Annotated in this window: 213 protein-coding genes, 2 tRNA genes, 4 pseudogenes and 1 riboswitch (2 of these 220 running past the window's edge); of the genes and pseudogenes, 112 read left to right on the plus strand and 107 right to left on the minus strand. The window is 68.6% G+C overall.

What is annotated here, in order from left to right; genetic code table 11:
* Positions 1-17, plus strand: the 3' end of a protein-coding gene (locus tag UAA55_RS19470; RefSeq protein ID WP_322954788.1) for a VOC family protein. The gene continues 421 nt to the left of window position 1, outside the view; only the last 17 of its 438 coding nucleotides appear in the window; the start codon falls outside the window, past its left edge; the stop codon is at positions 15-17.
* A 134-nt stretch (positions 18-151) separates the two neighbouring features.
* Positions 152-1,771: a tetratricopeptide repeat protein gene (locus UAA55_RS19475; RefSeq protein ID WP_322954789.1), complete on the plus strand. Its 1,620-nt coding sequence runs from the start codon at positions 152-154 to the stop codon at positions 1,769-1,771.
* Positions 1,772-1,844: 73 nt separating this feature from the next.
* On the opposite strand, the gene UAA55_RS19480 is transcribed toward UAA55_RS19475, so the two are convergent.
* A complete protein-coding gene (locus UAA55_RS19480) occupies positions 1,845-2,039 on the minus strand; it encodes a hypothetical protein (RefSeq protein ID WP_040842430.1) in 195 nt (64 codons plus the stop codon).
* A 159-nt stretch (positions 2,040-2,198) separates the two neighbouring features.
* Here UAA55_RS19480 and UAA55_RS19485 point away from each other — a divergent pair, with 159 nt between their 5' ends.
* On the plus strand, positions 2,199-2,714 hold the full coding sequence (locus UAA55_RS19485) for a hypothetical protein (RefSeq protein WP_322954790.1): 516 nt from the start codon (positions 2,199-2,201) through the stop codon (positions 2,712-2,714).
* 9 nt (positions 2,715-2,723) lie between these two features.
* Here the strand turns inward: UAA55_RS19485 and UAA55_RS19490 are convergent.
* The 12 genes and pseudogenes from UAA55_RS19490 to UAA55_RS19545 all read right to left on the minus strand — a co-directional run bounded on the left by UAA55_RS19490 (position 2,724) and on the right by UAA55_RS19545 (position 18,346).
* Positions 2,724-4,240: pseudogene (locus UAA55_RS19490) on the minus strand (SpoVR family protein).
* Between the two features lie 80 nt (positions 4,241-4,320).
* Positions 4,321-5,646 (minus strand): YeaH/YhbH family protein, encoded by a 1,326-nt coding sequence (locus UAA55_RS19495; RefSeq protein WP_145618650.1) that lies wholly within the window; start codon positions 5,644-5,646, stop codon positions 4,321-4,323.
* A gap of 198 nt (positions 5,647-5,844) precedes the next feature.
* The gene (locus UAA55_RS19500) at positions 5,845-7,791 is read right to left on the minus strand and encodes a PrkA family serine protein kinase (protein WP_322954791.1); all 1,947 of its coding nucleotides are present in this window, start codon (positions 7,789-7,791) and stop codon (positions 5,845-5,847) included.
* A 798-nt stretch (positions 7,792-8,589) separates the two neighbouring features.
* A complete protein-coding gene (locus UAA55_RS19505) occupies positions 8,590-9,129 on the minus strand; it encodes a group I truncated hemoglobin (protein ID WP_322954792.1) in 540 nt (179 codons plus the stop codon).
* Between the two features lie 3 nt (positions 9,130-9,132).
* On the minus strand, positions 9,133-10,044 hold the full coding sequence (locus UAA55_RS19510; RefSeq protein ID WP_322954793.1) for a DUF3034 family protein: 912 nt from the start codon (positions 10,042-10,044) through the stop codon (positions 9,133-9,135).
* Positions 10,045-10,192: 148 nt separating this feature from the next.
* Entirely contained in the window at positions 10,193-10,903 is a 711-nt protein-coding gene (locus tag UAA55_RS19515; protein ID WP_322954794.1) for a glutathione binding-like protein, read from the minus strand.
* Positions 10,904-11,089: 186 nt separating this feature from the next.
* On the minus strand, positions 11,090-11,527 hold the full coding sequence (locus UAA55_RS19520) for a CBS domain-containing protein (RefSeq protein ID WP_322954795.1): 438 nt from the start codon (positions 11,525-11,527) through the stop codon (positions 11,090-11,092).
* 361 nt (positions 11,528-11,888) lie between these two features.
* Positions 11,889-12,389 (minus strand): hypothetical protein, encoded by a 501-nt coding sequence (locus UAA55_RS19525; protein WP_322954796.1) that lies wholly within the window; start codon positions 12,387-12,389, stop codon positions 11,889-11,891.
* Between the two features lie 199 nt (positions 12,390-12,588).
* A complete protein-coding gene (gene smc, locus UAA55_RS19530; protein WP_322954797.1) occupies positions 12,589-16,128 on the minus strand; it encodes a chromosome segregation protein SMC in 3,540 nt (1,179 codons plus the stop codon).
* Positions 16,129-16,134: 6 nt separating this feature from the next.
* Positions 16,135-16,806 carry a thioredoxin domain-containing protein gene (locus tag UAA55_RS19535; RefSeq protein ID WP_322954798.1) on the minus strand — a complete coding sequence of 224 codons (672 nt, stop codon included), beginning with the start codon at positions 16,804-16,806 and terminating at the stop codon, positions 16,135-16,137.
* A 111-nt stretch (positions 16,807-16,917) separates the two neighbouring features.
* Positions 16,918-17,781: a thioredoxin domain-containing protein gene (locus UAA55_RS19540; RefSeq protein WP_322954799.1), complete on the minus strand. Its 864-nt coding sequence runs from the start codon at positions 17,779-17,781 to the stop codon at positions 16,918-16,920.
* A 73-nt stretch (positions 17,782-17,854) separates the two neighbouring features.
* On the minus strand, positions 17,855-18,346 hold the full coding sequence (locus UAA55_RS19545; protein WP_322954800.1) for a DUF721 domain-containing protein: 492 nt from the start codon (positions 18,344-18,346) through the stop codon (positions 17,855-17,857).
* Between the two features lie 118 nt (positions 18,347-18,464).
* Between UAA55_RS19545 and mutY the strand changes: the two genes are divergently transcribed.
* On the plus strand, positions 18,465-19,562 hold the full coding sequence (mutY, locus tag UAA55_RS19550; RefSeq protein ID WP_322954801.1) for an A/G-specific adenine glycosylase: 1,098 nt from the start codon (positions 18,465-18,467) through the stop codon (positions 19,560-19,562).
* A gap of 196 nt (positions 19,563-19,758) precedes the next feature.
* Positions 19,759-20,355 carry a DUF1194 domain-containing protein gene (locus tag UAA55_RS19555; protein ID WP_322954802.1) on the plus strand — a complete coding sequence of 199 codons (597 nt, stop codon included), beginning with the start codon at positions 19,759-19,761 and terminating at the stop codon, positions 20,353-20,355.
* Between the two features lie 191 nt (positions 20,356-20,546).
* On the opposite strand, the gene UAA55_RS19560 is transcribed toward UAA55_RS19555, so the two are convergent.
* A complete protein-coding gene (locus tag UAA55_RS19560) occupies positions 20,547-21,887 on the minus strand; it encodes a hypothetical protein (protein WP_322954803.1) in 1,341 nt (446 codons plus the stop codon).
* A 298-nt stretch (positions 21,888-22,185) separates the two neighbouring features.
* Here UAA55_RS19560 and UAA55_RS19565 point away from each other — a divergent pair, with 298 nt between their 5' ends.
* Together UAA55_RS19565 and UAA55_RS19570 are read left to right on the plus strand one after the other, a co-directional pair.
* Entirely contained in the window at positions 22,186-22,644 is a 459-nt protein-coding gene (locus tag UAA55_RS19565; RefSeq protein ID WP_322954804.1) for a hypothetical protein, read from the plus strand.
* A gap of 187 nt (positions 22,645-22,831) precedes the next feature.
* The gene (locus UAA55_RS19570; protein ID WP_322954805.1) at positions 22,832-23,599 is read left to right on the plus strand and encodes a protein tyrosine phosphatase family protein; all 768 of its coding nucleotides are present in this window, start codon (positions 22,832-22,834) and stop codon (positions 23,597-23,599) included.
* A gap of 34 nt (positions 23,600-23,633) precedes the next feature.
* Here UAA55_RS19570 and UAA55_RS19575 read toward each other — a convergent pair whose 3' ends face one another.
* From UAA55_RS19575 to UAA55_RS19590, 4 genes are all read right to left on the minus strand, one after another.
* Complete coding sequence (locus tag UAA55_RS19575; RefSeq protein WP_322954806.1) at positions 23,634-24,107, minus strand: hypothetical protein; 474 nt, start codon at positions 24,105-24,107, stop codon at positions 23,634-23,636.
* Positions 24,044-24,304: a hypothetical protein gene (locus UAA55_RS19580; RefSeq protein ID WP_322954807.1), complete on the minus strand. Its 261-nt coding sequence runs from the start codon at positions 24,302-24,304 to the stop codon at positions 24,044-24,046. The genes UAA55_RS19575 and UAA55_RS19580 overlap by 64 nt, the downstream gene beginning before the upstream one ends.
* A gap of 85 nt (positions 24,305-24,389) precedes the next feature.
* The gene (locus UAA55_RS19585; RefSeq protein WP_322954808.1) at positions 24,390-24,896 is read right to left on the minus strand and encodes a nuclear transport factor 2 family protein; all 507 of its coding nucleotides are present in this window, start codon (positions 24,894-24,896) and stop codon (positions 24,390-24,392) included.
* A gap of 183 nt (positions 24,897-25,079) precedes the next feature.
* Entirely contained in the window at positions 25,080-27,671 is a 2,592-nt protein-coding gene (locus tag UAA55_RS19590; RefSeq protein WP_322954809.1) for a glycosyltransferase, read from the minus strand.
* Positions 27,672-28,056: 385 nt separating this feature from the next.
* Between UAA55_RS19590 and UAA55_RS19595 the strand changes: the two genes are divergently transcribed.
* From UAA55_RS19595 to UAA55_RS19605, 3 genes are read left to right on the plus strand one after another with little or no spacing between them, the layout of a single operon-like run.
* Positions 28,057-28,476 carry an HIT family protein gene (locus UAA55_RS19595; RefSeq protein WP_322954810.1) on the plus strand — a complete coding sequence of 140 codons (420 nt, stop codon included), beginning with the start codon at positions 28,057-28,059 and terminating at the stop codon, positions 28,474-28,476.
* Positions 28,477-28,528: 52 nt separating this feature from the next.
* Positions 28,529-28,951: a glutathione S-transferase gene (locus UAA55_RS19600; protein ID WP_322954811.1), complete on the plus strand. Its 423-nt coding sequence runs from the start codon at positions 28,529-28,531 to the stop codon at positions 28,949-28,951.
* Positions 28,948-29,163 (plus strand): glutathione binding-like protein, encoded by a 216-nt coding sequence (locus tag UAA55_RS19605; protein ID WP_322954812.1) that lies wholly within the window; start codon positions 28,948-28,950, stop codon positions 29,161-29,163. Before UAA55_RS19600 ends, UAA55_RS19605 begins: the two co-directional genes overlap by 4 nt.
* Positions 29,164-29,269: 106 nt before the next feature.
* Here the strand turns inward: UAA55_RS19605 and UAA55_RS19610 are convergent, their stop codons facing one another.
* Positions 29,270-30,760, minus strand: a complete 1,491-nt coding sequence (locus UAA55_RS19610) for an alpha/beta fold hydrolase (RefSeq protein ID WP_322954813.1) — start codon at positions 30,758-30,760, stop codon at positions 29,270-29,272.
* A gap of 247 nt (positions 30,761-31,007) precedes the next feature.
* On the opposite strand from UAA55_RS19610, the gene phaR reads away from it, so the two are divergent.
* The gene (phaR, locus tag UAA55_RS19615) at positions 31,008-31,619 is read left to right on the plus strand and encodes a polyhydroxyalkanoate synthesis repressor PhaR (RefSeq protein WP_322954814.1); all 612 of its coding nucleotides are present in this window, start codon (positions 31,008-31,010) and stop codon (positions 31,617-31,619) included.
* Between the two features lie 310 nt (positions 31,620-31,929).
* A complete protein-coding gene (locus UAA55_RS19620) occupies positions 31,930-32,940 on the plus strand; it encodes an NADP-dependent oxidoreductase (protein ID WP_322957723.1) in 1,011 nt (336 codons plus the stop codon).
* Positions 32,941-33,009: 69 nt separating this feature from the next.
* Here the strand turns inward: UAA55_RS19620 and UAA55_RS19625 are convergent, their stop codons facing one another.
* From UAA55_RS19625 to gpmI, 5 genes are all read right to left on the minus strand, one after another.
* Complete coding sequence (locus tag UAA55_RS19625; protein ID WP_322954815.1) at positions 33,010-33,591, minus strand: DJ-1/PfpI family protein; 582 nt, start codon at positions 33,589-33,591, stop codon at positions 33,010-33,012.
* Positions 33,592-33,714: 123 nt separating this feature from the next.
* Positions 33,715-35,034, minus strand: a complete 1,320-nt coding sequence (locus UAA55_RS19630) for a divergent polysaccharide deacetylase family protein (protein WP_322954816.1) — start codon at positions 35,032-35,034, stop codon at positions 33,715-33,717.
* Positions 35,035-35,063: 29 nt separating this feature from the next.
* Positions 35,064-36,533: a S41 family peptidase gene (locus tag UAA55_RS19635; RefSeq protein WP_322954817.1), complete on the minus strand. Its 1,470-nt coding sequence runs from the start codon at positions 36,531-36,533 to the stop codon at positions 35,064-35,066.
* A 1-nt stretch (position 36,534) separates the two neighbouring features.
* Complete coding sequence (locus UAA55_RS19640) at positions 36,535-37,845, minus strand: murein hydrolase activator EnvC family protein (RefSeq protein ID WP_322954818.1); 1,311 nt, start codon at positions 37,843-37,845, stop codon at positions 36,535-36,537.
* Between the two features lie 29 nt (positions 37,846-37,874).
* Entirely contained in the window at positions 37,875-39,452 is a 1,578-nt protein-coding gene (gene gpmI / locus UAA55_RS19645) for a 2,3-bisphosphoglycerate-independent phosphoglycerate mutase (protein ID WP_322954819.1), read from the minus strand.
* A 217-nt stretch (positions 39,453-39,669) separates the two neighbouring features.
* On the opposite strand from gpmI, the gene rocD reads away from it, so the two are divergent.
* The 3 genes from rocD to UAA55_RS19660 all read left to right on the plus strand — a co-directional run bounded on the left by rocD (position 39,670) and on the right by UAA55_RS19660 (position 42,495).
* A complete protein-coding gene (rocD, locus tag UAA55_RS19650; protein WP_322954820.1) occupies positions 39,670-40,986 on the plus strand; it encodes an ornithine--oxo-acid transaminase in 1,317 nt (438 codons plus the stop codon).
* 36 nt (positions 40,987-41,022) lie between these two features.
* Positions 41,023-41,922 (plus strand): dimethylarginine dimethylaminohydrolase family protein, encoded by a 900-nt coding sequence (locus UAA55_RS19655; RefSeq protein WP_322954821.1) that lies wholly within the window; start codon positions 41,023-41,025, stop codon positions 41,920-41,922.
* 84 nt (positions 41,923-42,006) lie between these two features.
* Positions 42,007-42,495: an Lrp/AsnC family transcriptional regulator gene (locus UAA55_RS19660; protein WP_322954822.1), complete on the plus strand. Its 489-nt coding sequence runs from the start codon at positions 42,007-42,009 to the stop codon at positions 42,493-42,495.
* Here UAA55_RS19660 and UAA55_RS31365 read toward each other — a convergent pair.
* The gene (locus UAA55_RS31365; RefSeq protein ID WP_416235211.1) at positions 42,492-42,839 is read right to left on the minus strand and encodes a type II toxin-antitoxin system RelE/ParE family toxin; all 348 of its coding nucleotides are present in this window, start codon (positions 42,837-42,839) and stop codon (positions 42,492-42,494) included. The genes UAA55_RS19660 and UAA55_RS31365 overlap by 4 nt on opposite strands.
* On the minus strand, positions 42,797-43,006 hold the full coding sequence (locus UAA55_RS19665; RefSeq protein WP_322954823.1) for an addiction module protein: 210 nt from the start codon (positions 43,004-43,006) through the stop codon (positions 42,797-42,799). Before UAA55_RS19665 ends, UAA55_RS31365 begins: the two co-directional genes overlap by 43 nt.
* Positions 43,007-43,213: 207 nt before the next feature.
* On the opposite strand from UAA55_RS19665, the gene UAA55_RS19670 reads away from it, so the two are divergent.
* Positions 43,214-44,245 carry an aldo/keto reductase gene (locus UAA55_RS19670; protein ID WP_322954824.1) on the plus strand — a complete coding sequence of 344 codons (1,032 nt, stop codon included), beginning with the start codon at positions 43,214-43,216 and terminating at the stop codon, positions 44,243-44,245.
* 42 nt (positions 44,246-44,287) lie between these two features.
* Here UAA55_RS19670 and UAA55_RS19675 read toward each other — a convergent pair whose 3' ends face one another.
* From UAA55_RS19675 to cysT, 9 genes are all read right to left on the minus strand, one after another.
* Positions 44,288-45,553: an MgtC/SapB family protein gene (locus tag UAA55_RS19675; RefSeq protein ID WP_322954825.1), complete on the minus strand. Its 1,266-nt coding sequence runs from the start codon at positions 45,551-45,553 to the stop codon at positions 44,288-44,290.
* A gap of 48 nt (positions 45,554-45,601) precedes the next feature.
* Positions 45,602-46,120: a flavodoxin family protein gene (locus UAA55_RS19680; protein WP_322954826.1), complete on the minus strand. Its 519-nt coding sequence runs from the start codon at positions 46,118-46,120 to the stop codon at positions 45,602-45,604.
* A gap of 105 nt (positions 46,121-46,225) precedes the next feature.
* Positions 46,226-46,684, minus strand: coding sequence for a 23S rRNA (pseudouridine(1915)-N(3))-methyltransferase RlmH (gene rlmH, locus UAA55_RS19685; RefSeq protein ID WP_322954827.1), 459 nt, complete (start codon positions 46,682-46,684; stop codon positions 46,226-46,228).
* A gap of 161 nt (positions 46,685-46,845) precedes the next feature.
* Positions 46,846-47,235, minus strand: a complete 390-nt coding sequence (gene rsfS / locus UAA55_RS19690; protein ID WP_145613308.1) for a ribosome silencing factor — start codon at positions 47,233-47,235, stop codon at positions 46,846-46,848.
* Between the two features lie 205 nt (positions 47,236-47,440).
* Positions 47,441-48,055 carry a nicotinate-nucleotide adenylyltransferase gene (locus UAA55_RS19695; RefSeq protein ID WP_322957724.1) on the minus strand — a complete coding sequence of 205 codons (615 nt, stop codon included), beginning with the start codon at positions 48,053-48,055 and terminating at the stop codon, positions 47,441-47,443.
* A 55-nt stretch (positions 48,056-48,110) separates the two neighbouring features.
* Complete coding sequence (locus UAA55_RS19700; RefSeq protein WP_322954828.1) at positions 48,111-49,382, minus strand: glutamate-5-semialdehyde dehydrogenase; 1,272 nt, start codon at positions 49,380-49,382, stop codon at positions 48,111-48,113.
* Positions 49,383-49,445: 63 nt separating this feature from the next.
* On the minus strand, positions 49,446-50,510 hold the full coding sequence (locus tag UAA55_RS19705) for a sulfate/molybdate ABC transporter ATP-binding protein (protein WP_322954829.1): 1,065 nt from the start codon (positions 50,508-50,510) through the stop codon (positions 49,446-49,448).
* Positions 50,511-50,563: 53 nt separating this feature from the next.
* On the minus strand, positions 50,564-51,421 hold the full coding sequence (cysW, locus tag UAA55_RS19710) for a sulfate ABC transporter permease subunit CysW (protein ID WP_322954830.1): 858 nt from the start codon (positions 51,419-51,421) through the stop codon (positions 50,564-50,566).
* Positions 51,411-52,286 carry a sulfate ABC transporter permease subunit CysT gene (gene cysT, locus UAA55_RS19715; RefSeq protein ID WP_416235212.1) on the minus strand — a complete coding sequence of 292 codons (876 nt, stop codon included), beginning with the start codon at positions 52,284-52,286 and terminating at the stop codon, positions 51,411-51,413. The genes cysW and cysT overlap by 11 nt, the downstream gene beginning before the upstream one ends.
* A gap of 444 nt (positions 52,287-52,730) precedes the next feature.
* Here cysT and UAA55_RS19720 point away from each other — a divergent pair, with 444 nt between their 5' ends.
* The gene (locus UAA55_RS19720) at positions 52,731-54,224 is read left to right on the plus strand and encodes a GH1 family beta-glucosidase (protein WP_322954831.1); all 1,494 of its coding nucleotides are present in this window, start codon (positions 52,731-52,733) and stop codon (positions 54,222-54,224) included.
* 84 nt (positions 54,225-54,308) lie between these two features.
* On the opposite strand, the gene UAA55_RS19725 is transcribed toward UAA55_RS19720, so the two are convergent.
* The gene (locus UAA55_RS19725) at positions 54,309-55,091 is read right to left on the minus strand and encodes a hypothetical protein (RefSeq protein WP_322954832.1); all 783 of its coding nucleotides are present in this window, start codon (positions 55,089-55,091) and stop codon (positions 54,309-54,311) included.
* 213 nt (positions 55,092-55,304) lie between these two features.
* Between UAA55_RS19725 and UAA55_RS19730 the strand changes: the two genes are divergently transcribed.
* From UAA55_RS19730 to UAA55_RS19740, 3 genes are all read left to right on the plus strand, one after another.
* Positions 55,305-55,832, plus strand: coding sequence for a hypothetical protein (locus UAA55_RS19730; RefSeq protein WP_322954833.1), 528 nt, complete (start codon positions 55,305-55,307; stop codon positions 55,830-55,832).
* Positions 55,833-55,894: 62 nt separating this feature from the next.
* Entirely contained in the window at positions 55,895-56,122 is a 228-nt protein-coding gene (locus UAA55_RS19735; RefSeq protein WP_322954834.1) for a hypothetical protein, read from the plus strand.
* Positions 56,123-56,574: 452 nt separating this feature from the next.
* Positions 56,575-60,678: a beta strand repeat-containing protein gene (locus UAA55_RS19740; protein WP_322954835.1), complete on the plus strand. Its 4,104-nt coding sequence runs from the start codon at positions 56,575-56,577 to the stop codon at positions 60,676-60,678.
* A gap of 116 nt (positions 60,679-60,794) precedes the next feature.
* On the opposite strand, the gene pth is transcribed toward UAA55_RS19740, so the two are convergent.
* The 6 genes from pth to lgt all read right to left on the minus strand — a co-directional run bounded on the left by pth (position 60,795) and on the right by lgt (position 66,063).
* The gene (gene pth, locus UAA55_RS19745; protein WP_322954836.1) at positions 60,795-61,400 is read right to left on the minus strand and encodes an aminoacyl-tRNA hydrolase; all 606 of its coding nucleotides are present in this window, start codon (positions 61,398-61,400) and stop codon (positions 60,795-60,797) included.
* 6 nt (positions 61,401-61,406) lie between these two features.
* Positions 61,407-62,012: a 50S ribosomal protein L25/general stress protein Ctc gene (locus tag UAA55_RS19750; protein ID WP_322954837.1), complete on the minus strand. Its 606-nt coding sequence runs from the start codon at positions 62,010-62,012 to the stop codon at positions 61,407-61,409.
* Between the two features lie 191 nt (positions 62,013-62,203).
* Positions 62,204-63,136: a ribose-phosphate pyrophosphokinase gene (locus tag UAA55_RS19755; RefSeq protein ID WP_145618547.1), complete on the minus strand. Its 933-nt coding sequence runs from the start codon at positions 63,134-63,136 to the stop codon at positions 62,204-62,206.
* 52 nt (positions 63,137-63,188) lie between these two features.
* Positions 63,189-64,109, minus strand: a complete 921-nt coding sequence (locus tag UAA55_RS19760; protein WP_322954838.1) for a purine nucleoside phosphorylase YfiH/LACC1 family protein — start codon at positions 64,107-64,109, stop codon at positions 63,189-63,191.
* Positions 64,106-65,260 carry a class I SAM-dependent methyltransferase gene (locus tag UAA55_RS19765; RefSeq protein WP_322954839.1) on the minus strand — a complete coding sequence of 385 codons (1,155 nt, stop codon included), beginning with the start codon at positions 65,258-65,260 and terminating at the stop codon, positions 64,106-64,108. Before UAA55_RS19765 ends, UAA55_RS19760 begins: the two co-directional genes overlap by 4 nt.
* A complete protein-coding gene (gene lgt, locus UAA55_RS19770) occupies positions 65,260-66,063 on the minus strand; it encodes a prolipoprotein diacylglyceryl transferase (protein ID WP_322954840.1) in 804 nt (267 codons plus the stop codon). The genes UAA55_RS19765 and lgt overlap by 1 nt, the downstream gene beginning before the upstream one ends.
* Positions 66,064-66,405: 342 nt before the next feature.
* On the opposite strand from lgt, the gene UAA55_RS19775 reads away from it, so the two are divergent.
* From UAA55_RS19775 to UAA55_RS19795, 5 genes are all read left to right on the plus strand, one after another.
* The gene (locus UAA55_RS19775; protein ID WP_322954841.1) at positions 66,406-66,711 is read left to right on the plus strand and encodes an accessory factor UbiK family protein; all 306 of its coding nucleotides are present in this window, start codon (positions 66,406-66,408) and stop codon (positions 66,709-66,711) included.
* 272 nt (positions 66,712-66,983) lie between these two features.
* Positions 66,984-67,487, plus strand: a complete 504-nt coding sequence (locus UAA55_RS19780; RefSeq protein ID WP_088870881.1) for a type III secretion system chaperone family protein — start codon at positions 66,984-66,986, stop codon at positions 67,485-67,487.
* A gap of 52 nt (positions 67,488-67,539) precedes the next feature.
* Entirely contained in the window at positions 67,540-68,349 is an 810-nt protein-coding gene (proC, locus tag UAA55_RS19785; RefSeq protein WP_322954842.1) for a pyrroline-5-carboxylate reductase, read from the plus strand.
* A 6-nt stretch (positions 68,350-68,355) separates the two neighbouring features.
* Positions 68,356-68,850 carry a YbaK/EbsC family protein gene (locus UAA55_RS19790; protein WP_322954843.1) on the plus strand — a complete coding sequence of 165 codons (495 nt, stop codon included), beginning with the start codon at positions 68,356-68,358 and terminating at the stop codon, positions 68,848-68,850.
* 189 nt (positions 68,851-69,039) lie between these two features.
* A complete protein-coding gene (locus tag UAA55_RS19795; RefSeq protein WP_322954844.1) occupies positions 69,040-69,522 on the plus strand; it encodes a phasin family protein in 483 nt (160 codons plus the stop codon).
* Between the two features lie 303 nt (positions 69,523-69,825).
* On the opposite strand, the gene UAA55_RS19800 is transcribed toward UAA55_RS19795, so the two are convergent.
* From UAA55_RS19800 to UAA55_RS19810, 3 genes are read right to left on the minus strand one after another with little or no spacing between them, the layout of a single operon-like run.
* Positions 69,826-71,223 (minus strand): ATP-binding protein, encoded by a 1,398-nt coding sequence (locus UAA55_RS19800; RefSeq protein ID WP_322954845.1) that lies wholly within the window; start codon positions 71,221-71,223, stop codon positions 69,826-69,828.
* Positions 71,224-71,252: 29 nt separating this feature from the next.
* On the minus strand, positions 71,253-71,954 hold the full coding sequence (locus UAA55_RS19805) for a response regulator (protein WP_322954846.1): 702 nt from the start codon (positions 71,952-71,954) through the stop codon (positions 71,253-71,255).
* 52 nt (positions 71,955-72,006) lie between these two features.
* Positions 72,007-72,519 carry a MarR family winged helix-turn-helix transcriptional regulator gene (locus UAA55_RS19810; protein ID WP_322954848.1) on the minus strand — a complete coding sequence of 171 codons (513 nt, stop codon included), beginning with the start codon at positions 72,517-72,519 and terminating at the stop codon, positions 72,007-72,009.
* A gap of 261 nt (positions 72,520-72,780) precedes the next feature.
* Here UAA55_RS19810 and UAA55_RS19815 point away from each other — a divergent pair, with 261 nt between their 5' ends.
* Entirely contained in the window at positions 72,781-73,203 is a 423-nt protein-coding gene (locus UAA55_RS19815) for an RT0821/Lpp0805 family surface protein (RefSeq protein ID WP_322954850.1), read from the plus strand.
* Between the two features lie 124 nt (positions 73,204-73,327).
* Positions 73,328-74,779: a serine hydrolase domain-containing protein gene (locus UAA55_RS19820; protein ID WP_322954851.1), complete on the plus strand. Its 1,452-nt coding sequence runs from the start codon at positions 73,328-73,330 to the stop codon at positions 74,777-74,779.
* Between the two features lie 111 nt (positions 74,780-74,890).
* Here the strand turns inward: UAA55_RS19820 and UAA55_RS19825 are convergent, their stop codons facing one another.
* Positions 74,891-75,202 (minus strand): hypothetical protein, encoded by a 312-nt coding sequence (locus tag UAA55_RS19825; RefSeq protein WP_322954852.1) that lies wholly within the window; start codon positions 75,200-75,202, stop codon positions 74,891-74,893.
* A gap of 619 nt (positions 75,203-75,821) precedes the next feature.
* On the opposite strand from UAA55_RS19825, the gene UAA55_RS19830 reads away from it, so the two are divergent.
* Entirely contained in the window at positions 75,822-77,486 is a 1,665-nt protein-coding gene (locus tag UAA55_RS19830; RefSeq protein ID WP_322954853.1) for a methyl-accepting chemotaxis protein, read from the plus strand.
* Positions 77,487-77,568: 82 nt separating this feature from the next.
* Here UAA55_RS19830 and UAA55_RS19835 read toward each other — a convergent pair whose 3' ends face one another.
* Positions 77,569-78,570: an alpha/beta fold hydrolase gene (locus tag UAA55_RS19835; RefSeq protein ID WP_322954855.1), complete on the minus strand. Its 1,002-nt coding sequence runs from the start codon at positions 78,568-78,570 to the stop codon at positions 77,569-77,571.
* Between the two features lie 142 nt (positions 78,571-78,712).
* On the opposite strand from UAA55_RS19835, the gene UAA55_RS19840 reads away from it, so the two are divergent.
* Positions 78,713-79,564 carry a helix-turn-helix transcriptional regulator gene (locus UAA55_RS19840; protein WP_322954856.1) on the plus strand — a complete coding sequence of 284 codons (852 nt, stop codon included), beginning with the start codon at positions 78,713-78,715 and terminating at the stop codon, positions 79,562-79,564.
* Positions 79,565-79,625: 61 nt separating this feature from the next.
* Here the strand turns inward: UAA55_RS19840 and UAA55_RS19845 are convergent, their stop codons facing one another.
* Together UAA55_RS19845 and pyrC are read right to left on the minus strand one after the other, a co-directional pair.
* Positions 79,626-80,300, minus strand: coding sequence for an orotate phosphoribosyltransferase (locus UAA55_RS19845; RefSeq protein WP_322954858.1), 675 nt, complete (start codon positions 80,298-80,300; stop codon positions 79,626-79,628).
* A gap of 38 nt (positions 80,301-80,338) precedes the next feature.
* Positions 80,339-81,400: a dihydroorotase gene (pyrC, locus tag UAA55_RS19850; RefSeq protein ID WP_322954859.1), complete on the minus strand. Its 1,062-nt coding sequence runs from the start codon at positions 81,398-81,400 to the stop codon at positions 80,339-80,341.
* A 192-nt stretch (positions 81,401-81,592) separates the two neighbouring features.
* On the opposite strand from pyrC, the gene hisS reads away from it, so the two are divergent.
* Together hisS and UAA55_RS19860 are read left to right on the plus strand one after the other, a co-directional pair.
* A complete protein-coding gene (gene hisS, locus UAA55_RS19855; protein ID WP_322954860.1) occupies positions 81,593-82,966 on the plus strand; it encodes a histidine--tRNA ligase in 1,374 nt (457 codons plus the stop codon).
* A gap of 269 nt (positions 82,967-83,235) precedes the next feature.
* A complete protein-coding gene (locus UAA55_RS19860; RefSeq protein ID WP_322954861.1) occupies positions 83,236-86,349 on the plus strand; it encodes a transglycosylase domain-containing protein in 3,114 nt (1,037 codons plus the stop codon).
* Here UAA55_RS19860 and UAA55_RS19865 read toward each other — a convergent pair whose 3' ends face one another.
* Positions 86,350-87,255 carry an alpha/beta hydrolase gene (locus tag UAA55_RS19865; RefSeq protein ID WP_322954863.1) on the minus strand — a complete coding sequence of 302 codons (906 nt, stop codon included), beginning with the start codon at positions 87,253-87,255 and terminating at the stop codon, positions 86,350-86,352.
* 240 nt (positions 87,256-87,495) lie between these two features.
* Complete coding sequence (locus tag UAA55_RS19870) at positions 87,496-88,482, minus strand: LysR family transcriptional regulator (RefSeq protein WP_322954864.1); 987 nt, start codon at positions 88,480-88,482, stop codon at positions 87,496-87,498.
* Positions 88,483-88,549: 67 nt separating this feature from the next.
* Here UAA55_RS19870 and UAA55_RS19875 point away from each other — a divergent pair, with 67 nt between their 5' ends.
* The 8 genes from UAA55_RS19875 (at position 88,550) to UAA55_RS19910 (ending at position 98,713) form a co-directional block, all read left to right on the plus strand.
* The gene (locus UAA55_RS19875; RefSeq protein WP_322954865.1) at positions 88,550-89,752 is read left to right on the plus strand and encodes an MFS transporter; all 1,203 of its coding nucleotides are present in this window, start codon (positions 88,550-88,552) and stop codon (positions 89,750-89,752) included.
* 118 nt (positions 89,753-89,870) lie between these two features.
* Positions 89,871-90,821, plus strand: coding sequence for a bifunctional riboflavin kinase/FAD synthetase (locus UAA55_RS19880; protein WP_322954866.1), 951 nt, complete (start codon positions 89,871-89,873; stop codon positions 90,819-90,821).
* A 277-nt stretch (positions 90,822-91,098) separates the two neighbouring features.
* The gene (ileS, locus tag UAA55_RS19885) at positions 91,099-93,981 is read left to right on the plus strand and encodes an isoleucine--tRNA ligase (protein WP_322954867.1); all 2,883 of its coding nucleotides are present in this window, start codon (positions 91,099-91,101) and stop codon (positions 93,979-93,981) included.
* Complete coding sequence (gene lspA, locus UAA55_RS19890) at positions 93,978-94,475, plus strand: signal peptidase II (protein WP_322954868.1); 498 nt, start codon at positions 93,978-93,980, stop codon at positions 94,473-94,475. The genes ileS and lspA overlap by 4 nt, the downstream gene beginning before the upstream one ends.
* Before the next feature lie 110 nt (positions 94,476-94,585).
* On the plus strand, positions 94,586-95,089 hold the full coding sequence (locus UAA55_RS19895) for a DUF3035 domain-containing protein (protein ID WP_322954870.1): 504 nt from the start codon (positions 94,586-94,588) through the stop codon (positions 95,087-95,089).
* 188 nt (positions 95,090-95,277) lie between these two features.
* Positions 95,278-96,720 carry a M16 family metallopeptidase gene (locus UAA55_RS19900; protein WP_322954871.1) on the plus strand — a complete coding sequence of 481 codons (1,443 nt, stop codon included), beginning with the start codon at positions 95,278-95,280 and terminating at the stop codon, positions 96,718-96,720.
* Positions 96,717-98,057 carry a M16 family metallopeptidase gene (locus tag UAA55_RS19905; RefSeq protein ID WP_322954873.1) on the plus strand — a complete coding sequence of 447 codons (1,341 nt, stop codon included), beginning with the start codon at positions 96,717-96,719 and terminating at the stop codon, positions 98,055-98,057. Before UAA55_RS19900 ends, UAA55_RS19905 begins: the two co-directional genes overlap by 4 nt.
* Positions 98,058-98,224: 167 nt before the next feature.
* The gene (locus tag UAA55_RS19910; protein ID WP_322954874.1) at positions 98,225-98,713 is read left to right on the plus strand and encodes a hypothetical protein; all 489 of its coding nucleotides are present in this window, start codon (positions 98,225-98,227) and stop codon (positions 98,711-98,713) included.
* A 16-nt stretch (positions 98,714-98,729) separates the two neighbouring features.
* Here UAA55_RS19910 and UAA55_RS19915 read toward each other — a convergent pair whose 3' ends face one another.
* Entirely contained in the window at positions 98,730-99,770 is a 1,041-nt protein-coding gene (locus tag UAA55_RS19915) for a GIN domain-containing protein (RefSeq protein ID WP_322954876.1), read from the minus strand.
* Positions 99,771-100,069: 299 nt separating this feature from the next.
* Here UAA55_RS19915 and pgi point away from each other — a divergent pair, with 299 nt between their 5' ends.
* From pgi to mutL, 3 genes are all read left to right on the plus strand, one after another.
* A complete protein-coding gene (pgi, locus tag UAA55_RS19920) occupies positions 100,070-101,737 on the plus strand; it encodes a glucose-6-phosphate isomerase (RefSeq protein WP_322954878.1) in 1,668 nt (555 codons plus the stop codon).
* Positions 101,738-101,886: 149 nt separating this feature from the next.
* Positions 101,887-103,242, plus strand: coding sequence for a pentapeptide repeat-containing protein (locus UAA55_RS19925; RefSeq protein WP_322954879.1), 1,356 nt, complete (start codon positions 101,887-101,889; stop codon positions 103,240-103,242).
* Positions 103,243-103,322: 80 nt separating this feature from the next.
* A complete protein-coding gene (mutL, locus tag UAA55_RS19930) occupies positions 103,323-105,260 on the plus strand; it encodes a DNA mismatch repair endonuclease MutL (RefSeq protein ID WP_322954880.1) in 1,938 nt (645 codons plus the stop codon).
* A gap of 189 nt (positions 105,261-105,449) precedes the next feature.
* On the opposite strand, the gene UAA55_RS19935 is transcribed toward mutL, so the two are convergent.
* A complete protein-coding gene (locus UAA55_RS19935; protein ID WP_145613266.1) occupies positions 105,450-105,743 on the minus strand; it encodes a hypothetical protein in 294 nt (97 codons plus the stop codon).
* A gap of 175 nt (positions 105,744-105,918) precedes the next feature.
* Entirely contained in the window at positions 105,919-107,040 is a 1,122-nt protein-coding gene (gene apbC, locus UAA55_RS19940) for an iron-sulfur cluster carrier protein ApbC (protein WP_322957726.1), read from the minus strand.
* A gap of 242 nt (positions 107,041-107,282) precedes the next feature.
* Between apbC and hflK the strand changes: the two genes are divergently transcribed.
* The 4 genes from hflK (at position 107,283) to UAA55_RS19960 (ending at position 111,458) form a co-directional block, all read left to right on the plus strand.
* Complete coding sequence (gene hflK, locus UAA55_RS19945) at positions 107,283-108,602, plus strand: FtsH protease activity modulator HflK (protein ID WP_322954881.1); 1,320 nt, start codon at positions 107,283-107,285, stop codon at positions 108,600-108,602.
* A gap of 14 nt (positions 108,603-108,616) precedes the next feature.
* A complete protein-coding gene (gene hflC, locus UAA55_RS19950) occupies positions 108,617-109,495 on the plus strand; it encodes a protease modulator HflC (RefSeq protein ID WP_322954882.1) in 879 nt (292 codons plus the stop codon).
* Positions 109,496-109,533: 38 nt separating this feature from the next.
* Positions 109,534-109,719: a DUF2065 domain-containing protein gene (locus UAA55_RS19955; RefSeq protein ID WP_322954884.1), complete on the plus strand. Its 186-nt coding sequence runs from the start codon at positions 109,534-109,536 to the stop codon at positions 109,717-109,719.
* Between the two features lie 182 nt (positions 109,720-109,901).
* Positions 109,902-111,458 carry a DegQ family serine endoprotease gene (locus UAA55_RS19960; RefSeq protein WP_322954887.1) on the plus strand — a complete coding sequence of 519 codons (1,557 nt, stop codon included), beginning with the start codon at positions 109,902-109,904 and terminating at the stop codon, positions 111,456-111,458.
* A gap of 13 nt (positions 111,459-111,471) precedes the next feature.
* On the opposite strand, the gene serB is transcribed toward UAA55_RS19960, so the two are convergent.
* Entirely contained in the window at positions 111,472-112,392 is a 921-nt protein-coding gene (gene serB / locus UAA55_RS19965; protein ID WP_322954889.1) for a phosphoserine phosphatase SerB, read from the minus strand.
* A gap of 337 nt (positions 112,393-112,729) precedes the next feature.
* Between serB and UAA55_RS19970 the strand changes: the two genes are divergently transcribed.
* From UAA55_RS19970 to UAA55_RS20025, 12 genes are all read left to right on the plus strand, one after another.
* Positions 112,730-113,470, plus strand: a complete 741-nt coding sequence (locus UAA55_RS19970) for a tRNA (adenosine(37)-N6)-dimethylallyltransferase (protein ID WP_322957727.1) — start codon at positions 112,730-112,732, stop codon at positions 113,468-113,470.
* Between the two features lie 130 nt (positions 113,471-113,600).
* Entirely contained in the window at positions 113,601-115,376 is a 1,776-nt protein-coding gene (locus tag UAA55_RS19975) for an acetolactate synthase 3 large subunit (protein WP_322954890.1), read from the plus strand.
* A 55-nt stretch (positions 115,377-115,431) separates the two neighbouring features.
* Positions 115,432-115,962 carry an acetolactate synthase small subunit gene (gene ilvN, locus UAA55_RS19980; protein ID WP_050898675.1) on the plus strand — a complete coding sequence of 177 codons (531 nt, stop codon included), beginning with the start codon at positions 115,432-115,434 and terminating at the stop codon, positions 115,960-115,962.
* 104 nt (positions 115,963-116,066) lie between these two features.
* On the plus strand, positions 116,067-117,086 hold the full coding sequence (gene ilvC / locus UAA55_RS19985; RefSeq protein WP_145613259.1) for a ketol-acid reductoisomerase: 1,020 nt from the start codon (positions 116,067-116,069) through the stop codon (positions 117,084-117,086).
* A gap of 289 nt (positions 117,087-117,375) precedes the next feature.
* On the plus strand, positions 117,376-118,932 hold the full coding sequence (locus UAA55_RS19990) for a 2-isopropylmalate synthase (RefSeq protein WP_322954893.1): 1,557 nt from the start codon (positions 117,376-117,378) through the stop codon (positions 118,930-118,932).
* Positions 118,933-119,266: 334 nt separating this feature from the next.
* Positions 119,267-120,295, plus strand: a complete 1,029-nt coding sequence (locus UAA55_RS19995) for a rod shape-determining protein (protein WP_322954894.1) — start codon at positions 119,267-119,269, stop codon at positions 120,293-120,295.
* Between the two features lie 115 nt (positions 120,296-120,410).
* The gene (gene mreC / locus UAA55_RS20000) at positions 120,411-121,289 is read left to right on the plus strand and encodes a rod shape-determining protein MreC (protein WP_322954896.1); all 879 of its coding nucleotides are present in this window, start codon (positions 120,411-120,413) and stop codon (positions 121,287-121,289) included.
* Between the two features lie 7 nt (positions 121,290-121,296).
* Positions 121,297-121,806, plus strand: a complete 510-nt coding sequence (gene mreD / locus UAA55_RS20005) for a rod shape-determining protein MreD (protein WP_322954897.1) — start codon at positions 121,297-121,299, stop codon at positions 121,804-121,806.
* A 150-nt stretch (positions 121,807-121,956) separates the two neighbouring features.
* The gene (gene mrdA / locus UAA55_RS20010; RefSeq protein ID WP_322954899.1) at positions 121,957-123,906 is read left to right on the plus strand and encodes a penicillin-binding protein 2; all 1,950 of its coding nucleotides are present in this window, start codon (positions 121,957-121,959) and stop codon (positions 123,904-123,906) included.
* Positions 123,903-125,057: a rod shape-determining protein RodA gene (gene rodA / locus UAA55_RS20015; protein ID WP_322954900.1), complete on the plus strand. Its 1,155-nt coding sequence runs from the start codon at positions 123,903-123,905 to the stop codon at positions 125,055-125,057. The genes mrdA and rodA overlap by 4 nt, the downstream gene beginning before the upstream one ends.
* A 175-nt stretch (positions 125,058-125,232) precedes the next feature.
* Positions 125,233-125,308, plus strand: a tRNA-Lys gene (locus UAA55_RS20020).
* A gap of 264 nt (positions 125,309-125,572) precedes the next feature.
* Positions 125,573-125,648 (plus strand) — tRNA-Lys (locus UAA55_RS20025).
* A 185-nt stretch (positions 125,649-125,833) separates the two neighbouring features.
* Here the strand turns inward: UAA55_RS20025 and UAA55_RS20030 are convergent.
* On the minus strand, positions 125,834-126,370 hold the full coding sequence (locus UAA55_RS20030; RefSeq protein ID WP_186291247.1) for an acyloxyacyl hydrolase: 537 nt from the start codon (positions 126,368-126,370) through the stop codon (positions 125,834-125,836).
* Between the two features lie 389 nt (positions 126,371-126,759).
* On the opposite strand from UAA55_RS20030, the gene UAA55_RS20035 reads away from it, so the two are divergent.
* The 3 genes from UAA55_RS20035 to UAA55_RS20045 all read left to right on the plus strand — a co-directional run bounded on the left by UAA55_RS20035 (position 126,760) and on the right by UAA55_RS20045 (position 130,296).
* Entirely contained in the window at positions 126,760-128,394 is a 1,635-nt protein-coding gene (locus tag UAA55_RS20035; protein ID WP_322954902.1) for a bifunctional aminoglycoside phosphotransferase/ATP-binding protein, read from the plus strand.
* Positions 128,395-128,552: 158 nt separating this feature from the next.
* Positions 128,553-129,428: a universal stress protein gene (locus UAA55_RS20040; RefSeq protein ID WP_322954903.1), complete on the plus strand. Its 876-nt coding sequence runs from the start codon at positions 128,553-128,555 to the stop codon at positions 129,426-129,428.
* Positions 129,429-129,675: 247 nt separating this feature from the next.
* Entirely contained in the window at positions 129,676-130,296 is a 621-nt protein-coding gene (locus tag UAA55_RS20045; RefSeq protein ID WP_322954905.1) for a YajG family lipoprotein, read from the plus strand.
* Between the two features lie 52 nt (positions 130,297-130,348).
* On the opposite strand, the gene UAA55_RS20050 is transcribed toward UAA55_RS20045, so the two are convergent.
* Positions 130,349-130,777, minus strand: coding sequence for a hypothetical protein (locus UAA55_RS20050; protein ID WP_322954906.1), 429 nt, complete (start codon positions 130,775-130,777; stop codon positions 130,349-130,351).
* Between the two features lie 215 nt (positions 130,778-130,992).
* Positions 130,993-133,668, minus strand: coding sequence for an aminopeptidase N (pepN, locus tag UAA55_RS20055; RefSeq protein WP_322954907.1), 2,676 nt, complete (start codon positions 133,666-133,668; stop codon positions 130,993-130,995).
* 262 nt (positions 133,669-133,930) lie between these two features.
* On the opposite strand from pepN, the gene UAA55_RS20060 reads away from it, so the two are divergent.
* The 3 genes from UAA55_RS20060 (at position 133,931) to UAA55_RS20070 (ending at position 136,644) form a co-directional block, all read left to right on the plus strand.
* Positions 133,931-134,551 (plus strand): hypothetical protein, encoded by a 621-nt coding sequence (locus UAA55_RS20060; protein ID WP_322954908.1) that lies wholly within the window; start codon positions 133,931-133,933, stop codon positions 134,549-134,551.
* Positions 134,551-135,303: a hypothetical protein gene (locus tag UAA55_RS20065; protein ID WP_322954910.1), complete on the plus strand. Its 753-nt coding sequence runs from the start codon at positions 134,551-134,553 to the stop codon at positions 135,301-135,303. Before UAA55_RS20060 ends, UAA55_RS20065 begins: the two co-directional genes overlap by 1 nt.
* A 104-nt stretch (positions 135,304-135,407) precedes the next feature.
* Positions 135,408-135,518: riboswitch (SAM-I-IV-variant riboswitch) on the plus strand.
* A 58-nt stretch (positions 135,519-135,576) separates the two neighbouring features.
* The gene (locus UAA55_RS20070; RefSeq protein WP_322954911.1) at positions 135,577-136,644 is read left to right on the plus strand and encodes a threonine aldolase family protein; all 1,068 of its coding nucleotides are present in this window, start codon (positions 135,577-135,579) and stop codon (positions 136,642-136,644) included.
* Positions 136,645-136,702: 58 nt separating this feature from the next.
* Here UAA55_RS20070 and UAA55_RS20075 read toward each other — a convergent pair whose 3' ends face one another.
* Entirely contained in the window at positions 136,703-137,398 is a 696-nt protein-coding gene (locus tag UAA55_RS20075) for a hypothetical protein (protein ID WP_322954913.1), read from the minus strand.
* On the opposite strand from UAA55_RS20075, the gene UAA55_RS20080 reads away from it, so the two are divergent.
* The gene (locus UAA55_RS20080) at positions 137,397-137,969 is read left to right on the plus strand and encodes a hypothetical protein (RefSeq protein ID WP_322954914.1); all 573 of its coding nucleotides are present in this window, start codon (positions 137,397-137,399) and stop codon (positions 137,967-137,969) included. The two genes, UAA55_RS20075 and UAA55_RS20080, sit on opposite strands and share 2 nt — an antisense overlap.
* Before the next feature lie 50 nt (positions 137,970-138,019).
* Here the strand turns inward: UAA55_RS20080 and UAA55_RS20085 are convergent, their stop codons facing one another.
* The 10 genes from UAA55_RS20085 to UAA55_RS20130 form a co-directional block, all read right to left on the minus strand.
* Positions 138,020-138,367 (minus strand): HesB/IscA family protein, encoded by a 348-nt coding sequence (locus UAA55_RS20085; protein ID WP_322954916.1) that lies wholly within the window; start codon positions 138,365-138,367, stop codon positions 138,020-138,022.
* A gap of 18 nt (positions 138,368-138,385) precedes the next feature.
* The gene (locus UAA55_RS20090; protein WP_322954918.1) at positions 138,386-138,670 is read right to left on the minus strand and encodes an SUF system Fe-S cluster assembly protein; all 285 of its coding nucleotides are present in this window, start codon (positions 138,668-138,670) and stop codon (positions 138,386-138,388) included.
* Positions 138,642-138,773, minus strand: coding sequence for a hypothetical protein (locus tag UAA55_RS20095; RefSeq protein ID WP_322954920.1), 132 nt, complete (start codon positions 138,771-138,773; stop codon positions 138,642-138,644). The genes UAA55_RS20090 and UAA55_RS20095 overlap by 29 nt, the downstream gene beginning before the upstream one ends.
* Positions 138,774-138,778: 5 nt before the next feature.
* Complete coding sequence (gene sufU / locus UAA55_RS20100; protein ID WP_322954921.1) at positions 138,779-139,249, minus strand: Fe-S cluster assembly sulfur transfer protein SufU; 471 nt, start codon at positions 139,247-139,249, stop codon at positions 138,779-138,781.
* On the minus strand, positions 139,249-140,514 hold the full coding sequence (locus UAA55_RS20105; RefSeq protein ID WP_322954922.1) for a cysteine desulfurase: 1,266 nt from the start codon (positions 140,512-140,514) through the stop codon (positions 139,249-139,251). Before UAA55_RS20105 ends, sufU begins: the two co-directional genes overlap by 1 nt.
* Positions 140,515-140,518: 4 nt before the next feature.
* Positions 140,519-141,898 carry a Fe-S cluster assembly protein SufD gene (sufD, locus tag UAA55_RS20110; RefSeq protein WP_322954923.1) on the minus strand — a complete coding sequence of 460 codons (1,380 nt, stop codon included), beginning with the start codon at positions 141,896-141,898 and terminating at the stop codon, positions 140,519-140,521.
* A 14-nt stretch (positions 141,899-141,912) separates the two neighbouring features.
* Positions 141,913-142,665 (minus strand): Fe-S cluster assembly ATPase SufC, encoded by a 753-nt coding sequence (sufC, locus tag UAA55_RS20115; RefSeq protein WP_145618595.1) that lies wholly within the window; start codon positions 142,663-142,665, stop codon positions 141,913-141,915.
* Between the two features lie 66 nt (positions 142,666-142,731).
* Positions 142,732-144,216, minus strand: coding sequence for a Fe-S cluster assembly protein SufB (gene sufB, locus UAA55_RS20120; protein WP_145613238.1), 1,485 nt, complete (start codon positions 144,214-144,216; stop codon positions 142,732-142,734).
* Positions 144,217-144,236: 20 nt separating this feature from the next.
* On the minus strand, positions 144,237-144,704 hold the full coding sequence (locus UAA55_RS20125) for an SUF system Fe-S cluster assembly regulator (RefSeq protein ID WP_088870926.1): 468 nt from the start codon (positions 144,702-144,704) through the stop codon (positions 144,237-144,239).
* Between the two features lie 666 nt (positions 144,705-145,370).
* A complete protein-coding gene (locus UAA55_RS20130; RefSeq protein WP_322954926.1) occupies positions 145,371-146,333 on the minus strand; it encodes a LysR family transcriptional regulator in 963 nt (320 codons plus the stop codon).
* Between the two features lie 182 nt (positions 146,334-146,515).
* Here UAA55_RS20130 and wrbA point away from each other — a divergent pair, with 182 nt between their 5' ends.
* The 8 genes from wrbA (at position 146,516) to UAA55_RS20170 (ending at position 152,959) form a co-directional block, all read left to right on the plus strand.
* Positions 146,516-147,118: an NAD(P)H:quinone oxidoreductase gene (gene wrbA, locus UAA55_RS20135; RefSeq protein WP_322954927.1), complete on the plus strand. Its 603-nt coding sequence runs from the start codon at positions 146,516-146,518 to the stop codon at positions 147,116-147,118.
* A 129-nt stretch (positions 147,119-147,247) separates the two neighbouring features.
* Complete coding sequence (locus tag UAA55_RS20140) at positions 147,248-147,634, plus strand: DUF423 domain-containing protein (RefSeq protein ID WP_322954929.1); 387 nt, start codon at positions 147,248-147,250, stop codon at positions 147,632-147,634.
* A complete protein-coding gene (locus UAA55_RS20145; RefSeq protein WP_322917169.1) occupies positions 147,631-147,867 on the plus strand; it encodes a sulfurtransferase TusA family protein in 237 nt (78 codons plus the stop codon). Before UAA55_RS20140 ends, UAA55_RS20145 begins: the two co-directional genes overlap by 4 nt.
* A 110-nt stretch (positions 147,868-147,977) precedes the next feature.
* The gene (locus tag UAA55_RS20150) at positions 147,978-148,907 is read left to right on the plus strand and encodes a histone deacetylase family protein (protein ID WP_322954931.1); all 930 of its coding nucleotides are present in this window, start codon (positions 147,978-147,980) and stop codon (positions 148,905-148,907) included.
* Between the two features lie 158 nt (positions 148,908-149,065).
* Entirely contained in the window at positions 149,066-149,317 is a 252-nt protein-coding gene (locus UAA55_RS20155) for an exodeoxyribonuclease VII small subunit (protein WP_040845047.1), read from the plus strand.
* 29 nt (positions 149,318-149,346) lie between these two features.
* Positions 149,347-150,246 carry a polyprenyl synthetase family protein gene (locus UAA55_RS20160; protein ID WP_322954933.1) on the plus strand — a complete coding sequence of 300 codons (900 nt, stop codon included), beginning with the start codon at positions 149,347-149,349 and terminating at the stop codon, positions 150,244-150,246.
* A 26-nt stretch (positions 150,247-150,272) separates the two neighbouring features.
* A complete protein-coding gene (gene dxs, locus UAA55_RS20165) occupies positions 150,273-152,189 on the plus strand; it encodes a 1-deoxy-D-xylulose-5-phosphate synthase (RefSeq protein WP_322954934.1) in 1,917 nt (638 codons plus the stop codon).
* The gene (locus UAA55_RS20170; protein ID WP_322954936.1) at positions 152,189-152,959 is read left to right on the plus strand and encodes a TlyA family RNA methyltransferase; all 771 of its coding nucleotides are present in this window, start codon (positions 152,189-152,191) and stop codon (positions 152,957-152,959) included. Before dxs ends, UAA55_RS20170 begins: the two co-directional genes overlap by 1 nt.
* 51 nt (positions 152,960-153,010) lie before the next feature.
* Here the strand turns inward: UAA55_RS20170 and UAA55_RS20175 are convergent, their stop codons facing one another.
* The 3 genes and pseudogenes from UAA55_RS20175 to sppA form a co-directional block, all read right to left on the minus strand.
* Positions 153,011-153,475 (minus strand): TerC family protein, encoded by a 465-nt coding sequence (locus tag UAA55_RS20175; protein ID WP_322954938.1) that lies wholly within the window; start codon positions 153,473-153,475, stop codon positions 153,011-153,013.
* Between the two features lie 125 nt (positions 153,476-153,600).
* Positions 153,601-153,867, minus strand: a pseudogene (locus tag UAA55_RS20180) (TerC family protein); the annotation flags it as partial.
* A gap of 130 nt (positions 153,868-153,997) precedes the next feature.
* Positions 153,998-155,800 carry a signal peptide peptidase SppA gene (gene sppA / locus UAA55_RS20185; RefSeq protein ID WP_322954939.1) on the minus strand — a complete coding sequence of 601 codons (1,803 nt, stop codon included), beginning with the start codon at positions 155,798-155,800 and terminating at the stop codon, positions 153,998-154,000.
* A gap of 197 nt (positions 155,801-155,997) precedes the next feature.
* Here sppA and pabB point away from each other — a divergent pair, with 197 nt between their 5' ends.
* The 4 genes from pabB to UAA55_RS20205 all read left to right on the plus strand — a co-directional run bounded on the left by pabB (position 155,998) and on the right by UAA55_RS20205 (position 159,769).
* Positions 155,998-157,470, plus strand: coding sequence for an aminodeoxychorismate synthase component I (gene pabB, locus UAA55_RS20190; protein ID WP_322954940.1), 1,473 nt, complete (start codon positions 155,998-156,000; stop codon positions 157,468-157,470).
* Positions 157,467-158,270 (plus strand): aminotransferase class IV, encoded by an 804-nt coding sequence (locus UAA55_RS20195; protein ID WP_322954941.1) that lies wholly within the window; start codon positions 157,467-157,469, stop codon positions 158,268-158,270. Before pabB ends, UAA55_RS20195 begins: the two co-directional genes overlap by 4 nt.
* A gap of 269 nt (positions 158,271-158,539) precedes the next feature.
* On the plus strand, positions 158,540-159,001 hold the full coding sequence (locus UAA55_RS20200; protein ID WP_322954942.1) for a spore coat protein U domain-containing protein: 462 nt from the start codon (positions 158,540-158,542) through the stop codon (positions 158,999-159,001).
* A 318-nt stretch (positions 159,002-159,319) separates the two neighbouring features.
* A complete protein-coding gene (locus tag UAA55_RS20205; RefSeq protein ID WP_322954944.1) occupies positions 159,320-159,769 on the plus strand; it encodes a hypothetical protein in 450 nt (149 codons plus the stop codon).
* A gap of 121 nt (positions 159,770-159,890) precedes the next feature.
* Here UAA55_RS20205 and aroC read toward each other — a convergent pair whose 3' ends face one another.
* Both aroC and fabI read right to left on the minus strand, forming a co-directional pair.
* The gene (gene aroC, locus UAA55_RS20210; protein ID WP_322954946.1) at positions 159,891-160,970 is read right to left on the minus strand and encodes a chorismate synthase; all 1,080 of its coding nucleotides are present in this window, start codon (positions 160,968-160,970) and stop codon (positions 159,891-159,893) included.
* A gap of 6 nt (positions 160,971-160,976) precedes the next feature.
* On the minus strand, positions 160,977-161,849 hold the full coding sequence (gene fabI, locus UAA55_RS20215; RefSeq protein ID WP_198924784.1) for an enoyl-ACP reductase FabI: 873 nt from the start codon (positions 161,847-161,849) through the stop codon (positions 160,977-160,979).
* A 155-nt stretch (positions 161,850-162,004) separates the two neighbouring features.
* Between fabI and UAA55_RS20220 the strand changes: the two genes are divergently transcribed.
* From UAA55_RS20220 to UAA55_RS20230, 3 genes are read left to right on the plus strand one after another with little or no spacing between them, the layout of a single operon-like run.
* Complete coding sequence (locus UAA55_RS20220; protein WP_322954949.1) at positions 162,005-163,405, plus strand: YihY family inner membrane protein; 1,401 nt, start codon at positions 162,005-162,007, stop codon at positions 163,403-163,405.
* Between the two features lie 36 nt (positions 163,406-163,441).
* The gene (locus UAA55_RS20225) at positions 163,442-164,122 is read left to right on the plus strand and encodes a dienelactone hydrolase family protein (RefSeq protein ID WP_322954950.1); all 681 of its coding nucleotides are present in this window, start codon (positions 163,442-163,444) and stop codon (positions 164,120-164,122) included.
* Between the two features lie 35 nt (positions 164,123-164,157).
* Positions 164,158-165,153, plus strand: a complete 996-nt coding sequence (locus tag UAA55_RS20230; RefSeq protein WP_322954952.1) for an aldo/keto reductase — start codon at positions 164,158-164,160, stop codon at positions 165,151-165,153.
* A 63-nt stretch (positions 165,154-165,216) separates the two neighbouring features.
* Here UAA55_RS20230 and UAA55_RS20235 read toward each other — a convergent pair whose 3' ends face one another.
* Both UAA55_RS20235 and UAA55_RS20240 read right to left on the minus strand, forming a co-directional pair.
* A complete protein-coding gene (locus UAA55_RS20235) occupies positions 165,217-166,110 on the minus strand; it encodes a DnaJ C-terminal domain-containing protein (protein WP_322954953.1) in 894 nt (297 codons plus the stop codon).
* A 167-nt stretch (positions 166,111-166,277) separates the two neighbouring features.
* Entirely contained in the window at positions 166,278-166,751 is a 474-nt protein-coding gene (locus tag UAA55_RS20240) for an RT0821/Lpp0805 family surface protein (RefSeq protein WP_088870945.1), read from the minus strand.
* Between the two features lie 257 nt (positions 166,752-167,008).
* On the opposite strand from UAA55_RS20240, the gene pdxH reads away from it, so the two are divergent.
* The 5 genes and pseudogenes from pdxH (at position 167,009) to UAA55_RS20270 (ending at position 171,324) form a co-directional block, all read left to right on the plus strand.
* On the plus strand, positions 167,009-167,605 hold the full coding sequence (gene pdxH / locus UAA55_RS20245) for a pyridoxamine 5'-phosphate oxidase (RefSeq protein WP_322954956.1): 597 nt from the start codon (positions 167,009-167,011) through the stop codon (positions 167,603-167,605).
* A complete protein-coding gene (locus UAA55_RS20250) occupies positions 167,602-168,564 on the plus strand; it encodes a cation diffusion facilitator family transporter (RefSeq protein ID WP_322954957.1) in 963 nt (320 codons plus the stop codon). The genes pdxH and UAA55_RS20250 overlap by 4 nt, the downstream gene beginning before the upstream one ends.
* Before the next feature lie 216 nt (positions 168,565-168,780).
* Positions 168,781-169,645 (plus strand): annotated as a pseudogene (locus UAA55_RS31370) (MBL fold metallo-hydrolase).
* 102 nt (positions 169,646-169,747) lie between these two features.
* Positions 169,748-170,980: an ArsB/NhaD family transporter gene (locus UAA55_RS20265; protein WP_322954961.1), complete on the plus strand. Its 1,233-nt coding sequence runs from the start codon at positions 169,748-169,750 to the stop codon at positions 170,978-170,980.
* A gap of 11 nt (positions 170,981-170,991) precedes the next feature.
* Entirely contained in the window at positions 170,992-171,324 is a 333-nt protein-coding gene (locus tag UAA55_RS20270; protein ID WP_322954962.1) for a hypothetical protein, read from the plus strand.
* 8 nt (positions 171,325-171,332) lie between these two features.
* Here the strand turns inward: UAA55_RS20270 and panC are convergent, their stop codons facing one another.
* Positions 171,333-172,232, minus strand: coding sequence for a pantoate--beta-alanine ligase (gene panC / locus UAA55_RS20275; RefSeq protein ID WP_322954964.1), 900 nt, complete (start codon positions 172,230-172,232; stop codon positions 171,333-171,335).
* 40 nt (positions 172,233-172,272) lie between these two features.
* Positions 172,273-173,163 carry a DUF6134 family protein gene (locus UAA55_RS20280; RefSeq protein WP_322954965.1) on the minus strand — a complete coding sequence of 297 codons (891 nt, stop codon included), beginning with the start codon at positions 173,161-173,163 and terminating at the stop codon, positions 172,273-172,275.
* Positions 173,164-173,378: 215 nt separating this feature from the next.
* Between UAA55_RS20280 and UAA55_RS20285 the strand changes: the two genes are divergently transcribed.
* Both UAA55_RS20285 and UAA55_RS20290 read left to right on the plus strand, forming a co-directional pair.
* Positions 173,379-173,858: a Fur family transcriptional regulator gene (locus UAA55_RS20285; RefSeq protein ID WP_322954966.1), complete on the plus strand. Its 480-nt coding sequence runs from the start codon at positions 173,379-173,381 to the stop codon at positions 173,856-173,858.
* 30 nt (positions 173,859-173,888) lie between these two features.
* Positions 173,889-175,001: a CobW family GTP-binding protein gene (locus UAA55_RS20290; protein WP_322954968.1), complete on the plus strand. Its 1,113-nt coding sequence runs from the start codon at positions 173,889-173,891 to the stop codon at positions 174,999-175,001.
* Positions 175,002-175,077: 76 nt separating this feature from the next.
* On the opposite strand, the gene UAA55_RS20295 is transcribed toward UAA55_RS20290, so the two are convergent.
* On the minus strand, positions 175,078-175,587 hold the full coding sequence (locus UAA55_RS20295; RefSeq protein WP_322954969.1) for a DUF6622 family protein: 510 nt from the start codon (positions 175,585-175,587) through the stop codon (positions 175,078-175,080).
* Between the two features lie 173 nt (positions 175,588-175,760).
* On the opposite strand from UAA55_RS20295, the gene UAA55_RS20300 reads away from it, so the two are divergent.
* Positions 175,761-176,657: a LytTR family DNA-binding domain-containing protein gene (locus tag UAA55_RS20300; protein ID WP_322954970.1), complete on the plus strand. Its 897-nt coding sequence runs from the start codon at positions 175,761-175,763 to the stop codon at positions 176,655-176,657.
* A 38-nt stretch (positions 176,658-176,695) separates the two neighbouring features.
* Positions 176,696-177,619: a 2-dehydropantoate 2-reductase gene (gene panE / locus UAA55_RS20305; RefSeq protein ID WP_322954972.1), complete on the plus strand. Its 924-nt coding sequence runs from the start codon at positions 176,696-176,698 to the stop codon at positions 177,617-177,619.
* Between the two features lie 94 nt (positions 177,620-177,713).
* Here panE and UAA55_RS20310 read toward each other — a convergent pair whose 3' ends face one another.
* From UAA55_RS20310 to UAA55_RS20320, 3 genes are read right to left on the minus strand one after another with little or no spacing between them, the layout of a single operon-like run.
* A complete protein-coding gene (locus UAA55_RS20310) occupies positions 177,714-179,072 on the minus strand; it encodes a hypothetical protein (protein ID WP_322954974.1) in 1,359 nt (452 codons plus the stop codon).
* A 55-nt stretch (positions 179,073-179,127) separates the two neighbouring features.
* Positions 179,128-179,727 carry a BON domain-containing protein gene (locus tag UAA55_RS20315; protein ID WP_322954976.1) on the minus strand — a complete coding sequence of 200 codons (600 nt, stop codon included), beginning with the start codon at positions 179,725-179,727 and terminating at the stop codon, positions 179,128-179,130.
* Between the two features lie 57 nt (positions 179,728-179,784).
* Positions 179,785-180,591 carry an N-acetylmuramoyl-L-alanine amidase family protein gene (locus UAA55_RS20320; protein ID WP_322954978.1) on the minus strand — a complete coding sequence of 269 codons (807 nt, stop codon included), beginning with the start codon at positions 180,589-180,591 and terminating at the stop codon, positions 179,785-179,787.
* Positions 180,592-180,941: 350 nt separating this feature from the next.
* On the opposite strand from UAA55_RS20320, the gene UAA55_RS20325 reads away from it, so the two are divergent.
* Entirely contained in the window at positions 180,942-181,427 is a 486-nt protein-coding gene (locus UAA55_RS20325) for a YajQ family cyclic di-GMP-binding protein (protein ID WP_322954980.1), read from the plus strand.
* Here UAA55_RS20325 and UAA55_RS20330 read toward each other — a convergent pair.
* Together UAA55_RS20330 and dgcA are read right to left on the minus strand one after the other, a co-directional pair.
* Positions 181,384-183,189 carry an ATP-binding protein gene (locus UAA55_RS20330; protein WP_322954981.1) on the minus strand — a complete coding sequence of 602 codons (1,806 nt, stop codon included), beginning with the start codon at positions 183,187-183,189 and terminating at the stop codon, positions 181,384-181,386. The genes UAA55_RS20325 and UAA55_RS20330 overlap by 44 nt on opposite strands.
* Before the next feature lie 161 nt (positions 183,190-183,350).
* Complete coding sequence (gene dgcA / locus UAA55_RS20335; protein WP_322954982.1) at positions 183,351-184,337, minus strand: N-acetyl-D-Glu racemase DgcA; 987 nt, start codon at positions 184,335-184,337, stop codon at positions 183,351-183,353.
* 99 nt (positions 184,338-184,436) lie between these two features.
* On the opposite strand from dgcA, the gene UAA55_RS20340 reads away from it, so the two are divergent.
* Positions 184,437-185,285, plus strand: a complete 849-nt coding sequence (locus UAA55_RS20340; protein ID WP_322954983.1) for a hypothetical protein — start codon at positions 184,437-184,439, stop codon at positions 185,283-185,285.
* Positions 185,286-185,306: 21 nt separating this feature from the next.
* On the opposite strand, the gene UAA55_RS20345 is transcribed toward UAA55_RS20340, so the two are convergent.
* The gene (locus UAA55_RS20345) at positions 185,307-186,629 is read right to left on the minus strand and encodes a CRTAC1 family protein (protein ID WP_322954984.1); all 1,323 of its coding nucleotides are present in this window, start codon (positions 186,627-186,629) and stop codon (positions 185,307-185,309) included.
* A 325-nt stretch (positions 186,630-186,954) separates the two neighbouring features.
* On the opposite strand from UAA55_RS20345, the gene UAA55_RS20350 reads away from it, so the two are divergent.
* From UAA55_RS20350 to UAA55_RS20365, 4 genes are all read left to right on the plus strand, one after another.
* Positions 186,955-188,796, plus strand: coding sequence for a ribonucleoside-diphosphate reductase subunit alpha (locus UAA55_RS20350; protein WP_322954985.1), 1,842 nt, complete (start codon positions 186,955-186,957; stop codon positions 188,794-188,796).
* Between the two features lie 307 nt (positions 188,797-189,103).
* Positions 189,104-189,526: an EF-hand domain-containing protein gene (locus tag UAA55_RS20355; RefSeq protein ID WP_322954986.1), complete on the plus strand. Its 423-nt coding sequence runs from the start codon at positions 189,104-189,106 to the stop codon at positions 189,524-189,526.
* 58 nt (positions 189,527-189,584) lie between these two features.
* A complete protein-coding gene (locus UAA55_RS20360; RefSeq protein WP_145613829.1) occupies positions 189,585-190,550 on the plus strand; it encodes a ribonucleotide-diphosphate reductase subunit beta in 966 nt (321 codons plus the stop codon).
* Positions 190,551-190,668: 118 nt separating this feature from the next.
* A complete protein-coding gene (locus UAA55_RS20365; protein ID WP_322954987.1) occupies positions 190,669-192,975 on the plus strand; it encodes a tetratricopeptide repeat protein in 2,307 nt (768 codons plus the stop codon).
* Positions 192,976-193,020: 45 nt separating this feature from the next.
* Here the strand turns inward: UAA55_RS20365 and UAA55_RS20370 are convergent, their stop codons facing one another.
* Both UAA55_RS20370 and UAA55_RS20375 read right to left on the minus strand, forming a co-directional pair.
* Positions 193,021-193,338, minus strand: coding sequence for a hypothetical protein (locus tag UAA55_RS20370; protein ID WP_322954988.1), 318 nt, complete (start codon positions 193,336-193,338; stop codon positions 193,021-193,023).
* A 111-nt stretch (positions 193,339-193,449) separates the two neighbouring features.
* The gene (locus tag UAA55_RS20375) at positions 193,450-194,763 is read right to left on the minus strand and encodes an Nramp family divalent metal transporter (protein ID WP_322954989.1); all 1,314 of its coding nucleotides are present in this window, start codon (positions 194,761-194,763) and stop codon (positions 193,450-193,452) included.
* A gap of 203 nt (positions 194,764-194,966) precedes the next feature.
* Between UAA55_RS20375 and panB the strand changes: the two genes are divergently transcribed.
* Together panB and UAA55_RS20385 are read left to right on the plus strand one after the other, a co-directional pair.
* Positions 194,967-195,797: a 3-methyl-2-oxobutanoate hydroxymethyltransferase gene (gene panB, locus UAA55_RS20380; protein ID WP_322954990.1), complete on the plus strand. Its 831-nt coding sequence runs from the start codon at positions 194,967-194,969 to the stop codon at positions 195,795-195,797.
* A gap of 44 nt (positions 195,798-195,841) precedes the next feature.
* Complete coding sequence (locus UAA55_RS20385; RefSeq protein ID WP_322954991.1) at positions 195,842-196,741, plus strand: hypothetical protein; 900 nt, start codon at positions 195,842-195,844, stop codon at positions 196,739-196,741.
* 108 nt (positions 196,742-196,849) lie between these two features.
* Here UAA55_RS20385 and minE read toward each other — a convergent pair whose 3' ends face one another.
* The 4 genes and pseudogenes from minE to UAA55_RS20405 form a co-directional block, all read right to left on the minus strand.
* Positions 196,850-197,158, minus strand: a complete 309-nt coding sequence (gene minE, locus UAA55_RS20390) for a cell division topological specificity factor MinE (protein WP_145735993.1) — start codon at positions 197,156-197,158, stop codon at positions 196,850-196,852.
* Positions 197,155-197,970, minus strand: a complete 816-nt coding sequence (minD, locus tag UAA55_RS20395) for a septum site-determining protein MinD (protein WP_088870968.1) — start codon at positions 197,968-197,970, stop codon at positions 197,155-197,157. The genes minE and minD overlap by 4 nt, the downstream gene beginning before the upstream one ends.
* Before the next feature lie 47 nt (positions 197,971-198,017).
* Entirely contained in the window at positions 198,018-198,281 is a 264-nt protein-coding gene (gene minC, locus UAA55_RS20400) for a septum site-determining protein MinC (protein WP_322954995.1), read from the minus strand.
* 310 nt (positions 198,282-198,591) lie between these two features.
* Positions 198,592-198,777: pseudogene (locus tag UAA55_RS20405) on the minus strand (septum site-determining protein MinC); the annotation flags it as partial.
* Between the two features lie 975 nt (positions 198,778-199,752).
* Between UAA55_RS20405 and UAA55_RS20410 the strand changes: the two are divergent.
* From UAA55_RS20410 to UAA55_RS20445, 8 genes are all read left to right on the plus strand, one after another.
* Entirely contained in the window at positions 199,753-200,520 is a 768-nt protein-coding gene (locus UAA55_RS20410; RefSeq protein WP_322954996.1) for a PhoH family protein, read from the plus strand.
* 138 nt (positions 200,521-200,658) lie between these two features.
* The gene (locus tag UAA55_RS20415; protein WP_322954999.1) at positions 200,659-201,327 is read left to right on the plus strand and encodes an SCO family protein; all 669 of its coding nucleotides are present in this window, start codon (positions 200,659-200,661) and stop codon (positions 201,325-201,327) included.
* 84 nt (positions 201,328-201,411) lie between these two features.
* The gene (locus UAA55_RS20420) at positions 201,412-201,930 is read left to right on the plus strand and encodes a copper chaperone PCu(A)C (protein ID WP_322955001.1); all 519 of its coding nucleotides are present in this window, start codon (positions 201,412-201,414) and stop codon (positions 201,928-201,930) included.
* Between the two features lie 180 nt (positions 201,931-202,110).
* The gene (locus UAA55_RS20425; RefSeq protein ID WP_322955002.1) at positions 202,111-202,515 is read left to right on the plus strand and encodes an AtpZ/AtpI family protein; all 405 of its coding nucleotides are present in this window, start codon (positions 202,111-202,113) and stop codon (positions 202,513-202,515) included.
* On the plus strand, positions 202,487-203,254 hold the full coding sequence (locus tag UAA55_RS20430) for a F0F1 ATP synthase subunit A (protein ID WP_322955003.1): 768 nt from the start codon (positions 202,487-202,489) through the stop codon (positions 203,252-203,254). Before UAA55_RS20425 ends, UAA55_RS20430 begins: the two co-directional genes overlap by 29 nt.
* Before the next feature lie 69 nt (positions 203,255-203,323).
* Entirely contained in the window at positions 203,324-203,548 is a 225-nt protein-coding gene (locus tag UAA55_RS20435) for an ATP synthase subunit C family protein (RefSeq protein ID WP_004273118.1), read from the plus strand.
* 285 nt (positions 203,549-203,833) lie between these two features.
* Positions 203,834-204,487: a F0F1 ATP synthase subunit B family protein gene (locus UAA55_RS20440; RefSeq protein ID WP_322955005.1), complete on the plus strand. Its 654-nt coding sequence runs from the start codon at positions 203,834-203,836 to the stop codon at positions 204,485-204,487.
* Positions 204,487-204,978: a F0F1 ATP synthase subunit B family protein gene (locus tag UAA55_RS20445; protein ID WP_322955007.1), complete on the plus strand. Its 492-nt coding sequence runs from the start codon at positions 204,487-204,489 to the stop codon at positions 204,976-204,978. Before UAA55_RS20440 ends, UAA55_RS20445 begins: the two co-directional genes overlap by 1 nt.
* An 83-nt stretch (positions 204,979-205,061) precedes the next feature.
* On the opposite strand, the gene UAA55_RS20450 is transcribed toward UAA55_RS20445, so the two are convergent.
* The 4 genes from UAA55_RS20450 to UAA55_RS20465 all read right to left on the minus strand — a co-directional run bounded on the left by UAA55_RS20450 (position 205,062) and on the right by UAA55_RS20465 (position 209,623).
* A complete protein-coding gene (locus tag UAA55_RS20450; protein ID WP_322955008.1) occupies positions 205,062-205,610 on the minus strand; it encodes a hypothetical protein in 549 nt (182 codons plus the stop codon).
* A gap of 78 nt (positions 205,611-205,688) precedes the next feature.
* Entirely contained in the window at positions 205,689-207,494 is a 1,806-nt protein-coding gene (locus UAA55_RS20455; RefSeq protein WP_322955009.1) for a M3 family oligoendopeptidase, read from the minus strand.
* A gap of 53 nt (positions 207,495-207,547) precedes the next feature.
* Positions 207,548-208,582, minus strand: a complete 1,035-nt coding sequence (locus UAA55_RS20460; RefSeq protein WP_322955011.1) for an aromatic ring-hydroxylating dioxygenase subunit alpha — start codon at positions 208,580-208,582, stop codon at positions 207,548-207,550.
* A 78-nt stretch (positions 208,583-208,660) separates the two neighbouring features.
* Positions 208,661-209,623: a LysR family transcriptional regulator gene (locus UAA55_RS20465; protein ID WP_322955013.1), complete on the minus strand. Its 963-nt coding sequence runs from the start codon at positions 209,621-209,623 to the stop codon at positions 208,661-208,663.
* Between the two features lie 125 nt (positions 209,624-209,748).
* Between UAA55_RS20465 and UAA55_RS20470 the strand changes: the two genes are divergently transcribed.
* Entirely contained in the window at positions 209,749-210,582 is an 834-nt protein-coding gene (locus tag UAA55_RS20470; RefSeq protein ID WP_322955016.1) for a DODA-type extradiol aromatic ring-opening family dioxygenase, read from the plus strand.
* 89 nt (positions 210,583-210,671) lie between these two features.
* On the opposite strand, the gene UAA55_RS20475 is transcribed toward UAA55_RS20470, so the two are convergent.
* The 3 genes from UAA55_RS20475 to UAA55_RS20485 form a co-directional block, all read right to left on the minus strand.
* On the minus strand, positions 210,672-210,935 hold the full coding sequence (locus UAA55_RS20475; RefSeq protein ID WP_040850401.1) for a DUF2312 domain-containing protein: 264 nt from the start codon (positions 210,933-210,935) through the stop codon (positions 210,672-210,674).
* Positions 210,936-211,041: 106 nt separating this feature from the next.
* Positions 211,042-211,350 (minus strand): DUF1244 domain-containing protein, encoded by a 309-nt coding sequence (locus UAA55_RS20480; protein ID WP_322955018.1) that lies wholly within the window; start codon positions 211,348-211,350, stop codon positions 211,042-211,044.
* Between the two features lie 29 nt (positions 211,351-211,379).
* On the minus strand, positions 211,380-212,186 hold the full coding sequence (locus tag UAA55_RS20485; protein WP_322955019.1) for an N-formylglutamate amidohydrolase: 807 nt from the start codon (positions 212,184-212,186) through the stop codon (positions 211,380-211,382).
* A 367-nt stretch (positions 212,187-212,553) separates the two neighbouring features.
* Between UAA55_RS20485 and UAA55_RS20490 the strand changes: the two genes are divergently transcribed.
* Together UAA55_RS20490 and UAA55_RS20495 are read left to right on the plus strand one after the other, a co-directional pair.
* Entirely contained in the window at positions 212,554-213,018 is a 465-nt protein-coding gene (locus UAA55_RS20490) for a GNAT family N-acetyltransferase (RefSeq protein ID WP_322955021.1), read from the plus strand.
* Positions 213,019-213,093: 75 nt separating this feature from the next.
* Positions 213,094-213,855, plus strand: coding sequence for an alpha/beta fold hydrolase (locus UAA55_RS20495; protein WP_322955022.1), 762 nt, complete (start codon positions 213,094-213,096; stop codon positions 213,853-213,855).
* Positions 213,856-213,858: 3 nt separating this feature from the next.
* Here the strand turns inward: UAA55_RS20495 and UAA55_RS20500 are convergent, their stop codons facing one another.
* From UAA55_RS20500 to UAA55_RS20525, 6 genes are all read right to left on the minus strand, one after another.
* Positions 213,859-214,002: a hypothetical protein gene (locus UAA55_RS20500; RefSeq protein ID WP_322955023.1), complete on the minus strand. Its 144-nt coding sequence runs from the start codon at positions 214,000-214,002 to the stop codon at positions 213,859-213,861.
* 4 nt (positions 214,003-214,006) lie between these two features.
* Positions 214,007-215,344 carry an NAD(P)/FAD-dependent oxidoreductase gene (locus UAA55_RS20505; RefSeq protein ID WP_322955024.1) on the minus strand — a complete coding sequence of 446 codons (1,338 nt, stop codon included), beginning with the start codon at positions 215,342-215,344 and terminating at the stop codon, positions 214,007-214,009.
* Between the two features lie 79 nt (positions 215,345-215,423).
* Positions 215,424-216,188, minus strand: a complete 765-nt coding sequence (locus UAA55_RS20510) for a cryptochrome/photolyase family protein (protein ID WP_322955025.1) — start codon at positions 216,186-216,188, stop codon at positions 215,424-215,426.
* Complete coding sequence (locus UAA55_RS20515; protein ID WP_322955026.1) at positions 216,185-216,865, minus strand: deoxyribodipyrimidine photo-lyase; 681 nt, start codon at positions 216,863-216,865, stop codon at positions 216,185-216,187. Before UAA55_RS20515 ends, UAA55_RS20510 begins: the two co-directional genes overlap by 4 nt.
* 422 nt (positions 216,866-217,287) lie before the next feature.
* A complete protein-coding gene (gene pdeM / locus UAA55_RS20520; protein WP_322955028.1) occupies positions 217,288-218,037 on the minus strand; it encodes a ligase-associated DNA damage response endonuclease PdeM in 750 nt (249 codons plus the stop codon).
* A 20-nt stretch (positions 218,038-218,057) separates the two neighbouring features.
* Positions 218,058-218,996 (minus strand): AraC family transcriptional regulator, encoded by a 939-nt coding sequence (locus tag UAA55_RS20525; RefSeq protein WP_322955029.1) that lies wholly within the window; start codon positions 218,994-218,996, stop codon positions 218,058-218,060.
* 161 nt (positions 218,997-219,157) lie between these two features.
* Here UAA55_RS20525 and UAA55_RS20530 point away from each other — a divergent pair, with 161 nt between their 5' ends.
* Positions 219,158-219,508, plus strand: coding sequence for a carboxymuconolactone decarboxylase family protein (locus tag UAA55_RS20530; RefSeq protein ID WP_416235213.1), 351 nt, complete (start codon positions 219,158-219,160; stop codon positions 219,506-219,508).
* Positions 219,509-219,573: 65 nt separating this feature from the next.
* On the opposite strand, the gene UAA55_RS20535 is transcribed toward UAA55_RS20530, so the two are convergent.
* Positions 219,574-222,063: a ligase-associated DNA damage response DEXH box helicase gene (locus UAA55_RS20535; RefSeq protein WP_322955031.1), complete on the minus strand. Its 2,490-nt coding sequence runs from the start codon at positions 222,061-222,063 to the stop codon at positions 219,574-219,576.
* 83 nt (positions 222,064-222,146) lie between these two features.
* Here UAA55_RS20535 and UAA55_RS20540 point away from each other — a divergent pair, with 83 nt between their 5' ends.
* Positions 222,147-222,920, plus strand: a complete 774-nt coding sequence (locus UAA55_RS20540; RefSeq protein ID WP_322955032.1) for a 5'-methylthioadenosine/adenosylhomocysteine nucleosidase — start codon at positions 222,147-222,149, stop codon at positions 222,918-222,920.
* A 43-nt stretch (positions 222,921-222,963) separates the two neighbouring features.
* On the plus strand, positions 222,964-223,923 hold the full coding sequence (locus UAA55_RS20545; protein ID WP_322955034.1) for a pseudouridine-5'-phosphate glycosidase: 960 nt from the start codon (positions 222,964-222,966) through the stop codon (positions 223,921-223,923).
* Positions 223,924-224,009: 86 nt separating this feature from the next.
* Here the strand turns inward: UAA55_RS20545 and UAA55_RS20550 are convergent, their stop codons facing one another.
* The gene (locus UAA55_RS20550) at positions 224,010-224,915 is read right to left on the minus strand and encodes an NAD(P)/FAD-dependent oxidoreductase (protein WP_322955035.1); all 906 of its coding nucleotides are present in this window, start codon (positions 224,913-224,915) and stop codon (positions 224,010-224,012) included.
* 136 nt (positions 224,916-225,051) lie between these two features.
* Here UAA55_RS20550 and UAA55_RS20555 point away from each other — a divergent pair, with 136 nt between their 5' ends.
* Positions 225,052-225,531, plus strand: coding sequence for an RrF2 family transcriptional regulator (locus UAA55_RS20555; RefSeq protein WP_322955037.1), 480 nt, complete (start codon positions 225,052-225,054; stop codon positions 225,529-225,531).
* Here UAA55_RS20555 and UAA55_RS20560 read toward each other — a convergent pair.
* Positions 225,525-225,886: the final stretch of a bactofilin family protein gene (locus tag UAA55_RS20560; protein ID WP_322955039.1), read on the minus strand. 796 nt of this gene lie beyond the right edge of the window; 362 of the gene's 1,158 nt are visible here — the last part of the coding sequence; its start codon lies off the right edge, out of view — the gene reads right to left on this strand; the stop codon is at positions 225,525-225,527. The two genes, UAA55_RS20555 and UAA55_RS20560, sit on opposite strands and share 7 nt — an antisense overlap.

The raw sequence follows: 225,886 nt of genomic DNA on the forward strand, positions 1-225,886 counted from the left end.
ACTGGGGCGAGCCCTGAGCCATATCCCCCTTTTTGCCGCCCGCTTTCACCCCCGACGCCGTGTAAGACTGAGGGACACCGGGAAGAGGGCATCTAAAATCATCGCGACCGCTCACGCGCCGGCCAACGCCAGCCAGGCCGATTACAACCAGGTGGTCGCCAGCTTCCATGCGGGCGACCTGGCGGGGGTGGAGACCGCTTGCCGGCGCGTGCTGGCCCGGAACCCGCGCCAGCCGGCCTTCCTGCATGTGCTGGGCCTGGTGGCCCAGGCGCGCGGCCAGTCCGCCATCGCCGCCGAACTGATCGGCGAGGCCGTGGCGCTGAAGCCCGACGACAGCGCCATGCACGGCAATCTGGGCATCGCCCTGGCCAAGCTGGGCCGTCTGGACGCGGCGGAGGATGCCTACCGCCGCGCCATCGCGTTGCGCCCCGACAATGCCGACGCCCACAGCAACCTGGGCAATGTCCTGCGCCACCATGGCCGCTGGGCCGAGGCTGAATCCGAGTACCGCCAAGCCCTGGCCCTGCGTCCCACCTTCGCCGAGGCGCACAGCAACTTGGGCAACGCGCTGCGCCAGCGGGAAGATCTGGATGGGGCGGAGGCGGCTTACCGCCAGGCCTTGGCCTTGCGGCCCGCCTATCCCGAGGGCCGCTACAACCTGGGCAACGTGCTGCTGGAGCGCGGGCGGATCGCCGAGGCCATCGAGAGTTATCGCGCCGCCCTGGCCTTCAATCCCCGGCTGGTGGAGGCGCATAACAACCTGGGCAGCGCGCTCAAGGCCCTGGGCGATATGGACGGCGCCATCGCCTGCTATCAGGCGGCGTTGGCGATCGACCCCCGCTATGCCGAGGCCCGTTACAACCTGGGCTTGGCTTGGTTGGGCCTGGGCGATTATCCCCGGGGTTGGGCCGCCTATGAATGGCGCTGGGCCAGTCCGGACTTCCGTCCCCACCGCCGCCCATTCGCCCAGAAGACCTGGCGGGGCGAGGAGATGGCCGAAGGGACCCTGCTGCTGCATGCCGAGCAAGGCTATGGCGACACCTTGCAATTCTGCCGCTACATCCCCCTGGTGGCCGCCCGCTGCCGCCGGGTGGTGGTGGAGGTGCCGCAGCCCCTGCTGCGCCTGTTGCGCGCCTCACCCGCCCTGACGGCCGTGGGGGATGTACGCATCATGCCCCGGGGTACGCCCTTGCCGGATTTCGACCTGCATTGCCCGTTGCTGAGCCTGCCGCTGGCGCTGGATACGCGGCTGGAGACGGTGCCGGCGGCCGCACCCTATTTGGCGGCGCCGACAGTGCCCACGGTGTCGCGGGATCGTGCCCGTGTCGGGCTGGTCTGGGCCGGCAACCCCACTTACAAGGTGGACCGCCGCCGCTCCCTGACGCGGGCCCAGGTCGAGTCCCTGGTGGCCGCCTGTCCGGAGGTGGAATTCCACAGCCTGCAGAAGGATCCGGACATGGCCGGCGGGGTGCCCGTTGGCGTCATCGACCGCATGCGGGACGTCGCCGACTTCGCTGACACCGCGGCACTGGTCGAGGCGATGGACCTGGTGATCAGCGTCGACACTTCCGTCGTCCATCTGGCGGGCGCGCTCGGCCGGCCGGTGTGGCTGCTGAACCGCTTCGACTCCGACTGGCGCTGGCTGCGCGACCGCGATGACAGCCCCTGGTATCCCACCCTGCGCCAGTTTCGACAGGAGACGCCCGGTGACTGGTACGGCGTGCTGGCGAGGGTGGCGGCGGCCCTGGACGGATTGAACCCGCCCGCATGAAAAAAGCCGCCCAGGCCTCAACGGCCCGGCGGCTTCGTTCAATTCAGCAAAGCGTGGCCAGCAGAGCCTGGGATCAGGCGGCGCGGTTCAGCTTGCGCACCTTGGCCCACAGGTCGGACGGCTGGCGGTCCAGCTCGAACATGGAGACCTTGGACGGCTCGCGGCCCTGAACGGCGCATTCCAGCAGGAACATGTTGGTCTTCTGCGGGTCCAGCCCGTGCGCTTCGCAAGCGGCGACGAAGGCGGGATCCAGTTCCAGGGTGGACATCGGAATTGCTCTCTAGGAGGTTGGCGGTTGGGTACCCGCTTGGGGTACGCTCATAATATCGCGATGCAACATGGCTTAACTAGGGCGATTTCGCATCTGCGGCATGACAAATCGGTGGCCGGCGCGCGGGAACAAGCCGCCGGGCGGGAGAAGGTTCCGATGAGGTCTTGGGTCCACCCCTTCCTGGCCGTGACGGCCGTCCTTCCCGCCGCCTGCCAGCCGTCACCGGCACCCTTGACCTTCGACGGCCTGGGGCCCGTCCGCCTGGGCATGACGGTCGTCCAGGCGGAGTCGGCGTTGGACGTTCCCTTTCGTCCCATGGACCGGGCCCAGTCGGTGGACTGCTGGCTGATCGGCCGCGGCGACGGCAAGGACAAACAGGTCAGCTACATGGTGGAAAAGGGCCGGATCACCCGCATCGACGTTTTCGCCCCGCCGGGTGGGGAGGCGACCTTCCGGACGGCCAAGGGAATCGGCGTGGGCGCCACGGAGGCGGCGGTGCTGAAGGCTTATGGTCCCGCGGTGGTGGTGCAGCCTCACGCCTATGAGGAGGGGCACTATCTCCGGATCGAGGAGCGGGGGCGGGTCCTACTGTTCGAGACAGCCAATGGCCGGGTTACCCGCTTCCGCGCGGGCTTGCCCCCGGCCGTGGACTATATCGAAGGCTGCCTCTGACGCGGCCCCTTACTCCGCCAGCAGGATCGTGCGGGCGGGCACGGTCAGTTTGCGCAGGGTATTGCCGGCGTCGTCATTCTCGAACAGCAGCACGTCATACCCCCACAGGTTGGCCACATGCTGCAACACGGACTTCGCGTCCTCCTCCGCCAGCAGCACGCCGTTCTGCACCTTGTGCTCCAGGATCAGGCGGCGGTCGCCGGCCAGGTCCACGTCGGTGATCTGGATGTCCGGATCCAGGGAGGAGAAGTCGTACTGCGCCGCCAGCTGCTGGCGCACCCGGCGGTAGCCGCGCTCGTCATGGATGGCGGCGACGCGATAGACGTTCTCATCGCTGTCGTCATGCAGGTGGAACATCCGCATCTTGCGCATCAGGTGCGGGCTCAGATACTGCAGGATGAAGCTCTCATCGCGGTAGTTGGCCCAAGCGTTGCGCAGGGCCGCCATGGCGTCGCCGCTACCGGCATAGCCGGGGAACCAGGCGCGGTCCTCCTCCGTGGGGTTGGTGGCGATGCGCTCGATGTCCTGCATCATGGCGAACCCCAGGGCATAGGGGTTGATGCCGGAATAGCGCGGGTCGTCGAAGGCCGGCTGGAACACCACGGCGGTGTGGGAGTGCAGGAACTCCATATAGGCGCCGTCGCTGATGCGACCCGTTTCGTGCAGGCGGGTCATGATGCGGTAGTGCGTGTAGGTGGCGCACCCCTCGTTCATCACCTTGGTCTGCCGCTGGGGGAGAAGTACTGCGCCACATGGCGGACGATGCGCAGCACCTCGCGCTGCCAATTGGCCAGGCGCGGGGCCTTCTTCTCCAGAAAATAGAGGATGTTCTCTTCCGGCAGGTCCAGCAGGGCCCGGCGCCGCTCCTCGTCCGAGGGTGCCTTCTGGCCCTTCTTGGTGGGCACCGTGCGCCATAGGTCGTTGTACAGCTGGCGCTGCATCTCCTGCCGCTCCTGCTCCCGCCGGGCTTCGGACTGCAGGTCCAGGCGGCGCCGGGGATAGCGGTGGATGCCCTGGTTCATCAGGGCGTGGGCGGCGTCCAGCGTGCGTTCCACCAGCTGCTGGCCATAGCGTTCCTCGCACCGGGCGATATACGACTTGGCGAAGTCGAGATAGCCCAGGATGCCCTCGGCATCCGTCCACTGCTGGAACAGGTAGTTGTTCTTGAAGAAGTGGTTATGGCCGAACGCCGCGTGGGCGATGACCAGCGCCTGCATGGTGATGGAGTTCTCCTCCATGATGTAGCTGATGCAGGGGCTGGAATTGATGACGATCTCATAGGCCAGGCCGCGCATGCCGCGGCGGTACATGGCCTCATCCCGGGCGAAATGCTTGCCGAAGGACCAGTGGCGGTACAGCAGGGGCATGCCGATGGAGGCGTAGGCGTCCAGCATCTGCTCGGACGTGATGACCTCGATCTGGTTGGGATAGACATCCAGGCCCAGCTCGCCCAGCGCGATCTCCTGAATGGCGTCGTGGCAGCGCTTGATGGTGTCGTAGTCCCAGTCGGCTCCGGTGTAGAGCAGGCGGCTGTCGTCCGGCGGCGGCGCTTTCTCCCCAGGTTCCGATCTCTTGGCAGGCTTCAGGCGTTCTGCGGGGGCAAGGGTCAAGGTGTCGCCTCCTCCGACTGTTTCGCGCCATCGCGGGCGAACAGCTCACGGAATACCGGGTAGATTTCCCGCCGATGGCGGACCTTCTTCATGACGAACGGCGTCTCGGTGCCGGTGACCTGCTTGTAGGTGCGCCACAAGTCGGTTTCGCGGGCATGGGTGGCGAAGCCCGCGGGCATGGCGTCGGGGTCGGACCCGACCTCGACATAGGCGTAGTACTGGCAGGCGGGCAGCAGGTCATGCTCCAGCAGGGCCGCCGTGCGGCCGCCGTCGCTGGTGGTGTTGTCGCCGTCCGAGGCCTGGGCGCCGTAGATGTTCCAGTCGGCGACGGGGTAGCGCTCCTTGATGATGCGCTTCATCTCCTCCAGCGCCGTCGACACCATGGTGCCGCCGGTCTCGGTGGAATGGAAGAAGGTGTCCTCGTCCACCTCCTCCGCCTCATGGGTGTGGCGGATGAAGACCACCTCCACCTGCTTGTACCGGCGGGTGAGGAAGAGGTAGAGCAGCATGAAGAAGCGCTTGGCCAAGTCCTTCATATGCTCCGTCATCGAGCCCGAGACGTCCATCAGGCAGAACATCACCGCCTGGGCCGCCGGCTTGGGAATGGGCGTGAAGCGGTTGTAGCGGACGTCGATGGGGTCGATGTAGGGGATGCGCTTGGACCGCATCACCTGGCGTTCCAGCAGGCCCCGCAGTTCCATCAGCCGGTCCGGGTCCTTGCCCGGCTGGGCCTCCAGTTCCGCGATCTCCGCCTCCAGCGCCAGCATCTCCTCCGACTTGGGGCGCTTCAGCGCGATGCGCCGCGACAGGCTGTTGCGCATGGTGCGCACCAGGTTGAGGTTGGTGGGCGAGCCGGAGGAGGAATAACCCGCGCGCTGCCACAGCACGGCGTCGGCCGCCTTCAGCTTGCGCTTGGCGAGGTCGGGCAGTTCCAGGTCCTCCATGAAGAGGTCCATGAACTCCTCCCGCGTCAGGACGAAGCGGAACTCGTCCTCGCCCCCGCCGTCGGGGCTGCCATCCGTGCCGCGGCCGCCGCTCTGGCCGCTGGGCGGCTTGGCGATGGTGTCCCCCTCCATGAACTCCTTGTTGCCGGGCACCACATGGTCGCGGATGCCGCCTTGGCCGGAGCGATGGAAGGTGGGTTCGGAAATGCCGCCGGTGGGGATGGAGATGTCGGCGCCGCTCTCCACGTCCTTGATGCGGCGGTTGCTTGAGGCGCCGTTCACAGCGCGCAGGATCTGTTCCTTGGCACGCCGGATGAAGCGCTGGCGGTTGGCCAGGCTCTTGCCCTTGGGATTGCTGCGGCGATCGACAATGATCATCGACGACAAGGCATTACTCCCCGGTACCCCGGCCCCCGGGAACCGTACCGGCGGCGCCGGCGCCCCGGTACCCATGAAGGGGCCGGGCGGGAGAGCGCCACCGGCGGTCAGCCGGGCGGGGGTGGTGTCGGTTTCGCGTGTGAGCGCAGGGGGTCGCGGGATGGGGCCCGGCCGGTGAAGCCGGGCCCGGACTGCCCGTCAGCCCGCCTGCTTCACCCGCATGTACCACTCGACCAGCCGGCGCACCTGGCGCTCGGTATAGCCGCGATCCACCATGCGCTCGACGAACTCGTGGTGCTTCTTCTCCGTCTCGCCATCCTTCTTGCTGCCGAAGCTGATGACCGGCAGCAGCTCTTCCACCTGGCTGAACATACGCCGTTCGATGACCAACCGCAGCTTCTCATAAGATGTCCAGCTGGGGTTGCGGCCGGCATTGGCCGCCCGCGTCCGCAGCACGAACTTCACGACCTCGTTGCGGAAGTCTTTCGGGTTGGCGATGCCCGCCGGCTTCTCGATCTTGGTCAGCTCCTGATTCAGCAGGTCCCGGTTCATCAGCTGGCCGGTATCGGGATCCTTGAAGTCCTGATCCTCGATCCAGGCGTCGGCGTAGTCGACATACCGGTCGAACAGGTTCTGGCCGTAATCGTGGTAGGACTCGAGGTAGGCCTTCTGGATTTCATAGCCGATGAACTCCGCATAGCGCGGCGCCAGCTCGGCTTTGATGAATTCCAGGTAGCGCTTCTCCGTCTCATCCGGGAACTGCTCGCGGCGGATGGCCTGCTCCAGCACATACATGAGGTGCACCGGGTCGGCCGCCACCTCCACCGTGTCGTAGTTGAAGGTGCTGGCCAGTACCTTGAAGGCGAAACGGGTGGAGATGCCGTTCATGCCCTCGTCCATGCCGGCGGCGTCCTTGTATTCCTGCAGGGTGCGGGCCTTGGGGTCCGTCTCCTTCAGGCTTTCGCCGTCATAGACGCGCATCTTGGAGAAGAGGTTGGAATTCTCGTGCTCCCGCAGGCGGGACAGCACGGTGAACCGGGCCAGCATCTCCATGGTGCCGGGGGCGCAGGGCGACTTCGCCAGCTCCGACCCGCCGATCAGCTTCTCATAGATGCGTTGCTCCTCGGTGACGCGCAGGCTGTATGGGACCTTGACCACGCAGATGCGGTCGATGAAGGCCTCGTTGTTCTTGTTGTTCTTGAAGCTCTGCCACTCCGCCTCGTTGGAGTGCGCCATGATGACGCCGGTGAAGGGCAGGGCGCCGATGTTCTCGGTGCCGATGTAGTTGCCCTCCTGCGTGGCGGTCAGCAGGGGATGCAGCATCTTGATGGGCGCCTTGAACATCTCGACGAATTCCAGCAGGCCCTGGTTCGCCCGGTTCAGGCCGCCGGAGTAGCTGTAGGCGTCGGGGTCGTTCTGCTGGAACATTTCCAGCTTGCGGATGTCGACCTTGCCCACCAGCGAGGAAATGTCCTGGTTGTTCTCATCGCCCGGCTCGGTCTTGGAGATGGCGATCTGGCGCAGGCGCGACGGGCGCAGCTTCACCACCCTGAACCGGGTGATGTCGCCACCGAACTCATCCAGGCGCTTGATGGCCCAGGGGCTGACCAGACCGGTCAGGCGGCGGCGGGGAATGCCGTAGCGTTCCTCCAGCGCGTCGCCCATGGTGCTGGGATCGAACAGGCCCAGCGGGCTTTCGAACACCGGGCTCAATTGGTCGCCGGCCTTCAGCACGTAGATGGGCTGGTCTTCCATCAGGGCCTTCAGGCGCTCGGCCAGCGAGGACTTGCCGCCGCCGACGGGACCCAGCAGGTAGAGGATCTGCTTGCGCTCCTCCAGGCCCTGGGCGGCATGGCGGAAGAAGCCGACGATGCGCTCGATCGTCTCCTCCATGCCGTAGAACTCGGCGAAGGCGGGATAGATCTTGATGGTTCGATTCATGAAGACGCGGGACAGGCGGCTGTCCTTGGCGGTGTCCACCACCTCCGGCTCGCCGATGGCGGCCAGCAGGCGCTCCGGTGCGCTGGCGTACATCATCGGGTCGTCGCGGCACCCTTCCAGGTATTCCTGCAACGACATCGCCACCTCGCGGCGCGCCTCGTAGCTCTGGGCGAAGGTCGTGAACAGATCGGTCGACTTCGGCATGGGTTCACCCTTTCAGAAGGATCACGCCTATCAGGCAACTCGACGGGCGGTCCCAACATGGCGGGACCGCGACGGCTCCACTCTCCCCGTTCCAACGGGGTACCAACCTCGTGACTGACGTTCCAGGAGAGGCAAGTTCCGTACCAGATGGCCCATCCCCATGGATCGCACCCCTGGACTCCACTCAAACACTCACCTGCCGTCCTTCGTTCTCCCTGTACCCGGATGCCTTGGGTCTTGATTTAGATATTGGTCGAAGATTGTGGTGACGTAAGGGCAATGCGGAAATTTTTCAGTGATAACCACATGTTGTGATGATGACCGCCGGGCTGCGGGCCTCATCCGTTCCACCTATCCCAAGAGCGCTGCCCACGATCCGGGCAGCCCTGTCCGCATATAAAACGGGCCCATCCAGCGGCGCCCGGTGCCACACGTGCCTCCACCAGACGGCCTAGCCCAGGGGTGTCCCCGCAACCGGCGCGTCGGTGCAGTCATTATGCGTATTCCCTATGATCAGGGTGAGCCACAAGGTCTCACCAAAGCGTTAACGCTGTGGACGGGAATACGTGTTTTTGGCCACTGCGGTCCATCTGCGCGGGACCGCTCGGCAGGTCCTCACCGGCCCTGGAAAACCCCTTAAGCCTCATTGCGGGCGGGTGGCTGGCTATAGGTAGATGCTAAACCACGATCCGGGCCTAGCGCTAGTCCCTCTGTCCATAAGGAGGACGATTTCGCGCCGATGCTGTCCGAAGGACGCTGGTGCCCGACATGTGGGCATTTGCCTGCGGAGAGGGCGGGTCAGGTCCCGGAGGGCTTATTTCCCAGGCCTTCCGTCGGTACCGTTTCCGGCACCGCCACGGCGTCGGGCGCGATGACCAGGGGCGGCCGGGCGCGGGGCGGCGGGGCAGGGTGGACCACATCGTCGCGGTAGGGCGCCAGCATGGCCAGGAAGCGGTTTTGCGCGGCGTAGGGGATGTGGTGCCCGTCCATGGCGTTCTGCAGCGCCCGCACCAGGGCGTTGAATTCATGGTCGCCGATGCCGTAGCGGGCGTGGGCCATCCTCATGTCCATGCCCTGGTACTCACAGGGGCCGCCCAGGGTGGCGCAGAACTGCGCCACCAGTTCCGCCTTGATGTGCGGGCGGTTGGCGTTGACGAAATAGGGATGCAGATCGGGATCGCGCATCATGCCGTCCATGAGGTCGTCCACCAGGGACACCAGGCCCGGCTGGCCGCCAAAGGCCTGGTAAAGGTCGGGCGAGGGGCCGGAGGCGCAGCCGGGGAGCGGACCGGCCAGGGTGATCGCCAGCAGCAGGACGGCGGCGGAACGGCGCGTCATGGCTCAGAACCCCGCTTGCAGGGACAGGTAGACGGCGTTCTGCCGCGTGGGCGTCACAACCCGGCCCAAGTTCACATAGGCCAGGGTGAAGGCCAAATTCCTGCTGGGCAGCCAGGCGACGAAGGCGTCGTACCAGTCATCCTCCGGCGCGAGGCCGGGGGTCGCGCGGGCCAGCGTGTCGGGTTTCATGCGGTATTCCACGCCGGCCACCAGGGCGCGGTCCAGCAGCAGGGCGGCGCTGCCCTCCAGCTCGGCATGATAGTCGTCATCGGCACCGCCGAAACCGAGCAGGCCGGTCTGGTTGGCCTTGGTCAGGCGCACAGTGCCGCTCAACAGCAGGCTTTGCGCCAGCAACACCTTGGTGGCGCTGGCGTAAAGGTCCAGGCCAGTGTCGCTGCGGGCTCCCAACGCCTTCACCAGGCCGCCGCGGTTGTTGGACTTGTACTGCGCGCCCAGCGCCACCTGAGGCATCCAGCTGTCCTGGCCATAGACGGCGTCACCCGCCACCCGCACCTTGACGCCGGCGACGGTGTCGGTGAAGGCGTAACCGTCGCCCAGGCCCAGGGCACCGCCAATGGCCTGGATGTCGAGGCGATTCTGGGCCACCGACAATTCCACGCGGTCCCACAGGCCGATCAGGGCGCCGTAGGCGTTCATGCCGTAATCGTGCGTGCGCACGGCGGTGAAGAAGGCGGTGGCGCCCACCTCTTCCCGCGTCTCCCCGCCGCCGATGACGGCCCAGGGCGTCAGGCCGCCGCCAGCGGCCCCCTCCACCTGCGTGACACCGCCGGTGGCGATCAGCTTGCCGCTGAAGGTCATGTCCTCCGGCCGGCTGACGGTGGCGGCGACGGCCGGCAGGCCCACCCCCATCAGCGCGGCGCCCGCCCACACGGCGACTCGGGATCGACGCCGCATTCCGGAAAACCACCCCACCATGCCCCAATCCTTGACTGGACCCATGCTGCGCCCCGCCCGGGATGGGGTGGCGGCGCGGGGGTAGATGGCGGGCTTCACGCCTTGATCAAGGCGGAGCTAGCCGAAAAGCGCGGGAGGCGGGATGGACTCAGCGCTGCTTCGCGCCGAACAGGTTTTCTCGCGCCTTCTCATCTATGGTTTGCCCGGCGGGACGGGCCTTGTCCTTCAGCAGGTCCAGCCCGCGCTGCACGGCGGGGCGGGCGGCGACCGTGTCAATCCAGCGCTTCACATGGGGGAAGTCAGCCAAGTCGATCTCATAGCGGTCGTGCAGGCGCAGCCAGGGGAAGGTCGCCATATCGGCGATGCCATAGTCGCCCGCCAGGAATTCCGTCTTGGCCAGCTGGGTGTTGGCCACGCGGATCAAGCGCCGCGCCTCGTTGGTGTAGCGGTCGATGCCGTACTGGATGCGCTCGGGCGCGTAGACGCGGAAATGGCCGGCCTGGCCGAACATGGGGCCCACGCCGCCCATCTGCCACATCAGCCATTGCACGTGGCCGTACCAGACGGCGGCGTCGGCCGGGCGGAACCGCCCCGTCTTCTCCGCCAGATAGATCAGGATGGCGCCGGATTCGAACAGCGACAGGGGCTGGCCGTTGGGGCCTTGGGGATCGACGATGGCCGGCATGCGGTTGTTGGGCGCGATCGCCAGGAAGTCCGGCTTGAACTGGTCGCCGGCGCCGATGTCCACCGGGTGCACGACGTAGGGCAGGCCCATCTCCTCCAGCGCGATGGAGATCTTGTGGCCGTTGGGGGTGGGCCAGGCGTAAAGGGCGATGGCGTTGGGGGCGGTCTCGGTCATGGCGGCGGCTTTCGCTGGAGGGGAAGGGGCAGCCTTCCGAAATGGTTAACGGGCCGCTGCGATGGTCGTCACAGCGGCCCGCTCATCCCCTTGGGCCCTTGGGCGGGGCCCTCTTCAAACCGGGCACAGCTCCTCCGCTTCCCCGGCGCGTCGGCGCGGGGTGATGCATCGCGGATGACGCGCCCGTCAGAAGCCGCCGGCCACGTAGACCCGCAAGCTTTCGACCTCGCTGGTGGCCTCCTCCAGGCGGTGTTTCACCACGTCGCCGATGCTGATGAAGCCCACCAGCCGTCCACCTTCCATCACCGGCATGTGGCGGAACCGACCTTCCGTCATGCGGGTCATGATGGAGGAGACGCTGTCGCCCGGGTTGCAAGACACCACCTTGCGGGTCATCAGTTCCGACACGCTCTGGTTCAACACGGCAGGGCCGTGGGTCGCCAGACCGCGCACGATGTCGCGTTCCGAGATGATGCCGGCCACGCCGCCGCCCGGCTCGAGAACCAGCACGGCGCCGATGCGGTGGGCCGCCAGCAGGGCCGCCACCGTTTCGATGGTGTCGCCCGGCTTGGCGCTGATGATGCTGCTGCTGTCCTTATGCTTCAGGATACCGGAAACATGCATAGGCGCTTCTCCCGTTCATCACGGGGACGCGGGGGCAGGGCGGTCTTGCGCCCGGCAGTCCGGCCTTCCCAGGGCCGGTCTTCCGCGTGCCCAGTGGATTCATGCCAAGGAAACCAGCGCCGGCTTCTGAATGGCCGGTAACGGCCCCCTCCGGAAGCGGGCCACACCCGGCGGCCCCTCCTTCCAGGGGACTATGAAACGTCATGTTGCGCCGCATCCGCAATGGGCCAAACGGCGACAGGCCCGGCCGAGGGCCGGGCCTTAAGCATAGGTCGAGGGATATGGGCACCCAATGCATCGCGCCGTGCTCGACAACGCCTGGCGACCCAGGGATTGTTTCGGCAGGGCAATATTCGATCCCTTAACGGGCGCGGCTGCCCGCGCCGGTGGCGGCGGAGGCCGCCGGGCCCGACTGCTGCGGCACCAGCGGCAGGCAATTCTGCACGATGGCGTAGCACTGGGACAGGCGGCCGGCCGGGCTGTCGGTGGAGCTGCCGTAGACCAGCTGCTGCACGGCGCCGTTCTTCAAGGTGAAGGTGGCGTTGCAGTTGCGGGCCGACACCTCGGTCGGGCCGAAATCGGCGCCACCCCAATAGCCGCGGTGCCACGGGCCGCCGCCGAAACCACCCCAGTAGGACGGGCCCACTCGGGTCTGCAGACTGTCGCTGGAGTACGTGAAGTATTCCACGTTGTCGACCGCCGTCTGGCGGGTAGGCACGCCGGCGCAGGACAGCAAGGTCTGCTTGGGCATGCCGATCAGCGCGCGCTGGGCGTACGCCGCCTGGTCGGCGTCGGGGTTGGCGGCGCAACCGGCAACGGCCAACAGGCCCACCGCCGCGAATGCCATGGAACGGTACCGCATTTCAGTCTCCCTCACGCTTCCGGTTCGGCCGCTGCCGCCGGATGAAACAAGCCCCAACCGCCCGGGCCCTGCCCCAGGGCCCGTGTTGGTTAAGATAATGCAGCACGCGCTTTCCCGCCAGGGCCGGCCTGTTGCGGGCGGCAGCGCCAGTTGTCGCGGGTAACGGGGTTAACTTCCCACCACAGCGCCGTTTTTGCGCCTATTCGGCGGCCTGAAGCTCCTCGGCGGTAGCCAAGTCGACGGACACCAATTGCGACACCCCCCGCTCCGCCATGGTGACGCCGAACAGGCGGTCCATGCGCGACATGGTCAGGCGGTGGTGGCTGATGATGAGGAAGCGGGTATGGCCCGCCCGCGCCATCTCCTCCACCAGGTCGCAGAAGCGGCCCACGTTGGCCTCGTCCAGCGGCGCGTCCACCTCGTCCAGCACGCAGATGGGCGCCGGGTTGCACAGGAAGACGGCAAACAGCAGGGCAATGGCGGTCAAGGCCTGCTCACCGCCCGACAGCAGCGACAGGATCTGCAGCTTCTTGCCCGGGGGGCTGGCGTAAATCTCCAGGCCGGCGTCCAGCGGATCCTCGGTGTCGGTCAGCTTCAGCTGGGCGCGGCCGCCGCCGAACAGCTGGGTGAACATCTCCTGGAAATGGGCGTCCACCTTGTGGAAGGCGGCCAGCAGCCGCTCACGCGCCTCCTTGTTCAGGCCCGAGATGCCTTGGCGCAGGCGGGCAATGGCGGACACCAGGTCCTCCCGCTCCGTCTTCATGACACCGATCTGCTCGTCCAGCTCCTGCACCTCCTGCTCGGCGCGCAGGTTGACCGGACCCATGTTGTCGCGCTCAGCCTCCAGCCGGCCCAGGCGCTGTTCCACGGCGTGCGCCTCGGGCAAGGGCTCACCCTCGTCCAGGCCGGCCAGGGCCAGCGCCTGTTCCGGCGGGCAGTCCAGCCGCTCGGCGATGCGTTCCTTCACCGTGTCCAAGTGCTGGTGGGCGGAGCCCACGGCGGCCTCGGCATGGGCGCGGGCCTCGCGCGCGTCGGCCAGGCCGTTCTCCGCCTCCTTCAAGGTGCGCTCGGCCGTGGTGAGCGCGCCCTCGGCTTCCGCCAGGTCGTCGCCGGCACGGCTGCGCACCCGCTCCGCCTCATGGATCAGGTTGGCCAGGGTCAGGCGCTCTTCCTCGATCTGGGCCGGGCGTTCGGCCAGGCGCTCCTGCTCCTCGCGTGTCTCCTCGGCGCGTTCGGTCAGTTCGGCCAGGCGGCCGCCGGTACCATCGCGGCGCTGGCGCCACGAGGTTTCCTCAGCGGCGATGGCGTCCAGCCGGCGGCGGCGATCCTCCGCCTCACGCAGCAGGCGGTCCAGGGCGTTCTGCGCTTCCGCCTGGGTGCCGCGCGCCTCGGTCAGGCGCAGGCGGGCCTCGGCGATCTGCTCGCGGCCCTCGCCCGGGGGCGGCAGTTCCTCCAGCGTGGCGCGGGCCTCGGTCCAGCGCTCCTGCAGATCCTCCTGGTCGGCCGCCATCTGCTGCAGGGTTTCGGACAGGGCGGCCAGGCGGCTGGCCAGGGCGGCGGCGGCCTGGGCCACGCGCGCATGGGTGGCGCGGGCATCGGCCACAGCGCGGAAGGCGGAGCTGACGGCGTCGCGGGCGGCGCGGTCCTTTGCGGAGGCCTGGTCCACGGTGCGCAGCGCCTGGGCCACGCGCTCCTCCGCCGCATCCTTCACCGCCTCATAGGCGGCGCGGGCCTCGGCCACCACGGCGTCGGCCTCCGCGATCTCCTGCGTCAGCTCGGTCAGGCGGTTGCGCTGGCGCAGGCGCTCGGCGGCGGCGGTGGGGGCGCCGGCGGCGATGCAGTGCCCGTCCCAGCGCCAGGCGGCCCCGTCGCGGGTCACCAGGATTTGGCCGGGTGCCAGGTTGGGCGCCAGACGCGTGCCGGTGGCGGTGTCGGCGACGATGCCGATGTGGGCCAGGCAGCGGTCCAGCGCGCCCGGCGCCTTCACCCTGGCCGCCAGTGGCTCGGCGCCAGCTGGCAGGGGAGCCACGGCGGCCAGGGCGGGGAAGGCGCGCCAGTGCACCGGCGCCGCCTCGTCCAGCGGGGCGGTCAGCGCGTCGCCCAGGGCGGCGGCCAGGGCCTGCTCATAGCCTTTGGCCACGGTCAGCGCGTCCACCAGGGGTGGGAACAGGTCGCCGGCCCCGGCCTTCAGCAGGCGGGTGATGGCGTCGGCCTCCGCTGTCAGGCGGGCGCGGTCGCCCTCGGCCCGCTGCAGGGCGTCGCGGGCCGTCGCCTGCTCCTGCGTGCCCAGCGCGCGGGCGGCGTTGGCGGCCTGCTCGGCCCCGGCCTTGGCGGTTTCCGCCTCTTCCGCGGCACCCTTGGCCAGTTCCAACCGTTCCTCGGCCAGATGGATGGCCTCTTCCGCCTCGGCCACGTCGTCGCGGGCGGCCTGCTGGCGCTCCAGCTCCGCCCTCTGGGCCTGCGTCTCCTCGACACGGCGGCGCAGGGTGGCGACGCGCTGCTCCAGGTCCTGCGCCTGACGCTGGATCTGGGCGCGCTTGGCCTCATCGGCGGCCAGCCGCTCCGTGGCGGCCGCCAGCTCGGCGTCCAGGCTGGCCACCGTGTCGCGGATTTCTTCCAGGCGGGCCTTGGCCAGTTCCTGGTTTTCCGCCTCGTCCCCTTGCGCGTCGGCGATGCCCTGCCGTTCCTCCGCCAAGCGGGACAGGGCCCGGTCGGCGTCGGCGGCCAGATCCTTTTCGCGCGCCAGGTCGCCCTCGATCTGGGCCAGGCGGCGCTGCAGGGTGGCCAGGGCCTCGGTGGCGCGCCGCTCCTCCGCGTCCAGCTGCTCGCGCGCCACCAGCAGGCGCTGCAGGGCGGCGGCAGCCTCCGCCTCCGCCTGCCGTTTGGGCGGGAGGCTGGCGGCGAGGTCGGTGCGCCTGGTCGTGGCTTGCGTCACGGCCAGCATCAGGCCGCGCACCGCCTCCTCCGCCCTGTCGAAACCGGCGCGGGCCTGCATCACCTGGGCGGTGGCGGTGGTCCAGCGCAGGTGCAGCAGCAGCGCCTCCGCCCGGCGGATGTGGTCGGAGATGTTGCGGTAGCGGGCGGCCTGGCGGGCCTGTTTGCGCAGGTTCTGCAACTGCGCGTCCATGGTGACGACCACGTCGTCCAGGCGCATCAGGTTGGTTTCCGCCGCCTTCAGCTTCAATTCCGCCTCATGCCGGCGGGAATGCAGGCCAGTGATGCCCGCCGCCTCCTCCAGCAGCTGGCGGCGGTCGCCCGGCTTGGCGTTGATCAGGGCGCCGACGCGCCCTTGGCTGACCAGGGCCGGGGAATGGGCGCCCGAGGCGTTGTCGGCCAGCAGCAGTTGCACGTCGCGGGCGCGGGCCGGCCGGCCGTTGATGCGGTAGTCGGAGCCCGCGCCGCGCTCCAGCTTGCGGCTGATCTCCATTTCCGTCTGGACGGCGTCCGCTTTGACGCCCGGCGTGCCGGCGGTCAGGTTGGGGCTGTCCAGGTGCAGGACGACTTCGCACAGATTGCGCGCCGGCCGGGTGGCCGTGCCGCCGAAGATGACGTCGTCCATGTCCTCGCCGCGCATCTTCTTGGCCGAGGTCTCGCCCATGGCCCAGCGCAACGCCTCCACCAGGTTGGATTTGCCGCAACCGTTGGGGCCGACGATGCCGGTCATTCCGGGCTCGATCAGAAGCTCGGTGTGGTCCACGAAGGACTTGAAGCCGGAGATGCGAAGCTTGGTGAATTGCACGGGGGCTTACTTCTTCGGTGCCTTGGCGCCGGCCTTGATCAGGGCGGCGGCCAGCTTGTCATAGTCGTTGGGGCCGGCGATGCGGTCCACCTCCTTGCCGCCCTTGCGGATGATCAGCGTGGGCGTCTGTTCGACCTTCGCCTCGGTGGCCTCCTGGCTGCTGGCGGCGATATAGTCCTGGATCGGCTTGCTGGCGACGCAGGCGTCATAGGCCGGGGCCGGCAGGCCGGCCATGCTCATCATCTCCTTGAGGCCCGCCTCCGGGTCCTTGGCGCCCAGCCATTGGCTCTGCGTGCTGAACAGCAGGCTGCGGGCGTCGTTATAGCCGTCGACGGGCAGGCAGCGCGTGGCCATGTGGGCCAGGTAGCCCACGCGGTTGGTGGGCGTGTCGTGGAAGACGAATTGCACCTGTCCGGGATTGATGAAGTCCGCCTTCAGGCGGGGCAGCATCGTCTCCTCGAAATGGGCGCAGTGCGGGCAGGAGAGGGAGGCGTATTCTTCGATCACCACCGGGGCGTTGCCGCTGCCCAGGGCGCGGGTGCTCGTGGCGGCGGCGATGTCGATGCCGCCCCCCGTGGCGGGGGCGGCTGCCGCCGTCTGGGCCGACGCGGGCGCGGCCAGGGCCAGCGCCGCCATCGCGATGACCAGATACCCGGCCCTGCCGATCCCCTCGCGCATCCAACGCCCTGCCATATCCCCCTCCATTCCAGCCCTTCGAAACGCGATGGGCAAAACGCGACTGGCATGAAAACGGCGCCCGGGGGTTCCGTCCCCGGGGCGCCGCCGGTCTCACTTCTTGCGGCGGGTCAGCATGAAGATGCCGCCCAGCACGACCAGGGCGGCGACGATGCCGCCCACGATCAGGCCGGTGTTGGGGCCGGCGGACGCGGCCGGCGCGGCGGCGGGGGCCGCCGGCGTGCTGTTGGCCGGAGTGCTGGCGGGGGTCGACGCGGCTGGGTCGGCGGCCGGCGTCGGGGCCGGGTTGGCCGGGGCCTTGGCGCCCGCCTTCACCAGCGCGTCCGACAGCTGGCTGTATTCACGAAGGTTGTCGATCTTCTCCACCATGGCGTCACCCTTCTTGATGAAGAAGGTCGGGGTGCCGTCCACGCCCAGCTTTTCCGACGCGTCCAGCCGGCTCTGGGTGATGAAGTCCTGCAGCGGCTTGTTGCTCAGGCAGGCGGTGAAGGTGGCGTCGGACATGCCGCCCAGGCGCAGGGTCTGCTGCAAGGCCTTCAGCGGGTCGTCGGCGTGTTCCCACTGCGCTTGCGTCTTGAAGATCAGGCCCTTGGCGGCGGTGTAGCGGTCGGGCGGCAGGCAGCGGGCGGCCATTTCGGCGGCGAAGGCCAGCTGGTCCAGCGGGAAGTCATGGAACACCAGCTGCACCTGGCCGGTATCGATGAAGTCGGCCTTCAGCTGCGGCAGGAACGCTTCCTCAAAATGGGCGCAGTGCGGGCAGGTGAACGAGGCGTATTCCTCCAGCACGATGGGCGCCTTGACGTCGCCCAGCACGCGCGGGCTGGTGGCGCTGGCGACGTCGATGGTGACCGGGGCGTCCGCCGTCTGGGCGCTGGCCGCGCCGGCCACCATCGTCCCGGCCAGGGCACCGGCGGCCACCAGGGCGGCGGCCAGCGAATTACGCAGATGTAGGTTCACCTTAGTTCCTCCGATACCAACTGTAGTGACTATAGGGGGCGGCGCCGGGGGCCGGCAAGCCGCGTCCGAGAGACTATCGCTTCGGGGACCCGGCCGGCTTTTCGGTCGCCAGGATCGCGCGGCCCAGGCTGGCCAGCGCCTCCCGCAAATCCCCGTCTTCCACGGTCGCCGTCTGGGTTTCCAGCGCCGCAGCCTCGCCCGCCGACAGGCGGCGGGGAATCGGCGCCGGCCGGTCGCGCCGCCGGTTGGTGGCCGGGGGCGCCTGCAGCAGCTTCAGCCGCGCCACGGCGCGAAAGCCGAAGAAACCATTCAGCCGTTGCAGGATCTGCGGTTCCTCATGCTGGATGAACAGGGCGGCGGGGCCGGCCACGCCCAGGTGCAGCACGGCGTCGTCCTGCCGGCCCTTGGGGAACTGCAGCTTCAGCGGCAGGGCCACGCTGGCCAGGCGAGGGCCCACGATGGCGTCCCACTCGGCCAGCAGGGTGGCGAAGGCCGGGCCATGGGGGCCCAGCGCCTTGCCGGCGATGGCGTTCAAGTGGCGGCCGATGGGGCGGGGGCCGGGCATGGGCTGTGGTGGACCTTGAAACAGTTGCGGGGGCGGCGTATCCGCTAGCGCCGACCCCTTTGTCTGGGACAGTGTTTGGGGGCAGTTGAACCATGGCGCAAGGGGCTTTGACCACACAATGATCGTCGCAGGCGACTCCCTTCCCCTCGGCAACGATTTGCCCGCCCCCCGGCCCGCCGACCTGCTGGCCTGGTACGACGCCCACCGCCGGGTGCTGCCTTGGCGTGCCGCCCCGGGTGCCAAGGCCGACCCCTACCATGTCTGGCTGTCGGAGATCATGCTGCAGCAGACGACGGTGGCGACCGTTGGCCCCTATTTCCAGCGCTTCCTGGCCCGCTGGCCCACGGTCGCGGACCTGGCGGCGGTGGACCTGGATGAGGTGCTGAAGGAATGGGCCGGCCTTGGCTACTACGCCCGAGCCCGCAACCTCCACGCCTGTGCCAGGGCGGTGGTGGCGCGGCACGGCGGCCGCTTCCCGGCGGACGAGGCGGCGTTGCTGGACCTGCCCGGCATCGGCGCCTACACCGCCGCCGCCATCGCGGCCATCGCCTTCGACCGGCCGGCCGCGGCCATGGACGGCAATGTGGAGCGGGTGATGTCCCGTATCTACGCCGTGACCGATCCGCTGCCAGGCTCCAAGCCCAAGCTGAAGGCGCTGGCCGCCGCCCTGGTGCCGGAAAAGCGGCCGGGCGACTACACCCAGGCCCTGTTCGACCTGGGCGCCACCCTGTGCAGCCCGCGCAGCCCCCGCTGCGTGCTGTGCCCGTGGATGGCGGCTTGCCGGGGCCGGCGCGACGGCCTGGCCGAACTGCTGCCGCTGAAGGCGGAGAAGGCCGCCAAGCCCACCCGCCGGGGGGTGGCCTTCTGGTTGACCAACGCCCGGGGGCAGGTGCTGCTGCGCCGCCGCCCCGAATCGGGCCTGCTGGGCGGGATGATGGAGGTGCCGTCCAGCGCCTGGGAACCGGGCGCCGACCTTGCCTACACCCGCGCCCTGGGCTGGGCGCCGACGGCGGTGAACTGGCAGCGCCTACCGGGCATCGTCCGCCATACATTCACCCACTTTCACCTGGAACTTACCGTCGTTCGCGGCCACCTGGATGACGATGGGGCGGCGGTGGAGGGCGTGTGGTGCGCCCCCGCCGATTTCCATGACCAGGCCCTGCCCACCGTCATGCGCAAGGTCGTCGCCTGGGCGCGCGGCGGGGGCAAGGACTGATCCCACGCCCAGGCGCCGCCGCGTTTCTCCATAGGACTGACGGGTAGATGGGACGAGACGTGAGTGAGGGTGGTCAAGGAACGGCCAAGCCGACGCGACGCGCGCTGCTGGTCGGCATGGGGGCGGCGCTGGCGGCCCCCGCCGTGACAGGCCGGGCCTGGGCACGGGCCGGGGGGCGCGGGCCGGCGGCACGCCGGTGGACCTGGCCCTGGTGATGGCGGTCGACAGCTCCGCCAGCATTTCCAAGGTGATGCTGGACTTCCAGCTGCGCGGCCACGCCGCCGCCTTCCGCGACAAGGCGGTGCACCAGGCCTTGGCCGGCGGGCCGAAGGGCAAGGTGGCGGTGCAGCTGGCCCTTTTCTCCGGCCCCGGCACCCTGACCACCCTGGTGCCGTGGACCTTGCTGGCCGGGACCCAGGACGCGCTGGCCCTGGCCGACCGCATCGATGAGGCGCCCGGCGTGGCCATGGGCGGCAACACGGCGCTGGGCGACTGCATCGTCCAGGCGGTGCGCCAGCTGGACACATGCCCCTACAGCGCCGACCGGCGGACCATCGACCTGGTCAGCAACGGCTTCAACAACGGCGGCATCGACCCACGCTCGGCCCGGGCGCATGCCCAGGCCGCCGGCGTGGGCGTGAACGGCCTGGTCATCCTGGACGAATACGACTGGCTGGAACCCTACTACCGCGAGAACGTGGTGGCGGGCGAGGACGCCTTCGTCATCACCGCCGCCAACCGCCACGCCTTCGCCGACGCCTTCCTGTCCAAGCTGGTGCGGGAAGTGGTGTAATTTTTTGTTCCTCAGGCGCCGGCAGGCCATCCGGCCCTTGGCTGTCCTCGCATTCCAGTCCGCTGACGCTCCCCGAAATGCTCCGGCGGCCGCAGTCGCGGCCTAGATTTGGGGGGAGCGCCTGAGGGGACCAAGAAAAACGGGAGGGGTGTTGACCCCTCCCGTTCTCATTTCAGCCGGATCGCTGGTCTTTACTGCTGCTTGCGCGGGCCGGCCGCCGGGCGGGGGCCCGCTGCGGGCTGCTGCGCGCCCTGCGCGGGCGGCGGCTCGTTGGCCTTCTTGCGCAGCACGCCGACGATGGCGTTGCCGGCGTTGTCGGCCACAGCCTTGGACGCCACCGGCGCCTCGTGCGAGATGATGAACAGCTGGCGGTCCTTGGTCAGGTACAGGATCAGGTTGGCGTAGAACTCACCCTTCTCCGTTTTGCAGCTGGCCGAGCCGGTCTGCAGGTCGATCTGCAGCAGCTTTTCCAGCTTGCCCTTGGTCGGGGTGTAGGTGCCCTGGCAACCCTTGGACAGGCTGTCCAGGTAGTTCTGCATGATCTTTTCCAGATCGCCGGCCTCGGGCTTCAGGCCGACGGACCGCAAGGAACCGATGACGTCCTTCTGGATGGCCCAGGCGAAGTCGCCGGGTCGCTCCTGCGGCGACATCTTGTCGACGGGCAGGGGATGGGCATCCTTCAGGCCGGCATCCATCAGCAACTGGGCGAAGGCCGGCGGGATGGCGGGCGGCGGGGCGGGCAACTGCAGCTTGCCGGCCATGGCCTGGTCGAAGCAGGCGTTCAGGTCCTTGAACGCCTTGGTGCCGCCCTTCAGCACGAAGGTGGCCGTATCGTTGGGGCTGGTGACCTCCAGCTTGTTGGCCGCCGGCAGCGCCTTCATGAAGTTGGCGTCCATCGGGTCGAAACCGGTCATGATGGCGTTGGGCTGGATGACCTGCGAGCCGCGCGTCTGCTCCAGCTTGCCGTCCAGCTTCAGCTTGATCGCCGGGCCCTGGCCGGGCGGCATGTTGGCGCCGGGCACGCCGATCACCAGGTTGATGATCTTGGGCGGCAGCTTCTTGGCCTGCTGTTCGGCCTGCGGCACGGGCAGGGCCAGGAAGACCAGGGCCAAGCCGTTGTCGAAGCTGGCCTGCGCCTCGCACAGCTTGAAGCTGCCGTCGGTATAGACCTGCGGGCCCACCTGCCAGTTGCCGGTGACGGTGCCCACCTTGGAGGGGGCCGCCGCGCCGGAGGGTGCCGCCGGGCCGGCGACGGGCGCCTGCGCGGCCGGGGCCTGGCGCGGGCCGGCGCTGGGGCCCACCGCGGGGCCGGCCGCGGGACCGGATGACGGCAAGGGGGCCTGCTGCGGCGCCGCCACGCTGGAGCCCGAGGAGATGGCGCCCGGCAGGATCAGACCGCCGCTGTCGCCACCACCGGCCGGCGCTTGGCCCCCCGAGGTCTGTTCCGGCTGGGGCGTGGTCTGGGCAAGGGCGGAACCGGCCAGGACCAAAGCGGTGCCGGCGGCAAGCAGACGGGCGGTGAAGCGGGACACGGGGCTACGTCTTATCCTAAATGAAACCCATGGGTGCGACGGGACCCTAGGGCACGTCATGGCATCATTCAAGGGGCATGCGCGCCTCCGCCGCAGGCCTGTCCTTGCGCGCTCCCCCGAAGAGTTCCGGTGGGGATGCTCGACGGCCATACCCGCGCCATAATTCTTCAATTCTACTCTCCACTTACAGGCTTTCCGCTGGAAATGTCGTTGCGTGCCCATTATAAGAAACGATCACATTTGGCGCGCGAACGTTTGGGGGCAAACGATGCGTTTCGCAGCCGCGTTAGTGGTTCTGATGGTATCCGCGCCGATGTTGGCGCACGAGCGTCTGGACGCCGCCGAGGTCGGCCGCTATGTCATGGCGGCCGAGGCCCTGGTCGCGGCCGCGCCGGGTGATGGGCAACCGGCTTTCGTCCTTTTGGCCCACCCGGGACCGGAGGCCAAGGCCCTGTTGGCCAACTACGGGTTTGACGAGCGGCGCTGGCGCCAGATGACCCAGCGCGTGCTGGCCGCCCGCCAGGCGGCCCGCGTCGCGGAGGAACCGGTGGAGAAGGGGGCCCGCGCGCAGAAGCTGGCGTCCGCCGCCAGCCTCAGCGCCTTCGACCGGCAGGAGATGGCGACGCTGGTCCGCTGGACGGAACATGACCGTGCCGCCCTGGAACAGGAAACCAAGCAGGACCGGTCGGTGGTGGCGCCCTTCTTCGACCGGCTGGACCGGTTGGACGCCAGCCATGTCCGTTCCATGGGGCGCTGAACGGGCGTCTTCGGCACGCCAGAGCCTTAGATACCCACCCGCGCGGGCCTGCGGTGGATGCGCCCATGCGCGCGAGGCCTCTCGCCCCCGGTGGTCAAACACCCTATATAGGGGCCGTACGCTTGGCCGTTCCGTGGGGATGGCGGGCCGGTGGGTTCCTGCCTTTGCTTTAGGATAAGTGCACGCGATGACGGACTATCGGCTGCAGGCCGTGACGGTGGACAAGATGCCGGCGTCCGGCCCCGGGGCGGCGCCCTCCCACCCCGCGCCTGGTGGGCAGCCCGCCGTGCCACCGAACCAGATTCGCGGCTTCAGGCGCTATCTGAACAGCTTCTTCAAGGATCACGCGTTCATCCGCATGATCTACAAGAACATGTTCAGGATTTCGCCGCGGCTGTACCGCTCCAGCCAGCCGACGCCGCGCCACATCGCCCAAGCCGCCCGTCTGGGCGTGCGCACCGTCATCAACCTGCGCGGCCGCCGCGACAATTGCGGGTCCTGGGTGCTGGAGGACGAGGCCTGCACCCGCCACGGCGTGGCCCTGGTGAATTTCGCCGTCAATTCGCGCGACGCGCCCAAGAAGCACATCCTGCACCAGGCGCGGGAAATTTGGCGCGACGCCCAGTACCCCGTGCTGATGCACTGCAAGGCGGGGTCCGACCGCGTCGGCTTCATGAGCGTGCTGTACCTGTTCGTGCATGAGGGCGTGCCGCTGGAAACGGCGCTGCGCCAGCTCAGCCCCAAATACGGCCACCTGCGCCATGCCAAGACCGGCATCCTCGACCACTTCTTCGAAACCTTCCTGGCCTATGCCAAGGCCCAGGGGATCGAACCTGGCGTCGACGCCTTCTTTACCTGGGTGGACGATGTCTACGATCCGCCCGAGTTCAAGAAGACGTTCATGACGCGCTGGTGGGCCAGCGTGTTGGCGGACAAGGTGCTGCGCCGGGAGTGACCCCAGGCGCAGCCTCCCAGCCTTTTTTCCCAGCTTACTTCACTTCGTAAAGCGCGCTGCCGTGCGCGGGCAGCGTCACGCTCAGGCCGTCCGCCGCAGGCAAGGCCTTGTCCGTCCACAGGTCGTGGGCGACGCGCGTGCCCGTGGCCAGGCCCAGCTTGGCCCAGGATGCCGCCAGCGTCGACGGCTTGTCGTCGAGGTTGAACACTCCGAGATAGCGCTGGCCCCTGGGACCGGTAGCCAGCCAGACGCGGGCGTTCTCGAAGCCGGCGGGCAGATCCTTGACCGGGCGGCTGTCCGTGGCCGTCTGGTCCAACTGGATGACGGCGCGGTTGGTGATCAGCGCGCGCGTGGCCTCGTCCAACTGGGTCAGGTTGGCGCCCAGGATCAAGGGCGACCGGGCGATGGCCCAGAGGGAGACCAGCGTGCGCTGCTCGTCCGCCGTCAGGCGGGACGGGCGCGGATCGCCCCAGCCGGGGTGGGGCGCCAAGCTGCCGATGGGCAGCATGTCGGCGTCAGCGTCGCCAGGACGCCCGCGTTGGCCTTGAAGTCGGCCTCGTCGATGGTGAAGCCGTAGGCGTCCCAGCTGTTCCATCCCATCGGGGGCGTGGAGGCCGGTGACTTGGACGTTGGCGGCGCGGCCAACGCCGTGCCGGCGGCCAATAAGGTCGGTAACAAGCTCGCAATGCGCAGCCAACGCCGCATGGGGTCCTCTCCCTCTTCCATATTGTTAGCGATAACAGTACGGAAAAGCGGAGTGGCCGCAAGGGCGCAGATCGAATTTATCGTACTAATGCAGCGTTGGCGGCCGCGCGTCCAGATCCTCATAGCCGCTGGCGTCCTCGAACGCGGCGATGGAGGAGATGGGCGTGGCCTGGTGGTGGATCATCCGCCACCCATCCCCTGACCGGGCGAACAGGTTGGTGACCACCAGCGCGGTGCTGGCCACGAACTCCTCGCAGACCACCCAGCCGACGTCGCCGCAGACCGTGGCCTGCTCGCCCTGGTGGCGCACGCCGGGCGACCGGGGATTGCCCAGCAGCTCACGCCAGCTGCGCATCACCGGCTCGCGTCCCGACAGGGCTGGCCAGCCGGGATGGACGCACCGCACGTCGCGGTCATGGGCCCACAGCGCCTCCATGCCGGCCACGTCGCGGTCGGCGAAGGCCTGGAAGAAGCGGCGGTTGGCGGCCAGGACATCCTGCACATCCGTGTCGCCGTGTTCGTGTTGATGGGTGTCACCCTCCGCCGTTTCGGTTTCCGGTGCCTGGGATGAAAGCGCTTGGGTCTTCACCATTGCGTCCCCTGTTGGCGGCATTCCGGCCGGCTCTCTCGGCGCCGATCCACCGTCAGCTTAGCGTGCCCGCCCCCCGCGAGTTCCCGACTCAGGCCCCTTGGTCACGGAATTGTGCCCGAAATGAGAAGGGGCGGCAGGTTGCCCCGCCGCCCCGGACGTGCGCCGGTGCCTGTGGTTTGCGCCTTATTCCGCCGGAGCGGTGGAAGCCTCGGCCCCGCCGCTCTTGGGCAGGGCGTTCAGGGTGCTGAGGAACAGGGCTGCGATGTAGGGGAAGGACTGGACGACCAGCATGGTGGCCCAGACATAGGCGTCGCGGTTGTCGCCGCCCTTCAGCAGGGCGATGGCCGCGGCGGCCAGCCACAGGCCCAGCATCAGCCCCACCTCTTCCCGCGCGTGCAGGAAGCCTTGGATCAGGGCCGGCTGGTCCTCGCACTTGGGCGTGCGCACGAAGGGACGGCCGCTGGTGAACAGGCCCACCCAGACGGCGCGTCCCACGGTGTGGGTCAGCGCCATGCCGGCGATGGCGGCCCCCAGCTTGTCGATGAAACGGCACTTCACCCTCTCCCCATACAGCCACAGGCCGCACAGCACCTTGAAGAAGAAGACGCTGAGGGTGGGCAGGATGAAGACGGTGGGCGGGAACTCGATCCACTGCGGCAGCAGCAGCAGGCCCAGCGACCAGATGATGCCGCCGATGACGAAGCCCATGTGGGCGGCGTCGGCGAACCAGGGCAACCAGCCGGTGATGAAGTGGTACTTCTGCCCTGCGGTCAGCTTGGTACCGCCCGGCATCATCTCGCGCCAGTGGCGCTTCAGGATCTGCACGGCGCCGTAGGCCCAGCGGAAGCGCTGGGTCTTGTAGCCGGCGAAGCTGTCGGGGACCAGGCCCTGGCCGAAGCTGTCGGGCATGTAGACAGCCTCCAGCTTCTCCTCGAACAGGCGCAGGCCCAGTTCCGAATCCTCGCAGATGCACCATTCGGCCCAGCGGCCCACGCCATCCAGGGCGCTTTTGCGCACCAGGGTCATGGTGCCGTGCTGGATGATGGCGTTGCGCTCGTTGCGCTGGATCATGCCGATGTGGAAAAAGCCCTGGTATTCCCAGTTGATCATCGACTTGAAGGCGTCGTCGGACCAGTCGCGGTAGTCCTGCGGCGACTGGACGAAGCCCACCTCGGGCCGCTTGAAATAGGGGATGGTGGCCGATAGCCAGTCGGGCGTGACCTGGTAGTCGCTGTCGATGACGCCCACCACCTCCACGTCCGGGGCGGTGACGGACAGGCCGAAGTTCAGGGCGCCGCCCTTGAAGCCCGGCCAGCGCGGCAGGTGGAAGAAGCGGAAGCGCGGCCCCAGCTTGGCGCAGTATTCCTCCAGCGGGCGCCACACCGCCTCGTCCTTGGTGTTGTTGTCGATCACCAGGACTTCGAAATTGGGGTAGTCCATGGCCGCCAGCGCGTCCAGGGTCTCGATCACCATGTGCGCCGGCTCGTTATAGCAGGGCACGTGGATGGAAACTTTGGGCGTGTAGTCGCCCAGCGGCTCACGCACCGGCGTGTAGCGCCGCTTCCAGCGCTGGGTCCACACCACTTCCGTCAGTTCCAGGCCGTCGATCAGCATGACGGCGAACAGGATCAGCTGGGCTAAGATCAGCACCATGAAGGCGGTGAAGGACAGGGTGCCCATGCCCACCGTCAGGGCCTGGGTGCCGGTCCACACCAGGACGGAGGCCACCGTCTGGATCAGGAAGCCGTAGAACAGCTGGCCGCGCCACTTCAGGTCGTCGCGGGCCAGCACGAAGAAGAACATGGGCAGGAAGGCGAGGGCGGTGGCGATGGCGCACAGCACGCGCCATGACGGCACCTCCAGGATGCCGCCCACCATGGGGAACTTCTGGTGGCGGTGCGCGTCCCAGATCCCCCAGGCCGTTTCCGCCGTGCCGCCCAGCGTGCGCTTCCACGGCTGGTCGAAGGCCTCCATGATGTAGAAGTCCAGACGCTGCTGGCCCGCGATGTTCAGGAAGCTGCGGATGTACTTGGCCTCGTTCACCAGGCCGGCCTCGGCCGCCCCGCGATAGGCGCCGTCGGACGGCCAGCCGGTCTCGCCGATCAGGATGTGCTTGTTGGGGAAGCGTTCCTGCACCTGGCGATAGGCCGCCATGGCATCCTCCACCGCGCGGTCCACCGACACCTTGTTCCAGTAGGGCAGCAGGTGGATGGTGATGAAGTCGCAGGCGTCGGCCAGTTCCGGATGGTCCAGCCAGACGTAGGACGGCTCCGCCGTGGACACCGGCACGTTCACCTGGCGCTTCACCCGCTGGATGTAGTCGATCATCTGGGCGACGCTGAAGTCGTCGCGGAACAGCACCTCGTTGCCGACCATGACCCGCTTCACATTCGGATTGGCGCGGGCGACGCGCACCAGACCGGCCAGCTCCGCCTCGTTGGCGGCCGTGTCCTTGGAGAGCCAGGCGCCCTGGGTGATGGTCAGGTTGGGGTAGCGCTCCAGCGCGATGGGCGCCACCTGGTCGATGCCGTTGCCGACCTGATAGGTGCGGATGGACTGCACATGCGGCGCCACCACATCCAGGTCGCGCTTGATGTCGTCGGCGGTGGGGCTGTCCCCGTTCTGCGGGCTTTGGTTGGCTTGGAAGGGCACGAAGGCCACGCCGGCGATGGTGCCGGCCCACGGGCGCTCCACGGCCGGGCGGTTGACGACGGCCCACGCGCCGATGTTGCCCAGCACCAGAAGAAGCAGGACCGCCCAGGCGGATTTCTGCATCCTCAAAATCTTACGCATTGTGAACGACCCCTGCCCCTGGAACGGGAGAACGATGAACGGGATGATGGCGACGGAATAGCAAAACGGCGGACCGGAAACATGTGAACAAACGGGAGGGTTCCCAGCCCCAGGGACCACCCCGCACGCGAACGGCCCCGTCCAATGGCACGACTATGGGGCAATTTTATGGACAGCGGCCACCGTCCCGGCGGCCCGGCCTCATCCGGGCCCATGGGCCCACCCCACAGCCGAACCCTTTGGACGGGCGGCGTCGGGCAGTAGTACATAGCCATCCCGGCGGCGGCGTCCAGCGGTATTGCGGACGCCGCCGTCCGCATCGCGACGCCCGGGCTCAACCACCGGTCCAGAAACGGATTTCCCTGAAATGACAAGCGCCGACGAATTCACGCTGCACCCCCGCCTGGCCGCCGACACCGTGGTGGTGGGCGACCTGCCCCTCTGCCGCGCGCTTCTGTCCCAAAACGCCTGCTGGCCCTGGCTGATCCTGGCGCCGCGCCGCGCGGGGGCGGTGGAAATCCACCGCCTGCAGACGGCCGAACAGGTCCAGCTGATGGCGGAGATCACCCAGGCCTCCCGCGTCATGGAGGCGGTGTTCGCGCCCGACAAGCTGAACGTGGCCGCCATCGGCAACTTGGTGCCGCAGCTGCATGTCCACGTGGTCGCCCGCACACGCGGGGATGCCGCCTGGCCCGGGCCCATCTGGGGCTCGGGCCACGAGCGGGCCTACGGCGCCGGCGAGGCCGAGGCGCTGGCCCGGCGGCTGGCGGTTGACCTGGGCCTGTGAGCGGGTCGTATAGAGCGGTTCATGACCAACCAGAAAGCCGGAGGGCGCTTCCATGATCATCGTCCATCACCTGAACAACTCCCGCTCCCAGCGCGTGCTGTGGGCGCTGGAGGAGCTGGAGCTGCCCTACCAGGTGGTGCGCTACGAGCGCGACCCCGCCACCCAGCTGGCGCCGCCGGCGCTGAAGGCCGTCCATCCGCTGGGCAAGTCCCCGGTGATCGAGGATGACGGCCTGGTGCTGGCGGAATCGGGCGCCATCATCGAGTACCTGGTGCGCACCTACGGCGAGGGACGCCTGGCCCCGGCACCGGGCGACCGGGCCGCCCAGGCGCGCTACCTGCACTGGATGCACTTCGCCGAGGGGTCGGCCATGCTGCCCCTGCTGCTGCATCTCTACACCAGCCGCCTGGGCGGGGCGGCCGCCCCCTGCAGCCCCGCATCGCCAGCGAAACCACCAACCACCTGGGCTACATGAACGCCGAGCTGGCTCAAGGGCCCTGGTTCATGGGCGACCAGTTCACCGCCGCCGACATCCAGATGAGCTTCCCCATCGAGGCGGCCATGATGATGCCCGGCACCGGCCAGCACTTCGCCCATCTGGCCGCCTTCGTGACCCGCATCCAGACGCGTCCGGCCTATCGCGCGGCGGTGAAGAAGGGCGGGCCCTACCGCTATGACCGGGGGTGACTTAAGCATGCCCTCAAGCGGCGGGCGGGCCCATCCGGGCCCTTGCCTTCCTCGCTTTCCAGTCCGCTGACGCTCCCCGGAAAGCTGCGGCGGACGCGGTCGCGTCCTACAGGCGCGCCCTCAGCCAGTCGGCCAGGGGCGCCCACACCTGTCCCGGCGCGCCGGCGCTGACCACCATGCCGATATGGCCCAGGCAGGGTTCCAGCCGGTCGCCGCCGGGGATGGCGTCGATCAGGGCGCGGGCGGCGCCCGGGGGCACGATGCGGTCGCGGGCGGGGATGATGGCCAGGGTGGGCAGGCGGATGGCGCGCGCGTCGATGGCCTGGCCGGCCACCCGCCAGGTGCCTTCCGCCGGGGCGTTGCGGCCATACCAGCCGCCCAGGCATTCCCGTGCCACGGGGGCCGCCAGCGGCACGCCGTCGTTCAGCCAGTCCTCCAGCGCCACGAAGTCCTGGGCGTCCTGGCTGTCCGGGTCCAGGGTGGCGTAGCGGCTGAACTTGCGCAGCGCCAGCAGCGGATCCAGCCCGGCGAACAGGAACTGGATCATGTCCACCGGCAGCTCGCCCAGCCAGGTCAGCGCCGGTTCCAGCAGGGGCAGGACGGCGGCGGTGCGCAGGGCGGCGGCGGGATCGTCGGCGTGGAAGTCCCACGGGGCCGCCAACAGCACCAGGGCGGAGAGCGACTCCGGCCGCAACACGGCGGCGGCGGCGGCCAGCGTGCCGCCCATGCAATAGCCCACCAGGGCCGGCGCCGGGCCCATCAGGTCGCGCGTGGCATCGACCGCGCGGGCCAGGCGGCCGGCGACATAGTCGGTCAGGCCGAACCCCCGCTCCACGGTGCCCACGGTGCCCCAGTCCAGCAGCAGCGGGCGAAAACCCCGGGTGGACAGCCAGCGTACCAGGCTCTTGCGCGCCGACAGGTCCAGCACATAGCCCCGGTTGACCAGCGAGGGCACGAACAGCAGCACCGGGCCTTTCGCCCCCGGCTGGCTGTAATCCAGCAGGCGGCTGTCGCCCTCCGTCCACACCGGGGCCGGGTCGGTGACGTCGCGCTGGTAGGGATTGCGGCGATAACGTTCCAGGCCGGTCAGTAGCGCGTCGAGTCGGCGCCGGGTTTCACGCTCAACCGCCGCGTTCAGCGCTTCCGGGTCGACGCCGGCGAGGTCGGCGCGTAGTTGGCGGCATCTCGGTTCCAGCTCCTTGCGCCAGATCGGCGAGCTGCCGTTCAAGAGCGGCAATCCGGCCTGCGAGTTCAGCAAGACGGCCATCGCCGCCGTCAGGTGCGTCGCCAGCGGCCTGGGCCCCTGGCGGCGCTTCGGCGGGGGTGTCGTGGCCGTTCCGGCCGGCGGTGCTCGATGTGCTGGCATAGGGCCCCCAGGGGAAGGTGGCGGGGGTGAGGAAGGGCGCGCCCTTCCAGGCGCCGGACCCAGGATTCGCGCCGCTGGCGGCGGTGGCGGCGAAGGGGCCGCCCCCGGCCAGGCCGCCTGGCCCAGCGTGCGCACCAGGCGGGCGAAGGCGCCCGTCATGTCCGGGTCGGCGGCCATGGCGGCCCACTGATCCTGCCACAAGTCCAGGTAGCGGCGGGCCAGCGACTCCATGCTGGGGGGCTCCCCTGGGGTGGGGGGGGCCTCGTCGACGGGCGCGTCGGACATGGGGGGCGGGACGTCTGGTTTGCGGGGCATGGCGGGCAATCTACACCCCCCGCCGCCGCCTGGCAAAGCGATGGCGGAACGTCATACGCGCATTGGTTCTTGGCAGGATGCTTGCACGTCCCGCACCGCATGGATTAGCTATGTGCAGTGCACCCGTTGTGCGGGTGATAAACATCGCCGGGAAACGCCGCCTATGGTCGACAAAGAAGATCCCAAGCCCGCGCCGATCACGATCAAGAAGTACGCCAACCGGCGTCTCTACAATACGGCCACCAGCTCATACGTGACCCTGGACCATCTGTGCCAGATGGTGAAGGACGGCACCGACTTCGTCGTTTACGACGCCAAGACGGGCGACGACATCACGCGCTCGGTGCTGACGCAGATCATCGTGGAAGAGGAATCCAAGGGCGGGCAGAACTTGCTGCCCATCGGTTTCCTGCGGCAGCTGATCAGCCTCTACGGCGACAACATGCAGTGGATGGTGCCAAAGTACCTGGAATACAGCATGCAGTCCTTCACCCGTAATCACGAGAAGATGCGGGACTACTTCCAGAACACCCTGGGCGGCATGTTCCCCTTTGGCTCGTTCGAGGAAGTGGGCAAGCAGAACATGGCCATGTTCGAACGGGCCATGCGCATGTTCTCGCCCCTGGCCGGCGCGGAAGGCGGCAAGCCCGAGGCGAGCGAGGCCCCCAAGGCCAAGCCCGCCAGCGGCGGCCAGTTCGACGAGCTGCAGAAGCGGCTGGACGAGCTGCAGCAGCAGTTGGTCTCCCTCACCAGCCTGGCCCGCAAGCCGGACTGATCGGTCTGGCCTGGAGGCCGTTCCAGGCACCTTTGCGAAGGTCTGAAGAAGTCCCGGTCCGCGTTGTCGCGGCCGGGCTTTTTTGTGCGCCTGCGATAGGACCCGTCCCGGTATCCGCTCGAGAAAAGACAGCTGTAAGTGGCGCCTCTCCTGGCCCGGTTGTGGGGTTGGGGGTTGCGCCAACGGCATTTCACGGGGTGCCGGACCCTGGGCTAAGGTTTGCGCCCCGGACGACAGGCCCGGTTCCAAGCGATAAACGGGGACCACCCGGCAGAGGGTGACTCCCCTTCTGAAGGAAGATGAGGAAGACATGCCGCTGAACCGCAGGATTGTTCTGGCCTCGCGCCCGGAAGGGCTCCCGACAGAACAGAACTTCGGGATGGAACAGACATCCATCCCCGTGGCGGGTCCCGGCCAGATGCTGCTGAAGACGCGGTGGCTCTCTCTCGACCCCTACATGCGCGCCCGCATGAGCGCCGCCAAGTCCTACACCCCGCCCATCGAGGTCGGCGGCCTGATGGTCGGCGGCACCATCGCCGAGGTGGTGGAGAGCAACGTCCCCGGTTTCCAAGCCGGCGATCTGGTGCTGTCCAACTCCGGCTGGCAGGAATACGCCGTGGCCGGGCCGAAGTCGGTGCACAAGCTGGACACCGACGGCCTGCCGGTGACGACGGCCCTGGGCGTGCTGGGCATGCCGGGCCTGACGGCCTACGTCGGCCTCTACGATATCGGCCAGCCCAAGCCGGGCGAGACGGTGGTGGTCTCCGCCGCCGCCGGCGCCGTGGGTTCCGTCGTCGGCCAATTGGCCAAGCTGAAGGGGGCACGCGCCGTCGGCATCGCCGGCGGGCCGGAGAAGTGCGCCTTCGTGGTGGATGAACTGGGCTTCGACGCCTGCGTCGACTACAAGGCCGGGAATTTCAAGGAAGCGCTGGCCGCCGCCTGTCCCAACGGTGTCGATGTCTATTTCGACAATGTCGGCGGCCGGGTGGCCGACGCGGTGTTCGATCTCTTGAACACCTTCGCCCGCGTGCCGCTGTGCGGCCGCATCGGCAACCTGAACGACACCGCCCCGCCGGCGGGCCCGGACCGGGTGCCGGCGCTGCTGTCCGCCATCCTGACCCGCCGCCTGCATGTGCAGGGCTTCATCGTTTCCGACCACTGGCACCGCAACGACGCCTTCCTGGAAGAGGTCGGGACCCTGGTGAAGGACGGCCATCTGCGCTATCGCGAGGACGTGACCGAGGGCCTGGAAAACGCCGTGTCGGCTTTCCTGGGCCTGCTGCAAGGCAAGAACCTGGGCAAGGCGCTGGTGAAGCTGTAAGCCGGTTCCAGCACCGTCCTGGAGATCAAGCCCCCGCCCCGGTGAGCCCGGCGCGGGGGCTTCGTCATTCTACAGCCTGATTTCCGCACCCAGCACCGTCAGTAGCTGGGCCAGCCAGGCGGCGTGGGCGGGCCAGGCGGGGGCGGTCACCAGCTTGCCATCGGTGACGGCGCCATCCACCGGGATGTCGGCGTACTCGCCGCCGGCCAAGATCACCTCCGGCCGGCAGGCGGGGTAGGCGGAGACCCTGCGGCCGGACAGCACACCGGCGGCGGCCAGGATTTGCGGACCGTGGCAGACGGCGGCGATGGCCTTGTCCTGGGCGGCGAAGGCCTTCACCAGGGCCAGCACGCGGCTGTCCAGGCGCAGGAACTCCGGCGCGCGGCCTCCGGGGATGACCAGGGCCACGTAGTCGTCGGCCTTCACGCTCTCGAAATCCGCGTTCAGCGTGAAGTCGTGCCCGCGCTTCTCGGTATAGGTCTGGTGGCCCTCGAAATCATGGATGGCGGTGGCCACCTTGTCGCCGGGGCGCTTGCCCGGTGCCACGGCGTCGACCTGATAGCCCACCATGGACAGGGCCTGGAAGGGCACCATGGTCTCATAGTCCTCGGCGAAATCGCCGACGATCATCAGGATGCGCTTGGGGGCCATGGTGTTCCTCCATCAGGACCGTTTGGGGGGCCCGATCAGGATGCTTGGAAACGGTGGAGGCGCCTATGAGCCTTAAGGGGGTAAGCCGGCGCCAATCCGATCAGGGCGCGATGACGATGGGCCTTACCGATCCGCCTGCCGGTTGACCACCGCCGTGACGGGCGCCAGGACGATGCCCCGGTCGCGCAGGCCCACGGCCCAGCGGGCGATGCCTTCCAGCGTCACGGGATAGGGCTGGGCGTAGCCGACGGCGACGCCATTGAGCTTGGCCAGGCGTTCCAGTTCGGCCAGTTGGGCGGCGACGCCGGCGTCGGATGGCGCCCGGTCCACCTGCACGTCCGACACGGCCCGGGGCAGGCCCAGCTGGGTGGCGATGCGGGTCGCCTGGCTGGCGGTGGTGGGCCAGCTGTCGACATAGATCAGGCCGCGCCGCTGCACCTGGCGCAGCACCGTCTGCAGGCTGTCGTGGCTGGCCAGGAACTTGGTTCCGGTCAGGTTGGTCAGGCCGACATAGCCGGTGGCGCTGGCCATGGCCGTCTCCAGCCGGTCCACGTTCTTCTCGTCCGGCAGGCTGGTCAGCAGCGTGCCGGGGCCGGGGTCGTTCTGGGGGAAGCGCTGCGGCTCCATCGGCACCTGCAGCAGCACCTCGTGCCCATCGCCGCGCGCCTGGTCCACCGCCTTCTGCAGGTTGGGGGCGCCGGCGGCGAACGCCAGGGTGACGGCGGCCGGCATGCGGGCCAGCACCTTTTCCAGGGCGCTGGGCGACCAGCCCAGGTCGGCCATCACCAGGGCGATGCGCGGGCGCTTGTCATCCTGGGGGAAGGGGCGGCTGTAGGCCTGCCAGGGGGCGGGGCCCTTGGCGGGCATGCGCGGCAGGTAGCCCGCCCGTGTCTTTTCCAGCAGGTCGTCATTGCGGCTGGGCGCCAGCTTGACGGTCACGTCCATGGGATCGGGGTCGTGCGGCGCGGCGTCTGTCGCCGGCTTCACCACCCCCTCGGCCGGTGCGGCCGCGCGCGGGGCGTCCACCGGGCGGGGACCACCCTGAGGCAAGGTGACGATGATGTCGGCCAGGGTGCTGGCCTTGCGCCGCGCGGCCGCCGTCTCCTCGGCCGTGGCGGCCAGCCAGGCGACCGTACCCGCCACGGCCAGCACCGTCAGGGCCACGGCCACGGCGAACAGGTTCAGCCGGCGGCGCGGCTTGTCGTCCTGATCGCCGCGCTTGCCATCCACGGCCGCGGTTGAAGCCCCGGCGCGGCCGGCGCGCTTAGGCACACCCAGGCGCGCCGCCAGCACGTCGGCGGACGCGTCCTCGTCCGCGCCGGCCAGCAGCGCCTCGAAGGCGTCGTCATCGCCGCCCTTCTTGCGTTTTGTTGTCTTTGCCGCCTTGGCAGGCTTGTCCTTGCGCGAGGCAAGGGCCTTCAGGCGGATGGGAAGGGCGGCCAAGGGGTCCCCATCGGTTGGCTACGGCGTCGTCAGTTGGTGGCCTTGGACTGCTGCAACAGCGACAGGCCGCGCAGCAGGTCCAAGGCACGGGTGAGCTGGTAATCCTGGGGCGTGGCGTCGCCGGTGGCGGCCGGTGGCACCGGCGTGCCGGGCGCGTCCTGGCCCTTGGCTCCGGCCTTGGGGTCCTGGGTCTTGGAGTCGACCTTGGCCTTGTCGGCGCCAACCCCCTTGTTGTCGGGGGTCTTGCCGTCGGGCGTCTTCGCGTCCGGGGCCTTTTCCGAGGTCTTGTCCTTGGCGTCGTCCGGCTTGGCCGGCTGCTTTGCGCCCGGGTCGGTGTTGCGCAGGGCGTGCGGCAGGTCGGCCTCGCGCCGGCGGATGACGCCGGCGGGCGTGCCCACCTCTTCCACCTTGGCCTGCTGCACCTCGATGTCCGGCGTGATGCCCAGCTGCTGGATGGACCGGCCGGACGGCGTGTAGTAACGCGCCGTGGTCAGCTTCATGGCGTTGCCGCCGGGCATGGGCATGAGGGTCTGGACCGAGCCCTTGCCGAAGCTCTGCGTCCCCATGAGGATGGCGCGCTTGTGGTCCTGCAGCGCGCCGGCCACGATTTCCGAGGCCGAGGCGGTGCCGCCGTTGATCAGCACCACCAGGGGCAGGCCGTGGACGGCGTCGCCCGCCTTGGCGTTGTAGCGCTCGCCCTGGTCGGGGCGGCGGCCGCGGGTGGAGACGATCTCGCCCCGCTCCAGGAAGGTGTCGCTGACCGAAATGGCCTGGTCCAGCAGGCCGCCGGGGTTGTTGCGCAGGTCCAGCACATAGCCCACGACCTTGTCGCCCAACTCCTTCTGGATGCCGGCGAGCGCCTTGTCCAGGCCCACCTGCGTCTGCTCGGTGAAGCCCGACAGGCGGATGTAGCCGACGTTGCCTTCCACCCGCCACCGCACCGACTGCACCTTGATGACCGCGCGGGTCAGGGTGAAGTTCAGCGGCTGGGGCACGTTGTTGCGGTGGATGGTCACCTTGATGTCGGTGCCGGGGGTGCCGCGCATCTTCTCCACCGCCTCGTTCAGGCCCAGGCCGACGATGGCCTCGTCGTTCAGGTGGGTGATGTAGTCGCCGGGCTGCACGCCGGCGCGGGAGGCGGGGGTGTCGTCGATGGGCGAGATCACCTTGACCACGCCGTTCTCTTCCGTGACCTCCAGGCCCAGGCCGCCGAACTCGCCCTTGGTCTGGACCTGCATGTCCTCCCAATTCTTCTTGTTCATGAAGTTCGAGTGCGGGTCGAGGGAGGCCAGCATGCCGTTGATGGCGGCTTCGACCAGCTGGTCGTCCGGCACTTCCTCGACATAGTCGGACTTCACGCGTTCGAACGCTTCGGTGAACAGTTCCAGCTGCTTGTAGGTTTCCGCCTTGATCGGTGGCTTGGCGTCCAGCGGCCGGGACAGGGGGCTTGCCAGATAGACCAGGGCCACGACGGCCACGGAGGTCAGCAGTTTCTTCATCTTACCCTTGTCCTTTACCCTCGGTGCCCGCGAAGCCGCGCAGGGGATTGATCGGCTGACCACCCCGCCGCAACTCGAAATACAATGTGGGGGTTCCGTCGCTGGCCATGGCGCCCATGGGCTCGCCGGTCAACACACGTTGTCCCACCCGCGTATCGATCCGACCCAATCCCGCGATCAGGCTATGATAGCCATTGGGGTGCTCGACGATCAAGATGAGGCCATATCCCTTGAAGGGTCCGGCGAAGACCACCGATCCCTCATACGGCGCCACCACCGGCGACCCGGCGCGCGCGCTGATGCGCACCCCGCGGCTGGTGGTGCCCACGGCGTCCTGCTCGCCATAACGCTGGGCCACGGGGCCCGCCACCGGCAGGGTCATGCCACCCAGCGCCATGCCGCCCGGCACGTCCTTGGGCGTCCGGCCCATGGCGGCCAGCCGCTCCTGCGCCTTTTTCTGCCGCGCCTCCTCGGCCAGCTGGCGCTTCTGCGCCTCCGCCTGGCGGGCGCGTTCGGCGGCGGCCTTGCGCTCCGCCTCCAGCTTTTCCACCAGGTCGCGCAGGTCGCCGGCCTGGGCGGTCAGCACCGCCATGTGGCCGGCCACGTCCTGCAGTTCGGCGTCGTTGGCCTGGGACAGGGCTTCGCGCCGCGACACCAGGTCGCGCAACTCCCCCTCGCGCTTTTCCAGGTCCTTCTTCGCCGTCAGGGCCTGGGCGCGCTTGTCCGCCAGCTTCTGGCGCAGGGCGGCCAGGTCGCGCAACTGCACGGCCAGGGCGTCCGCCCGTTTCTTCAGCTGGGGAATGGCCTCGCGCAGCAGCAGGGCGCTTTTCACCATTTCGCCCGGCGCCTCCGGCCGGGCCACCATGGCCTCCGGCGGCAGGCGGGACAGGCGCTGCAGGGCGCCCAGCAGGTCCGCCAGCGCGGCGCGGTCGGCGTCGATGCGGGCCACCTGCTCCTGCTCGTTGGCGGCCAGTCCGGCCAGCGACTGCTCCACCGCGCGCAGGGCGTCATCCTGGCGGCGCTGGTCCTCCGCCACGGCCACGGACTTGGCGCGCAGGTCGGCCAGCTCGCGCTCCAGGGCGTCGTTCTTGGCGTCCAGCGCGGCCTTGCGGGCCTGATCCGCCTTCAGGTCCTTTTCCACCTTATCCAGTTGGCGCTGGGCGTCCCGGGGGACGGCGCCGCCTTGGGGGGCCGTCGTCTGCGCCACGGGCGTCAGCACCACCGGCGGGGCGTGCTCAGCCCACGCCGATCCCGGCGCCAGCAGGGCCAGCGCCAGGGGCAACAGTCGGAACGGGGCCTTGTTCGGGATCACGCCGGGGCTGCGCTCACTCGGGTGTCGGCTTACTCGGCCGCCGCGCGCGCCGCGTCGCGGACCAGCAGGGAATGGCCCGTCATCTCCTCCGGCTGGGGCAGGCCCATCAGCTCCAGCAGGGTTGGGGCCACGTCGGCCAGCTTGCCCCGCTCCAGCCGCACCACATCCGCCGGGGCGTTCACCAGGATGGCGGGCACAAGGTCCAGGGTATGGGCGGTGTGCGGGCCGCCCGTCTCCGGGTCCTTCATCAGCTCGCAATTGCCGTGGTCGGCGGTGATCAGCAGGGCGCCGCCCTGGCGCTTCACCGCGGCCTCCAGCCGGCCGATGCTGCGGTCCACCGCCTCCACCGCCTTCACGGCTGCGGCCAGGATGCCGGAATGGCCGACCATGTCCGGATTGGCGTAATTGACCACCACCAGGTCGAAGGCGCCGCTGTCCACCGCCGCCACCAGCTTGTCCGTCAGCTCGTCGGCCGACATTTCCGGCTGCAGGTCGTATGTGGCCACCTTGGGCGAGGGGACCAGGATGCGCTCCTCCCCCTCATAGACCTTCTCCTCGCCGCCATTGAAGAAGAAGGTGACGTGCGGGTACTTCTCCGTCTCGGCGATGCGCAGCTGCTTCAGGCCCTTCTGCGACACGATCTCGCCCAGGGTGTGGCGGATTTCCTTGGGCGGGAAGATGGCCGGCAGGTATTTCGCCAGGGTGGAGGAGTATTCCACCATACCCAGCTGGGCGGCGAACTTGACGGGCGTGCCGCGATCGAAGCCGCTGAACTCCGGCTCCACCAGGGCGGACAGGATCTCTCGGGCGCGGTCGGCGCGGAAGTTGGCCATCAGCACGCCGTCGCCGTCCTTCATGCCGGCGTAGTCGCCGATGATGGTGGGCAGGATGAACTCGTCATGCTTGCCGGCGTCATAGCTCTGCTTGACCGCCGCCTCGGCGCTGGCGGCCTTCTCCCCCTCCGCCGACACCAGGGCGCGGTAGGCCTTCTCCACCCGGTCCCAGCGCTTGTCGCGGTCCATGGCGTAGTAGCGGCCGTCCACCGTGGCGATTTTGGCGCCCGGTGCATCTTTGAGGCCGGCCTCGATGGCCGCCAATTGCTCCAGGGCGCTTTGCGGCGGCACGTCGCGGCCGTCGGTGAAGGCGTGCAGGGCCACGGGGATGCCGGCCTTCGCCAGGGTCTGGGCCAGGGCGACCATATGGTCCTGGTGGCTGTGCACGCCGCCGGGGGAGGCCAGGCCCAGGATGTGGGCGGTGCCGCCGGACTTCTTCAGGGCGGCCTTGAAGGCGGTCAGCGCCCCGTTGGTCTCGAACTCGCCCTGGGCGATGGCGCGGTCGATCATGGGCAGGTCCTGGAACACCACGCGGCCGGCGCCCAGGTTCATGTGCCCCACCTCGGAATTGCCCATCTGGCCGGCGGGCAGGCCCACATCCTCCTCGCTGGCGGACAGCAGCCCGTGCGGGCTCTCCTGCCACAGGCGGTCGTAGTTGGGGGTGTTGCCCTGGGCGACGGCGTTGTCCGCCACCTCTTCCCGATAGCCCCAACCGTCCATGATGCACAGCACCACGGGGCGGGGGGCTTTGCTGGTCTTGTCGGTGGCGGCCATGGCTGTCTGTTCCCTGATCCTGGTGGGGTAGGAGGTGCGAACCTATTGGGAAAATCGGGATTTCCGCGCGCGATGGCAAGCGGCGCATCCGACTTTCCGACCTGATAAACCGTTATAGGCCGCCAACGGTTCGCCCGTCCCGCCTCTTTCCCATGCCCCAGGGACAGAAACGGTATGCCCGAACCGGACGGGGCCGCCCGGTTCTGTCGCCGCATCGTTGAAGTTCGACCGTTTCGGCTGCTTCGCCCATGCCACCATCACGGGTAACGAGACCGGGATCAAGGTGGAGGACATCATGGACCAGCGGCTGAACGGCGACATCGCCAATGCCTCATCCCCGGGGGCGATCGCCCTGGAGGACCGGTGGTGTGCCCATACCTACAAGCCGCTGCCCGTGGTCATCACCCGCGCCCAAGGCGCCTGGGTCCATGACGACGCCGGCCGCCGCTACCTGGACATGATGAGCGCCTATTCCGCCGTCAACGTCGGCCACAGCCACCCCCGCATCCTGACGGCCCTGACCGAGCAGGCGTCCAAGGTGGCGGTGGTCTCCCGCGCCTTCCACACCGACAAGCTGGGACCCTTCCTGCAGCGGCTGTGCGCCCTGACCGGTCTGGACGGCGCCTGCCCCATGAACAGCGGGGCGGAGGCGGTGGAGACGGCGGTGAAGGCCGCCCGCCGCTGGGGCTATCGCCATCGCGGCATTCCCGCCAACCAGGCGGAGATCATCGTGGCCAGCGGCAATTTCCACGGCCGCACCACCACCATCATCAGCTTCTCCTCCGAAGAGGCCTATCGTGAGGGCTTCGGCCCCTACACACCCGGTTTCCGCGTCGTGCCCTTCGGCGACCTGGACGCCCTGGCGGCGGCCATCGGGCCCAATACGGCGGCCGTGCTGCTGGAACCCATCCAGGGGGAGGCCGGCATCGTCCTGCCGCCGGCCGGCTACCTCAAGGGCGTGCGCGAGGCCTGCGACTTCGCGGGCATCCTGATGATCCTGGACGAGATCCAGTCCGGCCTGGGCCGCACCGGCCGCTGGTTCGCCCACCAGCATGAAGGCGTCAAGCCGGACGGCCTGTGCCTGGGCAAGGCGCTGGGTGGCGGCGTGCTGCCCGTCTCCGCCTTCGTCGCCCGCCGCGACGTCATCGACGTGTTCGATCCCGGCAGCCACGGCTCCACCTTCGGCGGCAACCCGCTGGCCGCCGCCGTGGGTCTGGAGGCCCTGGCGGTGATCGAGGAGGAAGGCCTGGTCCAGCGCAGCGCGGAGCTGGGCGCCCATCTGATGGACCGTCTGCGCGCCCTGAACAGCCCGCTCATCCGCGACATTCGCGGCCTGGGCCTGTGGGTGGGGCTGGAGATCGACCCCGCCCGCGCCACCGCCCGCCAGGTGGTGGAGGACTGGATGCGCCGCGGCGTCCTGTCCAAGGAAACCCACGACACGGTGGTGCGCCTGGCGCCGCCGCTGATGATCGCGCCGGAGGATCTGGACTGGGCGGTGGATCGCCTGGCCGAGACCCTGTCGGCGTTCGCCTGACATCAACCGACAACAACATCCCGGGGAATCCCATCCATGCCCGATACTCGCCTGGCCGCTGCCGCTTCCACCGTGGCCGACACCCTTCCCGGTGGACGCATCCTGATGTGCGCCCCTGAGCATTTCGAGGTGAGCTACGCCATTAATCCGTGGATGCGGCCCGATCGCTGGCAGCGGGAGGGCGCCCTGCTGGGCGCCCGCTCATCCAGCGGCTGGGAACGGCTGGTGGCGACCCTGCGCGGCCTGGGGGTTGAGCTGGAGTTCGCCGTACCTCATGCGGGGCTGCCGGACATGGTGTTCACCGCCAACGCCGCCGTGGTGCTGGACGGCAAGGCGCTGGTCGCCACCTTCCGCCATCCCCAGCGCCAGGGCGAGACGCCGGTGTTCCGCCGCACCTTCGACGCGCTGAAGGACCGGGGCCTGCTGACCGAGGTGCACGACATGCCGGAGGGCGTGGTGCTGGAGGGGGCGGGCGACTGCGTGTGGGACCCCGTGCGACGGACCTTCTGGCTGGGCTATGGCCAGCGCTCCGACAAGGCGGCGGCCCCGGTGGTGCGCGACCTGTTCGGCATGGAGGTCGAGGCGCTGGAGCTGGTCGACCCGCGCTTCTATCACATGGACACCTGCCTCTGCCCTCTGACGGGGGGTGAGGTGCTGTACTTCCCCGGCGCCTTCTCCGCCGAGGGCAACGCCCGCATCCTCGAGCGCTTCGGCGCCGAAAACCTGATCGTGGCGCCGGAGCCCGACGCCTGCACCCTGGCGGTCAACGCCGTGAATCTGGGCCGCGACATCGTGCTGGCCACCGCCAGCCCCGCCCTGCGCGGCATGCTGACGGAGCGCGGCTACCGCGTGCACGAAACCCCGGTCAGCGACTTCGGCCTGTCCGGCGGCTCGGCCTTCTGCCTGATCCTGAAATTGGATCGCACCTCAAAGTAAAACCTTCGGGCAAGTAAAGCCTTTGGGGGCGGAGGCGAGGGCGCTTAAGCTGGCGTCCTCGCTTTGGCCTTTTCGGACCCCGCCTTGAAGCCGCGCAAGCTCGACGCCATCGACATCAAGATCCTGACGGAATTGCAGGCCGATGGCCGCGTCACCAACCAGGCCCTGTCGGAGCGGGTGGGCCTGTCCGCCCGCCCCTGCCTGGAACGGGTGCGCCGGCTGGAGCGCGAGGGCATCATCGTCCGCTACCAGGCCCAGGTGGACGTGCGCCGCATCCAGTCCTGCGTCTTCGTCCTGGCCCAGATCTCCCTGGAAAAACAGGGGCGTGCCCGCACCAGCGCCTTCGAGCGCCGCCTGCGCGAGGTGCCCGAGGTCATCGAGTGCTTCGAGGTCAGCGGTCCCTACGACTACATCGCCAAGCTGGTCTGCCGCGATCTGGAGACCTACCAGGAACTGACCGACAGCTGGATCGACGATGCCGAGATGGGTGTCGCCCGCGTCGTCAGCAACGTCGTCCTGCGCCCCATCCGGGATTTCGGGACGTATCCGGTGTTCGAGGAGGAGGGTAGCTAGCTGGAACCGAACCGAGGCCCGCGCCACCTTGCCGGATCTTGACTGGTATGAAAGAAGGCAAGGATTTGAATGGTATGATCGGTTGGCCGAAAGAGAAAGAAATAAGGGAAGCCGTGTACGCGGGCTCGGTGTACGTTGGAATACAGAACGGGAAAGTGCTGTGGATGAGAGGCGATTCTGGCCAATAGCTTCTCGTAAGCCGTTATAAAACGTGCGCCGACATTGCCGGTGCAACTCTCATACCAATCTTGGGCATTTTCAATCTCCGTCAACGCGCCCGGACTGAAAGACAGTTGGCGGATCAACAGCGCCTCGCTCGCAGTTTGGCCTGGACTACTTCCCACGGGATCATTTCGACCGTTCCGGCATCGACTTCGGCGATCCGCCGTTCCAGCTCCACTCTTTGCGCGTCACTCAGGGGAATGTCCCGTTGGTCCAGGCTTTCCCATAACTCATCGATAAGCGTCAGCCGCTCCTCGGGTGTCAGGTGGTCAAAGGGCAGTACGGTCATCGCTTTCGTCCCGGCGGGGTATTCAACGTCTTAAAATATGGCGGCTGGGTGGTTCCCTGTCCAGACAGGGCGTAGGAACATCCTCTGGGCCATATTCCAACAAAAACGCTTTCCCACAACCATCCTCATGCGCTCAACTGCCGACACCGGCGGTCCCAGGCAGGGGGCCGTTTATGGCGCGCCATATGGACCCATGAGGAAAACACCATGGAATATCGGCAACTTGGACGGTCGGGCCTGAAGGTTCCGATCCTCAGTTTCGGCACCGGCACCTTCGGTGGGGCGGGTGAGTTCTTCAACCGCTGGGGCAGCACCGACGTGGCCGAGGCCACGCGGCTGGTGGATTTATGCCTGGAGGCGGGCGTCAATTTCTTCGACACCGCCGACGTCTATTCGCGTGGTGCCTCGGAGGAGATCCTGGGCCAGGCCGTCAAGGGCCGGCGGGACAAGGTGCTGATTTCCACCAAGGCCACCTTCACCATGGGCGATGGCCCCAATGACGTCGGCTCGTCACGCTATCACCTGATCCGCGCGTGCGAGGCCAGCCTGAAGCGGCTGGGCACCGACCATATCGACCTTTATTTCATGCACGGCTTCGACGCCACCACCCCGGTGGATGAGACCCTGCGCGCCCTGGACGACCTGATCACCGCCGGCAAGATCGGCTACATCGGCGCCTCCAACTTCTCCGGCTGGCATTTGATGAAGGCGCTGGCGACGTCGGAGAGGTACGGCCTGGCCCGCTATGTGGCCTACCAAGGCTATTATTCCCTGGTGGGGCGTGAGTATGAGTGGGAACTGATGCCCCTGGGCCTGGACCAGGGCGTGGGCCTGATGGTGTGGAGCCCCCTGGGCTGGGGCCGCCTGACCGGCAAGATCCGGCGCGGCCAGCCGGCTCAGGCCGGCCGCATCGCCAGCGGTGGCGCCGCCGGCGGGCCCAAGGTGGACGATGAATACCTCTACACGGTGGTCGATGCCCTGGACGCCGTAGCGGCGGAGACGGGCAAGACCATTCCCCAGGTGGCGCTGAACTGGCTGCTGGCCCGGCCCGGTGTGGCCAACCTGGTCATCGGCGCCCGCAACGAGGACCAGCTGAAGCAGAACCTGGGCGCCGTCGGCTGGTCGCTGACGCCGGACCAGGTGACGCGCCTGGAACAGGCCAGCCAGAAGGACCCCATCTACCCCTACTGGCACCAGAAGGACTTCAACCACCGCAATCCCAAGCCCACCACCTGGTAAGGCGCGGTCTGAAGAAGGGGCGGCCTGGCGGTCGCCCCTTCTTCACCAGCCCATGGCCAGCGCGCCGGCGCCCAGGGCCAGGGCACTGACCCCGCCCACCACCAGGCCCAGGCGACCACCCCCCACCCATGCCGCCATCGCCGCCTTGGTCACGGTGTTGACGGCGGTCACGATCAGCACGCCCTCCATCGCCACCCTGAGGGTCAGGCCATGCCCGCCCAGGTGGGCCATGGACAGGGTGACGGCGTCCACGTCGGCCACGCCGGACAGCGCGGCCATGACCAGCACCCCCGGGGCGCCTATGGTCTGGGCCAGCACTTGGCTGGCCAGCGCCACGGCGGCGATGAAGGCGGCCATCTTCAGGGCCATGCCCACCTCCAGCGGGTTGGCGATGTTCAGCTTGGGCACATGGTAGTGCCGGTTGCGCACGATCAGGGCGGCGGCGCCAGCCACCTGGACCAGTGTGGCCCCGGCCAAGGGGGGCGCCAGCGGCCGCAGCAGGTCGGGGTTCAGCACCATGGCCAGCACCCCCACCCGCGCCATCATAACGGCCCCGGCCAGCAGCACTCCGGCGCCCAGCAGCCGGGACGAGGCGGGGTGCATCCGCCCCAGCCGCGCCAGCGTCAGCGTGGTGGCGGTGGAGGAGGCGAGGCCGCCGGCCAACGCCGCCATCAACACCCCCAACCGATCGCCCAGGCCACGAACGGCGACATAGCCGCCGAAGGAGATGGCGGCGACCATGACCGCCAGCAGCCAGATGGAATGGGGGTTCAGCGCGCCCCAGGGGTCCACCGCATGGTTGGGCAGCACGGGCAACAGCAGGAAGGACATGGCCAGCAGCGTCAGGATGGCCCGCACCTCGTCCCCGCTCAGCGCCGCCACCCAGCGGTGCAAGGGGTCGCGCAAGGCCAGCAGGCCGGTCCCGGCCACGCCGGCGGCGATGGCGACGCGCACGTCGGCCAGGATGGCCAGCGCCCCCAGCAGGAAGGTCACCAATCCCGCCACGACGGACGTGATGCTGAGATCGCGCTCCGGGTTGGGATCGGTGTCGGCCTTGGCTTCCAACCAGTGGAAGGCGGTGAAGGCGGCGGCGTAGCCCAGGAACACCAGGCCCAGGATGTACGGTTGCTGCGCCAAGGTCAGCGCGCCGGCGATGCCCCCCAACAGGCCGGACAAGGCGAAGGTGCGCAGCCCCACCGCCCGCTGGTATTCCTGGCCGCTACGGCTATGCCACCCCCGTTCCAGCCCCACCAGCAGCCCGATCGCCAGGGAAACCGCCAGGCGGCTGAGCAGGGTGGTGGGGTCCATGAAGGCGGTCCTGGAAAGGGTGCGACCCTCCCAGTCGGCCCCAACCGTTCACCCGGCGCATTGATCCACCGCAAGGGGCACCGGCGCCGGCGCGGGCTTGGGACGCACGGTCTGGGCGAAATGGGCCACGGTCTCGGCGTAGGTGCCGCTTTTCATCTCGGCGGCGGTGATGGTCAACCGGCCCTTGGGCGGCCTTCCCACCAGCGCCTGCAGCGTGTCCAGCGATTGCTGGCCCGCCGACCCGCCGTGGGTCAGCAGCAAGGCGGTTTCCGGCAGATCCGCCCGCTCGCGCCGCACATAGGCGCGCAGGGGCGGGCAGGGATGCCAGGCCCAAATGGGCCCCGCCAATACCACCAGGTCATAGTTGCGGGCGGCGTGGATGGCCGGGGCGATTGTGGGCAGCCGGCCGCGCCAGCTGTCCGCCGCCGCCCGCCACCAGCCCATGAAGCTGACCTCGTAACGCCCACAGCGGATTTCCTCGATGTCGGCGGGCAGATGCCGGGCCAACTCCGCCACCACCGTGCGGGTCGTTCCGGTCAGCGAGTAATAGGCGATCAGCACGGCCATGGTTCCCTCCATCTCCGGTCGCCCTCGTCGGGCGGTCGCGTTCGCTGGAGGAAGACTGGCCGAAGGGGGTGGGGTGCGCATTGACGCACCGCAAACGGGAAACCCTCACACCCGGTGGTATGGGTGGCCGGCCAGGATCTGCTGGGCGCGATAGAGCTGTTCCGCCAGCATGCCGCGCACCATCATGTGCGGCCAAGTCATGGGGCCGAAAGCGATGAGGAGGGAGGCGCGGCGGCGCACCTCCTCCGCCAGGCCGTCGGCGCCGCCGATGACGAAGGCGAGGTCAGCCACGCCGCCGTCGCGCCAGGTGCCGACCTGGCGGGCGAAGGCTTCGCTGGGCAGGGCTTTGCCGCGTTCGTCCAGGGCCACCAGGGTGGCGCCCGGGGGAATGGCCTCCAGCAGCAGCTGGGCCTCCAGCCGCTTCAGCTCATCCCCCTCCACCCGCTTGCGGCATTCGACCTCACGCAGGGTGAAGGGCCAGGTGAGGCGGCCCTTGTACTCTTCGAACAGGTCGCGGGCGGGCCCTGGCCGGCTGCGGCCGACGGCCACGAGGCAAACGCGCATGGGCCTGATCCGTTAGCTAGCTTAGGGGTATGCCTGTGGCGTGAGACGAAGGCTCATGCCACTGGAGGTCGGCGCCCCTTGTTTACGTAAAAGGGGCCGGCCCGGGCCGGTCAGGCCCGTGAGGCAAGGCCACGGATGTGGCCGCCCGCCGCCTGAGGGCATCAAACAGACAAAAAGTCGCCGGCGGGCGCGCCGAACCCGGCGAAGTCGGGGGGCAGCTCGACGCCCCACATCTTTTCCAGGTTATAGAAGGCGCGGACCTCGGGACGGAACAGGTGGACCAGCACGTCACCGGCGTCGATCAGCACCCAGTCGCACTGGGGCGTGCCTTCGGCGTCCAGGCCGACGAGGCCGACTTCCTTCAGCTTGGACAGCAGGTGGCCGGCCATGGCGTCCACCTGGCGGGCGGAACGGCCCGAGGTGATGACGATGTAGTCGGCCAGGGTGGACTTGCCCTTGAGGTCGAGCACCACGGTGCCTTCGGCCTTGTCATCCTCCACGCTGGCGACGATCAGGTCGCGCAGCTGCTCGGGGAAGTCGGGGGCCGCCATGTCCGGAAGCGGCTGGGGCGCCGTCCGCCCAGCGGTCGGCGTCGGGAAATGGGCGATGGTGGAAATGATCGTTACCTCTAAGCAAAAAAGGGCGCCTCAGACCGGGAACCGGTCCGCACCCTGATGATAGTCCGACGATGTCCGTGGGCAAGTCGCGCGGGGCTGGCCTGCCTACGGGATTAGTCCTTTGCGGTTCGCCCTTCCGTCACCGGCCGGCCCACCACCCCTTCCGCCGGATCTCGGTGGCGGAGGCGGGATGCAACGGCCCGTCCAGGAAGGTCCAGGCGGGTGCCGATCGTGCCGGCAGCCCGCCCGCGTCCCGCGGAGGAACCCGACTGCGGAGATAACGCCGCGCGGCCTTGCCGACAAGCGCCTTTAAGGAATAGGGGCGGCGCGGAAACACGGCAACCGGAACGCGACCCAGGATGCGCGTCCACCCCCGCCAGCGCGGAATCTGCAACAGGTTGTCCGCCCCCATGATCCAGACGAAGCGGGTCCGGGGATAGCGGCGGCGCAGGGCCTCCAGCGTGTCCACGGTGTAGCGGGTGCCCAGCCGCGTCTCCAGATCCGTCACCAGGATGCGCGGATCCCGGGCGGCGGCGCGGGCGGCGTCGAGGCGCGCGTCCAGCGTGGCCATGCCGCGCGCCTGCTTCAGCGGGTTCTGCGGGCTGACCAGCCACCACACCTGGTCCAGCTTCAGGCGGCGCAGCATCCACTGGCTGACATGGCGGTGGCCGGCATGGGCGGGGTTGAAGGACCCGCCCAGGATGCCGATGCGCCGCCCGGCCCAACTGGCGCCGGTCAGCGGTCGCGGCCTGATCCAGTAACGGTGATTGGGGCCAGGGGGGAAGACGGCATCGCGGGGACGGCGGCGCTCAGGGCCGCGTCTGGCCGTCGCCGCGCACGACGTACTTGTAGCTGGTCAGCTGTTCGGCACCCACGGGGCCGCGGGCGTGCAACTTGCCGGTGGAAATGCCGATCTCCGCCCCGAAGCCGAACTCCCCACCATCGGCGAACTGGGTGGAGGCGTTCCACAGCACGATGCCGCTGTCGACGCGGGCCAGGAAGCGTTCGGCCGTGGCGGCGTCCTCGGTCACGATGCTGTCGGTGTGGTGGCTGCCGTGGCGCTCGATATGCGCGATGGCCTCGTCCACGCTTTCCACCACCTTCACCGACAGGATGGCGTCCAGGTACTCGGTGTCCCAGTCGGCGTCGTCGGCGGGCAGGACGCGGGCATCCAGGGACTGCGCGGTGGCGTCGCCCCGGACCTCGCACCCCGCGCCGATCAGATCCTCGATCAGGACGGGCAGCTGGGTGGCCGCCACGTCGCGGTGGACCAGCAGCGTTTCCATGGCGCCGCAGATGCCGGTGCGGCGCATCTTGGCGTTGAAGGCGATGGCGCGGGCCTTGGCCGCATCGGCCGCCTTGTCCAGGTAGACGTGGCAGATGCCGTCCAGGTGCTTGATCACCGGCACGCGCAATTCCGCCGCCACCCGGGCCGTCAGCGACTTGCCGCCCCGGGGGATGATGACGTCCACATGGTCGGTCATGGTCAGCAGGATGCCCACGGCGGCGCGGTCGGTGGTGGGGACCAGCTGCACGGCGTCGGCAGGCAGTCCACCCTCCACCAGGCCCCGGCGCATGGCCGCGACGATGGTGGATGAGGAGTGCAGGCTTTCCGAGCCGCCACGCAGGATGGCGGCGTTGCCGGACTTCACGCACAGGCCGCCGGCGTCCGCCGTCACGTTGGGCCGGCTTTCATAGATGATGCCGATGACGCCCAGGGGCACCCGCACCCGCTGGATGCGCAGGCCATTGGGCCGGGTCCAGTCGGCCATGACGGCGCCCAGGGGATCGGGCAGGTCGGCCACGTCCTCCAGCCCCGTGGCGATGGCCTCCAGCCGGCCCTCGTCCAGGCGCAGACGGTCCAGCAGCGCGGAGGTCAGGCCCTTGGCCTGGCCGGCCGCCATGTCGCGGGCGTTGGCGTCCAGGATGGTGGCGGCATCGCCGCGCAGGGCGGCGGCCGCGGCGCGCAGGCCCGCCACGCGCTGCTCCGGCGTGGTCACGGCCAGCTGGGCGCTGGCGGCACGCGCCCGCTGCCCGATGTCCCGCATCAACGCCGTGAGGTCGACCGTCTGCCCATCCATGATTCCAAACGCCCTGATATCGGTTACGCCGTCACGCCTTCACCCACCAGCTTTTGGCGCCCACTAGCTTTTAGCGGGGAACACCCGGGCGTGGCGGAAGTCCACAGTACACCAGCTGCCAACCTCCAGCGCCAGATCGCTCAGGCGGTCGCGGGACAGCTGCGCTTCCAGCGCGCGGCCGGCCAGATCCAGCTCCAGCCGGGCCACGGGGCCGGCGGCGTGCAGGCTGCTGACCCGGGCGCTCCATTTCCCTTCGGGGACGCCGCCGGCCGGGGCCACGCCCAGTTCCACCTGGTGCGGGCGGATGTAGATGACGGCCGGGCCGTCGGCGCCCACGGCGCCATCCACGCGCACGGCCTTGCCGTCCAGCCGGACGACGCCCTGCTCGATGACGCCATTCAGGCGGCTGACCCCGCCCAGGAAGTCGAAGACGAAGCTGTCGGCGGGATGGTCGTACACCTCCGCCGGGGTGCCCACCTGGATGATCCGGCCGTGGTTCATGACCACCACGCGGTCGGCCAGTTCCAGCGCTTCTTCCTGGTCGTGGGTCACGAAGATCGAGGTGATGTGCATGTCGTCGTGCAGGTGGCGCAGCCACTTGCGCAGATCCTTGCGCACCTTCGCGTCCAGCGCGCCGAAGGGCTCATCCAGCAGCAGCACCTTGGGCTCGATGGCCAGGGCGCGGGCCAGGGCCACACGCTGGCGCTGGCCGCCAGACAGCTGGCTGGGGTAGCGGCTGGCCAGGTGCGACAGCTGCACCATGGTCAGCAGCTGGTCCACGCGGCGGCGGATGTCCATCTCCGCCGGACGCTCCGCCTTCTTCTTCACGCGCAGGCCGAAGGCCACGTTGTCGAAGACGGTCATGTGGCGGAACAGGGCGTAGTGCTGGAAGACGAAACCCACCTTGCGGTCCCGCGCCGCGCGGTCGCGGGTGTCTTGCCCGTCGAAGCTGACCTCGCCGGCATCGGCATGGTCCAGGCCGGCGATGATGCGCAGCAGGGTGGTCTTGCCTGAGCCGCTGGGTCCCAGCAAGGCCAGCAGTTCGCCCGAGCGCACGTCCAGGCTGACGCCGCCCAATGCGGTGAAGGCGCCGAAGGTCTTTTCCACATTGCGGATTTCAATGGCCATGCGCGCCGCCCGTTTGCTTGATCGTCATCGTCGCTGCCCCCAATTCCTCAGGCTCAACGCTTGGCGGCGGCGATCTGGTCGGCGAAGCGCCATTCCAGGGCCGCCTTGGCCGCCAGGGTCACCAGCGCCAGCAGCGCCAGCAGCGAGGCCACCGCGAAGGCGGCCACGAAGTTGTATTCGTTGTACAGAATCTCGACATGCAGGGGCATGGTGTTGGTCTTGCCCCGGATGTGGCCGGACACGACCGACACCGCCCCGAACTCCCCCATCGCGCGGGCGTTGCACAGCAGCACGCCGTACAGCAGGCCCCAGCGGATGTTGGGCAGGGTCACCAGGCGGAAGGTCTGCCAGCCGCTGGCGCCCAGCACGATGGCGGCCTCCTCGTCCTCCACGCCCTGTTCCTGCATCAGGGGGATCAGCTCGCGCGCCACGAAGGGGAAGGTGACGAAGACGGTGGCCATGACCACGCCCGGCACGGCGAAGATGATCTGCACCCCGTGGTCGCGCAGCCAGGGGCCGAAGGTGCCGTGCAGGCCGAACAGCAGCACGTAGACCAGGCCGGAAATGACGGGGGAGACGGAGAAGGGAAGGTCGATCAGGGCCAGCAGCAGGCTCTTGCCCCGGAAATTGAATTTGGCGATGGCCCAGCTGGCGGCCACGCCGAACACCAGGTTCAGGGGCACGGCGATGGCGGCGATGGTCAGGGTCAGCCGGATGGCCGACATCGCGTCGGGGTCGGCCAGCCCCGTGAGGAAGGCGCCCACGCCCTTGGCCAGGGCCTGGCTGAACACGGCCGCCAGCGGCAGGGCGAGAAAGGCCGCCAGGAACAGGATGGCGAGGCCGATGAGCGCCAGGCGCGTCACCGGGCCCTCGCCCACGGCGGGGCGGCGCGAATGCGGATCAGCGGGCATGGCGCGACCGGGTCCAGCGCTGCAGGAAATTGATGCCCAGCAGCATGAGGAAGGAAAGCCCCATCATGGCCGTGGCGATGACGGTGGCGCCGGCGTAATCGTACTGCTCCAGCCGGGCGACGATCAGCAGGGGCACGATCTCCGACACCGCCGGAATGTTGCCGGCGATGAAGATGACGGAGCCGTATTCCCCCACGCCCCGCGCGAAGGCCAAGGCCACACCGGTGATCAGCGCCGGCAGGATGGCCGGCAGCAGCACCCGGGCGAAGGTCTGCCGGCGCGTGGCGCCCAGGGAGGCGGCGGCCTCCTCCACCTCGGCGTCCAAGTCCTGCAGCACGGGTTCCACCGTGCGCACGATGAAGGGCATGCCCACGAACACCAGGGCGATGACGATGCCCATGGGGGTGAAGGCGATCTTGAAACCGGCGGACTTGGCCAGCGCCCCGATCCAGCCATTGGGGGCGTAGATCGCGGTCAGCGCGATGCCGGCGACGGAGGTGGGCAGGGCGAAGGGCAGGTCGACCATGGCGTCGATGAGGCGCCGGCCGGGGAAGCGGTACCGCACCAGGACCCAGGCCACCACCAGGCCGAAGACGGCGTTGATCAGGGCCGCCGCCAGGGCGCAGCCGAAGCTGATGTAAAAGGCGTGCAGCACGCGGGGGGCCAGGGTGATGGCCCAGAACCGGTCCCAGCCCACATCCGCCGCGCGCAGGGCCATGTGGCCCAGGGGGATCAGGACGATCAAGCAGAGATAGGCGAGGGTGAAGCCGAAGGCGGTGCCGAAGCCGGGCAGGATGGTGGGGGCCAGGAAGGCCCAACCCCGCTTGGCCGGCTTGGCCGCCGTGGTCGACGCGGCGGCCGTCACGAGGCTACCCCGCCCGAAAGGGATAAGTCGACGTGAGACGAACCCGGTCGGGTCATGAGCGGCCTTTCCCCAAATTCGAGACGCGAGATTAATGCATAAGCCCCGGAGCGTGTACAACCTTCACGCCGTGCGGGGCAGGCACGTCTTTCACAACGGTGCCATGCGTCTTCCAATAAATCACCATTGCAAAAGTGTAAAATTTAAATCTATCGGCTAGGGGCGAGATTCCGGCGCGGTAGCGGTCACATGACGTGTGACAGCGTTGTCCGCGATGAGGTAAAAGTCGTCCAGGGAGGAAGGGCATGACAAAAACCAAGGCTGGCACCGTTACCAGGCCGGTTCACCCGGCCGGGCAGACCAAGTCGGCGCGCGCCCTGGCCTTGCCGTACAGCCGATACCGGATCTTGCCGCGGGATGAGCGTTCGCGGCGGGCCCTCCGTGGGGATGAGGCGCTACCAAGGAACGGAGTGTAAAAAGCATGATGAATCGTCGCACCCTCTTGCAGGGCGCCGCCGCCCTGGCCGGTGTGGGCGCCATGGGGGGACGGCCGCGACCTGGCGGTCCGCGCTGGCCGCCACGACGGCGGGCCAAGTCGTCTTTCCGAAGGACTTCCTTTGGGGCGCGGCCACCGCGGCCTATCAGGTCGAGGGCGGCTGGAACGCTGATGGCAAGGGCCCGTCCATCTGGGACACGTTCACCCATCAAAAGGGTCTGGGCCGCATCAAGAATGACGACACCGGCGACGTGGCCTGCGACAGCTATCACAAGTACAAGGAAGACGCGGCCCTCATCCGCCAGCTGAACCTGAAGAGCTACCGCTATTCCATCGCCTGGTCGCGCGTGCAGCCGCTGGGCAAGGGGGCGGTCAACCAGGCCGGCCTCGATTACTACAAGCGCTTGACCGACGCGGTGCTTGAGGCGGGCGCCCGCCCCCTGGTCACCCTCTATCACTGGGACCTGCCGCAGGCCCTGGACGATGAGGGCGGCTGGACCAACCGCGACACCTCCGACCGGCTGGCGGAATACGCCGACATCGTCGGCCGCGCCCTGGGCGACCGCATCAGCCACTGGGCCATCCTGAACGAGCCCAAGACCTTCACCCACCTGGGTTACTGGGAAGGCATCTTCGCCCCCGGGCACAAGGATCCGCTGCAGATGCTGAAGGCCACCCATGTGGTGAACCTCAGCCAGGGCAAGGCCTTCCGCGCCATGAAGGCCGTCAACCCCAAGTTCCAGGTGGGCAGCGTCTGTGACGTGGCCAACATGGTGCCGCGCACGGACAGCGAGGCCGACAAGGCGGCGGCCGAGCGCTACCACCGCTTCCTGAACCTGTGGTTCCTGCAGCCGGTTCTGGACGGCACCTACCCCGAGGTGCTGCCGGCCGACCAGCGCGACGCCTTGCTGGGCTTCCAGCCGGGCGACGAGAAGATCATGCGCGCCGACTACGACATGGTGGGCCTGAACTACTACACCCGCTGGGTGGTGGCGGATAAGCCCGAGGGCAATGGCGTCCCCGGCCTGAACACGTCGCACGAGTGGGGGGAGGGCCCGCACGCCAAGACCGACATCGGCTGGGACATCGACCCCGATGGCTTCCACGACACGCTGGTGCGCATGGCGAGGGCCATCGGCAACCGCCCCATCGAGATCACGGAAAGCGGTGCCGCCTACAACACGCCGCTGGTCGACGGCCATGTGAAGGACGAGAAGCGCATCGCGTACATGAAGGCCTATTTCGCGGCCCTGTCGCGTGCCATCCAGGACGGTGCGCCCGTGCGCGCCTACCACGCCTGGAGCCTGATGGACAATTTCGAGTGGGCCCAGGGCTACACCCAGCGTTTCGGCCTGACTTACGTCGATTACAAGAACGACCAGAAGCGGACCATCAAGGACAGCGGCCTCTGGTACGCCAAGGTCGCCCAAAACAACAGGTTTTGAGAACAACGGGTTCTGAGCGACTGTGTCCGAGGCGGCGCTTGAGGTGTTGAGACGACGGGCGGGGGATATCCTCCGCCCGTTTTTTCAGAAGATGTGCAGTTCCGGCCGGGCGTAGAGACGGGTGGGGGCGCCGTCCTCGCCGGTGGCGGCCAGGCTGAGCGCGGGGTTGCGGCGGTCCATCTTGCGGCCGAATTCCAGGAAGGGGCGGCCTTGGTCATCGGCTTCCAGCGCTTCGCCCGTGGCAAGGGTGGCGTTGACGCGGCAATGCTCCCGGGGTTCGCAGATGAAGTCCAGCTGGTCGATGCTGGGGACGAAGAAGCCCATGACCGGCCCCACGAATTCCTCGATCGCCTGGTCCAGCACCTTGGCACCCTGGCGCAGCTCGGCATAGGCGATGGCCTGGCCTTCGGTGGGCCGCACCTCCAGCATCACCGTGGCCCGCAACGCCCCCTTGGCCTGGTTGCTGACCAGTTTGGCGTCGGCCGCCTCCCAATCCGCGCGATAGGGGACGTAGAAATAGCCGTCGGGGGTGGATTCGATGACTTCTTCCTTGCCGTTGTAGACGGCCCACAGCTGGATGGGCAGGGGGCCGGGCTTGTCCTTGTCCAGTTCCACCTTGAAGACCATGCGCAGGTGATGGCCGCTGGCGTTTTCCATGTGGTCCAGCACCTTCAGCGCTTCGGCCAGCTTGGCGTAAGAGGTCTTGCCGAACTGCTCGCGCGAGGTCACCACCATCTCCGGCACCGCCTCGGTCTGAGGCTCGGCTTGCGCCGTCGCGGGTTGCTCGCTGGTTTGCGCGCCGGCCGCGCTGGCGCACCCCAAGGCCAGGGCGACCAGCGCCGCCCGCCCATACAGTCTGGTTTTCAAGGATATCCCCATCCTGTCCGTCTGCGGCCCCCATCGGCCGCCCTCTTACTAAGGGTTGAGATTGGGGCAAGTATAGGGCCGGTTGGCGGTCAATTTTAGCGGTCGCGCCGACTTGCCGCTGCGAGCCGTCGCGCGATTTCATTGTCAGGCTGGGAATTGCCGGCGCTATATTGGTTGGGATATAGCGGTGCTCGGCAAGGAAAGGGACGGGTCATGAGGCGTGCGGCGGCGATCGGAACGGTGGTGATGGCGCTGGCGGTCCCCGCCTGGGCCCAGATGGCCGGGCCGGCCGATCCGTCCTGCAAGGGTGTCGCCGTGGAGTGGCCGGCCGACCTCAAGGGCTGGGGCCTGACCGCCGTGCCGGTGATGGCCGCGACCACCCCCGCCGCCGCCCCGCCGCTCACCCCCGGCACGCCGGCGCGGGTGACCCTGGCGGCGAAGGAAGGCGTGACCCTGGCGGTGGCCCCGCCCAAGCCGGCGGGGGAGAAGACCTACGCCGGCACGGTCGCCTTCACCGTACCGGCCGACGGGCCCTATCGCATCGCGCTGGACGGCGGCGCTTGGATCGACGTGGTGGCGGACGGCAAGCCGCTGCTCAGCACCAGCCACAAGCACGGCCCCAACTGCTCCGGCATTCGCAAGGTGGTGGACTTCGGCCTGGCCGCCGGCACCTATCAGTTGCAGCTGTCCAACAGCCCGGCGGCCACCATCACCGTACTGGTGGTGCCGCCGCAAGGCTGAGCGCGGCCCCTTTTCGACGCGAGCCCCTGTGCCAGGGCTGGCGGCGATGCTATATTCCAGGCATGACCAGCATCTCCGCCCCCACCCCCTATGCCACCGTGGCCGCCGGCCTGCAGTCCAGCAGCGCGCGGGTGGACCGGGATGCGACGGCCATCGCCTCGTCCCAAGGTGACATCAACCCCACCGACGTGGTCAGCCTCAGCAGCGACGCCCTGACCTTCAAGGCCCTGACCAAGGTGGCGCAGACGGTGGACCAGAACAGCCAGCGGTTGCTGGACATGTTCGCTTAACCATTAAATATCCGGAATCTCCAGTCGCTCCCTTGTCGGCGCGACGGCGCGCCCTCGGATGGTTGGATTGGAACGGCATATTTCCACTGATTACTACAGTAATAGTCAGTCATCTGCAGGCGATCGCGGCAGCACTTACATTCTGTTAACATTCAGATAACCGAAATCACCTTTTCAGTGCCTTGCCATTTTGACATATGCACAATAGTGATGCATAAATGCGCTGAATGGCGCCCGTGATCTGTGCATGGGCTTGGAAGGTTCGATGCGTGTGAATCCGTGGCCACTATCCTCGCGCGTCGTCAAAGCCTCTGGCGACCTGCCACATGCACGTCATTCCCGACATTGGTCAGTTAGCCGCCGATAGCAGTCATGGGCCGCTCGGCTCCGATTTTGATTGAGCGAACAAGGGCGCCGGAACTCGGTTCGGGGCGCGCGAGGGGAGTATGGGGATGGGACAGGTCATCACCGTGGCTGGAAACACGGTTCTTACCGGTACGGGCGCCGGGGACACGCTGACGAACAGTACCGGTCATGGAACCGTCCGGTACGACGCGGACGGCATGGTGATCGATCTGGTGTCGGGAAAGGCCAGCATGTCGGGCAATAGTGTCTCCGACATGCTGGTCGGCATCACCGCCCTGATAGCTGGGGGCAGTCGGGATCAGATTGCCGCGTCCAACGGAATGACCCTGTCGCTCCTGGGTTCCAATGACAGCGTCAATGCCGCAGGCGTCCAAATCACCGGCGCGGATGGGATCGCCTTGTCCATCCAGGGCGCCGGCCGGTATGCCGATACGGACAGCGTCAACCTATCCGGGGGGGCGGTGACCCTGGCGGACCAGACCCGGGTTGATTTCACCGGCACCGGTGGCCGGGTGACCCTGGGCGCGTCGGACAATCTGGGCCTGACGGGCAATGGCAACACGGTGACCGCCAGCGGGGCGGGAAACGGCTTCTGGATCACGGGTAGCGCCAACACGGTGACGGCGAGCGGGGCCCAGGTGGTGCTGTCGGGTGCCGGCAACGCCCTGTCACTGGGCAACGGCGACGGCGTGTCCGTCACCGGCGGGGGGCGATACGCCGCGGCCAACGCGATCAGCTTGTCCTCCGGCACCGTGTCCCTGTCGGCGGACACGCGCGGCGACCTGCATGGCGACGGCAATCGGATAACGTTGAGCGCCTCGGGCAATCTGGGGCTGGCGGGCAACGGGAACACCATCACGGCCAGCGGGGCGGGAGACGGCTTCTGGATCACGGGCAGCGCCAACACGGTGACGGCGAGTGGGGCCCAGGTGGTGCTGTCGGGTGCCGGCAACACCCTGTCGCTGGGCAACGGCGACGGCGTGTCCGTCACCGGCGGGGGGCGATACGCCGCGGCCAACGCGATCAGCTTGTCCTCCGGCACCGTGTCCCTGTCGGCGGACACGCGCGGCGACCTGCATGGCGACGGCAATCGGATAACGTTGAGCGCCTCGGGCAATCTGGGGCTGGCGGGCAACGGGAACACCATCACGGCCAGCGGGGCGGGAGACGGCTTCTGGATCACGGGCAGCGCCAACACGGTGACGGCGAGTGGGGCCCAGGTGGTGCTGTCGGGTGCCGGCAACGCCCTGTCGCTGGGCAACGGCGACGGCGTGTCCGTCACCGGCGGGGGGCGATACGCCGCGGCCAACGCGATCAGCTTGTCCTCCGGCACCGTGTCCCTGTCGGCGGACACGCGCGGCGACCTGCATGGCGACGGCAATCGGATAACGTTGAGCGCCTCGGGCAATCTGGGGCTGGCGGGCAACGGGAACACCATCACGGCCAGCGGGGCGGGAGACGGCTTCTGGATCACGGGCAGCGCCAACACGGTGACGGCGAGTGGGGCCCAGGTGGTGCTGTCGGGTGCCGGCAACACCCTGTCACTGGGCAACGGCGACGGCGTCTCCGTCACCGGCGGGGGGCGATACGCCGCGGCCAACGCGATCAGCTTGTCCTCCGGCACCGTGTCCCTGTCGGCGGACACGCGCGGCGACCTGCATGGCGACGGCAATCGGATAACGTTGAGCGCCTCGGGCAATCTGGGGCTGGCGGGCAACGGGAACACCATCACGGCCAGCGGGGCGGGAGACGGCTTCTGGATCACGGGCAGCGCCAACACGGTGACGGCGAGTGGGGCCCAGGTGGTGCTGTCGGGTGCCGGCAACACCCTGTCACTGGGCAACGGCGACGGCGTGTCCGTCACCGGCGGGGGGCGATACGCCGCGGCCAATGCGATCAGCTTGTCCTCCGGCACCGTGTCCCTGTCGGCGGACACGCGCGGCGACCTGCATGGCGATCACAACCAGGTTACCCTGGGTGCCACCGACAACCTCGGGTTATCGGGAAACAACAACGCGATCACCGCCAGCGGCGCGGGTGACGCCGTCTGGCTTTCCGGTGCGGGTAACACCTTGGTCGGGTCTGGGGCGCAGGTCAACGCCTCCGCCGGGGCCACGCTGTCGGTGCGTGGAACCGGCAGTTTCGCGGATGCGGACGCCGTGAGCCTTTCGGGCGGTGCGTTGCAGATAGCCGATGGGACGCGGGTGAATCTCACCGGTGACGGCAGCCAGGTGACGCTGGGCGCGTCGGACAACCTTGGGCTGACGGGGAACAACAACGCCATCACGGCCACCGGTGCGGGAGACGGTGTCTGGCTGTCGGGGACTGGCAACAGCGTGACTGGATCGGGAGTGCAGGTCTTCGCCTCCGCCGGGGCCACGCTGTCGATTCTCGGCAGCAGCGAACAGGTGACGGCTAACGGGGCGACGGTGACCCTTGTCGGGGGTGCCGGTTCTGTCACTGGAGACACCATCGCCGGCGGCAATAGCAGCATCACGGTCATGTCCGCTGGTGTGACCCTTGCCCTTGGCGGCGACGGCCAGACACTGTCGGGCACGGGAGACAATATTAACGTGACCGGCAATAATGCGGTCATCACCGGTTCCAACGATACCGTCACCTTGGCGTCGAACCTTTCCGCCACCTTGATCGGCGTCAACATTTCGACCACGGCCACCACGGGCGATACGGTGACGATTTCCGGCACTGGTGGCGCGTCGTATGGCCAGGCCGTGGTCGGCGATCACGCGAATATCATCGTGACGGATGCCAACGGGCAGGTCCATGTCGCGGGCATCGCTCAGACGATCGCGATGTCGGGCGGGACTCTGGAACTGTACGATGGCACCGCAACCTTTACCGGGACGGGCGCGACGGTGAACCTGTCCAGGCAGGAGGTCGCTACGCTCAACGGCGATGGAAACACGGTCCAGATCGCCGATGGCACCACGGCAACCGTGACCGGGACCGGCGACACCATCAGCTTCCAAGCCTTCACCACCACGGGTTCCGCGACCGTCGTTGGAGGCGCTGGACAAACGGTCACCGTTGGGGGGTACAGCGGCGGCATACTCACGGTGACGTCGGCAGGTGAAACGATCAACAGTACGGGCGGCAAGGACCACATCGCGGCCGACAACGACGCCATTCTCGTCACCCACGGTGCCGTCATCACTGGCGATGGCAACACGGTGACCACTGGAAGCGGCAACGGGCTGACGCTGACTGGCAACGACAACGTGGTGACCTTGGGTACCGGTAGCGGCATGACGCTGACGGGCAGTGACAATGCCCTCACGCTCGGGGGCACGAGCGCGGTTTACCTGTACGGAGCCCATAATACGATTGCGTCGGCGGGAGCCTCGGTCCTGATCCGCAATTCGGACGCCATGTCGACAACCATCAGCGGCAGCGATTCAACTGTCGCTGTCGCCAGTGGCTTGACCGGTACCGTGACCTTGGGCGGCACCAACCAGAGCTTGATCATGGCCGGCGGCAACGCCGTCATCACCTCAGGCACCACCACGCTGGATGGGGCCGACAATCACGTCACGCTCGATGTCGGCGTCACCTTGATCCTGAAGAACAGTCAGAACAGCGTTGACGGGACGGGCGCGTCCATTTCCTTAACAGGGGCAGGGCCGCAGACCTTCACGCTGGCGGGATCCAGCAATAGCCTTTCCGTTGGGAACGTGGGATCGGTGATCACCATTGCCGGCGCCAATGAGACGGTGACCGCCAATAACGACCTGGTGACGGTGACGGGTGCGAATGCGACCCTGATCGAGAGCGGTTCCACCGTGACGGTGGGGCAAGGGGGAAGTTTGACGCTGCATAATGGTGATGTCAGCGCTGCCACGCCAACAGGTGCTTTGGACCTTTTCGCCACTCACGACCATCTGTGGTTCCGTGCGGTGGGGAACGACCTGGAAATCGACACCCTGGGGGTGGGAAGTACGGTAACGATCAAGGATTGGTATACCCATGCCTCGGGTACGGCATATGATCAGGTCGCCAGCATCTCCGCGTCGGATGGTTATCTCCTGACCTCGCCGGGGCAAGTGGATGCCCTGGTGCAGGCGATGGCCAATTTCGCCGGGACGCAATCGGGTTTTAACCCTCTAACCACCACCCACACCTCGACCACGGACAGCTTCTACGGTGGTTTGGGGGTGGGGTGGCACACCTGACGCCGGAGGGCGTGGGGCGGAAAGTTTGGCGCCAACTCCCGCCTCTGTCAGTCCCACGCCACTGTAGGATGCGACCGCATTACATATTGCGGGATGTATAGGAAAATGGGCTGACCTTAGGCCTTGGGCGCCGTGCCGGTGGCCGGCGGCTTCGCCGGCTGCGTGACCAGGGCGACGCGGCTCTGGAACTTCTCCGGCTCACCGTCGGCCATCAGGTTGAAATCGCTCACGACCGCGTCCAGGAAGGGGACCAGCCAGGTCTGCTCGGCCTTGGCGAAGTTGGACAGCACCCAGCCGTGCACCAGGTTCTTGTCGCCCGGATGGCCGATGCCCAGGCGCACGCGCCAGTAATCCTTGCCGATGTGGTCGTCGATGGAGCGCAGGCCGTTGTGTCCGCCGTGGCCGCCGCCCTTCTTGGCGCGCAGCTTGCCGGGGGGCAGATCCAGTTCGTCATGCAGGACGATGACCTGGTCGGGCGTCATCTTGTAGAACCGCATCGCCTCCCCGACCGACTGGCCGGACAGGTTCATGAAAGTCTGCGGTTTCAGAAGGTAGATCTTTTCGGGGCCGATCTGCCCCTCGGTGATCAGCCCCTGGAAGCGCTTCTTCCAGGGGCCGAACCGATGGCGTTGGGCGATCTCGTCCACCGCCATGAAGCCGACGTTGTGCCGGTGGTGCGCATATTCCGGGCCAGGGTTGCCCAGACCGACCACCAGCCGCATCGTCTATCAGGCCTCGGCAGCCGCCGCCGCGTTCTCTTCGGACTTCAGGCCCGACGGAGCGGCAACGGTGGCGATGGTGAAGTCGCGATCGATGACCGGACGGGCGCCTTCCGGCAGCTTCACGGCGCTGATGTGGATCGAGGCGCCGACGTCAACGCCGTCCAGGTTCACCGTCAGGTGTTCCGGGATGTTGTTGGCGCGGACGTGCAGTTCCACCTCGTGGCGGACGATGTTCAGCACGGCGCCACGCTTCAGGCCGGGGCTCGCTTCATGGCCGACGAATTCCACCGGCACCTTCACCACGATCTCGGTGGTGTCGCTGACGCGCAGGAAGTCGACGTGCAGGGGACGGTCGGTCACCGGGTCGAACTGGACGTCGCGCGGCAGGGTGCGGGTGGTCACGCCATCGACGGTCACGTCGTACAGGTGCGTGAAGAAGCCCGGCTTGTGCAGCACGCGGGTGAAATTGACGGCCTCCAGGGAGATCGTCACCGGCTTTTCCTTGTTGCCGTAAATCACGGCAGGGATGCGGCCATCGCGGCGGGTCTGACGGGCGGTCCCCTTGCCTGCCCCGTTCCGCGCCTCGGCGGCGAGCGCGATAATCTGGGTCATTGATACTCTCCTTAAGAAAATGCGCCAGCCTCCAGGGGTGCTGAGCGCGGTCGGAATGCGCGGGTGTATGCGCGCGACGGTCCGGAGTCAAGCCATAAAGTCAGGAAGGCGGCCATGAGGCCGCCTTCGAGGGTGGTTCGCACCGTCGACCGTAGGTTCAGTCGAAGAGGCCGGCGCGACTGACCGTAGGTTCAGTCGAACAGGGACGACACCGACTTCTCATTGCTGATGCGCTCGATGGCCTCGGCGATCAAGGGGGCGACGGTCAGGTGGCGGACGTTGCGCGAGACGCGCACGGCCTCGGTCGCCTGGATGCTGTCGGTGGTGATCAGCGCCTCCAAGGGGGACTGGGCCACGCGGGCGACGGCGCCGCCGGACAGCACGCCGTGGGTGACGTAGGCGCGCACCGACTTGGCGCCCCGCTCCTTCAGGGCCACGGCGGCGTTGCACAGGGTGCCGGCGCTGTCGACGATGTCGTCGACCAGGATGCAGTCGCGGCCGGTGACGTCACCGATGACGTTCATCACCTCCGACACGCCGGCGCGCTCACGCCGCTTGTCGATGATGGCCAGGTCGGCGTCCAGCCGCTTGGCGATGGCACGGGCGCGCACCACGCCGCCCACGTCCGGCGACACGATCATCAGGTTGTCACGGCCCATGGTGGCCTCGATGTCCTGCACGAACACCGGGGCGGCCACCAGGTTGTCGGTGGGGATGTCGAAGAAGCCCTGGATCTGGCCGGCGTGCAAATCCATGGTCAGCACGCGGTTGGCACCGGCGGTGGTGATCAGGTTGGCGACCAGCTTGGCGGAAATGGGGGTGCGAGGGCCCGTCTTGCGGTCCTGGCGGGCATAGCCGTAATAGGGCAGCACGGCCGTGATGCGGCGGGCCGAGCCACGACGCAGGGCGTCGATGGTGACCAGCAGTTCCATCAGGTTGTCGTTGGCGGGGTAAGAGGTGGACTGGATGACGAACACGTCCTCGCCACGGACGTTTTCCAGGATTTCCACGAAGACTTCCATGTCGCTGAAGCGCCGGATGCTGGCCTTCGTCAGCGGAACCTTCAGGCAGACCGAGATGGCCTCGGCAAGCGGGCGATTGCTGTTGCCGGCGATGAGCTTCATGGGGTCGCTCTTTTAAATAGGAAGTGGGCGACGCTGGAGCGTCTTCATACCTTCATAAAGGCGCGCGGACCATATCAAGCAAGGCCTGGGCTGTAAACCGCCGCCCCCCGCTGTCTGGGCACGGGGGGCATGCGCCGATACGGGGGTATTCACGCCTTGCCGGCACGGCCGTCAGCCAGCGGGTGTCAAGGCTATCACACTGATATGACGGCCATAATCGCCCTCGCGCCGCAACGTGGACCGCCGGTAGCTGAAGAACAGAATCCTCCCGCTCAACCGTATCGTGGCCGGTGTGGACCACCCTGACCAGCCCACATCCGGACAGCCGGTGATCGACGTAAGCCCCGATGTCGAACAGGGGATGGTGGGCCCGCCGGCCGGGATGGAAGAAGCGGGCGTTGGCGGTGTCCGCCTCCAGGAAACGGGCCTCGAACTCCGGCCCCACTTCATAAGAATCGGGACCGATATGGGGGCCGACGCCGGCGACGATGCGGGCGGGGTCGGCGCCCAGGTCCGCCATGGCCCGCACGGTGGCTTCCAGCACGCCCGTGAAGGCCCCCTTCCAGCCGGCATGGGCGGCGCCGATCACCCCGGCGGTCGAATTGGCGAACAAGACGGGCACGCAGTCTGCAGTCAGGATGCCCAGGGCGACGCCCCGCCGGCGGGTGACCAGGGCGTCGGCCTGGGGCGCGTCCTCCCGCGCCCAAGAGCGCTCCACCGTCACCACCGTGGGGCTGTGCACCTGATAGACGGTGACCAGGCTGTCGGGTCCCAGGCCCAGGTCGGCCGCGCAGCGGGCCCTGTTCTCCGCCACCGCGGCCGGGTCGTCGCTAGAGCCGAAGCCAACATTGCGACCGGCATAGAGGCCGGTGGAGACGCCGTCTCGCCGGGTGAAATAGCCGTGGCGCACACCGGGCAGGTCCAGGGCATCCAGGGCCAGGTGGGCGCGGCCTTCGGGGATGGGGGCGGTCATGGGGATCGGCCTTCGCTGGGTTCGAAGCCGGCGGGCGGCGGCGCGCCCGGGCTGGTCAGGGCCAGGGCCTTGAACAGGCGGCCCATCTGGTCGGGAGAGGTCAGGCGGTCCAGCGCCAAATCGACGGCGTGGGCCTGGACGGCCGTGGCGTTGCGCTTCAGGGTGGCGGCGCGTTGGGCGATGCCCAGGCGCCGCAGCAGCGCGCCCTGGTCCACGATGCCGTGGGCGGCGGCACCGGCCGCGACCGCCGTGGCCGCCAGGGTGCGGAAATCGACGTGGGCGGTCAGGTCGGCCTGGCCGGGATCATCCAGCACGGCGGCGTAGGCGTGGCCGCGCACGGCCTGCAGCGTGTCGCCCAGCGACGGGGCGTCATAGCCATAGTCCACCACCAGCGCGGCACCCGGGTGGGCGGCCAGGCGGCGCCCGATCTCTCCCGCCACGGTCAACGCTGCGGGGCACAGTTCCACCACCGCGCCCTCGGGCGCGCCGCGCAGGTCGGGCGGCACCAGCAATTCGGCGCCCCCCGTGGCGTCCAGCGCCCAGGCGAAGCGCTTCTCCGCCGTGTCCCAGGTGACGCACCGCTCCGCCCAGCCGCGTGCCGTCTTCTGCATCTGGCGGATGGGCAGGGCGTCGAAGAACTCGTTGGCCAGCAGCAGCAGCGGCCCCTCGGGCACCGCCTCCAGGCTGTCGGCCCAGGTGATGGGGTGGGGCGGCTGGGCGGTGGCCGGCAGGGCCGCCAGGGTGGTGCGCTGGCGGGCGCGCAAGCTGGGGCTGGTCTCCACCATATGGACGCGTAGGGACGCGGTCAGGCCGGGCGTCCGGGCCATGGCGCGCAAGGCGTCGGCCATCAGCGTGCCGCGCCCGGGTCCCAGCTCCACCAGATGCACCGGGGTGGGGGAGCCCAGGGTCAGCCACGCTTGCGCGCACCACAGGCCCAGCAACTCCCCGAACATCTGGCTGATCTCGGGCGCGGTGGTGAAGTCGCCGGCGGCCCCCAGCGGGTCGCGGGTGGTGTAATAGCCCAGGGTGGGGTGGCCCAGCGCCTCGCCCATGAAGGTGGACAGGCGCAGGGGCCCCTCGCCGCCGATGCGGCGGATCAGGTGGTCGGCCAGGGTAACCGGGGCCCCGGCGGCCGGTTGCGCGCCGGGCATCAGGCCGCCGCCGGCACGCGGCGGCGGGCCAGGGCCACCAGGATGACGCCGACCAGCAGCATGGGCACCGACAGGATCTGGCCCATGGTGACGCCGCCGCCCAGCAGGAAGCCCACCTGCACGTCGGGCTCGCGGAAGAACTCGGCCGTGATGCGGCACAGGGCGTAGCCGATGAGGAAGGCGCCGGTCAGCGTGCCCGTGCGGTCCCGCACCGAGGGGACGCGCGACAGCAGGAACAGCACGGTGAACAGCACGATGCCCTCCAGCCCCGCCTCATACAGCTGGCTGGGATGGCGGGGCAGGTCGTCGGCATGGGGGAAGACGATGCCCCAGGGCACATCGGTGGGGCGCCCCCACAACTCCCCGTTCACGAAATTGGCCAGACGCCCCAGGAACAGGCCGATGGGGGCGGCCACGGCGGCCAGGTCCCCCAGGGACAGCGGATTGAAGCCGCGCCGCCGTGCGAACAGCAGCACCGCCACGGCCACACCCGTCATGCCGCCATGGAAGGACATGCCGCCGTTCCAGACCTTCAGCATGTCCAGCGGGTGCCGCAGGTAGAAGTCCAGGTTGTAGAACAGGATGAAGCCCAGCCGTCCGCCGGCCAGCACGCCCACCACCGCCCAGACCAGGAAGTCGTCCAGCTCGGACGGCGTGGGGCGGCCGTTCATGCGCCGGGCCATGCCCAGCGCCAAGCGGTAGCCCAGGGTGACGCCCACGATGTAGGCCAGCGCGTACCAGCGCAGGGCGAAGGGGCCGATCTCGACGATCGTCGGGCTGATGTTGGGAAAGGCGAGGGCCATGATGCTGCGGATATCCCCGTGGACGTCTTCTTCCGGCCAGGCATGCGGTGGGCGCCGGGCACTTCGGCATGCCCTTGTCCCGGCGGTCGCCCGCCCCCACATGGCCGGCCGTATGGAAGAAATGGACTCGGCTGTTGGGCTTTATAGGGGCCTGGGGCCTGGGTCGCAACCGGCGGCCGGAACTCCCGGGCCCCCTGACGCTTCTCCAGAGGCGCTTCGAAGGTGCTGTTGCACCTGCGAACGTGGGCGGCGATAATGGCGGCTTGATGGCCGCGCGCTTTCCGGTTCCCCTCCGCATCGGGCCCGGGGGCGTCGGTGGTACTGGCTTTGAGGATTGAGGTGATGCAGGTGGACAACAAGGTGCTGGACGATTTGGCCCGCGTGGCCGGGGGCGCCGTCGGCGCCGTGGCCGGGCTGAAGAACGAGGTCGAGGGCCATGTGCGCCAGCGCCTGGAACGCGTGCTGGGCGGCCTGGACATGGTCCGCCGGGACGAGTTCGAGGCCGTGAAGGAAATGGCGGCCCGCGCCCGCGCGCAGGAGGATGAGATCAACCGGCTGATGGCCCTGCAGCAGGCGCTGCTGGATCGCGTCACCCATCTTGAGTTGGTGGTGGCCAAGGCCGCGGCCGAGGCGGACAAGCCGGCCTGAGCATGGCCCCTTTGGTCGAAAGGGCTGCCTTGGGCGGGAAACCCAAGGGATCCCGGGCTTCCGGCCCCACCCGTCCGGGGAGGGGGGGCCGAGTGGGCCCGCCGGCCGGATAGAAGACGGTTGCGGGGGCGGTTGTCCTCTGGCACCGTACCCCTGGTAGCTCCCACGCCCGGCAGCACCAGATTTTGTTTTTGAGTGGATCGGACGTTTCCGGTCCGGCGCCGGGTGGGATGGGTCGTCCCTTGCCATCGCGCGCGACAGGAGGGCGTATCATGTCGGCACTTGCCGTCGAGACTAGCAGCACCACCCACAATCCCCTCGATATCGTCGAGGAGATCGTCTCGGCCAACGAATGGCCGTTCGAGCGCGCCAGCGAAGACGAGATGATCGTCGAGATCAACGGCCGGTGGTGCGACTACCGGCTGTTTTTCGTTTGGCAGAACGAAGTCAGCGCCATGCAGTTCTCCTGTCAGTTCGACATGAAGGTGCCGCCGGCGCGCAAGCTCGCCGTCACCGAACTGCTGGCCGAGGTGAACGGCAAGATGTGGCTGGGCCACTTCGACGTGTGCAGCGAAGAGCACACGCCCATGTTCCGCCAGACCCTGCTGCTGCGGGGTACCCGGGCGGCCAGCGTGGAGCAGATCGAGGACCTGGTCGAAATCGCGGTGGCGGAGTGCGAGCGCTACTACCCCGCGTTCCAGTTCGTCATCTGGGGTGGCAAAAGTGCCGCGGACGCCGTTTCCGCCGCCATTCTGGACACGCTCGGCGAAGCTTGATACAGCCCACTCCCCGGGACCTCCGTTTGAATGTCATAAATAGGGTGCGGGGATGACGGCTGTGGATTTGTTGTTGGTGGGTTTCGGCAAGATGGGCGGCGCCATGCTGGCCGGTTGGCGGGCGGCGGGCACCGTCCGTCGTGTCGTTATCGTCGACCCCGCGGCCCCCACCGCGTCAGCGCCCGAGGGGGCGGTCCTGGTGGCCGATCCCGCCGCCATCCCGGCGGATTTCACTCCCGCCGCCGTGGTGCTGGCCGTGAAGCCCCAGATGATGGACCAGGCGCTGCCGGCCTACGCCGCGTATGCCGGCGGCGCCGTTTTCCTGTCCATCGCCGCCGGCAAGACCATCGCCTATTTCCAGAAGGCGCTGGGCGCGGGCGCCGCCGTGGTGCGGGCTATGCCCAACACGCCGGCCGCCGTGGGCCGGGGCATCTCCGGCGCCTATGCCACGCCGGCCGTCTCGGCCGGCCAGCGCGACCTGTGCCAACGGCTGTTGAGCGCCGTGGGCGAGGTGGTGTGGGTGGGGGATGAGGGGCTGATCGACGCGGTGACCGCCGTGTCGGGCAGCGGCCCCGCCTATGTTTTCCACCTGGTGGAGGCCATGGCCGCCGCTGGCGCCGCCGTGGGCCTGCCGCCGGACCTGGCGCTGCGCCTGGCGCGGGCCACCGTGACCGGGGCGGGGGAACTGCTGTACCGCAATCCGGAAACCACCGCCACGCAGCTCCGTATCAACGTCACCAGCCCCAAGGGCACTACCCAGGCCGCGCTGGACGTGCTGATGGACGAGCGGGAAGGCCTGACGCCGCTGATGACCCGTACGGTGGCCGCCGCCAATCGGCGGTCGCGGGAACTGGCGGGCTGACGCGCCATGGCCGGTCCCCTCAGCCCCAGCGCGCAGAAGATTCAGAATCTGCTGAACGATCTTGGCCAGCCCATCCACGTGGTGGAATTCGCGGCCACCACCCGTACGGCGGCGGAGGCCGCGGCGGTGATTGGTTGCGATGCGGCACAAATCGCCAAGTCAATTGTTTTTCGCACACGCGAAAAAAACGCCTCCGTCCTGGTGGTCGCGTCAGGCGCCACGCGCATCAACGAGACCCTGGTGGCCAGGGCCCTGGCCGATACCCTGAACGGTGACCGCCTGGTGCGGGCCGACCCGGAACATGTGCGGTTGACCACCGGTTTTCCCATCGGCGGCGTGCCGCCGTTGGGCCACGCGGTGACGCCCGTCACATTGTTCGACCGCCGTTTGCTGTCATTTCCCACGGTCTGGGCCGCGGCTGGCACCCCCAACGCGGTGTTCGCCATCGCCCCGGACGTGTTGGCGCGTCTGACCGGGGCTCGGGTGGTGGATGTCGCCTAGGCGGAAGGAACGGCTGCCACCGGTGTCCTAGCCGGTTCGACCTATGGCGGTGCTCGGCCGGCCTATACTAGCCAAAAGAGTTTATTGTGCGCTGCACAAAAACGATTGACCGGCAGGCGTACCCCAAGCATTATCCCCCCGGAATTGCCGCACCGCAGCGGCGCAAGCCGTATAGGGAATCTGAACACTATGGCGACCAATCCGTTCCTCGACTTCGACATGACGAAGTTTTTCGACCCGTCCAAGTTCGCTGAGTTCACCAAGGTGGACTTCAGCAAGACGCTGGCGGACTACAAGGTGCCGGGCATCGATGTCGATGCCTTCGTCGCCGCCCAGCGCAAGAACATCGAGGCCGTGACGGCCGCCAACCAGCTGGCCGTGGAAGGCATCCAGGCCGTCCTGCGCCGCCAGGCCGAAATCCTGCGTCAGAGCCTGGAGGAGACCTCCTCCGTGGTGTCCGACTTCCTGTCGACCGGCTCCCCGGAAGACAAGGTCGCCAAGCAGGCCGAGCTGGTGAAGACCGCTTTCGAGAAGGCCCTGGCCAACGTCAAGGAACTGGCCGAGCTGATCGCCAAGTCCAACAGCGAAGCCGCCGACGTGCTGTCCAACCGCGTGAAGGAAAGCATCGAGGAAGTGAAGGCTGCCATCGCCAAGGCCCAGACCAAGCACTAAGCTTGGTCCCAGCCTCGCGCTGAATGACAGATGGGCGGTACCCCACCGGGTGCCGCCCGTTTTGTTTTGGAGGTGCGGCCAGTCGAGGTTTTTGTTTTCATAGGCCGCGAGCGCGGCCGCCGGAAGTTTCCGGAGAGCGGCGGCGGACTGGAAACTGAGGATAGCCTAGAGCAAGATGCGATCAGCCATGATCGCATCTTGCTCTTAACCTGTTCATAATAGAGCGGAACGCGATCAGGTGACTCCACCTGATCGCGTTCCGCTCTAGCCGACGGATGTCGGCACCCGGCGCCTGAAGGCGCTTTAAACAGGCAACCGGATCACCGCGCGCAGGCCGCCCCTGGGGCTGTCCTCCAGCAGCACGTTGCCGCCGTGGCGGTTGGCGACGTCGCGGGCGATGCCAAGGCCGAGACCGACGCCGCCGGTCGCCTGGTTGCGTGAGCTGTCCAGGCGGTGGAAGGGTCGAAAGACTTCTTCCCGCATCTCCGCCGGAATGCCGGGGCCGTTGTCGTCGACCAGCACATAGAGGTGGCCGCCCTGGCGCTGCAGGGTCACCCAGGCGCGCCCGGCGTAGCGCACGGCGTTGCCCACCAGGTTGGCGACGCAGCGGCGGAAGTCGTTGGCGCGCAGGGGCACGATGATGGTGGTGTCCGGCAGGCTCAGTTCCACCGACCGTCCCTCACGCCGGACGTTGGCCACCACGTCGGTCAACAGGGCGCCCACGTCGGTCGGGGCGGGCGGTTCGGCCCCCTCGCCCCGGGCGAAGGCCAGGTAGGCCTCGATCATTCCTTCCATCTCGGCCACGTCGGCCTTCAGCTCCTCCACCTCCTGCGCTTCGGGCAGCATGGCCAGCTGCAGGCGCATGCGCGTCAGGGGGGTGCGCAAGTCGTGGCTGACGCCGGCCAGCATCTCGGTCCGTTGGCTGATCTGGCGCTGGATGCGTTCGCGCATCTGCAGGAAGGCGGTGGCGGCCTGCCGCACCTCCGACGCGCCCTCCGGCTTGAACAGCGGGGTGTCGCGGCCCTTCCCGAAGGCCTCCGCCGCGATGGCCAGGCGGCGGATGGGCCGGATCTGGTTGCGCATGAACATGATGGCGATCGTGAACAACAGCAGCGAGCTGCCGGCCATCCACAGGATGAACACCCAGCTGGTGAAGCTGAACAGCCGCCGCTCCGGCGACAGGACGTGCAGCACGCCGTCGGGCAGCTGCACGTTGATGCCGTACCATTCGTGGGCGACGTGGGTGTCGATGGTCCAGGGTCGGCCCACCTTCTCATCCAGCGCCCGGCCCAGGGTGTGTTCCAGGATGCCGAACAGGTGCTGCCGGTGCCAGTTGGGCAGCCGTTCCCCGGGACGGAAGGTCACCATAAGGTCGGTGGTGCGGGTCACCATGTCCAGGGTCGCGCCCCGGTCCTCGGGCGTCTGGTCGCGGCCCAGCTGTTCGATGACCATGGCGATCTCGCCCGCCACGCCGAAGGCCTGGTTGTTGGTCACCCGTTCCCAATGCTGGTCGTAGAAGTAAAAGGTGGCGATGGCCTGGGCCAGGATCACCGGCGTGGTGATGATCAACAGCGACCGGCCGAACAGGGTACGGGGCAGCAGGCGCTTCACCACCCCGGACGGGTTGATCACCGGGGGCGCCCCAAACCCTTGCCTCTGAGGGGCTTGCCGGCGGGGCGCCTGCTCGCGCGTCATGCTCATGGGGCATCCTTCATCACATCGGGGCGGCCTCAATCGGGCCGCAGCACATAACCTTCGCCGCGCACGGTCTGCAGATAGCGCGGCTGGCGCGGATCGATCTCGATCTTGCGGCGCAGCCGGGTGACCTGCACGTCGATGGCGCGGGCGTTGCTGTCGATGCCGGCGCGCCCCAGGTCCTCCCGCGTGAACACCACGCCCGGCTGGGCGGCCAAGGTGCGCAGCAGGCTGGCCTCGCCGCTGGTCAGGCGCACCGTCTCCTCGCCTGAGCGCAGTTCCTCCCGTTCAGCGTCGAACACCCAGCGGCCCAGGCGCACCTCCGCCGCCGTGGCGGCCGGCTTGGGCAGGCGTCGCAGGATGGAGGTGATGCGCAGCACCAGCTCGCGTGGCTCGAAGGGCTTGGGCAGATAGTCGTCGGCCCCGGCCTCCAGCCCGGCGATGCGGTCGTCGGGCTGGCCGTTGGCGGTCAGCAGCAGGATGGGCAGGCCCCCCTCGACGCGCAGGCTGCGGGTCAGCTCCAGCCCCGATTTGCCCGGCATGCGCACATCCAGCACCATCAGGTCGAAGTTGAGGGACGCCAGCATGCGCCGCGCCGCCGCCGCGTCCGCCGCGGCCGAGACGATGAAGCCGTTCTGCGACAAATAGCGGCGCAGGGCCTCGCGCAGGCGGTCGTCGTCATCCACCACCAGGATGTGGGGCTGCTCTTCGGGCAGGGCCTGCTGCGTCATCGTCATGGCCGGATGCTCTCCCTAACGGTCGCGGGGCGGCAGCATACCATAAAGAGCGTCAACGCTTCGCGAGCGCCGCCGCGGCCGGCCGCGCCTGGGCGAACTTGTCCCGGTCGCTGTCGTCCATGATGCCGACCATGACCTTGCGGAAACCTTCCACCGCCTCCGCCCCCGCCCGGCGATAGGCACGGGCGATGAGCTGGCGCTGGGGTTCGGATAGCTGGCGCTCCAGCTCCTGGCCCTTGGGCGTCAGGTCCAGCAGGCGCTGGCGCCGATCGCGCGTGCCCTGGCGCTGCACGATGTATTCCTCGCGCACCAGGTCCTGCAGCACGCGCGACAGGCTCTGCTTGGTGATGCGCAGGATGCCCAGCAAGTCGGTCACCGTGATGTGCGGGTGCCGGCCGACGAAATAGATGACGCGGTGGTGCGCCCGGCCCAGGCCGATCTTCTCAAGCATGGTGTCGGGCTCGGCGGTGAAGTCACGGTAGGCGTAAAACAGCATCTCCATCGCCTGCCGCAGCTCCTCCTCCCGCAGGAACAGGGGGTTTACGCCGGTCTTTATGTCGGTCATGCGATGCAGGCTTTCGGTACTGGCACGAAGTAACAGCGGCATTATGCCAGTTGCGCCCGTGAAGGGGAGCGGTTTCACGGACAATCGGTCACGTCCGGCCGGGCTCGGCCCTTCGGTGGACGTGCCCTTCCGGGATCTGGCTTTCGGGGGTCAGGCTTCGGCGGGGATTGCGCGGCGGGCATCACCTTTGGCAAAAGGGGCGCTCAATCGGGGCGCCGTCGATGTCGGGGGGGCTTACCAGGGGATGCAGGAGCCAAAGGGATGAAGATGAAGCTGTCGGTCGCAGGGCTGATGCTGCTGGCGCTGGCGGGTTGCGCCGCCAAGCCCGAGGGGAAGCCCGCGGCGCCGGCGGAGCCGCCGCCCGTCGAGGCGCCCAAGCCGCCGCCCACGGACATCACGCTGGACGCCAGCGATCTGGCGGCGCTACAGACGGCGCTGAAGGAAGCCACGGGCAAGCCCATCCAGGAAACCGTGAACTGGACGAACCCGCAGACGGGGCGCCAGGGCACGGTGAAGATGCTGCGCGACGGCTTCGACGCCAAGAACCGCCCCTGCCGCGAATTCCACTCGGTGGTGTTCCAGGACCAGCTGTTCCGCCACCAGACCGGCTTCATCTGCCGCCAGCCCGACGGCAGCTGGGAAGTGGTCGACGGCGTCGACTACCCGGTCCGCGAACGCAAGTAAGGCGGCCCCCCGCCAACTCTCGCTGCCTTGGCCGTGCCATAGTCGCGGCCAAGGCTTCTGCCGGAGTTCGTGCCGGGCCGGCGCCCGGGCGGACCCATCCGCCGTCGGGGAGCGTTGCGTACTGATGTCCCAGTTGCCGAAATCGGGGTCCACTTCGTCCAAGCCCGGGAAGCCCAAACCTGGCGAGCCCCGCGGCGGCTATCTTCGGGTGGCCCTGCTGCTGGCGCCGGTGGCGGCCGTGGCGATCGGGGGCGGCCTGATGCTGGCCCATTGGGGCAGGCGGGCGGAAGCCCCGCCGTCCCCGCCGCCGGTGGCGGCCGAGCCACCGCCTCCCCGGGGACCGGTGACGGTGGAGGTGGCGGGCGGCGACGGGCCCATCCTGACGGTGGCCTCGCCCGACGATCGCCAGATTTCGGACGAGGGCCTCAAGGCCCTCCACACCTTTGAGTCCAACACCGGCACCACGGCCCTGCTGGTCTGGTATCGGGGAGCCCTGCAGGTGGAGGACTACGGCCCTGGTACCCGCCCATCCGACTTGATGGACGGGGCGGGATTGCAGGCGGGCCTGCTGACCTTCCTGACCGGCAAGGCCATCCAGGACGGCTTCCTGACCTCCGCCGACCAGCCGCTGGGCCAGATCTTCCCGGACTGGAAGGACGACCCCCGGGGCCGCGTCACTGTGCGCGACCTGCTGGTCGGCAGCAGCGGCTTCGGCTTTCCTTCCGATAACGGCGTCCCCGGCGGCCCGGCGGCGGCTGATGCCGGCGCCTGGCTGAAAGGCCTGGCGTTGGAGGCGGAGCCCGGCACCCGCTACAAACCGGCGGAAGGGGAGCTGCAGGTGCTGGCCCTGACGCTGGAAAAAGCGACCAGGCAGCCGCTGGCGGCTTATTTGTCGCAGGGCCTGTGGGCGCCAATCGGCGCCCGGCCGGCGGAAATGCTGATGGACGACAGCGGCCGCGCCACTTTGGTCGGCTGCTGCGTCAAGGCGACGGCGCGCGATTGGTTGCGCCTGGGCCTGTTGCTGAAGGATGGCGGTCAGGTGGAAGGCCGCGCTGTCCTGCCCATGCCATGGGTGGAGGAGATGCAGCGCCCCACGTTGTTCGCGCGCAACGAGGGCATGCGGGTGCGCCTGGCTTGGCCACGCGAGAAGGGCGGCCCCATCAAGGCGGCCGAGGCCTTCGCCGAGCCAGACACCGTGTTCATCGCCGGCGCGGGCGGCCAGAGGCTCTACGTTTCCAAGGCGGCCGATTTGGTGATCCTGCGCCTGGGGCGCGCGGCGGAGCCCTGGGACGACGCCACCCTGGTGAACCTGGTGACACGCCATCTGGAACGCCCGCCGGAACCCAAGCGCACACCCTACTCCTCAATCGCCGTCCAGCCCCAGGGGCTGGCCATGCCGCCCATCGTCACGCCGCGCAAACCGCCGGCGGTGGTGACGGTGCCGCTGGACGCGCCCCACCCCCCGGGAAAGGACGCCCAGCCGACCCTGCCCAGCGCGCCCACCGTGCCGGGCGGCGCGTCCGGCCAGCCGGCCGCGGGCGCGGGGCCGGGGGACAAAACGCCGCACCAGCGGTAAGACGGCGCCTTGGCCATGGCCCGCCACCACAGGTGGTTTATCCGAGCGGGAATCAACCCGAGGCACCCGCCGGTTCCGGATGGGCGGCGGCGGGACGGCTGACATTCACCTTTATTTGGACTTGAAAGCCTTCAACTGTTTGTTGAATTCGCTCGCGAGCTTCTGCATCTGGTCGACGGCGTCGTTGTACTTCTTCTGCCAATTTCCGCTGCCGTTTTTGCCTTCGAACTCGACGCAGCTCATGTAGTCCTGGGTCTCCGCCATGAACTTCTTCACGGCGGCGGATGCCGTCTGCATCTCCGCCTCCGCCGCCTTGCTGCCGTCCGGCACGGCGGGGGGTGTACCCAACGCGCACTCCGCCCGCGCCACGCCCGCAACCCCCAAACCAGCCATCAGGACGATGGCTGCCACCCGTTTCATCATCTGCACCGACCTCCCGGAGTCCAGTAAGCACACAGTCCGAAAAAGACCATCTTTCAAAGCTTTACGGATCGTTACCTACACTTGCCTTCACGCCTTGGGCCCGTTTGCCACCGGCCCGCGCCCTGTTCGCGATCCGTCACCGTCCTGGTCGGTCAGCCGCCGCCGGTCGTGATCCGATATGACGGAGCGGTGACGTTTTTTGTCACCTGTGCTGAATTTTTATTACTTAAAATGCTAAGAAGAACTGTGGGGCCCAGCCCCTTTCCCCCTGTTTCGTTTACCTCGCCCCGTTAGCGCCTTGGATTCCGGCGTTTTAACCAGAGTCGGACGCTAATGGATTCGGACTGAAATCCTTTCCGCATTGCGAAAGATAAATTTCAGTCGTTGTGGTCCTGGGCGGCATTAACTGTAGTTGAGGTTATAAGTCAGTTTACAGGTCTGCGAAAGCATGTCTAGGTATTAGCCCAGGGCCCAAGCCGAGCCGCCACCGTACTGCGGGCGGGGCTTGGGGGCGCGCACCGGGTTCGGCAGGGTGGTTGTCGGTCTTGGCGACGACAGCGGCGCGGGGCAATGAACAAAGCAGGGGTAGTAAATAATGTCGTATGAGGCAGATGGGTTTTTGGGGCGTGTCAGTGGCCTGGTGAAGAAGCCGGAAAATTCCAAGAGCTGGTTTACCATTGGGCGCAAGATTGCCCCCGCTGTCGCCATTCCCACGATTATTGGCCTGGGCGCCGTCATTTGGCTGAGCACCAACCAGATGCACAAGGCCATGCTGGCCCAGTCCGTGGCGTCCGAGCGTCAGGAAACGGAAATGCTGGCGCAGCAGATGAGCGCCGCCGTCCGCTTCAAGCAGCAGGACTCCATCGCGGACGCCTACAATGACCTGAGCAAGCGCGCCGGAGGCAGCCTGGCCGGGGTGCGCGTCAACGATACCGACGGCGAATCCTTGGACAGCTTCGACAGCAGCACCCTGCCCGTCTACGCCATCGACAAGGACAAGGAACTGCCCAAGAAGGTCACCGAGACCAAGGCCTTCGATCGCGGCGATCATCTGATCGTCATGTCGCCGGTGAAGGCCGGCGCCAACCATGACCAGGTCGGCACCCTGATCGTGGCGTGGAGCCGCCAGGGCCTGAACGAGGCCATCTCCTCCACCGTCAAGGGCTCGCTGCTGACCGCCGTCATCGTGCTGGCCATCCTGGTCGGCGGCTTGGCCGTGCTGCTGCACTTCCTGGTCAGCCGCCCGCTGACCACCCTGCAGACCGCCATGGGCCGCCTGGCCAGCGGCGACCTGGCCGTGGACATCACCGGCACCGAGCGTGGCGACGAGATCGGCGCCATGGCCGCCTCCGTCCAGGTGTTCAAGGACAACGCCCTGGAAGTGGAACGCCTGAAGAAGGTGCAGGAGCAGGCGGAGCGGGAGTCGGCGGAAGAGAAGCGCCGTACCATGAACCGCCTGGCCGACGAGTTCGAGAGCACCGTGAAGGGCGTCGTGGCCCAGGTGTCCGAGGCCGCCACCCGCATGCAGTCCAGCGCCCAGACGCTGTCCGGTTCGGCCGACGAGAGCCGCAGCCAGGCCGGCGCCGTCGCCGCCGCCACGCAGCAGGCCTCGGCCAACGTGCAGTCGGTGGCCAGCGCCACCGAGGAACTGGCCGGTTCGCTGGCCGAGATCTCCAACCAGGTCAACACCTCGGCCCGCATCGCCAAGGCCGCCGCCTCCACCGCCGAGAAGACGAACGAGACCGTGCAGTCACTGGCCTCGCGCGCCCAGAGCATCGGCGACGTGGTGAAGCTGATTTCCGATATCGCCAGCCAGACCAACCTGCTGGCGCTGAACGCCACCATCGAGGCGGCCCGCGCCGGCGAAGCCGGCAAGGGCTTCGCGGTCGTGGCCAGCGAGGTGAAGAGCCTGGCCAATCAGACGGCCAAGGCGACGGAGGAAATCTCCGCCCAGATCTCCACCATGCAGGACGCCACCCGCGACGCGGTCGACGCCATCATCACGATTTCCAAGACCATCGCCGAGATCAACGACATCTCCGACATGGTCGCCGGCGCGGTCGAGGAGCAGGACGCCGCCACCAAGGAAATCGCCCGTAACGTCCAGCAGGCTTCCATGGGCACCATGGAAGTGTCGCGCAATATCGGCTCGCTGCAGCATGCCGCCGAGGACACCGGCAAGTCGGCCACCCAGGTCCTGGGCGCGGCCACCGGCCTGGCCCAGCAGTCCGACACCCTGGCCGGTCAGGTGGACCGCTTCCTGCAGCAGGTCCGCGCCGCCTAAGTATCGGGCCGACGCCTAAACAGAAAACCCCTGCGGGAGTGATCCCGCAGGGGTTTTCTGTTTGTGGGGCTGGGGGTGGGGATCAGGCTGTCACTCCCCATAGCTTCCTGGCTTCCTCCGCGATCACGTCCGGATATTCCTCCGGGAAGAACAGCTTGGCCTGGGGGAGGTGGCGCACGCCTTGGCAGTTGGGCAGGACGCCGGCCAGATAGTCGCCGCCCTTGGGGTCGAAGATGGTGTCGGCCGTGCCCCAGACGATGCGGGCGGGCACCGTCACCCGGCGCAATTCCTTCTCGATGCCGGCCAGTGGGTTGGGGTCCAGGCCCAGGGTGTAGGCGTGCACCAGATCCTTGCGCCGGGGGCTGCTGACCAGGGGGCCCAGGTAATAGTCCAGCGCCTCATCCGTGGGGCGGGTGGGGTCGCTGTAGGTCTGGCCGCCCAGGCCGGTGGGCCCGCGGGCCAGTTCCTTGTCCGCCACCCAGCGGGCCAGCCAGCGGTCGGCGAAGGTGCCGGCCCGTGCCATTTCCAGCACCGGCTGCAGGGCCGGGGGCGGGCTGTCGGGCTCGGTATCACAGTTGGTCAGCAGCAGGCTGCGCACCCGCTTGGGATGGCGGGTGGCGAACAGCTGGGCCACGGCCCCGCCGCTGTCGCTGGCCACGATGTCCACGCTGTTGGCGCCGACGCCGTCCAGGAAGGCCACCAGCATCCGCACCTGGACATCGGGCGTCACCGCTTGCCCTTCCGGCACGCGGCTGTAGCCCAGGCCCAGGAAGTCCGGCGCCAGGCAGCGGCGGTGGGCCGACAGCCGGTCGATGGCGCCCCGCCATTGGAAACTGTTCAGCGGGAAGCCGTGCAGGAACAGGGCGTCGGGACCAGTCCCCTGGTCCATGTAGGCGACGTGGCCGAAGGGCGTGCCGGCATAGCGGCGCAAGGACCGGTAGGCGGCGGCGTCCAGCGGCCTGGTGTCGGCCAAGGTGGCGGCGTGAGCGGTGGCGCCCGCCCCGGGAGCCCCAAGCGCCAGGGCGGCGCCGACCCCGGCCAGGCTTTGCAGGAAATGACGGCGGGCGAACGGCGCGGAGAGCATCTTTCATCCCCTCAAGGGAAGGTTGTTCGGATGCCCCAGGGATACGCCCGAGCCTCCCATGCGGTCGATAACCCGCCAGGTCATGGTTTCTTGACCTCCGAGGTCATGGCTTTTGCCTGTGGCCGCCGTATCATGCGTCCCCATGTCCATCGCCGCCGCCACCGTGACCGCCCTTCCGTCCCAACCCACGCCGTTGGGCCTGCTGCTGCGTGAGTGGCGGGCGGCACGGCGCATGAGCCAGATGGACTTGGCCCTGGAGGCGGGCGTCTCCACCCGGCACCTTAGCTGTGTGGAAACCGGCAAGGCCCAGCCCAGCCGCGAGCTGCTGGCCCGCCTGGCCGATACGCTGGACATGCCCCTGCGCGAGCGCAACGCCCTGCTGGTGGCCGCCGGCTACGCCCCCCGCTACAGCGAGGCGACGCTGGCGACGCCAGAGATGGCGCCGGTGCGCCAAGCCATCGATTTCATCATCAAGCAGCAGGAACCCTATCCCGCCCTGGTCATGAACCGGCGCTGGGACGTGGTGCGCATCAACCGCGCCACCGCCCGGGTGGTCAGCCTGGCACGGGGTGGCATGCCCCGGCACAACAACATCCTGCGCCAGGTTTTCGACCCCGACGACATGCGGCCGGTCATGGGCGATTGGGAACGGCTGGCGGGGGACCTGATCTGCCACCTGCACAACGAACTGGCGGCCACGCCCTTCGATCCCGGCCTGCGCGCCCTGTTGGACGACGTGCTGGCCTTCCCCGGCGTGCCCGCCCGCTGGCGGTCCCGCGACCCGGACGCCAGCCCCTTGCCCCTGTGCACCACGGTGTTCGCCGGTGGGGCGCTGGCCGCGGACGGTCACCCGCTGCGCTTCTTCTCCACCATCACCACTTTCGGTTCCGCCCGCGACGTGATGGTGGAGGAACTGCGCATCGAATGCATGTTCCCGGCGGACGAGCGCACGGCGGAGCGGTGCAGGGCGCTGGCGGCGGAAAGCGCCCCATGAACGGACAGCGGCACGGGTCGCCCCATGCCGCCGTCCCAAATGCCTGCGCCCGGCGGGAAGCTTATTCTCCCACCTTGCCGCCGTTGGCGGCCGACCATTCGGCCGGGGCGTGCAGGAACTTCTCCACTTCCATCATCGTTGCGACATCGAAATAGTTATGGTCGCGCGCTACTTTCAGCACGTCCCACCAAGTGGTCAGGGCATGCAGGGTGACACCGATCTCGCGCATCGTCTCCACGCTCTTGGGGAAGATGCCGTAGTGGAAGACGACGAAGGCGTGCTCGCATACCGCACCCGCCTGGCGCAGGGCGTTGACGAAGCCCACCTTGCTGCCGCCGTCGGTGGTCAGATCCTCCACCAGCAGGATGCGGTCGCCCTCGGCGAATTGGCCCTCGATCTGGGCGTTGCGGCCGAAGCCCTTGGGCTTCTTGCGCACGTACTGCATGGGCAGGCCCATGCGGTCGGCCATCCAGGCGGCGTAGGAGATGCCGGCCGTCTCACCGCCGGCGATACCGTCGAACGCCTCGAACCCGGCGTCGCGCATCACCGTCTGCACGGCGTAATCGATGATGGCCGAGCGGGCGCGCGGGAAGCTGATGACCTTGCGGCAGTCGATATAGACCGGGCTGGCCTTGCCCGAGGTCAGGATGAAGGGCTGGGTGGCGTTGAAGTGGATCGCCTTGATGTCCAGCAGGATGCGGGCGGTCAGGCTGGCGGCGGTCTGGGCGTCGATCATGGGGGACCTCGGGCGCTGAAGATAAATTGGGGGAGGTATTAGTCCTGCAGCAGGCGCCAGTCCAGCCGTTCGCCGGCGCGGAAGGGCAGGACAGCGTTGCTGCCGCCGGCGTCCACCAGGTCGGGAACGGTATAGCCGTCGCGCACCAGGGTGATGGTGTCCTCATTGGGGGCCAGGCCATGGAAGCGCGGGCCATTCAGGCTGGCGAAGGCCTCCAGCGCGTCCAGCCTGCCTTCCTCGTCGAAGACCTGGGCGTAGAGTTCGATGGCGCTGGCCGCCGTGTAGATGCCGGCGCAGCCACAGCCCGATTCCTTGGCGCTGGTGGGGTGCGGCGCGCTGTCGGTGCCCAGGAAGAACCAGGGCTGCCCGCTGGTGGCGGCGCGGCGCAGGGCCAGCCGGTGCTTCTCCCGCTTGGCGATGGGCAGGCAGTAGAGGTGGGGCCGGATGCCGCCCGCGAAGATGGACGACCGGTTGATCATCAGGTGGTGGGCGGTGATGGTGCAGGCGAGGCGCCCGCCGGCGCCATGCGCCTCCACCACGGCCACCGCCTCTTCAGTCGTGGCGTGTTCCAGCACGATTTTCAGGGTCGGGTAGCGGTCCATCAGCGGCAGCAGCACGCGTTCGATGAACACGGCCTCGCGGTCGAAGATGTCGATGGCGGGGTCGGTCACCTCGCCATGGACCAGCAGGGGCATGCCAATGTCCTGCATGCGCGCCAGCACGCCGGCAACGTTGGCGAGGTCGGTGACGCCGTGGGCGGAATTGGTGGTGGCATGGGCGGGGTACAGCTTCACCGCCCGGAACAGGCCCTCCTCATAGCCGGCGACGATCTCATCGGCGCTGCTGCCATCGGTCAGGTAGGCGGTCATCAGCGGCTGGAAGCGGGTGTCCGGACCCAAGGCTTCCATGATCTCCGCCTGGTAGCGCCGGCCGGCCGCACGGTCGGTTACCGGCGGCACCAGGTTGGGCATGATGATGGCCCGGCCCATCTGGTGGGCGGAGTGCGGCAGCACGGCGCGCAGCATGGCCCCGGTGCGGACGTGCAGGTGCCAGTCGTCGGGGCGGCGCAGGGTCAGGCGGGCGGCGGTGGTCGCGCTCATGGGGATGGGTCCGGCTTATGATGTCCGGGCGCCAGTCGTACGCGCTCAAGCGCGCGGGCTCAACCCCCGGCGGCCCGGGGCATGGCGCTGGCGCCCATGCCCGTGGCGCGGGGCCCATGCCAGTGGCGCGCCACCGGGCAAATCGGGTATGAAGCCCGTCTTGTCCGTCTCTTATATCCCGAGTTCGATCCCATGGCCCTGATCGCCCCCCGCACGCCGCCCGGCACGATGGAACTGCTGCCGTCCAAGCAGATCGCCTTCCAGCGCATGCTGGACACCATCCGGCGGGGCTATGAGCGTTTCGGCTTCCTGCAGATCGAAACCCCGGTGTTCGAGACCGTGGACGTGCTGCTGACCAAGTCGGGCGGCGAGACGGAAAAGCAGATCTATTTCGTGCAGTCCACCGGTGCCCTGGAACAGGCCAAGCGGCCCGACATCGCTCTGCGCTTCGACCTGACCGTGCCCACCGCCCGCTATGTGGCGGAGCATGAGCACGACCTCAGCTTCCCCTTCCGCCGTTATCAGATCCAGCGCGTCTATCGCGGGGAGCGGGCGCAGAAGGGGCGCTATCGCGAATTCTACCAGTGCGACATCGACGTCATCGGCAAGGACAGCCTGTCCGTCGCCTATGACGCGGAGATGCCGGCCGTCATCTACACCGTGTTCCGGGATCTGGCCCAGGTGGGCATCGATGTCGGCCCCTTCCAGATCAACCTGTCCAACCGCAAGATCCTGCGCGGCTTCCTGGAAGGGCTGGGCTTGAGCGAGGGCGAGGCTCAGGCCGCCGTGCTGCGCGAAATCGACAAGCTGCCCAAGGTGGGCGTGGATGCCGTGCGCGCCACCCTGACGGGGGAGCAGGCGCTGTCGGCCGAGACGGCCGCCGCCATCCTGGCCTTTGTCGGCATCGATGGAACCACGGATGAGATGCTGGCCAAGGCCAAGGATCTGGGCAGCGTCAGCGCCCTGGCCCAGGAAGGCCTGGGCGAGCTGACCCAGGTGGTGGCGGGGCTGCGCGCCCTGGGCGTGCCGGACAGCCATTTCCGCGTCAATTTCTCCATCACCCGCGGCCTGGATTACTACACCGGCACGGTGTACGAGACCTTCCTGACCGACTTCCCACAGATGGGCAGCGTCTGTTCCGGCGGGCGCTACGACAACCTGGCCAGCCAGTACACCAAGAGCAAGCTGCCGGGCGTGGGCATCTCCATCGGCGCCACGCGCCTGTTCTATGTGCTGGACCAGGCCGGCCTGGTGAAGGACCAGACCAGCACCATCGACGTTCTGGTCACCCAGTTCGCGCCCGAGCTGCTGCCCGACTACCTGGCCCTGGCGGGTGAGCTGCGCACCGCCGGCCTGAACGTCGAGGTGCACCTGGAACCGGCAAAAATCGCCAAGCAGATGAAATATGCCGACCGCGCCGGCATCCCCGTGGTGCTGATGATGGGCCCGGACGAGGCCGCCGCCGGTACCGTCACGGTGAAGCGCCTGGCCAGCGGCGAGCAGGCCGCCGTGGCCCGCGCCGACCTGGCCGGCCATCTGCTGGCGGCGTTCGGCCGGACCCGCTGAGATCACCGGAACCGGCACGGACCTTGCGTTAAAGGGCCGTGTTTGGCCACACCGGCGGCAAAACCTACCCCCAACAGGGGGCTGACCCTGATATCGCTTGATCGCGGGCAGGATAGGCCGCTTAGTTGAGACGGGGGGTGAGCCTCTGCCCGGTGGCCCATGACGGGTCTGCGCTGAGGGGGGTACCGCGTACGCGGGCGATGACGACCAGCACCGACAACAGCTTGGGCGGGGCTCCCCTAACGGGGGTTAGTGGGCGGGCCGATACCTTGGCCGCCCTGCGTCCGCCCGTCTCCCGCCTGGCGCCGGGCGCCGGGACAGCCGACGCCGCGCCCAAGCCGCCGAAAGTCCGCCGGCGGGGCACGCCGCTGTGGGTGCGCGTCCTGGGCTGGACCACCAGCCTGGCCATCCTGGGCTGCATCGGGGGCGCCGCCTGGCTGGAGACGGAGACGTCGGGCTTCGAATCCGTGCTGCTGGCCCGGGTTGGGCGCGACCTGCGCTATTCCGTCTACCCCGGCCCCACCACGGCTGTGCGCTATCCGACGGCGGGGCCGTATGACGAGCGGCTGGGCTATACCCAGATGCCGAGCTTTCTGGAGCGGCTGACGGCCGGGCCCTATCGCGTCACCGCCCAGGCGCGCATGTCGCCCACCCTGCTGGACTACCTGGACCTCAGTTTCTATCCGCCCTATGCGGAGAAGACCTCGGCCGGGCTGCAGGTGCTGGACCGGGGCGGCACGCTGCTCTATGGCGCCAGCTACCCGGAGCGGGTGTTCACCAGCTACGCCTCCGTCCCGCCCGTGGTGGCCAGCACCCTGCTGTTCATCGAGAATCGCCAGCTGCTGGACCCGGCCCATCCCTATCGCAACCCGGCGGTGGATTGGGACCGCTTCGGCCTGGCCCTGCTGCAGATCCCGTTGCAGGTCATCAACCCCGGCGCCCAGCGCATCGGCGGCAGCACCCTGGCGACCCAGACGGAGAAGTACCGCCATTCCGCCGGTGGGCAGACGGCGGACGGGGTGGAGAAGCTGCGCCAGATGGCGTCGGCCAGCATGCGCGCCTATATGGACGGCGCCGACACCACGCAGACCCGCTACCGCATCCTGGTGGATTATCTGAACTCCACGCCCCTGTCCGCGCGGCCCGGCATCGGCGAGATCAACGGCCTGGGCGACGGCCTGTGGGCCTGGTACGGCACCGATTTCGCCGCCGCCAACCAGATCCTGCGGGCGACGCCCCAAACGGAAGAGGATCTGGCGACCCAGGCGGTGGTCTACAAACAGGTGCTGAGCCTGCTGCTGGCCCAGCGGCGGCCATCCTTCTACCTCACCACCAACCGCACGGCGCTGGACGCCTTGTGCAACGAGCATCTGCGGGTGTTGGAGAAGGCGGGCGTCATCCCGCCGGCGCTGGCCGACGCGGCGCAGAACTTCAAACTGCGCTTCCGGGAGGAGACGCCGGACCCGCCCGACGTGTCGTATGTGGAGCAGAAGGCGGTCAACGCCATCCGCAACCGTCTGACCACCATGCTGGGCGCCCATACGCTGTACCAGTTGGACCGGCTGGACCTGACCACCGAGACGACGCTGGACCAGGCGGCGCAGGAACGGGTGACCGGGGTGCTGAAGCGCCTGGCTGATCCGGCGGCGACGGCGGAACTGGGCCTGACCGGCGATCGGCTGCTGACCGGCGCCGACCCGGCCAAGGTGGTCTACTCCGTCACCCTGTATGAGCGGGCGCCCCACGCCAACCTGGTGCGGGTGCAGGTCGACACCCTGGACCAGCCGCTGGACCTGAATGAGGGCGCGCGGCTGGACCTGGGCTCCACCGCCAAGCTGCGCACGCTGATCTCCTACCTGGAGATCATCGAGAAGCTGTACCGCGACTATCACCAGCGCGACGCCGCCTCCCTGCGCGACATCTCGGCGGCGGCGGACGACAACCTGACGCGGTGGGTGACCGACACGCTGGCCCAGACGGGTGATCAGGGCCTGCCGGCCATGCTGAACGCGGCCATGGAGCGCACCTATTCCGCCGGCACAGGCGAGCGTTTCTTCACCGGCGGCGGCCTGCACAGCTTCAACAATTTCGAAAAGTCGGACGACCACCGTATCCTGACGGTGTCGGAGGCGCTGCGCCGCTCGGTCAACCTGGTGTTCATCCGGCTGATGCGCGACGTGGTGAACCACTATATCGCCGAGGGGCCGGCGCGGAAGGACGACGTCCTGGACGACCCGCACCACCCGGCCCGCCAGACCTATCTGGCCCAGTTCGCGGACCGGGAAGGCAGCACCTTCCTGAACCATTTCTGGGACGAGTACGGCGGACTCAGCCCCGACAAGGCGCTGGAGAAGCTGGCGGCCAAGGCCGGCGCGCGGGAGGAGCGGCTGGCCGTCATCTACCGCTCCGTCCGGCCGAACTCGACGCCGGAGGATCTGGCCCGCTTCCTGGCCGCCCATGGCGCGGTTGAAAACGACACCCGACCCGGTGCGAAGCCGCAGCCGCTGAAACCCACCACGGTAGCCGCCCTGTTCGAGAAGGCCGATCCGGAAAAGTGGAGCCTGAACGACCGCGGCTACATGGCGGGCGTCCATCCGCTGGAGCTGTGGCTGGTGGCCTACCTGCAGGAAAGCCCCAAGGCGCCCAAGCGTCAGATGCTGAAGGAAAGCAGCACCTCGCGCCAGGAAAGCTATCAGTGGCTGTTCTCCACCCGCTACAAGCACGCCCAGGACACCCGCATCGGCATCGTGCTGGAGGAGGAGGCCTTCGCCCGCATCCATGCCGACTGGAAACGCCTGGGCTATCCCTTCGAGGCGCTGGTGCCGTCCTACGCCACCTCCATCGGCAGTTCGGGCGACCGGCCGGGGGCGCTGGCCGACCTGATGGGCATCATCGTCAATGACGGCATCCGTCTGCCCACCGCCCGCGTCACCCGCCTGCATTTCGCCGCCGGAACGCCCTATGAGACGGTGGTGGGCCTGGACGACCAGATGAAGGGGGAGCGCGTGCTGTCCCATGACCTGGTGGAGGTGGTGCGGGCCCATCTGCTGGACGTGGTGCAGAACGGCACGGCCCAGCGGGCCAAGGGCGCCTTCCATGACGCCGACGGCAACCCGCTGCCCCTGGGCGGCAAGACCGGCACGGGCGATCAGCGCTTCGATCGCTTCGGGCCAGGTGGCGTGCTGTTGGAATCGCGGGTGGTGAACCGCACCGCCACCTTCGTCTTTTATGCCGGCGACCGCTTCTTCGGCGTCATCACCGCCCATGTCCACGGGGCCCAGGCCGCCAACTACCACTTCACCAGCGCATTGCCGGCCCAGCTGCTGCGTGTGCTGGCCCCGGCGCTGCAGCCCCTGATGCTGATGCCGCTGGACCAGGGATAACTACAACCCTGTTTCCTCCAGGAAATGGTCCACATCCTCCCACACGGCGCGGCGGATGGTGTCGTTTTCCATCATCAGTTCATGCCGGGCGCCGGGGTAGTTGTGAAAGCGGGCGTCGGGCAGGCATCGGGCCAGGGCGCGCAAGGCCGGGGAGCTGACGATCCGGTCGGCGCCAGCCGCCAGGACCTGGATGGGCAGGTCCAGGCCCGACATCGTGGCGTGGGCGAGATAGTCGGTGGAGCGGTAGGCGGCGGCCAGCCAGCCATAGGTGACGCCGCCCAGGCACAGGTCCGGCTGCTGGCGGCAGGCGTCCAGCGCCACCGTGAAGCGGCGCGGATCGCTGGTCAGGGGGTTGCCCTCGAACCGTTGGGCGTCGGGGTCGAAATCGCGCTGGCCGGGGGCGTAGGTCTCCGCCTTGCCCTGGCGGCAGGCCAGGTTGGCGATCAGGGCTGCGGCACGACTGGGCAGGGGGGTGGTGTTGATCCGCACCATGGCGGCGGACAGGATCAGGGCCTTCAGCCGCGGCACCTCCATCGCCGTGTCGCAGTCCAGCACATGACGCAGCATCAGGTGGCCGCCCATGCTGTGGGCGAAGGCGACGACCGGTCCGGTGGGCGGGCATAGGGCGGCCATGATGACCTCCAGATCCTCCAGGTAGGTTGAGAAATCGTCGATGTGCCCCAGCTGGCGGTTGGACAGGGGCCGGGTGGACAGGCCCTGGCCGCGCCAGTCGAAGGACACGACGCGCCAGCCCCTGGCGGCCCACTCCGCCGCCTGCTCCGCATACTTTTCCAGGAATTCGCTGCGGCCGTTGACCAGCAGGCAGGTGCCGCGACGGCCCTCGCCCCCCGCGCTCTGCCAGCAGCCCAGGCGCAACCGCGCGCCGTCCGGACGGTCCAGATACATGCAGGCCCATCCGGCGCCGCCCGACGGGTAGATCCATCCTGCCGGTTCGGCGCCGGGGGATGGTTCGCCAGGGGTTGTTTCGACTGCGTTGTCCATGACGGCGACGGTTCCGGCCCGCATAGTTCTCGGCGTTATTGTCCCCATTGTCGGCGCGATTCGGGGCCGCGATCAAGTCGCCGATCCACATCTGCACATTTTATCAGATTATTGGCGGGGTGCTGCTTCCCGCTATGCGCGCGCTCACACGGGTGCGGAGAAATTTTCGCCGGTGGCCTCGGGTTGTGCCAGGGCCGGGCCGGCGTGGTTGATGAAGTTGCGCACCAGTACACGTGTATCGCCGCGTCGCCAGGCCAGCGCCAGCCGGGCCGTCGGCTGAGGGATGCCCGCCAGCGGGGCGAGGGGTAGGAAGACGACGCCCGCCACCCGCACCTGGGACATGGAGGCCGGCATGATGGACACGCCCAGCTCGGCCGCCACCAGGTTGACGATGGAGCTCATCTGCGGCGCCGTCTGGTACAGCCGCGGCTCGAACCCCGCGGCGCGGCAGGCGGTCATGGTCGTCTCGAACATGCTGGGGCCCGCCCCCCGGGGGAACAGGATGAAAGGGTCGTCCTTCAGCCGGGCAAGGTCCAGCATCGGGGCGCCCGCCGCCGGATGGCCGGCGGGCAGGACCGCCACCATGGGCTCCACCGCCAGCAGGCGGGTCTGCATCGGCCCGCCCGGCGGCGGGTCGGTGCGCAGGAAGATGATGTCGACCTCGCCCCCCTCCAGCGCCGCCAGCAGGGGAACGGAATTCGATTCGACCAAGCCCAGATCCACCTCGGGATAGGCGCGGCGGAAGGCGCGGATGGCGCCGGCCACCGCCGGGTTGAAGGCGGAAGAGGAGGTGAAGCCGGCCCGCAGGCTGCCCAGCTCCCCCCGCGCCGCCCGCCGGGCGCCGTCCAGCGCCTGCTGCGCCAGGGTGGGGAAGGGGCGCACGCGCTCCAGGAAGGCGCGGCCCGCCTCCGTCAGTTCGGCCCCGTGGGGCACGCGGTGGAACAGCGGGGCGCCCACCTCGCGCTCCAGATCCTTGATCTGCTGGCTCAGCGGCGGCTGGCCAATTCCTAAGCGCGCGGCCGCGCGGGTGAAATTGCCTTCCTCGGCCACCGCCAGGAAATAGCGGACGTGGCGCAGTTCCATGTTCCTGGTCCCGCCATTGCTGAAAGCGATCACGATCGCCTGCACCATATATTGGACCTCTGGCTCTACCAGCGCCAGTTTCCAAGGCGAACGGTTGTTTTTGAGGATGGAAGCCATGGAACCCCTGCATTGGCGGCGGAACCTGTACGTCTGCCTGTTCGGATCCTTCACCACCATCGCCGGCCTCAGCCTGATCCTGCCCTTCCTGCCCCTGTACGTGGAGCATCTGGGGGTGACCGGGCCTGCCGCCGTCGTGCAATGGTCGGGCATCGCCTATGGCGCCACCTTCTTCGGCGCCGGCGCCACGGCCCCGCTGTGGGGCAAGTTCGCCGACCGCTACGGCCGCAGGGTCATCCTGATCCGCGCCAGCCTGGCCATGACGGTGGCCATCGCCCTGACCGGCCTGGTGCAGGACGTCTACCAGCTGGTGGCGCTGCGCCTGCTGGCGGGATTGCTGGGCGGCTATGCCTCGGGCTCCATCGTGCTGGTGGCGACGCAGACGCCCAAGGCGCGCTCGGGCTGGGCGCTGGGCATCCTGTCGACTGGCATGCTGGCCGGCAGTCTGGCCGGGCCGCTGATCGGTGGGGCGCTGCCCGGCCTGATCGGCCTGCGCCAGACCTTCTTCGCGGCCGCCGGCGTCATCTTCCTCACCTTCATCGCCACCGCCACCCTGATCCGGGAGGAGCCGCGGGCCAGGGCGGCCGGCCCCCACGTCGCCGGCGGCCCCTGGCGCCAGATCCCCGACCGGCGGCCGGTCTACGCCATGTTGCTGACCGCCTGCATGCTGATGGTGGCCAACATGTCGATCGAGCCCATCATCACCGTCTATGTCGGCCAGATCGCCGCCCCCGGCAGCGACATCGCCTTCCTGTCCGGCCTGGTGATGGCGGGCGGGGCGCTGGCCAGCATGCTGGCGGCACCCCGCGTCGGGCGGCTGACCGACCGGCTGGGGCCGCGCACGGTGGTCATCGCCTGCCTGGCCGCCACCGGCGCGCTGATGATTCCACAGGCCTTCGTCACCCACGTCTGGCAGTTGGTCGCCCTGCGCTTCCTCATGGGCCTGACCCTGGCGGGGCTGCTGCCGGCCATCACCACCCTGATTCGGCACGCCGTGCCCGACCGGGTGGCGGGCGCCATCCTGGGCTATTCCACCTCCGCCCAGTTCGCGGGCCAGGTGGCGGGCCCCCTGCTGGGTGGTTTCATCGGCGGCCATGTCGGTATGCGCGCCGTGTTCTTCGTGACCGCCATCCTGCTGTTCGCCAGCGCCGTCCTGAACGCCCGGCTGAAGTTTTATTCCGAACCCGCCCATGCGGCCTGAAGGCGGGGGGCTTGCGCGGGAAGGGCTTTGCACGGCGGGGTGTTAGAGCCTATATCCGGACGCATCGGATGCCAGCCTGTGTTCCACGGCCCACCTAAGCGACGGAAAGCCGCCGGTCATGAAGTTATTGCGCCACTATGAGGATGCGCCCGCCGATCTGCGTGGGGCCGTGGTGGCCCTGGGCAATTTCGACGGCGTGCATCTGGGCCACCGCGCCGTCATCGGCCAAGCCCGCGCGCTGGCCGATGATCTGGGCCGCCCGGCCGCCGTGGTGACGTTCGAGCCGCACCCGCGCAGCTTCTTCCGTCCCAACGACCCGCCCTTCCGCCTGACACCCCTGCGCATCAAGACCCACCTGATCGAGGCCTTGGGCATGGATGCCATGGTGGTGCTGCACTTCGACGCCGCCCTGGCGGGCATGACGGCGGAGGAGTTCGTGGAAACGGTGCTGGTCCAGGGCTTGGGCGTGCGCCATGTGGTGGCCGGCTACGACTTCCTGTTCGGTCACAACCGGAGCGGCGACATGGCGCTGCTGCGCGCCCTGGGCGCCCGCCACGGTTTCGGCGTGACCGAGGCGCGCCCGGTCGCCAATGGCGCGGGCGAGCCTTATTCCTCCACCGCCGTCCGCCGCCATCTGCAGGAAGGTCGGCCGCAGGAGGCGACCTCCATCCTGGGCCATCCCTTCGAGATCGAGGGCCGGGTGGAGCATGGCGACAAACGGGGCCGCACCATCGGCTTCCCCACCGCCAACATCGAAATCCATGACTATCTGCGCCCGCGCTTCGGTGTCTACGCCGTGCGCGCCGGCGTGGATGAGGGGGCGGGCACCGTCTGGCACGACGGCGTCGCCAACCTGGGCCGCCGCCCCACCGTGGGCGGCACGGTGGAACGGCTGGAGGCCCACCTGTTCGACTTCGACGGCGACCTTTACGGCCGCCATGTCCGCGTCCGGCTGCTGGACTTCATCCGGCCGGAGATGAAGTTCGAGAACTTCCAGGCGCTGAAGGACCAGATCGCGCGGGATGCGGACGAGGCGCGCGTCCGCCTGGCGGGCCTGCCCAAGCCCTGAACTTGGTCACCGTCTTGACACCAACCGGCCCCTTCCCATCTTGCTTGACCCACCGGGGCCGGCTGCTAACATCCGCCCCCATGTTGCCAACGCGCCAGATCAGGGTCATGGACCTGCGAATTATCGACCCGGTCTCCTGAGGGGGGCCGGGACCCGGGCGCGCTCATCCGCGTACCACCACCGCCGACTATCCCGCCGGCCTTACCCCCGGGGCGCCCGCACCAGCGTCCGGACGAGGGCAAGGCCGCCATCCGAACACCGGATTTCCTGACCCGCCATGACCCGCGATCTTAAAGACACCGTTTTCCTGCCGCGCACCGATTTCCCCATGCGCGGCGGCTTGCCGAAGAAGGAGCCGGAACTGCTGGCCCACTGGGCGGCCATCGACCTGTACGGCAAGCTGCGCCAGGATGGGGCGGAGCGCGCGCCCTTCGTGCTGCATGACGGCCCGCCCTACGCCAACGGCAACATCCACATCGGCCACGCGGTCAACAAAATCCTGAAGGACGTGGTCATTCGCAGCCAGCAGATGCAGGGCCGCAACGCCGTCTACGTCCCCGGCTGGGACTGCCACGGCCTGCCCATCGAATGGAAGATCGAGGAGAAGTACCGCAAGGCCGGCAAGGACAAGGACGAGGTGCCCGTCCTGCAGTTCCGCGCCGAGTGCCGCAACTTCGCCGCCGAGTGGGTGGGAATCCAGGCCGCCGAGTTCCGCCGCCTGGGCGTGGAAGGCGACTGGCAGAACCCCTACCTGACCATGGCGTTCGACGCCGAATCCGCCATCGTGCGCGAGATCCACAAGTTCCTGCTGAACGGCGGCCTGTACAAGGGCGCCAAGCCCGTCATGTGGTCGGTGGTGGAAAAGACCGCCCTGGCCGAGGCGGAGGTCGAATATCAGGACGTGACCTCGCCCATGATCTGGGTGCGCTTCCCCGTGGTGACGGCGCCGACGCCGGTGCTGAACGGTGCCGCGGTCGTCATCTGGACCACCACCCCCTGGACCATGCCGGGCAACCGCGCCGTGGCCTATGGCGAGGAGATTCCCTACGCCGTCTACACCGTCACAGAGGCGCAGGAAGGCTCGCTCGCCAAGGTGGGTGAGAAGCTCATCCTGGCCCAGGCCCTGGCCGCGGGTGTCGCGGCGTCGGCCAAGGCGATCTTCGAGAAGGGGGCGGATGTCACCGCCGCCGACCTCAATGGCGCCATCCTGGCCCACCCCTTCCGGGGCCATCCGGAGGCCAACGGCGGCTATGACTACGCCGTGCCGCTGCTGCCGGGCGACCATGTCACGTCCGACGCTGGCACCGGCTTCGTCCACACCGCGCCGGGCCACGGTGCGGAGGACTTCGACCTTGGCCGCAAGTTCGGGCTGGAGGTGCCGCAGACCGTGGACGCGGACGGCAGCTATTACGCCCATGTGCCGCTGTTCGCCGGTGCCCGCGTCTACACGCCGGAGGGCAAGCCGGGCGACGCCAACGGCAAGTCCATCAGCGCCCTGATCGCGCAAGGGGCACTGCTGGCCAAGGGCAACCTGAAGCACAGCTACCCGCACAGCTGGCGCTCCAAGGCGCCGCTGATCTTCCGCACCACGCCGCAGTGGTTCATCTCCATGGACACCAACGACCTGCGGGCGCGGGCGCTGGCGGCCATCGATGAGACGCGGTGGGTACCGCCGCAGGGCCGCAACCGCATCCACGCCATGGTGGAAAGCCGCCCCGACTGGTGCATCAGCCGCCAGCGCGCCTGGGGCGTGCCCATCGCCCTGTTCCTGTCCAAGGCGGACGGCCAGCCCCTGAAGGATGAGGGCGTGCTGAACCGCATCGCCAGCTTCTTCGAGACCGAGGGCGCCGACGCCTGGTACAAGCGGCCCGCCGCCGACTTCCTGGGCCCGGATTATGACCCCGCCGATTACGACCAGGTGTTCGACATCGTCGACGTTTGGTTCGAATCGGGCTCCACCCACGCCTTCGTGCTGGAGCGGCGCAACGACCTGTCCTCGCCCGCCGACCTCTACCTGGAAGGGTCGGACCAGCATCGCGGCTGGTTCCACTCCTCGCTGCTGGAAAGCTGCGGCACCCGGGGCCGCGCGCCCTTCAAGGCGGTGCTGACCCACGGCTTCGCCCTGGACGAGCAGGGCCGCAAGATGTCCAAGTCCCTGGGCAACGTGGTGGCGCCGCAGCAGGTGATGGAGGAATACGGCGCCGACATCCTGCGCCTGTGGGTCGTGGGCTCCGACTATTCGGAGGATCTGAAGGTCGGCAAGGAGATCCTGAAGAGCAACGCCGACCTCTACCGCCGCCTGCGCAACACCCTGCGCTATCTGCTGGGCGCTCTGGCCGATTTCACGGAGGCGGAGCGGGTGGAACCGGCGACCATGCCGGACCTGGAGCGCTGGGTGCTGCATCGCCTGGCGGAGATGGACGCCATCGTGCGCCAGTCCACCAAGGAATACGATCTGCATCGCCTGATCACCGAGCTGCATAACTTCTGCGCGGTGGACCTGTCGGCCTTCTACTTCGACGTCCGCAAGGACAGCCTGTATTGCGACGCGCCGGCCAGCGCCCGCCGCCGCGCCGTGCGCACGGTGCTGGAACGGCTGTTCGTGACGCTGACGGCCTGGCTGGCGCCCGTCCTCTGCTTCACGGCGGAAGAGGCCTGGCTGGCCTTCCTGGCGGAGGGTGACGACGCCCGCCGCACCGCGTGGCCGGAAAGCGTGCATCTGCGCCAGTTCCCCGACATCCCGGCCGACTGGCGCGACGACGCCCTGGCAGCCCGCTGGGCCGTGGTGCGCGACGTGCGCCGCGCCGTGACGGGCGCCCTGGAACTGAAGCGCGCCGACAAGACCATCGGCTCCTCCCTGCAGGCGCACCCGACGGTGTATGTGCAGGAGGCCCACCAGCGGGCCCTGGCCGGCCTGGACCTGGCGGAGATCAGCATCACCTCCGGCATCACCGTGACGGTGGGGGTGGCGCCCGAGGGCGCCTTCGCCCTGGCCGACGTGGCCGGCGTGGGGGTGGTGTTCGGACAGGCCGAAGGCGAGAAGTGCGAGCGCTGCTGGCGCATCCTGCCGGAGGTGCCGGCTGCAGGAAAAGGGGCGGCGGCGGAGGGCGTGGAGCAGCTGTGCCATCGCTGCGATGACGCGGTGGGACACCACGCATGAGCATGCTGACCCGCGTGTTGGGGCGGTTCGGCGTTCCGGGCCTGCTGGCGGCGGCCATCATCCTGGCCGCCGACCAGGCCAGCAAGGCCGCCATCCTGGGCCGCTTCGCCGAAGCCGGCGACGGCGTGACCCTGCTGCCCTTCTTCAACCTGGTGCTGGTGTGGAACCACGGCGTCAGTTTCGGCCTGTTTAATCAGGGCGGCGCGACGGGCACGGTCCTGTTGATCGTGTTAGCCCTGGTCATCACCGCCGCCATGGCGGTGTGGATGCGGCGCGCGGTTCGCCTGATCGAGGCGGTGTGCGCCGGCATGGTGATCGGCGGGGCGTTGGGGAACGTGATCGACCGGCTGCGCCTGGGCGCCGTCGTTGATTTTCTGGACTTCCACATCGCGGCATGGCATTGGCCGGCATTCAACGTTGCCGATAGCGGCATCGTCGTCGGCATGCTGGTGCTGGTCGTGGATGGGCTGTTCGTCAAGCCCGCGACGCGGTAGGGTGTCGCCGTCAACGGAGCGGTGGGGCTCCGCGGATGGGGTTGGTTCCGTTTTTAGGTCAGGTTCACGGGGGTCCCGGGGTTCGGGGCCTACATTCGACGGACGAGGATATGGGCGAGAATTCTAAGGTGTTTAGCGCGCGGCTGATGCTCGCGGCGGCCGGTTTGGCAGCCCTGACGGGGTGTGACAGCCTGGACTACCTGTTCGGCGGGTCGCGGCCGACTCCGGACGAGTTCCGGGTTCTGGCGCGCGCGCCGCTGGAGGTGCCGCCCGATTTCAACCTGCGTCCGCCGCAGCCCGGCAGCCCGCGCCCGCAGGAGATCGTGAAGGAGACGCGGGCGACCAGCACCGTGTTCGGCGCCGCCACCACCGAGGCGACGGCCGTGGCCTCCGCCACCGCCAACCAGAGCAAGGGCGAGGCCGCGCTGGTGGCCAAGGCCGGCGGCGACCAGGCCGACCCGCAGATCCGCAAGATCGTGGACAAGGAATGGCCGGGCACCGTGGTCGGCGACCGTGGCTTCCTGGACAGCCTGATGTTCTGGAAGGGTGACGACAAGCCGGCGGCGAACGCGCCGACGGTGCAGCGCGACAGCAGCTCGGCCGGTTCCCGCTGAGGGAAGCAAGGTTTCAAGGCCCGGACGGGACGCCCTCCCGCCCGGGCCTTTTATCGTGGGCGTGACCGCGGGGTGGCAAGGCGGAGCCGGCGCGCGCCCATCCCAACGGCCAGCTTTCCTTGGGGTCCCGGCGCGCCCATGCTATTCCTCTGGGAAACGGGGCGGCATGAAGCGGGAGTGGCGGGGCCTTGGGCGTCTTTTGGCGGCCTTTCGGGGGGACGCGGATCGCGGCCCTGACGCTTGCCCTCATGGTGCCGGTGGTCGCCTCGGCTCGGGTTTTCGATCCTGAGACCTTCACGCTGGCCAACGGCCTTCAGGTGGTGGTGGTGCCCAACCACCGCGCCCCCGTCGTGACGCAAATGCTGTTCTACAAGGTTGGGGCGGCGGACGAGCCGGCCGGAAAGTCCGGCGTGGCCCATTACCTGGAGCACCTGATGTTCCGGGGCACGGCGACCGTGCCCACCGGCGCCTTCTCCCGCCAGGTCGCCGCGCACGGCGGGGTGGAGAACGCCTATACCAACCAGGACCAGACGGCCTACTTCCAGACCATCGCCCGCGACCAGCTGCCCCTGACCTTGAGGCTGGAGGCCGACCGCATGGCCAACCTGCGCATCCGGCCGGAAACGGCGGCGCCGGAACTGGCCGTGGTGCTGAACGAGCGGCGGCAGCGGACGGAGGCCAGCCCGGCCGCCCGCCTGCGCGAACAGGTGCAGGCCGCGCTGTTCCGGGCCCATCCCTACGCCAAGCCGGTGGCGGGCTTGGCGACGGAGGTGGCGGCCCTGGCTCCGGCCGACGCCCAAGCTTTTTATCGCGCCTGGTACGCCCCCAACAACGCCGTGCTGGTGGTGGCGGGCGACATCAGCGCCGCGGCCCTGCGCCCCCTGGCGGAGGCCACCTTCGGCCGCATTCCCGCCCGCCCGGTGCCCGCCCGGCGGGTGGCCCGGGGAGGGATGGCCATCGGCGAGGAGGACCGGCGCGTCGAGCTGAAGGACGCGCAGGTGCGTCAGCCCTCGCTGAGCCGGGTGTGGGTCGCGCCATCGCATGGATGGTCCACTGATCCCGCACAGGCCAATCCGACACAGGTTTATGCGCTGGAGGTGCTGCAGACCATCCTGGGTGGGGGCGCCACCGGCCGCCTCTACCAGGCGCTGGTGGTGCGCCAGCGCCTGGCGGCGGGGGTCAGCGTCGATTACCTGGCCGACGCGCTGGGGCCGGGGCAGTTCAGCCTGGGCGTGGTGCCGGGGCCGGACGTGGCGGTGGCGGACGCCGAGGCCGGCCTGAACGCCGAGCTGGCGCGACTGCTGCACGACGGCGTCGGCGCGGCCGAGGTGGCCGCCGCCGTCCGGCGCCTGCAGGTCGGCGCCATCTACGCCCGCGACAGCCTGCAAGGGCCCGCCTCGGAATTCGGCGTGGCGCTGACCACGGGGCAGGGCGTGGCCGACGTGGAGGCCTGGCCCGACCGCATCGCCGCGGTGACGGTGGAGGATGTGAACCAGGCCCTGCGCGGTGTGCTGGGCGGCCGGGGCTCCGTCACCGCCCTGCTGCTGCCCGATCCCGACGCGCCGACGTCGGAAGAGGAGCTGGAGGATGTGGCGGCGGCGCAGGGCATGGCCCAGGGGGCCGTGCGATGAGGGGCCTGTGGGCGTTGTTGCTGGCGCTGGCGCTGCTGGGTCAGCCGGTGCGGGCCGCGACGGCGGTCAAGGCGTCCCTGGCCAAGGCGTCTCTAGTGGAGCGGGTGGTCAGCCCCGGCGGCATCGAGGTCTGGCTGGTGCGCGACGCCAAGAACCCCATCATCGCGCTCAACTGGTCCTTCCGGGGCGGGGCCGCCACCGATCCCGCCGACCGGCTGGGCCTGGCCGCCATGGCGGCGGGCTTGCTGGACGAAGGGGCGGGGGATCTCGATTCCGCCGCCTTCCAGAACCGGCTGGCCGACCATTCCATCGGCCTGGCGTTCATGGCCAGCCGCGACTGGTTCTCCGGCGCGCTCCTGACCCTGCGGGAGAACCGGGAGGAGGCGTTCACCCTGACCCGTCTGGCCCTGACGGCGCCGCGCTTCGATGCCGACGCGATCGCCCGCATCCGGGGGCAGTTGCAGGTGGCCGTGCGGCGGGAGGAGGCGGACCCGGTCACGGTCGCCTACCACACCTTGGCCCGTCAGCTGTTCCCGGGCCACCCCTATGGCCACCCCCTGCGCGGCACGGCCGACACACTGGCCGCCATCACCGCCGATGACCTGCGGGGCTTCGCCGCCCGGCGCCTGGCCCGCGACGGCCTGCTGGTGACGGTGGCGGGCGACATCGACCCGGTGGAACTGGGCGCGGCGGTGGATTGGATCTTCGGCGCCCTGCCGGCCACGGCCGCGCCCGCCGCCATCACCGACGTGCCGCCCGCCACGGAGGGCCGGTCGGTCACCGTGCCCTGGCCCGGGCCGCAGAGCCTGTTCGTCCAGGCCGGGGCGGGCATAGCGCCCAGTGATCCCGACTGGCCCGCCGCCCTGCTGTTGACCCACATCCTGGGTGGGGAGGGGCTTGAGTCGCGTTTGGCAGAGGCGGTGCGGGCCCGGCGGGGATTGTCTTACGATGTGCAATGCAATTTGCAATCGTATGCTCATGCCGACCTGCTGATCGTCACCGGCTCCACCGCCAACGCGACGGTGGGGCAGGCGCTGCGGTTGGTGCGCCACACCCTGGCGGATGTGGCCGCCCACGGCGTGACGGCGCGGGAGCTGCGCGACGCCCGGACCTATCTGACCGGATCCTTCCCCTTGCAGTTCACCAACGACCGCGCCATCGCCGCGCTGTTACTGGATATTCGGCGCGACGGCTACGCCGCCGGCTTTCTGGACCACCGCGCGGCCCTGTTGCGCCGGGTGACGCGGGCGGATGTGCGGCGGGTGGCGGCGCGCCTGCTGCGGCCCGGGGCCATGGCCACGGTGGTGGTGGGCGGGCCCGACGGCGCCCCGCGTTGAAAAACGGCGCCCCTGGCAAACCTTTGGCATAGGAGTTGCTGAGATATCTCCGACCGCGATCTTGGTGGCTGGGGGTTTGCGATGACGTTCACGTTCGAGGATTTCAAGGCACGCTTCTTCCCGGCCGCCCCCTGACGGGTCGCGCCGCTGCGGAAAGCCCGACGCCCGTGGCTTTGCAGGACAATCCCGTGCCCAATGGCCTGGGTTCGCGCCGTGGCGCCCGCGCCCACGTTCCCGACCATATCGACGGCATTCCCATCGCGGCAATCCTTGCCGCCATCAAGGCAGATCCTGCCGCCCTGCGCCGCCGCCGCGAGGTGCTGGAGGGGGAAATCCGTTCCGTGTGGGCCACACTGCAGGAGCTGGTGCGCGAGTACCGTGCCCTGGCCGATGACGCCATGCTGCCCCAGGGCGTCAGCCCCACCCTGTCCACCGGGGCCATGCCCAAGGAGATGGCGGAGGCCCTGGGCAACGCCATCGGCCTGCCCCTGAGCGTCATGCCCAACGCCCTGCGCGCGCCCCTGCCGGCGCCGGAAGTGAAGGCGAAAGACGGCCTGTTCGAGGTGGAGGAGGAAAAGTCCGCCGCCAAGGTGGAACCGGTGCGCCTGCCCCGGTCCCGCACCATGGTACGGCCCGCCCGCCGTCAGGCGCGGTAGGAAAGCGTCCGGCGGATCAGCGTCCGCCCACGTGGACGCTGCCGCTACCGCTGTGCGCCTGGTCCAGCCGGCCGGTCACCTGGTCGATCTTCACGTCGCCGCTGCCGCTGAGCGAGAGGGTGGCGTCGGTGACCTTGACGCGCAGCATCTGGTCGCCGCTGCCGCTGATGGTGGAGGACAGGGTGCCGATCTCCCCGCCGTCGATGGTGATGTCGCCGTTGCCCGACTGCTTCAGCTGGGCGGTGGTGGCCGACACGGCGTGGATGGTCAGCGTGCCCGAGCCGCCCAGGTGGGCCGACAGCGCCCCTTGCGCCTTGGCCGCCACCAGGTCGCCCGACCCGTCGATGGACAGGCGCAGGTCCTGCACCGCCGGCAGGGTGACGTTGCCCGACCCGCTGAGCTTGGCCTGGGTGGTGCCGCCGCTGCCCCCGCCGATGGTGATGGTGCCGCTGCCGCTGCTCTCCAGGTCGGTGGAGGGGCCCGCCATCTGGATGATGCCGACATTGCCCGAGCCCGCCACCCGCACCTTGAGCGCGCCCTCCAGCCGGTCCAGCTGGGTGTCGCCCGAGCCGTGGATGCGGATCTGGGCGCCGCCGGTAACCCGGTCGGCCTTGAAGTTGCCGGAGCCGTCCAGCGTCAGTGTCAGGGCGCCGAAGCCGCCGCTGGCCTGGTAGTCGGTCGACCCGCCCTCCTGCACCTCCAGGGGCGCGCCGGCCGGCACGGTGATGGCGATGCGCAGCGTGGGCTGCCAGCGCTGCCAGCCCTCCCCCTCCCCCTCGCGATAGCAGCGGCGGCCACTGATACCCAGCTGGGCCGTCCTGCCGCCACTGGCGGTCAGCTGGTCCAGTTCCTTCGGGTCGTCCGCCGTGGCCTGGATGCGCACGTCGCGCGCGCCGGGCGACGCGGTGATGTCCACCGTGCGGGCGCAAGGGGTGGTGACCCGCAGCTCCTGCCCCTCCAGGGCCCAGCTGCGTTCGCCCGCCCAGGCGGTGCCGGCGGCGATAAGCGCCGCGAGCGACAGGGGCAGGGCCAGGGCGATGCGGTGGGGGCGGGACATGGAAGCGGACTCGTCTATGGTTGCGGCATTGTCCCCATTGTCACCGCGCGGCTGAGGCGATCAAGGACGTAGCGGGCGATGGAACCGGTCCGGGCGGGCTGCGCACGCCAAGTGGCCCCATCCGATCCGGCCGGGCCCGCCGCGCCAGACGTCAAAAACGAAGACAAATTCGCGTCAAATGGACGAAATCCCCATCCGAAGCGCTGCTTAACCCTCATCAGCCGTGTTACACCCCTGGGGCTTTCCAGGGGCGGGATAATGGGATCCGGTCGCCCCTGGCCACAGGTCAGGAGAGAACGATGTCCGCCACGCAGACCCCCACCCAGGACATTCCTCTGATTGAGACCCCAGCCTGGCAGGCGCTGGCGCGGCACCGCCAAGCGCTGGACGGCGTGCACATGCGCGACCTGTTCGCCGCCGATCCGGAGCGGTTCGACAAATACTCCCTGAAGCTGGGCACGCTGCTGCTGGATTATTCCAAGAACCGGCTGACCGATGAGACCCTGCCCCTGCTGCTGGACTTTGCCCGCGCCCGCGACCTGGAAGGCTGGCGCGAGGCCATGTTCGCCGGATCGCCCATCAACCTGACCGAAGGCCGTGCCGTGCTGCACACGGCCCTGCGCCAGCCCAAGGGCGCCACGGTGCTGGTCGACGGCCGCAACGTGGTGCCGGACGTGCACGCCGTGCTGGACCGCATGGGCGCCTTCGCCACCGCCGTCCGGGATGGGGAATGGCGCGGCTGGACCGGCCAGCCCATCACCGACATCGTCAACATCGGCATCGGCGGGTCCGACCTGGGCCCCGTCATGGTGACCCAGGCGCTGACCCCGTACCACCACCCGCATTTGCAGGCGCACTTCGTCTCCAACGTCGACGGCACCCACATCGCGGAGGTGCTGAAGAAGGTGGATGCGGAGACGACGCTGTTCATCATCGCCTCCAAGACCTTCACCACGCAGGAGACGCTGGCCAACGCCCACACGGCGCGCGACTGGCTGCTGACCCAGGGGGCGCCGGCGGACGCGGTGGCCAAGCACTTCGTGGCCGTGTCGACCAACGCCAAGGAGGTGGCGGCCTTCGGCATCGACACCGACAACATGTTCGGCTTCTGGGACTGGGTGGGCGGCCGCTACAGCCTGTGGTCGGCCATCGGCCTGCCCATCATGCTGATGGTCGGCCCCGACCGCTTCGCCGAGCTGCTGGCCGGCGCGCACGCGATGGACGAGCATTTCCGCACCGCGCCCTTGGCCGCCAACATGCCCGTGCTGCTGGGCCTGATCGGCCTGTGGTACGTGAACTTCTGGGACGCCCAGTCCTACGCCGTGCTGCCCTATGACCAGTACCTGGCCCGCCTGCCGGCCTACCTGCAGCAGGCCGACATGGAAAGCAACGGCAAGGGTGTGGACCGCGATGGCCGCCCGGTGGACTATGCCACCGGTCCGGCGCTGTTCGGGGAGCCTGGCACCAACGGCCAGCACGCCTTCTACCAGCTGATCCACCAGGGCACGCCGCTGATCCCGGCCGACTTCCTGGCGCCCATCGAGACGCAGAACCCGGTGGGCCGCCACCACACCCTGCTGCTGGCCAACTTCCTGGCCCAGACCGAGGCCCTGCTGCTGGGCAAGACCGAGGATGAGGCGCGGGCCGAGCTGGCCGGCCAGGGCCTGGATGGCGAGGAGCTTGAGGCGCTGGTGCCGCACAAGGTGTTCACCGGCAACCGCCCGACCAACACCCTGCTGTTCCAGAAGCTGGACCCGCACACCCTGGGCACGGTGATCGCCCTCTATGAGCACAAGATCTTCGTGCAGGGCATCCTGTGGAACCTGAATTCCTTCGACCAGTGGGGTGTGGAGCTGGGCAAGCAGCTGGCCAAAGCCATCCTGCCGGAGCTGGAGGGCGGCGCCCGCCGGGGCCACGATTGCTCAACCGCCGGCCTCATCCGTGTGGTGCGCGAGGGACTGCGCTGACCCCGGTCAATGTCGTTGACGGAAGGGCCGGACCTCCCCATGGGCGCCCGGCTTTTCCCGTGACGGCTTTTTTCCTACGGGCGTAAGCTTGCCGAGGAACGGCGGCGCGCCCAGACTCCCTGGTGTCGTCCGCTGCTAAGGCTGATTTGATGGAAAGCGGCACGCGTAACCTGGGTGGGGCGGCCTCCGAACGGCCGGCCATGGTGCGTCTGACCCAGGAACAGCTGGACCTGGTGCTGAGGCGGCACGCCATGTTCCGCAACGCCAAGGTGGGCGGGGCCCGCGCCGTGCTGGCCCATATGGATTTGTCGGGCCTGAGCATGGCGGGCCGCGACCTCAGCCATGCCGACTTCACCCATGCCATCCTGCGCGATGTCGACCTCAGCGGCGCCTTGCTGGAATGCGCCACGCTGTTCGTCACCGACCTGCGTGGCGCCAACCTGCGCAACGCCCGGCTGGTGAAGGCCGATCTGCGCGGCGCCTGCCTGCGCGGGGCCGACCTGTCGGGCGCCGACCTGTTCGATGCCGACCTGCGCGACGGCACCCTGGCCGCCCGCGCCCGCGACGGCAGCCTGCAGATCATGAGCGTGGACCCCACCAATGCCGACCTGGCCGAGGCCAACCTGCGCGGGTCCAACCTGACCAATGCCAAGCTGTCGGGCTCGGTCGCCATGCATACCGACTTCACCGACGCCATCATGCGCAACGCCAAGCTGGTGCGCGCCAATTTGCGCCATGCCAAGCTGGACGGCACCAACCTGGAGGGGGCGGATCTGTCGGGCGCCGATGTGCGCGGCGCCAGCCTGCGCGGCGCGGTGCTGATCGGCACCATCATGAACCTGACGGAACTGGGCGGCGCCGACATGACCGGCGTGCTGACGGAAAAGCCGCAGGGCCGCCCGGCGGCGGAACTGGGCCGCTCCATGGCCGAGCTGCTGAACCTGCATGCCATCTGGGTGTGCACGGCGGCCAAGGAGGGCATGGCCCTGGACCTCAGCGGCGTGGACCTGCGCGGCTCCGGCACCCTGTCGCGGGCCATGCTGACCCGGGGCGTGGGGCGTGGGGCGGTGTTCTACGGCATGGACCTGACCGGCATCCAGATGCAGGTGGGCCAGTTCGACAACGCCGATTTCCGCACCGCCACCCTGGCCGAGGCCGACTTGCGCGGCGGCAGCTTCCAGGGCGCCAACTTCAACGCCGCCAACCTGCGCCACGCCACCTTGGACTATTTGCAGATCGATGCCGAGCGGCGTGTGCGCACCAACCTGACTGGTGCCATCCTGCGCAACGCCGACCTCAGCGGCGCCCGCCTGCGCCGTGTCCGCCTGACCCAGGCCGACCTCAGCCACGCCGACCTGCGCGGCGCGGACCTGCGTGAGGCCGATTTGCGCGGCGCCAACCTCAGCGGCGCCCTGGTGCAGGAGGAACAGATGCGGGCGGTGGACTTCACCGGCGCGCGTGGCCTGCCCCGCACCTGGCACGTGCGCTATGTGGCGGATGATTGAGCGCACCGGCGATCGAGGGACGGAACAAGTGATCCCCCGCATTGCCCTGCGGGCCGGCCCCCCGCTAGAATGGCGCCATCATGCCCATCCGCCTGCTTCCTGAGACCCTGGTCAACCGCATCGCCGCCGGCGAGGTGGTCGAGCGTCCCGCCGCCGCCGTGAAGGAGTTGGTGGAGAACGCGCTGGACGCCGGCGCCCGCCGCATCGACGTCACCCTGCGCGATGGCGGCAAGGCGCTGATCCAGGTGGTGGACGATGGCGGCGGCATGGCGGCCGAGGAGCTGTCGCTGGCGGTGGAGCGCCACGCCACCTCCAAGCTGCCGGGCGACGATTTGCTGAACATCCACACCCTGGGCTTTCGAGGGGAGGCGCTGCCCTCCATCGGCGCCGTCAGCCGCCTGACCATCACCAGCCGCCAGCCGGGCAGCGACAGCGCCTGGGCCCTGACGGTGGAGGGTGGGGCCAAGGGCCGGCCGGTGCCGGCGGCCCACCCGGTGGGCACCCGCATCGAGGTGCGCGACCTGTTCTACGCCACCCCGGCGCGACTGAAGTTCCTGAAGACCACGCGGACGGAGACGGACCACGCCGTCGACGTGGTGCAGCGCCTGGCCATGGCCCATCCCGACGTGGCCTTCACCGTGGCGGACGAGGGGCGCACCCCCCTGCGCCTGCCGGCCCAGACCGGGACTCTTAACGGCGAGGACCCGCTGCTGGCCCGCCTGGGCGCCATCATGGGGCGGGAGTTCCAGGAGAACGCCCTGCCCATCGACGCCCGACGGGAGGGCGTGCGGCTGTACGGGCACATCGGCCTGCCCACCCTGAACAAGAACACCGCCGCCGGCCAGTACCTGTTCGTGAACGGCCGGCCGGTGCGCGACAAGCTGCTGCTGGGCGCCGTGCGCGGCGCCTACGCCGACTTCCTGGCCCGCGACCGCCACCCCCTGCTGGCCCTGTTCCTGGACATCCCGTGCGAGGATGTGGACGTCAACGTGCACCCGGCCAAGACGGAGGTGCGCTTCCGCGACCAGGGCCTGGTGCGCGGCCTGATCGTGGGTGCGCTGAAGCATGCCCTGGCCGGCGCCGGCCATCGCGCCTCCACCACCGTGGGCCAGGCAGCCTTGGCCAGCTTCCGCGCCGACGGCGCCAAGCCCATCCCCCAGACCGCCTTCCAGTGGCAGCCGCAACCCCATTCCGGCGGTGGCGGTAGCTGGCCCGGCATCACCCGTCCCACCGCCGGGCAGGTGGAGGCCGCGCGCGCCTTCCAGGCGCCGATGGCCGCCTGGGAAGGGCCAGCCCCAGCGACGGCACCCGCCTACACACACTCGGTGCTGGCGGAAGCGCCGGCTTACGCCGACGCCGCTCCCGGCCCTGTCAGCCCCGGCCTGGCCGCGGCGGTGGCGGCGTTGGCGCAGACCGGCGCCGACGACGTGCCCGACTTTCCCCTGGGCATCGCCCGCGCCCAGGTGCACCAGACCTACATCGTCTCCCAGACCCGCGACGGCATGGTCATCGTCGACCAGCACGCGGCGCATGAGCGCCTGGTGTATGAGCGCATCAAGCAATCCATGGTGGCCCAGGGCGTGAAGCGGCAGATGCTGCTGATCCCCGAGGTGGTGGAGCTGGAGGAGGCCGCAGCCGCCCGTCTGGCCGAACGCTCGGATGAGCTGGCGGAGCTGGGCCTGTGCCTGGAATCCTTCGGCACCGGTGCCGTGGTGGTGCGGGAGATTCCGGCGCTTCTGGGCGCCAAGGCCGACATCAAGGCCCTGGTCACCGACATCGCCGATGAGCTGGCGGAACTGGGTGACCAGCACGCGCTGAAGGAAAGGCTGGAGGAGGTGTGCTCCTCCATGGCCTGCCACGGCTCCGTCCGCGCCGGCCGGGTGCTGACGGTGGGGGAGATGGACGCCCTGCTGCGCGAGATGGAGGCCACCCCCCACAGCGGCCAGTGCAACCACGGCCGCCCCACCTATGTGGAACTGAAGCTGGCGGACATCGAGCGGCTGTTCGGCCGGCGTTGAGGAACCTGCCTCATTCCAAACGAAAACGCCCGGAAGGATGACCTTCCGGGCGTTTCGCTGTTGGTCCTTAAGGACCACGCATTGCTTGGTGTTTCCTCTATCCCTGTTTGCCCGTCCGGTGTTTTCCCGGATTTGCGGGCGGCACTCTCACTGGAACGGCCGGCGGGGCCGTTCGAATTCTGGAACCGGTCAGCGCAATTCCCAGGCGAACTCGACCTTCACCGGGGCGCCGGCGACGCTGGCGATGGGGTTCTGGCGCAGCCAGTTGAAGAAATCATCGAAGGGCAGGGCGGGACGCGCCACCACCCGGCGGCCGGACAGGCCGGTCGCGCGTTCGGAAAGGGTACGGGTCACCTGCTCGTACGCCACTTCCGGGACACCGTGGGATACCGCGATGGCACCCGTGGCCGGATCCTCCACCTGGAAGGAATGGGCCCCGTTCCGGAACGCATAGGCAACCTGAACCGTGTCAACCCGACGCATGATTTCCACTCAGCTTCGCAAAACGGAACTTTATGTACCATAGGGGCGCGACATTGGAAAGGAAAAAACAGCGGACACGGAAATGACGCAACAGAACGTCGTTTTCGCATTCCGTTCGCCCTGCGGCACCCGTGTCCCACTGTCTTTCCAAGGGTTTACCTATAGGCCGATAGATTTATTCGATTACGAAGCGGGGGGCCGCCCGGCCGCCGCCGGCCTTGATCTTCTCCGCCACGCGGGCGGCGATGGCGCGATAGGTCTGGGCGTGCACGCCGTCCGGCTGGTGGATGGTGATGGGCGTGCCGGCGTCGCTGGTCTCGCGGATGGCGATGTCCAACGGCACCTCGCCCAGGAAGTCGATGCCCAGCTTGTCCGCTTCGGCCCTGGCACCGCCATGGCTGAAGATGTCGCTGCGGTGGCCGCAGTTGGGGCAGCAGAAATAGCTCATGTTCTCGATGATGCCGAGGACGGGCACGTCCACGCGGCGGAACATGTTCAGGCCCTTGCGCGCATCCAGCAGGGCGATATCCTGCGGGGTGGAGACGATGACGGCGCCGGCCAGCGGCACGCTTTGCGCCATGGTCAGCTGGGCGTCGCCCGTGCCCGGCGGCATGTCGACCACCAGCACGTCCAGCTCACCCCAGTTCACGTCCCGTAGCATCTGGGTCAGGGCGCTCATCACCATCGGGCCGCGCCAGATCATGGGCGTGTCCTCGGCCACCAGGAAGCCCATGGACATGACCTTGACGCCATAGTTGACCAGCGGGTCCAGGCGCTTGCCGTCGGCGCTGTCGGGCTTGCCGCTGAGGCCCATCATGCGGGGCATGGAGGGGCCGTAGATGTCGGCGTCCAGCAGGCCCACCTTCAGGCCGTTGGCGGCCATGGCCAGCGCCAGGTTGGTGGAGGTGGTGGACTTGCCCACCCCACCCTTGCCCGAGGCGACGGCGATGATGGCGGCCACGCCGGGCACCCCGGCCTTGGGCTGCTTGCCGGCGCCGGGCGCGCCGGTGCCGGGGGCGCCGCCGCCGCTGACTGCCTTGGGGGCGGGGCGGTGGGCGGTCAGCACCGCCGTCACCGACAGCACGCCGGGCAGGCGGTCCACCGCCTTCTCCGCCGCCTGGCGCAGCGGCTCCAGGGCGGCACCCCGCGCCGGGTCGACCTCCAGGGTGAAGTGGACATGGCCGTCCTTCACCGCGACGCCGGAAACCATCTTGAGGCTGACGATGTCAGACCCGCGATCGGGGTCCGCCACCTGCCGGAGGGCCTCCAACACCTGGGATTCGGTAACCGCCATGATCAAACGCCTTCATCTTGTAAAGTGGGGGGCGGGGGGTCATATCGCCCGTGTCGGGCTTCCCTGCGAACGCCCGACTATATACGGTGCCGCCGAAATGGGGGGAAGCCCGGGGGAGAGATGGCCGCCATGGTGGCCGCGAGGCCGCCGTCGCCCTCTGTCTAGGGTGCCCTTCATATAGGGTATCGGTTTCCGAATAATCAGATCTTCCAAACAGAATCTTGTGGGAAGCGGGAAAGGCGAACATGCCCTGGTCCAATCAAGGGTCGAACGGCGGCAACAACGGATCGGGGGATGATCCCGGCAAGGACTCTTCCAAGGACAAGCCCACGGATAAGCCCTCGGCGGGCGGATCGGTGCCCCACAACCCCTGGGGGCAGAGCGAAGGCGTCGCCGGCCCATCATCATCGGGCGGGACCAAATCGTCCGGCGGCAAGCCCGGTCCCCGTCCCCAGCCTGGGCTGGAGGACGCGGTGCGCCAGGGGGGCGAGCGCCTGCGCGTCCTGCTGGGCGGCGGGGGCGGCGGCAACGGCGGGGGCAACGGCGGGCGTTCGCGCCCGTCCGGCAGCCCCTTCACCCTGAATGGCTGGAGCACCGGCCGCGTCATCGGCGTGGGCGTGGCGGCGGTGGCGGCCCTGTGGCTGGCCACGGGCGTCTACCGCGTGGCGGCGGATGAGCAGGGCGTGGTCCTGCGCTTCGGCAAGCCGGTGCGGGTGGAACAGCCGGGCCTGCGCTACCACCTGCCGGCCCCCATCGAGCAGGTGCTGCTGCCCCAGGTCACCCGCGTCAACCGCATCGAGATCGGCTACCGCAGCCAGGGCGACGGCCGGCGCAGCGTCAGCGACCGCGACGTGGCCGACGAAAGCACCATGCTGACGGGCGATGAGAACATCGTCGACATCGACTTCGCCGTGTTCTGGGTCATCAAGGACCCGGCCAAGTTCCTGTTCAACATCCGCGAACCGGAAGAGACGGTGAAGAAGGTGGCGGAAAGCGCCATGCGCGAGATCATCGGCCGCACCGAGATCCAGCCCGCCCTGACCGACGCCCGCCAGCGCATCGAGAACGACAGCCGCCAGCTGCTGCAGACCATCCTGGACCAGTACCAGGCCGGCATCGAGATCACCCAGGTGCAGCTGCAGCGGGTGGAACCGCCTCCGGCGGTGGTGGAGGCCTTCAACGACGTGCAGCGCGCCCGCCAGGACCGCGAACGCCTGCGCAACGAGGCGGAAACCTACCGCAACGACATCATCCCCCGCGCCCGCGGCGAGGCGGAGCGCCTGAACCAGGAGGCGCAGGCCTACCGCGACCAGGTGGTGGACTTGGCCCAGGGTGACGCCAAGCGCTTCCAGCAGGTGCTGGAGGCCTACGCCCAGGCCCCCGACGCCGCCAGCCGGCGCCTGTACATCGAGACCATGGAGCAGATCCTGAAGGGCACCCACAAGATCCTGCTGGACGACAAGGCCGGCGGCGGCGCCGTGCCCTACCTGCCCCTGAACGACATGCTGAAGACGCCCGCACACCCCACCACCCCGCCGGCATCGCCGGCGCAGGTCGGCAAGTGAGAGGGGCCCACATCATGGAAAAACGCTGGATCCTTCCCCTGGGCCTGCTGGTGCTGGCCGCCATCCTGCTGCAAGGCAGCTTCTTCACCATCAACCAGACGCAGCAGGCGCTGGTGCTGCAGTTCGGCGAGCCCAAGCGCGTCATCCGCGAGCCCGGCCTGTGGGTCAAGATCCCCTTCGTGCAGAACGTGGTGATCTTGGACCGCCGGGTGCTGGACATCGACCCGCCGGTGGAAAGCGCCATCCTGGCCGACCAGAAGCGGCTGGAGGTGGACGCCTACGCCCGCTACCGCATCGCCGACCCGCTGATGTTCTTCCAGACCCTGGGCAATGAGCAGCAGGCCCGCCTGCGCCTGTCGGTCATCGTGAACTCCGCCATGCGCCGCGTCCTGGGCAACGTCAACCTGCCGGCCGTGCTGTCGCAGGAGCGTGAGAAGGTCATGGCCGACATCAAGGGCCAGGTGAACCAGGAGGCACAGCGCCTGGGCATCGAGATCGTGGATGTGCGCCTGCGCCGCGCCGACCTGCCGGAACAGACCAGCCAGGCCGTGTTCGCCCGCATGCGCTCCGAACGCGAGCGCGAGGCGGCCGAGGCCCGCGCCCAGGGCCAGGAACTGTCGCAGCAGATCAAGAGCCGCGCCGACCGCGACCGCACCGTGCTGCTGGCCGAGGCCCAGCGCCAGGCCCAGATCACCCGGGGCGAGGGCGATAACCAGGCGATTCGCATCATGAATGAGGCGATCAGCCGCAACCCCGAATTCTACAGCTTCTACCGCAGCCTCCAGGCCTATCGCGACACGCTGAAGCCCGACGACACCACCCTGGTGCTGTCGCCCGGCGCCGACTTCTTCAAGTACCTTGGCGCCGGCGATCGCCGCCGTGCGGACAAGTAAGCCCAAGACGGGCGCGAGAGAGCGGGGAGCCCAAGGTTTTGAACGACTTGCTGACAGGGGCCGCAGTCGCCCTGGTGCTGGAGGGCGTGTGCTATGCCCTCATGCCCGGGACCATGCGCCGGCTGGCGGCGCGCATGGCCGAGACGCCGGCGGATCGCTTGCGCTGGGCGGGGCTGGCGGGGGCCTGCATTGGCGTCGGCCTGGTGTGGCTGGCGCGCCGCTAAGGGGACAAATCGGCGGCCCGTCGCCCTATCCCCTTGCGATAACACGAGCCATTCCCCTTAACAGGCGCGACTTCACCCCCCTATAGTGGGGGCCCCCGAAAGGGAACCCCGAAACGGGAACATGGAATGATGACGGGCGGATGCCATTCTCAAGGCGTCCCCCTGCCTGGAGTGGCCCCACAGTGACGTCTTCCGCCTTCACAGCATCTTCGCCGACGGCTTCCTCTCCCAAGAAGGAAGGGCTCCGCCGGTTCCCGGCCCTGCGCCGGTCGCTGATGGTGTTGGGCGTCCTGCTGCTGCCCACGGCCTGCGGCGACCCGGCGCCGGCCCGCGCCGAACCGCCGCCCCACAGCTTCGCCCCCCTGGTGGAAAAGATGCTGCCGGCGGTGGTGAACATCTCCACCACCCAGACGGTGAAGAACAAGAAGCAGAGCCAGCTGCCCATGCCGGAGTTCCCGCCCGGCTCCCCCTTCGGCGACTTCTTCCGCGACTATCAGCAGCGGCAGAAGGAGAACGACCAGGGCGGCGGGGATGACAAGGGTGCCGCCACCTCGCTGGGCTCCGGCTTCATCATCGACGCGTCCGGCTATGTGGTGACCAACAACCACGTCATCGAGGGGGCGGACGAGATCACGGTGCGCCTGCAGGACGACACCCAGATGAAGGCGACGCTGGTCGGCACCGACAAGGCCACCGACATCGCGCTGTTGAAGGTGGAGCCGTCGACCAAGTTGCCGGCCATGGTGTGGGGCAACAGCGACATCCTGAAGGTGGGCGACTGGGTGGTGGCCATCGGCAACCCCTTCGGCCTGGGCGGCACGGTGACGGCGGGCATCATCTCCGCCCGCGGCCGCGACATCGGCGCCGGCAAGTACGACGATTTCCTGCAGACCGACGCCTCCATCAACCTGGGCAATTCCGGTGGCCCGCTGATCAACCTCAATGGCGAGGTCATCGGCATGAACACCGCCATCTTCTCCCCCCAGGCCAACGATGGGGAGGCCGGGTCGGTCGGCATCGGCTTCGCCATTCCGGCGGTGGTGATCAAGAACGTGGTGCAGCAGCTGCGCGAGACCGGCAAGGTGCGGCGCGGCTGGCTGGGCGTGCAGATCCAGGACGTGACGCCCGATATCGCCGACACCCTGAACCTGAAGCAGCAGCGCGGTGCCCTGGTGGCGGTGGTCAGCCCCGGCGGCCCCGGCGAACAGGCCGGCCTGAAACAGGGTGACGTCATCGTCAGCATCGACGGCAAGGGCGTCACCAACGGCCGCATGCTGCCTCGCATCGTGGCGGAGGAGCCGGTGGGCCACAAGGCGGCCCTGGTGGTGCTACGCAAGGGCGGCAAGCTGAACGTGACGGTGTCACTGGGCGAGCTGAAGGAGGACACCGAGGGCGGGGCCGCCGTGGCCGCCACCAGCACCGGGCCGGCCGAGGCCGAGGGCACCATCGACAGCGTCGGCCTGACCTTGGACGCGCTCAGCCCCAAGATCCGGCAGAAGTTCAGCGTGCGCGACGACGCCCAGGGCGTGGCCGTGGTGCGTGTCGCCCCCAACAGCCCGGCCGCCAAGCGCGAGATCAAGGCCGGCGACCTGATCGTGGAGGTGGGCCAGGAAGAGGTCAGCACGCCCAACGACGTCGCCACCCGCGTGGCCAAGGCCAAGGACAACGGCCAGAAGGCGGTGCTGCTGCTGGTGGAACGCGCCGGCGACCTGCTGTTCGTGGCCCTGCCGCTGGAATAAGCCGCGCCAGGATTCAGCCGGCCACGATCTCCGCCTCACGATAGCCCTGGGCGTACAGCAGGGCGGTCAGGTCGCCGTGGTCCACCTTGGCCCGCGCCGCCGCCGCCACCGACGGTTTGGCGTGGAAGGCGATGCCCAGGCCGGCCGCCAGCAGCATGGGCAGGTCGTTGGCGCCGTCGCCCACCGTGACGGCGGCCGTCAGGGCCACGCGCCGCCGGGTGCAGATGCGGGTCAGGGCGGCGGCCTTGGAATCCTTGTCCAGGATGGGTTCCAGCGGCTGGCCGGTCAGCTTGCCTTCCTGAATGATCAGGTCGTTGGCCTGGTCCTCGTCAAAGCCCAGCAGGGCACGGACATGGGCGGTGAAGGGCTTGAAGCCGCCCGAAACCAGGGCGCAATAGGCGCCGTGCTTGCGCATGGTGGCGACCAGGGACTTGGCCCCCGGCATCAGGGTGACGATGCCCTTCAGTTCCTCGATCACCGTCGCGTCCATGCCGGCCAGCAGGGCCACGCGCTCGCGCAACGCGCCCTTGAAGTCGATTTCGCCATTCATGGCGCGGCGGGTGATCTCGGCGATGGTGTCGCGCCGGCCAATCAGGGCGCCCAGCTCGTCCAGCATCTCCTGGTGGATGATGGTCGACTCCATGTCGGCCACCAGCACGGCCTTGCGCCGGCCGGCCGCTTCCTGCGTGATGGCGTCCACCGGCTGGCCCAGCAGGGCCTGGGCGCAGGCCGCTTGGGCCTGGTCGGGATGCAAGCCGGCGAAGGCGATGTCGCAGGCGCGGCCCGGGGCCAGCCAATCGGGCGTGCTGGTTTCCGCCCCCAGCGCCTGCAGGGCGGCACGCGCCGCGCGGACCATGCTATCGTCCAGCGTCGCCGCCGTGGCCTCCGCCTCTGTCAGGGGGGCGCCGGCGATCAGGGTCACCACATGGGTCATGGCATGTCCGAAGGGTTTGAAGGGGCTTCCGCCGGTCTTGATACGGGGGGCGGAGGCGGCAGGCAAGACGCAGTCGGGCATCCGGCCCCTGCGATCAGCACTGTTGCGGGCCCGGATTTCGTAACAAATGAACCCAAGCTCGTTGTGGTGATTGGCGGCCCCACCGCCTCGGGCAAGTCGCGCCTGGCCCTGGACCTGGCGGTGCGCCTGGGCGGCACGGTCATCAACGCCGACAGCATGCAGGTGTACCGGGGCCTGGCCCTGCTGACCGCCCAGCCCGGTCCAGGACGATCTGTCACAGGCGCCGCACCGCCTTTACGGCACCGTGCCGCCCTCGGTGCGCATGTCGGCGGCGGCCTGGCGCGACCTGGCGCTGGCGGAGGTGCGGGCGGCCGAGCGGCCCATCCTGGTGGGCGGCACCGGCCTCTACCTGCGCACCCTGATGAGCGGCATCGCCGACATCCCCGCCATCGACGAGGCGGTGCGGGACCGGGCCAAGGCCCTGCATGCGGAACTGGGCGGCCCCGCCTTCCACCGGGATTTGGCGGCCAAGGACCCGGAAGCGGCGGCCCGGCTGGTCCCCGGCGACACCCAGCGCCTGGTGCGGGCGTGGGAGGTGGTGGTGGGCACCGGCCGCACCCTGGGGGAGTGGCAGCGGGCGGCGGAGTCCACGGCGCCGGCCGACCTCGCCTTCCACACCATCGTCGTCGATCCGCCGCGCGATCGGCTCTACGCCAATGGCGACGCGCGCTTCCTGGCCATGATGGAACGGAGGGCGCTGGATGAGGTGCGGGCCTTGCTGGATCTGGGCCTCGATCCCGACCTGCCGGCCATGAAGGCGCTGGGCGTGCCGGAACTGGCGGCGCACCTTTCCGGCGCGCTATCACTGGCGGAGGCGGTGGCCTTGGCGCAGCGCCACACGCGCAATTACGCCAAGCGGCAGACCACCTGGTTCCGTCACCAAATGGCGGGGGCCCGCCGCGTTGATCCCGGTTTCAGCCAGACGCATACCGGTTATGAGAAATTAATCGAAAGTCTGTTGGGTGAAATCTTTGCGATAATTCGCAAAACCGGTTGACCCTTGGTACAGTTCCGTCTACGGTCCCGTTCCGCCCGGCTTTCGCGTTTGCGAAGGGGGCCAGGGGTATTCCCGAGCGGGTCCGGTGAGCGGGCCTGACGGGGCGACTGGAAACCAGGATTTTTGGGAAATGAGTGCTGCCACGAACGAGACCAGTCTGACCGGTGCCGACATCGTCCTGAAGGCGTTGCGGGACCAGGGCGTGGAGGTCATTTTCGGCTATCCGGGCGGTGCGGTACTTCCCATCTACGACGCGCTTTTTCAGCAGAACGACATCCGCCACATCCTGGTCCGCCATGAGCAGGCGGCCCTGCACGCGGCCGAGGGCTATGCCCGGTCCACGGGCAAGGTCGGCGTCGTGCTGGTCACCAGCGGCCCCGGCGCCACCAACGCCGTCACCGGCCTGACCGACGCGCTGATGGACAGCATTCCCATCGTCTGCCTGTCGGGCCAGGTCGCCACGCACCTGATCGGCAACGACGCCTTCCAGGAATGCGACACCACGGGCATCACCCGTCCCTGCACCAAGCACAACTACCTGGTGAAGGACGTCAACAACCTGGCGCGCACCCTGCACGAGGCCTTCTACGTGGCCAAGAACGGCCGCCCGGGTCCCGTCGTCATCGACATTCCCAAGGACGTGCAGTTCGCCGAGGGGACCTACCGCTCCCCGGCCGACAGCATGCCCAAGAGCTATCGCCCGCAGGTGAAGCCGGACCTGAACCGGGTTGAAGAGGCCATCGACCTGCTGGCCAAGGCCAAGCGGCCCATCTTCTACGTCGGCGGCGGCGTCATCAACGCCGGCCCCGTGGCCAGCCAGCTGCTGACGCAGTTCGTGCGCATGACGGGCTATCCCTGCACCACCACCCTGATGGGCCTGGGCGCTTATCCGGCCTCCGACAAGCAGTGGCTGGGCATGCTGGGCATGCACGGCACGTACGAGGCCAACCTGGCCATGCACGGCTGCGACGTCATGGTCTGCATCGGCGCCCGTTTCGACGACCGCGTCACCGGCAAGGTCTCGGAATTCTCGCCCAACTCGGTCAAGATCCACGTCGACATCGACCCGTCCAGCATCAACAAGAACGTGCGGGTGGACGTGCCCATCATTGGCGACGCCGCCCATGTGCTGGAGGACATGATCCGCATCTGGAAGGCGCGCGGCAAGCAGCCGGACAAGGCGGCCCTGGCCGAGTGGTGGGAGCAGATCGAGTTTTGGCGGGCGCGCGACTGCCTGCGCTACGACAAGACCCCCAAGATCATCAAGCCGCAGTACGCGCTGGAACGGCTGCGCGCCGCCATCTCCGGCCGGGACGATGTCTTCATCACGACCGAGGTCGGCCAGCACCAGATGTGGGCGGCGCAGTTCCTGCCCTTCGACAAGCCCAACCACTGGATGACCTCCGGCGGCCTCGGCACCATGGGTTACGGCCTGCCGGCCGCCATCGGCGCCCAGGTGGCCCACCCCGACGCCCTGTGCATCGACGTGGCGGGCGAGGCCAGCATCCTGATGAACATCCAGGAGATGGCGACCGCCCTGCAGTATCGCCTGCCGGTCAAGGTCTTCATCCTGAACAACCAGTACATGGGCATGGTCCGCCAGTGGCAGGAACTGCTGCACGGCGGCCGCTACTCGGAAAGCTATTCCGAGGCGCTGCCCGACTTCGTGAAGCTGGCCGACGCCTTCGGGGGCGTGGGCCTGCGCGCGACCGAGGTCAGCCAGGTGGACGACGTCATCGCCGAGATGATCAAGGTGAAGCGCCCGGTCATCGTCGACATGTGCGTCGACCAGAAGGAAAATTGCTTCCCCATGATCCCCGGCGGCCGCGCCCACAACGAAATGCTGCTGGGCCCGGACGAGAAGGTGGAGAACGCGACGCCGGAGGACGGCATGGTGCTGGTATGAGCGCCAACGCCCCCATCGCCGCCACTTTCGCCGCCTCGCCTGACCGGAGCCCATCTTGACCGCCCGTCCTTCGCCCTTCGCCAGCACCGCCATCGAGCGCCACACCATCTCCATCCTGGTGGATAACGAGCCGGGCGTGCTGGCCCGTGTCATCGGCCTGTTCTCGGGCCGTGGCTACAACATCGAAAGCCTGACGGTGGCGGAGGTCGACCGCGACGCGACCCTGTCGCGCGTCACCATCGTCACCAGCGGCACGCCCATGATCATCGAGCAGATCAAGGCGCAGCTGGGCCGTCTGGTGCCGGTGCACCGGGTGCACGACCTGACCCTGGAAGGCCCCTTCGTCGAGCGCGAGACGGCGCTGGTCAAGGTGGCCGGGACGGGTGAGAAGCGGGTGGAGGCCCTGCGCCTGGCCGACGTGTTCAAGGCGCGGGTGGTGGACGCCACCATCACCAGCTTCGTCTTCGAGATCACGGGCCAGGGCGAGGAGCTGGACCGCTTCATCGGGCTGATGGCGGAACTGGGCCTGGTGGGCGTGTCGCGCACCGGCGTGGTGGCCATGTCCCGCGGCCCCGGCGGCATCTGATCCGTTTTTTCCAAACCGCTTTCCCCGGGTGACCGGGACGGCGACAATCCATGAGAGCGCGCCCCCAAGGGTTGGCGGGCGCAACCAACAAAAGGCTGAGACCCATGCGCGTTTATTATGATCGTGACGCCGACGTTAACCTGATCAAGGGCAAGAAGGTTGCCATCATCGGTTACGGCAGCCAGGGCCACGCCCACGCCCAGAACCTGCGCGACAGCGGGGTGAAGGAGATCGTGGTGGCGCTGCGCGCCGGCTCGGCCACGACCAAGAAGGCCGAAGGCGCCGGCTTCAAGGTGGTCACCCCGGCCGAGGCCGCCGCCTGGGCCGATGTCGTCATGATCCTGACCCCGGACGAGCTGCAGGCTGACCTGTACCGCGACGAGCTGGCCGCCAACCTGCGCCAGGGTGCCGCCATCGCCTTCGGCCACGGCCTGAACGTGCACTTCCGCCTGATCGAGCCGCGTCCGGATCTGGACGTGTTCATGATCGCGCCGAAGGGCCCCGGCCACACCGTGCGCGGCGAATACCAGAAGGGCGGCGGCGTCCCCTGCCTGGTGGCCGTGCACCAGAACGCCTCGGGCAACGCCCTGGAAGTGGCCCTGTCCTACGCCTCCGCCGTGGGCGGCGGCCGCTCGGGTATCATCGAGACCACCTTCAAGGAAGAGTGCGAGACCGACCTGTTCGGTGAGCAGGCCGTGCTGTGCGGCGGCCTGACCAAGCTGATCCAGGCCGGCTTCGAGACCCTGGTCGAGGCGGGCTACGCCCCCGAGATGGCCTACTTCGAATGCCTGCACGAGGTGAAGCTGATCGTGGACCTGATCTACGAGGGCGGCATCGCCAACATGCGCTACTCCATCTCCAACACCGCCGAGTACGGCGACTACGTGACCGGTCCGCGCATCGTCACCAGCGAGACCAAGGCCGAGATGAAGCGCGTGCTGGACGACATCCAGTCCGGCCGCTTCACCCGCGACTGGATGCTGGAGAACAAGGCCGGCCTGCCCAGCTTCAAGGCCACCCGCCGCCGCGAGGCCGAGCACCCGATCGAGGAAGTGGGCGGCAAGCTGCGCGCCATGATGCCCTGGATCGCCAGCAACAAGCTGGTGGACAAGAGCCGCAACTAAGCGGGTTTTATCACCCGGTAGCCAAGCGGCCGAATGGCCGCACTCGGCTGCTGAGGGGACCTTCCAAAAGATTAAGCCGGCACCCTCGGGCGCCGGCTTTTTCATTTCGCGGGTGCAGCATATTTTGCGCATTCGTTTCCGCAAGATCTGTCCTGCGGCAACAAAACGCCTGTCCGCCGTTGCCAGCGGCCGGATTGCGGCGTAGATCAGACGGATCCGGCTTGGCTTGTTGTCAGTCCCATTATCCGTCCCGTCCGCACCCGGCGGCGGCAGCGCAGGATTTTTCGCCATGACCCACCCGTCCTCCGACCGCGTCATCATCTTCGACACCACCTTGCGCGACGGTGAGCAGTCGCCCGGGGCCTCCATGAACCTGGAGGAGAAGATCCGCATCGCCCAGACGCTGGAGGAGATGGGCGTGGACGTGATCGAGGCGGGGTTCCCCGCCGCCTCCAACGGTGACTTCGAAGCGGTGCGGGAGGTGGGCCGGGTGGTGCGCAACGCCACCATCGCCGGCCTGGCCCGCGCCCACCGCAACGACATCGAGCGCGCGGCCGAAGCGCTGAAGGGGGCGGCGCGCCAGCGCATCCACACCTTCATCTCCACCAGCCCGCTGCACATGAAATACAAGCTGCAGATGGAGCCGGACGCCGTGGTCCAGGCCATCTGGGACAGCGTGACCCTGGCCCGCAACCATGTCGAGGACGTCGAGTGGTCGGCCGAGGACGGCTCCCGCACCGAGCTGGATTTCCTGTGCCGCTGCGTGGAAACCGCCATCAAGGCCGGCGCCACCACCATCAACATCCCCGACACCGTGGGTTATGCCGTGCCCGAGGAGTACGGCGCGCTGATCCGCGCCGTGCGCGAGAAGACGCCCAACAGCGACCAGGCCATCTTCTCCGTCCATTGCCACAACGACTTGGGCCTGGCTGTGGCCAACTCCCTGGCCGGCGTCGCCGGCGGCGCCCGCCAGGTGGAATGCACCATCAACGGCCTGGGGGAGCGCGCGGGCAACGCCGCCCTGGAAGAGATCGTGATGGCGCTGCGCACCCGCGCCGATTACCTGCCGTATAAGACCGGCATCAAGACCGAGGCCATCACCCGCGCCTCGCGCCTGGTGTCCACCATCACCGGTTTCGTGGTGCAGCCCAACAAGGCCATCGTCGGCGCCAACGCCTTCGCCCATGAATCCGGCATCCACCAGGACGGCATGCTGAAGCACGCCGGCACCTATGAGATCATGACCCCGGAATCGGTGGGCCTGAACCGCTCCACCCTGGTGATGGGCAAGCACTCCGGCCGCGCCGCCTTCCGCGCCAAGCTGAAGGAGCTGGGCTATGAGGATATGGGCGACAACGCCGTGAACGAGGCCTTCCGCCGCTTCAAGGACCTGGCCGACCGTAAGAAGGACGTGTTCGACGAGGACATCATCGCCCTGATCGATGACGAGGTGGGCCGCCAGCACGACCACATCCAGTTCGTCTCGCTGCAGGTGGTGGCGGGCTCGCGCGGGCCGCAGCACGCGGTGCTGGAGGTGACGGTGGGGGGTGAGCCGGTGCCGCCGGTGGTCAGCTTCGGCAACGGCCCGGTGGACGCCGTGTTCAACGCCATCAAGCAGGTCTTCCCGCACGAGGCCCGGCTGCAACTTTACCAGGTCCACGCCGTGACGGCAGGCACCGACGCCCAGGCCGAGGTGACCGTGCGCCTGGAAGAGGGCGGCAAGACCGTGAACGGGCAGGGGGCCGACGCCGACACCCTGGTCTCCTCCTGCCGCGCCTATCTGCACGCCCTGAACAAACTGTTGGTGAAGCGGCAGAAGACCGCGCCGGCGGCCATCAGCGCCTAAGAGAACCCTGTTAACCGCCCATATCCCGAGTCCCGGGCGCCTGCCGGGCCGGGGCGCTGCAGGCTGTACGTTTGTGCGCTTGCAGGTTGCCGGGGCGGGTATGGGGAGCGGTGAAGGTGCCACGGCGTCCCGGAACCGCCCCCCTGGCGTCCCCTTGGTTCGCAGGCGTTCCGCGCCGCGGCGATAAAATAACGGGTGGGGTGTCATCAGGGCTTGAGCGGCCTAGCGATTCTGTTCTATGCAACCCCTATGGCGGTGCGATGCTCGTTTCCCATGGGGAAACTGCGGTGCGCAGGGCCACCTCCCGCAACCCACTAACCGATGTCCTACGAACTTGCTTGGCATTTTCTCCGCCGATATGGCGATCGACCTCGGCACGGCCAATACGCTGGTCTACGTCAAGGGTCGCGGTATTGTCCTGAACGAACCGTCCGTGGTCGCGATTGCGAGCGTCCGCGGCAAGAAGCAGGTCTTGGCCGTCGGTGACGAGGCCAAGCTGATGCTGGGCCGCACGCCGGGCAACATTCAGGCCATCCGTCCGTTGCGCGATGGCGTCATCGCCGACTTCGAAGTTGCGGAAGAAATGATCAAGCATTTCATCCGCAAGGTGCACAACCGCCGCAGCTTCGCCAGCCCGCAGGTCATCATCTGCGTGCCGTCGGGTTCCACCGCCGTTGAGCGCCGGGCCATCCAGGAATTGGCCGAGGCCGCCGGCGCCCGCCGCGTCTTCTTGATCGAGGAACCCATGGCCGCCGCCATCGGTGCCGGCCTGCCGGTGACCGAGCCCACGGGCAGCATGGTGGTGGACATCGGTGGCGGCACCACCGAGGTGGCCGTCCTGTCGCTGGGCGGCATCGTCTATTCCCGCTCCGTCCGCGTGGGCGGCGACAAGATGGATGAGGCCATCATCGGCTACATCCGCCGCAACCATAACCTTCTGGTGGGCGAAGGCTCGGCCGAGCGCATCAAGAAGGAGATCGGCTCCGCCTGCCCACCGGAGGACGGCGAGGGCCGGGTGATGGAGATAAAGGGCCGCGACCTGATGAACGGCGTGCCCAAGGAACTCATCATCAGCGAACGCCAGATCGCCGAAAGCCTGGCGGAGCCGGTGAGCCAGATCATCGAGGCGGTGAAGGTCGCGCTGGAACACACCGCGCCCGAACTGGCCGCCGACATCGTGGACAAGGGCATCGTGCTGACCGGTGGCGGCGCGCTGCTCTCCAACCTGGATTTCGTCCTGCGCCATGCCACGGGGCTGCCGGTGTCGATCGCCGACGATCCCCTGTCCTGCGTCGCGCTGGGCACCGGCCGGGCGCTGGAGGAGATGAAGACCCTGCGCAACGTGCTGATCAGCATGTATTGACCAAGGGTCTCCAAGCGCCCACATGGGCGCCTGGGACGTTTTTTTGGGACGGGGCCGGCATCGTATCCAAACCGGATGCATTGCCGGGCCCCCTGTAGCGGGACGGGGACTGCCTGTGAAGACGCGCAGCGGTGGCACCGCGCTCAGGATCGCAGCACCCATGCGGGCGCTGCTGCAGCGATTCTCATTTCTGCTCATGGTGCTGGCCGCCATCGGGCTGATGATGATGGCGCGCGTCGACCCCGTGTTCATCGACGCCGCCCGCGCCCGCGTCACCGACGCCTTCGCCCCCATCCTGGGCTTCATCGCCCGCCCTGCCGGCGCCGTGGCCAGCGTGCTGGAATCCGGCCGCCAGCTGACGGCCCTCTATGCCGAGAACCAGCGCCTGCGCGAGGATAACGAGCGCCTGCGCCAGTGGCAGCAGACGGCGCTGAGGCTGGAGGCGGAGAACAACTCCCTGCGTGGCCTGCTGGCCTACAAGCCCGACCCGGCGGCCTCTTACATCACCGCCCGCGTCATCGCCGATCCCGGCGGCGCCTTCGTCCGCACCCTGGTGGTGATGGCGGGGCAGCGCGACGGCGTGCGCCGTGGCCAGGCCGCCATGGCCGGGCAAGGTGTCATCGGCCGCGTGGTGCAGGTGGGCGAATGGTCGTCCCGCATCCTGCTGGTCACCGACCTGAACGCCCGCATCCCGGTGGTGCTGGAAACCACCCGCCAGCGCGCCATGCTGTCGGGTGACAACTCCGATCAGCCGCGCCTGATGTACATCCCGCGCGGCGTGGAGCCGACGGTGGGCGAGCGGGTGTTCACCTCCGGCCACGGTGGCCTGTTCCCCGCCGGCCTGCCGGTGGGTATCGTCGCCGCCACCCATGACGGGGAAACGCGGGTGACCCCCATCGTCGACCTGTCGCGCATCGAATATGTGCAGCTGGTCGATTTCGGCATCCCCGGCGGACTGGCGGCCGAGGCGGCCCAGCCCGGCGCCATGCAGTAACGCCGCCATGGCGGTTGGCATTTGGCAGCGGCTGGACCAGGCCGGACGGAACTCGGTGCCTTTCAGCACCACGGTGGCGGCCATGCTGGTGAGCATGATGCCGCTGCAGCTGCCCGGTTATTCCTTCGTGGCGCCGCCCCTCACCTTGATGGCCATCTACTACTGGGCGATCTACCGTCCCGACCTGCTGAAGCCTTATATGGCCTTCGGCATCGGGGTGCTGCAGGATCTGCTGGGCGGGTCGCCCCTGGGCATGAGCGCGCTGGTCTATGTGCTGGGCTACTGGCTGGTGCTGACGCAGCGGCGCTATTTCCTGGGGAATTCCTTCTGGTTCCTGTGGCTGGGCTTCGCCCTGGTGGCGGTCGGCGCCGGTGCCGTGCAATGGGTGGCCTACAGCTTGATGACCATGCATCTGGTGGGGCCGGGCAACGTGGTGGCCCAGGCCCTGCTGGCCGTCGTGCTGTTTCCGGTCCCGGCCTGGTGCTTCAGCAAGCTGCACCGCAGCCTGCTGAGCTGAGCTGCCGGCCTTTGTATTTTGTTAGGACGCGACCCGGCATTTATGTGAAAGGTCCGCCGGAAGTTTTAGAGCGGCGATGCCGCTCTTGAACTGAGGAAGCCAAGCCGGCGGATGCCGGCGCCCGGCGTCTGAGGGTGTGCAAGAGGTACCATGTTCAACGCGATCGATAGGGACGCCGAGCGCCAGCGCGTCATGAACCGCCGCACGCTGGTGCTGGGCGGGTTGAAGGCCGGCGCCTTGTCCGCCCTGGTCGCGCGCCTCTATTACCTGCAGGTCCTGGAAGGCGACCATTACACCACGCTGGCCGAGGACAACCGCATCTCCCTGCGCCTGCTGGCGCCGTCGCGCGGCATCATCGTCGACCGCAGCGGCGTGCCCCTGGCGGTGAACGAGCAAAACTTCCGCGCCGTGCTGGTGTCCGAACGCACCGACGACGTGGATGAGACGTTGGACAAGGTGGTCAAGCTGCTGCCGCTGACCGACGCCGACCGCCGCCGCATCCTGCGCGACGTCGACCGCCTGCGTTCCTTCGCGCCCGTGACCTTGCGTGAGAACCTGACCTGGGACCAGGTCTCGGCCATCGAGGTCAACCTGCCCGACCTGCCCGGCGTCTCCATCGAGGTGGGACAGGTGCGCTCCTACCCCTTCGGGGAGCAGGCGGCGCACATCCTGGGCTATGTCGGCGTGGTGTCGGAGCAGGAGCTGCAGAACGCCCGCGATCCGCTGCTGTCCCTTCCCGGCTTCCGCATCGGCAAGAGCGGCATCGAGCGCAAGCACGACCTGGCCCTGCGCGGCACCGCCGGCACCAGCCAGCTGGAGGTCAACGCCGTGGGTCGGGTGGTGCGCGAACTGGCCCGCAACGACGGCCAGCCGGGCCACCAGGTGACTCTGACCATCGACGCCAAGCTGCAGTACTACGCCCAGCAGCGCCTGGCGGAGCATGAGAGCGCCGCGGCCGTGGTCTTGGACGTGCAGACCGGCGGCATCCTGGCGCTGGCCTCCCATCCCAGCTTCGACCCCAACCAGTTCGCCATGGGGATCCCGCAGGATCTCGATGACAGCCTGATCAAGAACGAGGCCTCGCCCCTGACCAACAAGGTGGTGGCCGGCCACTACGCCCCGGGTTCCACCTTCAAGCCCATGACGGCCCTGGCGGGGCTGGAGGCGGGGGTGGACCCCACCCACCGCGTCTTCTGCCCGGGACATTACGATTTCGGCGGCCACACCTTCCATTGCTACAAGAAGGGCGGCCACGGTTCCGTCGACATGCACGACGCCATCCGCATGTCCTGCGACGTCTATTTCTATGACTTGGCGCGGCGCATCGGCGTGGACCGCATCGCCGACATGGCGCGCCGCTTCGGCCTGGGCGACCGCACCGACCTGGACCTGCCGGGTGAGAAGACGGGCATCATCCCCGACACCAAGTGGAAGCGCCGCACCTACAAGGAAAATTGGTACGATGGCGAAACGTTAAGCGTGGCCATCGGCCAAGGCTACGTCACCGCCACCCCCATCCAGCTGGCGGTGATGTGCGCCCGCCTGGCCAGCGGCGGCAAGGCGGTGAAGCCCCACCTGACCAAGGCGGTGGAGCAGGAATACGCCGAGCAGACCAGCTGGCCCGACATCGGGGTGAAGCCGGAATTCATTCAGCGCGTCCTCGCCGGCATGGCCGGCGTGACCTCGGCCGGCGGCACCGCCTACGCCGCCCGCATCACCCAGCCGGGGTTCGAGATGGGCGGCAAGTCTGGCACCGCCCAGGTCAAGCGCATCACCATGGCGGAGCGCAACGCGGGCCTCTTGAAGGCCGAGCGGCCGTGGAAGGACCGCGACAACGCCCTGTTCATCGCCTTCGCGCCGGTGCAGGCGCCGCGCTACGCCTGCGCCATCATCGTGGAGCATGGCGTGGGCGGCAGCTCGGTCGCGGCGCCCATCGCCCGCGACCTGTTGCTGGAAATCCAACTGATGGAGGCCGCCCGCGCCCAGCAGGCGGATGCCGGCGCCGCCGCTCCGGCGACCGACGGCGCGGCCCCGGCCAAGTCCGCGCCGACCCAAGTCACAGCCGCTCCCGCCGTGCCGGGGGAAGGAACCCCGCGATGATCAACCTCGACATGGGTCTCGACCCCCAGTCCAACATGAGCCTGGGGGAGAAGCTGGGGCAGATCAGCTGGAGCCTGGTGCTGCTGATCACCGCCGTGGCCTGCATCGGCTTCGCCATGCTCTATTCCGCCGCCAACGGCAACTTCGACCCCTGGGCCACGCGCCAGATCATGCGCTTCGCCGTGGGCCTGGTGCTGATGCTGGTGGTGGCGCTGATCGACATCCGCCTCTGGCTGAAATTCTCCTACTTCCTCTACGGCATCGCCTTCCTCCTGCTGATCGTGGTGGAGGTGATGGGCCATGTCGGCATGGGCGCGCAGCGTTGGATCGACCTGGGCTTCATGCAGCTGCAGCCGTCCGAGTTGATGAAGGTGACGCTGGTGATGGCGCTGGCGCGTTATTTTCACGGCGCCTCACTGGAGGACACCGGCCGCATCACCTTCCTGATCCCGGCCCTGGTCATGATCGTGGCGCCCGTCTGCCTGGTGCTGCTGCAGCCCAACCTGGGCACCTCGCTCATGCTGCTGATGGTGTCGGGTGCCCTCTTCTGGTTGGTGGGCGTGCGGATCTGGAAATTCGCCCTGGTCATCGGCAGCGTGCTGGCCGCCATCCCGGTCATCTGGCACTTCATGCACGACTATCAGAAGAACCGGGTGAACACCTTCCTGAACCCCGAGAATGATCCCTTGGGCCACGGCTACCACATCATGCAGTCCAAGATCGCCTTGGGCTCCGGCGGCATGTTTGGCAAGGGTTTCCTCATGGGCTCGCAAAGCCACCTGAATTTCCTGCCGGAAAAGCAGACCGACTTCATCTTCACCATGCTGGCGGAGGAGATGGGCATGGTGGGGGCGCTGGCGTTCCTGGCGATGTACGCCCTGCTGCTGGTCTACGGCTACGTCATCGCCATGCGCTGTCGCCACCAGTATGGCCGCCTGGTGGCCATGGGCCTGACGGTGAACCTGTTCCTCTACATGTTCATCAACATCGCCATGGTCATGGGCTTGATCCCCGTCGTGGGCGTGCCCCTGCCGCTGATCTCCTATGGCGGGTCGTCGGCCCTGACGGTCATGATCGGCTTCGGCCTGCTGCTGTGCGTCCATGTGCATCGCGATGTCCGTATGTCCCGGCGCGGCATGAGCGATTTCTGACAGGGCGACGGGGAGGGGAGGAGGGCCGTTCCGCCCCTTTGTTCCTGCAAGGGGGCCATGTTGGTGCGCCGATGCATTTTTCTGTCGACAAGCGCCGCCTATCGCCGTATGAAACCGCCCTCACCGGGACGCAAGGCCCGGCGGGCCGGCGCCACGGCGACGGCCTCTGAGGGGCGGGTGTATAGCTCAGTTGGTAGAGCAGCTGACTCTTAATCAGCGGGCCCAAGGTTCGAGTCCTTGTACACCCACCACTCCTCTCCCCTTTGACATCGCAAGTCGCCGCCCGGCCCGGCAAAGGTCGGGGCGTTGGCGTTTGCGCTTTTTGTCTAAACCCTTAAGATTCCCTGTATTTCGGCTTGTTCCAGGCTGCATGGGTGCCATTCGTCCGTGCCGGCCGGCATCGCGTTTTTCCTGTCATTTTTCTATCGACAAGGCCGTGCCGGGACGCTACAAAGCCGCCCTCACCGGGACGCGAGGCCCGGCGGCCGGCGCCCACGGCGGCGGCTCTGAGGGGCGGGTGTATAGCTCAGTTGGTAGAGCAGCTGACTCTTAATCAGCGGGCCCAAGGTTCGAGTCCTTGTACACCCACCACTCCTCTTAAATCCTTCAACCGTCGCTGACGCCAGGCACCCTGTCCATATCGGGACGGAGGGCGCTTTCGCATGTGCGCTGATGGCGCCTGCCGAGGGGGCGGCCGCAGATCCCAATCCGTGAAACGAAAAAGGGCGCCCGGAGGCGCCCTTCTGATCCATCGCGGCCTATCGGCCTCGACCGGCTTACCAGCCGCCGAACAGCCAGCTGGTCGGGATATGGTAGTACAGGGTCACGATCTCGGAACCGGGGTTCACCTCGCCGATGCCGGCGTTGGAGATGTGGCCGAAGGACAGACCCAGACGGCTCTGATTCTCGAACTTGTACGAGATTTCGGCGGTGGAGCGGAATTCCACCCAGCTGCCCAGGTTCTTGCCGCTGCCGGTGCCGTAGACGCCGACGCCGAAGTTGGGCGTGAAGTCGAAGGAGCTGCCCAGCGGAATGTCGAACAGGATGCCGCCCACACCATACGCGCCGCCCTGGCCGGTGAACTCACCGCCCACCCAGGGGCTGATACGGACCCAGCTGTTGCTGAACAGCGACGTGTTGGGACGGTACTCGACGCGGTAGTCGGTCGTGTTGTGCTTCGGGCCAGTCCGCAGCACGTCGTACTCGCCGATGCCGAAGCTGAGGAAGCTGGGGGTGTCCTCGGCGAACGCCGGCGCCGCGGCTGTGACCAGCCCCAACGCCAATACCGTGGACTTCAGAAGACGCCGTATCACGACCGCGATCCTTATTAAGAAGTTTCCAGGATGATTCCTGAATAGGCCAGGCAACTCAACGACCAAAGCAGTGACCGCTACCTTTTGCCTCGTATAGCCGACGACTGTTGCGCATATGCGACAAGCAGGCGTTCAGCCACCCGGGCTACACACGCGCAAGGTCGTATCCACACGCCGGCTGCCGCCTTCATAAGGCGAGGCCGATTACGATTTCATGAAAAGGCGCCGCATGGGCGCAATGCCCTCACCTTATATGGTTTCGCGCCCGCACAAAAATCAGGGGGCATAGGACGCAAGGCAGAGGTGGACCGCAGTGCCCGGCGTCACTGCCTATAAAATGGGCGCGGGCCGCACGACAGCCTGTCATAAACCGCCGTTAAAATAAGGACATGGATGTGTGTCCGGCGCCCGCGAACCTGACCCTGATGGACCAGGCCGCCACGATCGCCCTGCTGGGCGATCCGGCGACCCACCAAGGTTTGGCGGTGGAGCGAATCGACACCGACGGCGCCATCATCTTCCTGGCCGGCGATCGCGCCTACAAGATTCGGCGCGCCGTCCATTTCCCCCACCTGGACCTGTCCACCCCGGACCGTCGGCGCCGTGTCGCCCTGGCCGAGGTCGCCGTCAACCGGCGCACGGCGCCCGGCCTGTATGAGGGCGTGCTGGCGGTGGTGCCGGGCCCCCATGGGCGGCTGGTGCTGGCTGCCGCCGGATCGGGCGCCGACGCCACACTGGTGGACTGGGCGGCGGTGGATTGGGTGGTGGTCATGCGCCGCTTCGCCGAATCCAGCCTGTTCGATCGTCAGGCGGAGGCCGGGTTGCTGACCCGCGACGGCATGCGGGCCGTGGCCGACGCCGTGGCCGCCTTGCACGAAAGCGCCCATGACGAGGGCGCCGGACGCGCCAGCTGGCCGCCCGCCGGTGGGGTGGAGGCGGTGCGGGCGGCGGCGGCCGGGGCCCTGGGCGCGTTGCGCCAGCATCCCGACCTGTTCGACCCGTCGGCGGTGGACCGGCTGGAGCGCGGCCTGATGACCGCCGTCACCCGCCAGGAATGGCTGATCGAGCGCCGCCGCCGTTCCGGCTATGTCCGGCCCTGCCATGGCGACCTGCAGCTGGGCAACATCTGTCTCTGGGGCGGCCAACCCACCCTGTTCGGCGCCGCCATCCTGTTGGATGACGCGGACGGGACGGAGGCGGGGGAGGTGTCGGGTGGCGGCCCCCTGGTCGTCGACGTCTTCCACGACCTGGCCTACCTGCTGATGGATCTGGAACACCGCCGGCTGCGGCCCTTCGCCAACCTGGTGCTGAACCGCTATCTGGAACAGACGGGGGATTTCGCCGGCCTGGCCTTGCTGCCCCTGTTCATCAGCCTGTGCGCCGCCATCCGCGCCCACATGACGGCCAGCACGGCCACGGCGCGTCGGCTGGTGGGGGCGGGCGCTTCCTTCCGGCGCGAGGCGGCGGCCTATCTGGACCTGGCCCTGTCGGCCCTCAACCCCCGGGCGCCCCGCCTGATCGCCATCGGCGGCTTGCCAGGCACGGGCAAGTCCACCCTGGCGCGCATGCTGGCGCCGGAAATCGGGCCCATTCCCGGCGCCGTCATCCTGCAGTCCGAGGCGTTGCGCCGCCGCCTGTTGGACGCGCCGGAGGAAGGGACGCTGGCCGCCTCCGGCTACAGCGAGGCGGTGACCAGCCGCGTCTATGGCGAGATGGCCGGCCGTGCCGGCCTGGTGCTGGAGGCCGGCCACGCCGTGGTGGCCGATGCCGTCTACGCCCGGCCGGACCAGCGCGCGGATATCGAGGCGGTGGCCCATGCCGCGCCTGTGCCCTTCCTGGGCCTGTGGCTGGTACTGAACCAGCAGCAGGCGGCGGACGAGGGCGGCCCCAAGGGCGAACGCGGGGGCCGCGGCCTGGGCGAGATGCGCTGGGACATCCTGTCGGTGCTGGGCTCCGCCGCCGACGTGGCCCGCCGCCTGTTGAGCCAGTTGGCCAGGCCGGAGCCCTGGCGGCCGGACGTCTGAGCCACTTTTCCCTTCCCTTGCCCCTTGCCCCTTGTCCCCGCCCGGTCGTGGGTTCACGCTTGAGGCACGTCAATGCGGGCGCCCGCCCGAACGGTGAAGCTTCTCCACGATGTTCCGGCCCGCGCGCGGGTGACCTGTGATCAGAGGAGAACGGCCCCATGTCCTATGCCAAGATCCTGTCCGTGCTGACGGGCGGCGCCGGTGACCGCGCGGCCCTGGCGGCGGCCTTCGCCTTGGCCCGGCCGGCTGCCGGCCATGTCCTGGGCCTGGTGCCCAACCCCGACCCGCGTGAGGCGGTGCCGGCCCTGGGCGAGGGCGTCTCCGGCGCCCTGGTCGAGGAGATCATGACCATGGTGGAGCAGGAGTCGCGCAACCACCGCACCCGGGCCCGCCTGGCCTTCGACGCCGCCCTGGCGGAGGCCGGCGCCACCTTCGCCGACAGCCCCGACGCGGCTCCCGGGGCCCTGACCGGCGACTTCCGCGAGGTCATAGGCAGCCAGGAGGATGTCGCCGTGGTCGAGGCCCGCCTGGCGGACGTCAGCGTCATGGCCCAGGTGGGCGAGACGGTGGGGGGCGAGGCGCTGCTGATGCTGGAGGCCATCCTGCTGGCCAGCGCCAGGCCCCTGCTGGTCGTGCCGCCCGCCTTCCAGGCTGAGGCTGGACTTGGCCGCCGCGTCCTGCTCGCCTGGAACGGCAGCCGTGAATCGACCCAGGCCGTGGCGCAGTCCCTGCCCCTGCTGAAGGCGGCGCAGGCGGTGACAGTCGTCGCGGTGGAGACGGACAAGACCGACGGTGCGGCCGGCCGCGATCTGGCGGCTTACCTCGCCTGGCACGGCATCAAGGCCCAGGTGCGCCAGCCCATGGCGGAGGGCCGGTCGGTGGGCGCCTTGCTGTTGGCGGCCGCGGCGGACGCGGGCGCCGACCTGATGGTGCTGGGCGGCTACGGTCACAGCCGCCTGCGTGAGATGATCCTGGGCGGCGTCACCCGCCATGTGCTTTACAACGCCACCCTGCCGGTGCTGCTGGCCCACTGACATGCGTCATTATGACGCGCCTCGACGCCTAATGTGATTCCGGGAAGATGGATTGTTACAGCGGCGGTTTTGTCCGTCGAAACAAGGAGCTGTCGCGGTTGACTACAAATGCAGTGAACTCATCGGGAGGGCATCATTAATGCGTTAATGCGAAGCATTATTGCTCATGCTCATCACTTTGGCATACCCCTGAAGCGCTAGAGCGGGCTGCCCGCCAGGTGGCCCGCATGAGACATGGGGGTAGTTGATGATCAGGATTGTCGCCGCGTTCGCGGCGGTTTCTATGCTGGCTGGTTGCGCGCTGTCCGAAGATGTCGCGACCGTGAAGTACGTCCCCACCAAGGCCGAGGCCGTCGCCGACGCCAAGCCGGTGGGCCTGACCGTGGTGGACGCGCGCACCTCCGACCGCAATCGCATTTCCGCCAAGATCAATGGTTTCGGTACCGAAATGGCGGCCATCCGTTCCGACAAGGACGTGCCGACCATCGTGACCGACGCGCTGAAGGTCGAGTTGGAGACGCGCGGCTTTCACGTTCAGGCGGGCGGCCGTCCCCTCACCGTCTCCATCAACCAGTTCTACAACCAGTACGGTGCCGGCGTGTTCTCCGGCACGGCCAACGGCGACGTCAACCTGACGGTTTCGGTGGGGACCGGTGCGGGAGCGCCCGCCTTCACCCAGACCTATGCCGGCACGGCGAAGAAGACCATCCTGATGGCCAATGGCTCCAACGCGGCGGAGACGGTCGCCAGCGCGCTGAATGACGCCCTGGCCAAGATGTTCGCCGACCCCGCCTTCGTGGCCACGCTGACCGGCAAGCAGTCGCCAGTGGTGGCGGCGCCGGCTGCCGTGGGCGGCCCCACAAGCTGATGCCGGCAGAGGGCGGCGGACGAGGGTTCGCCGCCCCGCCCGCCTTCCTGGCTCAATGGCTTTGCGGCTTCGTTTCGGCCTTGAAGGCTTGGTCGCAGACTTGGGTGGCGAAGGCCTGGGCCATCTGGCCTTCGGCGCCGCTGAGGCCGATGGCCCCCAGCACGCCACCGCCGCCCACCGAGCGGTTGACATCATAGTCGCCAACCAAGGCGCCGTTGGCTGGATCGAACAGTTGGACGGAACCGCGGACGATGTTGGAATCGCCCAGCAGCAGGGCCCGTCCGGCGTTCTCACCATTGAAGCGGGCGACACGGGCCTCCACGCGCAGGGGATGGCTGCCCTTGGCGCACTTGGTCAGTTCCGTACGCAGGGCCAGTTCCAGCTTGGCCTTGAACTCGGGTGTGGCGTCGGGGGGTAGGGCCTTGATCTCGATGTCGGAGACGTAGCTGTCATGCGCCAGCGTGACGGGCAGAGCCTTCACCGCTTCGCTGCTGCTGAAAGGTACGCAGCCGGCCAACAGGGGCAGGATAAAAAAGAGAGCCGTATCGGCCCGTTCGTCTTCAGGAATGTCATGGCGGCCGTCGTGAGGGATAAAGTAATCCCAAACTTATATCGCCAATATAAGGGTCTGTGAATTCAGAACTGAAGAGAAGCGCCGCGCCGATATTAGGGCACGGCGCTATTTTTCTTTTTTATTTATCCGGCCAAGCTCTTTGACACGATCTCATAGACGTCGCGCGATAGGCCGGTGGTGCCGACGACGCGCTCCAGCGCGGCCTTGGCGTGGTCCTGCCGGCCGGAATCGTAGGGGCGCCAGCGGGCCAGGGGCTTCACCATGCGGCTGGCCACCTGCGGGTTCAGCTTGTCCAGGGTCAGCACCGTGTCGGCCAGGAAGGCGTAACCGCTGCCATCGGCGGCGTGGAACTTGGACGGGTTGGCGGTGAAGCTGCCCACCAGGGCGTAGACCTTGTTGGGGTTGCGGATGGAGAAGGACGGGTGGTCCATCAGGCCCCGCACGCGGTCCAGCGTGTCCGGCCGGTCGCTCAGCGCCTGCACTGCGAACCACTTGTCCATCACCAGCGCCTCATGCTTCCAGCGATCGGCGAAGTCGGCCAGGCAGCCGGCGCGCTCATCCATGGCGCTGTCGGCGATCAGCGCCAGGGCCGCGATGGCGTCGGTCATGGTGGTGGCCCCCTGGTATTGCGCCAGGCACAGGGCGCGGGCCGGGGCGTCATCCAACGCCATCAGGTAGGCCAGCGCCGCGTTCTTGAGCGCCCGGCGGCCCATGGCCTCGGGTGTGATGGTGAAGGCGCCGTCGGTGCGGTTGCCGTCATAGGCCTTGCGGAAGGCGCCGTTCAGTTCACGCGCCAGGGTGCGGCGCAGGCTGAGGCGGGCGGCGTGGATGCCGTCCACGTCCACGGTGGCGCGCTGCTGGCCCAGATAGCCTTCCGTGGGCAGGGCCAGCGCCAGGGCGGCGAACGCCCGGTCCTCCCCCGCCTGCGCCAGGGTCTGGGCGATGGCGTCGATATAGGCCTGGGGCGCAGCGGCCTCATCCCCTTGGGTGCGCGCGTCGACATCGGCCAGGATCAGGCGGGTGGCCAGGGTCTGTCCCGCCTCCCACCGGTTGAAGGCGTCGCTGTCGTGGGCCATCAGGAAGGTCAGCGCCGCGTCGTCCTGCTTGAGGTCCAGCCGCACCGGGGCGGAGAAGCCCCGCAGCAGGGAGGGCACGGGCGCCTGCGGCACGCCGGTGAAGGTGAAGCTCTGCTCCGCCTCCGTCAGGGCGAGGGTGCGGGTGGTGGCGCCGGTTTCGGTTTCGCCCTGGAGGGTGAGGGGCATATCCTTGCCGTCCGGGCCCACCAGGCCCAGGGCCACGGGAATGACCTGGGGAAGCTTGTCCGGCTGGCCCGGCGTGGCGGGCACCGCCTGGCGCAAGGTCAGTGTGTAGGTGCCGGCGGCGGCGTCGTGCCGGCCCTCGCCCGACACCACCGGCGTGCCGGCTTGGGAATACCAGCGCTGGAACTGCGCCCACAGCGGGTCGGTGGGCTTCTGGCCATTGGCTTCCACCATGGCGGCCAGGAAGTCGTCGGTCGTCACCGCCTGGCCGTCATGGCGGGCGAAATACAGGTCGATGCCTTTGCGATAACCCGCGTGGCCCAACAGGGTGCGGTACATGCGCAGCACCTCCGCCCCCTTCTCGTAGACGGTGGGCGTGTAGAAGTTGCTGATCTCGATATAGCTTTCCGGCCGCACGGGATGGGCTGTGGGGCCGGCGTCCTCGTTGAACTGCACCTGGCGCAGACGCTGCACATCCTGGATGCGCTTCACCGGGGCGGAATTCATGTCCGCGGAGAATTCCTGGTCGCGGAAGACGGTCAGGCCTTCCTTCAGGCTCAGTTGGAACCAGTCGCGGCAGGTGACGCGGTTGCCCGTCCAGTTATGGAAGTACTCATGCGCCACCACCGTCTCGATGCCGAGGAAGTCGGTGTCGGTGGCTGTCTCCGGCTGGGCCAGGATGTACTTGGTGTTGAAGACGTTCAGGCTCTTGTTCTCCATCGCGCCCATGTTGAAGTCGGACACGGCGACGATGTTGAAGATGTCCAGGTCGTACTCCAGGCCGTAGACGTCCTCATCCCATTTCATGGATTTCTTCAGGGACTCCATGGCGTGTCCGCACTTGGCCTCGTTCCCCGGCTCGACATAGATGCGCAAGGCCACGTCCCGGCCCGACCGGGTGGTGAAGCGGTCCTCGATGTGCACGAGGTCGCCGGCCACCAGCGCGAACAGGTAGCAGGGCTTGGGCCAGGGATCCTCCCACCGCGCCCAGTGGCGCCCGGCCTCGGTCGCGCTGTCGCCGCTGGCCGTCAGGTTGCCGTTGGAGAGCAGCACGGGGTAACGCGCCCGCTCCGCCTCGATGGTGGTGGTGTAGCGGGCCATCACGTCCGGACGGTCCAGGAAATAGGTGATCTTGCGGAAGCCCTCGGCCTCGCACTGGGTGCAGTAGTTGCCGGAGGACTTGTAGAGCCCTTCCAGCGCCGTGTTGTCCTGCGGCCGGGTGCGGGTGGTGATCTCCACCGTGGCGTGGTCGGCGAGGCCGGCCAGGGTCAGCCGCTCCGGTGTCAGGGTGTAGTCGTCCGGCCCGAGCAGGCGGTTGTCCACCCTGACGGACAGCAGCTCCAGCTCCTGCCCGTCCAGGTCCAGCGCGGCGGCGGCCATCGCGGCCGGGTTGCGCCGTACGGCCAGGGTGGCGCGGATGGTCGCGGCCTCTTCCCGCAAATCGACATGCAGGTCCACGGTATCGATCAGCCACGCCGGCGGGGCGTAGTCGCGAAGGTGGATGGCGTGGGGCGTGGCCGTGTCGAGGCGGCTGTCCATGGGGCGGGGTTCCGTTCGAATTATGGTTGGGGCCAGGATAGGGGACGGGGCGGCATGGCGCCAACCCCGTTTCCCGGGGGCCGCGACGGGGCGTTCGGCGAGGTGCCCTAAGGGCTTGGCCGTAAACCCGTTCACCCGCCTTCTTCCGGTTGGGGAGGGGGCCTGTGCTGATGACTTAGGCGGGTATTTTGGACAGGCCGCCTACGGCCTTAGGCTGTATCATTTGGACATGAGCGGGAGAGGTAAGTCAGGGTAGGTCCCCGTGCAGGTGGCGCAGTCGGATCTGGTGGTGTTGTCGGTCGCGGGCGCCGTGTTGGCCGCCATCGCGCTGCTGGAAGTGCTGCGCCTGGTGATCGTGGACATCTACGAATGGGCGGCGAAATACCGTCGCATCAAGTACGAGATCCAGCAAACGCGACGCACCACGGAGAAGTTGTGGGCCGAGAACCGGGCGAACGCCGCCCTGCGCGACCGGCGCAACGCCGAACGCTTCCGCCTGAACACCATCCTGCATCGCATGGAGCAGGAGTGCGAGGATCTGGAGCGGCGGCGGGTGGAGGTATGGCATGAGGTCGGCGACGCCACCCTGGACGACCAGCTCTACCTGGCGGATCTGAACAGTCGCAGCCTGATGGAACGGGCGGCGGCGGGTGCGGAGGAGATCTGCCCCATCTGGCGCTATACCCATCGCGTGCGGGTGTGGGCGGGGAACGAGCGGCAGGCCCGCTCCCGCCTCTTGCTGGCCTTCAGTCCCAAGGATGGTTTCACCGTCAACAATTTGCGGGCCGCCCAGGGCTTCAAGGCGGTCGCGGAGGCCGCGGCTGCCGGGCGGTCGGCGGCACAGTCCCGCTTGGTGCGGCCGCACCGGCGCATGGTGCGCTGATGACGGGCGGCTACAGCAACCTCAACTTCATGGTTTTCATCATCCTGGCCGTCGGCGGGGCCTTCCTGGCCTTCTCCGTCCGCCGCATCCTGTTCAAAATCCGGGAGACGGAACGGCGCATCGCCGCCACGGTGGATGAGAAGAACGAGGCCGCCGCCGACCTGCGCGTCGCCCGCCAGCAGGAGGAACAGCTGGCCAAGGCCCTGGAGGAGGGGGAGGAGGCGCTGCGTGAGATCGCGGCGAAGACGGAGGAGGTGCGGAACCGCATGGCGGTACTGCGGCAGGCCGTTCCCCGGCCGTTGAACCTCGTCTCGCTGGAATGGGCGCAGGGTGACCACCTGTACGAGGCGCACTTGCGCAACATCGTGGCGCCCCGCCACCTGGGCCGCAACGTGGGCGGCATGGCGGAGGCCGGGGTGGTGCACGGCTACGCCCCCACGGAGGCCGACTTCCGCGCGCTGGTCACCAACCGCCTGGCCAACGAGGGCGGCTACGTCATCAGCAGCGTCCTGCCCATTTCGCTGGGCGACGACGGGCCCGCCGTCGACGGCGCCGACGCCGCCCCGGTGGAAGCGCCGGCGGAGGATGAGCCCCTGAGTGACTTGATGGGGAGCGACCTGGTGGCCGATGGGACGGCGGCGGAGCCGCCGGCGGTCACCGGCCCCAAGCCCCTGCCGGTGCGCCCGCCTGTCGCCCTGCAGGGCGTGCCGCGCGGCATGGGCCTGACCCCCGCCCCGGTCGCCGGCGCCTAAGTACGCGTCCTTTCCCGCCTGATGGGCGCCGCCCGAAGACCACCCATGCCTTCGCCGCCGCGTCAGGGGACTTGCGCGGGCGCTCACCTGCGGTTATCCCTCTGCCCGTGCATCAAGAGTTGAGCTGACGCTCAACGCCAACCTGCTCGACCCGGCAAGGTGGCGCTTCCCCGACTGGGAAGGATGTGGCCGATCCGGCAATGAACGGGAAGCAGCCACACACGTCCGTTTCGCTCTTGGTCGAAACTTGAGACCGTGAAGGCTGCGTTCCAGATGACCACCGATACGCTTCAGCCCCAATTCGCCGGCCAGCAGTTCGCCAGCGACAATTATTCCGGCGTCTGTCCGGAGGCCTGGGCCGCCATGGCGGAGGCCAACAGCGGCCACGCCGCCGCCTATGGCGAGGATGTCTGGACCGCGAAGGCGGCCGACGCCTTCCGCCAGCTGTTCGGCACGCCCTGCGACGTGTTCTTCGCCTTCAACGGCACGGCGGCCAACTCGCTGGCCCTGGCCTCGCTGTGCCAGTCCTACCACAGCGTCATCTGCTCCGCCTCCGCGCATGTGGAGACGGATGAGTGTGGCGCGCCGGAATTCTTCTCCAATGGGTCCAAGCTGCTGGTGGCGCAGACGGCGGACGGCAAGCTGACGCCGGACGCCATCCGGGCGCTGGCCACCGGCCGGTCGGACATCCACTTCCCCAAGCCCCGCGCCGTCACCATCACCCAGCCGACGGAGACGGGGCAGGTCTACAGCCTGGATGAGATTCGCGCCATCTCCGCCGTCTGCCGCGAGCTGGGCCTGCGCCTGCACATGGACGGCGCCCGCTTCGCCAACGCCTGCGCCAGCCTGGGCTGCTCCCCGGCGGAAGTGACCTGGCGGGCGGGTGTGGACGTGCTGTGCTTTGGCGGCACCAAGAACGGCATGGCGGTGGGGGAGGCCATCCTGTTCTTCGACAAGGTCTTGGCCGAGGATTTCGATTACCGCTGCAAGCAGGCGGGGCAACTGGCGTCCAAGATGCGCTTCCTGTCCGCCCCCTGGGTGCGCATGCTGGAGAACGGCGCCTGGCTGCGCAACGCCGCCCACGCCAATGCTGGGGCCCAGCGCCTGGCGGCGGGCCTGGTGGGGGTGCCGGGCGTGGCGCCGATGTTCCCGGTGCAGGCCAACGCCGTGTTCCTGACGGCGCCGGTGGCGGTGCTGGACGGCCTGCGGGCGCGCGGTTGGCGCTTCTACACCTTCATCGGTGGTGGCGCCCGCTTCATGTTCGCCTGGGACACCCAGCCGGAACGGGTGGACCAGCTGGTGGCCGACATTCGCGGCGTGGCCTGCGTGGCGGCGGCTTGAGTGCCTTCTGACGGGCTGTGACGGGTCCTATACGGAAGATTTGATTTAAATTTCGGATTTAGGATCCGTTAACGGTCAATTGACCGTACAACCTTGAAGTGGACTTCCATGCGATAGCGCGACCGTTCCTCCATCGACAGCCGAGGCCCTGGTGCACATCGACAAACCGGATTTGGTGATCCTGACCATCGTGGGCGCCACCCTGGCCGGCGTGTTGCTGCTGGAACTGCTGCGCCTGGTCATCAACGACGTCTATGAGATGATCGCCCGCCACGCGAAGGTGAAAAAGGAAATCGACCAGATCCGGCGCACGGCGGAGAAGGTGTCGGCCGCCAACCGCGATACCGCCCGGGTGCGCGACGCGCGCATCGCCTTGCGCTTCCGCGAAACCAGCAACCTCCAGCGCCTGGAAAAGGAATGTGAGGAGTTCGAGCGGCGGCGGGTGGAGGTCTGGCACGACTTGGGCGGGCCCTCGGCCAGCGGCCTGGCGCTTTATTCGGCCGACATCAGCAACAGCGCGCTGACCAACGGCGTGGTCGCGGGTATGGAATCGATCTGCCCGCTGTGGCGTCACCTGCACCGTGCCCGCGTCTGGGCCCGGACGGAGATGGAGGCGCGCACCGCCCTGCAGCAGGAATTCGCCCTGGGCGACGGCTACACCGTCACCAACGTGCGGCAGGTCCAGGGCTCGGGCGCGCCCGGCGGGCTGGCCGCCCGCGGCGCCGTCCGGCCCAGCGGAGGAGGGCGGTCCCATGATGCTGTCGGACGCCTTGGCGGAAGCCTACGCCAACCCCAACCCCGCCCATGTCTGCGCCGTGGCCGTGGGCGGCGCCATCATGGCCTGGTCGCTGAAGCGCCTGATCACCGAGGTGCGCAAGACCGAGCGGCGAATCAGCGCCGCGGTGGAGGAGCGCAACCAAGCCGCCGCCAGCCTGCGCCAGGCGCGCCTGCAGGAGGGGGAGTTGCGCACGGCCCTGCAGGACTTGGATGGGGAGTTGGAGGGGATATCCGTCCGCGCCCGTGATATCGAGGCCCGGCGCGGCACCTTGCAGCAGGTGATCCCGCGCCATCTGAACCTGTTCTCCCAGGCCTGGTCGCAGGGCGACACCCTGTTCGAGGCGCGAATCAGCCTGGTGACCGGCCTGGGCGGGGGCAAGAGCGGCGCCCGCGTCGTCCATGGCTATGCCGCCGGCCCCCGGGACTTCCGCAACAAGCTGATGGCCCGCTTCCCGCCAGCCTCTTACGCCGTGATCGACATGGCGGCCATCGACCTCGGCGAACTGGACATGGCCGTCAGCAACCTGGGCAGCGCCAACCAGCCGTAGGGGCGGGATCGCCCCACCATTTTTTCAAGCCGGCGCCCGGCGCCTGAACCTCAAACAGTGAAGCTCTCGCCGCAGCCGCAGCGGCCCTTTTCGTTCGGGTTGGTGAAGACGAAGCCCGACTGGAACTTGTCTTCCTTGTAATCCATCTCCGTTCCCAGCAGGAACATGGTGGAGGCGGGGTCGAGCAGCAGGGTCACGCCCTTCTCCTCCACCACTTCCTCGAAGGGCTTCTTGGCGTCGGCGTACTCGATGAAATAGCTGAGGCCCGAGCAGCCGCGCGCCTTCACGCCCACGCGCAGGCCCACGGCCGGTGTCTCACGCTGGGCCATGATCTCCTTGACGCGGCTTGCGGCGGCATCGGTCAGGCTCATCGCTTTCGGGCGTTCCATGCGGCTCATGATTCAGGTCTCCACACGTCAGAACATGTTGAGGGCGACGCGCGCCTCGTCGGACATCAGGCTGGGGTTCCAGGCCGGCTCCCACACCAGGTTCACGGTCACGTCCTTGACCCCGTCGACGCTGCCCACCACGCCCTGCACCTGGCCAGGCATTTCGCCCGCCACGGGGCAGCCCGGTGCGGTCAGCGTCATGTCGATCTCGACCTGGCCTTCCGCGTCGATGTCACAGCGGTAGATCAGGCCCAGCTCATAGATGTTCACCGGGATTTCCGGGTCATAGACGGTCTTCAGCGCCTCCGTCACGCCTCGCCAGGGGGGCGTCCGGGGGCAGCTTGTCCTCATCCGGGATGGTGGCCGGCGCCTGCAGGGTGACATCCGGCGCGATGGGGCGTTCGGCTCCAGACATCTCGCTTACTCCGTCGTCGTCTTTTCATCGCCGTGGATGGCGGCGTGCATGGTGTGCCAGGCCAGGGTCGCGCACTTCACGCGCATGGGGAACTCCCGCACACCCGATAGCACGTCCAGCTTCTCCACCGCCTCCGGGTCCAGATGCCCATGGTCGGTGTGCTCATGGTCGTCCTTGGTGCACATGTCGTGGAAGTGGCCGAACAGGGCCTCGGCTTCCGCTTCCGTCTTGCCCTTCAGCGTCTCGGTCATCAGCGAGGCGCTGGCCTGGCTGATGGCGCAGCCACGGCCGTCGAAACGCGCATCCTGGACCAGGCCGTCGGGGCCGATGCTGAGGTAGACGTTGATCTTGTCGCCGCACAGCGGGTTCTCGCCCCGGGCCATGCGGTTGAAGCTTTCGGGCTTCCCGAAGTTCCGGGGGTGCTTGCCATGGTCCAGGATCACTTCCTGGTACAGGTCGCGCAGATCGTCGAACATCAGTTGAAGAACTCCCTCACCGCGCGCACGGCATCCACCAGGGCGTCGGCCTCGGCCTCGGTGTTGTACAGGGCGAAGCTGGCGCGCGCCGTGGCGCCCACGCCGAAGCGCTCCATCAGCGGCTCGGCGCAGTGCCGGCCCACCCGCACCGCCACACCGGCCCGGTCGACCAGGGTGCCGATGTCGTGCGGATGCACGCCTTCGATGGTGAAGGACAGGATGGCCGCCTTGGTGGGCGAGGTGCCGATGATGCGCAGGCCGGGGATGGCCCGCAGCTTCTCCGTGGCGTAGGCCAGCAGGCGCTGCTCATGGGCATGGATGGCGCCCATGCCCAGGGCCGTCACGTAGTCGATGGCGGCGCCGAAGCCGATGCCCTCCACGATGGGTGGCGTGCCGGCCTCGAACCGGTGCGGCACCTCGCGGAAGGTGGTCTCCTCGAAGGTCACCGTCTGGATCATGTCGCCGCCGCCCTGGTAGGGGGGCATGGACTCCAGCAGTTCGGCCTTGCCGTACAGCACGCCGAAGCCGGTGGGCCCGTACAGCTTGTGCCCGGTCATGATGTAGAAGTCGGCGTCGATGGCCTGCACGTCCACCGGCATGTGCACGGCCGCCTGGCTGCCGTCGAACAGCACCTTGGCGCCGGCCGCATGCGCCATGCGGGCGATCTCCGCCGCCGGCGTCACCGTGCCCAGCACGTTGCTGCCGTGGGTGATGGACACCAGCTTGACCTTGGGGCTTTCCAGCAGCCGGGCCAGCGCCTCCAGATCCAGCGTGCCATCGTCCAGCACCGGCGCCACCTTGATGACGATGCCGGTGCGGCTGCGCAGCAGCTGCCAGGGCACGATGTTGGCGTGATGCTCCATCACGCTCAGGATGATCTCGTCACCCGCCTTCAGGTGGGCGCCGCCCCAGCTGCTGGCCACCAGGTTGAAGGCCTCGGTGGCGCTGCGGGTGAAGACGATGGTGTCGGGCGAGGGCGCGTTCAGGAACGTGGCCGTCTTGACGCGCGTCGCCTCATACAGGTTGGTCGCCACCTGGGACAGGTAGTGCACGCCGCGATGGACGTTGCTGTAGTCGTGCGCCATGAAATTGGCCATGGCGTCGATGACGGCGCGCGGCTTCTGCGCGCTGGCGGCATTGTCCAGATAGACCAGGGGCTTGCCCGGACGGCCCGGCTTCTCATGCACCAGGCGCGTCAGGATGGGGAAGTCCTGGCGGACCTTCTCCACATCGTACGGGGCGTTCGTCAGAATCCGGGTGTCCATGAGGTCACTCCCCTAACACCGGGACGTCGGTGTCGACTGTGATGCCCGTCAGACGGCCGATGCGCTCCTGGATGCGCGCCATGGCATAGGCGCGCAGGCGCTCATCGCCGATCTCCTCCGCCACCTCGTCCAGGAAGGCGGCAATCAGCAGAGCGCGGGCGGTGTCGGCGGGGATGCCACGGGCGCGCAGGTAGAACAGCGCCTCCTCATCCAACTCGCCGGCGGTGGCGCCGTGGCTGCACTTCACGTCGTCGGCGTAGATCTCCAGCTCCGGCTTGGCATCGATCTCGGCCGTGTCGGACAGCAGCAGGGCGCGGTTCAGCTGGTGGCCGTCCGTCTTCTGCGCGTCCGGCCGCACGATGATCTTGCCTTGGAACACGGCGCGGCCACGCCCGTCGATGACGCCCTTCACCACCTCGCGGCTGGTGCAGTTGGCGGCGACATGGTCGATCAGGCTGGTGAAGTCGGCATGCCGGCTGCCGTCCACGCCATAGGCGCCGGAGACGCGGGTGCTGGCGCCCGGCCCTTCCAGGCGCACCTGGACGTCGGTGCGGGCCAGGCGGCCGCCGGTGGTCAGCACGAAGGTCTCGTAAGTGCCCGACGCCGCCACCGTGGCGGTGACGGACGCCAGGTGCAGGGCCGTCTCGGCCTCCTCCTGGAACTTGGCGTGGCGCAGGATGGCGCCTTCGCCGACGCGCACGCCGCTGACGATGTTGGCGAAGGTGGCACCGCCACCCCGGGCCACATGGTGCTCGGCCACCGTCACCTTGGCGCCGGCGGCGACGTCGATCAGCAGGCGGGGATGCCAGGCGCCATCGGCGGCGGTGGCGATGAAGACGAACTCCACCGGTTGGGCCAGCGTCACGCCCTCACCCACGGTCAGCACCGCACCCTCGGCCAGGAAGGCGCCGTTCAGGCCGACAAGGCCTAGCGCCTGGCCACGGCCGGGGTTGGGGCCGACGCGCAAGCCGGTGTCGGACTTGGGCGCCGGGAACCGGTCCAGCACTTCGGCCGCGTACGCCGGGGAGGCCTCGATCAGGCCGCGCAAGCTGTCCAGGGTCACACCCTGGGGCAGGGTGCCGACGGCGGACAGGGCGGCGTTGAACCGGCCGTCCACGAACACCAGGCGATGCGTCTCGCCCGGTGCCACGCTGGGCAGGGCGAGGTCCGTGTTCGCGGCGCCTTGCGCGGGCGCCAGGCTGACGCCGGCCAGGTCGCGCAGGTTGGTGTACTTCCAGCCCTCGACCTTGGGCGTGGGGATGCCGTCGGCCAGGAAGCGGGCGTAGCCGTCGGCGCGCAGCCGGTCCAGGCCGGCGGCGCCGGCGCCGGGCAGGCCGGGGCTCAGGGTCTCGTACAGGTCTTTCAGGGTGGCGATGGCGGCCATGGCGCGCGTTCCCCTCAGGCGGCTTCGGGCGAGCCGAATTCGGCGTAGCCCTTGGCTTCCAGCTCCAGCGCCAGCTCCTTGCCGCCGCTGCGCACGATCTTGCCGTAGGCCAGCACGTGCACGTGGTCCGGCACGATGTAGCTCAGCAGGCGCTGGTAGTGGGTGATGACCAGCATGGAGCGCTCGGGGCTGCGCAGGCTGTTCACGCCATCAGCCACCAGCTTCAGGGCGTCGATGTCCAGGCCGCTGTCGGTCTCGTCCAGGATGGCGAAGCTGGGCTCCAGCATGGCCATCTGCAGGATGTCGTTGCGCTTCTTCTCACCGCCCGAGAAGCCGACGTTGACGGCGCGCTTGATCATGTCGTCGTTCATGTTCAAGGCCTTGGCCTTGGCGCGGATCAGCTTCAGGAACTGCATGGCGTCCAGCTCGGGCAGGCCCTTGTGCTTGCGCACGGCGTTCAGCGCCGTCTTCAGGAAGGTGGTGTTGGACACGCCGGGGATTTCCACCGGGTACTGGAAGGCCAGGAACACGCCTTCCGCCGCCCGCTCTTCCGCCTCCATGGCCAGCAGGTCCTTGCCCTGGAAGGTCACGGAACCCTCGGTCACCTCATAGCCGTCGCGGCCGGACAGCACATAGGACAGCGTGCTCTTGCCGGAGCCGTTGGGGCCCATGATGGCGTGCACCTCCCCCGGGTTGATGGTCAGGTTGATCCCCTTCAGGATTTCCTTGCCGTCGACGGTGGCGTGCAGGTTCTTGATTTCCAGCATCTTGAAACGTTCCTTGAAACCGAATGTCGTGTGCGGCTTGGGTGGACAGGGGCGGTTGCGGCGCCCTCAGCCCACGCTGCCTTCCAGGCTGATGGCGACCAGCTTCTGCGCCTCGACCGCGAACTCCATGGGCAGCTCCTTCAAGACCTCGCGGCAGAAGCCGTTGACGATCAGGCCCACGGCGTCCTCTTCCGACAGGCCGCGGGCGCGGCAGTAGAAGAGCTGGTCCTCGCTGATCTTGGCGGTGGTGGCCTCATGCTCCACCCGGGCGGTGCGGTTGCGGCTTTCGATGTAGGGCACGGTGTGGGCCCCGCACTTGTCGCCGATCAGCAGGCTGTCGCACTGGGTGTAGTTCCGGGCGCCCTCGGCCTTGGGCAGGATGCGCACCAAGCCGCGATAGGTGCTCTGCGCCTTGCCGGCGGAGATGCCCTTGGCCACGATGGTCGACCGGGTGTTCTTCCCGATGTGGATCATCTTCGTGCCGGTGTCGGCCTGCTGGTAGTTGTTGGTGATGGCGACCGAGTAGAACTCGCCCACCGAATTGTCGCCCTGCAGGATGCAGCTGGGGTACTTCCAGGTGATGGCGGAACCCGTCTCCACCTGCGTCCAGCTGATCTTGGAGTTCTTGCCGCGGCAGGCGCCGCGCTTGGTCACGAAGTTGTAGATGCCGCCCTTGCCGTTCTCATCGCCCGGGTACCAGTTCTGGACGGTGGAATACTTGATGGTCGCGTCATCCATGGCCACCAGTTCCACCACGGCGGCGTGCAGCTGGTTCTCATCGCGCATGGGGGCGGTGCAGCCCTCCAGATAGCTGACGTAGCTGCCCTCGTCGGCGATGATCAGCGTGCGCTCGAACTGCCCGGTGTTGGAGGCGTTGATGCGGAAATAGGTCGACAGCTCCATGGGGCAGCGCACGCCCTTGGGGATGTAGACGAACGACCCGTCGGTGAACACGGCGGAGTTCAGCGTGGCGTAGTAGTTGTCGGAGTAGGGCACGACCGAGCCCATGTACTTGCGCACCAGCTCCGGATGCTCGCGGATGGCTTCGGAGATGGAGCAGAAGATGATGCCCTTCTCCTCCAGCTTCTTCTTGAAGGTGGTGGCGACCGACACGCTGTCGAACACGGCGTCCACGGCCACGGCCGGCATCTCACCGGCACCCTCGACACCGGCCAGGATGGCCTGTTCCTTCAGCGGGATGCCCAGCTTCTCATAGGTGGCCAGCAGCTCGGGATCGACCTCGTCCAGGGACTTGGGCTTGTCCTTGGCGGCCTTGGGTGCCGCGTAATAATGGCTGTCCTGGTAGTCGATCTTGGGGAAGTCGACCATGGCCCAGGTCGGCTCCTCCATCGTCAGCCAGTGGCGGTAGGCCTGCAGGCGCCATTCCAGCAGCCACTCCGGCTCCCCCTTCTTGGCGGAGATGAAGCGGACGATGTCCTCGTTCAGGCCCTTGGGCGCCAGGTCGGACTCGATCTCGGTCGTGAAGCCGTACTTGTACTTCTGCTCCGTGACGGCGCGGACCTGTTCGACGGTCTGTTCGGTGGCGGCCATGTTTTCGCTCTTCCTCGAAATCAAATAGCGTCGGCGGTGGCCGGCAGTGCCGGCGCCGCCTTGGGCAGGACGGGGTCGGGGAACGACGGCCGGGCCATGTCGGCCAGGCTGACGCCTTCCAACGCGCCGCGGACGGCGCGGTTCACCCGGTCCCAGTTGCCCCGGCGGGGGCACAGGCTCTCCACCCCGCAAGCCCCGGCCGCCCCCTCGACACAGTCGGTCAGGGCGATGGGGCCGTCGATGGCGGCGATGATCTGGGCCACGTTGATGGCATCGGGTGCGCGGGCCAGGCGGTATCCGCCGGTGGCCCCCCGGTGCGAGGCCATCAGGCCGTCGCGGGCCAGCAGCTTCAGGATCTTGGACACGGTGGGGGCCGGCAGGCCGGTACGCTCCGCGAGCGAGATGGCGGTATGCGGGCCGCCGTCGCCCTGGATCATCGCGGTCATCACCACGACTGCGTAGTCCGTCAATTTGCTCAGCCGGATCACGTGGTTTGGGGTCCTGCGCCTGGGTGAAAATCCGGTCCGGCAATCCGGACCAAATCAGTACCCTTTAAGTAGCCACTCCCCTTTCCATGTCAAGCGAGGATGTTTTGCGGCATATGAACCGCCCGGATGGGCGGGTTGCAGCAATAGCGGGTTCGCGGGGGGAGTACCCCGGAGGCGTAAGGTCAAGGACGCGGCCGGGCGTCTGTTAACCCGGTATGTCCTGGGCGGGCGGCCGCTGCTTTGCGGCATGCCCGATCGGCGTTTGACCCCATGGCCTGCCAGGCGCACGCTTCGTTTCAGGAGGCGGGCGTCACAGCCCGCGCTTGAACCGAACGAAGCCCCCGGCATGGCGGGACGTCCGGAAACACGGTCGGATCTATCGCGGCAAAGCGGCCGCCCTGGATGCGGTTTCGAGGCTTTTGCCCATCCGACTGAGAAAAAACGGCGGACCAGGATGGATGCCCTCAGGGGCCCAAACCTGATCCGCCGTTTTTAATTTCGTGTATGGTTCGCCTCAAGCGCCGGCGGGGCGTCCACCCCTTGGCTATCCTCGATTTCCAGTCCGCTGCGCTCCCCGGAAATCTCCGGCGGCCCCCTTATGTTTTAGTCGGGCCGCGTCCTTGTCGCTTCGCTCCCGCATGCGGGTTCGGGGTAGGGTGGCGCGCCTTACCCCAGCTTCAAGCCCACGTCCCAATAGGGATTGGGGCCGAAGCGGTCGGCCAGGAAATCGACGAAGACGCGCACCTTGGACGACAGGTGGCGGTTGGCGGGGAAGACGGCGTTGATGGCGCTGCGCGTCACCGCCCATTCCTGCAGGATGGGCACCACCCGGCCCTCCGCCAGGGCCTTGCCGCAGATGAAGGTGGGCAGCGCCACGATGCCCACGCCGGCGCAGGCGGCCTCCAGCAGCACGTCGCCGTTGTTGGCGCGCAGGCGGGCGTTGACCTTCACCAGGCGGGTGGCGGCGTCGGGGTCGTGGTTGCCGCCGCGTGCCGCCCCGGGGGTCAGCGGGGTGGCGCGGAACGGCCACTGCGCCCCTTGCGGAATGTTGGTGTAGATCAGGCAGTCGTGCTGGGCCAAGTCCTCGGGCGCGCGGGGCACGCCCCGGCGGGTGAGATAGGCCGGGCTGGCGGCGTGCACCACCCGGGCGGGGCAGATGCGTTTGGCCACCAGCGAGCTGTCCTTCAACTGCCCAATGCGCACTGCCACATCATATCCCTCGTCCACCAGGTCGACGAAGCGGTCGTTCAGGTCCATCTCCACCTCGATATCCGGGAAGGCGGACAGGAAGTCGGCGATGGCCGGGCCCAGGTGCTGCATCCCGAAGCTCATGGGCGCGGCAACCTTCAGGACACCGCGCGGCGCCGCCTGCAGGCTGGCCACCGACCGGTCCGCCTCATCCACGTCGGCCAGGATCTGCTGCACCCGGACCAGGTAGGTCTCCCCCGCCTCGGTCAGGCTGATGCGCCGCGTGGTGCGGTTCAGCAGCCGGGCGCCCAGCCGCGCCTCCAGATCCGTCATGCGCCGGCTGGCGGCGGAGCGGGACAGGCCCAGCTTGGCCGCGGCCACGGTGAAGCTGCGGGTCTCCGCCACGCGGGCGAACAGGGCCATGTCATCCAGACGGTCCATGCGTCAGTCCTTGGAAGCCGGTGCCAGGATTGTTGCGGGGCGTGGAACAATTTTATGCCCAGTCACCGGATTATCCGCAATGCGGAACGCGGCTATGGTCCATCCATCGCAACGCCGCGCGATCCGAAACGCACCAGGCGCCCGGCCGGACCGCCCGGCCCAACCAATTGATGGAGATGGCAATGGCCAAGGTTCTCGTCCTCTACTACAGCAGCTACGGCCACATCGAGACGATGGCCAAGGCGGTGGCCGAGGGCGCCAAGTCCGTGCCCGGCACCGAGGTGGTGGTGAAGCGGGTGCCGGAACTGGTGCCGGTGGACGTGGCGCAGAAGGCCGGCATCAAGCTGGACCAGGAGGCCCCCGTCGCCACGGTGGATGAACTGCCGCAGTACGACGCCATCATCTTCGGCACCCCCACCCGCTTCGGCATGATGGCCTCGCAGATGCGCAACTTCCTGGACCAGACGGGCGGCCTCTGGTTCAAGGGCGCGCTGATCGGCAAGGTCGGCAGCGTGTTCGCGTCGTCCGCCACCCAGCACGGCGGCCAGGAAAGCACCATCCTGTCCTTCCACACCACGCTGCTGCACCAGGGCATGGTCATCGTCGGCCTGCCCTACAGCTTCCAGGGCCAGACCAACAATGCCGAGGTGACGGGCGGCAGCCCCTATGGGGCCACCACCATCGCCAACGGCGATGGTTCGCGCCAGCCCAGCGAGAACGAACTGGCCGGCGCCCGTTTCCAAGGCGCCCACGTGGCCACCATCGCCGCCAAGCTGGTCGGCTGACAGCGGGATGTTTCAGTGGCGGGCCGTCCCTTCCTGGGGCGGCCCGTCCGCGTTTCCGGAACGCGCTTGCGGTTCCGCCGTCCCCGTCTCATATCCTGCCTCACCGTCTTGATTGGAAAGGGTAGGGGAATGCTGACAGGGGACGCCCGGCTGCGGTTGGCGATCGCGGGGATCATCGGCGCGCTGGCGGTGTCGGCCGGCGCCTATGCCGTCCATGGCCTCTCCGCCGTGCGCGACGCCCACGCCGTCGGCCTGTGGCAGACGGCCAGCCAGTACCAGCTGATGCATGTGGCTGTCGTGGTGGCGGCGGCGCTGGGCGGGCACCTGCTGCACCGTCCCTTCGCGGCCCTGGCCGGTTGGCTGTTCCTGCTGGGCGCGGTCCTTTTTGGCGGGGCGCTCTATGGCCTGGGGTGGTGGGGTCCCAGCGCGCTTGGGGCCGTGGCGCCCCTGGGCGGCCTCAGCTTTATCCTGGGCTGGCTGTTCCTGGCCGCCGCCGCCGTGAAGGCGCCGCGATGAGTGGGGATCGCAGCCTGGATGCCAAGGGCCTGGTCTGCCCGTTGCCGGTCCTGAGGGCGCGCAAGGCCTTGATGGCCATGGCCCCGGGCGACATCCTGACCCTGCTGGCCACCGATCAGGCCGCCCGGCGCGACGTGCCGGCCTTCTGCCAGTCGGCCGGGCACGCCCTGCTGTCGGCGGATGAGGCGGACGGGGTGCTGACCTTCACGATACGCCGGGCTGGTCCGGCCTGATCTGGATCATTCTTCAAGGACGGCCGTTGGTAAGCCACTGGCGGCCGGTCGGGCGCATCGGTGATGATGCCGGGCGGATAATAAGGCGGGCATTCGAGGAAACGGTCACCATGGCGACGGCGTTGTTCACCCATTGGTCCTGCCTGGAGCATGAGACGGGGCCGGGGCATCCGGAAAACCCTGGCCGCCTGTCGGCGGTGCTGCGCGCGCTGGACGCCGAACGCTTTCAATATCTGGATCGCCGCCAGGCGCCGCGCGCCACCCTGGACCAGGTGGAACGGGTGCACACACCCGACCTGGTGGCCCGCCTGCAGGCCGCGACCCCCATCACCGGCATCGTGTCGCTGGACGGTGACACGGTCCTGTCCCCCGGCTCATTCGAGGCGGCGCTGCACGCGGCGGGTGCCGTCTGCGCCGCCGTGGACGCGGTGATGGCGGGGGAGGTGCGCAACGCCTTCTGCGCCATCCGTCCCCCGGGCCACCATGCCGAACCGGGGCAGTCCATGGGCTTCTGCCTGTTCAACAACGTCGGCGTCGGGGCGGAGCACGCCCGCTTCGCCTATGGTCTGCGCCGCGTGGCCATCGTCGATTTCGACGTGCACCACGGCAACGGCAGCCAGACCCTGGCGGAACATGACCCCGACCTGTTCTACGGCTCCACCCACGAATGGCCGCTTTACCCCGGCACGGGGGCCCTGGGGGACCGGGGGGATTACGGGACCGTGGTCAACGTACTGTTGCGCGCGGGTTCCACTGGCGCGGAATTCCGCGACGGCATGGCGTCGCGGCTGTTGCCGGCCCTGGACGCCTTCGCTCCGGAACTTATCTTCATTTCCGCCGGCTTCGACGCCCATCGCGCCGACCCGCTGGCCGACCTCGCCTTGGTCGAGGATGATTTCGCCTGGGCGACGGCCGAGATCGCGGCCATCGCCGACCGGCATTGCCAGGGCCGCTTGGTCTCTTCCCTGGAAGGGGGCTATGATCCGGCGGCGCTGGCGTCCTGCGTCGCCGCCCATGTGGGCATGCTGATGGAGGTTTGAGGGGACGGGACGCCAAGTCTCCTCCCGTGATAGGACAGCCTCCCGGCCAGGATGCTTGCGGCGGGGTGCCGGGCGGTCCTACAGTCGTTTGCCTGTGATTTACGGCGCCGCTGGCGCCGTTGCCGTTTTGCCGTTTCCCGCGTTGATGTGGACACCTCATGACTGAACTGACCCTGCCGGCCGATATCAAGGCCATGAGTTTCGAGGACGCCTTGGGTGAGCTGGAACGCATCGTGCGCCAGTTGGAGGACGGCAAGGCCAAGCTGGACGACGCCATCGGATTCTATGAACGCGGAACCCTGCTGAAGCGCCATTGCGAGGGGAAGCTGCGGGAGGCCCAGGAAAAGGTCGACCGCATCACCCTGGGCGGTGACGGAACGGTGGGCACGGAACCGGCCCGCATCGACTAAGCCCGTACCCTTACGCCCGAGTGTCCCTGATGCCCAGCCTGCCCAAAACCCTCACCGCCGCCATGGCGGACACCGTCGAACAGGTGGAAACCGCCATCGACATCCTGCTGCCCCGCAGCAGCATGGCGGAAGCCAAGCTGTATGAGGCCATGCGCTACGGCTGCCTGGGCGGGGGCAAGCGGCTGCGGCCCTTCCTGGTCATGGAAAGCGCCCGCCTGTTCGGCGTCAGCCCGGCCTGCGCCCTGCGCGTGGCCGCGGCGGTGGAGTTCGTGCACTGCTATTCCCTGATCCATGACGACCTGCCGGCCATGGACGACGCCAGCCTGCGGCGCGGCCGGCCCACGGTGCACCGTCAGTTCGACGAAGCCACCGCCATCCTGGCGGGTGACGCCCTGCTGACGGCCGCGTTCGAGGTGATGACCGACCCCGAGACGCATGAGGACCCCCGGGTGCGCTGCGCTCTGGTTTCGGCCCTGGCCAAGGCCTCCGGCCCGCGCGGCATGGTGGGCGGGCAGATGCTGGACCTGATCGCCGAAAGCCAGACCCTGGACATCGGCGCCATCACCCGGCTGCAGCGGCTGAAGACCGGCGAGCTGATCGCCTTCGCCGCCACGGCCGGCGCCATCCTGGGCCGCGCCTCGCCGCCGCAGTTCCATGCCCTGCAGGCCTACGCCCACGATCTGGGCCTGGCCTTCCAGATCGCCGACGACCTGCTGGACGTGGACGGGACGGAGGCCGAGACCGGCAAGTCCGTGGGCCGCGACAAGCCGGCGGGCAAGGCGACCTTCGTGTCCATCCTGGGGCTGGAACGGGCGCGCGACCAGGCCGGGCGGTTGGCCGACCAGGCCACGCGGCATCTGGAGATTTTTGAGGGCCGGGCGTCGATGTTGCAGGCGGTGGCGCGCTTCGTTGTGGATCGGCGGTCTTAAAGAAAAGTTTGATTGGGAGCCGATGAATGGCGACGAAGACCCCGTTGTTGGACCAGTGTCCGACGCCTGAGCGCCTGCGCGCGCTGCGCCCTGAGCAGCTGCGTCAGGTTGCGGACGAGCTGCGGTCCGAGACCATCGACGCGGTGTCGGTGACGGGCGGGCACCTGGGTGCCGGCCTGGGTGTGGTGGAACTGACGGTGGCGCTGCACTACGTGTTCGACACGCCGGCGGACCGCATCATCTGGGACGTGGGCCACCAGGCCTACCCGCACAAGATCCTGACGGGCCGGCGCGACCGCATCCGCACGCTGCGGCAGGGCGGCGGGCTGTCGGGCTTCACCCGGCGGTCGGAGAGCGAGTACGACCCGTTCGGTGCCGCGCACAGCTCCACCTCCATCTCGGCCGGGCTGGGCATGGCGGTGGCGCGGGACTTGGGCGGCGGGAACAACCACGTCATCGCCGTGATCGGCGACGGGTCGATCTCCGCCGGCATGGCGTATGAGGCGATGAACAACGCCGGCGCGCTGGGCTCGCGCCTGGTGGTGATCCTGAACGACAACGACATGTCGATCGCCCCGCCGGTGGGTGCGGTGTCGGGCTACCTGGCGAAGCTGGTCAGCAGCAGCCAGTACCGCAACCTGCGGGACATCGGCCGCCAGGTGGCGGAACACCTGCCCCGGCCGCTGCAGAACGCGGCGCGGCGGGTTGAGGAATACGCCCGCGGCATGGTCATGGGCGGGACGCTGTTCGAGGAGCTGGGCTTCTACTACGTGGGCCCCATCGACGGTCATGACCTGGACCAGCTGGTGCCCATCCTGGAGAACATCCGGGACGAGCCGAACGGCCGCCCGGTGCTGATCCACGCGGTGACGCAGAAGGGCAAGGGCTACGCGCCGGCCGAGGCGTCGGCCGACAAGCTGCACGCGGTGGGCCGCTTCGACGTGGTGACGGGCGCCCAGGCCAAGGCCAAGGCGAACGCGCCGACCTACACCCGTGTCTTCGCCGACGCGCTGATGAAGGAGGCGAAGGCGGACGACAAGGTGGTGGCGATCACGGCGGCGATGCCGTCGGGCACGGGACTGGACCTGTTCGGCCAGGCCTTCCCCACGCGCACCTTCGACGTGGGCATCGCGGAGCAGCACGCGGTGACTTTCGCGGCGGGCATGGCGACGGAGGGGTACAAGCCCTTCGTGGCGATCTACTCGACCTTCCTGCAGCGTGGCTATGACCAGCTGGTGCACGACGTGTCGATCCAGAACCTGCCCGTGCGCTTCGCCATGGACCGGGCGGGCCTGGTGGGGGCGGACGGGGCGACGCACGCCGGCGCCTTCGACCTGGCCTACCTGTGCTGCTTGCCCAACATGGTGGTGATGGCGGCGGCGGACGAGGCGGAGCTGGTGCACATGGTGGCGACCGCGGTGGCCTATGACGCCGGCCCCATCGCGTTGCGCTACCCGCGCGGCGAGGGCGTGGGCGTGGAGATGCCGGAGAAGGGCGAGGTGCTGCCCATCGGCAAGGGCCGGATCGTCCGTGAGGGCAACGCGGTGGCCATCCTGAGCCTGGGCACGCGCCTGGGCGAGGCCGTGAAGGCGGCAGAGGATTTGGCGGCGCGGGGTCTGTCGACGACGGTGGCGGACGCGCGCTTCGCCAAGCCGATCGACCGGGAACTGGTGCGCCGGCTGGCGGTTGAGCATGATGTGCTGGTGACCATCGAGGAAGGCTCGGTGGGCGGTTTCGGCGCCCAGGTCATGCAGTTCCTGGCGGAGGAGGGGCTGTTCGACAACGGCCTGAAGTTCCGCCCCATGGTGCTGCCCGACCGCTATCAGGAACACGACAACCCGGCCAAGCAGTATGACGAGGCCGGCCTCAACGCCAACGGCATCGTCGACACCGTGCTCAAGGCGCTGGGGGCCAACGCTCAGGTGAGGACGCCTGGCGCCTGATGTCGGACGAAACCCTGCAGAAGGCCCGGAAGGCCGGGAAAATCCGTGTGGACCAGGCCCTGGTGGAACGCGGCTTGGTGGAGAGCCGCGCCCGGGCCCAGGCCCTTGTGCTGGCCGGCCTGGTCTATGCGGACACCCTGCGCATCGACAAGCCGGGCCAGACCATACCCGCCGACAAGTCCCTGTCGCTGAAGGGCCAGGATCATCCCTGGGTGTCGCGCGGGGGACTGAAACTGGTGCACGGCCTGGATCATTTCGGTTTCGATCCGACGGGTGTGACCGCCATCGACGTGGGCGCCAGCACGGGCGGCTTCACCGATGTGCTGCTGACGCGCGGCGCCGCCAAGGTCTACGCCGTGGACGTGGGTCACGGCCAGCTGGCGTGGAAGCTTCGTACCGACCCGCGTGTGGTGGTCATGGAAAAGACCAACGCGCGGCACCTGACCGCCCATGAGATCCCCGACCCCATCGGCATGGTGGTGTGCGATGCCAGCTTCATCGGCCTGGCCACCGTGCTGCCGGCGGCCCTGGACCTGGTGCGGCCCGGCGGCCGGCTGGTGGCCCTGATCAAGCCGCAGTTCGAGGTGGGCAAGGGCCGCGTGGGCAAGGGCGGCGTGGTACGGGAACCCGAATTGCACCAGGAGGTCTGCGACGCCGTGGTCGCCTGGCTGTCCGCCCGCCCCGGCTGGACCGTCCTGGGCGTGGATCCCAGCCCCATCCTGGGTCCCGAGGGCAACAAGGAATTCCTGATCGGCGCCCGGCGCGACTGACGCCACGCCGCCTGCCGCGCCGCCGCCTGCCGCGCCGCCAATGGGGGGCGCTCAGTGCTGATCGAGAAGCGCCAGCGCGTCGGCCGTGGAGACGGTGGCCCGCACCTGGCCCTGGGCATCCGTGATGGTCACCCTTCCGTCGGGCGTGTCACGCAAGCCCCGCAGCAGGGCCTCGCGCCCGGCGGCCTTGGGTGGGGCCCGCTTGCGCCGGCCCAGCTGGTTGGCGGCCTCGATCAGGATGGAGAAGCCGATGGCGGCGTAGAGGTAGCCCTTGGGGATGTGCAGGCCCAGACCCTCCGCCACCAGGCTGAAGCCGATCATCAGCAGGAAGCCCAGGCCCAGGATGATGACGGTGGGATGGCGGGAAATGAAGGCCATCAGCGGCTTGGACGCCACCAGCATGACCGCCATCGCGATACAGACGGCCGCCACCATGATGGGCAGCTCATCCACCATGCCCACCGCGGTGATGACGCTGTCCAGGGAGAACACCGCGTCCAGCAGCACGATCTGCACCACCGATCGCCAGAAGGCGGTGGCGGCGGCGCTGGGCTTGGGGGCTTTGTGCCCCGCGCCCCCTCCAGCCGCTCATGCAGCTCCATCGTGCCCTTGGCCAGCAGAAAGGCGCCGCCCAGCACCAGGATCAGGTCGCGTCCCGACAGGGCGACCCCGGCCACGCTGAACAGCGGCTGGGTCAGCGTCACGATCCAGGAGATGGAGAACAGCAGCAGCAGGCGCATGATCAGCGCCAGCGACAGCCCCACCAGGCGCACACGGTTGCGCTGCTCCGCCGGCAGCTTGTCGGCGACGATGGCGATGAAGACCAGATTGTCGATGCCGAGGACGACCTCGAGGGAGACCAGGGTCAAGAGCCCGAGCCAGACGCCGGGATCGGCAAGGAAGTCCATCAATGGGGCCTGTTCGTTGTGAGCCTGTGAGATAGGGACGATTTGTCGCACCTGCCAGGGCAAGCCGCATGAATTCAAAAGAAAACCCCCGGCCCGGGTGTCCAGGCCGGGGGTTCGCCTCTCATCATCGTCAGCGGGCGGGGCCGTTGACGCTCAGGTCCGGCATCATCAGCACCTGTTCCTGCCGCTTGGCGGCGCGGACCATGGGCTGCACCATGTCCAGCAGGGGGCCGTAGTCGGCCAGCACCTTCTCCGCCCCGCGCGCCTGGGCCACGCTGGCCATCTCCGCCGCCGCCTTGCCGTTGAACAGGTCCAGCACCATCTCGTACCCGCTCTTGGGTCGGGGGAACTGGACGATGTGCAGGTCGGCGTTGCTGGGGATGTCGGCCACCTGGCGCACCTGCTGCAGGGCGATGTCATAGCCGCCCAGGGCGTCCACCAGGCCGAGATCCTTGGCCTGACGGCCGGTGTAGACGCGGCCCTTGGCCAGCTCACGCACCTTGTCGATGTCCAGCTTGCGGCCCTTGGCCACGCCGTCGGTGAACTGGGCGTAGATGGCGTCCAGCATGGCGTCCTGGCGGGCGGCCTCGCTGTCGGTGTAGGGGCTGGCCGGGCTCCAGATCGTGGCGTTGGCGCCGCGCGCCACCTGGTCCACGCCCACGCCCAGCTTGTCCGCCAAGCCCTTGGCCACGAACTTGCCGCCCAGCACGCCGATGGACCCGGTCAGGGTGCCCGGCAGGGCCACGATGCGGTCGGCGTCCATGGCGACCCAATAGCCGCCGGACCCCGCCACGTCGCCCATGGAGATGACGACCGGCTTGCCGGCCTTGCGGGCCCGGTCCACGGCGTGGCGCACGGTCTCCGATCCCACGGGGCTGCCGCCCGGGCTGTTCACCCGGAACAGGATGGCCTTGACGTTGGACTGTTCGATGGCGGTGTCGAAGGCGTCGGCGATGCGGTTGGCGGCGAACGACGGCTCGTCATTGAAGGCGCCGCCGTCCTTGCCACCGCGCACGATCTCGCCCTCGCCCACGATCAGGGCGACGGTGGGGCCCTGGGTGTAGGCGCTGCCGGCGATCTTGCCGTAGGTCAGCAGGTCGACCGTGTCGGCGCCGGCGGCCTTGCCGCCCGCCCGCTCCTTGGCGGCGGCCTCCACCTCATCGAAATAGCCCAGCTTGTCCACCAGCTTGGACGCCAGCGCCTCGCCGTCCAGCAGCGGGGCGTGGTCGATGGCGGCCTTGACCGCGTCGGGATTCAGGTGCCGGCCGTCGGCGATGCCCAGCACCATCTGGTCGTAAAGGTCGCCGGCCAGGCTTTCCGTCATCTCGCGGTTGGCGGGGGTGGCCTGCTTCTCGGCGAACATCTCGGCCGCCGTCTTGTAGTCGGCACGCTTGGAGATCTGCGGCTGCACCCCGATGTTGTCCAAGGCGCCCCGGAAGAAGGTCTGGGTGACGGCGATGCCGGTGATGCCCACCGTGCCCACCGGTTGCAGCCACACCTGGTCGAAGGCGCTGGCGAGGTAGTAGGGGGTCATGCCGCTGCCGGCGTCGCCATAGCTTTCGGCGTGGATGTAGGCGAAGCGGCCGGTGGCGCGGAAACGGGCGATGGCGTCGCGCAGTTCCTGCGTGGTGCCGATGCCCTGGCTGGCGTTGCCGACCTTGGCCACCAGGCCCTTGACCTTGGGGTCGCGGCCGGCCTGTTCCAGCGCGTCGATCACTTCGCGCACGCTGCCGCGGCGGCTGGTGAGCAGGCTGGACCAGCCATCCTCGCCCGGCGCCTCCGCCAGGGGGCGCTCGAAGTTGAACTCCAGCACCACGGATTGGGGCAGGGTGGGTTGCTTGTCCTTCGCCTTGATGGCCAACAGGATCAATCCCGCGGTCAGCAGGACCCCGAACAGGCCGATAAGGGCGAACAACCGGACGATGAAACGCATGAACGCGGTTCCTGGAAGCCGTAAAATCCGGCTGCCATACCACCACAGCGCGTGAGGATTGCCAAGGCGGCCGGGCGGTAGGGCCGCTTAGGCGGACCCATGCCCTTCTGTGCCTTCATGTCTATGCCCACCCTTTCGGCCTTTTGGCCGAGGCCGGCGTTGGCGAAGCGGGGGAGGAAGGGGTAAGGTCCGCGCTCATGACGCCCCCCCATCCCGCATCGCCCGGCGGCATCGTCGCGCTGGAAATCCCGCCGCCCGACCCGGTGGCGGCCTATGCCCGGCTGGCCCATCTGCCCCGGCCCTTCCTGCTGGACGGTGGCGCCGCCGCCGCCGCCCGCGCCCGCTACAGCTATGTCGGCGCCGCCCCCTACGCCTGGGTGGAGTGCGCGGATGGCGTTGTCACCGTGGACGGCCGGCCGGCGGGGGCGGACGCCCTGGACACGCTGGGCGCCCTGCTGAAGGCCGGCCGTGCCCGGCTGGGGGACGCGCCGGTGCCCGATGGCCTGCCGCCCTTCCGGGGTGGGGCGGTGGGGTTCCTGGGCTATGAGCTGGGCGGCCAGCTGGAGACGCTGCCGGCCCCCCGGGCCGAGGGCATCGGCCTGCCGGACATGGCGGTGGGCTTCTACGACCGCATCGTCGCCATCGACCACGCCGCCGGCCGCGCCTGGGTCCTGTCTTCCCGTTGGGCGGAAGCGGAGGAGTGGCGCGACCTGTTGGCGACCCCACGCCCGGCGGTGACGGCGGGGGAGGGGCCGTGGCTGGCCGCCCCCGGCTGGCGCGCGGGATGGAGCCGGGCGGATCATGAGGCCGCCGTGGCCCGCACGGTGGACTACATCGCCGCCGGCGACATCTACCAGGCCAACATCACCCAGCGCTTCCTGGGCACGCTGGCGCTGGGCGTGGCGCCGCTGGACCTCTATCTCCGTCTCCGCGCCCGCGCCGCGGCTCCCTTTTCCGCCCTGCTGGACCTGGGTCCAAAAGGGGGAGACGCCCGCGCTGTGGTATCCGTGTCACCCGAACGCTTCCTGGCGGTGGACGCGGAGGGGCGGGTGGAGACGCGGCCCATCAAAGGCACGCGGCCCCGCAACACCGATCCCGCCCGGGACGCCGCCTTGGCGGCGGAGCTGGTGGCCTCGGCCAAGGACCGGGCGGAAAACCTGATGATCGTCGATTTGATGCGCAACGACCTGTCGCGCGTGGCGGTGGTCGGCTCCGTCACCGTGCCCACGCTGTGCGGGCTGGAAAGCTACCGCACCGTGCATCACCTGGTCAGCGTTGTGACGGCGCGGCTGGCGCCGGGTTTGGGCGCCATCGACCTGCTGCGCGCCACCTTCCCCGGCGGCTCCATCACCGGGGCACCCAAGATCCGCGCCATGGAGATCATCCATGAGCTGGAGCCGGCGCGGCGCGGGCCCTATTGCGGATCCGTCCTGTGGCTGGGCTGGGACGGCGCCATGGACAGCAGCATCATCATCCGCACCCTGGCCATGGCGGCGGGACAGGTGATGGTGCAGGCCGGTGGCGGCATCGTCGCCGACAGCGACCCGGCGGCGGAATATGAGGAAAGCCTAGTCAAGGCGCATGCCCTGCTGACGGCGCTGGACCCGGCCATGGCTTGGCCGCCGCCTGGGGTGATGGCCGGGCCGGAACCGGGAAGCGAGGCGGCATGACGGGCCTGGTCTGGCTGAATGGCGCCCTGCTGCCGGCGGCATCCGCCGGAATTGGCGTGGCCGATCGGGGCTTCCTGCTGGGTGACGGGTTGTTTGAGACGTTGTGCTGGCGGGACGGGGCCGTGGTGCGGCTGGACGCCCACCTGTCCCGTCTGGTCCGGGGGGCGACCGTGCTGGGCCTGCCCCTGCCGCCGCCGGCCATCCTGGCGGCCGCCCTGGCCGACACGGCCGTCGCGAACGACCTCACGGACGGTGCGCTGCGCTTGACGGTCAGCGCCGGGCCGGGCGCCCGCGGCTTGCCCCGCCCGGCCGTTCCGGCGCCCACCCTGCTGGTCACGGCCGCGCCCGCCGGCACCCCGCTGCCGCCCGCACGGGTGGTGACCGCGACCGTCACCCGCCGCAATGAGCATTCGCCCCTCAGCGGCGTCAAATGCCTGAACTACCTGGACCAAATCCTGGCGCGCAATGAGGCGACGGCCCGTGGCGCGGACGACGCCGTGCTGCTCAACACCGCCGGGCAGGTGGCCTGCGCCACCGCCGCCACGCTGTTCGCGATGGTGGATGGCGCCCTGGTGACCCCGCCGCTTCCGTCCGGCGCCCTGCCGGGTACCCGGCGCGCGGCGGTCCTGGCTGCCCTGGGGGGCGAGGAGCGGACTCTGGCGCCGGCCGACCTGTCGCGCGCGACAGAAGTGTTTTTCACCTCCAGCCTCATGGTGCGGCCGGTGGTGGCGCTGGATGGCCAGGCGGTGGGCGACGGCCGGCCCGGTGCCATGGCGGCGGCGGCCCTGCGGCTCACCTGATGCATTTTGCATAGTATGATGCAATGATTGCGAGCGACCCTATCCCTAGGGCGCGATGCTGGATGCATCAATAAGGCGTACCTCGCAAGGCTTACGACAAAGGACTAAGTGCTGGTGTGGGTGGTGATTCACCTTAAGACACGGGAATCATTGGATTTTGGTGGCTGGTGGGCAGTTCGGGCCCGGCGTTGGCACGGCGGGTGCTTATAACCAGGCATGAACCAACCGGGGCCGCTGAAGCCGCCCACCGAACCGATAGGAACCTCATCATGATCCGCATCGCCGCCGCCGCCGCTGTCGCCGCCCTGTTCGCCGCCGCCCCCGCCTTCGCCGCCGCCGGCGCCTCGGGCACCATCCAGCTGAACAGCTCCGTCGCCCAGACCTGCACCGTGGCCGTCACCGATGCCGGCGCCACCCTGAACATCCTGTCCGGTTCCAGCAACGTCGCCGTCGGCAGCGTGGTCGAGAACTGCAACGACGGCGCCGGCTACACCATCACCGTCGCCTCGGCCAACAACGGCACGCTGAAGTCCTCCGCCACCGGCGCCCAGGCCATCAGCTACACCACCAGCTACGACGGCACCAACGGCTCGGGCAGCAGCTTCGCCGTCACCCGCTCCGGCGCCCAGTTCAACAAGACTTCCAACGTCTCCGTCACGGTCCCGGCCAACGCCCAGGCCATCGCCGGCAGCTACGCCGACACCCTGACCATCACCATCGCCGGCAAGTAAGCCGCCAGCGACGGTCACCCACAGGTTCGGAAGAGGGCGCCCCACGCGGGGCGCCCTTTTTCGTATCCGTATGGTGGCAGACTGCAAATACTAATGCATTGATTCTGCTGAACATTTGAAAGATGGAACATTGCAGATCGCAATGGCGCTTCCATTAGCGTCAATGACCGCATTGGGATTAGTCCTTTATACTCAAACAATATCAATGTGTTAACGAACTGGCTCGAGCATATGGCGAGCGTGGCACTCGAATTGCTTATAACGGAAGCATCAAGCAAACGGGCAACAAGCCCAGCCGAACCGATAGGAACCTTCGTCATGATCCGCTTCGCCGCCGCCGCCATCGCCGCCGTCCTGTTCGCCGTCCCGGCCCTGGCCGACACCTCGGGCAGCATCAAGCTGAGCGGCACCGTGGCCCAGACCTGCACGGTGGCGGTGACCGATGCCCAGACCCAGCTGAACATCCTGGCCGGTTCCAACAACGTCACGGTCGGCAGCGTGGTCGAGACCTGCAACGACGGCGCCGGCTACACCATCACCGTCGCCTCCGCCAACGGCGGCAGCCTGCGCGGCACCAGCCCGACCGTTCCGCCGGTCAGCTACACCACCATCTATGACGGCCAGTCCGGCACCGGCACCGTGAACGTCACCCGCTCCAACGCCCAGTTCGGCAAGACCGCCACCGTCGCCGTGACGGTGCCCGCCAACGCCCAGGCCATCGCCGGCAGCTATAGCGACACCCTGACCATCACCATCGCCGGCAAGTGAACCGGCGGAGTTCGCCTCCAAGCAAAACGGCCCCGCCTGGTGACAGGCGGGGCCGTTTTCACAGCAGCTCAGAAGTTTTCCCTACGATGCGACGGCGTCCGCCGCCCGGCGCTTGAGGGCGCTACTTGTAAGCCCTGAAGCGCAGCCAATGGTCGGCCAGCACGCAGGCCATCATGGCCTCGCCCACCGGCACCGCACGGATGCCGACGCAGGGGTCGTGGCGGCCCTTGGTCAGGATGTCCGTCTCGTTCCCGTGCACATCCATGGTGCGGCGGGGGGTGAGGATGCTGCTGGTGGGCTTCACGGCGAAGCGGACGATGACGTCCTGCCCTGTGGACAGGCCGCCCAGGATGCCGCCGGCATGATTGGACAAGAAGACGGGCTTGCCGTCGGGGCCCGCCCGCATCTCGTCGGCGTTCTCCTCGCCCGTCAGCTCGGCCACAGCGAAGCCGGCGCCGATTTCCACGCCCTTGACCGCGTTGATGGTCATCATGGCGCGGGCCAGGTCGCTGTCCAGCTTGTCGTAGATGGGCTCACCCAGGCCAGCCGGCACGCCGGACGCCACCACCTCGACCACCGCGCCCACGGACGAACCGTTCTTGCGGATGCCGTCCAGGTAGGCGGCCCATTCCTCCGCCGCCACGGCGTCAGGGCAGAACAGGGGGTTCTGGTCCACCTGATCCCAGTCCCAGCGCGTGCGGTCCACCTTGTGGGGACCCACCTGCACCAGCGCGCCGCGGATGGCCACGCCACCCGGCACCGCCTCCAGCACCCGGCGGGCGACGGCGCCTGCCGCCACCCGGGCCGCCGTCTCGCGCGCGGAGGAGCGCCCGCCGCCGCGATAGTCGCGGATGCCATAGCGCTCCCAATAGGTGTAATCGGCGTGGCCCGGCCGGAACTTGTCCTTGATGTCGCCGTAGTCCTTGGACCGCTGGTCCTCGTTCTCGATCATCAGGCAGATGGGCGTGCCCGTGGTCTTGCCCTCGAACACGCCCGACAGGATGCGCACCGCGTCCGGCTCGCGCCGCTGGGTGGTGAAGCGCGACTGCCCCGGCTTGCGCCGGTCCAGGAAGCCCTGGATCCAGGCTTCGTCCAGGTCCATCAGGGGCGGGACGCCGTCCACCACGCAACCCAGCGCCACCCCATGGCTTTCGCCGAAGGTGGTGAAGCGGAACTGCGTTCCGATGCCGTTACCGGCCATGACCGCTTACCCTTCCGACTTGACCAGGCTCTGCAGCAGGGCCGAGGTCTCCGCGGCACTGTCCACCGCCAGCATGCCCACAGTGTGGTAGCCGCTGTCGACATGATGGACTTCGCCGGTGACGCCGCTGCCCAGGTCGCTCAGCAGATAGAGGGCGGAGTTGCCGACCTCACCGATGGTGACGTTGCGCTTCAGGGGGGCGTTCAGCTCGTTCCACTTCAGGATGGCGCGGAAGTCGCCGATGCCGCTGGCCGCCAGGGTCTTGATGGGACCGGCGGAGATGGCGTTGACGCGGATGTTCTGGGGGCCCAGGTCGGCCGCCAGGTAGCGCACGCTGGCCTCCAACGCCGCCTTGGCGACACCCATCACATTGTAATGCGGCATCACCCGTTCGGCGCCATAATAGCTGAGGGTCAGCAGGCTGCCGCCGTTGGTCATCATCGGCACCGCCCGCTGGGCGATGGCGGTGAACGAGTAGCAGGAAACATCCATGGTCAACGCGAAGTTAGACCGGGAGGTGTTCAGGTACAGGCCGTCCAGCTCGTTCTTGTCGGAAAAGCCGATCGCATGCACCACGAAGTCCAGGGTTCCCCACTGCTCCTTCAGGGTCGCGAACACCGCGTCCATGCTGGCTTCGTCGGTGACGTCGCAGGGCAGGACGTGGGGCACGCCCAATTGCTCGGCCAGGGGCTTCACGCGCTTGGCCAGCGCGTCGCCCATGTAGGTGAAGGCCAACTCGGCCCCCTGGGCGGCGACCGCCTTGGCGATGCCCCAGGCGATGGACCGGTCATTGGCAACGCCCATGATCAGGCCGCGCTTGCCGGCCATCAGGGTCCCAGTGGCGGGCCCGGGGGCGGGGGTTGCCGTAGAAATGGTCATCCGTCTCTCTCCGGAAAATTAGGCGCGCATCCTACACGAAGCGGTTTTGCGGTCAAAGGCTGGGCGCCCTATATCTGCGCACACCTAGAATACACGCGCGAAAGGTCTTCCCTTGGCAGTTTTACGCTTCGAAGCCTTGGTGGGGGCGGGATCCCATGACTGAAATGCGAACCCAATCCACGGCCTGGACCCGGCTGACCGACCGTCTGCCATATGCCCTGCAGCACTTCGTCCTGGCCTTCGTCGGGGTCACCAGCTACGCCGTCCGCCGCTTCTATCGCGACAACTGCCTGCAGGCGGTGGGCTCGCTCACCTACACCAGCCTCTTGGCGGTGGTGCCGCTGTTCACCGTGGGCTTCGCCATTTTCCAGGCCTTTCCCGCCTTCCAGAAGCTGCGGGCGGAGGCGGAGATGCTGCTGCTGGAGAACCTGGTGCCCCAGGTGGGGGAGAACCTGAACGACCGCCTGCATGAGTTCGTCAGCAACGCCGGCACCATGACGGGGGTGGGTGTGCTGGGCCTGGCGGTCACGTCCATCCTGCTCTTCTTCTCCATCGAGGGGGCGTACAACGCCATCTGGCGCAGCCGTGAGCGGCACTCGGTGCTGGTGCGGTTGCTGTCCTTCTGGGCGGTGCTGACCATGGCGCCCCTGCTGCTGGGCGTCAGTTTGTCGCTGTCCTCCGTCGCCGTCTCTTATCTGGGCGCCGAAGGCTCGGTGGTGGTGGAACTGGTGCGCCGCGTGCTGCCCGGCCTGCTGGAGACGGCCTTCTTCGGCCTCACCTATCTCGCCATCCCCACCCGGCCGGTGCGCTGGCAGGACGCCATGGTGGGCGGCGTGGTGGCCGGCGTCGCCATGGAGGTGGCGAAGGTCGGCTTCGCCCTCTACATCGGCCAGGTCCATACCTACACCACCATCTACGGCGCCCTGTCGGTACTGCCCACGGTGCTGTTGTGGCTGTACCTGGTGTGGTGCCTGATCCTGTTCGGGGCGGAGGTGACGGCGGCCTTGCCCGAATGGCGTTCCGGCCGCATCACCGAGATGGGGCCCGCCGGCCTGTCGCCGGCCCAGCGCCTGGTGGTGGCCCTGGCCATCCTGCGGGAACTCATGTTGGCCGCCCGCGACGGCCACGCCCTGAAGCGCGCCGACGTCATTGCCCGGGTGCCGGTGGGCGCGGTGGCGGTGGACGGCATGCTGGAACAGCTGTGCGCCGCCAACTGGACCATCCGCACCGCCGACGGCGCCTGGGTCGCCACCCGCGACCTGCACGACGCCACCCTCAGCGACTTGTACCTGGCGCTGGACTTCGGCATGTGGGGCGACCTCCTGTCCGTGGGGCATCTCCAGGCGCCCTGGCAGCGCAAGGTCCACGGCATTTTCGAGCAGGTGCGCCACGACGCCGGCGCCGCGATGGGCACGCCCCTGGCCGACCTGCTAGCCCCTGACGCCGGGCCGGTCGCCCCGTTGGCGACGCCCCAGCCCGGAACTGCCCAGCCCGGGGCGGCCCAGCTCGCGGCGGAAGAGCGCATGCGGGTGGCGGCCCAGCCCCCGGGACGCTAAGTCCCTACACGTCTTTCCATCAGACAGGAGGCCGACATGGCCACGACCATCACGCTGCGCTCCGCCATCGACGGGTTCGAGTTCACCGCCCTGCATGCCGAGCCGGAGGGTGAGCGCCAGGGCGGCGTCATCGTCATCCAGGAGATTTTCGGCTTGGATTCCTACGTGGCCGAGGACGTGGCCCGCTGGGCCGCCCTGGGGTTCGAGGTCATCGCCCCCTCCATGTTCGACCGCCAGGAGAAGGGCTTCATAGCCGGGCATGACGAGCATGGCTTCGCGGTCGGCCGCCAGTACGCCCAGGCCAACGGCGCCGAGAACCCCGTGGCCGACATCCAGGCCTGCGTCGACGCGCTGAAGGCCAAGGGGCCCGTCTTCCTGGTGGGCTATTGCTACGGCGGCACCGTCGCCTGGCGCGCGGCCGCCACGGTCCAGGGCCTGGCGGCGGTGTCCAGCTATTACGGCGGCGGCATGGCCGGTCTGGTGGACCTTACGCCGCTCTGCCCGGTCATCTGTCATTTTGGCCGCAAGGATCAGCACATCCCGGCCGATCAGGTGGCGGCGACCCTCCAGAAGGCGCACCCGGACGTGCCGGTCTACATCTATGAGAACTCCGGCCATGGCTTCAACAACGACGGCCGGCCGGACTCGAATCTTGAGGACGCGCAGTTGGCCCGCAAGCGCACGCTGGATCTTTTCCGCGGCAACAGCGGCCGGTGACGATGGCGCGACAAGAATACAAACGGGAGTTGGACATGCTGACACGACGCAAACTGGGCCGGCAGGGCCTGGAGGTTTCATCGCTGGGCCTGGGATGCATGGGCATGACCCATGCCTACGGCAGCCCGGACGACGCGGAATCCATCGCCACCCTGCACCGCGCCATCGAGCTGGGCTGCACCTTCCTGGACACGGCCGAGGTCTACGGCCCCCACACCAATGAGGAACTGCTGGGCCGCGCGCTGGAAGGCCGCCGCGACCAGGTGCAGATCGCCACCAAGTTCGGCTTCGTCATCGGCGAGGGCAAGGGGCCGCTGAGCGGCACCGACAGCCGGCCGGAGCATATCCGCGAGGTCGTCGAGGCGTCGTTGAAGCGCTTGCGTACCGACCGCATCGACCTGCTGTACCAGCACCGCGTCGACCCCAACACGCCCATCGAGGACGTGGCCGGCGCGGTCCGGGACCTGGTCCAGGAGGGCAAGGTGCTGTACTTCGGCCTGTCGGAAGCCGGGTGCGACACCATCCGCCGGGCGCATGCCGTGCAGCCGGTCACGGCCCTGCAGAGCGAATATTCCCTGTGGGAGCGGAACCTGGAGCAGGACGTGCTGCCCCTGCTGACCGAGCTGGGCATCGGCATGGTGCCGTTCAGCCCCCTGGGGCGCGGCTTCCTCACCGGCATCGCCAAGCGGGCGGAGGAGTATCCGGAGAACGACTACCGCTCCAAGAACGATCCCCGGCTGCAGGGCGACAATTTTGACGCCAACATGCGCCTGGCGGAATTCGTGCGCGACGTCGCCCAGGGCTATGGCGCCACGGCGGGGCAGGTGGCGCTGGCCTGGCTGCTGCAGAAGCGGCCGGACATCGTGCCCATCCCCGGGACCAAGCGCCGCAAGTACCTGGAAGAGAACCTGGCGGCCGATGCATTGAAATTGTCGGCGGAAGATGTGGCGCGCCTGGACGCGGCGCTGGACACCTACCAGGTGGCCGGCCCCCGTTATGTCGAGCGCGCCATGGCGATGGTGGATCGCTGAGTTGGAATAAAAAGGGCGGCGCCGCGAGGCCCGCCCTTTTCGCTGTTCCCTCAGGCGGCGGCCTCAGATCAGGCCGGCCTTGCGGCGCACGTCGTACTCGTGGGTCTTGCCCCACTTCTCGATGAAGGCCTGCAGCTCGGCATCCGGCCGCTCGGGCAGGACCACGGTCAGCTTTACATACTGATCGCCCTGGGTGCCGCGCTCGGGATTGGCGACACCCTTGCCCTTCAGGCGCAGCGTGGTGCCGGAATTGGCGGGCTTGGGCACCTTCACCTGCACGGCGCCATCCAGCGTCGGCACCTTGATGGTGGCGCCCAGCAGCGCCTCCTGCAAGGTGATGGGGACATCCAGGTGGATGTCGTCCTCCCGCCGCACGAAGTAGGGGTGGGGGGTGACGTGCACCTCGACAATGGCATCGCCGGCCCCGGCGCCGCCCAGTCCCGCCAGACCCTGGCCTTTCAGGCGCAGCTTCTGCTGGTCCTGCGTGCCGGGGGGGATGTTGATGTCGATGCTCTTGCCCGTGGACAGGCTCAGGCGCCGCTTGGCGCCCAGGCAGGCCTCGGCGAACGGCACGGTGACGGAATAGGCCACATCGCTGCCGCGCGCCTTCACGCCGCTGCCGCCGCGCTTGCGGGCGGCACCGAAGATGTCGGCGAAGGGATCGTCCTCGTAATCGAAATCGCCCGCCCGGCCGGCGCCGGCATAGGCGCGGCGGAAGGAGCGGTCCGGCCGCTCGGCGCCACTGGCGTCGATCTCGCCCCGGTCATAGCGGGCGCGCTTGTCCGGGTCCGACAACAGGCTGTAGGCGCCGTTGGCTTCCTTGAACTTCAACTCGATATCGGCCCGGCCCGGGTTCAGGTCGGGGTGGTACTGCTTGGCGAGGCGGCGATACGCCTGCTTGATGTCCTCAGCGCTGGCGCTGCGGCCGACGCCAAGGATTTGGTAGGGATCGCGCATGGTCGCACTATCTATTGCCGGTCTGCCCCCACAATATGCGCAACGCGCGCGCGGCTTCAAGCATGCGGGGCCCGGCTATTTCGGGGATCGGGGCGGTCCATGCACAAACCCCTGGCCGCGAGATCGCGGCCAGGGGTTCGCGTCAAGGCCCGCAAGGGGCGGCGGGATCAGTTCTCGCTGACGATCTTCCAGCTCCCGTCCGGCTGCCGGCAGGCGGTGCCGTAGCCCTGCTGCTTCTCCCCGCCGACCACGATGGTCTGCTGGAATTCGCGGCAATAGGCGCCGTCGCCGCGGGTGCCGTCGCGCACCGGTGTCACGATGACCTGGTGGTCGTTGTTGGGGTTGTTCCACACGATGGGCTGGCCCACGGGGGCGCTGTAGGCCATCTGCGTGTTGCGTTCCATGGCGGCGCGGTCGGCATCGTCCATGCGCTTGCCGATGGAACTGCCCGCCAGGCCACCCAGCAGGACGCCCAGGCCGGTCAAGGCCAGCTTGCCGCCGCCATGGCCGAACTGGGAACCGATCAGGCCGCCGGCGGCCGCACCGCCCAGCATGCCCACGGTCTGGTTCTTGCCCCCGGTGGTGTCGCACGCGCTCAACAGGACGCTGGACGCCATCAACGCGATGATGACTTTCTTCATGGTTGTTAGTCCTTCTTTCCTCTCCTGTGGCCGCGCTTTCCTGGCGGCCTGGCTTTGCGCAAATCCGGTCTCGCATCCCTGACCATACCCGCGCCTACCCCTTAACAGGGTGGCCGCCAATGACCTGGGGCAATCAACCAACCCCAAAATCGCATGACGGCGTGCGGGTCGTCCATGCGGCGTCCTTCGTGGACAAGGATGTAGTGTGGCGTATGGTAGGCGGCAATTCCGGCATATCTATGACACGGATTACCACCATGGATTTTGTTGTCGCACCCGATCCTTACGTCCTTTTCCAGTCCTGGCTGGACGAGGCGTCGCAGACCGAACCCAACGACCCCAACGCCATGTCGCTGGCCACCATCGGCGCCGACGGCATCCCCACGGTGCGCATCGTGCTGCTGAAGGGCCTCCATGACGGCGGCTTCGTCTTCTACACCAACACCCTCAGCCGCAAGGGCCGTGAACTGGCCGCCCACCCGGTGGCCGGCCTGTGCTTCCACTGGAAAAGCCTGCGCCGCCAGGTGCGGGTGGACGGCCGCGTCGCCCCGGTGACGGCTCAGGAGGCGGACGACTATTACCGCGTGCGCCCGCGTGGCAGCCAGATCGGCGCCTGGGCCTCGGCGCAGTCGCAGCCGCTGGACAGCCGGGCGACCCTGGAGCGTCGCGTGGCGGAGGAGACGGCGCGCTTCGGCGAGGGCGACATCCCCCGGCCACCGCACTGGTCCGGCTACCGCGTCACGCCGGCGCGCATCGAGTTCTGGCAGGATCGGGAGTTCCGCCTGCACGACCGCCTGGTCTATACTCGGGACGCTGAGGACAAGGGCTGGACGACGGAACGCCTCTACCCATGAACATGTCGGCCAAGGTGCAAGCGGAATCGCCCGACGGTGCGGGGGAGGGCGATGCCGACGGACGGTGGCGCCGCGGCGCCACCTATGCCAGCGTCACCGTGGCCGCCATCCTCATCGCCGGCAAGTTCGGCGCCTACCTCGCCACCAATTCCGTCAGCATCCTGTCCTCGCTGATCGACAGCAGCGTGGACGCGCTGGCCTCCGTCGTCACCCTCATCAGCGTGGCCCGCGCCCTGAAGCCGCCGGACTTCGCCTTCCGCTTCGGCCATGGCAAGGCGGAGCCGCTGGCGGCGCTGGTCCAGTCCGCCTTCATCGTCGGTTCGGCCATGTTCCTGGGCTATGAATCGCTGGGCCGGCTGTTCGAACCCAGGCCGGTGGGCGACATCAGCGTGGGCCTGTGGGTCATGGCGGCCGCCATCGCGCTCACCTTCGTGCTGGTGCTGTTCCAACGCTGGGTGGTCCGCCGCACGGCCTCGCTGGCCATCGGCGCCGACAGCCTGCACTACAGCGGCGACATGCTGCTGAACGCCGCCGTCATGGTCTCGCTGCTGCTGGGCCGCTGGACGGGCCAAGCCTTCTGGGACCCCTTGTTCGGCCTGGGCATCGCCACCTTCCTGGTCTGGGGGGCGGTCGGCATCTCGCGCACGGCGCTGGACGTGCTGATGGATCGCGAGCTGCCCGACGTGGACCGTACCCGGGTCGTCGACCTGGTGAACGCCCACCCGGCGTCGCGCGGCCTGCACGACCTGCGCACGCGATCCACCGGCCTCGGCCAACACATCGAGTTCCACCTGGAACTCGACAGCCATTTGACCCTGACGGAGGCGCACGACATCACGGATGAGATCGAATCATCCGTGCGCGCGGCCTTTCCCAGTGCCGAGGTTACCATCCACCAAGAGCCCGCCGGCCTCGATGACGAGCGGCTGGACCACCGCCTGCGCCCCCGGCGCGGCTGACACCCGCTGGGGACGTGGGGTTGAGGCATGATTTCAAGGGGGCTTTCCCGCTGGGAAGGGTACCCCTTAAAGTGTGGTTGCGCGTTCGCGGAGCGAACATCACTTGACATTCCCTGTGCACTTGTGCCCAAGCGCTGCCCGTCCTGTGCGACGCGTCACAGACCGCTGATTAAGGCGGGGTTAGCTTGGCCGCGATGGAATTCGGGGCTTTGGTTTATGGGTTTCACCGTTACCTTCTGGGGTGTCCGCGGGACTGTCCCCTGTCCGATGGCCAGTCATCTTGAGTATGGCGGCAATACCAGCTGCATCGAGGTGACGGCGGGCGGCCGGACGCTCGTACTGGATGCCGGCACCGGCCTGCGGTCGCTGGGCAAGAGCCTGCGCGCGCGGGACATCAACGATGTCACGCTGCTGCTGACCCACACCCATATAGACCACATCAACGGCTTCCCATTTTTCGAGCCGTGCTACAGCACCGACTTTTCCATGCGGGTGATGGCGGGCCACTGCCAGGGGGCGCACTGCATCCAGTCCGTCATGGAAAAACCCATGGATTCCTGCCTGTTTCCTGTGCCGCTGCAGAAGCTGCGCGCCTCGCTGGTGTTCGAGGATTTCCGCCCCGGCGCCACCTTGGATCTGGGCGACGGCATCACCGTGCGCACAGCCCGTTTGAACCATCCGGGCGGCGGCACCGGTTACCGCATCGATTATGACGGGCGCAGCTTCTGTTACGTCACGGACACCGAGCATGATCCGGACCAGCATGGACGTCAACGTCCTGGGCCTGATCCAGGGCGCCGACCTGGTGGCTTACGACTGTTCCTACACGGATGAGGAATTCGCCGGCCGCCGGGGCTGGGGGCATTCCACCTGGCGTGAGGGCGTGCGCCTGGCCCGGGCCGCCGACGTGGGCCGCCTATGCCTGTTCCACCACGATCCCGACCATGACGATGTCCGCATGAAGGCCATCGAGGCCGAGGCGCAGCAGGAATGGCCGCGGTGCTTCGCCGCGCGCGAGGGCATGCAGGTGGACATGGCGGCCCTGGCCGCGCCCAAAAAGGGCGCGGTGGTGGCGGCTTAGCCGTTTTTCCGGACGCCAGGCGCCGGCCAGGACCATCGGCCTGAGTTCCTGGGTCTATTTCCCGCTTGCCGGTCGGGCGCCCGCGCTGTAGCGCTGGGGCCCATGACCCTGCTGATCCTTATCACCTTCGCCGTCGTCTATCTCGGCATGGCCATCGGCCATTTGCCCCGGTTGAAGGTGGACCGTACCGGTATCGCCATGCTCGGCGCCATCGTGCTGCTGGTGGCGGGCGCGGTGACGGAGGGGGCGGCCGTCAAGGCGATCGATTTCCCCACGCTGTTCATCCTGCTGGGCCTGATGATCCTGTCGGCGCAGTTCGCGCTGTCGGGCTTTTACGACTGGTGCGCCTGGCGCCTGGCCAACGTGCCGTGGAAGCCGGAGGCCCTGCTGGCCGCCGTGGTGGCGGTGGCGGGCGGCCTGTCGGCCCTGCTGGCCAACGACGTGGTGGTCTTCGCCATGACGCCGCTGCTGTGTGCCGGCTTGGCCGCGCGGGGGCTGGACGCCCGGCCCTATCTCATCGCCCTGGCGGGTGCGGCCAATGCCGGCTCCGCCGCCACCGTCATCGGCAACCCGCAGAACATCCTCATCGGTCAGCTCGGCCATCTCGGGTTCTGGCGCTTCCTGTTCGCCTGCGGCGTGCCGGCCTTCCTGTCGCTGATCATCGTCTATTGGGTGGTGGCGCGGGTATGGCGGGGGCGCTTGGTCGATGGCCGGCCGCCGGCCCCGCCCACCCCGCCCGGCGCCCCCCGCCCCTGGCAGCTGGCCAAGGGGCTGATCGGAGTCGTCGTCCTGCTGGTGGCCTTCACCACGCCTTTTCCCCGCGACGTCGCGGTGCTGGGCATCGCCGGTTGCATGCTGGTCAGCCGCCGCTTCGCCAGCCGCGACATGCTGGGCCTGGTCGACTGGCATCTGCTGGCCCTGTTCGCCGGCCTGTTCATCCTGACGGGCGCCTTGGCCGACACGGGCCTGCCCGGCCGGCTGGTGGATCAGCTGGCGGCGTCCGGCCTGCCGCTGGACCGGTTGCCCTTCCTGGGCGCCTTCTCCGTCCTGGCCAGCAATAGCATCGGCAATGTGCCGGCGGTGGTGCTGCTGATGAAGGTGTGGGCCCACCCGCCGGAAGGGGCGCTGTACGCCCTGGCGCTGTTCTCCACCCTGGCCGGCAACCTGCTGCTGCCCGGCAGCCTGGCCAACATCATCACCGTGGAGCGGGCGGCGGCGGCCGGGGTGACCCTGGGCTTCGGGGACCACGCCCGCTGCGGCGTGCCCATGACCGTGCTGTCCCTGCTGCTGGCCACGGTGTGGCTGGTGGCGATGGGCTATATCGCGGCGGTGTGAGGGGAATGGCGATGCGGCGGCTGGTGATGATGGGGACATGTCTGGCGCTGGGCGCCTGCGCCTACACCGGCGACCGGCGCTGGAACGTGGACATGGCCCTGCTGACCCGCGACCACCCCTCGCTGGCGGCCCAGCAGGCCCTGGTGCGGGAGAAGGAACGGCGTTTTCCGGAAACCTTGCGTGCCTGCGTCGCGGCCAACGATCCCGAACACCTGTCGGATCTGGACGCGGGCCGGGGCTATCCCATTTCCGACTGGCACGTGGGCCGGGCCCACGACGCCGTGCTGGACTGCATGCGCGACCAGGGCTGGGTCACGACCTCCACCAGCCGGCTGTCGCCGTAAGGATCGGGTCAGGCGGCGTCCGGCCCCAGCGCCAGGTTGTCGATCAGGCGGGTGCGGCCCAGGAAGGCGGCGACCAGGGCGCGGGCCGGCCGGTCCACCCGCTCCAGCGGCGCGAACGTCTCGGCGTCGACCACGGCGACATAGTCGATGCGGGTGAAGCCGGCGGCCGTCAGTGTCTCGGCGGCCTGGGTGATGGCCGGGGCCACGGGTTGGGTGCCGTCGCCCAGGGTGTCGCGCAGCCTGTTCAGCACGCGGCTGATGGTCACGGCCTGTTGCCGTTCCTCGGCCGACAGGTAGCGGTTGCGGGACGACAGGGCCAGGCCGTCGGCCTCGCGCACCGTTGGCACGCCCTCGATGCGCACCGGGATGTCCAGGTCGGCCGCCAGGCGACGGATGACGGCCAGCTGCTGGTAGTCCTTCTGCCCGAAGCAGGCGACGTCGGGCAGGGCCTGCAGCAGCAGCTTGGTCACCACCGTGGCCACCCCCTGGAAATGGCCAGGACGGAAGTGACCCTCCAGCGGCACGGCCACCGGGCCGACATCCACCGTGGTGGTGAAGCCCGGCGGGTAGATCGCCCCCACCCCCGGCGCGTACAGCAGATCGCAACCGGCACCGGCCAGCAGCCGGGCGTCGCCGGCCTCGTCCCGGGGATAGCGGCTGAAGTCCTCGTTGGGGCCGAACTGTGTGGGGTTCACGAAAACGCTGGCCACCACACGATCGGCCAAGTCCCGCGCCCGCTTGACCAGGGTCAGGTGCCCTTCATGCAGGGCGCCCATGGTGGGCACCAGGCCCACACGCAGCCCCTCCTCGCGCCAGGCGGCGACGCGGGCGCGCAGATCCGCCGGGGTGCGGACGGTAGGCAGGTCGGAGGCGGGGGGCGGGGCCATGGCGGCGGTGTCCGTGCTCATGGGCCGGCATTTAGCGATGGGCCCGGGGACCGGGCAATACCTAATCCTTCTTCTCTGGCGCCGGCATGCCGGTCTCCGCCCCGTTGGGCGTGGCCACCTGGGTATTGGCGGCCGGTGGCGTGCCTTGCAGGGCATAGGCGACGTCGTGGCCCCGGGCATGGAAAGCCAGCTTCAGCCAGCGGCCGGCATTGTCGTACCAGAAGTCCACCTTGTCGGTGGCGGGGGGCGGGTTGGTGGTGAAGGACAGGCTGTAGTGCGTGGCGGCCACGCTGGCGTCGCCGGCGTGCAATAGGTCCTGGCCCTCGCGCTCCAGCTTCACGTCCATGACCACGCCGCGGATGGTGTCCAGCATGCGCGGGGCGGTCAGGGTGGCGGGATTCCAGTAACTGGTGGGGATGATGTCGGCCGGCGCCGTCACCGCGCCGTGGGAGCTTTCGACGGCGAAGCCGTCCTCCACGGCGTGGCCCTTCACCCAATCCTTGGTGCCATTGTCGTTGGTGCTGCTCTCCAGCGAGGCGAGCCGGCCGTCGTGCCACACCTCATGCGCGGTGTGGCGATAGCGGTAGGCGGTGATCAGCAGCACCTTGGCCTCGAAGCTGATGTCCACGTCCACCACCGTGTCGCCGTTGGCGGCCTTGGCCACCGTCACGCGATGGTGGCCAAGAGGTGTGTCGCGGCCGTAATGGGCGGCGAAGTCCAGGGTTTGCTCAACCGTCGTGTCGGGCGTGCCCGGCATGGGCGTCGCGGCGGGCGGTTCGCCGGCGGACGGGCCCAGGTCGGGCGGCGTCGCCGGGCTGGCGGCCAGGACCGGAGATCCCCATATCAGGGCGGTGCCGATGACAAGCGCGCCGCCGGCCCTCATCGCGTGGGCCCAATGGGGGGCCCGGCTGGCGTCGGGCGGCAGGATCGGGGTATGGAAGTGTCGTGGCATCGCGCGTCCTTTCGATGCGGTGGTGCCCCAAACGACGGTTTGCCGGTCCCCCAGCCCCGGGGACGCCGACAGACTGTAACATAGGTTAATCGTCCTTGGTCGACAGGACACCCGTTCCTTCCGTGCTATAGTTCGCCTGAATGGCAGTTCGAGAAAGGCTAGCAACAATGTCGGTGGCCACCCAAAGCCCTAGCCCGCATGTCCATGGTGGCAAAGTGTCCCAGGGTCATGATCATAAGGCCCATGACCACAAGGCCTGCGTGGGCGACGCGCTGACCCGGGCGCACAGCCTGTGCGAGGCGCGCGGCGCCCGGCTGACCACGTTGCGCGAACGGGTGCTGGAACTGGTGTGGTCCAGCCACAAGCCGCGGGGCGCGTACGCCATCCTGGAAGAGATGGCGGTGGACGGCAAACGCGTGGCGCCGCTGACCGTCTACCGCGCCCTGGACTTCCTGGTGGAACAAGGTCTGGTTCATCGCATCGAATCGCTGAACGCCTATGTCGGCTGTCCCGAGCCGGGGCAGAGCCACGTCGGCCAGTTCCTGGTGTGCGAACGCTGCGGCGACGCCACCGAGCTGAACGATCCGGCCGTGACCGACGCCATCACCCGCGGCGCCGCCGCCCGTGGCTTCCGCGCCGTGCGCCAGACGGTGGAGGTCCTGGGCCTCTGTCCCGCCTGCCAGACGGCCGCTTGATCTTTCGACGATTTTCAAGGAACGCCTGCCGTGACCGCTGTTTCAGCCGCCCGCCTGCCCATTTCCGTCCTGACCGGTTTCCTGGGCAGCGGCAAGACCACGCTGCTGTCCCGCATCATCCGCGACCCGCGCATGGCCCGCACCGCCGTCATCATCAACGAGTTCGGCGAGGTTGGGCTGGACCACCTGCTGGTGGCCAAGGCGGATGAGAACACGGTGCTGATGGATTCGGGCTGCATCTGCTGCACCATCCGCAGCGACCTGGCCGACACCCTGCGCGACCTGTACCTGCGCCGCCTGCGCGACGAGGTGCCGGAGTTCGACCGCGTGGTGATCGAGACCACGGGCCTGGCCGACCCGGCCCCCATCCTGCACACCCTGATGACCGATCCGCTGGTGGCCGCGCGCTTCCGCCTGGACGGCGTGGTCACCACGGTGGACGCCGTCCACGGCATGGGCCAGCTGGACGCGCAGGAGGAAAGCCTGAAGCAGGCGGCGGTGGCCGACCGGCTGGTGCTGACCAAGACCGACATCGCCACCCCGGCGGCGGTGGATTACCTGAAGCATCGCTTGAAGGAACTGAACCCCGCCGCCTTGGTGGTGGACGCCCAGACGGACGAGGCGCTGCCCGTGCTGCTGTTCGACGCCGGCCTCTACAATCCGGAAACCAAGAGCCTGGACGTGCAGCGTTGGCTGCGGGCCGAGGCCTATGACGACCACGGGCACCATCATCATGACCATGACCACCATGATCACGGCCATGACGATCACGCCGACTGCGATCACGACCACGGTCACTGCGCGCATGAGGACCACGACCCCAACCGCCATGACGAGGCCATCGGCGCCTTCTGCCTGACCTTCACCCAGCCCCTGGTGTGGGATGAGCTGGTGGGCTTCCTGGAGACGCTGGCCCGCCTGCGCGGCCCCGACGTGCTGCGGGTGAAGGGCGTGCTGAACGTGGTGGAGAGCGACCAGCCCATCGTCATCCACGGCGTCCAGCACCTGTTCCATCCGCCGGTGCAGTTGGACGCCTGGCCCAGCGACGACCATCGCAGCCGCATCGTCTTCATCACCCGCGACGTCAGCCGCCAGGTGGTGGAAACCCTGTACGCCAGCTGCACGGGAAAGAGTGTGGGGTGAGGCTTAGGCCCGCCGTTGGACATGCCGAAAGCGGCGGGAGGGAAGCCTCCTGCCGCTTTCGTTTTGGGCCGGCCGGTCAGCTGGCGGCGAGCACCACCTCCGGCGCGCGGCGGTAGCTCTGGATGAAGCCCCAGGACCAGCCGGCGAAGTAGCCGAGGCTGTAGCCCGACACGCCAATGTCCAGGGCGGTGGCGGTGTCGTGCAAGTCGGGGCGCGCGGCGGCCAGGACGTTGAGGACGTAGTGGGAACCGAACAGGAAGAGGTTGCGGGCCAGGGGCACCCAGCTGCCCGGCTGGCGCACCAGGCCGCGCTCGCGGTCCACCTCCACCCGGACGGTGGTCAGGCTGGCCAGGCCCAGGCCGATGACGGCACCCGCGGCCCAGTCCAGCAGCACCGGGCCCAGGGGGCCGGGGCGGGTGACCAGGCCGTACAGGCCCCAGATGATGAAGACACCGGGGATCAGCCAGACGCGGCCCGTCTGCTGTACAGTGGTCCGCAAGCGCCTCGCCCCCATGAACACCAGGAAGGCGAACAGCGCGAAGATCCAGGTGGGGGTGTGGCTGATGATGCGGGAGAGGATTTCCATGACGGGGTGGGCTCCAGGATGTTGCGCCGGGCGGCGTGGCCAAGTGGGCGTGGCCAAGTGGTTGGTGGGCCTAGCCTTCGCTCAAGCCGCCGCCCCCCGGCAACGCCACCTTCGCGGCCCGCTTGACGGATTTCGTGAGTGACTGGTAAAGGCCGTTCACGAAGCGCGAACGGATGAGGCCGGTCTTGGCGGCGGAACGCGGGGTGCAGCAGGGGGCCGACGCCGGGGTCGCGGGAAAGCGGCCGCCGGGCAGCCTTGCCGGCATTATCGCCTTCGACCTGCCCGAATGGATGCGCAGTTGGGGCGGGGTCGTGGCCCTGTCCCTGGTGCTGGCCATGTTCGGGCCCTATGGCACTTTCCTGTCCATGGACGCCGTCTCGCGCGTGACGTTCTGGTGCGCGTCGGCCTTGGGCATCGCGGCCATGGTGCGGACGGCCCATGCGGGCTTGCGCCGCTGGCCCATCGCGGCCGCCTGGCCCGCCTGGCAGCGGCGCGGGGTGTCGGCCCTGGTCGCCTCCCTGCCCGCCACGCTGTGGATCATCCTGCTGTTCAGCCTGTGCGCCAAGGTTCCCCTCGGCGCCTTGCATTTCTGGCGCACCTGGCCGCAGGTGATCGTGACCAGCATGGTCTTCGCCATCATCCTCGGCCGCCGGGACCCGTTGGCGCCCCTGGCCACGGCACCGGCGCCCGAGCCGGTCGCGTCCCCACCGGCTGCGGTGGCGCCGGACCCCGACCCCGACGTGGCGGCGGCCTTCCTGGCCCGTGCCTGCCCGCGTCTTTGCGACGCACGGCTTCTGGCGCTGGAGGCCGAGGACCACTATCTGCGGATCCACACCGACCTCGGGTCCGAGCTGGTGCTGATGCGCCTGCGGGACGCCATCGCCGAACTGGGGGAGGGGCTGGGGATGCGGGTCCACCGTTCCTTCTGGGTGGCGCGCGCGGCGGTGGCGGAGGCCACGGTGCGTGGCCAGGCGGCGCAATTGCGCCTCAGCGACGGAACGGTGGTGCCGGTCAGCCGCACCGCCCTGCCTCGCCTGAAAGCGGCCGGCTGGTTGGCGGAAAAGGATTAGGCCCGGCGAAGGCCGGGGAACGAGAAGGGGTGATAGCGATGACCATGCGTGTCCTGGTCCTGGGCGCCGGCGCCACCGGCGGCTTCTACGGCGGCCACCTGATGCAGGCGGGGGAGAACGTCACCTTCCTGGTGCGGCCGAAGCGACATGCCCAGCTGATGGAAAACGGCCTGGTGGTGGTCAGCCCCCAGGGCAACATCGTCAGCCCGGTGCAGGCCGTGACCCGCGTCAGCAAGCCCTTCGACCTGGTGCTGCTGTCGTGCAAGGCCTACGACCTGGACGCCGCCATCGAGACCATCCGCCCGGCGATGGGGCCGGAGACGCGCATCCTGCCGGTGCTGAACGGCCTGAACCACCTGGATCGGCTGGACGCCGCCTTCGGGGCGGAGCGGGTGATGGGCGGCCTGTGCCACCTGACCATCACCATGGACCCGGACGGCACCATCCGCCATCTGCACGCCTTCAACCGCCTGACGTTCGGCGCCCGCCACCCGGCCCAGGCGCCCCTGGCCGACGCGCTGGCCCAGGCCTATGCCCGGTGCCCCATCACCGTGGTCAACAGCCCCGACATCGTCCATGACATGTGGGAGAAGTTCTACTTCCTGGCCACCTTGGCCGGCAGCACGACCTTGATGCGGGCCCCTATCGGCGCCATCCTGAAGGCGCCGGACGGCCTGGCCTTCATCACCGGCCTGCTGGAGGAATGCACCAGGGTCGCCACGGCCGCCGGCCACCCGCCCAGCGCCGAACGCGACGCCGAATCCCGCTATCACCTGACCAAGGAGGACAGCAGCCTGTCCGCCTCGATGATGCGCGATATCGAGAAGGGCGGCCCCACGGAGGGGGAGCACATCGTGGGCGACATGCTACGCCGGGGCCGCGACCTGGGTCTGGACCTGCCCCTGCTGACCCTCGCCACCACCCATCTGCGGGCCTATGAGGCGCGGCGGACGGCTTCCTGAGGCCACGGCTCCTGCGCGCCAAACCGGCGGATGCCGGCGCCCGACCTCTCGGGGGAAACAAAAAAGCCTCGGATCATCCTCCGGGGCTTTTTCATCACTGCAGCATGGGCGTGCCGGTCTCTATCTCCACCAGCGCCGCCAGCATGGGCACGGCGATGTCCTTGCGCTGGGTGTCGCCGCTGTTGCTGCGCTCCGCCGCCGACAGACCGGCCAGGTAGGTGTTGCGCCAGCGTTGGTCCTTGAACAGCAGTTTGTCGGCGCGGGCGCGCTGGGCCAGGATCAGGGGCTTGGGGTCGGTGCCGACGGACAGCAGCTTGTCGATGCGCCCGGATAGGGCCTCCGCCTGCTTGCGGTCGCCGGTCTTCAGGGCGTCGGCCATCAGCTGGACGAAGGTTTCCGCCTTGATGTCGGTGTCCTGCACCTGCTCGGCGTAGGTGGTGGCCAGCTGCATCTCGCCCCGGGCGCCCAGGCGGCCCAGCACGGCGGGGATGGTCCAGGGGCTTTCCTGCTGCACGGTGCGCAGGAGGCCCAGCGCCAGGTTGGGGTCGCCCAGGTCGCCGGCGGCCACGGCCAGCTCCGGCGCGCAGCAGTTGCCCTTGCGGTCCTTGAAGCGGCTGAACTGCTCCTCCACCGTGTTCAGGAACATGGTGTGGGCGCGGGCCACGTTGCCGGCCTTGTAAAAGCCTTCGGCCACCAGGCCTAGCTCCCAGGCGCAGTTGTTGGCCTGGGCGTATTCCGCCGCCTCTTCCACCAGCTTGCCCGCCTGGCCCTTGTCGCCCTTCCAGATCAACGCCTGACTGATGTCGGTCAGGTTGTAGATGCGGGTGGAGCAGTCGTTGATGCGCCGGGTGATGTCCAGCGCCATGTCCACCTCGCCCGTCAGCGACAGGGCGCGGCCCAGGAACAAGTCGCGGCCCGTGTCCGTCACCGGCGGGGCGCGGCGGAAGGCGGCGATGAAGGGGGCGATGATTTGCTTGGTGCGGTCCTTGTCGCCCAGGTGGTAATGGGCGACGGCCAGCGACAGCCAATCCCAGCGCGGGGCGGTGATGGGATAGTCCACCGGCTGGATCAGCCCCTCGATGCGATAGAGGAAGCAGCCCGTGGACTGGGCATCATTGCAGGCCAGGCTGCGGATGCGCGACTTGAAGTCGTTGTAGTCGAAATCGCCCACGAACTGATTGGTGGACAGCTGCACCGCCAGCGGGCTTTCCGGGCTTTGCACCAGGATGTTGGACAGCAGCTTGTCCGCCTGCAGCAGCAGCCTGGTCTGGTCCTGCAGGTCATAGCTCTGGTCGGCCTTCTTGATGGCCTCCATCGCCTGGACGAATTGGCGGTTGGCCATGGCCTGGGCGTCGGGCAGCGTCTGGTTGCCGGCCAAACCCGGAATGGGCTGGGCGCCGGCCGGCGCCGCCGGCGCCAGGACCAGCGTCACGGCCAGAATGGGGGCCGCCAAGACCGAAAGACCCGGGAAGCGGCCCCGGAAATGAGAGGAACCCACGGCAACACGCTCAACGACGGACATAATTCACAACCTGGCGGACGCGGGGCAGTTCGCGGGCGTGCTGCAGCACGGCCTCAAGCTCCACCCCGCTACGGGCGACGCCCATGATGTAGACCACCTGGTTGACGGTTTCGATGCTGTAGTTGCTGGACCTGACCTGCCCGTCCAGCAGCAGGGCCGCCCACAGCTTGGTGCTGATCCAGGCGTCGGTGGCGCTGTCGGACAGGCTGCTTTCGTCCGCGATCTTGATTTCATTCAAAACTTTGCGCACGCCGTCGGCCTGCCAGGCCAGGCGCACCGCGTCCACCCGCATATCAGGGTCGCGGGCGTTGCCGGTCAGCAGCACCTCGCCCCGGTCGACCGTGACGTTCAGGCGACTGTTCATCTCCGGGCTTTTTTCCTTCCAAAGCCGATGAATCTGCTCGTCGATCTGACCGTCGGGCACGGCGGGCGCCTCGGCGGCGGCCTCGGCCCGCTGGCGGGCCAGCTCCGGCGATTCGCGACCCGGCGACTGGCACCCGGCCAGAAGCGATCCCATGGCCGCCAGCAGCAGAAGGGCGGGGCCCCTGACGGGGTGGCGCTGGCGGATGGTGGTCGCGGAGGTCATAAGCGATGCCCTGGTCCCTGTTCTTCAGAAATTCGCGTCGGCAAGCTATAGGCGAAATCAGGCGAAAGTAGGGGAGGCGAGCAGCGTCGCCAATTCCCGCGCGAGGATGCCCGCGATGCGTTTTCGCTGGCCCGGATCGCGCAGCAGCGTCTCGTCCTGGCGGTTGGACAGGAAGCCGGTCTCCACCAGCACGGACGGGATGTCCGGTGCCTTCAGCACCACGAAGTTGGCGGAGCGCATGGGGTTTTCCAGCAGGCGCAGGTCGCGCCCGGCGCCGCGCACGATGCCCTGGCGCGCCGCCAGCGACGCCGCCTTGGTGCGGCGGGTAGCCAGATCCATCAGGATGTCGGCCACCACCGGCTTGGTGTGCTTCAGGTCCAGGCCCAGGCGGTCGGCGTAGTTCTCCTTGTCGGCCAGGGCCTGGGAGAAGGCGTCCGACGCCTTTTCCGACAGGGTGTAGGCGGACAGCCCGCGCGCGTTGCCGTTGGGGGCGCTGTCGGCGTGGATGGACAGGAACAGGTCGGCCTTGGCCTCGCGCGCCACGTCCACCCGCTCCCCCAACTCAAGGAAATGGTCGTCCTCACGCGTCAGACCGGCGTTCAGGCCCTGGGTCTTGCGCAGCTGCAAGGCCAGTTCCTTGGCCAGATCCAGGGTCACGTCCTTCTCATAGGTGCCTTCGTGGCCGATGGCGCCAGGGTCCTTGCCGCCATGGCCGGGGTCGATCATCACCAGGCGGGGGGCCCGCGACGCCGGCGCCCGGGCGGCCGCGTTGATCAGATGCTCGGCCTGTCCCGGGCGGACAAGGCCGCTGACGCCCAGGAACGGTATTCCGACGGCAAGCCGGAGGATGGCCCTGCGATCCATGAGACTAAATCCGCCCGAATGAACTGCTTGAGAATCGTGCTTTGGTGTGCGGTGCCGTTCCGCGACGCAACCATGCGATGCATGCCGCCGCGCCCGGAAAGCCCGGACCTTTCCGCATGCGGTATGTTTGACCCGCGCCTTGCCGTATCGCAACAAAATCTTGGGGGGAGACTCGAGAAACATGGGCAGGTGTTGCGGCCGGATGACGGCCCGGGCCGGCCCCAGGCCGTCGCATGGCCCCCGCCGCCGCCCCGGGGGTGTGCCCCGTCAAAGGGGCGTGCTAGAACCGGGGAAGGCGCGCCGCCGCCGCGGCGCCGTTCCATCATCGTTCATGCGGGAGCCTGACTGCCATGCCGTCCTTCGACATCGTTTCCAAGACCGACAAAGCCGAGGTGGACAACGCCGTGGCGGGCGTGGTGCGGGAACTGGGCCAGCGCTTCGACTTCAAGGGCGCCAAGTGCACCATCGAGCACAAGGACGACGTCATCACCATCGTGGCCGATGACGCGCCCAAGCTGTCCCAGATGCAGGAAATGCTGAAGGTGCACCTGACCCGGCGCAAGCTGGACGTGGGCTGCCTGGACTGGGGCGACGACCAGCGCGCCGCCGGCGACGCCCGCCGCCAGGAGGTCAAGGTGAAGCAGGGCATCGACAAGGAACTGGCCAAGACCATCGTCAAGGCCATCAAGGACAGCAAGATGAAGGTCCAGGCTTCCATCCAGGGCGACGAGCTGCGCGTCAGCGGCAAGAAGATCGACGACCTTCAGGACGCCATCCGCCTCGTGAAGGGCCTTAAGATCGAGCAGCCGCTGCAATACGAGAATTTCCGGGACTGATCCCGGGGGGCGGGGCGGGCGCGTGGCCGGTGCCGGCGCCTGTTCCGGTTTGCCCGGTTCCCGTTCCATTTTGCAGGGCATCGACCACCAGGCGCTGCAGGCGCGGCGGGGCGATGGGCTTGTGAACCACCACCACGCCGGCGGCGGTGGCCTGTTCAATCAGCTGGGGATCGGTGTCGCCCGTCACCAACATGCCGCCGACATCCCCGCCATAGCGCTTGCGGATGTCGGCGATGATGTCCATGCCACGCCGGTCGCCCGGCAGGCGGTTGTCGGAAATGACCAGGCGCGGGGCCATGTCGGCCTTGTCCAGCCCCTCGAACAGCGCTTCGGGCGTGGGGGCGGCCAGGGGCACGCAGCCCCAGTCCTCCACCATGGCCTCCAGCGCCGCCAGTTGCAGCGGGTCGTCCTCCAGCAGGGCCACCAGCACGCCGCTGGGCTGCTGATCCTTCGACGGTTCCTCGACCGGCTCGGGACCGGGGGCGGCCGCCACGGGCCGCGCTTCCGCCACCAGGATGGGGCGGGGGGCGGGCGCCCGAACCGTTTCGGCCAGGGGCAGGGTGATGGTGAAGCCGGACCCCCGGTTGGGGGTGGAGACGACGGTGACCGTCAGGCCCAGCAGGGTGGCCGTTTTCTTGACGATGGCCAGGCCCAGGCCGAGGCCGTGCTGCGCCTCGCGCTTGGGCTGCCCGCCTTTGGCTTGGGTGGTCGGGGTGCCGGCCGCGGTCTCGCCCCGGTAGAACTCATCGAAGATGAAGGGCAGCTGGTCGGCCGGAATGCCGCAGCCGGTGTCCCACACCTGCAGCTGCACCGAGGTGCCCCGGTGCCGGCAGCCGATGAGGATGCCGCCCTTGCGGGTATGGCGCACGGCGTTGACGATCAGGTTGCGCACCATGCGGTCGATCAGCACGGGGTCGCTGTCGACCTGGGCGGTGGTGGGGACGCAGCGCAGCCTGACGCCGTTGGCGGCGGCCAGGGGCCGGAACTCGCCCGCCAGCCGCTCCATCACCGTGGACAGGGCGAAGCGCGTGGGCGTGGGCGTGACGGTCGCGGCCTCCAGCGCGGAGATCTGGACCAGGGCGTTCAGCAGATCCTCGGTGGCGTCCAGCGATTCCGTCAGCTTGGTCGCCAAGTCGCGCTGGGGGGCGTCGGTCAGCCGGCTTTCCAGCAGGTGCAGGAACAGGCGCATGGCCTGGAAGGGCTGGCGCAGATCGTGGCTGGCGGCGGCGAGGAAGCGGGACTTGGCGCGATTGGCGCGCTCCGCTTCCGCCTTCACCGCCTGCGCCTCCGCCAGGGCCACGGCGCCGCGGCGGGCCGCCTCCAGCGTGATGTCCAGGCCCAGGCCGACGATGCCGGTGACGCGGCCGTCCGCCTCGCGGTGGGGCTCCAGCACCAGGTCGTACAGCCGGCTTTCCGTTTCCCCCGGGATTTCCAGGCGGAACATGTGCCGCTCGCCCCGGCCGGTTTCCAGGATGCGGCCCTTGATGGCGTGCAGGGTGGTGAAGCCCTCCGCGCTCTTGCCGCGGCCGTTGCGGATGTCCAGGTCGGTCAAGCCCAGCACGCCGGGGCCGAAGGCCGCCACGGGTCCCTTCGCCCAGACATAGCGCAGGTCGTTGTCCTGCACGAAGGCCAGCAAGGGAGCGGGCGCCGACAAGCGGTTCAGCAAGGCGTTCTCCGCTTTCAGGGCGGCGTTTTCCGCGCGCAGACGGGCCAATTCTTCCCGCTGCTTTCCCTGCTCCCGGCCCAGAATGCGATTTAACATGGCCCCGACCAGACGTTTTACTTGGCAGGCCCCGAGTTAATCCTCTTTTAGGCCAAAAGCGAAGTGTGCCCTTGGGCGTAGGCCCCCAGGGGGAGGCCATCCGGCAGAGATGCCAAAGGGGAAGGCGCCGTTCCATAACCCTTTGGTACCTATCGACTTGCTCATCCCCATAAGGCGGGGGGTGGCGGGGCGGCGATGGTATCGTCGTACCGCATCCCGGGCATTCGGTCGCGGGCCAGCAGCAAAGGCCCGTCCAGATCGACGAAGGCCGCCCCCTGGGCCAGCAGGTGGGCCGGCGCCATGGAGAGCGAGGTCGCCACCATGCAGCCCACCATGACCCGCAGGCCCGCCGCCTCGCAGGCCGCCTTCAGGGCCAGCGCCTCGGTCAGGCCGCCGGTCTTGTCCAGCTTGATGTTGGCCACCTGGTAGCGGCCGATCAGGGCGTCCAGGCTGTCCAGCCCGTGCACCAATTCGTCGGCGCCCAGCGGGATGGGGCAGGCGTAGCCGGCCAGGTCGGCGTCGCGGCCGGCCGGCAAGGGCTGTTCCAGCAACTCCACCCCCAGGCCCGCCAGCGCCGGGGCGTAGCGGCCCAGCTGGTCCAGGGTCCAGCCCTCGTTGGCGTCCACCATGAGGCGGGACCGCGGCGCGCTCTCCCGCACCGCCGCCACCCGCTCCAGGTCGCCCTCGCCCGTCAGCTTCAGCTTCAGGAAGGGGCAATGGGCGGCGGCGCGTGCGGCGGCGCCCATGTTTTCCGGGGTGTCCACCGACAGGGTGTAGGCGGTGGCAAGGGGGACGGGCGCCGCCGTCAGGCCGGCCAGGCGCCAGGCGGGAACGCCCGTCCGCTTGGCCTCAAGATCCCACAAGGCGCAGTCCAGGGCGTTGCGGGCCGCCCCCGGCGGCAGACGGCTTTGCAGGTCCGCCCGGGTCAGGCCGGCGGCCACGGCGGGCGCCAGCGCCTCCAGGGCCGCCATCACGCCGGCCACCGTCTCGCCATAACGGGCATAGGGCACGCACTCGCCCCGGCCGGTGACCTCCTCGGTCGTCACCTCCGCCACCACCACATGGGCCTCGGTCTTGGCGCCGCGGGAGATGCGGAAGGTGCCACGGATGGGAAAGGTTTCGGCACGAACGGTCAACGAGCAGGGCATAGGGATAGGCCTCAGGCGAAAGGTGCCGCCGGCGGCGGGGCGCGGCAACATAACGCTTCGCCACGGCCGACACGATCCGGCATTCTCCGGGACGGCGGGATGGTAGTCGAGGGTTGGGTGGTTATGGAGGATGTGCGGCGCAAGCCGATGGTCTGGCATGAGGCGGCGGCCGCGTTCCGCGAGGTCCTGTCCGATCCCGGGCGTACTGTGCGTTTCGCCGGCATGCCGGCCCTGGTGATGATGGCCCTCTATATCGTTCTGGCGCTGACCCATCCCCGGCCGGTGGATCCCGCGCTGGAAGACGCGTGGGAGAACGAGGTTCTGCCCTTCCATCTCATCCCCATGATCTTCAACGCCTGGTTCTTCATCCGCATGCAGGTGTGGTGGGCGCGCTGGGTGCTGCAGGCCGATGACGGGGTGGGCTTCCTCAGCCCCAGCCTGGGCCGGCGGGAATTGACCTATCTGGGCTGGGTGCTGGCGGCCATGGTCAGCGCCTTGCCGGTGGGGCTCTTCCTGCTGCCTTCCCTGCGCTTGATGGATGGCGCCCTGGTGGCGCTGGACATGGAGATGCCGGAATTGGTGGCGGGCGGCCTGTTCGTGCTGGTGGCCCTGCCACTGGTGCTGATCATGATGGGCATCTTCGGCCGCCTGATGGTGGGGGTGGTGCCCGTGGCCGTGGGCGGCGCCGCGTCCTTCCGCCTGGGCTGGATCGCCACGCGGGGCCTGTCCGCGCGGCTGACGGCGCTCAGCCTGCTGACGGTGTTGCCCTCGTTCATCACGCCGTTGTTCAGCCGGCTGACCGATCCGGTGGAGATCGCCGCCAGCTATGCCGTCAGCGTTGGCCTCTATGGCGTGGGCTGGGGCGCCTATGCCGTCATGCTGGCCCGCTTCTATGGCCTGACCCTGGGCCGCACCCGCCGCCAGGCGCCGGTCGCGGCGCCGTCTTGATGGCGGTTCCGCCCCCGGGGTTCAGCACGTCGGTTGCTGGCCCAGGCTGGGATGATGGACCACCATCAGGCGACAGAGGTCGGGCCGTTCCACCCGCAGGGTGGCGCCGTCGGGCCAGGTGATTTCCAGCAGGTCGACCAGCGTCAGTTCACCCAGGCCGAAATGGGCCACGGGTTCGCGCTGGTAGGGGCCGCCGGATCCGCTGGTGATGCTGCGCAGCTGGCGTCGGCCGCCGGCGGTCAGGCAGACGGTGGCGCCACGCGCGGGCGCGCCGCCCGCCGTCAGCGGCAGGACGCGCAGCCAGTTGTTCCCGGTGGGGGAGGCTAGGAACAGCGACAGGGGCTGGGCCTCACCGTCGCCGTGGCCCAGCAGCAGCTCCAGCTGGCCGTCGCCGTCGATGTCGGCCACCACGGCGGCCGTGCCCAGCCCCTCCGGCTCGGCGGCGTCGCCCACGTCGATGGACACCCAGCGGTCCTCCCGCCAGGCGAACAGGCGGTTGGGCTGGCCGTGCATGTTGAAGAACAGCTCCTCATAGCCGTCATTGTCGAAGTCGGCGGCGATGACGGCGCCCACGGGACCCGGCTGCGCCATCTCCGCCGGCGTCACATCGACGAAGCCGCCGCCGGCGCGATGTTGGAACAGGCGTTGCGGCCCCTGAAGGTTGCCCAGCAGCAGATCGACCAGCCCGTCGCCGTCGGCGTCCAGGATGGTGGCGGCGCTGGCGTCGGCGACGGGGTCGTCCAGCCCCACCTCGTCCGCGATCTCCTCGTACTGGCCGCCGCCCAGGTTGCGGAACAGCAGGTTGGGGCCGTTGGCGCAACCGACGAACAGGTCGGGCAGGGAGCCGGTGAGGCAGGACCCCAGCAGCAGGCGGGCGTCGGCCTCGATGTCCAGGCCGGCCTCCTCCGCCACCTCGTGCAGGCGGCCGCGGCGGTCCAGCTCGAACAGCTGCAAGGGCACCCCCTGGCCGCCGACCACGATGCTGTAGCGGCCCGTGCCGTGGCGGTCCAGGCAGGCCAGCGCCGTCCCGGCGGCGCGGTTGGCGGCGGCGAAGTTTTCCGGCAGGGACGCCAGGTCGACCCAGCGGTTGCCGAAGCAGGCGAACAACCGGTCGGGCGTGGGCACGGCGCCCGCCGCGACGGGTTCGTTCAATATGTAGAGCTCTTCGCGGCCATCGCCGTCCATGTCGGCGAACAAGGCCGCCCGGGCGCACGCCCTGGCATCGGCCAGGGGCCCCGCCGGATGCTCCACCAAGGCGCCGCCATCCCAGCTTAGCACCCGGTTGGGCGCATCGGCGCAGGTGACGACGAAATCGAAGCGTCCATCACCATCTATGTCCCCCACCGCTATGCCGGCACAAGATATAGGGGGGTTAGGAACGATGAGGTTGGAGCACGCGATGAACATCAGGCGACCCTCCAGGGCATCGGGCGGCCCCTTTCAGGCAGGTTCCGCACCGTCATTAACCATGGCTGGCGGGCAGGATACCCCATGCTGGCCGCAGGATGCCTGGGCTTTTCGGACGCAATGGAAAAATGCCCTTCGGAGGTACAAAAAATCCATTGGCGTCCTGTCACGATTTGGTAGGATCAGCCCTCGTTGCCGCTAGATGTGGTGTCCGGTCCTCGGTTATCCACAGCGCAATTCATACACAGCCTGGGGATAAGTCATGCGGGACGGAGACGTTTTCGGCAGGATTCAAGTTGCTAACCGTCCGGCGGTCGTTGTGGATCATTCCCGGGACGATCTGCTGACGGCGTTCGGCAAGGCCACCTTGACCGATCGCTACCTGCTGCCCGGTGAAAGCTTCCAGGATCTGTTCGCGCGCGTGGCCAGCTACTACGCCGACGACGCGGCCCACGCCCAGCGGCTGTACGACTATATCTCCAAACTGTGGTTCATGCCGGCCACGCCGGTGCTGTCCAACGGCGGCACCTCGCGCGGCCTGCCCATCAGCTGCTTCCTCAACGAGTGCAACGACAGCCTGAAGGGCATCGTCGACCTCTGGAACGAGAACGTGTGGCTGGCCTCGCGCGGCGGCGGCATCGGCAGCTACTGGGGCAACCTGCGCTCCATCGGCGAGAAGGTCGGCGGCAACGGCAAGACCTCCGGCGTCGTGCCCTTCATCCGCGTGATGGACAGCCTGACCCTGGCCATCAGCCAGGGCAGCCTGCGCCGTGGTTCCGCCGCGACCTACCTGCCGGTCTCCCATCCCGAGATCGAGGAATTCATCGAGATGCGCCGCCCCACCGGCGGCGACCCGAACCGCAAGGCGCTGAACCTGCACCACGGCGTGGTCATCCCCGACGCCTTCATGCGCGCGGTCGAGGCCGATGACGAGTGGGCGCTGACCAGTCCCAAGGACGGCTCCGTCATCCGCCGCATCTCCGCGCGCAGCTTGTGGATCCGCATCCTGACCGCCCGCATCGAGACGGGTGAGCCCTACCTGCTGTTCATCGACCATGTGAACCGCGCCATGCCGGAACACCACAAGCTGGCCGGCCTGTCGGTGAAGATGTCCAACCTGTGCAGCGAGATCACGCTGCCCACCGGGCTGGACCAGCTGGGCAAGGAGCGCACGGCCGTCTGCTGCCTGTCGTCCCTGAACCTGGAATATTTCCTGGAGTGGCAGGACCATCCCACCTTCATCGAGGATACCCTGCGCTTCCTCGACAACGTCATGAGCGACTTCATCGAGAAGGCGCCGGACGACATGGAGCGCGCCCGCTATTCCGCCATGCGCGAACGCTCGGTGGGCCTGGGCGTCATGGGCTTCCACAGCTTCCTGCAGAGCCAGGGCCTGCCCATCGAGGGCGTGATGGCCAAGGTGTGGAACAAGCGCATGTTCGCCCACATCAAGCGGCAGGCCGACGAGGCCTCGCTGAAGCTGGGCCGCGAGCGCGGCGCCTGCCCGGACGCCGCCGACTACGGCTCGGAGGAGCGCTTCTCCAACAAGATCGCCATCGCGCCCACCGCCAGCATCTCTATCATCTGCGGCGGCGCCTCGCCGGGCATCGAGCCGGCGGCGGCCAACGCCTTCAACCACAAGACCTTGTCCGGGTCGTTCTCGGTGCGTAACAAGTACCTTGAGCAGGTGCTGGCGACCTACGGCCGCAATGACGAGGACACCTGGTCGTCCATCACCCTGAACGGCGGTTCCGTCCAGCACCTGGACTTCCTGTCGGACCTGGAGCGTGATGTCTTCAAGACGGCGTTCGAACTGGACCAGCGCTGGCTGATCGAGCATGCGGCCGACCGCACGCCGTTCATCTGCCAGTCGCAGAGCCTGAACATCTTCCTGCCGGCCGACGTGCATAAGCGCGACCTGCACCAGATCCACTTCCAGGCCTGGAAGAAGGGCGTGAAGAGCCTCTACTATCTCCGCTCCATGTCCATCCAGCGGGCGGAGGCCGACATCGGCGCCGTCGTGGCCAAGAAGACGGAAGCGAAAGCCAGCGCCCCGGCGGCCGTGGAAACCAACAACTATGAGGAATGCCTGGCTTGCCAGTGAGCCGTTGATCCACGATCGATGGCTCCAGGGGCCGGTCTTCCTGGATCGGTCCATTGATGCTGGCGGGGAAGTCGCATGCGGGTTGTGAAGGCACTGGCCAGGGTGGCCTTGGCGGGCGCCCTGGGGTTCGGCCTGGCGGGATGCGGGGGGCATGACCTGCCTGTGAACCCCTACCTGCAACTGGTGCCGGTCAGCCCGTCGGGGCAGATATTGGGACCGCCCTCGGGCAGCCAGCTTCAGTACAAGGCGGTGCTGATGCTCTGGTTCCACCAGACGGACGCCAACCACGATGGCGTGCTGACCCGGGATGAGGTCATCGCCGACGCGGACCGGCAGTTTCGACCTGTTCGACCTGGACCACGATGGCAGCATCACCTCGGCCGAGTTGGAGAAGTACCGCCTGACCCAGCCTTTCCGGCCGCAACCGCATCCGGTGACGCCGCTGTTGGGCGCCCAGGAGCGCGCGGTGCAGCCGGATTCGGTGGAGGCGCTGCCGAACGGGGCCAGTTACCAGGGATCCCGGGTGCGCCTGCAGGTGGGCCTGGACCCGGTGATGTCGGCCGACACCGATAGCGATTTCCGGGTGACCCGCGAGGAATTGCGCGCCCAGTCGCTGCGCAAGTTCGACAAGTGGGACGCCGACCACGACGGCAAGGTGACCGCCGATGAGTTCCTGGCGGCGATGATGGCGCCCTTCGAGGCGCTGACGAAGTCGTCAGGTTGGTTCTGAGCTTTCCGCTCTTGCAGATTCTTTTCACCAACGACGTTTAGACGAACGGATTTCGCCCGTGCCCAGCCAGCTTCTGACCCCGAACCCTGTCTACAAGCCCTTCCGCTATCCGTGGGCCTATGAGGCCTGGCTGACGCAGCAGCGCCTGCACTGGATGCCGGAGGAGGTGCCGCTGGCCGACGACGTGAAGGATTGGCGCCAGAAGCTGTCGGACGGCGAGCGCAACCTGCTGACCCAGATCTTCCGATTCTTCACCCAGGCCGATGTCGAGGTGAACAACTGCTATATGAAGAAGTACGCGGCGGTGTTCCAGCCGACCGAAGTGCAGATGATGCTCTCGGCCTTCTCCAACATCGAGACCATCCACATCGCGGCCTACAGCCACCTGCTGGACACCATCGGCATGCCCGAGGTCGAGTACTCCGCCTTCCTCCACTACAAGGAGATGAAGGACAAGTACGACTACATGCAGGAATTCACGGTGGACAACCCCGCCAACATCGCCAAGACCCTGGCGGTGTTCGGCGCTTTCACCGAAGGCCTGCAGCTGTTCGCCTCCTTCGCCATCCTCATGAACTTCCCGCGCTTCAACAAGATGAAGGGCATGGGGCAGATCGTGACCTGGTCGGTGCGCGACGAGACGCTGCACACCCAGTCCGCCATCCGCCTGTTCCGCACCTTCGTGGCCGAGAACCCGGAGATCTGGACGGAGGCGTTCCAGAAGGAGCTCTACGTCGCCTGCTCCACCATCGTGGCGCATGAGGACGCCTTCATCGACCTGGCGTTCGAGATGGGTGGCGTGCAGGGCCTGACGGCCGAGGACGTCAAGCAGTACATCCGTTGGATCGCCGACCGCCGGCTGGTGCAGCTGGAGCTGCAGCCCATCTACCGCGTGGAAAAGAATCCGCTGCCGTGGATGGATGTCATGCTGAACGGGGTGGAACACGCCAATTTCTTCGAGAACCGCGCCACGGAATACAGCAAGGCCGCCACCGGCGGCAGCTGGGACGAGGCGTTCGACTGACCGCCCCGGTACGGGCGCGGCTCATTCGGGGGTAAGAAGGCGCCGGTGTGACATCGGCGCCCTTTTTCGTTTTAGGATGCCGCCCAGTGAGGACGGCTTGAGAGAAGCGGGGCGGGGCGTGAGTGACGACGGCCAAAAATTGATGCTGGACGGCCGGTGGACCGAGGCGGCGGCCCACTATAACGCGGTCGTGACGACGGCACCGGGCGACGTGGCCGCCTGGACCCACCTGGGTGTGGCGCTGCTGCAGCTGGGCTATGCCGAGGCGGCGGTGGACGCCTTCCGTCGGGGCCTGGCCGTGCGGGCGGATTTCGGGCCGGCCCTGGCCAATCTGGGCGTCGCCCTGCAGCGCCAGGGCCAGGTGGTCGAGGCCATCGAGGCTTATTGCGCAGCCATTGCCGTCCAGCCCCACAACGCCCAGTTGTTCGTGAACCTGGGCAACGCCCTGATCGACGCGGGCCGGCGGGCCGAGGCGATGGCGGCCCACCAACGGGCGCTGGAGCTGCGGCAGGTCCAGCCGGCGGCGGACGGCCAGCGGGAGAACGGCCAGCGGGCCGGACAGCGGGACAAAGCGGTGGAGCTGAACACCACCGGCAACGACCACTTCGCGGCGGGCCGCGCGCAGGCGGCGCTGGACGCCTATGCCCAGGCCCTGGGCCTTTGGCCCGACTATGCCGACGCGCAGGGCAACCTGGGGAACGCCCTGCGGAGCCTTGGCCGCCTGGGGGACGCCGTCGCCGCCTATCGTCGGGCGGTGGAGCTGGCGCCGGATGACGCCGGGCACTGGTGCAACCTCAGCATGGCGTTGCAGGCCAGCGGCGCGTCGGCGGAGGCGGCGGACATGGCGCGGCGGGCCCTCGCCCTGCGGCCGGACATGGCGCTGGCCCACGCTTGCCTGGGCGTGGCCCTGCGCGACCTGAAGGAGCTGGAGGCCGCCATCGGGTCCCTCCGGCAGGCCTTGGCCTTGGACGGCGGCCTGTCCGACGCCATCCACGCCCTGTCGGGCTGTCTGGTGGAACGGCAGCGCTGGGACGAGGTGGAGGCGCTGGGGCGTCAGGCGCTGGCCCGCGACCCGCGGTCCGTCGATGCCCGGGTCTGCCTGGCGGTGGCCCTGCAGGGCCAGAACCGCCTGGAGGAAGCGCTGGACACCGCCCGGCAGGCGCTGGAGCTGCAGCCGGGCAGCGAGCTGGCGCTGGGTGTGATGGCCGCCGCCCTGCATGGGCTGGACCGCAGCGGCGAAGCTATCGCCGCGGCGGTGCGCGGCTTGTCCGTGGCCCCCGACAACGCCGACCTGCACAATACGCTGGGCGTGGTGCTGCTGGACGCCGGCCGCGTGGCGGACGCCCAGGTTTCGTTGCGGCGGGCCATCGCGCGCAAGCCCGATTTCGTCACCGCCCACGTCAACCTGGGCATGGCCTGCCTGCAGATGGGCCAACTGGAGGAGGGCTGGGCGGAATATGAGTGGCGCCTGCGGGAGGGGCACGAGACCCGGCTGTGGGACGTGATGCCGGAACGGGCCTGGCAGCGGGGCGAGGACCTCACCGGGCGCACCCTGACGCTGCACACCGAGCAGGGCATGGGCGATCTGATCCAGTTCAGCCGCTATGCCGACCGGCGCTGGTGGGGTGGGCCGGGTCGCTCGGGTCCCCCGGCCCGCATCGTGCTGCGCACGCCGCGCGGCCTGGCGGAACTGGTGTCCAGCGTGCCGGGTGTCGACGGGCTGCTGGTGGATGATGAAGTGCCGGCGACCTGTGACGTCCACGCCCCCTTGCTCAGCCTGCCCCACATGCTGGGCACGACGCTGGCGACCGTGCCGGCGGCGACGCCCTACATGACGCCTCCGGCAGCGGCCCTGGCTCGCTGGCGCGCCTGGTTCGCGGCGGAGGACGGCGGCGCCGGCCTATCGTCGCCCGGCCTGCGGGTGGGGCTGGTCTGGTCCGGCAATCCCGGCCATAAGGGCGACCGCCACCGGTCCATCCACCAGCTGGCGGCGCTGAACCCGCTGTGGACGGTGCCGGGCGTACGCTGGTACAGCCTGCAGGTGGGGCCCCGCGCGGGCGACGTGGGGCAGATGCCGGCCGGGCGGGTGAAGGACCTGTCCGCCCACCTGACCGATTACAGTGAGACCGCGGCGGTCATCGCCAACTTGGACCTGGTGGTCGCCGTCGACACGTCGGTCGCCCATCTGGCGGGCGCCCTGGGCAAGCCGGTGTGGCTGCTCATCTCCAACCGGCCGGATTGGCGATGGATGCGCGACCGGACGGACAGTCCCTGGTACCCCACCGCCCGGCTGTTCCGCCAGACGCGCATGAATGACTGGTCCGGCCCGATGGCGGCCATGGCGGCGGCGCTGGCCGAGCTGGCCGCCCGGCACAGCGTGCCGGCGTCGCGGCAGCAGGCGTTCCGTCGCCTGTTCGGAGTCTGATTCTGCAACCACCGCCCTTGGTATGAGGCTAGGGAGCCTCCGCCGTCAGGTGTTGGACAGGGACATGTCAACGATACGGCAGCCAACGCTATCGATGCCGCCGAACAAGGTGACGACTTTTCCGGACAGATAGCCGGACAACAAGGCCGACGAGTACAAGGTGTAATTGGCATCGGTGCGGCTGAGATAAATGCCGTTGGGGCAGTTTTGCACCTTGGCGTCCAAATTGATGATCATGCCGTAGCTGTTGGAGGCGTTGGCCATATAGATGGACGTGATGTGTCCGATGCCAACGAAGTCCCAAGCCCATGCCTGGGTTGGAAGGGCGATCGCCAAGAGCGCCAGCGCGATTTTCTTCTTCATGGTATCCCCGATACGCGATCTTGTGGCCAATTCAGACCACCGTCAGTACCAAGGGCCGGCATTTCGGACAACTACGCGAGAGTGTTTGCGTTGGTTGTGAACGGCGCCGGATTATCCGGTCACCGTCTGGGCGATCAACACGCCATTCAGAATCAGGATGATGCCGGCCACCGCCCAGGCGGGGGCCAGCAGCCAGCGGGGGGCCGCCAGGCGCCCCATGACGCCCCGGTCGCCGCAGAAGCGGACCAGGGGAATGACGGCGAAGGGCAGCTGCAGGCTCAGCACCACCTGGGTGAAGATCAGCAGCGTGGTGGCGGCGGCATCGCCGGCGACGGCCAGCACCAGCAGGGTGGGCACCAGCGCCAGCAGGCGGGTGATCAGCCGGCGCCACACCGGCTTCAGCCGCAGGGTGACGAAGCCCTCCATCACCACCTGGCCGGCCAGGGTGGCGGTGACGGTGGAGTTCTGGCCCGCCGCCAGCAACGCGACGGCGAACAGCAGGCTGGCTAGGGGAGCGCCCAGCATGGGGGCCAGCAGGCGATAGGCCTCCTCGATATCCTCCACCAGCGCCTGGCCGTGGAAGGCGGCGGCCGCCAGGATCAGGATGCCGGCGTTGATGAAGAAGGCGATGAACAGGGCCACCGTGCTGTCCAGCGTGGCGAAACGGATGGCCTCGCGCCGGCCCGCTTCGTCCCGTGGGAAAGCGCGGGTGCGCACCACGGCGGAGTGGAGGTAGAGGTTGTGGGGCATGACGGTGGCGCCCAGGATGCCCACCGCCACATACAGTTTGGCTGGGTCGCTGAGCAGATCGACGGTGGGCACGAAACCCGCCAGCACGGCGCCGACACCGGGCCGGCTCAACGCCACCTCCGCCAAGAAGCAAAGGCCGATCAGGGTGATCAGGCCCAGGATGAAGGCCTCCAGCCGGCGCACGCCCCGGTTCTGCAGGGCCAGGATCAGCAGGCTGTCGAAGGCGGTGATGAGGGCGCCCACGATCAGCGGCAGGCCGAACAGCAGTTTCAGCGCGATGGCGGAGCCGATGACCTCCGCGATGTCGCAGGCGATGATGGCGATCTCGCACAGTATCCACAGCACGGCGGCGGTGCGGGGACCGTACCGCTCCCGGCATAGCTGCGCCAGATCGCGGCCGCTGGCGATGCCCAGGCGCACCGACAGGGCCTGCAGCAGCATGGCCATCAGGCTGGACAGCAGCACCACGGACAGCAGCGCGTAACCGAAGCGGGAACCGCCGGCGATGTCGGTCGCCCAGTTGCCGGGGTCCATATAGCCCACGGCCACCAGATAGCCGGGGCCGGAAAAGGCCAGCAGCTTGCGCCAGAAACCGCCATCGACGGGCACGCTGGCCGTGGGCTCCGCCGAGGGGCTTGGCCATCTCTCCTTGCTCGCGTCCACCGCCGACTGCATGCGCCGCCTTCTCTGGTCCTGGCTCTGGTCATGGCCCGGCGTCGCTCGACGGGCCAAAAGATTAACATAGCGAAGTTCTGGTGCCGGAACGAGGGCGGGAGTGATGCGCCGGGTGCGACGCGTCGCCATTCATTGGCGCCGCGCGCCGCTTTGGTGTAGGGATGCGGCGCAAAACGTCCTTTCCCTCAAGGGTCGGTACCGGGATGAGCGCCACCACTGCCGTCAAACGCCTGAGCGTGCCTGACATTTCCGCCCGCAAAGGGGCTACCCCGGTGGTGTGCTTGACGGCCTATACCGCCCCCATGGCCGGCCTGCTGGACCCGCACTGCGACGTGCTGCTGGTGGGCGACAGCCTGGGCATGGTGCTGTACGGCCTGCCCAGCACCTTGGGCGTCACGGTCGACATGATGGTGGCCCATGGCGCCGCCGTGGTGCGCGGCTCCAATCACGCCGCCGTGGTGGTGGACCTGCCCTTCGGCAGCTATCAGGCAAGCCCGGAACAGGCCTTCCGCGTCGCCGCCCGCATCTTGGCCGAAACCGGCGCCACCGCCGTGAAGCTGGAGGGCGGGGAGGAAATGGCGCCCACCATCGACTTCCTGGTGCGCCGGGGCATTCCCGTCATGGGCCATGTCGGCCTGACGCCGCAGGCCGTGAACGTGCTGGGCGGCTATCGCGCCCGTGGGCGGGGAGAGGCGGAGCAGGCCAAGATCCTGGGCGACGCCCGGGCCGTGGCCGAGGCCGGCGCCTTCTCCCTGGTGATCGAAGGGGTGGTGGAGCCGCTGGCCCGCCAGGTGACGGACCTAGTGCCCGTGGTCACCATCGGCATTGGGGCCAGCGTAGCCTGCGACGGCCAGGTGCTGGTGTCGGATGACATGCTGGGCCTGTTCGCCGACTTCACGCCCAAGTTCGTCAAGCGCTACGCCGACCTGGCCGTCCAGGTGGGCGCCGCCGCCCAGGCCTATGCCGAGGACGTTCGGGCCCGGCGCTTCCCCGGGCCCGAGCACATCTTCGCCGAGAAGCGGCCGAAAGCCTGATCCCAGCAGGGATGTTGCCATTTGTACCCTCATATGTTCTTATCATGTTCCATTCCGGACATGAGGAAGCCATGGTGGGCAAGGCACGCAAGGCCAAGGCGGGGGACCAGGGCCCGCAGAACCAGATGGATTTGTTCGGGGCGCCGGTCACCGTCGCCGTCAACCCGCCCACGCCCCTGCGGCCCCGCCCGCCGGTCGAGCCGGCGCCGGCCGACCTGGACGACGCGGGCCTGCTGGCCCGCTTGCCCGACGCGCCGCTCAGCAAGGCCTTGCCCCTGATCGCGGAGGTTGGGCGCCGCCGGTTGGCCGGCGCCGTGCCCCTGCTGGGACTGCGCCTGAAGCGCCTGGCTGGCTACGGACTCAGCGGGCGGGAGCCGGTGGCGGTGCTCGAGGCGCTGGCCGCCATCGGTGGCCCGCAGGCCACGGCCATCGTGGCCGGCCTGCTGGGCGGGGTGGGTCTGGCCGGCCCGGTGGAGGTGGCGGCGCTGGGCGCCGCCGTGCGGCTGGAGGTGGCGCTGGACCGCAAGGCGCTGTTGCGCCTGCTGGGCACGGCTGACGCCGCCGCGCGGGCGGCGGCCTGTCGTTGCGTGCGGCAGGCGGAATTCCCCGTCATCGACGCGCTGGAAAGGCTGCGCGCCGATCCCGACCGGGCGGTGGCCACCGGCGCCGTTTGCGCCCTGGGCCGGCTGGGCCGTCCCACCGTCCGCGCCGACCTGGCGCAGCTGGTGACGGCGGCGCCGACGCGGGAGACGGTGGCGGCCCTGGCCTCGGTCATGGACCACGTCGGCGTGGATGCCGACAGCCTTGTGGCCCTGCGCCGCGCCGCCCGCCACACCGACCTGCGCGAGACGGTGCTGGAGGCGCTGGACGGTTTCGACGACGTCCAGGCCACGGCGCTGGCCGTCAAGCTGCGCCAGCAGACGACACGGGCGGACGCCGCCTGAAACGACAAAGGCCGGCCCCAACCGAACCGGCCTTTGCCGAACTGAGCCCTATCAGCGTTTCGTTCCTTTCACGGCGCCCCGCGAACTGACCTGGGGAACTGAAAAGATTCACGCGTTTCCGGCGGCGGCGACCTTGCCCGCGGCGGCGCGGGCCGCCCCTTTGGCGGGGGCGGGCAATTCCACGTTGACCTCCAGCGTGGAATAGCCGCTGGCCCGGTCCAGCTTCACCGCCACCTTGTCATCGTCGATGGAGACGTACTTCTTGATGACATCCAGCAGCTCTTTCTGCAGCTGGGGCAGGAAATCGGGGCTGTCGCGGCCGGCCCGCTCATGGGCCAGGACGATCTGCAGGCGTTCCTTGGCCTGGTCGGCCGCGGACGCCTTCTTGGGCGTGCGGAAGAAATCGAAGATGCTCATGCGGTCCTCCGCAGCAGCCGGTCGAAGAAGCCCTTCTTCTCCACTTTGACGAAGCGGTGCTCGATCTTCTCACCCAGGAAGCGGCCGACGGCGTCGGAATAGGCCTGGCCGGCGTTGGACTTGTCGTCCAGCACCACAGGCATGCCGACGTTGCTGGCGCGCAGCACGGCGGGGCTTTCCGGGATGATGCCCAGCAGCGGGATGGCCAGGATCTCCAGCACGTCCTCGACCTTCAGCATCTCACCCTTTTCCACCCGCTCCGGGTCGTAGCGGGTGACCAGCAGGTGCTCCTGCACCGGGGCCTCGCCCTTCTCGGCGCGGCGCGACTTGGCCTGGATGACGCCCAGGATGCGGTCGCTGTCGCGCACCGAGGAGACCTCGGGGTTGGTGACGATGATGGCGTGGTCGGCGAAATACAGCGCCATCAGGGCGCCGCGCTCGATGCCGGCCGGGCTGTCGCAAATGATGTAGTCGAACTCTTTCTTGAGCTCGTTCAAGATCTTCTCGACGCCCTGCTCGGTCAGCGCGTCCTTGTCGCGGGTCTGCGAGGTGGGGAGGATGTACAGGTTCTCCACCCGCTTGTCCTTGATCAACGCCTGGCTGAGGCGCGCCTCGCCATTGATGACGTTGATGAAGTCGAACACCACGCGGCGCTCGCACCCCATGATCAGGTCCAGGTTGCGCAGGCCCACGTCGAAATCGATGATGCAGGTCTTGAACCCCCGCAAGGCCAGGCCGGTGCCGAAGGCGGCGGATGAGGTGGTCTTGCCGACGCCGCCCTTGCCCGATGTCATGACGATGATCTTGGCCAAGAACGTCTCCCTTGGAAAAGAAGGTTACTGGGAAAACCGGCCGTGCGTCAGACGGTGACCGGATCGATGTGCAGGAAACCCTGGTCCAGGTAAATCTGGACCTGGCGGCGCAGGACGGATTTCTCCAGATCCTCGCTCACCCGGTACAGCCCGGCGATGGAGACCATCTCCGCCTCCAGGCTTTGGCAGAAGATGCGGGCGTTGCGGTCGCCCGCCATGCCCGCCAGCGCGCGGCCACGCAGCGCGCCGTAGACATGGATGTTGCCGTCGGCCACCAGTTCGGCGCCCGGCGACACCGACCCGATGACCACAAGGTCGCCGCCTTGGGCATACAGCTGGCGGCCGGACCGGCACGTTCTCCCGCACCAGCAGGGTGGCCTTCTGATAGGGCAGGTCGTGCGCGGGCGCTGGGCTGGTGGCGACGGGCGCGGGGGCGTCGGCCACCGTGGGCCGAGGCGCCGGCGGGTTGTCCGCCGTGGCGCGTCCCTGCGGGAACACGGCCAAGCCCACGGCCAGCGCCGCCTCCTGCTGTTCACGGGTGCCGCCCTGCAGGCCCACGGCGATCAGGCCCAGCGTGCGCAGCAGGTCGCAGAAATTCTCGAAATCAAAGCCTTGCCCCGGGGGAAGATCGTCCAAGTCCAGCACTACCGGCGCATTGCGGAAAAAATTGGGCGCCTGACGCACCTTGTCCGACAGGGCGAAGAAGAAGTTCTGGGCATGCGGGTCCGAGACCTTCAGCACCATCATGGTGAAGTTGCTGCCGCGCAGTTGGAACGGCGCGTCCCGGAATGCCACCTGGTTGCTCATTCTCGCCCTTGACCCCTCAATCCCTAATCTGCCTGACCGTCACCCGCCCGCGCATGACCGAAACAACCCGTCGACCCCAGCCGGGGCGGGGCCTTTCCGTATTCGCCCGCAGGGGGCAGAGGGTCCTCGAAATGCGACGGCACGTCCTCGCCCGGAAAAGGCGGGACGGCGCCCCAGGCCGAACCCATCGAAGGCGCGTTTCAAGACCAGATGGGCGCAGGCGTCAAGGGAAACCTCAGATCCATATTTTGAGCGGAAAGCGCCAGCCCACACAATATTTATTGAGTCTTAGTGCACCTTCGGGGTGGGCCCGCGTCGGGCGGGGGCGGCGCGGACAGGGGCAGCGGCTTGAATCGCGGGGGCGTTTTCGCCGTGGCTCCGCGAACCGCCACCCGGGTCGTTTCCGGCGCCCCCTATCCCGAATGGGCGGGTCGGGGGCGACTCGGCATCCGTTCGCATGTGCCATCGCCATTCGACTCGGGCTCTACCCTCTCCGTCCCGGGGGCACCAGATATAGGGTGTGAATCTTTGATGTATGCCCCATGGCTTGCTGACAGATGCTCGCACCTGCGGTAAGATGCATACCAGGGTCGTCACTCAAGAATGACGGGTCGGGGTATTGTCGAACTGTGCGCCGCTGCCTTTGCTGTCGTGTGCCCGCCGGGGGGATGGCCTCCCCCCGTTGATCCCGCCGCCGTCGCTCTTCCCGCAATCGACCTGCGATCGGCCGCCATCGTCCCGCCGCACCGCCGCGTCCGCCCCCGCAGGGGGACGCGGATCCTCCGGTTCGGCGCCTCACGATGGCCCTCTTCAAACCGCATACCCCGCTGACCTGGGGATGCGGTTTTTTCGTGCCCGGTCTCCGGCGCCCGGGGTCCCAACCCCCGGGGTCGCCCGGCACGCGGTTCCTGCCTGCCTAGTAACCAGGCCGCGGGCGTTCCCGCGGCGCAATTCGGTGTGACTGAGGAGACAGATATGGCCAAGCGTCCAGTGAAGGTGACTTCCGGCGGCTCCAGCTCCGACAAGGTGCGCCCGCTTTTCCCCGATGCGATGCCCGCCCGGCCGGCCAACGGCCCCGCCAGCGGCGGCTGGGACCCCATCGAGGAGCGGCGGGATCAGAGCTATGTGCGCAAGGTCAAGCCGCAAAGCCCCAATCAGAAGGTGCTGATGGAGGCGATCGCGACCCACAACCTGGCGCTTGCCCTCGGGCCGGCGGGCACGGGCAAGACCTATCTCGCGATCTCCAGCGCCGTGGAGGCGCTGGAGGCCGGCCGGGTCGACCGCATCATCCTGTCCCGCCCGGCCATCGAGGCGGGTGAGAGCATCGGCTATCTGCCGGGCGACGTGGGGGAGAAGATGGCCCCCTTCCTGCGCCCGCTCTATGACGCGCTGAACGACCGCCTCGGCGGCAAGCGCCTGCGCACCCTGATGGCGGAAGGCACCATCGAGATCGCGCCGGTGGGCTTCATGCGCGGCCGCACCCTGAACAACGCCTTCGTGGTGATCGACGAGGCGCAGAACTGCACCTACGGCCAGATCAAGATGCTGCTGACCCGCCTGGGCTGGCATTCCACCATGGTGCTGACCGGCGACCCGGACCAGTCCGACTTGCTGAACGGCCTGTCCGGCCTAGCCGACATCGCCCGCCGGCTGGAGGCGGTGGAGGGCATCGCCGTCGTCCGCCTGAACGACCGCGACATCGTGCGCCATCCGCTGGTGGCCAGCATGCTGACCGTGCTCTGACGCCTGTCTTCGGAGCCGGCCTAGACTTTAGAAGCAGGGGCGGGCGGTGCCGGTGGGTGCCGCCCGCCTTTGTTTTCAGGGCCAGGGCGCGCTAGGGTGAAGGGGATCCCTTTCCGCCGCACGGGCGCCGCACATCCCATGGCCAAGAAACGTCTGATCCGCCTGCTGGTCACCCTGGTGCCGGCGCTCGCCTTCGCGGCCCTGGTGGCCTGGTGGCTGGGGGCGCCCCCGTCCTCGCGTCCCGCCTCCAGCGCCAGCAGCACCGGCGCCGCCCCGGCGTCGGGCGGTGGCGGGCAGATCGTCCCGGGCGTGGCGGTGGGCGGGCCCTTCACCCTGGTGGACCAGTCGGGCAAGGCGGTGACGGAGAAAAGCTACGCCGGCTCGTGGCGCCTCATGTTCTTCGGCTACACCTTTTGCCCCGACATCTGTCCCACCGAGTTGCAGGTCATGGCCCAGGCCATGGACCAGCTGGGGGCCGAGGGCGACAAGGTGCAGCCCATCTTCGTCAGCGTCGATCCCGGCCGCGACACGCCGCAGCAGCTGTCGGACTATGTCGCCCAGTTCCATCCCCGCCTGGTGGGCCTGACCGGCACGGCGGCCCAGGTGTCGGCCGCCACGCGCGCCTGGCGGGTCTATGCCGCCAAGGTGGCTGGCGACGACCCGGAAAACTACCTGATGGACCATTCCACCTACGTCTACCTGATGGATCCGGACAACCGCCTGGCCACCATCTTCGCCCGTGGCACCACGGCCGAGGACATGGTGAAGGGCATCCGCGAGGCCATGGCCAAGGGCGCGGCGAGATAGGGGGCGCTGGGCGCTTCTGTCCAATTGCGGCATCCGGCCCCGTTCGGGCAGAGGGGGACGTCGCATCCTCACGAGGGGCAAACCATGGTCCGCATCCGCTTCCTTCTCGCGTCGCTGATGATCGCCGGCGCACCGCTGACGATCATCCCGTCCGCCTCCGCGCAGGAGTCCCCCGCGCCGGCGCCGGCCATCGAGGCCACCGCGGCCTGGTCGCGCCCCACCATCCGGGGCGCCAAGGCCGGCGTGGCCTTCGTCACCCTTCATAACAAGGGTCCGGCCGACCGCCTGGTGGGGGTGGAGGCCGACGTCGGCAAGGTGGCCCAGATCCATATGGCCGAGGTGGTGGACGGCATCGCCCGCATGCGGCCGCTGGCCGACGGCGTCGCGCTGCCGGCGGGGGGCACGGTGACGCTGAAGCCCGAGGGCCCGCATATCATGCTGATGGGCCTGACCCAGCCGCTGCAGGTGGGGCAGCGCGTCCATTTGACCCTGCGCTTCAAGGCCGCGGCGCCGCTTGCGGTTGAGGCGGCGGTGCTGGCGCCGGGCGCCGAGCCGGGCATGGGTGGCGGTGCTACGCAGGGTGGCGCGCGCGGCGGCGGTTGAGCTTGTGGCATCACGCCTGCGCGTGCCGCGCGGGGCACTAAAATAGTCCTTTAGAATCATATACTTGGCCCAGTGCTTTTGCGACTTGACAGGGGGTGGGCCGCCCCGTATGGTGCCGCCGCTTTCGCATGGCGACGACTCCATTGCGGCGGAAGGGGCATACCTCCAGGGGTTTAGACCTTGACGGACCAGACACCCCCGCCTTCCTTGGATGAGCTTGAGGCCCGTTTGCGGGATGCGCGACGAAGCGCCGAGTCTTCCTCCTTCTCCCCCACACAGCGGAAGGATGAGGCGGGAAACGGTTGGCTGGGCATCGCGTTTCGCATCGGCGCCGAACTGGTCGCGGCGATGGTGGTCGGCGTCGGTGGCGGTTTGGTCATCGATCGCTGGCTGGGCACGTCGCCCTGGGGACTGATCGTGATGTTCGTCCTGGGGTCGGCTGCCGCGATGTTGAATGTGTACCGGGCCGTCAACGGCATGGGATACGCGGTGGGATACCGGCGACCGGATGCGGGCGCCAACTCAGGGGGCGGAACCAACTCCACCCCCGCCAAGGATGAAGGTGAGGGGAATCGTGGCCACTGATCCGCTGCATCAGTTTCGCATCGAGCAGATCGTTCCTCTGCATCTCGCCGGGCACGACGTCTCCTTCACCAACTCCTCCCTGTACATGGTGGTCGCGGCCGTGCTCATCACGGGCCTGCTGGTCGCCGGCACCGCGTCGCGCGCCTTGGTCCCCGGCCGGCTGCAGTCGGTGGCGGAGATGCTCTACGAATTCGTGTCGGGCATGGTGCGGGACAACGCCGGCGCCCAGGCGCGTCCCTTCTTCCCGCTGGTGTTCTCGATCTTCGCCTTCGTGCTGTTCGGCAACATGATCGGCATGATCCCCGGCACCTTCACCTTCACCAGCCACATCATCGTGACCTTCACGCTGGCGGCCCTGGTGTTCGTGTTCGTGACCGTGCTGGCGCTGATCCGCCACGGCTTCCACTTTTTCAGCTACTTCTTCCCCTCGGGCGCGCCCATCGCGCTGGCGCCCATCCTGATCCCCATCGAGGTCATCTCCTACCTGACCCGGCCGGTCAGCCTCTCCATCCGACTGTTCGCCAACATGATGGCGGGCCACACGATGTTGAAGGTCTTCGCCGGCTTCACGATCACCATGATCGGCGCCTTGGGCGCCGTCGGTTGGCTGGCTGGCGTCCTGCCGCTGGTGATCAACGTGGCCCTGATCGGCTTCGAGATCATGGTGGCCTTCTTGCAGGCTTACGTCTTCACCATCCTGACCTGCCTCTACATCCGCGACGCCATCGAGCTGCACTAAGCCCGCATCGTCCGTGGGTAGAGCCCGTCTTCACCCTTCAACCGTTCCATCACACAGAGGAAGTCTATAATGGATCCGCAAGCCGCTAAGTTCATCGGCGCCGGTCTGGCCATGTTCGCCCTGGCTGGTGTCGGCATCGGCATCGGCAATGTCTTCGCCAACCTGATCGCCGCCGTGGGCCGCAACCCGGCCGCCCGCGCCTCCGTGTTCCCGATCGGCATTCTGGGCTTCGCGCTGACCGAAGCCGTGGCGCTGTTCGCGCTGCTGATCGCCTTCCTGATCCTGTTCGCCTAAAGCCTGACCTTGGGCTTGATGGAACGGCCGCAGCGGCCCGTCCCATGGGGGGCAGGCCGCCTGCGTTTGAAGTAGGTTGAAGGGGCGGGGCCGGTATCATGCTGGTCGCCGTCCCTGAGCCCATATCCGGGGCTACCCGGTTCGCCGTCTCGTCAAACCTACCCACAGGTTCCGATCCGATTTCCGGCGATGGCCCGGTGCTGGGTATTCCATTGGTTTCACGCCCATGGTGCGACCTTGGCGCCAGCCCTAGAACCGGGCGATCTCGCAATCAAGGTGATCTTCATGGTGAATCCAAGGCTCATGGTGTGGCTGAAGGGCCTTGCCGCCGCCGCCGTCCTGACGGTGGCCCTGGGCGGCGCGCCGGCGTTCGCGCAGTCGGGTGAGGAAACCGCCCACGCGACGGATGGCGTGGAGCAGGAAGCTGGCGTGCATGAGGAAAAAGGTCTGCCCCAGCTGAACACCAAGACGTTCCCGTCTCAGCTTTTCTGGCTGGCCATCACCTTCGGCACGCTCTACGTGCTGGTGGCCAAGGTCGGCCTGCCGCGCGTCGGCGCCGTTCTGGAGGCCCGCGAGGCCAAGATTTCCGGCGACTTGGACAAGGCCATGCAGTTGAAGGCCGAAACCGATGCCATCGTAGCCGCTTATGAGAAGGCGGTGGCCGAGGCCCGCGCCGGCGCCCACAAGCTGCTGAACGAGACCGCCGCCACGGCCGATGCCGCGGCCGCCAAGCGCACCGCCGATGTCGTCGCCGGCCTGGCCGCCAAGCAGAAGGAAGCCGAAGCCCGCATCGAGGGCCAGAAGCAGACCGCGCTGGCCAATGTCCGCGCCGTGGCCGCCGAGGCCGCCACCGCCGCCGTCGCCAAGCTGGCGGGCGTCGAGCCCGATCAGGCCGGCGTCGATGGCGCCGTGGATGCCGCCCTGAAGGAGCGTGCGTGATGTTCGATCTGCAGAATCCCACTTTCTGGGTTGGCGTCGCTTTCGTCGTCTTTTTCGCCCTGGTGATCTGGAAGGGTGGTTTCGGTGCCCTGGGCAAGAGCCTGGACGCCCGGGCGGAGAAGATCCGCCTGGAGATCGAGACCGCGCAGAAGTTGCGCCAGGACGCCGAGGCGGCCCTGACCGCCTATCAGAAGAAGCAGCGCGACGCGATGAAGGAGGCTGACGCCATCATCGCCGCCGCCCGTGAGGAGGCCGACCGCATCCGCCAGCACGCGGAAGCGGACCTGGAGGCCACCCTGAAGCGCCGTGAGGCCCAGGCCCTGGAGAAGATCGCCCAGGCCGAAGCGGCCGCCCTGCAGCAGGTGCGCAGCCTGGCCGTCGACGTGGCCCTGGCCGCCACCGAGACGCTGCTGGCCCAGACCATCGACCAGTCGCGCAGCGACGCCATGGTGGCCTCGGCCATCGAGGAGTTGCCGGGCAAGCTGCACTGATCCGCTGATCAGAAGGCGCAGCCGAGTAGAAAAAGGGCGGTCCCATCGGGCCGCCCTTTTGCTATGCGCGGGGGACGAAGGCCCTACTTCGGCTGATACTCCACCACCGGTGCCACCTTGCGGGCGGCCTTGCCGATGCCCCGGCGCAGGGTGACCTTGGTATGGCCAGCCTTCCACTCGGCGCTGGCCAACTCGGCGTCCTTCTGGCGACCGGCGGGGGCACCCAGCTGCTTCACCAGTTGCGCGTCGACGCTGTCGCCGCAGTCCTTGGACGCTTCCTGGCCATAGAGGGTGACGCGGCGCAGCGCGTTTTTCTTCATCTCGAAGTCTACGGCATAGGCGCAGCCGCCCAAGCGCACGCTTTCCAGGCCGAACAGGTAGCGAACCTGTCCCCCCTTGGGGGCGCCGTTCCCCATTTCGAACTCCCGCGCCTTGGGGTAGGCGGCCAGGATCTGCTTGTGGGTCATGCCCCAGGTGACCTGGCCCCAGCCGTTCAGGTCCTTGGCTTTGGCCGGAGGCTTCTTGGTCGCCTCGTGTTTGGGTTGGGTGGCCGCCAGCGCCGTGCCCGCGACGGCGCTGAAGGCCAGGGCCGCCAGCAGGCCAACGCCCAGGCGGGAAATGCGATGGTTCATGGTTGTTGTTCTTCGTACCAGGAGGAATGCCCCAAGATCGGGAAGACCCGAATCGGAAATGGATGAGCCGGCGGGCGCTCAGCCCAGCGCCTCCAGCTCATCGATGAAGCCCTTCAGCATGCCGAGGCCCTTGTGCCAGAAGGCCGGGTCGGTGGCGTCCAGGCCGAAGGGCGCCAGCAGTTCCTTATGCCGCTTGGTGCCGCCGGCCGCCAGCATCTCCAGATAACGCCGGGCGAAAGCCTCGGACCCATTGTGGGTGGCCGCCTCTTCGAAGGCGGCATACAGGCTGTTCACCAGGCAGTCGCCGAAGGCGTAGGCGTAGACGTAGAAGGGTGAATGGATGAAGTGGGGGATATAGGACCAGTAGCTCGCGTACCCTTCGTCGAATTGCAGGGCGGGGCCCAGGCTTTCGGTTTGAACCGCCTGCCAGATTTCACCCAGCCTCCGCTCCGACAGTTCGCCCTGGCGGCGTTCGCTGTGGACGCGGCGCTCGAAATCATAGAACGCCGTCTGCCGCACCACGGTGTTCAGCATGTCCTCCACCTTGCCGGCCAGCAGGGCGCGGCGGCGGGCTGGGTCGGTCTCGGCGGCCAGCAGGCCCCGGAAGGTCAGCATCTCCCCGAACACGCTGGCCGTCTCCGCCAGGGTCAGGGGCGTGTCGGACTGCAGGTGGCCCTGGCCGCCGGCCAGCACCTGGTGCACGCCATGGCCCAGCTCATGGGCCAGGGTCATGACATCCCGGGTCTTGCCCATGTAGTTGACCAGCAGATAGGGGTGGGCGCTGGGCACGGTGGGGTGGGCGAAGGCGCCGGGGTTCTTCCCCGGCCGCACCGGGGCGTCGATCCAGGCGTTGTCGAAGAAGCGGCGGCCCACGCCGGCCAGGTCGGGGCTGAAGCGCGCGTAGGAGGACAGCACGATCTCCCGCGCCTCCTCCCAGGGGATGGTGCGCTCCGCGACGTCGGGCAGGGGGGCGTTGCGGTCCCAGTAGTCCAGGGTGTCGCCGCCGAACCACTTGGCCTTCAGTTTGTAATAGCGGTGTGACAGGCCGGGGTAGCTGTCCTTGACGGCGCCCACCAGCGCCTCCACCACCGCGTCCTCCACCCGGTTGGACAGGTTGCGCGATGACCAGGGCCGGTCATAGCGGCGCCACTTGTCCTCGATCTCCTTGTCCTTGGCCAGGGTGTTGGTGATCAGGGTGAACAGCTTGATGTTGCGGCCCAGCACGGCGCCGATTTCAATGGCCGCCGCGCGGCGCACCTCGACCTCCGGCGCCGACAGCAGGTTCAGCGCCTCCGCCGACGTCAGGTCTCGGTCTTCGATTCGAAACCGTAACGAGGCCGTGGTCTCATCGAACAAGCGGGTCCAGGCGTTGCGGCCCACCACCGCCTTCTCATGCAGGAAGCGCTCCAGCTCATCCGACAGCTGGTGGGGGCGGAAAATGCGCACGTCGCGCAGCCAGGCGGCGTAGCGCCGCAGCTCCGGCGCCTTCAGCTTGGCGTCGATGTCCTTGTCGGGCAGCTGGTTCAGCTCCAGCGTGAAGAACAACAGGTGGACCGAGACGGCGGTCACCTTCTCCTGCATGGATTGGTAGAAACGGGCGATGGCGCCATCGCTCTGGTCGCCCGCGTACAGCAGCCCGGCGTAGCTCATGACCCGCGTCAGCGTCTCGTCCAGCGCTTCATACGTGGCGACGGCCTGGCCCAACTCCTTGCCCGACAGGCCGGGCAGCTTGCCCGAGTAACGGCTATGGAAGGCTTGGGCTTCGCGCTCCACCCGCTCCAGATCCGCCTTCAGCCGCGGGCTGTCGGGCCCGCCATACAGATCGGACAGGTCCCAGTTGGGCAGGGCGCCCAGGGCGGGGATGGTTTCGGCGGTCGCGGTCATGTCCGGTCCCTCGTCAGCGAGCGGTTCGGACATGACTATAGCGGATCGATCCCTTAGCTGCGCCAGCGCAGGACGGTGTCGCGCACGGGATTTTCGAAGGGGCGCTTCTCCTCCCGGGCGCGGCGGAACTCGTTCTTCAGTTGGTAGTACCAGCGCGCCTGGGTGTCGGCGTCCTTGATCAGCATCAGGGTCGGGTCGTGGCGCAGGCCCTGCTGCTGCATCACCACCACGTCGCGGTCCTGGCCCAGGAAACGCTCCGCGATGGGGCGCAGCACCGGCTTCAGCAGGTTGGCCCAGGGCAGGGTCCAGTAAAATAGGTTGGTGATGCGGGTGTTGCCCTCATCCACCGGCGTCACCGCCGTGAGGTTCCAAACGGTGTGCTTGCCGGTGGAGATGGTTTCCGTCCGGATGCCGGGCAGGCGGAAGGAGATCTCCGTCTCCGGCACGCCGCCCAGGATGGTGTAGGCGCGGGAGTTGCTGGACGGCCGGTGCTTCTTCATGACGAAGCCGTAGGGGCCGGGGCCGAAGGCCTTCTCCTTGGCGTGGATGGATTTGGTGGAGCGCCAGAACCAGGACTGATGGACGAAGGGGCCGTGGGCCGGGTCCATCAGGCCCACCACCGCGTGGTCCAGGTGGCAGGGGAAGTCCATGGACATGACCATGTCCGGCTGCTTGTCGGCGGGCAAGCCCGGCGGCTGCGGCGGTTCCTGGTCGGGTTCCCCAGCGCCCATCCAGATCCAGACGTTGCCGCTGATCTCCCGCACCGGGTAGTTGCGCACGCGGATGCGGTTCAGGTCGAAGTCCTGCCCCTCCACCAGCGAGGGGATGTCCGTGCACTTGCCTTCCCGGTCGAAGCGCCAGCCGTGATAGCAGCACTCCACCTCCTTGCCGTCGAACCGGCCGCAGGACAACGGTATGCCGCGGTGGGGGCAAATGTCGCGCAGGGCGAAGACGGCGCCCTCCTTGGTGCGGCCGAACAGCACCGGCTGGCCCAGCAGCGTCTGCGCCTGCATGGCGCCCACGGCCAGGGTGCGGCCGGGCATGGCGTAGTACCAGATGTCGTTCAGGAAAAAGTTCGGCTCGGCCAAGGCGTCTCACCAGGTCGGGAGGGGAAGAATCAGGGGCGGCACTTTACATCGCCGGCGGGGGCGGGCCAATGAGCCAGGTCAAGCGGCGGTCCCCTCCATGAATCCGGGATCGGTGACGCCGGGGATGGGCGGCAGGGATCGGGCCACCTCCGCCACCCGGCGGCGCAGCCAGGCATGGGCCGGGTGGCTGTCCAGGCGGCGGTGCCAGACCATGGCAAGGCGCATGATACCGCCCGACAGGTCCGGGGGCAGCGGGCGCATGGCCAGGCCGAAGGCCTTGGCCAGGGGGTGGGCCACACGCGCCGGCATGGTGCAGAACAGGTCGCTGTCGCGCAGCATGGGGGCCGCCGCCAGCAGATGGGAGGCCACGACCGCCAAGGTGCGCTGCCGGCCCAGCGTCTCCAGCATGCGATCCACCGCCCCCACCTTGGACGCGGTGGCCGAAACCAGCAGGTGGGCGTAGGCGAGGTAGGTCTCCAGGCCCCACGCCTGCTCCAACGCCGGGTGGCCGGGACGCATCAGCACCGCCAGCCCGTCGCGCACCAGCATCTGCCGCGTCATGTGGGCGGGCGGGTCGGGCAGCATGCCCAGCGCCAGGTCCAACTGGCCCGACTCCAGCCCGGGCAGGGCGTTGTCCTTGTCGGCGTGGCGCAGCACCAGGGACAGGCCCGGCGCCTCCGCCCGCAACGCCGCCACCAGGGGCGGTCCCAGCACGAACTCCGCATGGTCTGACAGGCCCACGGTGACGGCGTCCCGCGCCTCGCAGGGCAGGAAAGGCTGGCGGGCGGCCAGGGCGGCCCGCACCTGGTCCAGGGCGCCCTGCAGCGGGCCGGCCATGGCGTCGGCCACGGCGGTGGGCACCATGCCGGCGGGGGTGCGCACGAACAGGTCGTCGCCCATGTGCTGGCGCAGGCGGGACAGCGCGTTGCTGACGGCCGACTGCGACAGGCCCAGCGCCCGGCCGGCGCGCGTCACCTGCCGTTCCCGGTACAGCGCGTCGAAGACGTGCAGCAGGTTCAGGTCGATCTGGCTGATGTCCATGGATGGCCCCCTTCGCAACTGACCATCACTATGGTGAATGATGATGTTGGTAACCAGTGATTTGGCAAATGGTAGGGACGGGGCCATGTTGGAAGGGTCACCCTTCCGAATCCAAGGCTTCACCCATGTCGTCCACCGCCGCCCTCCCGTCCGCTCCCGCCGCCGCCGCGGTGAAGCGCCAGCCGGTCTATTTCATCTCCCACGGTTCCCCCATGCTGGCATTGCAGGACAGCGAGGCGCGGCGCTTCCTGCAGTCCCTGGGGCGCGACATCCGGGCGGCGGGCGCCCCCCGCGCCATCCTGGTGCTGTCGGCCCACTGGGAGACGGCGGCCCCCGCCGCCTCGCTGGCCGACCGGCCGGAGACCATCCACGACTTCGGCGGCTTCCCCCGCGCCCTGTTCGAGATGCGTTACCCCGCCCCCGGGGCGCCCGAGGTGGCGCGGGCGGCTCTGGAGGCCCTGGCTGCCGCCGGTATCACGGTCACGGGTGGAGATGCGCGGGGCCTGGACCATGGCGCCTGGGTTCCCCTGACCCTGATGTTCCCCGAGGCCGACATCCCCGTGACCCAGCTGTCCATCCAGCCGCACCTGGGCCCCGCCCACCACCGTCGCCTGGGCGAGGCGCTGCGGCCCCTGCGCGACCAGGGGGTGCTGATCATCGCCTCGGGCTCGCTGACCCACAATCTGCGTGACCTGGCGTGGGAGGGCACGGATGAGGTGGCGCCCTGGGCCGCCGCCTTCCAATCCTGGATCCATGACAAGGTCAGCGGCGCCGACGTCGCGGCCCTGGACGACTACCGCGCCCGCGCCCCCTTCGCCCGCCAGAACCACCCGCGCGACGAACACCTGCTGCCCCTGTTCGCCGCTGTGGGCGCCGCCACCCCCGGCCGGCCCGGCCGCCGCCTGCATGACAGCGTGCAACTGGGCGCCCTGGCTATGGACGCCTACCGGTTCGATTGAGGGGGCGGGCCGTCAAGATCAAGGCCGGGCGCCCCGTGGCGGCCCGGCCTTGATCTTGACGGCGGCAGGGCTCTCGCGAGCCCGGCAGCTCACTCCATGCCCAGCGCGGCCTTGTAGAGCTCCAGCAGGGCGTCCTGCTCCTGCCGGTCGTTCTTTTCCATCTTACGCAAGCGGACGATGGCGCGGATGATCTTGGTCTCGAACCCCACGCCCTTGGCTTCGGCGTAGATGTCCTTGATGTCGTCCGCGATGCCCTTCTTGTCCTCTTCCAGGCGTTCGATGCGCTCGATGATGGAGCGCAGGCGGTCGCCGGCGATGCCGCCAACATCCGTCGCAACAGGGGCGTCCGACATGGGGAATGCCTCTTCGTTCTAAGTGGGTGGTCTGAATGGTGAGGGCGCGACCTTACCCGCGCGGCCGGGGATGGGCAAGCGCCGGTAAAGGGGCCCCGCCCCGGTGTCAGTCCTTCGGCTTGCTCTGCTCGAACGCCGCCTTCTGCTCCGCCGTCGCCTCGCGCTGGTGCAGGCGTTTGAAGTCGTCGTACGGCATGCCGTAGACGATCTCGCGCGCGCCTTCATAGTCCAGGGCCACGCCCCGTTCCTCGGCGGCGGCGCGGTACCATTTGGACAGGCAGTTGCGGCAGAAGCCGGCCAGGTTCATCAGGTCGATGTTCTGGACGTCGGTGCGCTCACGCAAATGCGCCACCAGCCGGCGGAAGGCGGCGGCCTCAAGCGCCACCCGGGTGGCGTCGTCGATCTCGGGAACCATGGAATATCCTTGTGAATGGGGTGGCCGGCTCAGGCGCCGGCCAGCACGTGGTGTATATCGGGGCGGCCGATCAGCTGTCCAAGGGCATGCGCCAGCATGGTGGACCAGCGCTCCACCCCCACCGCGTCGCCGATCAAATCCTGCCGGATTTCGATCAGCACGCCGGGCAGGCCCGGCCGGGTGGAATGGGTCTTCAGGGTGTACCCGTGGCCGTCGCGCCCCGAATAGGGGACGTTGTCGCCGACCACCACGCCCGGCTGGGCCCGCAGCAGGTCCAGCAGCGGCAGGGGCAGGCGGCCGTCCTGGTCCCACAGCACGCCCAGGTGCCAGGGCCGCTGGAAGTCATTCATGACTGGCGTGAAGCTGTGGACGGAGATGATGGCCGGCGTCTGGCCCGCCGCGCGCTTGGCATCGACGCACGTCGCGACGGCAGCGTGATAGGGGTGGAACAGGGCGTCCAGCCGCGCCTGGCGGTCGGCATCGGTCAGGGCCTGGTTGGCCAGGATGGGGGTGCCGTCGCTGACCGCCGGCATCAGCGTGGCGCTGTCCAGCGGGCGGTTCAAATCCACCACCAGGCGGGAATACCCGGCGATGACCGCCGGCGCGTCCAGCCGCCGGGCCAGCGCCCGGGTCACCGCCTCCGCCCCGATGTCCCAGGCGATATGACGTTCCATGTCGGCCGCCGGTACGCCCAGCGTGCCCAGACGGGCGGGCACGCGCCGCGCCGCATGCTCGCACAGCAGCACCACGGGGGCGGCCCCTTGGGGATTCACCACCGTAACGGCGGGTGGCTCGTCAGGGGTCAGCAAGGCGGCGGGGGAGGCGAGCGTGTCCAAGGGGCGGCCCATCGCAAGGAAATGTGCCCTTCCAAGATAGCGGTCCCGACGGGGGATGGAAGCCCCAGCCGGGGGCCTCCGTATCGCTTATGTCGGGACTATGAACGGCCAGCTTGCGCGCCGCCGGGATTACCGTGAAAATAGCAATGGGTGCATATGGAGCGTCGCTTTCGGCTCGTCACCCGTGCATACTTCATCGACGTGCGCCTTTCCCGCGTTGGACCCCCGGGATGCGCACGTTTCCTTTGAAATGACCGCGACTGTTCCAGGTGCTGGACGGGCGCTGCCGAAGCCCTTGGGTGAGGATAAAATTGGGCGGCATGTACCGGTCGAGCATACGCACACCCCCCTTGATGCCCCGACACCGGTGATCCGGCCCGGGGAGGCCCACGACGCCGAGGGCATCCGCCAGGTCCACATCCGTTCCGTACACGCTTTCTGTGCCGGGCATTATTCGCCGGAGCAGCTCATCGCCCTGCTGGGCGGGCGCGCGGCGGCGGACTACCGCGCGGCCATGACGGAATGGGGGGAGCATGTGCTGGTGGCGGAGCAGGCGGGCCGGGTGGTCGGCTTTTCCGCGCTCTACAGCGCGGAGGTGCGGGCCGTCTATGTCGACCCGCTGGCCGCCAAGGGCACCGGCCGCCGTCTGCTGGAAGAGATCGAGACCTTGGCGCGTGACCGGGGCGCGGGTGCCCTGCACCTCACCTCCTCCATGAATGCGGTGGGGTTTTATGAGGCCATGGGCTATCAGCGCCAGGGGCCCCGCCTGATGACCATGGGCTGCGGCACTCGGCTGGCCGCCTGGGGCATGCGCAAGGCGCTCGGCCGTTAAGCGGCGGAAGACTTTTCCAATCCGATCGCCTGGCGATAGCCTGAGGCGAGGTACCCCAACGCCGGATGCACGCCCGTGGCCCCCTCCGACATCGCCGTTCATCACTTCTTCGGCCGCGACGGCCAGCGCCTGGCTTACCGCGAGCTGGGGCAGGGCCGGCCGCTGGTGCTGATCCACGGCTACTTCTCCACCGCCACGGTCAACTGGTTGAAGTACGGCCATGCCGCGCGCATCGCGGAACGCGGCTACCGCGTCATCATGCCGGACCTGCGCGCCCACGGCGACAGCGCCAAGCCGCACGAGGTGTCGGCTTATCCGCCCGACGTGCTGGCCGACGACGGCCTTGCGCTGGTGGAGCATCTGGGCCTGACCGACTATGACCTGGGCGGCTATTCCCTGGGCGGGCGCACCACCATGCGCATGCTGGCGCGCGGCGCCACCCCGGCCCGCGCCATCTGCGCCGGCATGGGCCTGGCCGGCCTGACCCACACCGCCGGACGTGGGGAGCATTTCCGCCGCATCCTGACCAACCTGGGCACCTTCGAGCGCGGCACGCCGGAATGGATGGCGGAGGCCTTCCTGAAGACGGTCGGCGGCGATCCCGTCGCCCTGCTGAACATCCTGGAGACCTTCGTCGACACCCCGCCGGCCGTGCTGGCCGGCCTGGACCTGCCCATCCTGGTCACCGCCGGCGCGCAGGACCAGGACAACGGTTCCGCCCCCGACCTGGTCGCGGCCCTGCCCAACGCCCGCTACGCCGAAATCCCCGGCGACCACATGAGCGCCGTGACCAAGCCGGACCTGGGCCGGGCCATCGCGGATTTCCTGGCGGGCTGAGTTTTACGGGTAGGGTACGATAGTGAGCCCTTCCGCGTCATCCGGCGGGACGAAGTGGCGGGTGATGGCGTCGAACTCCGCGTCGGTGGCGGCGAAGTCATGGTCGCCGGCGGCGTTGCGCGCGCGCCGGAACGCCAGGACCATCATCCCTTCACCCCGCGGCCGCCAGGCGCGCGCCGCCCCGCGGTCGGGCGTTGCGCCCGGCGGGGGAGGCGTCGGTGACCTGCCAGGGCCGCTGGGCGCCCAGCGACTCCGCCACGGCGAGGCCGGCCGACAGGCCATCCTCATGGAAGCCATAGCCGCAATAGGCGCCGCAGAACCAGGTGCGGCGGATACCCTGGATCAGGCCCAGTTCCTGCTGGGCCGTCACGGCGGCCAGGTCGAACAGCGGGTGGTCGTAGATGAACTCCCGCACCTTCAGCGACGGGCGCGGTTCGGTGATGGGGTTCAGGGTGACGAACAGGGGCACCCGCTTGTCCAGCCCCTGCAGCAGATTCATCCAATAGGTGACGGACACCTTGGCGTCGCGGTCCCGGGTGGAATGGGCGCTGTAGTTCCAGCTGGACCAGGCCTTGGCGCGCCGGGGCATCAGCAACGGGTCGCGGTGCAGCACGGCCCGGTTCATCTGGTAGCGGAAGGCGCTCAGGACGCGGCGCTCTTCCTCCGACGGGTCCAGCAGCAGGGCCAGCGCCTGGTCGGCATGGGTCGCCAGCACGGCCTGGTCATAGCTGCCGCTCCAGCCCTGGGAATCCTGGATGTGCACGGCGGTGCCCGAGCGCCGCAGCGCGACGATGGCGCGGCCGGTGTGCACCCGGCCTTCCAGCGACCGGGTCAGGCGGGTGACGTAGGCGCGGCTGCCGCCCGTGACCGTCCGCCACTGCGGCCGTTCCTTCAGCTTCAGCAGGCCGTGGTTGCAGAAGAAGCGCACGAAGCTCTGCACCGGGAAGGACAGCATCTCGCCGATGGTGGAGGACCAGATGGCCGCTCCCATGGGCAGCAGGTGGTCGTAGATGAAGCGATGGCCGTAGCGCTGCGCCACCAGGTACTCGCCCAGAGTCATGGCGGCGGCCGAGGGCTGGTCCAGCAGGGCCGGTGCCGTCTTGTAGAAGCGCAGGATGTCGCGCAGCATCAGATGGTAGGTCGGCGACAGCAGGTTGCGCTTCTGCGCGAACATGCCGGCCAGATTGGTACCGGAATATTCCAGCTTGCCCCGGTCCAGCGTCACGGCGAAGGACATGTCGGACGCCTGGGTGGGCACCTCCAGATGCTCGAACATCGCCACCAGGTTGGGGTATGTCGCGGCGTTGTAGACGATGAAGCCGGTGTCGACGGGCAGGGGATGGGCGCCGCGACCGGGCACATCCACCGTGTTGGAATGGCCGCCCAGATAGCCGTTCTGCTCGAACAGGGTCACGTCGTGGCCCTGCCGCGCCAGCAGCCAGGCGCAGCTCATGCCCGTGATGCCGGCGCCGATGACGGCGATCCTCATGCCCGCGCTCCCGCTGCCAGCGCCATTTCCAAGCCCTTGGCCATCCATCTGATCTCGCATCGGCATTTAACCCCAGAGGTCAGTCGTTGTCCCCTTTGATCGCGGCGAAAGTGTCCAGCGCCCGCTGCCGCGCCGCCTTGTGCTCCACCACCGGACGGGGATAGTCGCGGCCGAGGCGCACGCCCGCCGCCCGCAGGGTAGCGGCATCGGCCATCCAGGGTTGGTGCAGCACGCTGCCCGGCAATCCCGCCAGTTCCGGTACCCAGCGGCGCACATAATCACCCTTGGCGTCGAATTTCTCCCCCTGCAGCACGGGGTTGAACACCCGGAAATAGGGGGCGGCGTCGGCGCCGCAGCCGGCGATCCATTGCCAGCCAGCGGCGTTGTTGGCCAGGTCGGCATCCACCAGCGTGCCCCAGAACCAGGCCTGGCCGGCCGTCCAGGGCAGCAGCAGGTGCTTCACCAGGAAGGACCCCACCACCATGCGCACCCGGTTGTGCATCCAGCCGGTGGTCCACAGCTCCCGCATGCCCGCGTCGATGATGGGGTAACCCGTCTGGCCGCGCCGCCACGCCGCCAGATGCGGGGCGTTGTCGTCCCAGGCGAAGGCCTCGAACTTCCGATTCAATGGGCGCTCGGGCAGGCGGGGGAAGTGGTAGAGCAGATGGTGGCAGAACTCGCGCCATCCCAGTTCGCGCAGGAATGGGCCCACGCCATCTCCACCGTGGGCCTGCGCCGCCGCCCAGACCTGGCGGGGGGAAATCTCGCCGTGGTGCAGATGGGGCGACAGGCGGGACGTCAGCGGTTGCGCCGGATAGTCCCGGCCCTCGGGATAGTGTGTCACGGCCCGCGCCAGGAAATCCCGCAGGCGCTGATGGGCACCGGTCTCGCCCGGTGTCCAGGCCCTGCGCAAGCCGTCGGCCCAGTCGGGCTTGGTGGGCAGCAGCCCCCAGTCCGCCAGCCGGTCGCCATCCGGTGGGGTGGGCAGGGCGGCCAGTGCCCGGGGGGCGCCAGGGGCTGGCCGGGATCCAACCCTTCCCGCACCGCCTTCCAGAAGGGGGTGAAGACCTTGTAAGGGGCACCGGTGCCGGTCTTGACCGTCCACGGTTCCGCCAACAGGGCGGAATTGAAGCTGTCGACGGCGACGCCCTCGGCCTTGAGGCCGGCCTTCAGGGCGCTGTCGCGGGCGACGGCGTGGGGTTCGTAACAGCGGTTCCACACCACGGCCTTTGCTCCGGTCTCGCGCACCAGGGTATGCAGGACCACGTCCGCCCGGCCCCGCCGCAGCATCAGGGGGCAACCCAGGCCAGCCAGCGCCTGGGACAGCGCCGCGAGGCTGTGGTGCAGCCACCAGCGCGACGCCCCGCCCGGCGCCCACGGCCCCGGTGTCTGGTCGTCCAAGATGTAGACCGGCACGACTGGCAGGCCGGACCGGGCGGCGTGGGTCAGGGCGGGGTTGTCGGACAGGCGCAGATCCTGGCGGAACCACACGACGATGGCGGCTTGTGGGGCGGCGGACATCAGGCGAACCCTAGCATTTTTGCAGATGACAGGCCTGCGCCGGCTGGCCGGCGGGATGTGAGCGCTACAATAGCGGGCAAGAAAAAATGCGACATTTGGGGCTGGCTGTCGGCCTGGCGCGGGTTTTGGCAGGATGTTGGACGGAACGCCGCAGGACGAACCGCATATGACGTAAGATACGTACCCGTCCATCCGGTGGATCACCCGGGGCGAACTCTATTCCTCACCCTATACTGATGTATTGGCGTGCTTGTTTTTCCCGGGACCGATCCTATCTGAAACAGTGTCCGCTCGATGATCCAGTGTACCGGTTCCCCCATCCCGGCCTGGCTGCGCACCCCCAAAGCGCGTTCAGCGGACGACCTAAGGGCGGCCCGGGTCCCCCCATCCCCGGGCCGCCCGTTTCCTTTTTGGGGTCCCTCTCAATATGTGCCGGTGTCCGCCAGGTCAGGCCCCAGGATATGGGTCGAGTGGAAGGCGTAGCCGCGGTCCCGGTGCAGCAGCACGACGCTGAAGGCCCCGGGGAACAGGCGGCGCAACGCCGCTTCGCGCACGTCCAGACCGCCGGTATAGGCGCCGAAGGCCGGCAGCACCAAGCGGTGGCCATCGGTGACGAAGCAGCGGCCGCCCACCCGCCGTGCCCGCGTGGGCACGCTGGCCTTGGGATGGTAATGGCCGGAAATTTCCCCCACCGGGGTGATATCCCCGCGGGCGGTGTTCTGCGCCTCGTGCCGGAAGACCAAGGGCCCCTCGACCCAGTCATCCACCACCCGGCCGCCCCAGTTCGGCGGCGGGGCCGGGTCGTGGTTGCCCACCACCCACAGCCATTCACGGGCCTGGATCAGCGCCGCCAGGCGGCGGCCGTCGTCGGCCGAGACGCGGGCGCCCGCGCGCGGGTCGTGGAAGCTGTCACCCAGGCACAGCACGCGCCGGGGGCCCAGGCGGCGGCAGACCGCCTCCAGCCGCGCCAGGGTGGCGGCGGTGTCGTAAGGGGGCAGCAAGGTACCGCGCCCGGCGAAGGCGGTGCCCTTCTCCAGGTGCAAATCGGCCACCACCAGCAGGCCCCGGTCCGGCCAGAACAGGGCGCCGCTGGCGTCCGCCAGCACCACGGCCCCGTTGACGGTCAGGCTGGTCTGGTGGCCGGTGTCGCCGGTGCCGAAACGGGCGTTCATGCGAAAGGGTCCCCATACAGTCAGGCGCGCGCCGCGTCCCGGTAATCTCCGGGCGCTGCATTGTAATGGCGTTTGAAGGCGCGGCTGAACGCGCTTTCCGATTCATAGCCCACGCGGGCCGCCGTTTCCGCCAGCGACAGGCCCTCCGCCACCAGATGGCGCACGGCCAGGACCATGCGCACCTGGGCCAGGAAGGCCAGGGGGGCGGGGGCGCCGGCGGCGCGGAAGGCGCGCACAAGGCTGGCGCGGGATAGATGGGCCTGGTCCGCCAAGTCGTCCAGGGTCCAGGGCCGGGCGGGGTCCCGCACCAGGGCCGCCACCACGCGCGCGGTCGCCGGGCGGGCCAGCAGGCCCGCCACCTCCGTGCCCTCGCCGTGATCCTCCAGGTGCCCGCGCAGGATCATGGTGAACAGGGCGCGGGCGAGGTCGGTGGCGATGGCACGGGCGCCGGCGCGCGGGGTGGCCACCTCGTCCCGGATGGTCTCCACCAGCCGGGCCAGGCGCCGCCCGCCGCCGCGCAGGTGCACCGCCTCCGGCAACAGGGCCAGCAGCGGGTTGTCGGCCACGCGCTCGAAGGCGAATTGCCCGCAGATCAGGTCTAGGGCGGGGGAGGCCTCGCCGGACAGGTCGCTGGTGCGCCGCACCTCCACCACGCCGTTGTCGTGACGCTCCAGTCTTGTTGTGGCGCCGGCCGGCGCGCCGGCGGTGCGCACCGTGTGCCGCGCGCCGTGGGGCAACAACAGGACATCGCCATCGGTCAGGTCCAGGGTCCGGTCCAGGTCGGGCAACAGCACGTGGGCCTTGCCCGCCGTGACGATGTGGAAGGGCGCCAGACCGAAGGCTTCCCGCCCGTGCGGGGCCGACCAGCCGGGGCCGAACAGGCAGTGCCGCTCCACCTGCGGGCGCACCTGGATCAGGGGTGCCAGCGTGCTCAGCACGTCGTTGCGATCGTCGTCCATCGACTTTGCTTCACCCAGCCAACGTTGATCCTGCCGGTCATCACCTCGATCCGCCCGGGCATTCAGCGGCGGGCGGCCCGGCGCTACCGTTCACTCATCGAAACGCACCGCGGACGCTGCCTTCAACCGACGGCACCCCGCGCATTGAAGGGAAGCGGATCATGATGCTCGATTGGAACCAGTATCGTCAGCAGATTGGTGCCGGCGTTGGCGCCTATGCCAAGCTCAGCCCCGACACGGTGAAGGGCTACGTCACCATCAGCGGCGCCGGCCAGCATACCAACCACCTGGATGCCAAGACCCGCGAGCTGATCGCCCTGGCCGTGGCCGTGAGCGTCAAGTGCGACGGCTGTATCACCGTTCACACCGACGCCGCCATCAAGAATGGCGCGACCAAGGAGGAAATCGCCGAGGCCCTGGGCGTGGCCGTGGCCATCGGCGCCGGGGCGGCCCTGGTCTATACCACCCGGGTCATGGACGCCTACGACAGCCACCCGTCCAACGCGGGCTGACGCGGGCGGCGGCGCTTTTCCAAACGGCGTGGGAGCGATCCCGCGCCGTTTTGACGTCTGGAGCTTCAAAACGGCAACAGGCCCTGGCCTTGCCGCATGGTCTTGGGCAGCGCCTCGGCCGCCAGTTCCTCGGCCGCCTCCTGCAACAGCACCTCGTCCGCCCGGCCGCCCACCATGACGCGGCCGATCTCCAGCAGCACGGGCACGGCCAGGGGGGAGATGCGGTCCAGGGCCATGTGGCGGATGCGCCCCTTCACGCGGGCCAGCATGTCGGCCAGGCGGCGCACGTCCGTCAGACCGGCGGCGGCCTCGGCGCGGGTGGCCTGCAGCAGCAGGTGGCCGGGATCGTGGCGGCGCAGCACGTCGTAGATCAGGTCGGCGCTGACCGTCATCTGGCGCTTGGTCTTCTCCTCGCCCGGATGGCGGCGCTCCAGCGTGCCGGCGATGGTGGCCACGGTCTGGAAGGTTCGGCGCAGCATGCTGGACTCGTCCATCCATTCCTCCAGGTCATCGCCCAGCATGTCCTCCGCGAACAGGGCATCCATGTCGGTGGCGGTGCTCAGCGACCAGATGGCCAGCACATAGTCGGTGGCGACGAAGCCCAGCGGGTGCAGGCCCAGCCGTTCCATGCGGCGGGTCAGCAGCATGCCCAGGGTCTGGTGGGCGTTTCGGCCCTCGAAGGTGTAGGCCACCAGGAACTCCTTGCCGCCGCGCGGGAAGGTTTCCACCAGCAGGCCGGTGCGATCGGGCAGGGCCGAGACATAGCGCTGGACGCGCAGCCACTCCGCCACCTCCGCCGGCAGGTCGCGCCATTGGCCGGGGTCGGCCAGCATGGCGCGCACCCGGTCGGCCAGGTGGGTGGTCAGGGGCAGGCGGCCGCCGGCATAGACCGGCACCTTGGGCTGGCCCTGGCCGCCCTTGACCACGATGGCGGCGTTATCGCGCATGCCGACGAAGCGCAGTAGCTGGCCGCCGAAGATGAAGGTGTCGCCCGGCACCAGGCCCTGGATGAAATATTCCTCCACATCGCCGATGGAGCCGCCATTGGACATGCGGACCTTGACCGTCGGCTCCTCCACGATGGTGCCGACGTTCAGGCGGTACTGCCGCGCCACTTGGTAATTGGCCAGCTGCCATAGCCCGTCCTCCCGCCGGCGCAGGCGCTGGAAGCGTTCGTAGGCGCGCAGGGCGTAGCCGCCGGTGGCGACGAAGTCCATGACCTGCTCGAACCGCTCCCACGTCAGGTGGGCGTAAGGCGCGCAGCTGGTGACCTCGGCGAACAGGTGCCGGGCGTCGAAGGGGCCGGCGCAGGCGGTACCCACCACATGCTGGGCCAGCACCTCCAGCCCGCCGGGGCGCGGCGGGTCGCCGTCCAGGGTGCCGGCGCGCACGGCGTCGATGGCGGCCTTGCACTCCAGCACCTCGAACCGGTTGGCGGGAACGAGAAGGGCGCGGGAGGTGAGGTCGATGCGGTGGTTGGCGCGGCCGATGCGCTGCAGCAGGCGGCTGACGCCCTTGGGCGCGCCGATCTGGACCACCAGGTCCACCGCCGCCCAGTCTATGCCCAGGTCCAGGGAACTGGTGGCGACCACGGCGCGCAGGGCGCCCCGGGCCATCGCCGCCTCCACCTTGCGGCGCTGTTCGGTTGACAGGCTGCCGTGGTGCAGGGCGATGGGCAGGGCGTCGGCGTTCACCCGCCACAGCTCCTGGAACACCAGCTCCGCCTGGGCCCGGGTGTTGACGAAGATCAGGGTGGTACCGCAGGCCTTCACCTGCTCATACACGTCCGGCATGGTCTGCAGGGCCATGTGCCCGCCCCAGGGGATCTCCATGGTCAGCAGGATGCCCACCTCCGCCGGGGCGCCGGGGGCGCCGCGCACGATGCCAACGGGCGTGGTGGGGGCCACCGGATGGTGGGGCAGGGCCAGGTAGTCGGCCAGGGCCTGGGGATGGGCCACGGTGGCGGACAGGCCCACCCGGCGGGCGTGGGGCGCCAGGCTGGCCAGCCGCGCCAGGTGCAGGGCCAGCAGGTCGCCGCGCTTGCTGCCGGCCAGGGCGTGCAGCTCATCCACGATGACGGTGCGCAGGGTGCCGAACAGCGTCGCCGCCTCGGGATACGACAGCAGCAGCGCCAGGCTTTCCACCGTGGTCATCAGGATCTGCGGCGGGTGGGCACGCTGGCGGCGGCGTTTGGCCTCCGGCGTGTCGCCCGTGCGCGTTTCCACCCGGATGGGCAGGCGCAGCTCCGCCACCGGCTGTTCCAGGTTGCGGGCGATATCCACCGCCAGCGCCTTGAGGGGGGAGATGTAGAGGGTGTGCAGCCCCTCGCGCGGGCGTTCCGACAGGTCGATCAGGCTGGGCAGGAAGCCCGCCAGCGTCTTGCCGCCGCCGGTGGGGGCGATCAGCAGCGTATGCTCACCCCGTTGGGCGGCGCGCAGCATCTCCAGCTGATGGGCGTGCGGCGTCCAGCCGCGATGGGCGAACCACCCCGCGATGTTGGCGGGCAACAGCTCTGGATCTGGCCCTGGAACAGAGATTGGCGCGACAGGCGGCATGCCCTCAGGATATATGAGGTTCAGGCCCGGCGCCCAAGAGGATGCCGCCGGCCCCATGTACGAATAATGGGATGAAGTCCGACATGACCGAGCAGAAGGGCGGCCCGCTGGGGCTGATTTGCGCCATCCCGGAGGAAATCGCCCATTTCGGCGCGCATTTCCAGGTGGAGGGGACGCGCGACATCGCCGGCTTCACCTTCCAGCAGGGCAGCATGGATGGCCGCCAAGTGGTGCTGGTGGAGGCGGGAATCGGCAAGGTCAACGCGGCGATCGTCTCCACCCTGCTGCTGCAGGTCTTCGGCGCCCGCGCCCTGCTGTTCTCCGGCGTGGCCGGCGGCGTGGATCCGGATTTGGCCATCGGCGACGTGGTGGTGGCCACCCGCCTGGTGCAGCATGATTACGGCGCGCTGGCGAACGGCGAGCTGAAGGTCTACCAGCCGGGGGTGCCGCCCTTGCCGGGCTTCGACGAGGCCCATGGCTATGAGCTGGATCAGGGACTGGAAGCCAGGGCGCGGGCGGCCTTGGACGGCTTGACGCTGCCCGCCCTGTCGGCGGAAGCCACGGGCGGCGCGGCGCGGGTGCCTGGCATCCATTTCGGAACCGTGCTGACGGGGGACCAGTTCCTGAACTGCGAAACCTCGCGTGACCGGCTGTTCCGCACCTTCGCGGCCCAGGCGGTGGAGATGGAGGGCGCGTCGGTGGCCCAGGTGGCGACGCGCTGGGGCGTGCCTTACCTGGTGGTGCGCAGCCTGAGCGACCTGGCCGGCGCGGACAGCCACATGGATTTCCCCGCCTTCTGCCGGGCGGCGGCGGCCGGTGCGGCCGAGCTGATCCGGCGGCTGGCGGCGGTACTGTAACGCGTGCCCGGCGACTGAGGGCATCAAGACAACGGGGGCGGGCATGCTGGACTACTGCGTGATCAAGGGAGAGGTGGCGGCGGCCATCAAGGCCGGGCGCGCCGTCGTGGCCTTGGAATCCACCGTGATCAGCCATGGACTGCCCTACCCCGCCAATATCGAGGCGGCCAAGGCCATGGAGGCGACGGTGCGGGCCAACGGCGCCGTGCCCGCCACCATCGCCATCCTGGACGGCCGCATCCGCATCGGCCTGGAGGCGGAGGATTTCGAGCGCCTGGCCGCCGGCGGCATCCGGAAAGTGAGCCGCCGCGACCTGCCGCTGGTGCTGGCGGCCGGCGGCGATGGCGCCACCACCGTCGCCGCGACCATGATCGCCGCGCGCCTGGCCGGCATTTCCGTCTTCGCCACCGGTGGCATCGGCGGCGTGCACCGGGGAGCCGAGACCACCCTGGACATCTCCGCCGACCTGGAGGAACTGGCCCGCACCGACGTGGCCGTGGTCTGCGCCGGCGCCAAGGCCATCCTGGATCTGCCCAAGACGCTGGAGTACCTGGAGACGCGGGGCGTGCCGGTGGTCGGCTACGGCACCGATAACTTCCCCGCCTTCTACACCGCCAACTGCAACCTGCCGGTCGACAGCCGCTGTGACTCGGCGGATGATGTGGCCCGCATCCTGCGCGCCAAATGGCAGCTGGGCCTGAGCGGTGGCGCCATCATCGCCGTGCCCATCCCGGAAGAGGCGGCCCTGGATGCCGAGGCGATCGAGCAGGCCATCCGCCTGGCGGTGGCGGAGGCCGAGGGGCAAGGCGTGCGCGGCAAGGAGCTGACGCCCTTCCTGCTGTCCCGCCTGGAACAGCTGACAGAAGGCGCCAGCCTGGTGGCCAACCGCGCCCTGCTGCTGAACAACGCGGCTGTCGCGGCGCAAATCGCCGTCGCCTACGCCACTCTGCGCCAGGAAACGGCATTGCCGCGCCGCCCGCCCGGCAAGCGGGCCTTATACTGATGGCGGCGGGCATCCATCCGCTCGTTTCGCGGCCCGCCACGCTCCCTGCGGGCTATCCGTTACGCCCAGGGCGGTAGTTCACCGCCTCACGCCGTGAAGATCAACGAGCGGTGGGCCGCCGTGCCGGCCATGGTGCCGCTGGCCACCGCCAGGGCTACCGAGCCCGCCAGTCGGGCCGCGTCGCCGCAGGCGAGGACGCCGGGCATGCTGGTCTGTTGCATGGCGTCCACCCGGATGCACTGGCCCAGCGGCCCTTCCTCGATATCCACGCCCAGTTCGGCGGCCAGCGGGCCGGTGATGCGGGTTTGGGCCAGGGTGAAGACGCCGGCCAGGGGCACGGTGCGGCCATCGGCCAGGCGCAGGTCGGCACCCTCGCCGAAGAAGCCGGCCACGGGCGTGCGCTCCACCCTCACGCCACGCCGGGCCAGATCCGTCAGCTCGGCGGCACTGGGCTCGACGGCGCCGTTCAGGAACAGGGTGGTGGGGCCCCAGTCGGGCAGCATCTGGGCGTGGTGCAGGGACATGGGCCCGGTGGCCAGCACGCCGATGGGGCCCTGGTCCAGCTCATAGCCATGGCAATAGGGGCAGTGGAAGACATGGCGGCCCCAGCGCTCCGCCAGGCCCGGCACCTCGGGCAGGGTGTCGGTGACGCCGCCGGCCAGGATCAGGCGTCTGGCCGCGACGGCGGGGCCGCCGGTGGTTTCCACCACAAAGCCCTGCTCGTCTCCGGTCACGCCGGTGGCCAGCCCCTCACGGATCTCCACGGTGGCGTAGCGCGTCAGCTGCGCGCGCGCCGTGGCGATGATCTGGCCGGGGGGCACGCCGTCCTGGCCCAGGAAGCCATGGGAGGTTGCGGCGTGACGGTTGCGGCGCTGGCCGGCGTCGACCACCAGCACGCGGCGGCGGGCGCGGCCCAGTTGCAGGGCCGCTGAGAGGCCGGCGAAACTGCCGCCGATGATCAGGACATCGTAACGCATGACGGGATAACGCATGACGGGCCTCCGGCAAATGAAACGTAACTTTGACTATTACGATTCTGCCCGGCCAGTCAAGGGCATGAAACTGTGACAGTTGCGAATAGGGCCGACGGTCGTTAGGCTGGGCCGTCACCAGGAAAGGTCAGGGGTTTTGAGCAGGGATTCACGTCTGGCGCGCATGGCGCATGTCCTGGTCCACATGGCCTACCACGACGGGGCGGCCACGTCGGACACCATCGCGCGCATGCTGAACACCAACCCGGTGGTGGTGCGCCGGACCATGGCGGGCCTGCGCGACCGGGGCTATGTCACGTCGGGAAAGGGGCCGCGCGGCGGCTGGCGCTTGACACGGCCCTTGGAGGATTTGACCCTGCTGGACGTGCACCAGGCGCTGGAGACGGCGTCAGTCTTCACCATCGGCCCCACCGCCGACCATGCGGAATGCCCGGTGGAGCATCTGGCCAATCGGGCCATCGCGGGCGCCATGGCCCAGGCCAGCGCCGCGCTGGAAGCGGCGCTGGCGCGGGTGCGCCTGTCCGACATCCTGGCGGAAGGGCAGGCGCTGCGGGTGGCGATGGACCAGGGCCGCCCCCATCGGTGCCCCGACACCGCCGTGGTTGAGGCTCAGTAAGCCGCCACCGGCCCCCGGCGGCGCAGGTGGCTGACCAGGCCGCCCAGGCCCATCAGCAGGAGGCCGAACTTCACCAGCCCGCCCACGAAGGGGATCAGCTGCAGCACCGCCAGAATCAGCACCACCAGGGCGTAGCGGCGGATGCGGTCGCCCGGGCTGACCGGCGGGCCGCGGCGCTGCGTCACCATGTCGGCCAGGGCGAAGCCGGCCAGCGGCATGGCCACCATCAGCGCCAGGATGTAGGCGAAGCCCAGCACCAGGGCCACGGGGATGCCGATGATGGTGATCAGGAAGACCAGGGAGACCAGCGGCACACCGACCAGCAGCACCAGGCCCTTGACCGCCGCCGGGCCGG

The organism is Nitrospirillum guanabarense (assembly GCF_034653355.1).
Lineage (GTDB): Bacteria > Pseudomonadota > Alphaproteobacteria > Azospirillales > Azospirillaceae > Nitrospirillum.

Bases quoted from the DNA above. Each gene is read 5' to 3' on its own strand.
- UAA55_RS19480 (WP_040842430.1), bottom strand. From the start codon at position 2,039: ATGTCCACCCTGGAACTGGATCCCGCCTTCGTCGCCGCTTGCGAAGCG.
- UAA55_RS19485 (WP_322954790.1), top strand. From the start codon at position 2,199: ATGAGGTCTTGGGTCCACCCCTTCCTGGCCGTGACGGCCGTCCTTCCC.
- UAA55_RS19495 (WP_145618650.1), bottom strand. From the start codon at position 5,646: ATGATCATTGTCGATCGCCGCAGCAATCCCAAGGGCAAGAGCCTGGCC.
- UAA55_RS19500 (WP_322954791.1), bottom strand. From the start codon at position 7,791: ATGCCGAAGTCGACCGATCTGTTCACGACCTTCGCCCAGAGCTACGAG.
- UAA55_RS19505 (WP_322954792.1), bottom strand. From the start codon at position 9,129: ATGACGCGCCGTTCCGCCGCCGTCCTGCTGCTGGCGATCACCCTGGCC.
- UAA55_RS19510 (WP_322954793.1), bottom strand. From the start codon at position 10,044: ATGCGGCGTCGATCCCGAGTCGCCGTGTGGGCGGGCGCCGCGCTGATG.
- UAA55_RS19515 (WP_322954794.1), bottom strand. From the start codon at position 10,903: ATGACCGAGACCGCCCCCAACGCCATCGCCCTTTACGCCTGGCCCACC.
- UAA55_RS19520 (WP_322954795.1), bottom strand. From the start codon at position 11,527: ATGCATGTTTCCGGTATCCTGAAGCATAAGGACAGCAGCAGCATCATC.
- UAA55_RS19525 (WP_322954796.1), bottom strand. From the start codon at position 12,389: ATGCGGTACCGTTCCATGGCATTCGCGGCGGTGGGCCTGTTGGCCGTT.
- UAA55_RS19535 (WP_322954798.1), bottom strand. From the start codon at position 16,806: ATGCGCGAGGGGATCGGCAGGGCCGGGTATCTGGTCATCGCGATGGCG.
- UAA55_RS19545 (WP_322954800.1), bottom strand. From the start codon at position 18,346: ATGCCCGGCCCCCGCCCCATCGGCCGCCACTTGAACGCCATCGCCGGC.
- mutY (WP_322954801.1), top strand. From the start codon at position 18,465: ATGATCGTCGCAGGCGACTCCCTTCCCCTCGGCAACGATTTGCCCGCC.
- UAA55_RS19565 (WP_322954804.1), top strand. From the start codon at position 22,186: ATGGTATCCGCGCCGATGTTGGCGCACGAGCGTCTGGACGCCGCCGAG.
- UAA55_RS19570 (WP_322954805.1), top strand. From the start codon at position 22,832: ATGACGGACTATCGGCTGCAGGCCGTGACGGTGGACAAGATGCCGGCG.
- UAA55_RS19575 (WP_322954806.1), bottom strand. From the start codon at position 24,107: ATGCTGCCCATCGGCAGCTTGGCGCCCCACCCCGGCTGGGGCGATCCG.
- UAA55_RS19580 (WP_322954807.1), bottom strand. From the start codon at position 24,304: ATGCGGCGTTGGCTGCGCATTGCGAGCTTGTTACCGACCTTATTGGCC.
- UAA55_RS19585 (WP_322954808.1), bottom strand. From the start codon at position 24,896: ATGGTGAAGACCCAAGCGCTTTCATCCCAGGCACCGGAAACCGAAACG.
- UAA55_RS19590 (WP_322954809.1), bottom strand. From the start codon at position 27,671: ATGCAGAAATCCGCCTGGGCGGTCCTGCTTCTTCTGGTGCTGGGCAAC.
- UAA55_RS19595 (WP_322954810.1), top strand. From the start codon at position 28,057: ATGACAAGCGCCGACGAATTCACGCTGCACCCCCGCCTGGCCGCCGAC.
- UAA55_RS19600 (WP_322954811.1), top strand. From the start codon at position 28,529: ATGATCATCGTCCATCACCTGAACAACTCCCGCTCCCAGCGCGTGCTG.
- UAA55_RS19605 (WP_322954812.1), top strand. From the start codon at position 28,948: ATGAACGCCGAGCTGGCTCAAGGGCCCTGGTTCATGGGCGACCAGTTC.
- UAA55_RS19610 (WP_322954813.1), bottom strand. From the start codon at position 30,760: ATGGAGTCGCTGGCCCGCCGCTACCTGGACTTGTGGCAGGATCAGTGG.
- phaR (WP_322954814.1), top strand. From the start codon at position 31,008: ATGGTCGACAAAGAAGATCCCAAGCCCGCGCCGATCACGATCAAGAAG.
- UAA55_RS19620 (WP_322957723.1), top strand. From the start codon at position 31,930: ATGCCGCTGAACCGCAGGATTGTTCTGGCCTCGCGCCCGGAAGGGCTC.
- UAA55_RS19625 (WP_322954815.1), bottom strand. From the start codon at position 33,591: ATGGCCCCCAAGCGCATCCTGATGATCGTCGGCGATTTCGCCGAGGAC.
- UAA55_RS19635 (WP_322954817.1), bottom strand. From the start codon at position 36,533: ATGAAGAAACTGCTGACCTCCGTGGCCGTCGTGGCCCTGGTCTATCTG.
- gpmI (WP_322954819.1), bottom strand. From the start codon at position 39,452: ATGGCCGCCACCGACAAGACCAGCAAAGCCCCCCGCCCCGTGGTGCTG.
- UAA55_RS19655 (WP_322954821.1), top strand. From the start codon at position 41,023: ATGCCCGATACTCGCCTGGCCGCTGCCGCTTCCACCGTGGCCGACACC.
- UAA55_RS19665 (WP_322954823.1), bottom strand. From the start codon at position 43,006: ATGACCGTACTGCCCTTTGACCACCTGACACCCGAGGAGCGGCTGACG.
- UAA55_RS19670 (WP_322954824.1), top strand. From the start codon at position 43,214: ATGGAATATCGGCAACTTGGACGGTCGGGCCTGAAGGTTCCGATCCTC.
- UAA55_RS19675 (WP_322954825.1), bottom strand. From the start codon at position 45,553: ATGGACCCCACCACCCTGCTCAGCCGCCTGGCGGTTTCCCTGGCGATC.
- UAA55_RS19680 (WP_322954826.1), bottom strand. From the start codon at position 46,120: ATGGCCGTGCTGATCGCCTATTACTCGCTGACCGGAACGACCCGCACG.
- rlmH (WP_322954827.1), bottom strand. From the start codon at position 46,684: ATGCGCGTTTGCCTCGTGGCCGTCGGCCGCAGCCGGCCAGGGCCCGCC.
- rsfS (WP_145613308.1), bottom strand. From the start codon at position 47,235: ATGGCGGCCCCCGACTTCCCCGAGCAGCTGCGCGACCTGATCGTCGCC.
- UAA55_RS19700 (WP_322954828.1), bottom strand. From the start codon at position 49,382: ATGGATGGGCAGACGGTCGACCTCACGGCGTTGATGCGGGACATCGGG.
- UAA55_RS19705 (WP_322954829.1), bottom strand. From the start codon at position 50,510: ATGGCCATTGAAATCCGCAATGTGGAAAAGACCTTCGGCGCCTTCACC.
- cysW (WP_322954830.1), bottom strand. From the start codon at position 51,421: ATGCCCGCTGATCCGCATTCGCGCCGCCCCGCCGTGGGCGAGGGCCCG.
- UAA55_RS19720 (WP_322954831.1), top strand. From the start codon at position 52,731: ATGAGGCGCTACCAAGGAACGGAGTGTAAAAAGCATGATGAATCGTCG.
- UAA55_RS19730 (WP_322954833.1), top strand. From the start codon at position 55,305: ATGAGGCGTGCGGCGGCGATCGGAACGGTGGTGATGGCGCTGGCGGTC.
- UAA55_RS19735 (WP_322954834.1), top strand. From the start codon at position 55,895: ATGACCAGCATCTCCGCCCCCACCCCCTATGCCACCGTGGCCGCCGGC.
- UAA55_RS19740 (WP_322954835.1), top strand. From the start codon at position 56,575: ATGGGACAGGTCATCACCGTGGCTGGAAACACGGTTCTTACCGGTACG.
- pth (WP_322954836.1), bottom strand. From the start codon at position 61,400: ATGCGGCTGGTGGTCGGTCTGGGCAACCCTGGCCCGGAATATGCGCAC.
- UAA55_RS19750 (WP_322954837.1), bottom strand. From the start codon at position 62,012: ATGACCCAGATTATCGCGCTCGCCGCCGAGGCGCGGAACGGGGCAGGC.
- UAA55_RS19755 (WP_145618547.1), bottom strand. From the start codon at position 63,136: ATGAAGCTCATCGCCGGCAACAGCAATCGCCCGCTTGCCGAGGCCATC.
- UAA55_RS19760 (WP_322954838.1), bottom strand. From the start codon at position 64,109: ATGACCGCCCCCATCCCCGAAGGCCGCGCCCACCTGGCCCTGGATGCC.
- UAA55_RS19765 (WP_322954839.1), bottom strand. From the start codon at position 65,260: ATGCCCGGCGCGCAACCGGCCGCCGGGGCCCCGGTTACCCTGGCCGAC.
- lgt (WP_322954840.1), bottom strand. From the start codon at position 66,063: ATGGCCCTCGCCTTTCCCAACATCAGCCCGACGATCGTCGAGATCGGC.
- UAA55_RS19775 (WP_322954841.1), top strand. From the start codon at position 66,406: ATGCAGGTGGACAACAAGGTGCTGGACGATTTGGCCCGCGTGGCCGGG.
- UAA55_RS19780 (WP_088870881.1), top strand. From the start codon at position 66,984: ATGTCGGCACTTGCCGTCGAGACTAGCAGCACCACCCACAATCCCCTC.
- proC (WP_322954842.1), top strand. From the start codon at position 67,540: ATGACGGCTGTGGATTTGTTGTTGGTGGGTTTCGGCAAGATGGGCGGC.
- UAA55_RS19790 (WP_322954843.1), top strand. From the start codon at position 68,356: ATGGCCGGTCCCCTCAGCCCCAGCGCGCAGAAGATTCAGAATCTGCTG.
- UAA55_RS19795 (WP_322954844.1), top strand. From the start codon at position 69,040: ATGGCGACCAATCCGTTCCTCGACTTCGACATGACGAAGTTTTTCGAC.
- UAA55_RS19800 (WP_322954845.1), bottom strand. From the start codon at position 71,223: ATGAGCATGACGCGCGAGCAGGCGCCCCGCCGGCAAGCCCCTCAGAGG.
- UAA55_RS19805 (WP_322954846.1), bottom strand. From the start codon at position 71,954: ATGACGATGACGCAGCAGGCCCTGCCCGAAGAGCAGCCCCACATCCTG.
- UAA55_RS19810 (WP_322954848.1), bottom strand. From the start codon at position 72,519: ATGACCGACATAAAGACCGGCGTAAACCCCCTGTTCCTGCGGGAGGAG.
- UAA55_RS19815 (WP_322954850.1), top strand. From the start codon at position 72,781: ATGAAGATGAAGCTGTCGGTCGCAGGGCTGATGCTGCTGGCGCTGGCG.
- UAA55_RS19820 (WP_322954851.1), top strand. From the start codon at position 73,328: ATGTCCCAGTTGCCGAAATCGGGGTCCACTTCGTCCAAGCCCGGGAAG.
- UAA55_RS19825 (WP_322954852.1), bottom strand. From the start codon at position 75,202: ATGATGAAACGGGTGGCAGCCATCGTCCTGATGGCTGGTTTGGGGGTT.
- UAA55_RS19835 (WP_322954855.1), bottom strand. From the start codon at position 78,570: ATGCTCTCCGCGCCGTTCGCCCGCCGTCATTTCCTGCAAAGCCTGGCC.
- UAA55_RS19840 (WP_322954856.1), top strand. From the start codon at position 78,713: ATGTCCATCGCCGCCGCCACCGTGACCGCCCTTCCGTCCCAACCCACG.
- UAA55_RS19845 (WP_322954858.1), bottom strand. From the start codon at position 80,300: ATGATCGACGCCCAGACCGCCGCCAGCCTGACCGCCCGCATCCTGCTG.
- pyrC (WP_322954859.1), bottom strand. From the start codon at position 81,400: ATGAGCGCGACCACCGCCGCCCGCCTGACCCTGCGCCGCCCCGACGAC.
- hisS (WP_322954860.1), top strand. From the start codon at position 81,593: ATGGCCCTGATCGCCCCCCGCACGCCGCCCGGCACGATGGAACTGCTG.
- UAA55_RS19865 (WP_322954863.1), bottom strand. From the start codon at position 87,255: ATGTATCTGGACCGTCCGGACGGCGCGCGGTTGCGCCTGGGCTGCTGG.
- UAA55_RS19870 (WP_322954864.1), bottom strand. From the start codon at position 88,482: ATGGTGCAGGCGATCGTGATCGCTTTCAGCAATGGCGGGACCAGGAAC.
- UAA55_RS19875 (WP_322954865.1), top strand. From the start codon at position 88,550: ATGGAACCCCTGCATTGGCGGCGGAACCTGTACGTCTGCCTGTTCGGA.
- UAA55_RS19880 (WP_322954866.1), top strand. From the start codon at position 89,871: ATGAAGTTATTGCGCCACTATGAGGATGCGCCCGCCGATCTGCGTGGG.
- ileS (WP_322954867.1), top strand. From the start codon at position 91,099: ATGACCCGCGATCTTAAAGACACCGTTTTCCTGCCGCGCACCGATTTC.
- lspA (WP_322954868.1), top strand. From the start codon at position 93,978: ATGAGCATGCTGACCCGCGTGTTGGGGCGGTTCGGCGTTCCGGGCCTG.
- UAA55_RS19895 (WP_322954870.1), top strand. From the start codon at position 94,586: ATGGGCGAGAATTCTAAGGTGTTTAGCGCGCGGCTGATGCTCGCGGCG.
- UAA55_RS19905 (WP_322954873.1), top strand. From the start codon at position 96,717: ATGAGGGGCCTGTGGGCGTTGTTGCTGGCGCTGGCGCTGCTGGGTCAG.
- UAA55_RS19915 (WP_322954876.1), bottom strand. From the start codon at position 99,770: ATGTCCCGCCCCCACCGCATCGCCCTGGCCCTGCCCCTGTCGCTCGCG.
- pgi (WP_322954878.1), top strand. From the start codon at position 100,070: ATGTCCGCCACGCAGACCCCCACCCAGGACATTCCTCTGATTGAGACC.
- UAA55_RS19925 (WP_322954879.1), top strand. From the start codon at position 101,887: ATGGAAAGCGGCACGCGTAACCTGGGTGGGGCGGCCTCCGAACGGCCG.
- mutL (WP_322954880.1), top strand. From the start codon at position 103,323: ATGCCCATCCGCCTGCTTCCTGAGACCCTGGTCAACCGCATCGCCGCC.
- UAA55_RS19935 (WP_145613266.1), bottom strand. From the start codon at position 105,743: ATGCGTCGGGTTGACACGGTTCAGGTTGCCTATGCGTTCCGGAACGGG.
- hflK (WP_322954881.1), top strand. From the start codon at position 107,283: ATGCCCTGGTCCAATCAAGGGTCGAACGGCGGCAACAACGGATCGGGG.
- hflC (WP_322954882.1), top strand. From the start codon at position 108,617: ATGGAAAAACGCTGGATCCTTCCCCTGGGCCTGCTGGTGCTGGCCGCC.
- serB (WP_322954889.1), bottom strand. From the start codon at position 112,392: ATGACCCATGTGGTGACCCTGATCGCCGGCGCCCCCCTGACAGAGGCG.
- UAA55_RS19975 (WP_322954890.1), top strand. From the start codon at position 113,601: ATGAGTGCTGCCACGAACGAGACCAGTCTGACCGGTGCCGACATCGTC.
- ilvC (WP_145613259.1), top strand. From the start codon at position 116,067: ATGCGCGTTTATTATGATCGTGACGCCGACGTTAACCTGATCAAGGGC.
- UAA55_RS19990 (WP_322954893.1), top strand. From the start codon at position 117,376: ATGACCCACCCGTCCTCCGACCGCGTCATCATCTTCGACACCACCTTG.
- mreD (WP_322954897.1), top strand. From the start codon at position 121,297: ATGGCGGTTGGCATTTGGCAGCGGCTGGACCAGGCCGGACGGAACTCG.
- mrdA (WP_322954899.1), top strand. From the start codon at position 121,957: ATGTTCAACGCGATCGATAGGGACGCCGAGCGCCAGCGCGTCATGAAC.
- rodA (WP_322954900.1), top strand. From the start codon at position 123,903: ATGATCAACCTCGACATGGGTCTCGACCCCCAGTCCAACATGAGCCTG.
- UAA55_RS20035 (WP_322954902.1), top strand. From the start codon at position 126,760: ATGGATGTGTGTCCGGCGCCCGCGAACCTGACCCTGATGGACCAGGCC.
- UAA55_RS20040 (WP_322954903.1), top strand. From the start codon at position 128,553: ATGTCCTATGCCAAGATCCTGTCCGTGCTGACGGGCGGCGCCGGTGAC.
- UAA55_RS20045 (WP_322954905.1), top strand. From the start codon at position 129,676: ATGATCAGGATTGTCGCCGCGTTCGCGGCGGTTTCTATGCTGGCTGGT.
- pepN (WP_322954907.1), bottom strand. From the start codon at position 133,668: ATGGACAGCCGCCTCGACACGGCCACGCCCCACGCCATCCACCTTCGC.
- UAA55_RS20065 (WP_322954910.1), top strand. From the start codon at position 134,551: ATGACGGGCGGCTACAGCAACCTCAACTTCATGGTTTTCATCATCCTG.
- UAA55_RS20070 (WP_322954911.1), top strand. From the start codon at position 135,577: ATGACCACCGATACGCTTCAGCCCCAATTCGCCGGCCAGCAGTTCGCC.
- UAA55_RS20080 (WP_322954914.1), top strand. From the start codon at position 137,397: ATGATGCTGTCGGACGCCTTGGCGGAAGCCTACGCCAACCCCAACCCC.
- UAA55_RS20075 (WP_322954913.1), bottom strand. From the start codon at position 137,398: ATGGGACCGCCCTCCTCCGCTGGGCCGGACGGCGCCGCGGGCGGCCAG.
- UAA55_RS20085 (WP_322954916.1), bottom strand. From the start codon at position 138,367: ATGAGCCGCATGGAACGCCCGAAAGCGATGAGCCTGACCGATGCCGCC.
- UAA55_RS20095 (WP_322954920.1), bottom strand. From the start codon at position 138,773: ATGTCTGGAGCCGAACGCCCCATCGCGCCGGATGTCACCCTGCAGGCG.
- sufU (WP_322954921.1), bottom strand. From the start codon at position 139,249: ATGTTCGACGATCTGCGCGACCTGTACCAGGAAGTGATCCTGGACCAT.
- UAA55_RS20105 (WP_322954922.1), bottom strand. From the start codon at position 140,514: ATGGACACCCGGATTCTGACGAACGCCCCGTACGATGTGGAGAAGGTC.
- sufD (WP_322954923.1), bottom strand. From the start codon at position 141,898: ATGGCCGCCATCGCCACCCTGAAAGACCTGTACGAGACCCTGAGCCCC.
- sufC (WP_145618595.1), bottom strand. From the start codon at position 142,665: ATGCTGGAAATCAAGAACCTGCACGCCACCGTCGACGGCAAGGAAATC.
- sufB (WP_145613238.1), bottom strand. From the start codon at position 144,216: ATGGCCGCCACCGAACAGACCGTCGAACAGGTCCGCGCCGTCACGGAG.
- UAA55_RS20130 (WP_322954926.1), bottom strand. From the start codon at position 146,333: ATGGACCGTCTGGATGACATGGCCCTGTTCGCCCGCGTGGCGGAGACC.
- wrbA (WP_322954927.1), top strand. From the start codon at position 146,516: ATGGCCAAGGTTCTCGTCCTCTACTACAGCAGCTACGGCCACATCGAG.
- UAA55_RS20140 (WP_322954929.1), top strand. From the start codon at position 147,248: ATGCTGACAGGGGACGCCCGGCTGCGGTTGGCGATCGCGGGGATCATC.
- UAA55_RS20145 (WP_322917169.1), top strand. From the start codon at position 147,631: ATGAGTGGGGATCGCAGCCTGGATGCCAAGGGCCTGGTCTGCCCGTTG.
- UAA55_RS20150 (WP_322954931.1), top strand. From the start codon at position 147,978: ATGGCGACGGCGTTGTTCACCCATTGGTCCTGCCTGGAGCATGAGACG.
- UAA55_RS20155 (WP_040845047.1), top strand. From the start codon at position 149,066: ATGACTGAACTGACCCTGCCGGCCGATATCAAGGCCATGAGTTTCGAG.
- UAA55_RS20160 (WP_322954933.1), top strand. From the start codon at position 149,347: ATGCCCAGCCTGCCCAAAACCCTCACCGCCGCCATGGCGGACACCGTC.
- dxs (WP_322954934.1), top strand. From the start codon at position 150,273: ATGGCGACGAAGACCCCGTTGTTGGACCAGTGTCCGACGCCTGAGCGC.
- UAA55_RS20170 (WP_322954936.1), top strand. From the start codon at position 152,189: ATGTCGGACGAAACCCTGCAGAAGGCCCGGAAGGCCGGGAAAATCCGT.
- sppA (WP_322954939.1), bottom strand. From the start codon at position 155,800: ATGCGTTTCATCGTCCGGTTGTTCGCCCTTATCGGCCTGTTCGGGGTC.
- pabB (WP_322954940.1), top strand. From the start codon at position 155,998: ATGACGCCCCCCCATCCCGCATCGCCCGGCGGCATCGTCGCGCTGGAA.
- UAA55_RS20195 (WP_322954941.1), top strand. From the start codon at position 157,467: ATGACGGGCCTGGTCTGGCTGAATGGCGCCCTGCTGCCGGCGGCATCC.
- UAA55_RS20200 (WP_322954942.1), top strand. From the start codon at position 158,540: ATGATCCGCATCGCCGCCGCCGCCGCTGTCGCCGCCCTGTTCGCCGCC.
- UAA55_RS20205 (WP_322954944.1), top strand. From the start codon at position 159,320: ATGATCCGCTTCGCCGCCGCCGCCATCGCCGCCGTCCTGTTCGCCGTC.
- aroC (WP_322954946.1), bottom strand. From the start codon at position 160,970: ATGGCCGGTAACGGCATCGGAACGCAGTTCCGCTTCACCACCTTCGGC.
- fabI (WP_198924784.1), bottom strand. From the start codon at position 161,849: ATGACCATTTCTACGGCAACCCCCGCCCCCGGGCCCGCCACTGGGACC.
- UAA55_RS20220 (WP_322954949.1), top strand. From the start codon at position 162,005: ATGACTGAAATGCGAACCCAATCCACGGCCTGGACCCGGCTGACCGAC.
- UAA55_RS20225 (WP_322954950.1), top strand. From the start codon at position 163,442: ATGGCCACGACCATCACGCTGCGCTCCGCCATCGACGGGTTCGAGTTC.
- UAA55_RS20230 (WP_322954952.1), top strand. From the start codon at position 164,158: ATGCTGACACGACGCAAACTGGGCCGGCAGGGCCTGGAGGTTTCATCG.
- UAA55_RS20235 (WP_322954953.1), bottom strand. From the start codon at position 166,110: ATGCGCGATCCCTACCAAATCCTTGGCGTCGGCCGCAGCGCCAGCGCT.
- UAA55_RS20240 (WP_088870945.1), bottom strand. From the start codon at position 166,751: ATGAAGAAAGTCATCATCGCGTTGATGGCGTCCAGCGTCCTGTTGAGC.
- pdxH (WP_322954956.1), top strand. From the start codon at position 167,009: ATGGATTTTGTTGTCGCACCCGATCCTTACGTCCTTTTCCAGTCCTGG.
- UAA55_RS20250 (WP_322954957.1), top strand. From the start codon at position 167,602: ATGAACATGTCGGCCAAGGTGCAAGCGGAATCGCCCGACGGTGCGGGG.
- UAA55_RS20265 (WP_322954961.1), top strand. From the start codon at position 169,748: ATGACCCTGCTGATCCTTATCACCTTCGCCGTCGTCTATCTCGGCATG.
- UAA55_RS20270 (WP_322954962.1), top strand. From the start codon at position 170,992: ATGCGGCGGCTGGTGATGATGGGGACATGTCTGGCGCTGGGCGCCTGC.
- panC (WP_322954964.1), bottom strand. From the start codon at position 172,232: ATGAGCACGGACACCGCCGCCATGGCCCCGCCCCCCGCCTCCGACCTG.
- UAA55_RS20280 (WP_322954965.1), bottom strand. From the start codon at position 173,163: ATGCCACGACACTTCCATACCCCGATCCTGCCGCCCGACGCCAGCCGG.
- UAA55_RS20295 (WP_322954969.1), bottom strand. From the start codon at position 175,587: ATGGAAATCCTCTCCCGCATCATCAGCCACACCCCCACCTGGATCTTC.
- UAA55_RS20300 (WP_322954970.1), top strand. From the start codon at position 175,761: ATGAGGCCGGTCTTGGCGGCGGAACGCGGGGTGCAGCAGGGGGCCGAC.
- panE (WP_322954972.1), top strand. From the start codon at position 176,696: ATGACCATGCGTGTCCTGGTCCTGGGCGCCGGCGCCACCGGCGGCTTC.
- UAA55_RS20315 (WP_322954976.1), bottom strand. From the start codon at position 179,727: ATGACCTCCGCGACCACCATCCGCCAGCGCCACCCCGTCAGGGGCCCC.
- UAA55_RS20320 (WP_322954978.1), bottom strand. From the start codon at position 180,591: ATGGATCGCAGGGCCATCCTCCGGCTTGCCGTCGGAATACCGTTCCTG.
- UAA55_RS20325 (WP_322954980.1), top strand. From the start codon at position 180,942: ATGCCGTCCTTCGACATCGTTTCCAAGACCGACAAAGCCGAGGTGGAC.
- UAA55_RS20330 (WP_322954981.1), bottom strand. From the start codon at position 183,189: ATGTTAAATCGCATTCTGGGCCGGGAGCAGGGAAAGCAGCGGGAAGAA.
- dgcA (WP_322954982.1), bottom strand. From the start codon at position 184,337: ATGCCCTGCTCGTTGACCGTTCGTGCCGAAACCTTTCCCATCCGTGGC.
- UAA55_RS20340 (WP_322954983.1), top strand. From the start codon at position 184,437: ATGGTAGTCGAGGGTTGGGTGGTTATGGAGGATGTGCGGCGCAAGCCG.
- UAA55_RS20350 (WP_322954985.1), top strand. From the start codon at position 186,955: ATGCGGGACGGAGACGTTTTCGGCAGGATTCAAGTTGCTAACCGTCCG.
- UAA55_RS20355 (WP_322954986.1), top strand. From the start codon at position 189,104: ATGAGGTCATCGCCGACGCGGACCGGCAGTTTCGACCTGTTCGACCTG.
- UAA55_RS20370 (WP_322954988.1), bottom strand. From the start codon at position 193,338: ATGAAGAAGAAAATCGCGCTGGCGCTCTTGGCGATCGCCCTTCCAACC.
- UAA55_RS20375 (WP_322954989.1), bottom strand. From the start codon at position 194,763: ATGCAGTCGGCGGTGGACGCGAGCAAGGAGAGATGGCCAAGCCCCTCG.
- panB (WP_322954990.1), top strand. From the start codon at position 194,967: ATGAGCGCCACCACTGCCGTCAAACGCCTGAGCGTGCCTGACATTTCC.
- UAA55_RS20385 (WP_322954991.1), top strand. From the start codon at position 195,842: ATGTTCCATTCCGGACATGAGGAAGCCATGGTGGGCAAGGCACGCAAG.
- minE (WP_145735993.1), bottom strand. From the start codon at position 197,158: ATGAGCATCTTCGATTTCTTCCGCACGCCCAAGAAGGCGTCCGCGGCC.
- UAA55_RS20410 (WP_322954996.1), top strand. From the start codon at position 199,753: ATGGCCAAGCGTCCAGTGAAGGTGACTTCCGGCGGCTCCAGCTCCGAC.
- UAA55_RS20415 (WP_322954999.1), top strand. From the start codon at position 200,659: ATGGCCAAGAAACGTCTGATCCGCCTGCTGGTCACCCTGGTGCCGGCG.
- UAA55_RS20420 (WP_322955001.1), top strand. From the start codon at position 201,412: ATGGTCCGCATCCGCTTCCTTCTCGCGTCGCTGATGATCGCCGGCGCA.
- UAA55_RS20430 (WP_322955003.1), top strand. From the start codon at position 202,487: ATGAAGGTGAGGGGAATCGTGGCCACTGATCCGCTGCATCAGTTTCGC.
- UAA55_RS20435 (WP_004273118.1), top strand. From the start codon at position 203,324: ATGGATCCGCAAGCCGCTAAGTTCATCGGCGCCGGTCTGGCCATGTTC.
- UAA55_RS20440 (WP_322955005.1), top strand. From the start codon at position 203,834: ATGGTGAATCCAAGGCTCATGGTGTGGCTGAAGGGCCTTGCCGCCGCC.
- UAA55_RS20445 (WP_322955007.1), top strand. From the start codon at position 204,487: ATGTTCGATCTGCAGAATCCCACTTTCTGGGTTGGCGTCGCTTTCGTC.
- UAA55_RS20450 (WP_322955008.1), bottom strand. From the start codon at position 205,610: ATGAACCATCGCATTTCCCGCCTGGGCGTTGGCCTGCTGGCGGCCCTG.
- UAA55_RS20455 (WP_322955009.1), bottom strand. From the start codon at position 207,494: ATGACCGCGACCGCCGAAACCATCCCCGCCCTGGGCGCCCTGCCCAAC.
- UAA55_RS20465 (WP_322955013.1), bottom strand. From the start codon at position 209,623: ATGGACATCAGCCAGATCGACCTGAACCTGCTGCACGTCTTCGACGCG.
- UAA55_RS20470 (WP_322955016.1), top strand. From the start codon at position 209,749: ATGTCGTCCACCGCCGCCCTCCCGTCCGCTCCCGCCGCCGCCGCGGTG.
- UAA55_RS20475 (WP_040850401.1), bottom strand. From the start codon at position 210,935: ATGTCGGACGCCCCTGTTGCGACGGATGTTGGCGGCATCGCCGGCGAC.
- UAA55_RS20480 (WP_322955018.1), bottom strand. From the start codon at position 211,350: ATGGTTCCCGAGATCGACGACGCCACCCGGGTGGCGCTTGAGGCCGCC.
- UAA55_RS20500 (WP_322955023.1), bottom strand. From the start codon at position 214,002: ATGATGGTCCTGGCGTTCCGGCGCGCGCGCAACGCCGCCGGCGACCAT.
- UAA55_RS20505 (WP_322955024.1), bottom strand. From the start codon at position 215,344: ATGAGGATCGCCGTCATCGGCGCCGGCATCACGGGCATGAGCTGCGCC.
- UAA55_RS20515 (WP_322955026.1), bottom strand. From the start codon at position 216,865: ATGTCCGCCGCCCCACAAGCCGCCATCGTCGTGTGGTTCCGCCAGGAT.
- pdeM (WP_322955028.1), bottom strand. From the start codon at position 218,037: ATGAACGCCCGTTTCGGCACCGGCGACACCGGCCACCAGACCAGCCTG.
- UAA55_RS20525 (WP_322955029.1), bottom strand. From the start codon at position 218,996: ATGGACGACGATCGCAACGACGTGCTGAGCACGCTGGCACCCCTGATC.
- UAA55_RS20530 (WP_416235213.1), top strand. From the start codon at position 219,158: ATGATGCTCGATTGGAACCAGTATCGTCAGCAGATTGGTGCCGGCGTT.
- UAA55_RS20535 (WP_322955031.1), bottom strand. From the start codon at position 222,063: ATGCCGCCTGTCGCGCCAATCTCTGTTCCAGGGCCAGATCCAGAGCTG.
- UAA55_RS20540 (WP_322955032.1), top strand. From the start codon at position 222,147: ATGACCGAGCAGAAGGGCGGCCCGCTGGGGCTGATTTGCGCCATCCCG.
- UAA55_RS20545 (WP_322955034.1), top strand. From the start codon at position 222,964: ATGCTGGACTACTGCGTGATCAAGGGAGAGGTGGCGGCGGCCATCAAG.
- UAA55_RS20550 (WP_322955035.1), bottom strand. From the start codon at position 224,915: ATGCGTTATCCCGTCATGCGTTACGATGTCCTGATCATCGGCGGCAGT.